Origin of the sequence: Hydrogenophaga palleronii (genome assembly GCF_031457455.1) — a bacterium.
In the GTDB taxonomy this organism is placed as follows: Bacteria; Pseudomonadota; Gammaproteobacteria; order Burkholderiales; family Burkholderiaceae_C; genus Hydrogenophaga; species Hydrogenophaga palleronii_A.
In genome coordinates this window covers 338,652-534,763 of sequence record NZ_JAVDWU010000004.1, presented here as the reverse complement: position 1 = coordinate 534,763, position 196,112 = coordinate 338,652, and the positions used below count along the sequence as shown (strand labels likewise).

Genomic DNA, 196,112 nt, shown 5'->3' with positions numbered 1-196,112 from the left:
AGGCCAGACACCCAGTCTGGCCGTCGTCGTGCGCCTAGATTGGCGCTGTTTTCAACCCATTCGCACTTGGAAAAATAGTGTGAACAGGCCCTAGAGCCCGGGCAAACACATCCCCGCCCCAAAACGCGCCCATTCTGATCCGGTCGTTCCGTCTGGGACAATAGCCGTTTGCCCACGCCCGCCATGGACCTTGCACTGATCATCCAGACCATCGCCATCTACGCCATTCCGGTGCTGTTTGCCATCACCGTGCACGAGGCGGCCCATGGCTATGCGGCACGCCATTTTGGCGACAACACGGCACACATGATGGGGCGCATCACGCTCAACCCCATGAAGCACATCGACCCGGTGGGCACCATCGCGATGCCGCTGATGCTGTACTTCGCCACCTCCGGCGCCTTCCTGTTCGGCTACGCCAAGCCCGTGCCAGTCAATTTTGGCAACCTGCGCCGTCCCAAGCGCGACATGATCTGGGTCGCGCTGGCAGGCCCGGGTGCCAACCTTGTGCAGGCCATCGGCTGGACGGTGCTGCTCTACCTGCTGGTAGCGACCGGTGTGGAAGAGGTGTTCTTCCTGAAGATGTGCCAAGCCGGTGTGCTGGTCAATCTTGTGATGTTTGCCTTCAACCTGTTTCCACTGCCACCCCTCGACGGCGGGCGCATTCTGGTCGGATTGCTTCCCTGGAAGCAGGCCGAACTGGTCTCTCGAGTCGAACCCTGGGGCTTCTTCATCGTGCTGGCGCTCGTGATCACCGGCGTTGTCGGCAACTTGTGGCTGCGCCCCCTGATGGTGCTCACCCACAGTGCCATCGAGGTGTTGCTGACGCCTCTGCGCCTGCTGATCCTGTGAGGCCGTCTTTCCCAGCTTCGATTCAGACAAACACAGCTCCATGAAAACCCTGCGCGTTCTCACCGGCATCACCACTTCTGGCACGCCCCACCTGGGCAACTACGTGGGCGCCATTCGCCCCACCGTGCGCGCCAGCCGCCTTGCGGAGGTTGAAAGCTTCTACTTCCTGGCCGACTACCACGCCCTCATCAAGGTGGGCGAACCGGCCCGTGTGCAGCGATCCACGCTGGAGATTGCAGCCACCTGGCTGGCTTGCGGGCTCGATCCCGAGAAGGTAACCTTCTACCGCCAGTCAGACATCCCTGAGATCCCCGAGCTGACCTGGCTGCTCACTTGCGTGACCGGCAAGGGGGTGCTCAACCGGGCGCATGCCTACAAGGCTTCGGTGGACAAGAACACCGCTGCGGGCGATGACCCGGACGCTGGCGTGACCGCCGGCCTGTTCATGTACCCGGTGCTGATGGCGGCGGACATCCTGATGTTCAACGCTCACCAGGTGCCCGTGGGACGCGACCAGATCCAGCACATTGAAATGGCGCGCGATATGGCGTCGAGTTTCAACCATCTGTATGGCGAGCACTTCACCCTGCCGGAGGCCGCCATTGAAGAGCATGTGGCCACCTTGCCAGGCCTGGATGGCCGCAAGATGAGCAAGAGCTACGACAACACCATTCCGCTGTTCGCCCCCAAGGACCAGTTACGCAAGCTCATCATGGGCATCCTCACCGACTCGCGCGCACCCGGTGAGCCCAAATCCACCGAAGGTTCAGCGGTGTTCCAGCTGTATCAGGCCTTTGCCACCGCTGAAGAAACCGCGGCACTGGCCCGGGCCTACGCAGACGGCATTGCCTGGGGCGAAGCCAAGCAGCTCGTGGCAGACCGACTGGAGCGCGAGATCGCTCCCTTGCGCGAGGTGTACGACGCCCTGATCCAGAATCCGGCCCAGATCGAACAGACGCTGTTGCAAGGGGCCGAAAAGGCCCGCGCCATTGCCACGCCCTTTACCCGCCGCCTGCGCCATGCGGTGGGCCTGCGCCCCTTGCAGTCTGCCCCCGTGGCTGCCGCCAAGCCCAAGAGCGCCAAGGCCGCTGCGCCCAGTTTCAAGCAGTACCGCGCCGACGATGGCCTGTTCTGCTTCAAGCTGATCGACGCCAATGGCGAGTTGCTGCTGGAAAGTCTGGGATTCGCTTCCCCCAAAGAGGCCGCACAACTCATTACACAATTGCAGCAAACAGGTGTCCCGGCGCTGGAAGCCAACCTGCCCCAACTCAAGTTGCTTGGCACCATGGCGGATGTACAACGGGCACTGGCTCATTTCAATCCTTTGGTCGCCTGAACGGGCAAGGCCTTGTTTTGCGTGAAAATGGAGCCAGCTGCTGGTTGCAAGACCCGAGCGGCAACCCCGGCCCAACCAAAAAGTACAAACAAGGTCTGCATTTCCTGCCCACACACTATCGCCAAATGCCTCCTTTGCCGATATGCTCTCGCTCTGAAACCCTTTATCAACAGCATCGCCTGCCATGAGTATTTTTGTCATTGATGATCACCCGCTGATGCGTGAGGCAGTGGTCATGCTGTTGCGGCGCCTGCGTTCGTCCACCCAGGTCGTGGAGCTTGAGCGCCTGGCATCGGTCAACCGCGCGATTGCCGAGCACGGAGAACCCGAGCTCGTGTGTCTGGATCTCAAGCTGCCCGACACCAACGGCGTGTCCGGCGTTCGTGAAGTCAGGCAGATGCTGCCCGACACTTCCCTGATCGTGCTCTCCGCGTCTCCCGCATCGGACTACGAAGACCTGGCCCGTGAAGCCGGTGCCGACGCCTACGTCGAAAAGTCCGCCGGCGCTGCCCAGATCGCCAAAGTGCTGCGCGAGTTTCTCGCCGACGAAATCGAGGACGAAAACGCACCGACGATTCCCGAAAAGCTGTCCAAGCGCCAGAAGCAGTTGCTGGTCATGCTGGATCGCGGTCTTTCCAACCGGGACATCGCCGAGCAGCTCCAGATCAGCGAACACACCGTCAAGGTGCACCTGTGGCGGCTTTTCCGTCGCCTCAACGTGAAAAGCCGGTCGCAAGCCAGCCACCTGGCCCGCACCGCCGGTCTGCTGGATCTCTAAACACGCTTGCGCGCCCCGGCACCGCCGGGCTCACCTCTCGTCAGGGCACCATCCAACGGTGCCCTGATTTGTTTCAGGCCGCCAGAACCTGAGGCGTTTCGGTCTGGGTGAAGGCCGGCAACATCACGCGGAACACGCTGCCCTTGTTGGCCGTGGACGACAGGGCCAGCTGGTAGCCCATCAACGTGGTCAGCTTGGACACGATGGTCAGCCCCAGGCCCAGGCTGTCTTCCGTGCCCTGGTGCTGGGATACCCGGAAGAACTCCTGGAAGATCGCCTGCTGGTGTTCCCTGGCGATGCCCACACCGGTGTCCCAGACCTCGAACACCAGCATGTCGGTGCGGTGCCTGAGCCCGAGCAGCACGCCGCCCTGGTGCGTGTGCCGCAAGGCATTCGACACCAGGTTGCCCAGAATGCGCCGCAGCACCACCGGGTCGGCCCAGATGGTCGTGGCCCTGGCGTGGGTGCGCAGACTCAGCGACTTGCCCGCTGCCACCGGTTCAAACTGGAGCGCAACATCGGCCAGCAGCGCCCGGACATCCACATGCTGAAGCTTGACCTTGTAGTTGCCGGCGTCGATGCGGGTCAGGTCAAACAGGGAGTCAAACAACTCATTGATCGCCCGGGTGGACTGCAGGATGCGCGGCGCGATGTCGCGCGCCATCTCCGGCTCGGTGGCCAGCCAGTCGGCATACAGGCTCAGCGCATGCACCGGCTGGCGCAGGTCGTGCGCGGCAGACGCCAGAAACCGGTTCTTGGTGGCCACGGCCCGGAGCGAGGCCCGGGTTTGCTGGGTGAGCGAGTCGATCAGCTCCTGGTTTGAAAACTGCAACTCGAAACTGGAACGGTGAATCTGGTGAAGGCGAAGGCCCGCCGAGCGCAGCAGCCACCAAAAAATCAGCAACAGTGCCACCAGCGAAAGCATCAGGTTGAGCTCCGCCATGCTGACCAGGCCCATGGCCAGCGGCAGCAAGATGCCCACCAGGGTCGAACCAAGCAGTGCACTGGTGTACCCCTTGAAGACCTTGAGGTAGGCGCTGAAAGAGGTGAGCGACATCAGACCGTGGCCCAACACCACCAGCCCACACACGAACAGGGTCGATATGCTCATGTTCATGGAGGTCAACCAGACGGAAACTCCCCAGCACAGACCCGAGACCGGCCAGGTCCAGCCGTAGCGCCGCATGAACTCCACCCGTGAAGGGCCCTCCATGTTGTCGTACTGCAGCCGGTAGATGCCGACCATTCGGTAGCGGTAGGCCAGCACCAGGAACATCACCAGCACCCATCCCCCCAGCACCAGACTGTTGACCTCGCCAGCCATCAGGTAAACCATGACCGGCAACACCAGCAGGCCTGAGATCAGCGACGGCGTGACGTTGTCCATCAAGACGCCAATGAGCTGGGCATCGACCCATTGGTCTCGCACTTCCTGGGAAGCGGGCAAATGCTGGTGCGTGGCGGGCTGGGTATCGACGAGCATGGAGGTGCGTTGATCTGGCGACCCGGCATTGTCGCACCCGTCTCCCGACACGCCATGAATGAAACGCGACTTTTGCGTGCTGCTAGAATCGCTGGTTCGACACGGAGAGATGGCAGAGTGGTCGAATGCACCGGATTCGAAATCCGGCGTACAGGTTCTCCTGTACCGAGGGTTCGAATCCCTCTCTCTCCGCCAAGATACTGGCCCCGGCGCTATATTTTATGTAGCTTCCGGGGCTTTCTGTTTTTGGCCGGTTTGGCGATGTAACGGCGGATGTAAGACCGTTTACCTGTTCGCTCGCATCAAAGGACCAGCAGTCTTCTGCAAATTCTTAGCGATTCAAGGTTTCAAACTTCAGGCTAGGCGTTCATCGGGGTCATTGCCCCCCGCGAGCCTTGAGGGTTTGGCCAGGGGCCCCCTCTATCTGCAGTAAATTGCAAGTATTTAGATCGCGGGTTCAGACCTCCAGAGCACTGCAGATCGCGGCGCTATGCTTACGTCATGTGCAACCTCTACGGATCCACCAAGCTCGAAGGCGTTCGGAAGCACTGGCAACCCTCGGTCGCTGATCACCTGATGTGGGACGGTGGTGTCGTGGCACCGCGCAAGCCCGGGCCCTTCATCCGGCGCGCTCGTGACGATGCAGGCTACTCGCGCGAACTGGTCGTCGGTCGCTGGGGCTTGATCCCTTGGTTCTCCAAGACGGCCGACATCAAGTTTTCAGCGAACAACGCCCGGTCTGAGGTGTTGGCGAGCAAAGCCAGCTTCAAACACCCGTGGGCACGTGGCCAGCGGTGCATCTCGTCACCTAAACGGATTGTTTGCGGCATCGGACGCAGACGTTGGACCTGCGTGGTCATTTGGCTTTGATGCACCCCCCGCCGCCGCCTGCAAGCCGACGTCGTTTGCCTTGCCATTCGGCCGTTCGGCCACATAGGCAATCCAGGGTGGCTCGCTGCACATGAGGACTTGAACGTCCCCCAGCTCCCTTGCGTGGGGCTTCTGCGCCCCCTTACGCCCCTCCTGGACGGCTGAACGCAGGAGCTGTTCGCCGGCGACGGCACCTTCGTCCATTGGGATGGCTCTCAGAACTGCCTCCCACAGCCTCCGCTCAAGGTCTTTTGGCGCGTCCTTGTGCCGAAATAGGCCTTCTGCGACAAGCTGAAGAATTCGGCAAACAGCTCCAAAGTGACACGGCCCCCCGTCGGCCAGCCGCTGCAGGAACTCCACCGATACCCGAAAGGCAGAGTTGAACTCCGTCTCTGGCAGCGCAAGGTGCCTCGTAAATCGAGACATGCCGAACTTGAGCCACTCGGTCCCCTGGTATGCCATGAAGGCGAGGTCTTCGGATGCTATCGAGATGAACGTTCTGTTAGCAAACAACTGCCGAATCGTAGCCAGTGAGTACGACATTGGAGAAAGCTTGCCAAGGTCTCGCGCGTACATGAGCAGGGCTTGCGGCCACACCCCCGGGATGCCCAGGTGGGCAGCCAAGAAGCGCAATCGTGCATCCTGTGAAATCAATGTCGCTCCGTGCTCCGCCGCCGCGAGAACTACCGAAAACTCCTCTGTTGATATGGCGCGTTCGAGCTGGCGGTGGGTACTGGATATCGAGTCAGTTCCGTAGGCAGCAACAACATGGCAGTGCTTTCGCATGGCCTCGACAACAGCCTGGAGGAAGCGTATCTCTCGCTGGCGCTGCTCGACAGTCACCTCAACAAACCCCAGCTTTCCATCCTGCTCAAACGCCGTGCCCTCCGTTCTCTCCGTCTGTGCTTCGGCGAGCTTCGCTTCCAAAGCATCTCGCGTATGCGATGTTATGAGGAGAGTTGGCACCACTGTCAGAACATTGAGGCACTCCAGAGTCCCGAGCTCTACGAGAGTCACGGCATCAATGAGGTATGGGCCTGCGCTCGACTTGAGGCCTTCAATGACTTGCGCTCGTTCATTCGGATTGCCTCCGCTAACCTGAATGGCCGGTCCATCCGGGCGCCAACCGCGCACGACATCAAGCACATCCCTCCCGAGCAACTTGGCGAGTCCTCCCAAAGTGATTGGGGAGGACGCGTACATATCAAGGGTCCTCGTGGCGTGGTCGCTGAACTGCCTGAGCTGACGAGTGAGTCCACCGAAATCAGGCTCGCCAGTCTTCTCGTTGTGAACCATCACCATCCGCACAACCGTTGATGGCACCAGAGGTGCGTTGAGCGCAAGCTGGGAGAGTTCGAGCAAGCGGCGATACGCCGAACAGATGCGCCGAACAGTCAGAACTCGTGGCTCGCCCTGGGGGTCAGGCACGGCAAGTTCTGCGCCTATGACGAGGCCCGCGACAACGGAGGCTTCCCTCGACGCGGCACTCAAGAACTCCGGTGTGGACGGGAGCTCGGGAAGGTCGGCCGGGTCAAGCGTGAAGACTTGGTCCCTGCCTTCCTTGTCCGTGACGGTCACCGAGGCGCCCGGCAATACGCTAGGCAGCTCTTCCTCCATGAGCGGTAGCTCGTCAGTAACTGCCAGCAGTGCCACGACGTGGGCCGCTGCGACCTCTGTGCTGTCCAGCCGCTTTCGGCGCATAACATAGAGCCGACGCAGCGCTCGTTCCTTGTACCCGTGTCGCAGCTCCAGCGTGGCAAGCTGAGTCACCTCTTGAGTGCTTCCGGACAGTTCCAATGGCGCGTCTTTAAGCACCGCACTGACCTTCTCAGCAGAAGTGCGCGCGGCCACCATCACTCTCAGCAGCCAACTTCGTACTTCGCCCGGAGCTTGGTCGAACTCGGCGGGAACCAGTTTGGCCAGTAGGCTCCAGTCGCCTGCAAGCTGTCCGAGCTCCATGGCCATGTGCCGAGTGTCGGCGTGCGACTCCCAGCCCGCCGGGAACGTGTCAATGAGCTCCTTCGCCTTTGCGCGTCGTCCGGACCGGAGGTAGCAGAACAACAGGTCAGCATGAAGCTGGCTGTGCTTGCCTAGAGGTGCAATTTGCTCAAATACCGTAGCGGCTTGCGCATACTCGCGAGCGAACAGCAGGCATTGCGCCACCAAGTACCGGTCACCAGATTCGGTGCTCTTTGGTAGCAGCTCCGTCGCACGTTGGATACGCTCCACCGCCTCGTCAGGGAAGCCAGCATTTCGCAAGACTTGCGCTCCTGCCACTAGCTCGGGTACCGAGTGGGCTATGGCCCAATCAACGGTGCGCACGGCCTTGAGCGCCGCTTGCACATCGGACTTGGCCAGTACGGTCCACCGCATCCCGGTGATGTTCCGAACCAAGGCGGGTTGCTCGGGTTCAAGCCGTTTCGCCGCGTCAAGCGCGCTGTCCACTGCGTCAAGGTCGTCGGCCTCGCCCGCTAGCTGAGCAAATGTCGCAAGCGCCTCTTTCGGCATGACGTCAATCTGGGGCTTGCCGATGGCGATGGCGCCGCCGCGGTCGCCAGCCGCTGCCAAGCCCTCAAATTCGACTCGCAGGAAGGCCGGCGAAGATACTCCATGGGCGCGTGCTTCTTGCAGCACTGCCAATGCAACAGCCGGCTGTCCGAGGAGCAGGTGAGCCATCGCAAGGTTCGCAGCAGCGGCGGCAACCGTTCCGGGGCTCTGAACGTGCCACAACCGCTCTTCTCGCGGTGAGAACTCGCTGGTACACCGCTCAAGCGCCGACCTCTCATCGGTACCAAACACGCGGAACGCTGCCGAAACGCCGTCGCCAGCGGCGCGGTCCAGGCACAAGGACAAGGCGGTGTCACGTGTGAAGAAGCTCGGAGTAGCCGCATCAAGAGCTTGAAGTGCAGCCTGCGCAGCTCCGGCCTTGTCGCCGTGCCGATGGCGGCTCCACGCGAGCATCTGCAAGGCGTCCGCCTCATGTCTCAGCGTCGAAGGAATGTCCTCAAGGGTGAGCTTCTCATTGAGATTCAATCGCGCATTTGCCGTCACTTGCCACACCGCCAGTGACTCGGGGAAGGTCTTCAGGGCCTCAGCGCCCGCTGCGGCAGCCGCGGCTGCTTCGCCCTGCAACAGCAGACCTCGAACACCTGCAGCGGCAAACTTGTCCTCGTCCTTGTAGAGTTCCGCGGCTCGAATGAAGTCGACCGCAGCCGCTTTGCCGCCCTCGAGGTGCCATTTGCACGTTCCTCGCAGCAGGTGCCATCGGGCCTCCTGATGCGCATCGAACTGGTCACGGGACTCACCCACTCTAACCAAGTCCTCAAGCGCGTCGCGGTAGCGAAGCTCTTTGATGCGCGCGTGAACCCCGTCCAGTTGTCCCGAAATCAGCTTGTTGACGGAGTCTTCACGGGCAGCCGGCAGTTGGTCCTGAACAGCCGACTGAAGGCTGCCCTCCTTGAGGGACTCCACCAGCCCGGAGAGGCGTGCGAGCTCAACAGCCACGGCTTCCGAAGCCGGAGCCCGGCTGGACGCCTGCTTTGCCAACGGAACGACTGCGAAGGGTGACGCAAGAAAGTTGCGCGCACCGGCGAACAGGCCGTTGAGGCGCCTACCGAGGACAACATCCAAGTTGTCAAAGGTGACGGTGCCAGCGACTCCGTTCGCAGTCACGCATGCGGTCACCAACGCCGACCAGATTTCCTGAGAGTTGGCTACCTCACCTACCAGCGCTGCCGCGTGCCGTATCGAGTTCAGGTGAACGACGTGTTCAGCAGTCCCGTCTTGATCAAGGTCATGCGGCAGGCAATTCAGGTGCTTGACGAATTCAAAGAGCTCATGGTCATCAATCGTTCGGTCTGCGTAGGTCTCGGCGATCTTTCTGACAGCTGCTAGCGCGGTCCGATTCGCCGGATTGCTGAAGTCGTCAGCCGCGACCTTCTTGAGAAACTCCGCCGGCGTTGCCGAGTACCGAGCCCAGGTGCAGACCGTGGCGGCGCCCTTCATTGCTGCGGCGCTCGCGGTGTCGTAGATGAGGAATATGGAGTCCCGGCCGCGGACAAACTCGTCGGAGTTGCAGTCTGTCCAAGCCGCCCCTACGGACTCGGCAAATGCCTTGTCTTTCTCGCGCGCGGTCAGCGTGCGCTTCATCTGCAGCAACGCACGAGTCCGCTGACCGTCGCCCATTTCAATGAGGCAAACCAAGTCATCCGTGTGGTGCCCGTGGATTCGTGCCTGGAACCTGAGTTCGACAATGCGCCCGTCCTGCGCACCTGGAACGAGCGAGCCTAGGCACATTGCAAGCAGGCGAGACGCCTGCACTCGATTCTCAAAGGACGTGCCGCCTCCCCCGGTGGAGGCCGGGTTCGATAGCCTCTTCGCTTTCGGCTTATCGGTGCCTTTGCCCTTGCGAGACGTCATTGATGTGCGGTACTACCCGGGTGTTCTCAGTTACTTCATGTTCGCTCGATTCTGCCAGTCCACCTTGCAGTGCTGCGCCCGCGAAGAGTCATTGTTGTGTGACCAGTTTGCAGTGACTTGGCGCACGACAGCAACCTGGCCGTCAGCGCAAGGAGGCCACGGCACTCAAAAGGATGACCAAGCGACCAGATCACTTCGAGATCAAAGCGGCTAGCGTCGCCGAAGTCCGACGACAACAATGCCTCGAATAGCCGCCACTCAGGCAAGTGCACGACACCGCGCTGAACAGCTGCTTGGTGGCATTCAGCATGAGCACGCCTTGCAGCACCGACCGCCCGCTACCGCTGCACTACCCACCTTAACTTGTGACGACAATGCGCCGCATAAGGACTGGACCACCCGCTCATTTTGTGCGAGAAGCCGGGTCGCGCGATTCGGGCGTGAGATGCAGACCTCCCGTCTGGTGCTCCCCAATGCCTTTGTGATGTATTTCCATTGCCCCCGGCGTCCTGACTGCTGGCCTAGAATGAGAAAAATACAATCTGAAACACAACGAGACGGGGTGGGGAAACTGATTGCTGCTGCATTGGTCCTGTTGCTGGCCGGCTGCGCCGTTCCCCACGCTCCTCAATCAGGAGCAATCGCCCGCCGATCGTCTGCTGTACGCCGACGCCGGAGCGAGAGGCCCGTGAAGCCCGTCGAAGTCTATGGCGAGATGCTGCTCCCACCGCCCCCCATGGGATCACCGGTCGGAACTGCGCAGCAAGCGAGCAAACAAGTAGTTCAAGGAGGAGAAATGGCAACTCGGTTTCGCAAGTCATTCAAGCTTGCACCTGGGGTCAAGATGAACCTCAGCGGTGGTGGAATCAGTTGGACACTTGGTCCGCGCGGTGCTTCGATTGGCATTGGCAAAAGAGGCACTTTTCTTAACGCTGGCATTCCCGGAAGTGGGCTCTCCACTCGTTTCGCACTTTCAGGAAACGGGTCGAGTGCCTCGCGGCCTGCCACACGGTCCGTGGGGCGAGCTTCTCCAGCGATCAAAACGGTAAACGTCTCCCTGACCGTTGGGGTTGGCGACGACGGCGTGGTCACCTTCCAGGATGAGAACGGAAGCCCAGCGTCAGACGCGTTGGTCGCTGCGGCCAAGAAACAGCAGGGGCCAGCGATCATGGCTCAAATCCAAGCCAAGTGCGACGAGATCAATGGCCAGGTTGCCGGCCTGGGGCAACTCCACTTGGATACCCCGCTCCCCACCCAGAAGCCCCAGTACGTAGCCGCATCATTTGACATTGAGCGCCCAAAGCGCGCCGCACCCAAGGTGCCAGGCTTCATAGATCAGCTTTTCAAGAGCCGACGAAAGAAGATCGAAGCCGAGAATGTGGCCGCCGAAGCAAGGTACCAAGTGGCGTGCGAACAGTGGGATGCTGACAAACAACTGTTCGAGTCCGCAGAGCACCGAAAAGAGAAACTTGTGCGCCAAGCCGTGGCGGGTGATCCGCAAGTGATGGAGGAATTCTTCGGCGAAGCTCTGATGGACATTGTGTGGCCGCGGGAGACCCTTGTGTCGTTCGAGGTCCGGGGCAACGGAAAAGGGCTGGCCTTTGACGTCGATCTTCCAGAGTTTGAGGACATGCCTACCAAGACCGCAAGCGTGCCGCAGCGGGGTTATCGCCTCTCAGTAAAGGAGATGGGACAGACGGCCGTGCAGCGTCTGTACGCCGAGCACGTTCATTCCATCGCATTTCGGCTCATCGGCGAGGCGTTCGGTTTGCTCCCTACAGTGCAAGAGGTTTCACTGTCGGGCTATTCGCAGCGCGTCGACAAGAGGACTGGGCACGTTGTTGACCAGTACCTGCTATCCGTCGTCGTGTCGCGTGCTCCGTGGCAAGAAACCAATTTCCGGGCTCTGAAAGAGCTTGATGTCGTCGAGGCCCTGGGGCGCTTCCAGCTCAGGCGGGAAATGAGTCGATCCTTTTTGTTCAAGCCCGTTGAGCCGTTCTGAACATGAGAGCCACCGGCCGCATCTGGACAAAGCCTTGAAGAGCTCTTGGCCTCATTTGACCTCTTCTTTTATGACAGTGCGGCCTCGGCAAATCGCCTTCGGGTTGCATTGGAGCTGCTGATGAAGTAGCTCGGCATGTTCGCTTTGGCGACGGGCAAGTCCGCCCCGAACTTGGACGGAGCGATCAAGAATTTCTCCACCAAGAGCGCCGTGTTGGGCGCTCAGCTTATGTCCTTAAAGTAGCTGGGCAATCTGCTAGCCACGTAGGCTCGGCCAGTCGGTCAGATATCTTGGACGCATTCGAGATCTTGGAGCAAGTGCTGGCGGAGATTTTAGAGCGCCGATCAGAGCGCGTCGCCGAACTGGCCAATGAACTGACCGCTCGGCACGGGAGCAAGAAAGCTAGCTAGAAATTAGCTTCGCGGTGGCGTTTCGCTGCCTCGGTGATTTTGGGATTGATCCTGCTGAAGAACGCGACGCTTTTCTCCGTGTTTCCGGGGAGCGGCTACGTTGTGCTGGCAGCCTTGCACAAGGAGCTGCAGAGTCCAGAGCAGCGCTCAGCCCGAGGGGTCGGCAACGATTCACCCGTTCTTCGCCACTCTCCTCACTGTGGGGGTTGGAGCAGCGCCACGGAAGGCGTAAAAAAGTGCCTGAAATGCTGCTGTCCATCCTGGGCTTGGCGTTTCTTCAAGGGGTAAAGCATGGCAACCCGATCGAAACCGGCACCGGCTGCGTTGGCGATGAAGCATGGTGCAAAACGCGTCAAGCAGATGGTGCCCGCCGCGAGCGCCAATGCATCGACAGCTGCACCGAAGAAGACAAAGCCAAAACCCAGGACAAAGCCCAAGTCCAACGAGCCGATCGACCTGACCTCGCGGCTTTTCGATGCCCGGCCGGACCGTCTCGACTTCCGCGATCTGGGCTATGAACCGCCGCTGCGCTCACTGGACACCCACTATCCCGCGCAGGCCTTTCTTGCAGAGGCCGTGCCCGCCTACGTGCAGGCGGGTCTGGTGCTCGACCAGGGACAGGAGGGCGCCTGCACCGGCTTCGGACTCGCGACCGTGGTCAATTACCTGCTCTGGATCCGACGGTATGGCCAGGATGGTGGCGACGCCGTGGTCAAGGTCAGCCCGCACATGCTGTACGAGCTGGCCCGGCGCTACGACGAATGGGAGGGGGAGGCCTACGAAGGGTCTTCGTGCCGTGGGGCGCTCAAGGGATTTCACAAGCACGGTGTCTGCCAGATGCACTATTGGCGCACAGACCACCATGGCGCGCGTGGCCAGCTCGAATGGGAGCTGGACGCGCTGAAACACCCGCTCGGGGTTTACTACCGGGTGAACAAAAAGTCGGTGGTCGAGATGCAGGCGGCAATCAACGAAATCGGCGCCATCTATGTGTCGGCCCGAGTTCACGACGGCTGGGACAAAGTGGCGCGACTGGCTCGCCCGCCCGAATCCCACGACGAAGCAGCACTGCCGAGCATTCCGGCGGCCAGCCGGAACTCGCCCTGGGGTGGCCACGCTTTTGCGCTGGTGGGGTACAACGACCGTGGCTTTGTGGTGCAGAACTCCTGGGGCACCCGCTGGGGTGCTGGGGGGTTTGCGGTGCTGCCCTACGCAGACTGGGTGGTACACGGCACCGACGCCTGGGCGGTTGCACTGGGGGTGCCTCAAAAACAGGCCATGTCACCCGAACGCATTGCTGCCTTGCGCTGGCCCACCCGCAGTGGGCGTTCGATCGGCTTTGCCGTGCGCAGCACCGTGAACGAAGACAACCCGGTCGATGACTCCTGGCCCATCGACAAGCCGTTTCTTCACAAGCAGTACCAGCCCTGGCCCACCGCCAAAGCCTATGAACACACGCTCGTGACAGGCAACAACGGCCACGTGGTCGTCACCGATCTGGCCGCCGGCATTGACGGCAGCGAAGCCGCCTTCGTGCAGGCGCAGGTCAACCGCGCACTGAACCACTTTCAATCGCAGGGCAGCGCGCGCATGGTGATCTATGCTCACGGCGGCCTCAACAGCCAGGGCGAATCGATCGAGCGCATTCGCCTGCTGGCGCCCTACTTTGAAGCCAACGGCATCTACCCGCTGTTTCTGACCTGGCGCACCGGCCCGCTGGAAACCTTGAAGCACATGCTGGAAGACAAGTTGCGCAAGCTGTTTGGTCTGGACGACGACGCGCGCGCCCGGGGCCTGTTCGACCTGCTGGCAGACGCACGCGACCGCAGCGTGGAAGTGGTGGCCAACAAGGCGTTCAAGGGATTGTGGTCAGAAATGCGCGAGAACGCCCAATTGGCAGCCCGGCGGGGACGCGGCAGCGCCCTGCTGGCCGAGGCCCTCGCACGCCTGCAGGTGCAACTGGGCCATCGCCCGCTTCAGTTGCACCTGGTCGGGCACTCGGCCGGCTCCATCGTGCTCGGTCACTTGCTGGACCGGCTGGCAGCGAGCCAGGTGAAGGTGTCTGGCTGTGCGCTCTACGCGCCGGCGTGCACGGTGGCGTTTGCCATCGAAAAATACCTCGACAAAAACACCAGCGTCTTCGACCCGGGGCAGCTCCATCTGCACTACCTGACCGACAAGCAGGAAAAGGACGACGACCTCCTCAAGCTGGGACCCGTCACGCTCTACGGCAAGTCGCTGCTGTACTTGGTCAGCCGGGCCCTGGACGATGTGCGCAAAGTGCCGCTGCTGGGCATGGAGCGCGCGCACGATCCGCAGCACTTCACGGAAGATCAGTGGGACAAGAGCCACCTTCGCCACCTGCAGGACTGGCTCAGCCGCTTTCCCCGCGCCAACCTGCACCCGGTGCCGATGCCCTACGTACCGGTCAACCGCGAAGGCAAGACAGCGCAGGCCACGCACGGCTCGTTCGACAACAACATCGACGTGGTCACCCAGACCATTGAGCGGGTGAATGGCAATGCACTGGTCAGCCCGATTGAATGGCTGGACTATTAAGACGAGGCTGAACACTTGAGGGAGAAGATTGCGCAAGCAGCCGGATGGCTGCCTTTCAGGACAGTCTCCCGGCTTGCCATTTCATGTGGCTTTTGCCAATGAGATAAGGTAGCCGGATGAGCACACCCGCCACCCCCCTTCCCATTCGTTTCTGGACCCTCGGCTGGTCCTCGCTGGTGCGCGACTGGCGAGCCGGAGAGTTGCGATTGCTGGTGCTGGCCGTGACGCTGGCGGTGGCGGCACTCACGGCGGTGGGTTTTTTTGCGGACCGTCTGCAGAACGGGCTTTCCCGCGACGCCCGGGCCCTGATCGGCGGCGACGTGGTGCTCAGCAGCGACAACGCGCCTTCGCCGGGGTTTAAGGAAAAGGCCGGTGAGCTCGGCCTGCAGACCGTGCAGACCCTGGGCTTTCCGACCATGGGGCGGGCACCGGACGAGCAAGGTGGATCGGCGCGTTTGGTGGCGCTCAAGGCCGTGGGTCAGGGCTACCCGCTGCGCGGCGAGGTGCGCGTTTCTCGCTCGCCAGACGCGGTGGACGAACCCACCAGCGAGATTCCGGCCCCCGGCACCGCCTGGGTGGACGCGGCGCTGCTGGTGCAGTTGAACCTGCAGATGGGCCAGCCGCTGCTGCTGGGCGACGCCAGCTTCACTATCGCCCGGGTGATCGTGATCGAACCTGACCGCGGCGCCGGCTTCATGAGCTTTGCTCCGCGCGTGATGATCAACGACGCCGACCTGGCCGCCACCGGCCTGGTGCAACCCGCCAGCCGGCTCAACTACCGGCTGGCCGTGGCCGGCGCCGATGCACCGGTGGCCGAATTTGCCCGCTGGGCAGAAGCCGAAGTGAACAAACCGGGCGTGCGCGGCATCCGCATGGAATCGCTCGAAGGCGGCCGGCCTGAAATGCAGCAAACCCTGGAGCGCGCCGAAAAATTCCTCAACCTGGTGGCCCTGCTGGCGGCCTTGCTGTGCGCGGTGGCGGTGGCCATTGCGGCGCGCGGGTTTGCGCAGCGCCATCTGGACGACTGCGCCATGCTGCGTGTGCTGGGCCTTTCACAGGGCACCATGGCGCGCGCCTACACGCTGGAATTCGCACTCGTGGGCCTGGGGGCCAGCACGGTGGGCGTGGCCGTTGGCTACGCGGTGCACCATGTGTTCGTGGTCTTGCTGGCCGGTCTGGTGGAAGCCTCCTTGCCTGCACCCAGCATCGCCCCGGTGGTGCTGGGCCTGGGCATGGGTCTCACGCTGATGATGGCTTTTGGCCTACCGCCCGTGCTTCAGCTCGCTCAGGTGCCTCCGCTACGGGTGATCCGCCGCGATGTGGGTCAGCTCAAGCCCGCCACGCTGGGCGTGCTGGGGCTGGGCATTGCAGGCTTTGCGGCACTGCTGCTGGCGGCCAGCCGCGACCTGCTGCTGGGCGCGATTGCCGTGGGCGGGTTTGCGGCGGCCGTGCTGCTTTTCGCCGCGGTGAGCTACCTGGCGGTGCGCCTGCTGCGGGCCAGCGTGAACGAAGCCACCGCGCCGCGCGCCCTGGTCATGGCCACGCGCCAGCTCTCCGCCCGCCCCGCCTATGCGGTGGTGCAGATCAGCGCGCTCTCTGTGGGCCTGCTCGCACTGGTGCTGCTGGTGCTGTTGCGCACCGACCTGATCGCCAGCTGGCGCAACGCCACGCCGCCCGACGCGCCGAACCGCTTCGTGATCAACGTGCAGCCGGAACAGGGCGACGCCTTCCAGCAGACGCTGCGCGATGCTGGCGTGGAGCGCTACGACTGGTACCCGATGATCCGAGGCCGGCTGATCACCATCAATGGCAAACCTGTGCGCCCGGAGAACTTCACCGACGACCGCTCGCAGCGCCTGGTGGAGCGGGAATTTAACCTCTCCAACACCGCCACCCTGCCGCCGCACAACCCGGTGGTGCAGGGTCGCTGGACCGACAACGAAGCCGACGCCCTGAGCGTGGAATCGGGGCTGGCCGAACAGCTGGGCCTGAAGCTCGGCGACCGCCTGGGCTTCAACATCGCTGGCCAGGTCACCGAAGGCCGCATCACCAGCCTGCGCGAGGTCGACTGGGGCTCCATGCGCGTGAACTTCTTTGTCATCTTCCCGCAGACCGTGGTGCCCGATGTGCCCGTGTCCTACATCAGTGCCTTCAAGGCGCCCGAAGGCAACCCCCAGTTTGACAACACACTGGTGCGCGACTACCCCAACATCACCAACGTGGACATGAGCCAGACCATCGCCCAGGTGCAGCGCGTGCTGGGGCAGGTGATCAGCGCCATCGAGTTCCTGTTCGCCTTCACTCTGGCGGCCGGCCTGGTGGTGCTGCTCTCGGCGATCACCGCCACCCGGGGTGAGCGGGAGCGCGAGTTCGCCATCCTGCGCGCCGTGGGCGCCAGCTCGGCGTTGTTGCGGCAGGTCCAGCGCATCGAACTGCTGGGTGTGGGCCTGCTGGCGGGCTTCCTGGCTTCGGTGGTGGCCGTGGTGGTGGGCTGGGCACTGGCCCGCTACGCCTTCGAATTCGCCTGGACCGCTTCTCCACTGGTGCCCGTTGCGGGCAGTCTCACTGGCGCGGTGCTGGCCCTGATGGCGGGCTGGTGGGGCTTGCGCAGTGTGCTGCGCACGCCGGTGGTGGAAACCTTGCGCAAGGCAACTGTTTAGACTTGTCACACCCCCCGCGCCGCCTTCGGCGTCACCCCCCAGGGGGCGACACCAGCGATCCGGCGAAGCCGGTCTCGCGGTGTCTCTGGATTGGAGGCGCGTCACTCGTTGTCTGACTTCTTATGAGCTCTGGAAATTCAATTGCTCCTGCAGCCCCAGCCACCCCTTTTGAATGGATCGGTGGAGAAGCGCGTGTGCGCGCGCTGGTGGACCGCTTCTACGACCTGATGGACATTGAGCTGGGCTACCGCGAACTGCGCCTGGCCCACGGCAGCACGCTGGACGACGCGCGGCAGAAGCTGTTCTGGTTTCTGTGTGGCTGGCTGGGCGGTCCGCAGCACTACACCGAACGCTTCGGCCACCCGCGCCTGCGCATGCGTCACATGCCGTTTGCCATCGGCATCGTCGAGCGAGACCAGTGGCTGGCCTGCATGGACCAGGCCATGGGCGAGACCGGCGTGGACCCGGCCTTGCGTGAACGCTTGAAGACCAGCTTCTTCCAGACGGCGGACTGGATGCGGAACACCCCCGGGAGCCCCTGAATGTCTGTGCCGGAGACCGACGACAGCGTGCTGCGCACCACGCGCCGTGGTTCGATCGCCATCCTGGCGTTCTGGGTGGCCATGCTGGGGCTTCTCTATATGGGGTTTTCTTATGTCGAACAGCGACAGGAAGCAGCCTATGTGGCCCACGCGGGCGACCAGGGCGAACTGGTCATTCCGCGCGGGCGCGACGGACACTTCAGGGTGACTGGCGAGGTCAATGGACAGGCGGTGATGTTTCTGGTGGACACCGGCGCCAGCAGCGTCGCGGTCAGTGAGGCATTTGCACAAAAGGCTGGGTTGTCTGGCGGAGTGGCCATCACGCTGCAGACCGCCAACGGCGCCTTGCCTGGGCGCATGCTGCGCAATGTGCCGGTGCGGGCAAGCCACCTGGGGTCCGTGCCCGCCGTGGTGGCTGTGGGTCTGGTGGGGCTGGACGAGGACGAGGCCTTGCTGGGGCAGAGCTTTCTGTCGCGGTTCGACATCCAGATCGTGCAGAACGAGATGCGCCTGACGCCGCGAATCTGAGATGGCCCCCCGCGCCGCCTTCGGCGTCACCCCCCTGGGAGGGGGGCGGTATCAGCGGCCTGGCAAAGCCAGTTCCGCGATACCCCTGGAATGGGCCACCTCATGCGTTAAGCCTGTGCCTTGGAGTGAGGGCGTCACCTCAACAGAACGACAAGCGCGCCGGCCCCGCCCTCGGCGGGCCGCGCCTGCACAAAGGCCATCACTTCCTTTTTCTGCACCAGCCAGCGCAGCACACGGCCTTTGAGCACCGGCGCGCGACCGGGTGAGCCCAGGCCTTTACCGTGCACCACCCGGACGCAGCGCAGCCCCTGCTGATGCGCCTCACGCACGAACCGGCCCAAGGCCTCGCGGGCCTCGTCCGTGCGAAGGCCGTGCAGGTCGATCTGACGCTGGATGCTCCAATGTCCTTCACGCAGCTTGCGCGCCAGATCCGGCCCCAGACCCGGGCGGCGGTAGCTCAGGGCTTCATCGGTATGCAGCAGGGTTTCAACGTCGAAATCGTCAGACAGCGCCTCGCGCATCACGGACGCTTCGTCCAGCTGGCGCTGGCGGGGCGAAGGGTCCACAGGCCTGGGCGGGTGATGCACACGCCGAGCAGTGACCAGCGGCTGCACAGGGCCCACGGCCAGTTCAAACAGCCGCTTCTCCCGGTCCAGCCGAATCAGACGCCTGCGCTCAGCCTCCTGCGCAGCAGCCTCGGCGGCCGCCCGCTGGGCGATCACCTTCTGCAACATCTTGAGTTCGGCGAGCGAGCGCAGTTTCATGGTGGCCCATTCTCGCGCAGGAGCGCTGACCCACCGGCCCGGCCAGTCTCTTCGAACCGAGTGGAGGCGCCGCCTCCGGAGAGGGTGTCTTGTCCAGGGCACCCGTGGAACTGGCTCTGCCAGGCCACAGGGTGCGCCCCCCCCTCTGGGGGGAAGCCGCAAAGCGGCGCAGGGAGGAGCTCTAGAGCCTCCGGAGCGCGTGACCTATCCAGCACACACCGAAGATCCGGCTTCGCCGGGCCAAGGGTGTGGTCCCCCTGGGGGGAAGCCGCGGAGCGGCGCAGGGGGGGTCATACCATGCCCATCTCGGCCATGGAGACAGCCTGCTCGCGCGTGACAATGAAATGGTCCAGCACCCGGACGTCCACCAAAGCCAGCGACGCTTTCAAGGTCTGCGTGAGTGCTTCATCGGCGCGGGATGGCTGGGCCGTTCCGCTGGGATGGTTGTGGGCCAGCACCACCGCGGCGCAATGGTGGTGCAAGGCACGCAGCACCACTTCCCGGGGGTAGACACTGGTTTGCGAAAGCGTGCCGCGAAACAGCTCTTCCAGCGCAATGAGCCGGTTCTGACTGTCCAGGAACAGCACCGCGAACACCTCGTGCGCATGTGCCCCCAACTGCAGTTGCAGGTAGTCACGTACCGCTCTCGGGCTGTCAAACAGCGGGCGCGCTTGGAGTTCTTGCGACAGTGCGCGCCGGGCCAGCTCCAGCACCGCCACCACCTCGGCGCGCTTGGCCGGCCCCAGCCCCTTGACGACCCTGAGCGCTTCGGCGCCGGTGTGCAGCAGGCCGCCCACGCCACCGAAGCGGTCCAGCAGTTCCTGCGCCAGCTGCACCACGTGCTTGCCACTGATGCCGGTGCGCAGCAGCAAGGCCAGCAATTCAGCGTCGCTGAGCGCCGAAGGCCCCCGCATCAGCAGTTTTTCGCGCGGTCGCGCATCGGCCGGCATGCTCTTGAGCCCGGACTTGGCAAGGCCTTCCATGTGTTTTTCTCCCTGTTTTGATTCTTTGGCAGGCCGCTTTTTACAATAGCGGGTGTTTCGCTTTTTGTCCTGTTGGCGTTTCAGACCGTTTTCGACGCCCCAACTCCCTGAATTCATCCCTATTTCGTCCATGCCCCAAGTCCAAGAAGGCTCTTTCCTCACCCTGCACTACCGCATGTCGGGACCGCAAGGTCAGGTCATCATCGACACCTTCGATGGCCAGCCCGCGACGTTGAGCCTGGGCGCGGGCGAACTCTCGCCCGCCATCGAGCAACGCCTGATCGGTCTTGAAGAAGGCACGCGCACCGTCATCGAACTGCCTGAAGGCGAAGCCTTCGGCGAACGCCAGCCGGAAATGGTGCAATGGGTGGCGCGCAGGCTGCTCAACGAGCTGGGCGATCCGAACGAACAGTACGTGGCTGGCGACGTGGTGCAGTTCCCCACACCAGACGGTCTGGGCCACTACGCGGGCGCCGCGGTTGAAGTGCGCGAAGATGGCGCAGTGCTGTTCGACTTCAACCACCCCTTGGCCGGCCAGGCCGTGCGCTTCGAGGTGCAACTGATCGGAATCTTGTGAAGTACCCCCGCGCCGCCTTCGGCGTCACCCCCTCAAGGGGGCGGCACCTGCCGTCCGGCAAAGCCGGCCCGGCGTTGCCACTGGATGGCGCCTCCTCATGCGTGGAGCAACAGCGCTTCGACATGGCTCAAGACTGATATGACCCTTTCCCAAGAAATCATCCTGGCGGAACCGCGCGGCTTTTGTGCGGGCGTGGACCGCGCCATCGAGATCGTCGAGCGCGCGCTCGCCAAGTTCGGCCGGCCCATTTATGTGCGCCACGAAATCGTGCACAACACCTATGTGGTCAACGACCTCAAGGCCAAAGGCGCCATCTTCATTGAAGAGCTGGACGACGTGCCGGCCGGCGCCACGCTGGTGTTTTCCGCCCATGGCGTGAGCAAGGCCATTCAGGAAGAAGCGCAGCGGCGCGGTTTTCACATCTTCGACGCCACCTGCCCGCTGGTGACCAAGGTGCATGTGGAGGTGGCCAAGCTGCACCGCGAAGGTTTTGAGTTCATCATGATCGGGCACAAGGGCCACCCGGAAGTGGAAGGCACCATGGGCCAGCTCGACAGCGGCATCCATCTGGTGGAAGACGTGGAAGACGTGGCCCGCGTGGCACCGGCACAGACCACCAAGCTCGCGGTCGTGACGCAGACCACCTTGTCGGTGGACGACGCCGCCGAAATCCTCAATGCCGTGAAGGCGCGCTTCCCCCAGGTGCGCGAACCCAAGCAGCAAGACATCTGCTACGCCACCCAGAACCGGCAGGACGCAGTCAAGCTGCTCAGCCCACAGGTCGACATCGTGATCGTGGTGGGCAGCCCCACCAGCTCCAACAGCAACCGCCTGCGCGAAGTGGCCATCAAGCTGGGCACGCCCAGCCACATGGTCGACAGCGCCGAAGAACTGGAACCCGAATGGTTCGCTGGCAAGGCCCGAGTGGGCCTGACCGCAGGTGCATCCGCGCCGGAAATTCTCGTTCGCCAGGTGATGGACCGCATCAAGGCGCTGGGCGCGATTTCGGTGCGCACCATGGACGGTCTGTCCGAGACCGTGAAATTTCCCTTGCCCAAGGGCCTGCGCATCGAGGGCGAGACCGGCTCGCCCATCGAGCATCTGCGCTGAATCCGGCCCGACCATCGCTCACCTCATGCATGGCCCGGCACCGGGCCTTCCACACATCACACCATGCTCGACATCGTTCAACTGAGAAAAGACCTCAACGCCGTGATCGCCCGGCTGGAGACCCGCAAGCAGCCCCAGCCCTATCTCGACGTGGCCCAGTTCAGCGCGCTGGAAACCGAACGCAAGACCCTGCAGACCCGCACCGAAGAACTCCAGAGCCAGCGCAACAGCCTGTCCAAACAGATCGGCATGCTCAAGGGAAAGGGACAACACGCCGAAGCCGAGGCGGTGATGGCCCAGGTGGGGCAGATCAAGACCGAACTCGATGCGTCGGCCAGCCGGCTGGAAGTGCTTCAGACCGAACTGCAGTACCTGCTGCTGGCAGTGCCTAATCTGCCGCACGAGAGCGTGCCGGTGGGCGCGGGCGAAGAAGGCAATGTGGAAGTGCGCCGCTGGGGCACACCGCGCGCGTTCGATTTCGACGTGCGCGACCATGTGGAGGTCGGCGAGAAACTGGGCCTGGACTTCGACACCGGCGTCAAACTCGCCGGCTCACGCTTCACCTTCATGCGCGGCCCCATCGCCAGCCTGCACCGGGCACTGGCGCAGTTCATGCTGGATGTGCAAACCCGCGAGCACGGCTACACCGAGTGCTACACGCCCTACATCGTCAACAGCGACACCCTGCGCGGCACCGGCCAGTTGCCGAAGTTCGAGGGTGACCTGTTCGCGGTGAAAAAAGGTGGCCAGGAAGGCGAACCGGTACCTGACAACCAGGCGCTGTACCTGATTCCCACATCGGAGGTGACGCTCACCAACACCGTGCGCGACACGGTGTTGTCCGAAGCCGACCTGCCTATCAAGCTCACCGCACACACCCCGTGCTTTCGCTCAGAAGCCGGCAGCGCCGGGCGCGACACGCGCGGCATGATCCGGCAGCACCAGTTCGACAAGGTGGAAATGGTGCAGATCGTGCACCCGGACAAGAGCTACGAAGCGCTCGAAGCCATGACCACGCACGCCGAAGCCATTCTGCAGAAGCTGGGCCTGCCCTACCGCGTCGTGAGCCTGTGTACCGGCGACATGGGCTTTGGCGCCAGCAAGACCTACGACCTCGAGGTCTGGGTACCCGCGCAGGGCACCTACCGCGAAATCAGCTCGGTCTCCAACTGCGAAGCCTTCCAGGCCCGGCGCCTGCAGGCGCGTTACAAGAACGCCCAGGGCAAGAACGAACTCGTGCACACCCTCAACGGCTCCGGTCTCGCGGTGGGCCGTGCCCTGGTCGCTGTGCTGGAAAACAACCAGAACGCCGACGGCAGTGTGACCGTGCCTGAAGTGTTGCGCCCTTACCTGGGCGGTACCGAACGACTGATTCCCGCCTGAGGCGGCGCCCGAAGGCCTACGCCAGCGCCGAGGCGTGGTGTGGCGCTACGTGGGATGTGCCTACTTCGTTCCAAAGATGCGGTCACCCGCGTCGCCCAGCCCCGGCACGATGTACCCATGTTCGTTCAGACCCCGGTCCACGGCAGGTGTGTAGATGGGCACGTCGGGATGGTGGTCGTGAAAATTCTTGATGCCTTCCGGGCAGGCGACCAGGCAGACGAAGCGCAAGGAGCGCGGCTGGGTCTGCTTGAGGCGATCCACCGCAGCCACGGCCGAGTTGCCGGTAGCCAGCATGGGGTCCAGCACGATCACATCTCGTTCGGCCATGTCCTGCGGCATCTTGAAGTAGTACTCCACCGCCTTCAGCGTGGCGGGGTCGCGGTAAAGACCGATGTGACCCACGCGGGCTGCGGGCAGCACCTGCAACATGCCGTCCAGGAAGCCATTGCCTGCGCGAAGAATGGAAGCCAGCACGATCTTCTTGCCGTCGATGATGCGCGAGGTCATCTTCTCCAGCGGGGTCTCGATCTCGATCTCCTGCATGGGCATTTCCCGCGTGAGCTCGTAGGCGAGCAAGATGCTGACTTCATGCGCCAGCTCCCGGAAGCTCTTGGTGCTGGTGTCCTTGCGGCGCATCAGCGTGAGCTTGTGCTGGACGAGGGGGTGATCGATGACATGAACGGCTCGGCTCATCGGCTGCTTTCATAAGAGATGGGAGTTGAACCCGTGGCAGGCCGGTACAGCGTCACTTCACGGCATCGCAGCACCGGGCGCACAGGCCGGAATGTCCAGAGTTTATGCCCGATCCCGCCTCGCACAGGCGTTCACGCACCGCCTCAGGCGGACAAGGCCTTTACATCGCCAGCCGAAGCCGTTGGAGCCTCTGGCGGTATCGCGTCCAGCACGAGGCGCTGGGCGTTTGCGTAACAGAGAAAACGCTTGTTGGTGGCGCGCCCGATGGCACACAGGCCCACCCGCTGCGCCACCTCCAGCCCCATTTGCGTGATGCCGCTGCGCGACACCACGATCGCCACACCCATTTGCGCCGACTTGATGACCATCTCGCTGGTGAGACGACCGGTGGTGTAGAAGACCTTCACGGAGCCGGCCGAAGCCAGATCAGCCCCCTCGGGGGGCAGCGACCCGCGTGAGCGGTGGAGCGTGGGGGCATCAGCCTGATCCAATGCCATCCAGCCCGCAATGGTGTCCACCGCGTTGTGGCGCCCCACATCTTCAACAAACAGGCGCAACCCGCTGCCGCCAAACAAGGCGCAGGCGTGAACCGAGCCGGCCGACTTGTAGGTGCTTTCCTTGAGCCGGATCGCATTGACGATTTCATACAGGGCCGACTGGTGCAACAGGGCCCCCTCGGGCAGGCGGATCTGGTCGATCTCGTCCATCAGATTGCCAAACACGCTGCCCTGCCCACACCCGGTGGTCACCACCCGCTTGGCCGTGCGCTCCTCGATGCGGTCGATGCCGTGGCGGGTCTTGACGGAAGCTGCGCCCACATCCCAGTCGACCGTGACGGACTCGATTTCTTCAATGGACTTCACCAACCGCTGATTGAGCAGATACCCCAACACCAGCCATTCGGGATGGGCACCCAACGTCATCAGGGTCACGAGCTCGCGTTTGTCGACGTAGACCGTGAGATCGCGCTCGGCCGGAATGAAGATCGTCTCGCGCTGGCCATGCTGATTGGTGACCTCGACTTCACGGGTCAGCGGTGCACGGGCCTGGGTCAGGTGGGGCAAAGGCATGGGAAGAGACTAACGCAAGAAAAGGGCCGCCACCCGGAGGTGCGGCCCATGGGAGGCACGCGAAAGGGTCATTGGGCACTTGGCAGTGCCGCCCTCGTCTGGTTTATTTTGCAGGGGTGGGCGCCGCCGGAGGCGCTGTCCCGCTCGGAGGGGCAACGGCTGTCGCGGCCGGCGAATGCGCTTCAGCCGCTTCGACCGGCTTGGGAGGCACGTAAACAAATGCACCCGGATCGGTGCAAGCGGGTGCATTCTGGGCGCTCTTGACCGGCTTGCCCATGGTTGCGGCGGTCTTGAAGTGGTTCTCAGCGGCTTTGTCCATGGAGCGGCACAGTTTGTAAGCCTCCACTTTGCCGGAGTGGGCAGTGCGGGCAGCCGCCTCGGCCGCCTTGGCCTTGGCTTCATCTGACAGCGGCGCAGGCGCGGGCAGCTTGGCATGCGCGGCGGCAGCCAGCATCAACGATAAGCACAACAACAGACTGCGTTTCATGAAAGTCCTGTTCAGAGTGGTGTGTCAGTTCAGCACGAGGGCGTCAGGCCTTGGCGACCTGGGCAGCGTCCGTGCCATCCGTGTTTGTGGTGCTGCGCTGGGCAGGAATCTTGCCGGTCTTGATGTCGTCGTACCAGTACTCGTGGTGTTCCTTGGCCCAGGTTTCATCGACATAGCCGGTCTTCATCGCACTGTACGCACCGCGCATGCCCAGCGTACCCATGTAGATGTGTCCCATGAACAGCGCCATCATCAGCACGGCGGCACTCGCGTGGATCATGTGCGCCAACTGCATGTTGGCACGTGTGTATTCCACTGCGGGCACGATCTTGTCCAGAAAGACGCCAGAGCCGGCCACCAGTGCACCGAACAGGAACACGCCGGCCCAGAACAACAGCTTTTCACCCGCATTGAAGCGGTGCGAAGGCACCTCTTGTTTACCCAGCAGACCACCACCTTTCAGCAGCCAGGTGAGGTCACCCTTGCCTGGCAGGTTGTCGCGCACGAACACCAGGAACACCACGATCAGTGACACCACAAAAAGCGGTCCCACAAAATTGTGCGCGTTCTTGAGCGCGTAAGTGAGCCACCCGAACAGGGTGCTGCCCATGATGGGCAGCAGGAAGAACTTGCCGAAGGCCATCACGATGCCTGAGATGGCCAGCGTGACAAACGCAATGGCATTCACCCAGTGCGCCGCGCGCTCGAAGTAGGTGAAGCGTTCAATCTTGCGACCGGTTTCCTTGCCGTGCAGCTCGATGGTGCCCTTGGTGAAATAGAACAGTGCGATGGCCACCAGCGCAATCAGCAGCAGCGAGCCGCCATAGGGCAGGATCCAGTCGTTGCGCACCTGGCGCCACGCTTCACCTGCGGTGGTGTAGCGGGAGCCCGGGTACTGCACGAAGCCCTGGATCATGTTGCCCGCTTCCGGGTAAGGCAGGTTGGTGACACCGGTCACGCCTTTGCCCACATCGCGCCACATGGGCGCGTTGTTGCCGGGTTGCACCTGCCCACGCTGAGCGTTGGTCTGATCGGCGTAATTGGGATCGGTGCTGGCGTCGGGCGCGATCTCGAAGATGTTGGCACTGCGAATGCCGCCCTGCTGAGCCGGCGCAGTGGTGGCCGCTGGCGGTGCCGGATCGTCCTGGGCGGGCTCGACCTTGAGCGCCTGTGCGCTCGCCAGACCAACACCCAGACCCAGAACAGCGGCCGTCCAGAAGCCTGGGCCGGTGAGCCGGCGCAAACCCGTGATCAAAAGCTTGTGCATAAGGCCGTCCTGGTCAGTTGCTCATGCGGGTGTAGTCGTTCTGCCCGTACTGCGCACGGGTTTTCAACTGCTGCTCCCAGCTGCTGCGGTCACCGGGTTTCCAGCCGCCTTGCGCGTACTGGCTGCTGCCCACGCCCTGGTACGGTGCGTTGTCCTGCTTGATGCCCTGCCCGGTCATCTCCTGTGGCTGTTCACCACAGGCTGCCAACGCCAGTGCTGACAGCGCCAAGGCGGTCGAAAGGAAGAAACGTGAAACCATCATGATTTGCCTCCTTGCGCGCTGCCGTAAGCGGTGCCCCAGCCCCAGACTTCTGCCCCCTTGCCCCGCTGCAGCACACGGCTGCGGAAGATGTCGGCCACCACGTCGCCGTCACCAGCCAGCAAGGCCTTGGTCGAGCACATTTCTGCACACGCGGGCAGCTTACCTTCGGCGAGGCGGTTGCGACCGTATTTTTCGAACTCGGACTGGCTGCCGTGCGCTTCGGGGCCGCCGGCACAGAAGGTGCACTTGTCCATCTTGCCGCGCACGCCAAAGGTGCCCTGCGAAGGGAACTGGGGCGCGCCGAAGGGGCAGGCGTAGGAGCAGTAGCCGCAGCCGATGCAGACATCCTTGTCGTGAAGCACCACACCTTCTTCGGTGCGGTAGAAGCAGTTCACGGGGCAGACCGCCATGCAGGGTGCGTCACTGCAATGCATGCAGGCCACAGAGATCGACTTCTCGCCGGGCACACCGTCGTTGAGGGTGACCACGCGGCGGCGGTTCACGCCCCAGGGCACCTCGTGTTCGTTCTTGCAGGCCGTCACACAACCGTTGCATTCGATGCAGCGCTCTGCATCGCAGATGAATTTCATTCTTGCCATCGTGTGTCTCCTTAGGCCTTGGCGATGTTGCAGACCGTGGTCTTGGTTTCCTGCATCATGGTCACGATGTCGTAACCATAGGTGGTGGCGGTGTTGACGGCTTCGCCGCGAACAACCGGGAACGCACCATCGGGGTAATAGGGTTTCATGTCTTCACCTTGCCAGCGGCCAGAGAAGTGGAACGGCAGGAACACAGTGTCCGGTCCCACGCGTTCGGTCACCAGCGCCTGCACATTGATGCGCGCTCCCGTGGGTGAGCTGACCCATACGCGGTCGCCATTGCGCACACCGCGCTCCGCCGCCGTGGCAGGGTTGATCTCCACGAACATCTCCTGCTGCAGTTCGGCCAGCCAGGGGTTGGATCGGGTTTCTTCGCCACCGCCCTCGTACTCGACCAGGCGACCCGAAGTCATGATCAGCGGGAATTTCTCGTGCACCTTTTCGTCTACGTTCTTCTGCTGCAGCGACTTGTAGAGGATGGGCAGGCGCCAGCGGGTCTTCTGGTCGTCGTGGCTGGGGTACTTGGCCACCAGATCGGGGCGGATGCCGTAGATGGGCTCGCGATGCTGCGGAATGCCGTCGGGGAAGTTCCAGACGATGGCGCGTGCCTTGGCATTGCCGAATGGGTGGCAGCCATGGGCCATGGCCACCCGGATGATCGCGCCCGTGGGATCGGTCTTCCAGTTCTTGCCCTCGGCAGCGGTTTTCTCGGCATCGCTGAGATCGTCCCACCAGCCCAGCTTCTTGAGCAGCACATGGTCGAACTCCGGGTAGCCCGTGGTGATCTCGGCGCCCAGCGAGTGCGAGCCGTCCTCGGCCAGCAGACTCACGCCCTCGCGCTCCACACCGAAGTTGGCGCGGAAGTTGCCGCCGCCTTCCATGACGTGCTTGGAGGTGTCGTACAGATTGGGTGAACCTGGGTGCTTGAGTTCCGGCGTGCCATAGCAGGGCCAAGGCAAGCCGAAGAAGTCACCGGTCATGTCGTACCCGGTTTCCTTGTCCACCACCGTGCCCTTGCACTTCAGGCTCTTGATGTCAAACGCCGCCATGTTGCGCATATGCGCCTTCAGGCGCTCTGGGCTCTGGCCGGTGTAGCCGATGGTCCAGACGGACTTGTTGATTTCACGGAGGATGTCTTCCACCGAGGGCTCATCCAGACCCTTGACCTTCTCCATCTTGTAGTTCTTGGACAGCTCATTGGCGAAGCCAAGCTTCTCGGCGAACTGGTGCATGATCATGTGATCGCTGCGGCTTTCCCACAGCGGCTCAATGACCTGCTCGCGCCACTGGATGGAGCGGTTGGAGGCGGTACAAGAGCCGCGGGTCTCAAACTGCGTGGCTGCGGGTAGCAGGTACACCGCGCGATTGGGATTCTGATCTTCCGGCTTGCCGGGCATGGCTGCCATCGAAGCCGTGGCAGATGGGTAAGGGTCCACCACCACCAGCAAGTCCAGCTTGTCCATGGCCCGCTTCATCTCCAGGCCCCGGGTCTGCGAGTTGGGTGCATGGCCCCAGAAGAATACGCCGCGCAGGTTCGGGCCCTGATCGATCAGCTCGTTGTTCTCCAGCACGCCGTCGATCCAGCGCGACACTGTGATGCCGGGCTTTTCCATCATGCCTTCGGCATACTGTTTCTTGATCCACTCGTAGTCGACACCCCATGTGGAAGCAAAGTGCTTCCAGGAGCCTGCCGCCAGGCCGTAGTAGCCAGGCAGTGAGTCGGGGTTGGGGCCGACGTCGGTGGCGCCCTGCACGTTGTCGTGACCACGGAAGATGTTGGTGCCTCCGCCGGTCTTGCCGACGTTGCCCAGCGCCAACTGGAGAATGCAGGTGGCACGCACCATGGCGTTGCCGATGGTGTGCTGCGTCTGGCCCATGCACCACACGATGGTGGCGGGCTTGGCTTCGGCCAGCATCTTGGCCACCTTGAACATCTGCTCTTCGCCCACACCGCAGGCTTCTTCCACCGCAGCGGGTGTCCACTTGGCCATCACGTCGGCCTTGACTGCCTCCATGCCATAGACCCGGTCGTTGATGTATTTCTTGTCTTCCCAGCCGTTCTTGAAAATGATGTGCAGCAGGCCGAACAGGAAGGGGATGTCGGTGCCGGAGCGGATGCGCACGTACTCGTCGGCCTTGGCGGCGGTGCGGGTGAAGCGCGGATCGACCACGATCATCTTGCAGCCGTTTTCCTTGGCGTGCAGCATGTGCAGCAGCGACACCGGGTGCGCTTCAGCGGCGTTGGAGCCGATGTACAACGCGCATTTGCTGTTCTGCATGTCGTTGTACGAGTTGGTCATGGCGCCATAGCCCCATGTGTTCGCCACGCCAGCCACCGTGGTGGAGTGGCAAATGCGGGCCTGGTGGTCACAGTTGTTGGTGCCCCAGAAGCTCACGAACTTGCGCAACAGGTAGGCCTGCTCGTTGTTGTGCTTGGAGGAACCGATGAAGTAGACCGAATCGGGACCGCTGGCCTCGCGCAGCTCCTTCATCTTGGCGGTGATCTCTTCCAGCGCGGTGTCCCAGCTGATGCGCTGGTACTTGCCGTTGACCAACTTCATGGGGTAGCGCAGGCGGTATTCGCCGTGGCCATGCTCACGAAGGGCGGCACCCTTGGCGCAGTGTGCACCGAGGTTGATGGGCGAATCGAACACCGGTTCCTGGCGCACCCAGACACCGTTTTCCACGATCGCGTCGGTCGCACAACCCACCGAGCAGTGGGTACAGACGGTGCGCTTGACTTCGATCTTGCCGGTGCCGTCGATGGACTTGCCCTCGGCCGCCTTGGCTTTCTTCACCAGGGTGAGCTGGGTGGCCGCAAGCCCGACCCCCACACCCAGGCCGGAGCGGCGCAGGAAGGCGCGACGGTCCATGGTGGGGAGCGCCGACGCCAGGCCGCGCTGCAGGTTGTGCACAAAGCTGGAATGTGAACGCGAGCCGTGCCCGGCCGTTGATGAGGATTTTTTGGTCAGCAACATTGTTTTGCCTCCGAAGGGTCTGCCTTGGCGGGAACGGGCGTTCTGGCGCGGTCGGTGGACTGGTGGAATCGTGGGGAAACGCGGGAAATCAAAAAGGCGAAAGCCGACTGGCACTCAGATGCGGGTGGTCTGGTAGTAGTGCTTCACGTGCTCGCTCAAGCTGTAGCCACCACCGCGCGTGGGTGCGGGACGCGCTGCGGCAGCTGCGGGTGCTTCAGTCTGGAGACGGGGCAACACGGTGGCCACGGCGGCGACCGCGCCCACCGTGCCGGCACCCGCAAACAGGGTGCGGCGATTCAGTCGGGATGGACCATCACCCGTGGGTTGGTGGGGGGACTTGCTCATGTGGTTCTCCTGGTTGAATGGGGTGCTCGCACACACTTGCGGCTTTCTTGCATACGTGGAATCTAACCTTGCAACAAAATGCGTGCAAGCGCGCTTCCCCTTCCTTTGCAAGCGCTGTTGTTTTCTCCGTAGCAGCGTTTCATGCGGCAGCGCAACATCCCGACGTGCTCCGGTTTTTATAGCCAGAAGCGTGCCAGGTCTGATCCCTCATCCACACAAGGCCGGCAGATCAGCGGGCCGCCTTACCCCGCTCTCTTCGTGCGGTTGGCAACCGGCTGAAGGCGCGCATCAGAACCTGGGTTAACCCTTAAATCTTTTGCATGCGTGACGAATAGTGGCGCCAAGTTGACCCGACATCTCGCGACAAATTGTCGCAACAGCAAGACGCAAAAAGGTGCAGGAACGTCCTTTGGCGGCGTCGGATTTGCAGCAATACCCAACTAATTTCGTAGGCTTAGTCCGTAGAATGCCGCCGGGTGGAACGCACGCATCTCCCCTCTGCACCCGAGAGAAATCTCGAAGGCTGGCCCGACTGGTCGATCCTGGTGGTCGACGATGAACAGGGCATGCTCAACTTTCTCGTCAAGACCCTGGCACCGCGTTGCCACTTCGTGATGAGCGCCAGCAGCGCCGAAGACGGCGCCGACTGGCTGCGCGGGCACCATGTGGATCTGGTGATCCTCGATATTTCACTGCCCGGCAAAAGCGGGGTGGCCTGGCTCAAGGAACTGCGTGATCAAGGCTTCACCGGGGAGGTGATCCTGATCACCGCCTTTGCCGATCTCGACACCGCCATCGAGGCCTTGAGGGCCGGTGCATCGGACTTCATCCTCAAGCCCTTTCGTGTTCCACAGATCCTCAACGCAGTGAAGCATTGCTACGAGCGCTCCCGGCTGCGGCGCGAGAACTTCGTGCTGCGGCGGGCGGTGGCCAGCCCGCCGGGCTTGAGCGAATCGCTGGTGGGTCAATCGCTTGCGATGCAGCAATTGCGCGCCTCCATGACGCGCGTTGCCTCCGTGGACAGCACGGTGTTGTTGCAGGGCGAATCGGGTACCGGCAAGGAGCTGGTGGCGCGTGCCCTGCATGCGCAGAGCAGCAGGGCCGGCGGCCCGTTTGTGCCGGTGAATTGCGCCTCCGTCTCTCCTGAGCTGATCGAAAGCGAACTGTTTGGGCATGCCAAAGGCGCCTTCACCGGTGCTGCGCGTGCGCGCGACGGGCTGTTTCTCTACGCCCAGGGCGGCACCCTCTTCCTGGATGAGATCGCCGAATTGCCGCTGTCCATCCAGGCCACGCTGCTGCGCGCCATTGAAGACCTGAACATCCGGCCCGTGGGCAGCGAACAGCTGGTGCCACTGAACCTTCGCATCATCGCGGCCACCAACCGCTCGCTCAGCGACGAGGTGGCCACAGGCCGATTTCGCAAGGACCTGTACTTTCGCCTGCAAGTGGTCGAACTGCTGCTGCCGCCACTGCGCGCGCACAAGGAAGACATTCCGGAACTGGTGGCGCATTTCATGGCACAGCTCGCGCCGTCGCTTGGCATGGAACCGCTGCAGATCACCGAACAGGAGATGGCCTTTCTGTCGCAGTACGGCTGGCCAGGCAACGTGCGCGAACTGCGCAACCTGATCGAACGCTCGCTGATCCTGGGCACGCTGAACGTCTCTGCGCTCTATCCCGGGGGCACGGGCATGGCCAGCGAATCGCAGGAGCCTCTGCCCACCGATCTGCATGCACTTGAAAAGCGCCACATCCTGAACGTGCTGGAGTCGGTGCAGGGCGACAAAACACGCGCTGCCCATTTGCTGGGCGTGTCACGCCGCACACTGGAACGGCGCGTGGCCGAATGGAATACACCTTGAAGACACCCCCGCCGCGCTGCGCGCGACCCCTGGCATGACACTCTGGCGCACCCCGCAGTGGCTGGCCTCGTCGGTGCGCAACAAGCTGCTGGCGATGGCGCTGCTGCCGCTGCTGGTGGCGTTCCCCCTGCTGGTGCTCGTGCTGGTGCTCTGGGGCAATTCGGCCTACGACCGCTTGCTGACCACCAAGGTGCGCAGCGACCTGGCGGTGGCCCGTGGCTATTTCGACCGCGTGCTGGTGGAAGTGGGCTCGGGCACGCAGGGCGTGGCGGGCTCGCTGGCCTTGTACACGGCGCTTCAAGCATCGCAGACAAGTACCACCGATCTCACGCGGCAACTGGCCGCATCGCGGGAGCAGCTGGGCCTCGACTTCCTGATGCTCTATTCGCCTGAAGGCCAACCGATCGCAAGCGCAGACACAACCGGGAACGCTGTCGCGAGCCCCATGCCGGCGGCCCTGGCAGAGTTGCTCGCCCACCCTGCCAAACCGTCAGCCAGCCACTCCGCGCGACTCATGCTGCTGGACCACGACACCGTGGCGCAACTGGCTCCCCACCTGCTATCGCGCTTGCGCATTGCGCTGGTCTCTACCCGCAATGCCGCACCCACCGCCCGCAACATCGAAGACCGTGCCATGGTGATGCTGTCGGCCATGCCGGTGACGGACAGTGCCGGGCGCACCATCGCCTTGCTCGCCGGCGGCCTGCTGCTGAACCAGAACCTGGGCTTCATCGACCACATCAACAGCATCGTCTATCCCGACGGTTCCCTGCCCTTTGACAGCCAAGGCACGGCCACCCTGTTCCTCGACGACGTGCGCATCACGACCAATGTGCGCCTCTTCCAGGACCAGCGCGCCATCGGCACGCGCGTGTCGCAAACCGTGCGCGACACCGTGCTGGGTGGCGGCAACACCTGGCTGGACCGCGCCTTTGTCGTCAACGACTGGTACGTCTCGGCCTATGAACCGCTGCTAGACGCGCGCGACCGGCGCATCGGCATGCTGTATGTGGGCTACCTGGAGGCGCCTTTTCGCATGGTGCGCTACGCCATGCTGGGCGCCATCGTGCTGATCTTCCTGTTGGTGATGACACTGTCTGCGTGGTTTTCCATGCGCTGGGCACGCAGCATCTTCCAGCCGGTGGAGCGCATGAACCACACCATGCTTCGCGTGGAAGAAGGCCACTCGCAGGCCCGTGTGGGCGCTCTGGCTGCGCGCGATGAACTGGGCGCCCTGGCCGGCCACCTCGACCACCTGCTGGACGTGATCGACGAAAAGACCCTGGCACTGCGGCGCTGGGGCGAGGAGCTGGACCTCAAGGTGGCCGAACGCACCCGAGAGCTGGAGGCCAGCAACACCTCGCTGAAACTGGCGCAGCAGCAACTGGTCAAAAGCGAAAAGCTCGCGGCCATCGGCCAGCTCACGGCCAGCATCGCGCACGAAATCAACAACCCCATCGCGGTGATGCAGGGCAACCTCGACCTGATGCGCGAAACCCTGGGTGCGCACAGCCTGCCCGTACAAGGCGAGCTCAGGCTGCTGGACGAACAGGTGGAACGCATGCGCCTGATCGTCACGCAACTGCTGCAGTACGCGCGCCCCACCGAATACGCAGGCTATGTGGAAGCCCTGGACCTTAACCGCACAGTGGATGACTGCCTGGTGCTCGTGAACCATCTGCTGGCACAGACACTCATTGAAGTACAACGCGACTTCCAGGCCACGCGGCGCGTGGGCTTCAACCGACAGGAACTGCAGCAGGTGATCATCAACCTGATGATCAACGCCATCCAGGCCATGCCCGAGGGTGGGGTGCTGCGGCTGGAGACGCAAGACTGGGCCGACGCGTCCGGGGTGGCGGGAGCGCGCCTGTGTGTGCAAGACAGCGGCAGCGGCCTCTCACCCGAAGTGCTGGACCGCCTTTTCCGTCCTTTCTTTACGACCAAGAACGATGGCAACGGCTTGGGCCTGTGGATCAGCCAGGGGCTGGTGGAGCGCTACGGCGGACACATCACGGCGGAGAACCGTTCGGATGCGGAAGGTGCTTCGTTCTGCGTGGCGTTGCTGACGGAACCCCATGCGCCGGATGCTGCGCCAACGGGGGATGGGCGGCCCGGGGTTCTTTGAGTTCGGTACTTCTTGCAGTTTCGTTCAGGGACCTCGCGCCAGGACGGTGGTGGCGCCCGCCTGCTCCGGCCTGCAGGGAGGTTAGGGCACACCCATTTTGGATAGCCAGCACCTCGTGAGGTGGATGGGCTGGGTGCGCGGGCGCAGGCCCCCATTCGCGGTTGCCACAGAGCCTGAACGCCTCAGGCGGTGTTGACGAAAAAGCAGTGGTGGGCCAAGGCAGACGCCCGCGAGCAAGGCCGGAGAACGCGCACCCAGCCCAGCCGCATTCGCCCACCCTTATCAAGCGGAATGAAAACTCAGGCCAGCATGTCGAAGCCCTGCGCCTCCACCCCCACAAACGCACTGGTGAAACCGGCGAGCGCCGCATAAAACCGCGCCTTGGGATGGGCCGCGATGGTGTCGCACATGGCATTGGCCCAGGGCTGCACGTGGGTGGAGAAGAACTTCTGCTGCTGGGTCAGGTTCGACACCTCCACCTCGTCGCCAGCAATCAGGTAACGCATGACCTCGCACAGGTAAGCGAAATGGTCTTCGGTTTCAGACATGGCATCGTCACGCGACAGACCCAGCACCGCCAGGTCTCCGCGCAACTGCGCCAGCGGTTTTTCGTTCAGGAAGCCGCTCAGGTAGTGGGAACCGAAGAGGTAGATCTCGGGCTTGCCCACGCCGCCGAACAAGGCGTCGTATTCGGTGGCCACCGCTGTGTCATCGATGGCGCGTGCGGCCGCCACCAGCTGGCGCCAGGGTTCTTCCAGATAACCACCCGCAGCGGGCGCCTCGGTCACGGCCACGCGCAACTGCGCCATGAGTTCGGGCGTGGGGGGTGCGTAGTAGAGCGCAGCCAGCAGTCCATAGACCTCGGCGCGTGCGGTTTCTTCGTCGAGGGCGGAGGAAACAGGAATGGGTTCGTTCATGGAGTTCACCGGGTACGTTGAAGCATCGCTACAAAAGCTCGAAAGCCGGACTCCCATCCAGCACACATCCAGCACACACCCAGGATCTGGCTTTGCCAGTCCGAGGTGTGGTCCCCTTGGGGGAAGACGCGAAGCGGCGCAGGGGGGATCAGATATCCGTGATGTGTTGTTCGCGCGGGTTGCTGTAGATATCGACCACGCGGCAGTCGCCGCACATTTTCAGGCGCTCCAGCGCTTCGCCCTGGAACATGGCGTGGCCGCTGAGTTTGCCCAACATGACTTCAATGCCCTTGAGCGTGCCGAAGGGCTTGCTGCAGCGGATGCACTGATAGGGTTGTGCTTCATTGAGCACGCGCAACTGTTTGCGTTGCTCGCTCAACAGCAACCGGGGTTCCAGCGTGATGGCATTTTCCGGGCAGGTGGTGGCGCACAGGCCACACTGCACGCAGTTCTTTTCGATGAAGCGCAGCTGGGGGCGCTCGGTGTTGTCTTGCAGTGCGCTGGCCGGGCAGGCGCTCACGCAGCTCAGGCACAAAGTGCAGATGTCTTTGTTGACGTGGATGGCGCCCAGCAGTGAAGCGGCGGGCAAGGCAATGGCTTCGGGCGCCCTCGCCTGCGTGGCGCTGTCTTGCAGCAGGTGGTCGAGGGCGAGTTCGAGCGTGGCGCGTTTTTCTGCCTGCACGGCGAAGCTGGCGCGGCGCTTCACGCCCTGGGCCGGGGCTTCGCCCAGCGCGGCATCGAGCGCGCCCAGGTCGTTGGCGTCGCGCGCCTCGATCAGTTTGAAATGCTGTCCGGTGTAGCCCATGCCGGTGACGATGGCCTGGGCCACCGCCATCTGTTCGCGCACGGCGTCGCGGTACTGGGGCGCTTCTTCGCCCGTCATGAGCACCCACACCTGGGAAGCCCCGTAGGCGAAGGCGGTGAGCCACACGTCCAGGCCAATGGAGGCGGTGTGCCAGAGCGGCACGGGGATCACGCGCGCGGGCACGCCACGCACTGTCTTGTCAAGCGACGCCGCGCGACCCAGGTCGCCAACGAGCGAAGCGCCCGCTTCCTGGCTGTGCAGCAGCAGCGCCGCGTCTTTGCCGCCGGCCTTCTGGTAGGTGGCCAGCAGGGTGCGCAGCTTCACGCCCTGTTCGCTGGCGCGGGGGTAGGCGTAGCTCAGTGCGCCGGTGGGGCACACGGTGGTGCAGGCGCCGCAGCCCACGCAGAGGTTGGGATTGACGACGATCTGGTTGCGTTTGAGGTCGCTGCTGATGGCCAATGCTGAGCAGATTTCCACGCAGGCGTTGCAGCCCACGGTTTCGTTGCGGCCGTGGGCGCACACCTTTTGTTTGTAGGTGAAGAATTTGGGCTTTTCGAATTCGCCCACCAGCTCACGCAGCTTGAGCATGGCGTCCATCGCCTTGGCGTCGGCCAGGCCGTGCGGCAGATGGAAATAGCCTTGCGGGTGTGCGTGCTGGCTGAAGGCTGGGTCGCGCCGCAGGTCAAGCACCAGGTCGAAGCGTTCGCTGTGGTCTTGTGGTTCGCGCTGGAAGTTGATGGCACCCACGGCCTCGCAGGCGGCCACGCACGAGCGGTGCGACTTGCAGCGGTTCATGTCGATCTGGTAGTCCAGGCCGATGGCGTTTTCCGGGCAGGCGGCCACACAGGCGTTGCAGCGTGTGCACAGGTCCAGATCGATCGGGTTGCCGGTGGACCAGCTCACATCGAAGGCGCCCAGCCAGCCGCGCACCTGGGCCGAGCGGGCGGCGATCACAGGGTAGCGGCGGGCCTGCATGCCAGCGCCACCGGTGGCCATGAGCGAGACCTCCAGCACATCGGCCACCATGCCGGCCGCGCGTTCGGCCTGATCCAGCTCGCCGATCACCAGCAAGCGACCACTGCTCTTGTAGGTCACCGTGGGCACGGGTTCGGCGTCGGGCAGGCGGGCGGCCGCCAGCAAGGCAGCGATCTTCGGGCTGGCCTTGGCGCCTTCACGCCCCCAGCCGCCGGTTTCGCGGATGTTGACGAAATGGATCGGGCGCACATCGAGCGACACCGCGCCTTCACTCTGCTCGGAGAGCTCGGTGAACAAACGGCTTTCCTGGGTGCAGGCGACGACCAGGTCTTCGCTGCTGCGGCAGGCCCGCTGGAACGCGGGTGCGTCGCGCCGGCACAGCGTGGTGTGCAGGGTCAGGTCTTCATCCAGCGCCTCGCCCAGGGCCTTGGGGTCCAGGGGCATGGTCTGGTTGCAGTTGCAGATCAGCGTGGTCATCTTGGGAATTGTTGGGTTCGGAAGGGTCTGTGGCAGAAGCCAGCAAAGGGGGCGCTTCTGTTGGAGCGTCTTCAGGGTGGTCCGCAGGCTCGCCAGCCGGGGTGTCGGTCTCTGCCGAGTCTTCTGCTGGCTGGTGGTGAGTTTGGCCGGGCAGGCTGGCCGCCACAGGCGCTTGTTTGTCGTTCGGGTCCTCCACCAGCTTCAGGAACTGGGCGCCCACCATCTTGGCCATGTCGGCGACCGACAAGGGGCTGGGCTTGGAGTAGTCGTCGATGTAGATGTCGAGCCCGTCCATCACGTTGAAGTGTGGGTCGGCAAACAGCTTCTTGACGGCGGCGTTGCGCACCTCGGGCGACACACCACGCGCCACGAAGGAAGAAAAGTCGGACTCCGGCGTGAGGCGGGCCACGTCGTCCAGGGTCAGGGCTGGTGGTGCTTCTTCAGGTTTCTCGGCCGGCACAGGTGCTTGCACAGCGGGTGGCGCCACAACGGCCACAGGCGTGACAGCTGCAGCAGGGCGCGGTGCCGCCGGTTCCGGCGACAAGGGTTCGCCCGAACGCACCTGCACCTTGCGGCGCGACCAGCGCGAGAAGAAGTTGCCGTCTTCGGTGCTCATGTTCGTGTCGGCAAAGGCATGCCGGCGTGCACCACCGCCGCACCGCTCTGGTGGCGGTCGGCCCGCGCACGCGCCGCACGCAGAAAGTCCAACATCATCGGACCGCTGTCGAGCAGCCCCTGGGTTTCTTCACCCGGGGAAAGATGGAACTCGGGGTGCCACTGCACGCCGAGCACATAACCTGATCCTTTGTGGCGAATGGCTTCGATGATGCCGTCTTGCGGGCTGAGAGCCTCCACCGCCAGGCCCTCGCCGAGCCGGTCAACGCACTGGTGGTGGATGCTGGTGACACGGTGGGGCGCGCTGTTGCCATACAGCCGGTGCAGCAACGATCCCTCTTCAAAATGCACGTCGTGCATCAGGCGATCGTAGCGACTGGTGTCCTGGTGTTCGGCCGAGCCGGGGCGCAGCGTAGGGATGTCCTGCACCAGGCTGCCGCCAAAATACACGTTGATGAGCTGGGCACCGCGGCACACACCGAGCACCGGCTTGCCTGCCTCGACGAAGCCACGCAGCAAATTCAGTTCGTACCGGTCGCGGATGGCGTCACCCGCCCAGGCCGGATCGCGCAGGGTGTCGCCATAGGTTTCCGGGCAGATGTCGATACCGCCCTGCAGCACCAGCCCGTCGAGCAGGTCGACGATCTCGGTCATGGGGGCGCGGTTGGCCGACAATGGGCTTTCTTCGTCGACGAAGGGGACCATGAGCGCGATGGCCCGGTGGGCCATGATCCAGTGCGCCATGGTGCTTTCCAGGAACTGCAGGCGTTTCTGCGGCAATCCCAGCCCTTCCGGGGGCTGGTGCAACAGGCGTGCGCTGATGCCAATGCGGAGTGTCATGTCTTGGGACCTGAGCCGTGCTTTTCGGTTGAGATGCGCACCGGCTGACCGAAACGGTCGGTGAGGGGTTTGAAGCTCTCCGGGCGCTTGCGGCGCTTGGGTTCAGGCTGGTAGGTGCTGTCCACGAAGCTGCGCAGCCAGTCCACGACCTCTTCAGGGGCGGGCACCTGGTCCACCCGCTCCTGGGCGTCCAGCCAGCGCCCGGCATCGTGGTAGCTCAGCGTCACGATCTGCGGCACCGCCATCGGTTCGCCATCGAGCAGGCGGGCTTCGTCGGCGCGCCAGAAAACCCAGAAGCAGGGACTGGGGCTGTTGAGGTTGAGGAAGTAGCCTTCGGCGTCGTCGCGAAACAGCGTCACCCGGAACCGGGGAAACAACCAGTGGGAGGTCTGCGCTCCTGCGGCGGCGCCTGCATCGACGGGCTCCACGGCCAACGGCTCGTGCGCATCTTCTGCGGCGTCTGCCGGCGTGTCGTCGGGACTGGTGCGTACCATCACATCGGCCAGCACCCAACGAAACGGTTGCCAGCGGCTCATGGGTCCGATGACCGGCTCGCGGCGCATCACCACGTCCACCTCAATGGCCGGACGCTGAACTGTCGCTGCAGGGGTATGTGCTTTTTCCATACGTGGCCTGCACTGTACGGCATCCAGTGGACGAACGAGAAGTCGACTGTGCTTCACCCTACCGAGGGTCGGGGACCCTGCCTGAGCGGCAGCCGCCTGACGCGGCAAAGCCGCAACACCTCAATAGGTTTCCAGGTGCAACCGGGCGTCGCGCTTGAGTGACGCGGCAATGCCTTCCCAGTCCAGACCAGCGGCTTTCGCCACGTCGCGCAGTGCCAGCACCACACCCTCTTCCATGCTCTTGAGGCCACACACATAGAAGTAGGTGTTGGGATCCTGCAGCAGCAGAGCAAGGTCGGCCGCCCGCTCGCGCATAGCGTCCTGCACGTAGCGCTTGGGTTGACCGGCGGTGCGGCTGAAGGCGAAATTGATGTCGATGAAGTCCTTGGGCAGGCTCTGCAGCGGACCAAAATACGGCAGTTCTTCCTGGGTGCGCGCGCCGAAGAAGAGCAGGAGCTTGCCGCCTTCAAACTTGCCGCTTTGCCGCAGGCGACGCCGCCACTCGGTCATGGCCCGCATGGGAGCTGAACCTGTGCCGGTACAGATCATCACGATGCTGGACCGGGGGTGGTTGGGCATAAGGAAGCTGGTACCAAAAGGTCCGATCACTTCCACCTTGTCGCCCACCTTGAGGTCGCACATGAAGTTGCTCGCCACGCCGCGCACCGGCTGGCCGGCATGGTCTTCCAGCACGCGCTTGATGGTGAGCGACAGATTGTTGTAACCAGGCCGCTCGCCGTTGCGCGGGCTGGCGATGGAATACTGGCGCGCGTGGTGCGGTCTGCCTTTAGCGTCGAGCCCGGGCGGGATGATGCCGATGCTCTGGCCTTCGAGCACCGGGAACGGCATGCTGCCGAAGTCGAGCACGATATGGTGGGTGTCGTAGTCCCCACCGGCGGTCTTGCCCACTTCGGTCACCCGCACGTTGCCTGTCACGGTCGCGGTGACGGTTTTCTGCGCGGACTTGGGACCGTAGAGGTTGGTGTAGGCGTGAGCGGCGCTCCACGGCGGCAGGGTAGCGCCCAGCGCGCTGGTGTTCAGCTGCGTCTGTCCGCTAGGATCACTGACCGGTTCGGGCGTCGCGGTCTCTTCTGGTACCGCATCAGAGACGGTCTGTGCCGCAGCGTCGCCGGCCATGGCAGCCAGTTCGCTGCTGGGGATCTCTGCGGGAAGCTCTTCCCAGCCCAACTGCTCTTCCAGTGAATAGGCCTTGATGCGCAACACCTTGCGGTAGTTGTCAATGGAGCCGGTGGGGCACGGCGAAATGCAGTCGTTACACCAGTTGCACTTGTCGACATCCACCACGTAGTTGTTCGAATCGTGGGTGATGGCACCCACCGGGCAAATCGACTCGCAGGTGTTGCAACGGATGCAGATTTCCGGGTCGATCAGGTGCTGCTTGATGACAGCGGCTTCGGTCGGGGCGTTCATCGGGGTCTCCGTGCTTTTCTCGTGGCGTTCTGGCTATTGTGTGACTTGATTCGACTTCGTGGGGGCACCGCGTGAGCATGGGTGGCTGACTCCGTTCGTGTCCCCCGCCGGCCTGCGGCCGGCTCCTCCTTTACCTCACTGCGCCAGCCACCCACACTCACGCTCTCGGGTGAAAAAAAGCAATGCAAACCGAACGCCAGATACCCATCGGAGCGCGTGCCCCATTCAAGGGGCAGCAAGGGACGGCTCCGCCGGCCCAAGATGCCGTCCCCCCTCCAAGCACCAAAGGTGCGCAAGAGAGGGGGGAAGCCGCGTCAGCGGCGCAGGGGGGAGTCAAGCGAAGCGTACATATTCGAAGTCCACCGGCTGCCGATTGATGCCCATCACCGGCGGCGCGATCCAGTTGGCGAACTTGCCCGGGTCGACCACACGGCCCATCAGGCTGGCGACGAAGGCGCGGTCGCCCTCGCTGGGCAGCCAGTTGTCGCGGTTGGCGTTCCACTCGGCTTCAGACACCACGCGGCCATCAGGGGCAACCTTCACGCCCTTGAGCAGGCCGATGTTGCGGTGGAAGGCCTTGTGCGGCACTTTCAGGCGGAACGGGATGCCGGCCTTTTCAATCACCTTGTTCCAGCGCTCCACGCCGCCCACGCTGTCCTTGATGTAGTCGTCGCGCAGCACTTCGTTGAGCGCGTTGAGCATGGGCACTTCTTTTTCGACCAACTGGCCGTTCTGCACATTGAGCACCTTGTAGAACTGGCCCTTGAGCACGTGGTCGTCGGTGCGCTTGCCTTCTTCATAGCGGCCCTTCAGGCCGGTGCTGTAGAAAGTGGCGGCATTGCTGGACTCGTCGGCACCGAACAAGTCGATGGTGACGCTGAAGTGGAAGTTCAGGTAGCGCTGGATGGTGGGCAGATCGATCACGCCGGCAGCGCGCAGCTTGGCCGGGTCGTCGGTCTTGAGCTCGTTCATCACCTGGCAGGTGCGGTTGATCACGCGGCTCACGCCAGACTCGCCCACGAACATGTGGTGCGCTTCTTCGGTGAGCATGAACTTGGTGGTGCGCGCCAGCGGATCGAAACTGCTCTCGGCCAGGGCGCAGAGCTGGAACTTGCCGTCGCGGTCGGTGAAGTAGGTGAACATGAAGAAGCTCAGCCAGTCCGGTGTCTCTTCATTGAAGGCTTCCAGGATGCGCGGGTTGTCGGCATTGCCGCTGTTGCGTTCCAGCAGGGCTTCGCCTTCTTCGCGGCCGTCCTTGCCGAAGTACTTGTGCAGCAAATACACCATGGCCCAGAGGTGGCGACCCTCTTCCACGTTCACCTGGAACAGGTTGCGCAGGTCGTACTGGCTGGGCGCAGTCAGGCCCAGGTGGCGCTGTTGCTCCACCGATGCGGGCTCGGTGTCGCCCTGCGTGACGATGATGCGGCGCAGGTTGGCGCGGTATTCGCCAGGCACGTCCTGCCAGGCGGCTTCGCCCTTGTGGTCACCGAAGTGGATCTTGCGGTCCTGCTCGGCGGGATTGAGGAAGATGCCCCAGCGGTAGTCGGGCATCTTCACATGGCCGAACTGCGCCCAGCCCTGCGGGTCCACGCTGACGGCGGTGCGCAGGTAGACGTCGAAGTTCTGCGAGCCATCCGGACCCATGTCGTCCCACCACTTGAGGTAGTTGGGCTGCCACTGCTCCAGCGCGCGCTGCAGCGTGCGGTCTTCGCTCAGGTTGACGTTGTTGGGGATCTTGTCGCTGTAGTCGATGGTGGACATGGGGGTCTCCTGCGGGTGGTTGGAACGGTAGGAAAAACGGCGGGGTGAGGTGTCTGGATCAAGGATGCGGTGGAACCGGCTTCGCCGGGCCACTCGCATCGCCCCCGGGGGGGTGACGCGCGCAGTGCGGCGCGGGGGGGTCACACCCGATTCATGTCAAAGACGGCCTTGTCGCCCTTGCCATATACCTTCAGGGCGCCCTTTTCTCCAACAGCGTTGGGGCGCTGGAAGATCCAGTTCTGCCAGGCGGTGAGGCGGCCAAAGACACGCGTGGCCATGTTTTCTTTCTGCGCGAAACGCAGGTTGGCTTCCATGCCGGTGAGGGCGTCGGGCGACATGGCAGCGCGCTCTTCCAGGGCCATGCGCACTTCGTCAGCCCAGTCGATGTCGTCGGGGGCCGCGGTCACCAGGCCCAGCGCAAAGGCGGCGTCGGCGTCCAGAGCTTTGCCGATCGCGCCGCGCGCGGCCTCTATGGGGCCGGCTTCTTCATAGAAGCGACGCTGCAGGCGCGACTGGTCGTTCACCATGGGCAGGTAGCCGAAGTTGAATTCGCTCAAATGCAGCTTGGGTGCCTTGTCGGCATCGTCCGGCAGGGCCAGCATGTAGGCGCGGTCGGCGCAGAAGGCCAGTTCGGCCAGGGTGCCGGCGAAGCATGAGCCTTCTTCGATCAAGGCGAAGAGACTGCGCGAAGACACGTCCAGACGGGCGAAGGTGCGGCGCAGCAGGCCGATGGTTTCGTTGACGAACCAGTGGTCCTTGTGCGCCAGCATCAGGGCGTCGTTGGCCAGCACGGCCGCCGCATCGCCTTCGGTCTTCAGCACCCAGGTGCCGATGTCGAGTTCGTTGGTTCGCAGGTTGAGGATGGCGTCGTCCAGTTCGCGCGCCATTTGCAGCGGGTACCAGGCCGCGCCTGCGGCTTCGATGCCGGCGATGTCGGTGGGCTGCGTACCGCTCGGTGCCTTCACGGTGATCGTCGCATTGCGCTTGGGGCGGTCGATCGCCACGTTCACGTACGCGTATGAGATGCCGTCGGCGTTGTCGCTGCGCTCCACGCGAGGCAGGCTCACACCCTTTGCACCAGCGGGACGGCTGCTCTGGGCGGCCAGTTTTGATGCGCGCTCGCTCACTGCGGCAGCGAATTGCTGGGGCTTGGCCACGGCGTCCACCAGGCGCCAGTCCACGGCCTTCTGGCCGCGCACGCCTTCGCTGGTGGTGCAGAAGATGTCGGCCAGGTCGTGACGCACATGGCGCTTGTCGGTCACGCGGGTCAGGCCGCCGGTGCCGGGCAGCACGCCCAGCAGCGGCACTTCGGGCAGGCTCACGGCGCTGGAGCGGTCGTCCACCAGCAGGATCTGATCGCAGGCCAGAGCCAGCTCGTAGCCGCCGCCAGCACAGGCGCCGTTGAGGGCGGCCAGAAATTTGATGCCGCTGTGCTTGCTGGTGTCTTCGATGCCGTTGCGCGTTTCGTTGGTGAACTTGCAGAAATTCACCTTCCAGGCGTGGCTGGAGACACCGAGCATGAAGATGTTGGCGCCGGAGCAGAACACGCGGTCCTTGCCGCTGGTGACCACCACGGTGCGCACGTCGGGGTGTTCGAAGCGGATGCGGTTCAGCGCGTCGTGCAGCTCAATGTCCACGCCCAGGTCGTAGCTGTTGAGCTTGAGCTTGTAGCCGGGGCGAATGCCACCGTCTTCGTCGATGTCCACCGCCAGGGTGGCCACTTCACCCTCAAAACTGAGTTTCCAGTGTCGGTATTGGCTGGGGTCGGTGCGGTAGTCGACGGTGTCGGCATTCATGGCGGTCTCCTGTGTGTGCATCTGCTCGGGGGCGAGGGAAACAAAAGGGTGCCGACCTGCAATTCATCACCGGCGGCACCGAGTGATGTGAATAATATTGCAGCTTTTAAATGCCGTCAATGCATTTTTATGCATGTCACAAAATACCCAGGACCTCCCGCACCTGGGTGCGCAAAGTGTCGAAGGCGTCGTCCACGCCCTGTCCACTGGTATTGAAGTGCAGGTCGGCCTTGGAATAAAAGGCCGAGCGGCCGGCCAGGATGCGTTTGAGATCTTCCATGGCTTCACGGCTGGCGGCCATGGGGCGCATGTCCCCCTGGGCGGCCACGCGGCCCATGTGGTCGGCCGGGTCGGCCTGCAGCCAGACGGTGGTGCAGTGGGTGAGCAACAGGTTGAAGTTGGCCGCGTCAGACACGAGGCCGCCCGGTGTGGCGATCACCACCTCGGGGTAGATCTGGATCGCCTCTTCCAGCGCGCGGCGTTCGTAACGACGGTAGGCCGGCGTGCCGTACAGGGCGTGGATCTCGCTGATGCTGCAGCCGGCGAATTTTTCGATCTCGCGGCTAAGTTCGATGAAGGCGTAGCCCAGGTCGTCGGCCAGACGCTGGCCCAGGGTGGACTTGCCTGCGCCACGCAGGCCGATGAGCGCGATGCGGGCCTGGCGACCGGCATCGTCCACCGGTGCCGCGTGACCATCCAACAGGCCGCCGATGGCCATTCGCACGCGGCGCAGGTCGGCCTCGTCCCGCTTCTCCAGCAACTCACGGATCAGCAGCCACTCGGGTGATGACGTGGTCACATCGCCCAGCAGTTCGGTGAGCGAACATTGCAGCGCCTGCGCCACCTGCAGCAGCACAAGAATGGAGGCATTGCCCGTGCCGTATTCCAGGTTGGCCAGGTGGCGCTCGGACACGTCGGCCGCCAGGGCCACCGCCTTGCGGGTCATGCCACGGCGCGAGCGCAGCATGCGCACACGCTCGCCCAGGGCCAGCAGGAACGGGTGGCGTGGCGACTCGTCGGCTTCGGCGGGTCCCGCTCCTGCGTCGGTCGCCACATCGAGGGTGGCCGGTTCTTTCATGGGCATGGCTTTGTTTGGGGTTAACCCTGATGGGACTTGCGCTCTTGGCAAACATGCACTTTAATGCATGCATCGAAAGAGGCAAGATAGTGCATTTATAGCCTCAATCCCGCCCGGCGAACAGCCCTGCTGAACAACCTGACTTTCATCCGACATGACATCCACCCCCCTGCTCTCCAATTTTTTCGCTGGCCGCTGGCAAGACGGCACCGGCAACGGCAGCACGCTGCTCGACCCGGTGCTGGGCACGTCCCTGGTGCGTGTGAGCAGCGCCGGACTGAACCTGGCCGAAGGGTTCGCCTTCGCGCGCGAACAAGGTGGCGCTGCTCTGCGAGCACTCACTTACAAGCAGCGCGCTGCCCTGCTCGGCGACATCGTCAAAGTGCTGCAGGCCAACCGCGACGCCTACTACGAGATCGCCACCGCCAACTGCGGCACCACCAACAAGGACTCTGCGGTGGACATTGACGGCGCCATCTTCACACTGGGCTACTACACCAAACAGGGTGAAGCGCTCGGTGATGCCACGCTGCTGCTGGACGGCGAGCGCATCCGCGTGGCCAAGGACCCGGTGTTCCAGACCCAGCACATCATGAGCCCCACGCGCGGCGTGGCGCTGTTCATCAACGCCTTCAACTTTCCCAGCTGGGGCCTGTGGGAAAAGGCCGCGCCCGCCCTGCTTTCCGGTGTGCCGGTGATCGTAAAGCCCGCCACCGCCACCGCCTGGCTGACACAGCGCATGGTGAAAGACGTGGTGGACGCCGGCATCCTGCCCGCAGGGGCTTTGTCAGTGGTGTGTGGATCGTCTGCCGGCCTGATGGACCAGTTGCAGCCGTTCGACGTGGTGAGCTTCACCGGATCGGCCGAAACCGCGCGCATCATCCGCAGCCACCCGGCGGTGGCACAACGTTCGGTGCGTTGCAACATCGAGGCCGACAGCCTCAACAGCGCCCTGCTGGACCCTGCAGCCGCTGCGGGCGACGAAGCCTTCAACCTGCTGGTGAGCGAGGTGGTGCGCGAGATGACGGTCAAAAGCGGCCAGAAGTGCACCGCGATCCGGCGCATCTTCGTGCCGCGTGCCTTGTTTGATGCGGCTGCCGAAGCGATTGGCGCCAAGCTGGCCAAGACCACGGTGGGCAACCCGCGCAATGAAACCACCCGCATGGGCGCGCTGGTGAGCCGCGAACAGTTCGACAGCGTGACCGCCGGCATCGCCCACCTGCAGACGGAGGCCGAGACGCTGTTCGATGGCCGCTCGGCCGCACTGGTCGACGCCGATCCGTCAGTGGCCGCCTGTGTGGCCCCTGTGCTGCTGGGGCACCGCCAGCCGATGCAGGCCAAGGTGCTGCACGAAGTGGAAGTGTTTGGCCCGGTGGCCACGCTCATGGCCTACGACAGCGAAGAACAGGCCTACGAGCTGATCCGCCGAGGCGAAGGCTCACTGGTGGCCTCGGTGTACAGCTGCGATCCGGCCTTCATTGCGCGCGCTGCGATTGCGCTGGCCGACAGCCATGGCCGTGTGCACGCGATCTCGCCCGATGTGGCGGCCATGCAGAGCGGGCATGGCAACGTGATGCCCATGAGCCTGCACGGCGGCCCAGGCCGGGCCGGCGGCGGCGAGGAACTGGGTGGTCTGCGCGCGCTGGGTTTTTATCACCGGCGCAGTGCGGTGCAGGGGAGCACAGCGGCGCTGGACGTTTTGATGGCTTCCGGCGCACCATTCAAACCCTGAGAGGCTGAAAGTCTTTTGCTCATGCCCGAGCAACGCCCCAAAAAACTCTCAGCCTCTGAGCCCGTCGAAGGGTTTGTGAGGGCTTCGACAAGCTCAGCCCGAACGGCTCACACAGCAGTACAAGAAGGAGACAGAAATGCCAACCCCAACCGCCGCCCCGTCTGAACGCTTCAATTTCGCGCGCCACCTGATCGGACTCAACGCCGGCCGCGCGAGCAAAACGGCGCTGATCGACGACGCAGGCACGCTCACCTATGGCCAGTTGGCCGATCAGGTGCAGCGCTGCTCGGCGGCCTTGCAGGCGCTCGGTCTGCGGCGTGAAGACCGCGTGCTGCTGCTCATGCACGACTGCAGCGACTGGGTGGTCAGCTTCCTGGGTGCGCTGCATGCCGGCGTGGTGCCGGTGGCGGTCAACACCTTGCTGACCGCCAAGGACTACGCCTACATGTTGAGTGACAGCCGCGCGCAGGTGGTGTTGGCGTCTGCTGCGCTGTTGCCCACGCTGCAGAGCGCACTGGACATGGGAGGGCACGAGGTGCGCCAGCTCGTGATCTCGCGGGCGGCCTCCGCCACACCACCGGGTGCGCTCGACTTCACGGCGTGGATCGACGCCCAGGCGCCCGGCGCCGCCGCCGACACCCACGGCGACGAGCCCGCCTTCTGGCTGTATTCCTCCGGCTCCACCGGCGCGCCCAAGGGCACGGTGCACACCCAGGCCAACCTGTACTGGACCGCCGAGCTGTATGGCAAAGGTGTGCTGGCCTTGACTGAAAACGATGTGGTGTTTTCTGCCGCCAAGCTGTTCTTCGCCTACGGGCTGGGCAACGCCATGAGCTTTCCGCTCAGCGTGGGTGCCAGCGTGGTGCTGATGGCCGAGCGGCCCACGCCACCCGCCTGCTTCAAGCGCTTCGTCGACCTGAAGCCCACGGTGTTCTACGGTGCACCCACCGGCTACGGTGGCATGCTGGCCAGCCCTGAGCTGCCGGCCAAAGAACAAGTGGCGCTGCGCCTGTGCTCTTCGGCCGGCGAAGCCCTGCCGCAGGACATCGGCCAGCGCTGGACGAAGCACTTCGGTGTGGAAATCATCGACGGCATCGGCTCCACCGAGATGCTGCACATCTTTCTCTCGAACCGGCCCGGCAACGTGCGCTACGGCACCACGGGCAAGGCCGTACCTGGCTACGAGGTGCAACTGCGCGACGAAGACGGCAGCGTCATCCAGGGGCACAACCAGATCGGCGACCTCTACATCCAGGGCCCCAGCGCGGCGCTGATGTACTGGAACAACCGCGCCAAGTCGCGCGACACGTTCCAGGGCCCCTGGACCAAGAGCGGCGACAAGTACACCCGCGACCCCGACGGCTACTACACCTACGCCGGGCGCAACGACGACATGCTCAAGGTCAGCGGCATTTATGTGAGTCCATTCGAAGTGGAAGCCACGCTGGTACAGCACCCCGCCGTGCTCGAAGCCGCCGTGATCGGCAAGGACGACGAAGAAGGCCTCACCAAGACCAAGGCCTTCGTGGTGCTCAGGGCCGGTGCTCAGGCCACCGAAGCCGAGTTGCAGGCCTTCGTGAAGGAACGGCTCGCACCCTACAAATACCCGCGCTTCATCGAATTCCTGCCCGAGCTGCCCAAAACCGCCACCGGCAAGATCCAGCGATTCAAGCTGCGGGAAACCGAGAAAAACGCCACGCAGGTCCGGGGTAAACCCTAAATAAAACGGCGACTTGGTTTCTAGTAATAGCTACATTCAATAACCATAATGGACTGCAAAGGCGATGCCCGCCGGTTGCAAGGTTGTTCATGTTCCGCTTGATGTTTTCCGTTCTTGCGCTGCTCGTTGGCGTATCTGCCCACGCCAGCAATGCCGGTGTCACTGCCAACGAAATCCGCCTCGGTGCCTCTGCGGTTCTCTCCGGGCCGCTGGGTCCGCAGACCGCCGACTACGGCGCCGGCTCGCGCCTGTTGTTCGACGCGGTCAACGAGGCCGGTGGCATCCATGGCCGCAAGATCAGCTATGTCACGCTGGACGATGGCTTCGACCCCGCCCGCACGGTGGAGAACACCCGCAAGCTGATCGAAGAGAACAAGGTCTTCATGATCTACAACAACACCGGCACGGCGCAGACGGCCGCGATTCTGCCGCTGGTGAAAGCCTCGCGCACCATCGTGTTCGGGCCGGTCACGGGTGCATCGTCTTTCCGCGACAACTTCAACCCCCTGATGTTCCACGTGCGCGCCAGCTACGGTAACGAAGCACGCCGCATCCTGTCGCAGATCAAGCAGATGGGCATCAGCCGCGTGGGCGTGTTCTACCAAGACGATGGTTTCGGCAAAGCCCTGCTCGGCGAACTCAAGCGCGCATCGGAATCCGAGGGCGTTCCCTTTGCAGTGGAGGTCAGCGTGGACCCCAAACAGCCCGACTTTGCCGCGGCCGCCGCGACCATGGCCAAAGCACAACCCCAGGCCGTGGTGCTTGGCACGGCCGGCAGCACCTTCACCAGCTTCATCAAGGCCGTTCACGCCTCAGGTGCCAAGCCGACCTTTTATGGGTTTTCCGTGGCGAGCCTGGATGTGATCAACCGCGAGCTCAAGGACAAGGCACGTGGCGTCATCCTGGCGCAGATCATGCCGTCGCTGCGCAGCGCCACCGTGCCGGTCGTCGCTGAGTACCTGGAACTTCTGAAGAAGAAATCACCTGAGGCCATTCCATCTGCATCGCAGTTTGAAGGCTTTGTGCATGCGCGGCTGCTGGTGGAAGGCCTGCGCCGCACCGGCCGCGACCTGAGCACGGAGAGCTTCACCCGGACCATGCAGAACGTTGGTGAAATCGCCTTCGGGCCGTTCAGGGCCCGCTACGCACCCGAATCCCACAACGGTTCGAGCTACGTGGAACTGGCCATCATTGGTGGGGACGGCCAGTTGCGCTATTGAAGTTGACCAGAGCCTGTTGCCAGGTTCTGAAGAAACTCAGCCCCTTTTGCCTCCCGCCACCAGCAGGACGCCGCCCACCACGATGGCGCCGATGCCGGCCCAGAGCGGCACGTTGACGGTTTCTTTTTCCTTGACCGTGAGTTCAAGCGGACCGAGTTTCACGGCGGTGGAATCCTTGGTGTAGCTGAAACCGCCATAGGCCAGCGCGAGCGCGCCTGCAATGATGAGCACAACGGCAACGAGTCGGATGGGGTTCATAATTTTCTCCTGTGATCGGCAGGCCCGCAGTTGCGCGGCTACCAGAGCGTTGAACAAAGCCAGCCATTGAATCACATTCGCCGCGACCCATTGTCAGGTGCCGCCCATGAAAGCATCAAAGGATCAATCCGTCAGTACCTCTGATCTGCGCCGGGCAGCGCACAGGCGGGCCAGCAGATGCGCCACACCCCAGGCAAGACCGGCCCACACCCCAGCCAGGAACACCCAGCCAAATACCGTGGGCGCGCACCAGCCCCAGCCGCAGGCACCGCCGTTCATCAGCAGCCCCGGCACACCCGCAGCGTGAAACAGGTAGATGCTGAGGTACGGCAGCAGCACCAGCACGCCCACCGGCGAGTCAAGGTAGCCGTCAATGAACAGTGCGGGCAACAGAACCAGCCCATAGACCACCAGCATCGCTCCAAAAATGCCTGCTGTGGAACACTTCATACGGCCTCTCCCACTGGAACAGATCCGGGAACCGGGCCTATCGCGCATCAGCAAGGCGGGCCACCTGCTTCTGCTGGTTCATCACCTGGACCTTGATCACGCCTTCGGGCATCTCCAGCTCCATGTCCATCAAGGAATGGTCGGTCGTGGAGAGGATCAACTGGCGCTGCGTGTCGTAGCGCATGGCCCCTGCGCCGCTGCCATGGGCCTTGATACGCATGGGATTGTCTGGTGTGCCGAAATCCATCACGTACACCATGTCGATCTCAGCAATGTCTTCCTTGATGTCCACCAGCTTGTAGGTGATGTCCATTCCGATGGCCACACTGGTGATGCCTCCGATGGGCAAGGTGAGCTCGACGCGCTGGGAGGCCCCCTGGTCGGTACTGAGCGACACGTTCTCCAGCGCGCCCATTTGTTCCAGCATGGCCTGAAACACCGGACGGATCAGGGCCGTCTTTTCCTCCGGCGCGCCTGTGATCTGCATGGTCTGCGGGTCAATGTGGCCATTGGCCATCGCCTTGGCCTGCACGCGGCTGCCCACCAGCGAGGACTCGTCTGCCATCACGTGTTCCTGCCCATCCGCATCGCGAACCGCTGCGCTCTTGGACAGGAACGCCAGGTCCACCGTGAAGCTGCCGTCCGGCGCCGCGACCGAGGTGGTGTGGCGCACCGTCTGGCGGTTGACCAGATTGGCCTGGGCCGGGAACCGCACACCCCGCTCGGCGCTCCTGGCCACGATGCCTCGGTCTTCAACCACGGTGAACGACATCATGGCGTCGGTGGTGAGATCGGAGATCCAGTCGACGCCGGGCTGCACGCGGTAGGCGATCTGCACCACCTGCGGCGACGATGCAGCCTGTGCCCAGGCTGCTGGCGAGGCCACCAGCATGGCCACGGGCCAGACCAATGCCCCCCAGAAACGCCATGAACCGAACTGCATGAGCCGACTCCCTGTCAAACGGAGCTGCCATTGTCATCAACGTCCACGCTGCCGCCAAGCGCCGGACGCAAAAAAAGCCTCGCCGGCGACGGGCGGGCCTCACGAGGCGTCAGCCGTTGGCGGGTGTCTGCTCCGGCGATGCCGACCGCCCCTGCCGGCCGAGTGCAAAAAACAGCGCCACCAGCATCAGCAACCACAGAAGATCCAGCCAGGTCACCTGCTCGGTGAGATGCCAGTTGAGCCCGGCCGCCAGGCTGTACAGCAGGAAAAGGCAGGCCAGGTACACCTGGGCCACCAGCGTGGAGCGTGAGATCAGCAAGCGCACGAACGCCACCGCCGACAACACCACCAGCGCCAGGGGCAGAAACATCAGCACCAGCGCAGGCAAGGCCCCACCGCCACCCGAGGCGGAGCCCTGGAGAAGGACCATGGCGGACCAGGCCATCGCCAGTTGGGCGCCGGTCAGCAGCGTCACGCCCGCGCTGAGTAGCAGCACGGCGATCTGGGGCCAGCTGAACGGGTTCTTCTTTTTTGACATGGATCGGTCCGGTTCAGGCAGGGGCGGCAAAGGCCGCCTGGTAGGTCAATTCGACAAAGGCCAAGGCCATGACACACGGCCACCTTGCCCAGCAAAACCATTGTCTGCGAGCAGCTCAGTCAATTTTTGCAGACGGTGGTCGGGCAACCTCATCCGAATCCCCTCTGGACAAAAGGCGACGGCAGGCGCAGACCCCGTTGCCGGTTGCTGTCGTCGATGGCGACCATGAAGGCTTGCACGTCGTCGGCACTGCAGACGTCCTGCAAGGAGGGAAAGACCGTTTCTGCTAGCGTGGCACGCATCAGGGTGGCCATGTCCTCGGCGCAAAGGTCCTCCAGCCGGTACCACTGGTCCACGCCGTCGGTCAGAAATCCCATGCGCTTGCTGCCCACCCAGGCGGTTGGATCGTCGCACCAGAAGTCGGCCTCGACCGCAGGGGTGGCGTGAAGAAACGACAGATTGCCGGTGAACGAAAAAGACGAAGCGGCGTTTCGACGGTTGCCTTCAAACGTCACGTACTGGTAGATCGAACCGCGCAGCCGGCGGAAGCTTTGCCCCCGGTTCTCAAATCCTTCTGACTTGAACAAGGGCGTCACCACGGTTCTCATCAGCGTCTTGTATTCGAGCTTGAAATTGCGCAAGTCCATGGTTCAAAGGGAGGTTGTTCGCGGGTTTCCAGGTTCACATGGCGCCCAGCGCCTGGTCCCAGTGAACCAGGGGCTCCGGCTTCTCCACGAAGCTGTGCTCGACGAGTTCCAACAATGGGACCGTCACCGCTCCCTTCTTGAACTTCATCTTCACCAGCACTTCGCCATGCGCCGAGCCGCCCAGTGAAAGAACATGCGAAAAATACACGAAACGCTGGTCGGCGAACACGATTCTGGTGCTCACGCTCACACCATAAAACAACCTGATGGGGCGTGAGAAGCGCACCATCTGCGCCGCGTTCACAAAACTCAAACCTTCACGCAACTGACGCCGCCAAAGGCCTGACTTCAGCATGTAGTCGATCTGGGCAGCTTCGGCGAGCAGCAGGTAGCGGTCGCTCTTGAGCACCCGCAGCCCCACATCCCAGGGCATGACCCGGAAGTGGCTGACCGTGGTGAACAGCGGGCTGTCTGCGCGGGGCGCCAGCAGCGCCAACACGAAAGTCAGCAGATTGCGAAAGAGACCTGACATGGGCGGCGTGCTCAGGCCACGGTGAGGCGCACACCACCGGCCTCGGCGGCCACGATCTCGCCCACATCCGCTGCACGAGCGAACCCCATGCGGTGGAAGATGGCAAGCACTTCGTCCACGGCGTCCGGCGCGCAGGCCACCAGCAGGCCGCCGCTGGTTTGCGGGTCGCTGAGTAGCGCCTGGTCCACCGGCTGCAGGTGCTCGCCCAGGTGCACCTCGTGACCGTAGGCTGCCCAGTTGCGACCGGACGCCCCAGTGACCATGCCCTGTGCGGCGAGGTCGCGCACGCCTTCGATCAGGGGCACATGGGTCATGTCCAGCCGCACCGTGGCCTGGCACCCACGGGCCATTTCCAGTGCATGGCCGGCCAGCCCAAAGCCGGTGATGTCGGTGAGAGCATGCACACCATCCAACTGGGCGAGCGCCGGGCCGGGGGTGTTGAGCTGGGTGGTGAAGGCGATCATCTGCGCGTAGCCTGCGGGCGACAGTGCGTCCTTCTTCAGCGCAGCCGACAGCACGCCCACGCCCAGCGGCTTGCCCAGCACCAGGCGGTCGCCCACGCGGGCGTCGGCGTTGCGCTTGACCTTTTTCGGATGCACCAGACCCAGCGCCACCAGGCCATAGATGGGCTCCACGGAGTCGATGGTGTGACCCCCGGCAATGGGAATGCCAGCGGCCTTGCACACGTCCTGCCCGCCAGCCAGGATGCGACCGATGGTGTCGGTGGACAGCACGTTGATGGGCATGCCCACCAGGGCCAGCGCCATGATGGGTGTGCCACCCATGGCGTACACGTCGCTGATGGCGTTGGTGGCGGCGATGCGGCCGAAGTCGTACGGGTCGTCGACGATGGGCATGAAAAAGTCGGTGGTGGCGATCAGCGCCTGCTCGTCATTGAGCTGGTACACAGCCGCGTCGTCGGCCGTTTCAATGCCCACCAGCAGTTCCTTCGGGATAGGCATGGCACTGGTGCCCCTGAGGATTTCACTGAGCATGCCGGGCGCGATCTTGCAGCCGCAGCCACCACCATGAGAGAGGCTGGTCAGACGGGGTTGGGTTGACAGGGGCGCGTTCATGCGGTGTTCTCTTCAGGGTGGATCGTTTGTGTTGTGGTCGGGATTCAAGCAGCGGCTGCGGCTCAACGCAGTTCTGCCAGCAGGTTCAGCAGCGAACGCCGCTCGGCCTCGGGGGCGAACAGGGCCGCCCTCGACTCGCATTGTGCTTGCAACGAAGCCAGCGGGCCGGCGCTGCCGTTCAGGCCTCTGCGAAGTTGCCGCAAACCATCAGCGAGCGCAGCGGCATCGCCCACGGGGAAGTAGCCGCCATAGTCCCTGCCCAGCATGCCCACATTGCCGTCAATGTCTGAGGCCAGCACCGGCGTGCCACTGAGCACCGCCTCCATCACCACATGGGCGCCGCCTTCCATTGTGCTGGGATGCACCAGCACATGGGCGCGCTGAATACGGGCACGTGCTGAAGCATGCGGCAGCCCACCCAGCCAGCGGTAGTGGGGACATTCGTGTGCGGTCTGCCTGGCGGCCTCGGCCATATCGGGGCTGAGCGCAGCGCCGATGTGGTCAATCAGGATGCCTTCGTCTGGTCTCAGCAGGCGCGCGGCAGCCCACAAGGTGTCAGGTGACTTCTCGGCACGCAGGTGGCCCACGGCCAGCGCGCGCAGGTGCGCCGTGGTCTTGCTCAGCAGCCGTCGTGTGCTGGCCGACTGGAACACCACGCGGCATTTGTCCCTGAAAGCTTCCGGCAGGTTCTGCGGACCCAGTTCCTGCAGCACGATGAGGCGCTGCGCCAGGGCCAGCGAGCGCTGGGCCTGGGCATCGCTGGCAATGTCGCGGTAGAGATCGGTACCGGTGAGGGCCACGACCAGCGGGCGCTGCGGGTGGGTCGCCGCCCAGGCCGCCACGGAAGCCGCAGAGCGCCGCGCGTGCAGGGCCAGCAGCATGTCGGTTCCGTCATGCGGCGAAGGCCCGTCAGGCCACTGGCGTGCCAGGCGAACCGCATAATGGCCAGCGAGCAGTCGCGCCCAGCGGCGCGCGGTCTGCCAATTGCCGTTGTTGGCATCGGCCAGCGCTGGCGTGACGATGCACAGTGAGGGTTTGATGAAAGACATTGGAATGGCGCACATTGTGTCGGAAGCGCAAGCGGCCCGCACAGGCGGCCGGCAAGCTCTGGCGCACCAGCTGCGTGACGCGCGCGAACGCACCCTGGCCTTGTTCGCGGCCAGCCGGGCGGCGCTGGGCGATGCACTGGTCGTGCCCTGTTCGCCCGAACTGAATCCGCCTTTGTGGGAGCTGGGGCACATCGGCTGGTTTGCCGACTGGTGGATCGCTCGCAACCCGCAACGCGGTCGCGGTGTGCGCGCAGACCCGCAAGCACCCCGCACCCCTGCGCGCCAGGCCCGGCGCGGCCTGGATGCCGACGCGCTGTACGACTCCAGCCGCATCGCCCATGCCTTGCGCTGGCAACTGCCGCTACCGGACGCTGACACCACCGTCCTCGACCTGAAAGCCGGCCTGCAAGACACCCTGTGCCTGCTGGCGGACGCCCCGGACACCGACGAAGGTTTGTACTTCTTCCGGTTGGCGCTGTTCCACGAAGACATGCACGCAGAGGCGGCTGTCTACATGGCCCAGACGCTGGGGCACGACCCTTTTGCCGCGGGCACCTTGCCCCACCCGCCTGAGCCCGCCATCGCCCAGCCCGTTGCCGACGACATGCTGAGCGTGCCCGCCATGGACTGGTCGATGGGACATCATGGCCCGGGCTTTGCCTTCGACAACGAACTCGGTACCTGCACACTGCACGTGCCCGCCTTCCAGATCGACGCCGCGCCCGGGACCTGGGCGCGCTACCTGCCCTTCTTGGATGCGGGCGGCTACGAAAAGAAGAAGTGGTGGAGCGAGGAAGGCTGGGCCTGGCGAAGTGCACAGGGGCGGAAGGAACCGCGCTACCTGAGGCGCAGCGACACACATGGTTGGGAACGCCAACGCTGGGGACGATGGCTGCCGCTGGACCTGGACGAAGTCGCCTGCCATCTCAGCGCTTTTGAGGCCGAGGCCTGGTGCGCGTGGGCCGGTCGCCGGCTGCCCAGCGAAGCCGAATGGGAGATGGCCGCCCACACCGTCGCCGGCTTCGAGTGGGGCAGCGTCTGGGAATGGACCGCCACACCCTTTGCCCCCTACCCCGGTTTTGAGCCTCACCCTTACGTGGACTATTCGACACCGTGGTTCGACAGTCGCCCGGTGCTCAAAGGCGCCAGCCTGGCCACCTCACCACGCATGCGCCATCCGAAGTACCGCAACTACTTCGAGCGGCACCGCAACGACATCATGGCCGGATTCAGAAGTGTGGCCTGACGGCTGAATCGAAGCCCCGGCGTTTGCAAGGCTCAACGCGAAATCTTGCGGTCCACGCTGCTCACCGTGCCAGCATGGAAGGTGATGATGGTCAATGTCTGTGCATCCCGGGGGTGCGGGAAATAGGTCCAGGACTTCTCCTCCGGCTGACCTTTGACGGCGCGGATGAATGCCTCGTGGTCGGGCTTGCCAATCTTGTGCAGCACCTCCCCTTCAGCCATGCCCTTGCGAATGAATTTGCGTTCGCCCGCGTCTGCGGCCAGCAAGGACGCGCTGGCCATGAGCAGAACGAGGGCCGAAAACAACCGAATGCAGCTCATCCCTGACTCCTGTTCGTAAGACTTACGCGACCGGGCCACGGTCGCCTTTGGCTCCAGCACCTTGCCGGACCCGCCCAATTTCACACTGGCATTGTGATCATTCACGCCGATGCGAACAAGCCGGTGCCATGCATATCACCCATGCGGCCATGTTGCAGGCGATCACCGCACGCCCTTCAGCGCGGCTGCGATGGTACCCCGGCATCACCCGCCGTTGCAGCGAACACCCCGAACCACTGTCGCTCATCGGACCACAAGCGAACCGATCCAAACCCTGCTTCGTTCAGCAGCGCCTCAAAGGCGGCTGGCTTCCATTTGTAGGAGCTTTCGGTGTGCAGCCCTTCACCCGCCGCAAACACGCGTTCCCCGCCCGGCCAGCGCACGGTCTGGGTGTGCAGGGCAAGCAGGTGCATTTCGATGCGCGATTCAAGCTCGTTGAAAAAGGCCTTGTGCTGCCATTGCGCGGGCGCAAAGTCACTGCCCAGCCAGCGGTTGACATTGAGCAACAGGTTGCGGTTGAAGGCGGCGGTCACGCCAAGGGCATCGTCGTAGGCAGGCTCGAGCACAGCGGTGGGCTTGACCAGGTCCACACCGATGAGCAAGCCACTGCCCGGGCCACCCTCGCGGCACAGAGCATGGGCCTGCCGCAGCAGCGTCAGGGCCTGGGCGGGGTCAAAATTGCCGATGCTGGAGCCTGGGTAAAAGACCGTGCGCGGTGCGCCCTGAAGGTCTCGGCTGTGCAGCCAGTCGGCGGCCGCAGGACCCAGTGCCAGCCTCGAAGAAAAGTCCATGCCCAGACCGAGCATGGGCAGCTTGGGGTGGCGTTGCTGCAACGCCCCGAGCGCATCGCGCAGGTAGTCCACCGAAATATCCACCGCCACGTAGCCAGCCGGTTGCAGCACCGGGAAGAGGCGCGCGGCCTTGGCGCAACTGCCGGCCCCCAGGTCCATGAGCACGGCGCTCGCTGGCAGATGCCGGGCCATGGCCGCACCATGCTGCGCGAAGATGTTGGCTTCGGTGCGGGTAGGGTAGTACTCCGGCAGTTCGGTGATTGCATCAAACAGGCGGGAGCCCAGAGCGTCGTACAGGAACTTCGGCGCGATGTGCGCGGGCGTGGCCAGCAGCCCCCCCTGCAGTTCTGCGCGCACGGCCGAAGGGTCGCTCAGATGGGTCTGGACGAAGTGGGGCTTGGGGTCGGTCTGGGGCATGCGACGGGCGTTCTCCTGGGTGCTTTATACCGGCTGAAACCCCGGCATGTGTGACGAAGGGTTCCGGGTCAAGTGCGGGGTGCCGGCGAGGGGTATGGCGCACGCGGTCTAATACGGCTTCTTCAATCCCTCTTTACCGGATTTCCCATGACCCATTTCCTGCCTTCCCGCACCCTGCGCGCACTCTTGACCTGCGCCGTGCTGTCTGTCGCCACGTATGCCCACGCCCAGAACGTGTTCCGCGTGACCACCATTCCCGAAGAAGCCGCGACCGAACAGGTGCGCAAGTTCACCCCGCTGGCCAGCTACCTCGAGAAGGCACTGGGCGTGAAGGTGGAATTCACGCCGGTGAGCGACTACCCTGCCGCAGTGGAAACGCTGGTCAACAAGAAGGTGGACTTGGTGTGGTTCGGCGGTTTCACCTTTGTGCAGGCCAACCTGCGTTCGGGTGGCAAGGTGGTGCCGCTCGCGCAACGCGAAGAAGACACCAAGTTCCAGTCGGTGTTCATTTCCAAGACCGATTCCGGCATCAAGAGCCTGGCTGACATGAAAGGCAAGCAGGTGTCGTTCGGCTCACAAAGCAGCACTTCGGGCCACCTGATGCCACGCAGCTTCCTGCTGCAGGCCAACATCAACCCTGAAAAAGACTTCCGCCGCATCGCCTACAGCGGCGCACACGACGCGACCATCGCGTCGGTGGTCAGCGGCAAGGTGGACGCTGCCGCACTCGACATCACCGTGTGGCGCAAGTTCGTGAATGAGAACAAGGTGGACACCAAGGCGGTGGACGTGTTCTACACCACGCCGGGCTATTTCAACTACAACTGGTCGGTGCACGCCGACATGCCTGCCGACATGCAGGCCAAGGTGAAAGCCGCGCTGCTGGCACTGGACCCGGCCAACCCCGAACACGCCGAGATCCTCAAGCTCAACCGCGCCACGCGCTACATCGCCACCACGCCCGAGAACTACAAGGGTCTGGAAGCCGCTGCCCGTAGCGCCGGTCTGCTGTAACCCGACGGAGTGCTCCGGCTTGAAGCTCGAAATTGAGGCAGTCAGCGCACGCCACCCGGCCGCGCGCGCCGATGCGCCACCCGCCATCAGCAACCTGAGCCTGCACATCGCAGCGGGCGAACAGGTGGCGGTGATCGGCCCATCGGGTGCGGGCAAGACCACGCTGCTTCAGGTGCTGGCCTGCGCACTGCCGCCCACCACCGGGCAACTGCGGCTGGACGGTACCGCGCCCTGGCAATTGCAGCGCAACGCATTGCAGAAGCTGCGCGGCCGCCTGTTCCTGGCGCCCCAGGTGCCACCATTGCCGCCGCGCCAGCGCGTGGTCACGGCGGTACTGGCCGGCCGCCTGCCCCACATGGGCCTGTGGGCCAGCCTGCGCTCGCTGTTCTACCCGTCGGACATTCCCGCCGCCTTCGAAACCCTGGAACGGTTTGATCTGGGCGACAAGCTGTTCGAACGCGTGGACCGGCTCTCTGGTGGTGAACGACAGCGCGTCGGCCTGGCCCGCACACTGCTGTCTGCGGCCTCGCTGTGGCTGGTGGACGAACCTTTGTCGGCGCTGGACCCAACACGATCGCGCCAGGCCATCACAACCCTGGTCAGCAGCGCACGAGACCACGGCGCCACGCTCGTGGCCACGCTGCATCAGGTGGATGTGGCGTTGGCGAGTTTTCCGCGCATTGTGGGTCTGCGCGACGGTGCGCTGGCGTTCGACCTGCCGGCACGCCTGGTGACACGCGAGCTGTTGACACAGTTGTACGACCAGTTCGAGCACGAGTTGCGCGGCGAGGTGCCTGCCGATGAGTCCGAGGTACCCGGGATGCCACAACCCGTCGTGATGCACTGCAGGTAGGTATGGATACCCCCCGCGCCGCTTCGCGTCACCCCCCTAAAAGGGGGGCGCAGCCTGCAGCCCGGCAGAGCCGGTTCTGTGGTTGCTGCTTGACGGCTCTGCAGCATGCAACCGCATCAGGGCACAAACCATCATGACCGAGTTGTCACTGCACCGAGCGCCGACTCGCGACCCGGCCTGGCTGGGCCGTGTGTTCTGGATCGGCCTGGGCCTGGTGTTGCTGTGGCCGCTGGGTGTCGCCACCGAATTCAAGCCCTGGGTGCTGCTGGAGCCTGACAACCTGAAGGTCAGTGCCCAGTTCATCGGCAGCTTCTGGCCACTGGCACACGATGCAGAGTTTCTGGCCATGGTGGCGCGCGACACCTGGCGCACGGTGGCCATGGCCACTGCGGGCGTGACGCTGGCGCTGGTGGTGGCGATTCCGCTCACGCTGCTGGGCACGAGGGTGTTGTCGCTCTCGGCCCTTTCCGGGCGCATGGCGCGCGGGCCTTACGCGTTGCGCCAGGCAGTGCGCTGGTTGCTGATCGTGCTGCGCAGCATTCCCGAACTGGTGTGGGCGCTGGTGTTTGTGCGCGTGGTGGGCTTGGGGCCCACGGCCGGCGTGCTGGCGATTGCGCTCACCTACGGCGGCATGCTGGGCAAGGTGTACGGCGAAATCCTGGAAAGCGGCGAAACCCACGCCACCGAAAACCTGCTGCGCAACGGCAGCGGTCGGTTGCAGGCCTTTTTCTATGGCCTGCTGCCCACCAACGCGGCCGAACTCACCAGCTACACGGTGTACCGCTGGGAGTGCGCGATCCGATCCTCGGTGGTGCTGGGTTTCGTGGGCGCGGGGGGCCTGGGCCAGCAGCTGGACAACTCGATGAAGATGTTCAATGGGGGCGAGGTGGCCAGCATGTTGTTGGTGTTCGTCGGGCTCGTCGCCTTGGCGGATCGGGTGAGTGCCTGGCTGAGAAAGGCATTGGGATGATGGCAGTTTTGCTGGCAGGCGGGCCCCCACCCCTGCCCTCCCCCAGAGGGGGAGGGAGTGAAAGCATGAGCGCAGCGCCGGGCCGTTCCCAAGCAAGCTCGCACCGCAGCCCGCAAGGCGAAGGTACTCCAGTGAGCGCTTGCACACAGGTGTCGGTATTTGCCCCTTCCCCCTCTGGGGGAAGGCCGGGATGGGGGCCCCGCACACCATGAAGCACCCCCCCGCCGCCAACCCACCGTACAAACTGCCACCGCGCCTGTTCAGCGCGCGCTGCAACGCCTGCTGGTTCACCGCCGCGTTGATCGCGCTGGTGATCGCCAGCTTCTGGTCGCTCGACCTCCAGTGGGGCCAGTTCTTCTCAAGGGAAGCGGCGCAGAGCATGGGCCGATTCGTGGCCGAGTTTTTTCCGCCTGACACCTCGCGCGATTTCCTGAACAAGGTCGCCATCGGGGCCTGGGAAACCTTGGCCATGTCGGCACTGGGCACGGCATTGGCCGCAGTGGCCGGGTTGGCGCTGGCATTGCCGGCCAGTCGCCTGTTCGACGGGGACAGCGCCTGGGCACGCACACCCACGCGCCTGGTGCTCAATGCCCTGCGCAGCATCCCCGAACTGGTGTGGGCCGCGCTGTTGCTGATCTCAGCCGGCCTGGGCCCGTTCGCTGGCACGCTGGCACTGGCGTTTCACACCACGGGCGTGCTGGGCCGCTTGTTTGCCGAAGCGATCGAGAATGCACCGCCCGGCCCGGGCACTGCTCTGCGCGCACATGGCGTGGGCAACGTGCGGGTGTTTCTGTACGCCACGCTGCCGCAGGTGTTGCCACAGCTCATGAGCTACACGCTGTACCGCTGGGAAAACAACATCCGCGCAGCGGCCGTGCTGGGCGTGGTGGGTGCGGGGGGCCTGGGCCAGTTGCTCGCTTTCCACATGGGCCTGTTCCAGATGAACAAGACCGCCACCATCCTGGGCGCCATGCTGCTGATGGTGGCAGTGGTGGATGCCACCAGCCATGGTGCACGCCGCTGGCTCACGCGCTGAATGCAAGGCAAGATCGCACCATGCACCCGGTCATCAGATTCATTTCGTTCATCGCGCTGGCGGTCCTTCTGAGCGGCTGCGGCACGCCCTGGGCCACGGCGCCCAACCGCGCAGGCGAACCGGTGATGCTGCTGGGCCACGACCCGGTGGCCTACTTCACCGAGAGCAAGCCGGTGAAAGGCAGCACGCAGCACAAGCTGGTGATGTTCCAGCGCACCTATTACTTCGCCACCAACCAGAACCGCTTCGACTTCATCGCCGACCCGGCAATGTACGAGCCACAGTACGGCGGCTTCTGTGCCCACGGCGCCGCGTTCGGCCGCAAGCTGGGCAGCGACCCCACCCGCTGGCAGATCCTCGACGGGCGCCTTTTCGTCTTCGGCAGTGCGGCAGCCCAGGCCGCGTGGTCGCTGGACCCGGCCTGGCACATCGCGCACGCAGATCCGATCTGGCAGGACATTCAGGACGAGGGCTGGCGTTCGGCCACGTTAACGGCGACGCTGAACAAGGTCCCGCACCACAAGCCGATGACGCAAGCGCGAGCCGAATGGGAAAAGCGCCACCCCGATCAACCATGGCCAACAGATGAACTCGGCTGGCGCGACTGGTTCAAGCCACCGGGCTGGCGTGCCGCAGAAGGCGTGGGCCAGACTGCACTGGGTTACCCGGAGTGAAGCGACCTCCCGGGGAAGTATCGAAGAGCCTCCGGCGAGAAATGCCCCGATCCAGAGCACCCGTGGAACCGGCTTCGCCGGGCCACAGGGTGCGTCCCCCCTCCAAGCGCCGAAGGCGCGTCAGAGAGGGGGGAAGCTGCGTCAGCAGCGCAGGGGGGTGTCACATACTCCGAGCTAATCGCAGTCCCGTGAACTGCCAGCGCGCATCGGTGGGAAAGAAATTGCGGTAGCTGGCGCGAATGTGCGAGGCCGGCGTGGCGCATGAGCCGCCGCGCAGCACGTACTGGTTCACCATGAACTTGCCGTTGTATTCGCCCACGGCACCTTCGCTGGGCGCGAAGCCGGGGTAGGCGCTGTAGCTGCTGGCGGTCCATTCCCACACGTCGCCAAACATTTGCAGCAAACCGCCTCCACCCTCCCGGCACGGCATGGGGTGCAAGGCGCCCGATTCCTGGAAGCTGCCTTGCATGGGCTGCTGTGCAGCGCTGGCCTCCCATTCGCCCTCAAGGGGCAGGCGCGCGCCGGCCCATTCGCTGCGCGTGGCGCTGGCCCAGCGGGCAAACGCATCGGCCTCAAAATAGCTGATGTGGGTGACCGGCGTGTGCGGGTCCAGCGACACCGTGCCATGCAAGGTGAACACACGCACGGGTTCACTTGCACCGCCGGGCAGGGTCCAGTACAGCGGCGCTTCGATGCGCTGGCTGCGCACCCAGTCCCAGCCAGCAGAGAGCCACCAGCGCGGGTCGGTGTAGCCGCCATCATGGACAAAGTCCAGCCATTCGCCGTGCGTGACGGGGCGGTTCATGAGCGCGTGCGGCGCCAGCCATTGGCGATGGCGCGGCGATTCGTTGTCGAAGGCAAATCCGCTGCCGGTGTGGCCGACCTCCACCAGACCACCTTCCATCTCCACCCAGCGCGCGGGCACCGCCGACACCCGGGCCAGTGGCCAGGCGGGCAGGTAGGCCGGCTGCAGCGGGTTGATGGACAGCAGGTGCTTGAGGTCGGTGAGCAGCAGTTCCTGGTGCTGCTGTTCGTGGTGCAAGCCCAGTTCGATCAGTCGCAATGCTTCGGCGTTTTCTGTCTGGGCGATCAGCCGCAGTACGCGTTCGTCCACCTGCGCACGCCAGGCCTTCACCTCGGCCAGGTCCGGCCGGGTGACCAGGCCACGCTGGTGCCGCGTGAACTGTTCGCCCACGCCGTTGTAGTAGCTGTTGTAGAGCACCCGGAAGGCCGGGTGAAAGGGCTCGAAGCCGGGTTCGAATGCTTCCAGCACGAAGGTCTCGAAAAACCAGGTCACGTGCGCCAGATGCCACTTGACCGGGCTGGCATCGGGCATGGACTGGGCCTGGCAGTCTTCGGGTGAAAGCGGTGCGGCCAGCGCCAGACTGCGTTCGCGCACCGTCTGGTAGTGGTGCGCCAGTGCCGTGCGATGCGCCGACGGCATGGCAGCGGGGATGTTATTGCGGCGACCCGCTGGCGCCTGCGGCCTCACGACTTGGCTCCTGTGGGTGGACGCAAGCGCAACAACTCGCCATCCCGTGCATCGGTCAGCAGGTAGATGAAGCCGTCCGGTCCTTCGCGCACGTCGCGCACGCGCTGGCCCAGGTCGGTCAGCAGCTTGTCCTCCTTCATCACCCGCGCACCATCGATCTGCAGCCGCGCCAGGTAGCGGAACTTCAGCGAACCCACGAGCAGGCTGCCCTGCCAGCCCGGGCCATACATGTCGGTCGTCACAAAGGCCATGCCTGAAGGTGCGATGGAGGGTGTCCAGTGGTACAGCGGCTGCTCCAGCCCGGCCTTTTCCGTGATGCCGTCGCCGATGGCGCCACCGCCGTAGCTCTCGCCATAGGTGATCACGGGCCAGCCGTAGTTCTTGCCAGCCTCGGCGCGGTTGACCTCGTCACCGCCCTGCGGGCCGTGCTCGTGGGTCCACAGACTGGCATCCGGCCCCAGGGTCGCCCCCTGCAGGTTGCGGTGGCCGATGCTCCAGATTTCGGGCAAGGCTCCACTGCGGCCGACAAAGGGATTGGACGGATGCGGTGTGCCATCCAGCTGCACGCGCACCACCTTGCCGTGGTGGTTGTCCAGCGTCTGGGCATCCTTCATGCGCTGGTAGCGATCACCCAGCGTGAGGAACAGACTGTTGTCGGCCGCCTGCACGATGCGGCAGCCAAAGTGCAGCCGGCTGCTGACCTTGGGCTTCTGGCTGAAGATCACCCTCACCTCTTCGAGCCGGCTGGCATCGGCCGACAGACGGGCCGAGGCCAGCGCGGTGGAGTTGCCACCCAGGCCGGGTTCCGAGTAGCAGAAATGCACGCGGCGGTTGTTGGTGAAATCGCGATCGATGATTAGGTCCAGCAGACCGCCTTGTCCCACCGCGTCCACCTCCGGTACACCGGCCAGTGGCTCGCTGAGCTGGCCGTTGGCCTGCACCACGCGCATGCGACCGGGCCTTTCCGTGACCAGCATGCGCCCGTCGCCAATGAAGGCCACAGCCCAGGCGTTCTGCAGGCCTTTGGCGACCACCTCGGTGGTGACACTGCTTGAAGCAGATGGCGCCTGCGCCAGCGCTGGCGCAGCCAGCAGCGAGGCCCCCATCAGCAAGAGCACGCCACGCCATGGCGCCTGGGGGTAACAAGTTCGGGTAGAAGGCGTTGCGATGCAGTGGGTCAAAGCGATCTCCTGAGGGCCAAACACAGCATGGGTGGATGCCGGCAATGGTCGTGGGTTCCCTCTTTTCCGGATGGGGCAATCGGCGTGCCGCCCCTCTTCCGTCAACCGAAGGGACGCACGCCAAACAGCCAGGCGTGCGCCCACACCACGAAGAGAACATACACCCCCAGGCCCACCACCACGGCGATCACATCGTTCACCGCGCTGCCTTTGGCCTGGGGCGCAGCCACGCCCCGGCGCTTGACCGAAATGCGGTCGGCCACGGCCCAGACCAGGAAACCACCGAAGAGCAGCACGTCAGCCAGGGTGCCCCCGGTGGCCGATTGCGCGAGCAGGTGGGCCAGGGCCCAGAGCTTCACTGCCAGCAACATGGGGTGCTTGGCCATGCGCTGGATGCGCCCTGGCAGGTAGGCCGCGGCCAGCAGCACGAACACCGGCAGCATCAGCAAGGCGGCCAGATGCCGAAAACCGGTGGGCAGTGTGTACAGCAGCACCGGCGTTTCCCGGGCCTGCGCATAGCCGTAGATGATGAGCACAAAGCCCGCCAGGGCAATGAGCGAATACACACCTTTCCAGGGGCCTTCGCCCAGGCGCTGCACCAGCCGGTCTCGGCCGCTGCGCGAGACGATGGACACCGAATGCACGCCCAGGAAAAGGACCAAACCGACGATCAACATCAACATGTGCAACTCCTTGTGTGGGGCGATTGTGCCCCTGCCCATGCCCACATGCCAGCCAGAGGTTTTGACCTCTGCCTGTGCGACCGTGACACCCGGCCTTCACACGGCCTGCGAAAAGAAATCCCGCCATCAATCCAACAACCATTAGAATGTTCGCATGAGAGAACTCAAGAACCACCTGTACGAACAAGTCGCCCGCATCGGCAAGGCCGTGGCCAGCCCCAAACGACTGGAACTCATCGAGCTGCTTTGCCAGGGTGAAAAGACGGTCGAGATGCTGGCCATGCAGGCAGAGATCAGCGTCAAGCTCACCAGCGCCCACCTCAAGGAACTGCGCCTTGCACGCCTGGTGGACACCCGCAAAGAGGGCAAATACGTTCTGTACCGGTTGGCCAGCACCAGCGTCGCCGACCTGTGGGTCCACTTGCGCTCAGAGGCCGAGGAGCGTCTGGTCGAACTGCAACTGGCGCTCACGTCCATCGTCGAACATGGTGATGAGCTTCAGGGCGTGTCCCGGGCCGACATCCTGCGTCGCGCAGCAGCTGGAGAGGTGCTTGTGCTGGACGTGCGGCCAGAGGACGAATACGCCGTGGCGCACCTGCCTCACGCGCGCTCCCTGCCGGTGGATGTATTGAAGAAGCGCATCGCCGAGTTGCCGAAAGACGTCCCTGTGGTCGCCTATTGCCGAGGTCCCTTCTGCCTGATGGCCAAGGACGCGGTGGAGCTGCTGCGCAAGAAGGGCTACCAGGCGTTCCACCTTACCGACGGCGTGGCCGAGTGGCGAGCCCGCGGCCTGCCGATGGCCAACTGATCGTCCTTCCAGGCCCGGATTCTTCAACCCAGGAGACGACCATGTTCTTCCGCCAACGCCCAGCCACCAACGCCACCCTCTCGTACCTCTTTGGCTGTGCCGGCTTGCAAAAGGCGGTCGCGGTCGATGTGGTCGCTGGCGACGAAGACTGGTTCATAGAAGAGGCCAGCAAAGCCGACGCGCGCATCGTCCACGTGATCGACACCCATGTGCACGCGGACCACTACTCTGGTGGCCCCGAACTGGCACGGCGTGCCGGGGCGGCATACCACCTGCACGAGAGCAACCTGGGTCGGGCCGGTTTCTCGTTCGCGCCACTGAGAGATGGCCAGCGGCTTGAAGTGGGCAATGTGGTGGTCGATGTCCTGCACACACCGGGCCATACGCCAGACAGTGTGTGCCTGCTGGTTCGTGACTTGCGCCGTGGTGAAGACCCCTGGTTCGTCATCACCGGCGACACTTTGTTCGTGGGCGCTGTCGGGCGGCCGGATCTGGCCGGCAGGGAGCAGGAAATGGCAACCCAGCTGTACGACACGCTACAGAACAGATTGTTGTCGCTGCCAGCGGATCTGGAAATTTACCCGGGCCACCAGGCCGGCAGTGCCTGTGGCGCGGGACTCTCGGGCAAGCCGGCGTCGACCATCGGATTCGAAAAGCGATTCAACCCGATGCTGTCGATGACCCGCGAAGACTTTGTGACGGCGCTGACCGCCGACATACCGCCACAGCCGGCGGACATGGCACACATCGTCGAGGCCAATCTTCGGGGCGGCATTGCGTTGCCTGCGAACGCCTGATCCAAGATGCAGTTCGGCATCCGCGCCAATCTGGGCCAGTTTCTGCATCATCTGATGCAGGTGCTGCTCGTGGGCCTGACCATCGGGATGATGCGCAACGTCGTGCCGGCCCTGGCGGAGACCGAGTTCGGCGTGCCGCGCGGCTCGTTCATGCTGCTGGTGGCTTTTGTGGTGGCCTTTGGCTTCGTTAAGGGCGCCATGAACTTTGTGGCGGGTCGCCTGGCTGAGAGTCTGGGACGCAAGCGGGTGCTGCTGCTGGGCTGGCTGGTCGCCCTGCCCATTCCGGCGCTCATTTACCTGGCGCCCAGCTGGTCTTGGGTGGTTTTGGCCACCGTGCTGTTGGGCATCAACCAGGGTCTCACCTGGTCCATGACACAAACGGCCAAGCTCGACTTCACCCGGGCAGACCAGCGCGGCCTGGTCATCGGTCTGAACGAATTCTCGGGCTATGTCGGCGTCGCCATTGCCGGTGTCGCCACCGGCTATCTGGCGTCCACGCTCGGTCCAAGGGAAGGCCTGCTCTGGTTCGGCATGGTGGTCATCGGGCTGGCCACCGTGTTGTCCTGGTTCGCGGTGACCGAAACCCTGCCTTGGGCGCGCGACGAGGTGAATCGCCAGCCAGCAGCCAACGTTCCGATCCACAAGCCCCGATACCCCCAGGCCGTCAGCGAGCATCCCTCGACCAAGGAAATGTTTGCCCTGATGAGCTGGCGCGACCGGCGCATGGCTGCCCTCTGCCAGGCCGGCCTGGTTGAGAAATTCGTCGATGCGCTGGTCTGGGTGTTCTGGCCGGTCTACCTGCACCAGCAAGGTGTGGGCCTGCCGGGCATCGGCTGGATCGTCGGCATCTACGGCTTCACCTGGGGCGCTGCACAGCTGTTCACCGGGCGGCTTTCGGATCGCGTGGGGCGGCACCTGCTGAATGCCTGGGGCATGTGGATCTGCGGCCTGGGCGTGGCCCTGATGCCACTGGGCTCTGGTGCCTGGTGGTGGGGCGCTTCGGCCGCCGTGGCAGGTCTGGGCATGGCCATGCTCTACCCCAACCTGAGCGCTGCGGTGGCCGACATTGCCCATCCGAACTGGCGCGCCTCTGCCATCGGCATCTACCGCTTCTGGCGGGACCTGGGTTATGGCATCGGCGCGCTCGGTCTGGGTGCGGCGGCCGCGCTGGGGGGTGGCATCGAGACCGCCTTCTGGTTCGTGGCTGTGGCCATGCTGCTTTCCGGCGCCCTGCTGTTTCGCTGGGGTGAAGAAACACACCCCCGCCTCAATCCCGCCACCTGATTTCCTCAACCACCCTGGAGACAACCGTGAACCCACGCCGAATGACTTTGACTCTGGCCCTTGCTGCCGCTGCCTGCCTGCCCCTGGCTGCGCATGCCCAGGCCGACGCGCCCACCATCAGCGCCCTGGAAGGCTATTTCGATTTTGCGGATGCCAACAGCGGCACCATCATGGCCGAACAGCTTGCCGCTGACGACTACAAGCAACTGTTCGTGCTCGACGTGCGAGATGGTGCGCAGTTCGCCAAGGACCACATCCCGGGTGCCACGAACATCGAGTGGCGGCAGGTGTTCTCACTACGTGCCAAGCTGCCCAGGGAAAAGACCATTCTTGTGTACTGCAACACCAGTTCCTTCGCCGGACAGGTGGCCATGGCGCTGCGCCTGGACGGTTTCGAGAATGTGCGCCTGCTGCATGGCGGCTACAACGAATGGAAGGCCAGCGGCGGCATGCAGGCCAGCACCCGCGCCGGCAAGAAGAGCTGACATTGGTTTGACCCGAATATCCGTACATTCGCATTGACAACTTCAGCGAAAACGAACCGGACGTGCACCAGGACAACCAGGCATGTCCGGGTGCGGGGTCCTGCTTGTTCGCCCGCGACCCGGCCTCAACCGCGTTCGGTGGTCACCAGCCAGATACCGCCACACACCATCACCAGCGCGGCCGCGTTGCGCCACTCCAGCACCGCCTCACCCAGGAACAGCGCCGAGAGCAGCGCGCCAAACACCGGGATCAAAAAATTGAACACCGTGACCTGGCCCACCCGGTTGTGCTTGAGCAGCGTGGCCCACAGGGCAAAAGCCGCAGCAGACAACACCGCCATGTACACCAGCAAGGCACCCGATGCGGCGTTGAAGGTGCCCAGCGCCCCGCCGCCCGCATGCCCCGCGAACAGCAGCACCGCACCGCCCATCGCCAACTGCCAGGCCGTCATGACCATGGGATCGATGCGTTGGGAGAGCCGCTTGCCGTAGATGCTGGCGGCTGAAAGCACAAACGCGGCGATGACGATGAAGCCTTCGCCAAGCAGCGTGAAGCCGGCGTCCAGACTTTGCCCTCCGCGCAGGCTGACCACCATCACCCCGGCAAAGCCGATCGCGCAGCCGATCGCCTTGCGCCGGCTCAGGCGGTCGTTGGCGTACAGCCAATGCGCCATCAGCACGCTGAAAAATGTGCCGGTCGCATTGAGGATGGAACCCTTCACGCCGGTGGTGTTGGCCAGGCCCACATAGAAGAACACGTACTGCAGCGCGGTCTGCGCGAGGCCGAGCAAGCCCACCTGGCCCCACTGGCGCACACCCAGGGCCAACACCTGGCGGCCCATCGCATGCGCCAGTGCCAGCAGCAAAAGGCCTGCCAGCACAAAGCGGTAACCGGCAAACACGAGCTGGGCAGCCGTGTCTTCCCGTTCGATACCCAGCAGCGCATAACCGCCCTTGATGGCCGGGTAGGCGCTGCCCCACAGCAGACAGCACAAGGTGGCCACGAGGACCACGTTGCGCGGGCGGCTGAAGAAAGGTGTGGTGTCTGTGGGCGTCGTGCTGGTGATCAGCACGGCACGCCCTGGCGCGCCAACAGCCAGGCCGGCGCGTCCTGCAGGCACACCGGGCGCAGGAAGCGCTCCAGCGCAGCGTCGCCCACCGAGGTGGTCATGGGGGCGGTGGACGCGGGCCATGGTCCGCCGTGTTGCTGGGCGGCCGTCACGGCCACGCCGGTGGGCACGCCAGCGAACAGCACGCGCCCGGCAATGGCCGTGGCGCCGCGCACCAGGGCGCGGTTGTCGGGCGTGTCTTCATCGGCGCCCCACAGCGTGACGGTCAGGCTGCCGCCCACAGCGTTCAACACGGCCAGCACCTCGGCCACGCTGGCGGCACGCACGATCAGGCTGGACGGGCCGAACACTTCGTCGTGCAGGCCGCTGCGCTCCAGAAAACGCTGGGCATTCACCTGCAGCAGCTTCGGGCCGGGGGCCAGGCCTTCGCCGCTGGCCTGCACCAGCGTCTGCGCGCCCAGTTCCTGCTGCTGGCGCACACCGGCATCGAACGCGGTGCGCATGCCTGCAGTGAGCATGGGGTGGGGCTTTTGCGTGGTCAATGCCTTCGCGAGTTGCGCCACGAACTCGTCGGACTCGGGGCCGTCGATGAGCACGATCAAGCCAGGGTTGGTGCAGAACTGGCCGCAGCCCAGGGCAATGGAGCCGGCCAGCGTGATGGCCAGCTCAGCACCGCGTGCGGCCAATGCTGATGGCAATGCAACGACGGGGTTGATGGAACCCAGTTCGCCATAAAAAGGAATGGGGCGCGGCCGTGCGTTGGCCACCGCCTGCAGCGCAGCGCCGCCGCGCGTGGAACCCGTGAAGGCACCGGCCGCGATCAGCGGGTGGCGGATGAGCTCCACCCCCACGTCCACGCTGGCGCCCTGCACCATGCCGATCAGGCCAGCGGGCAGGCCCTGCGCCTTGAGCACTTGCTGGATCAGGCCGAACACGCGCTGCGACAAGCCCGGGTGGCCGGGGTGGGCCTTCACCACCACCGGGCAGCCGGCCGCCAGGGCGGAAGCCGTGTCACCGCCCAGCACCGAAAACGCAAACGGGAAATTGCTGGCCGCGAACATGGCCACCGGGCCCAGTGGCACGCGCTGGCGCACCATGGCCGGGTGACCCACCGGGGGGCCACCGGCCACGGCGGGGTCGTCCAGCCGCTCGAACGGCACGCCGCTCTCTGCGATGGTGGCGAAACGGCGCAACTGGAAAGCGGTGCGGTCGAGTTCACCGTTCAGGCGGACCGGCCCCAGCGCGGTTTCCAGGTCGGCACGCGCCACCAGCATTTCCCGGTCGGCCTCCAGCGCGTCAGCCAGGGCGCGCAACAAGGTGGCACGCTGCGTGCCGTCGCTGGTGGCCCAGGTGTCTGACGCGGCGGCGGCCGCTTGGACTGCTGCATCGATTTCTTCCATGGTGGATGCATTCAAGGGCTTGCCCTGGGGTTCGCCAGTGCGGGCGTTGATGGAGGTGAGTGTGGACATGGGTCAGGTTCGGTTGGAGGAAATGACAGATCGGAAAACGGGCGCCTCAGGCCGGGTTTGCGGCGCCATCGCTGGGCTGGGAGCGACGCAGCCGCTCCCGGCTGTTGGTCAGATGCGTGCGCATGGCGGCGCGGGCGGATTCTGCGTCGCGGTCGCGGATGGCGCGGTAAATGCTCTCATGCTCGTGGTGCACGCGCTCCAGATAGGCCAGCCGGCCTTCGGGTGCGCTGTTGGCGGTGTTGATGCGGGTGCGCGGAATGATCATGGTGCCCAGGTAGGTCATCAGATCGGCGAAGTGGCGGTTGCCGGTGGCGCGCGCCACTTCCATGTGGAACTGGAAGTCTGAAGGCACGGCGTCGGACTCTTCTTCATGGATGGAAGCCTCGAACGCGACCAGTGCGGCGGCCATGTTCTCCAGGTGCCCCTCTTCACGGCGCTGCGCCGCCAGGCTGGCGGCTTCGCTTTCCAGGCTGATGCGCAGTTCCAGCAGCGACACCACGTCGGCCGCGGTGGCGAAGTCTTCCGGTGCGATGCGGAACGCGGGCTGCACCTCACGTGGCGCCATCACGAAAGTGCCAATGCCGTGGCGGGTTTCCACCAGCCCGGAAGCCTGCAGACGCGAGATGGCTTCGCGCACCACGGTGCGGCTCACCTCGAAGCGGTTCATCAGCTCGGACTCCGTGGGCAGTTTCTGCCCGGGCTGCAGGCGGTCTTCGTGAATGTCGGCCTCCAGCGCGGTCACGATTTCCGGCACCAGGCCGCGCTGGCGCCGGGGCTTGGCGGCATCGATCGGCGGCGACACATCGCCACCTAGGGTTTTCACTGAGAACATCGCTTTTTCCTTGACACGGCCAGAGCCGGTTCACACAATCCGTCTAGTTGTCTGACAACGTATGACAGACATCGAGACATGAACGAACTGTAGCAAACACCCGGCCCCGTGTCCAAGATCCCTCTGAAAAACCGCTGATATCCATGAAAACCCCTATGAAAACCCACCACAGGCTGTTGCTCACCGGCGCGGCAGGTGGTCTGGGGTCCGCTTTACGTGATCGCTTGAAAGTCAACTGTGAAACCCTTAGGTTGTCTGACAAGTCGAGCTTCGGTGAGGCCCAGGCCGGCGAAGAAATCGTGCTGGCCGATCTGGCCAACGCCGCCGAAGTGGACACCATGGTGGCCGGCGTGGACGCCATCGTTCACCTGGGCGGCATTTCGGTGGAGGCCGCCTTCGAGCCCATCCTGCAGGCCAACATTCTGGGCGTCTACAACCTGTATGAAGCGGCGCGCAAACACGGCGTAAAGCGTGTGGTGTTTGCCAGCTCCAACCACGTCACCGGCTTTTACAAACAGAGCGAAACCATCCACGCCGACCACCCTCCCCGCCCGGACGGCCTGTATGGCGTGAGCAAGGCCTTCGGCGAAGACCTGTCCCGCTTCTACTTCGACCGCTACGGCATCGAAACCGCCTGCGTGCGCATCGGCTCCTCGTTCCCCGAACCCAAGGACCGCCGCATGCTGGCCACGTGGCTGAGCTTTGACGATCTGCACCGCTTGGTCAGTGCCTGCCTGAGCACGCCGGTGCTGGGTCACAGCATCGTGTTCGGCATGTCCAACAACGCGGTGACCTGGTGGGACAACAGCCGCGCGCGCCATGTTGGCTACGTGCCGCAAGACAGTTCCGATGTGTTCCGCGAAGCGGTGTACGCCCGCACCAGTGCGCCTGATCTGAACGACCCCGCAGCGGTTTATCAGGGTGGCGCCTTCGTCAAGGCAGGACCCTTCTGATCATGAGCCAAGCCGAACTGTTGCTGGATGCGCGCAACGGCGTGGGTGAAAGCCCCGTGTGGAACGCGCAGCGCCAAAGTCTGTTTTGGGTCGACATCCCGGGCCGAGCGCTGTGGTGCTGGAACGCCAGTACCGGCCAGTCGCGCCAGTGGACCACGCCGGAGCAGGCCGGCTGCATCGCGCTGGCCGCGGGCAGTGAGGCCACGCCGCACGGCCGTTGGGTGGTGGCCATGGAAACGGGCTTGGCCCTGCTAACGCCGCAAGAAGACGGCACCCTCACCAGCGAGGCCATCACCTCGGTGCAGCACCCACACGACGGCATGCGTTTCAACGATGGCCGCTGCGACCGACAAGGCCGCCTGCTGGCCGGCACCATGGTGGCCGACATGTCGCTGGCTGCGCCCATGGGCAGCGTGTACGCGCTCACGTCCACGCGGCGGTTGCGCCCCCTGCTGGGCGGGCTGATCACGCCCAACGGCATGGCCTTCAGCCCCGATGGCCAAACCATGTACCTGTCGGACTCGCACCCCAGCGTGCAGACCATCTGGGCCTTCGACTACGACACCGACACCGGCACCCCGCGCAACCAGCGCGTGTTCGTCGACATGAAGCCCCTGCCCGGCCGGCCCGATGGCGCGGCGGTGGACGCCGACGGTGGCTACTGGATTTGCGGCAACGATGCCGGCCTGGTGCACCGCTTCACGCCCGACGGCCGGCTGGACCGCTCGCAGGCCGTTCCCGTGAAGAAGCCCGCCATGTGCGCCTTTGGCGGCAGTGGTCTCGATACCTTGTTCGTCACGTCCATACGGCCCGGCGGTGATCTGTCGGATCAGCCGCTGGCCGGTGGCGTGTTTGCACTGCGTCCAGGCGTGAGGGGCCTGGACGAGCCGCGTTGTCAGCTCTGACACATCGGCCATTTTTCACCTCGATCCTTCAAACCACCAACGGAGACAACATGAACCAACGCCGAACGATCCTGAGCCTGGCCCTGAGCCTGGCCACCTTGCTGCCGCTGGGCGCCCACGCCCAGACCATGGTGCTCAAGGCACACGACACCCACCCCGCCGGCTACCCCACCGTGGCCGCGATGGAAAGCCTGGGCAAAAAGCTCGAAGCGGCCACCAATGGCCGCATCAAGATGCAGATGTTCCCTGGCGCCGTGCTGGGCCAGGAAAAGGAAGCCGTGGAACAGACCCAGTTGGGCGCGATCCAGATCGCGCGCATCTCGCTGGGCGTGATCGGCCCCATCGTGCCTGAGGTCAACGTGTTCAACATGCCTTTCGTGTTCCGCGATGTGGCGCACATGCGCAAGGTTATCGACGGCGACGTGGGTGCCGAGCTGCTGGACAAGGTGACCAACAGCTCCGCTCGCCTGGTGGCCCTGGGCTGGATGGACGGCGGCTCGCGCAGCCTCTACACCAAGAAGCCGGTGCGCAGCCCGGCCGATCTGAAGGGCCAGAAGATCCGCATGATGGGCAACCCGCTGTTCGTCGACACCATGAACGCCATGGGTGGCAACGGCATCTCCATGGCCTATGGCGAAGTGTTCACCTCGCTGCAGACCGGCGTGATCGACGGCGCAGAAAACAACCCGCCCAGCTACTTCACCGCCAACCACTACACCACGCCGGCCAAGTACTACGCGCAGACCAACCACCTGATCATTCCGGAGATCTTCGTGATGTCGAAGGTGACCTGGGACAAGCTGACCCCAGCCGACCAGGCGCTGGTGAAGAAGCTCTCGCGCGAAGCGCAGTTGGAACAGCGTGCGCTGTGGGACAAGAGCGTGGAGGAGTACAGCGCCAAGCTCAAGGCCGCCGGCGTGGAGTTCATCAACGTCGACCAGAAGCCCTTCTTTGACGCGACCGCCCCGGTGCGCGCGAAGTACGGCGAGAAGCTGGCGGATTTGATGAAGCGCATAGAAATGGTGAAGTAACTCCCCCCTGCGCCGCTGACGCGGCTTCCCCCCTCCGTAGCGCGCCGCTGCGCGGCGCTTCGAGGGGGGACGCGCCCTGTGGCCCGGCAAAGCCGGTTCCACGGGTGCCCTGGAGGTGGGCGCTGCTTCCCTTCCCACTTGCCGACTTGCCTTGTCTCGCCTTGCCCTTTTTCTCTTGTCTCGCCTTGATCAACCCTGAGTTCTTTTCATGAGTCATCCTTCTCCTGGCGGACATCCTGTGTCTCGCGTTCTCGATCTGGTCTATCTGGCCTGCATCTGGGTGGCGGGTGCGTGCATCTTTCTGATGTCGCTGTTCATTCCCTGGGGCATTTTTGCGCGTTATGTGCTGGGCACGGGTTCGCAGTGGCCTGAGCCGATCTCGATCCTGTTGATGGTGATCTTCACTTTTCTGGGTGCAGCGGCGAGCTACCGGGCGGGTGCGCACATTGCCGTGGTCATGTTGATCCAGCGTCTTCCTGCCGTGGCACGTGCGCCGTTGGCACTGCTCGTGCACCTGTGCATGCTGGGCGTAAGTGTGTTCATGGTGTATTACGGCACCAAGCTGTGCATGGGCACCTGGGGGCAGTCGATTCCTGAGTTGCCGTGGCTGCCGGTGGGGCTCACCTACACACCGGTGCCTGTGGGTGGGTTCATCACGCTGTTGTTTGTGCTGGAACACCTGTTCCTGGGCGATCAGAGCCAACGCCGCGTGGTGCGTTTTGACCTGATCGACGAGACGGAAAGGGGGGCCGCCTGATGGACGCGCTCATTCTTCTTGGCAGCTTCTTCTTGCTGATGCTGATCGGCACGCCGGTGGCGTACGCCCTCGGCATCGCTGCGCTCATTGGTGCGTGGTGGATCGACATCCCGCTGGACGCGGTGATGATCGCCATCAGCAGCGGCGTCAACAAGTTCTCGCTGCTGGCGATTCCCTTCTTTGTGCTGGCCGGCGCCATCATGGCCGAAGGCGGCATGGCGCGTCGCCTGGTGGCGTTTGCCAATGTGCTGGTGGGCTTCATCCGTGGCGGCCTGTCGCTGGTGAACATCCTGGCTTCCACCTTCTTCGGCGCCATCTCGGGCTCTTCCATGGCCGACACGGCATCGGTGGGCACGGTGCTGATTCCGGAGATGGAGAAGAAGGGCTACCCGCGCGAATTCGCCACCGCCGTGACCATTGGTGGTTCGGTGCAGGCGATCCTGATTCCGCCCAGTCACAACGCGGTGATCTACTCGCTTGCGGCCGGCGGCTCGGTGTCCATCGCCGCGCTGTTTCTGGCCGGTGTGCTGCCCGGCCTGTTGCTGGGTGCCACGCTGGCCGCCATGTGCCTGGTGATTGCCAAGCGCAAGAACTACCCCAAGGGCGACGTGATTCCGCTGCGCCAGGCACTGAAGATCTGTGCCGATGCGCTGTGGGGCCTGATGACCATGGTGATCATCTTGGGCGGCATTTTGAGCGGCGTGTTCACCGCCACGGAGTCGGCATCCATCGCGGTGCTGTGGGCCTTCTTCGTGACCATGTTCATCTACCGCGACTACCGGTGGCGCGAGATACCGAAGCTGGTGCACCGCACGGTGAAGACGCTGGCCATCGTGATGATCCTGATCGCCTTCGCCAGCAGCTTCGGCTACATCATGACTTTGATGCAGATCCCACTGCAGATCACCACCGCCTTCACCACGCTGTCGGACAACCGCTACGTGATCCTCATGCTCATCAACGTGCTGCTGCTGGCATTGGGCACGCTGATGGACATGGCGCCGCTGATTCTGATCCTCACGCCCATTCTGCTGCCGGTGGTCACCGCCATCGGGATCGATCCGGTGCACTTCGGAATGATCATGATGGTCAACCTGGGCATGGGCCTGATCACCCCGCCGGTGGGTGGCGTGCTGTTCGTCGGCAGCGCCGTGGCCAAGCTGCCCATGGAGACGGTCGTCAAGGCGCTGCTGCCCTTCTACGTCGGCCTGTTCCTGGTGCTGATGGCCGTGACCTATCTCCCTGCACTCTCGCTCTGGCTGCCGCAAGCAGTCCTCACGAAATGACTTCCCACGCCATCCGCCACGTGCGGGTCACGCCCATCGCGTTCCGCGATCCGCCGCTGCTCAACGCTGCCGGCATCCACGAACCCTGGGCGCTGCGCTCCATCATCGAGATCGAAACCGACTCGGGCCTGGTGGGCATCAACGAGAGCTACGGCGACCTGCCCATGCTGGAGGCCATGGCCAAGGCCGCGCCTGCGCTCACCGGGCTTTCGCCCTGGGCCTTGAACGACATGGACACCCGCGTGACCGCGCTGGTCACGCCCCGGCAGACCGCCTCTGAATTCCAGGGAACGCAGATCTCGCTGGCGCCTGGCACCCACGTTTCCAAGACCGTGGCCAAGGTCATCAGCGCGTTTGAAGTGGCCATGATGGACCTGCAAGGCCAACTGGCCAATGCACCGGTGGTGGACCTGCTGGGGGGCGCCGCGCGCGAGTCCGTGCCCTTCAGTGCCTACCTCTTCTACAAGTACGCCGAGCACATCGAAACACCTTACGCGCCCGATCCCTGGGGCGAGACGCTCGCGCCCGAACAGCTGGTGGCACAGGCCCGCCGCATGATCGACGCGTACGGCTTCAAGAGCATCAAACTCAAGGCCGGTGCTTTGCCACCCGAGCAGGAGGTGGCAGGCCTGCTCGCGCTGGCCAAAGCGTTCCCCGGCGCACCGCTGCGCATCGACCCCAACGCCAACTGGAGCGTGAGCACCAGCCTGAAAGCGGTTGAGCAGTTGCGCGGCGTGCTGGAATACTACGAAGACCCTTGCCCCGGGCTGGAGGGCATGGCCGAGGTGGCCAAGGCCTGTGAGGTGCCGCTGGCAACCAACATGGTGGTCACCGACCTGAAGGAATTCCGCCGCAACGCCGAGATGGGCTGTCCGGTGAAGATCGTGCTCAGCGACCACCACTACTGGGGCGGGCTGCGCGCCACACAGCGCCTGTCGCTGATGTGCGAAACCTTTGGCCTGGGTTTGTCGATGCACTCGAATTCGCACCTGGGCATCAGCCTCACGGCCATGACCCACCTGGCCGCATCGGTACCGCACCTGTCTTACGCCTGCGACACGCACTACCCCTGGCAGGACGACGAGGTGGTGCAAGGCGGGCGCCTGAAGTTCGAGGCCGGCGGCCTGCGCGTGCCCACCGCACCCGGCCTGGGCGTTCGTATCGACCCCGAAGCCCTGGCCCGTCTGCACGACAACTACCTGCGCACCGACATTCGCAACCGCGACGACCTGGCGCAGATGCGCAAGTACGACGCGAGCTTCACCGGCGCACAGCCGCGGTATTGATATGCCCCCCGCGTCGCTTCGCGTCACCCCCAAGGGGGCGGCACTGGCCGTCCGGCAAAGCCGGCCCGGCGGTGCCCCTTGTCTGGGTCACGTCGCGCGCATTGAGCACCTGTTCTGAACCTCCTTCTTTCATCACACAGCCGAAAGCCCACCATGCAAATCTCCCCCCAAGAACTCAAGCAAGTCATGTCCAGCGGCCTGCTGTCTTTCCCCCTGACCGACTTCGACGCCCAGGGCGACTTCAATCCCAAGGGCTATGCACAACGCCTGGAATGGCTCGCGCCTTACGGCGCCTCCGCCCTGTTTGCTGCCGGTGGCACCGGAGAGTTCTTCTCCCTCACCGCAGAGGAGTACCCCGCCATCATCAAAACCGCTGTGGACACCTGCCGCGGCAAGGTGCCCATCATTGCCGGCGCCGGTGGCCCCACCCGCTTTGCCATCCAGTGCGCTCAGGCCGCAGAGAAGGCCGGTGCCCACGGCATCCTGCTGCTGCCGCACTACCTCACCGAAGCCGGCCAGGAAGGCCTCATTGCCCACGTGGAGCAGGTCTGCAAGAGCGTGAAGTTCGGTGTCATCGTCTACAACCGCAACGTCTGCAAGCTCACGCCGGAATCACTGGCCATCCTGGCCGATCGCTGCCCCAACCTGATCGGCTTCAAAGACGGCGTGGGCGACATCGAGCTGATGTCATCGGTCTACATGAAGATGGGCGAGCGCTTTGCCTACCTGGGTGGCCTGCCCACGGCCGAGGTGTACGCCGCGGCCTACAAGGCGCTGGGCACACCGGTGTATTCCTCAGCCGTCTTCAACTTCATCCCCAAGACCGCCATGCAGTTCTACGAGGCCGTGCGCACCGACGACATGGCCACGCAGCACCGCCTGCTGAAAGAATTCTTCATGCCCTACCTGGACATCCGCAACCGGGGCCAGGGTTACGCGGTGAGCATCGTCAAGGCTGGGGCACAACTGGTGGGCCATGGGGCCGGACCGGTGCGTGCGCCGCTGACCGATCTCAAACCGGCCGAGATGGAGCAGCTGGATGCGCTGATCCGCAAGCTCGGTCCGCAGTAATCCGTCTTTCTTTCCGGCACTTCTGCCAACACCATGCGCAACCCGCCAGGGTTGCGCCCACGGGAGACATTCATGAAAAAACTCATCACCACCCTGGCCCTGGGCGTTGCCGTGGCCACCAGCGCCTTCGCCTGGCCCGACAAGCCCATCAAGCTTGTCGTTCCCTTCCCGGCCGGCGGTACGTCCGACGTGCTGGCGCGTCTGATCGGGGCCAAGTTGTCTGAATCATTGGGCCAGCCCGTAATTGTGGACAACCGCCCTGGCTCCAGTGGCAACCTGGGCGCCGACTTTGTGGCCAAGTCGCCCGCCGACGGCCACACCCTGGTGCTGATGGACGTGGGCAACCTGGTGATCGCGCCATCGCTGTACAAGCTACCGTTTGACGTGCTGAAAGACTTCACCCCCGTGGCCATGGTGGCCTACTCGCCCCACCTGCTGGTGGTGAGCAACAAGCTGCCGGTGAAGACGATGGACGAGCTGATCGCGCACGCCAAGACCAACCCGGGCAAGGTGAACTACGCGGCCGCCGCAGGCATGGGCAGCGCCACGCACATTGCTGGCGTGCAGTTTGCGCAGCGCAGCGGCATCCGGTGGAACTACGTACCGTACAAGGGCGGCTCGCAGGCCATGAACGATCTGGTCGGCGGGCACGTGGACGTGACCTTCAACGGCATGGTCGCCACCTACCCTCATGTGAAGGCCGACAAGATCCGCCTGATCGCTGTCTCCAGCGCCAGCCGCCAGCCCGAAGTGCCCGACGCCCCCACGGTGAGTGAGAAGCACCCTGGCTTCCTCACCGGCAGCTGGCAAGGGCTGCTCGCGCCCAGCGGCACGCCGCAGGCCGCGATCGACAAGCTGCATGCAGAGGTGCTGCGCATCACCGCGCTGCCGGAGATCCAGGAAAAGCTCGTCACCATGGGTGCACAGCCATCCAAGATGAGCACAGTCGAGTTCTCGAACTGGCTCAAGGCCGAGATTCCGGCGATGGCCAAGATCGTCAAGGACGAGAAGATCACGCTGGAATGAGCACCGACCGCCCTCGCGTGCTGCAGATCGGGCGCCTGCACGCCACGGTGGAAGAGGGTCTGCAAAACAGCTGCGCCGTGGTGAAAGTGCCAGGCCCACCCGCCAACGAACTGCCGTTGGATGCCGCCACCGCCTCGCAAGTGGAGGCCCTGGTCACGTCAGCAGCGCTTGGCCTGCCCGCGCGCTGGCTGGATGCCTTGCCCCGCTTGCGGGTGGTGTCCTCCTTCGGCGTGGGAACGGACAAATTGCCTCTGGACGCCTGCCGCGCACGCGGCATTTCGGTCGGCTACACACCGGACGTGCTCAACGACTGCGTGGCCGACACCGCCATGGCCGGCCTGCTGGCCGCCGCGCGGCAGGTGTGCGCGGCCGACCGTTTCGTGCGCGAAGGGCGTTGGCCCCAGGGTCCCTTTGCGCTGACCACGCAGGTCAGCGGCAAGCGGCTGGGCATTCTGGGCCTGGGCCGCATCGGCCAGACCATCGCGCGGCGCGCCAGCGGCTTCGACATGGAGGTCGCCTACCACGGCCGCAACCCGGTGCCCGGCGTGGTGTGGCGGTACGAAGCGTCATTGACCGAGCTGGCGCACTGGGCGGATTTTCTGGTGCTGGCCGTGTCTGGCGGGCCGCCCACGCGCCACATGGTCAACGAAGCGGTGTTGCAAGCCTTGGGGCCGCGCGGCATTCTGGTCAACGTGGCGCGCGGCAGCGTGGTCGATGAAGCCGCCCTGGTGCGCTGCCTGCAGACGGGTGAACTGGGTGGTGCGGCACTCGATGTGTTCGAGAACGAGCCCCACGTGCCCGATGCGCTGATGGCCCTGCCCCATGTGGTGCTGATGCCGCACATGGCCAGCGGCACGGTGGAGACACGGCAGAGAATGGCCGATCAGACTTTGCGCAATCTGCATGCAGGGCTGGGCGGAGAGCCCATGATCAGCCCACTGCCATGAACCTCACGGCCTTTCACCTGGAAGTGTGCATGGGCTTTTGAAGAGACCGAGATGACGACACCCACGAACACGACCAGCGCCACCCAACCCCCGCGCGGCATCCGCATGCACCCGGCCGACAACGTGGCTATCGTCGTCAACGATGGCGGCCTGGCGCCCGGCGCGGCGCTGGCCGACGGCCCGGTGCTGGTCGAGCGCGTGCCACAAGGCCACAAGGTGGCGCTGACCGATCTGCCCGCTGGCAGCGCCGTGCGGCGCTACAACGTGATCATCGGCCACACGGCGGTGGACATCGCAGCCGGCGCCTGGGTCAACGAGCAGCGGCTGGTGATGCCCGGCGCGGTCTCGCTCGAAGGCCTGCCCGCGCCGCAGCCACCTGCGGAATTGCCGCCACTGACCGGCCACACTTTTCAGGGCTACCGCAATGCCGACGGCAGCGTGGGCACTCGCAACCTGCTGGCCATCACCACCACCGTGCAATGCGTGGCCGGCGTGCTGGACGTGGCGGTGGAGCGCATCAAGACCGAACTGTTGCCGCTCTACCCCAATGTGGACGGCGTGGTGGGGCTGGAGCACACCTATGGCTGCGGCGTGGCCATCGACGCGCCCGACGCCATCATCCCCATTCGCACCGTGCGCAACATCGCCAGCAACCCCAACTTTGGCGGCGAGGTGATGGTGCTCAGCCTGGGCTGCGAGAAACTGCAGCCTGAGCGGCTGCTGCCACCGGGTTCCATTCCGATCTCGGACGAACGCGCAGGGCCGGACGTGGTCACGCTTCAAGACGAAAAGCATGTCGGTTTCATGTCGATGATCGATTCCATTCTCACGCAAGCGCGCGTGCACCTGGAGCGTTTGAACCGTCGCCGGCGCGAAACCTGCCCTGTCTCTGATCTGGTGGTGGGCGTGCAGTGCGGCGGCAGCGATGCCTTCTCTGGCGTCACCGCCAACCCGGCCGTGGGCTTTGCCACCGATCTGCTGGTGCGCGCTGGCGCCACCGTCATGTTCAGCGAGAACACCGAGGTGCGCGACGCGGTGGACCAGCTCACCCGCCGCGCCGCCACGCCCGAAGTGGCTGCGGCCATCGTGCGCGAACTGGGCTGGTACGACGCCTACCTGGCGCGCGGTCAGGCCGACCGCAGTGCCAACACCACGCCCGGCAACAAAAAGGGCGGCCTGTCCAACATCGTCGAGAAGGCCATGGGCTCCATCGTCAAGAGCGGCACCGGCCCCATCCACGGCGTGATCGGCCCCGGCGAGAAGGTGCGGCAAAAGGGCCTGATCTTTGCGGCCACGCCGGCCAGCGATTTCATCTGCGGCACCCTGCAACTGGCCGCTGGCATGAACCTGCACGTGTTCACCACCGGGCGCGGCACGCCCTATGGCCTGGCCGCATGCCCGGTCATCAAGGTGGCCACGCGCGACGACCTGGCCCGCCGCTGGCACGACCTGATGGACCTCAACGCCGGCCGCATCGCCAGCGGCGAAGCCAGCATCGAAGACGTGGGCCACGAACTCTTCCAACTGATGCTGGACGTGGCCAGCGGCCAGCGCACCTGGGCCGAACGCTGGAAGCTGCACAATGCGCTGGTGCTGTTCAACCCGGCACCCATCACCTGAACAAACCTCCCCTGCCCCGCATGACCTCACCCGACCCACTGAACCCCGCCCGTTTCGTGGGTCAGGTCAACAACCGCCCCACCACCCTCTATCAGCTACACAACGGGCGCGGCATGTCGGTTGCGGTGACCAACCTGGGTGCCAAGGTGCTGCAGATCATCGTGCCCGACCGGCACGGCCAGCCTGGCGATGTGGCCCTGGGCTACGACAACCTGGCCAGCGTGCTCGCCGGCTCGCCCTCCATGGGCGCCTTCATCGGCCGCTTCGCTGGTCGCATCGCGCAGGCCCGCTTCACGCTGAACGGCATTGAACACAAGTTGCAGGCCAACGCTGGCGCCCACTGCGTGCACGGCGGCCCGGGCGGCTCGCGGCACCAGGTGTTCAGCGCCGAACAAGCCGACGAACGCACCCTGCACTTGCACCACCGCTTCACGCCAGACAGCGACGGCTTTCCCGGCACGCTGGACCTGCACCTGACCTACCGCGTGGAGGACGACAACTCACTGGTCATCGAACACGAAGCCATCGCGGTAGACGGCACCAGCGTGGCCAGCTTCGCGCCCCACGGCTACTTCAACCTCGAAGGGCCCGGGCACACCACCACTGACCAGCACATGCTGAGCGTGAACGCCGATGGGGTACTGGCAGCCGACGCCGACAACGTGATCACCGGTGAACGGGTCTCGCTGGAAGGTCATGCGCTGGACCTGCGCACGCCCCGCCTGCTTGGTTCGGCAGGATTCGACAACGCTCCTCTGGTGATCGACCACGCCTACGTCGTCGCTGGCCAAACGGGTGGCGAACGCCTGTGCGCCACGGTCAGCGCCGCCAACAGCGGGCGCACGATGGAAGTCTGGTCCACCGAACCGGTGCTGCAGGTCTACACCGCCGACGCACTCGGCCGTGGCGCATCACCCGATCTGGGCAAGCAAGGCGTGCTACACCGCCCCCGCGCCGGCCTGTGCCTGGAACCCCAGCAATACCCCAACGCCCCGAACTGCCCGGGCCTTCCTCTCAACACCGTGGCGCCAGGTCGCCCCTACACCGGGCGCACGCGCTACCGTTTTGGGTTGATGGTTTAAGCGGTTGAGAGTCTCGGGTGATCGGCGCGGACAGTGCTGAAAGCGCAGAACGCCTTCCAATACGCTTCTTGTGTACGGCCATCCCAGGCCGCACTCTGGTTCCGGAGCTCGCTCGCTAGCGCCGCACCAAATCGGCCACCGCAGTCTTGGCAGCCTGGATCACGGAGTGCCACTCTGGAAGCTCGATGTACTCCGCATCCGAGAGTTTGGTTCCGTACCGCTCAAACACGACGTCGATAGATCTCACCAGAGCGGTGATGCATTCAGCCTCCGCAGCATCAATCAGAATCCAGCCAACTGTGGAAAGGGCATCGCTAGCCAATTGGGTGTCGTCGTACAGGAAGTGCACCGCATAGTCGAACTCGTCATGATGCACGGCGCCCTCGGCTTGGCCATCAACCCACACGCGGCGCTGGTACGCGGGATCGGCGAGCGCCTGCAGATGCGCTTCAAGCTCCTTGCGCATTTCGGGATACTTCACTTGAATCATGACGGGTTCGTTTGTCTACGTACTTGGCCGCATGCCGACGGCTGTCGCTCCGGTTTGAATGGGCCCCACTGTCAAACGTATCGAGCGGCTAGCTGTCGGCAACGTGGAAGAAGTCCGAGCAGTTCAACGCGAACCAAGGCAGTGGCAGTAGGTGTGTCTCCGCAGTCGCACAGCAGGTGGTCCAATTGATACCCCAGCGCGACCAACGGGTCTTCTAGCTCTTGGCCCATACAGCTCCGGGAGGCCCAATCGGCAAACCTGTGTACTGCATCGTCGCAAGCAAGGTCAAGGCCAACCGCACGCACCGCGAACTCGTCGGCATAGCTCAGTTTGGTTGCCCTCGGCGGGAAGTCTGCGCGGGCTCGTTTCAAGCAGACCTCGGGCCCGTCCGCCACCAAGTCGAATAGTTCTGCTGGCGGATGGTCGAGCCTTGCGATCTCGCCTCCCGCCCATTCAACGACTTCTTCGGCGGTCAAAATGCCAGAGACCCAGAGGCAAAGTGTGTCCTCAATATTGCGCATACATGTAGCCTAGCAGGCAAATCAGAGTCGCTCGAGTTGCTGCATTGAACGGCCGGCCAAGCACGCCTGTTGGATAAACAGTCTCCTCAGCCCGACCACCGACCGGACAAGGCTGGGAGCTGTCAGCTACCGACTGCCAGTTGAGCGGCTGCAACCCGACCAATTGGAGACGTCGACTACCAAGATGTCGCCGCGACAAAGCAGCCGTCCAGAGGGCTCACCACTTGTCGAACTCAGGTTGAGGATCAAACTCCGTCGCGACCATCTTGACCCGGTCACCCTCGATGCAGATGCGTGTGCACCCGGCGAAACGCCCCCTGGGGAGAAGTTTTCCAGAAACAGAACGCTCTTTTCTGATCAGAGCGCTTCGAGGGCCAGTGCAATGCCTTGGCCACCCCCGATGCACAGCGTCACCACCCCGCGCCTGAGGCCGTCACGTCGCATTGAATGCAGCAATCGCGTGGTCAACACGGCACCCGTGGCGCCGATCGCATGGCCGTGGGCGATGGAGCCGCCCTCGACGTTGACGATGTCTTCTGGCAGGCCCATCTCGCGCAGGCAGGCCAGCGCGATCGCCGCGAAAGCCTCGTTGATTTCAATGCGCTCGATGTCGCCGCGCGTCCACCCCGCTCGCTCCAGCGCGAGTTTGACCGCAGGAACGGGTCCGATGCCGAACATGCCCGGCTCCACCGCCGCCACACCGTGTGCGACCAGCCGCGCCCAAGGCTGCAGTCCGTGCTGCTCGGTAAAGCCACGCTCCGCGACGATCAGCGCGGCCGCGCCGCTGTTGAGTCCGGGCGCGTTGCCGGCGGTGATGCTGCCGTCCTTGCGAAACGCCGGCTTGAGCTTGGCCAGGGTTTCGATGGTCGTGTCCGGGCGATTGGCTTCGTCGCGATCGAATCGCACGGGCCCCTTGCGGCTCGCCAGCTCGATGGCGACGATCTCCTCATCGAACTTGCCCGCCGCCTGCGCCGCGCTGAAGCGCTGCTGCGAGCGCGCCGCCCAACGGTCCTGGTCTTCGCGGGTGATGCGGTACTGGCTCACCAAGTCTTCGGTGTGCCAGCCCGAGTGCTGTCCGCTGAAGGCATCGTTCAGGCCGTCGCGCAGCAGGCTGTCGAGTATCGCCGCGTCCCCCATGCGCTGGCCCCAGCGTCCGCCAGGGACCAGATACGGGGCTTGGTCCATGCTTTCCATGCCGCCGGCGATCACCGCCCTGGCGTAGCCTGCCGAAACCTCCAGTGCCGCATTGGCGATGGCCTGTGCACCCGATCCGCAGACCCGATTGACGGTCAATGCAGGGACTTTTACAGGCAGGCCGCCGCCAATCGCTGCCTGTCGCGCAGGGTTCATCCTGGCGCCCGCCTGTATCACCTGGCCCAGCACCACGGTATCGATGGCATCGGCAGGCAGTCCGGCACGCCGGAGGGTCTCGCGCACCACCGCCGCACCCAATGTGGTGGCAGGGGTCTCCTTCAGCGTTCCGGCGAAGGCACCGATGGGCGTGCGCCCGGGCGCACAAAGGACGATTTCAGGCTTGTTCATGGAAGCTCCTTGTCGTGAGTTGAGGTGAAGTTGTGCGGGACGGTGGGGGCCGCCTTCATGCGTTGACGTCCACCACCGTGCGGCCACAGACCTGGCCTTGAAGCACCGGCCCCGCAAGACCGGGCACTTCGGCCAATCCGACAACCTGCGTGGCGCGCGCGAGCTTGCCCAGATCCAGATCGGCGGCCAGACGCGCCCAGGCCTGCAGTCGCACGTCCTGCGGTGCGTTGACCGAGTCGATGCCGGCCAGCGTCACGTTGCGCAGGATGAAGGGCAACACCGAGCCTGGCAGGTCCACACCCTGTGCCAGCCCGAAGGCCGCCACCGCGCCGCGGTAGCGGGTCTGCGCCAGGACATTGGCCAGCGTGTGGCTGCCCACCGAGTCGATGGCACCGACCCAGCGCTCCTTACCGATCGGTGCGCCCGGCTCGGACAGCGTGCGCCGGTCGATGATCTCGGCCGCCCCCAACTCGCGCAGATAGTCCGACTCTTCCATCCGCCCGGTCGAGGCGACCACCCGATAACCCAGCTTGGATAGCAAGGCGATGGCGATGGAGCCGGCTCCACCGCCCGCCCCTGTCACCAGGACATCGCCCTTGTCCGGTGCCACGCCCGCATGCTCGAGCGCAAGGACGGACAACATGGCGGTGTACCCCGCCGTGCCGATGGCCATGGCATCGCGCGTCGAGAACACGTCGGGCAACTTGACCAGCCAGTCGCCGCTGACGCGTGCCTTCTGCGCCAGGCCGCCATGGTGGGTCTGGCTCAGGCCCCAGCCATTGGCGACCACCCGATCGCCGACGGCGAAGCCCGCATGCGTCGATGCTTCGACGACGCCGGCGAAGTCGATGCCCGGAATCAAGGAGAATTCGCGGATCACCGGCGCGCGGCCGCTGATCGCCATCGCGTCCTTGTAGTTCACCGTCGAATAGTCGATCGCGACGGTGACGTCGCCAGGCATCAGCTTGGCCTCGTCGAAATCAACGAGGTCTGCGGAAACTGCATCGCCCGACTTGGTAGCCAACAGTGCTCTGAATGTCATCGTCTTCTCCATGAATCTCTAAGCTGTCGATGGGTGTGCCGACAATCAGCTGCTCGCGCGCAGGCGTCGTGTGCGCAGGGTGCCCCAGCCGCTGATCAAGGCCGACCAGGGCCGGCGTTGGCTGGTTGTTGTAGGTGCCGAGCGTCTCGCTCATGGCGGCTTTGGCCAGTCGGTTGCGGAGCACCGTTCCGTTGGGCAAGGTCAGCGGTTGGGGCAGCAGACGGGGGGCGACAGTGGATGTGATGGGCATGGGATGTCTCTCGGTGAGGGGCCGCGGGCTTCAGAACAGGCCTCGGTCCCAGGCCGCGATGACCCTGGGCGGCTGCAGGAACGACGTCAGCCCCTGGAACCACAGCACGTCGCGGAAGTCGCCGCTGATCACCAGGTCCTTGCTGCCCACACCGCGCAGGAAGGCCGGCTGTGCGTCCTTGGCCGAGAGGATCTCGAAGCCCTTGGCAGGGGTCGAGAAGCTCAACGTGAAGGCGGGGTCCGCGCTCAGGCCGGCAGAGGAGCGCACGGCGCCGTCCTGGAGCACGTAGGTGCGGCCGGCGCCCGAGGCGGTGCGGATCTGGAAGACCAGCTTCTTGGTGTCGACATAACGCGCGCAATCAGGGTTGCTGCGGATCTTTCGCTGCAGCAAGTGGGCAAAGGCCCATAGCAGGAACTTGAACTTGAGCATGGGAGGCACTCTTGGAGAAGGTAGGCGGGGGGCGCTCGCCGTCACTCGGCGAGGAACTGCATGGCGTGCTGCAGGAAGCGCTGCGGGCACTGGAACTGCGCAGCGTGGCCGGCGTCGGGGTAGATGAACAACTGCGCGTTGGGCAGGTTGCGAGCCATGTAGAACGAGTTGACGGTGGCCACCATCACGTCGTTCACACCGTTGAGGATGAAGGTGGGCTGCGGGATGCCACGCAGATAGGCGAAGGGGTCGTCTTCCTGCACCCTGGGCAGGTAGTGCAGGTTGGCCTCGATCTGGGCGCTGGCGACGGCCGGGGAAGACGGCGGGTCCTGGTCCGCCCGCTGGTGGCGCCGCGCCCAGAAGTCTCGCGCAGCCTCTTGGGCTTGCGCAGAGCGGCCAAAAAACAGGTAGGCGAAATCTTCGAGCGAGGGTACCGGGTTGACGGCGGTGGTCAGCACGCGCTGCTCCATTGCCGGGTCGCCGCCTCGCGGCCCGGTGCCCAGCAGCATCAGCTTGCGCACCAGCTCGGGATGGCGCCAGGTCAGGTCCAGGGCCTGGAAGCCACCCAAAGAGAAGCCCAGCACATCCACCTGGCGCAGTCCCAGGGCGCGTATCGCAGCCGCCGCGTCATCGGCCATGTCCTCGATCCGGGTGCGCGGCGTGCCGGCGGACGACGCGACGCCGCGACCGTTGAACAGGATCACCTCGCGCCCGGCGGCCAGGCCGTCGGTCATCAGCGGGTCCCAGTGGTCCATGCCTCCGCGGTAGTGCTGGAGGAAGAACAGCGGCGGCTGATCCGTCGCGACATTCCCCCAGCGGCGGTAGGCGAACCGATCGCCATTCACCTCTATAAAGCGGGTGGAGGCGGTGAGATGGGTGTGGCTCATGGAGGCATCCTGGTGATGGCGGGCGTTTTCCGGCAACGCTCAGCGGGTCAGAAACTCCAGCGTGCTGCGCACGAAGTCGGCATGGAACTGGAATGCACCGCCATGCCCGGCATCGGGGTAGATGATCAGTTGGCTGTTCGGCAGCCGCTTCGCCAGGTCGTGCGTGTTGACGGTGGGCACCATGCGGTCGTCGTCGCCATTGACCACCAGCACCGGCTGCCTGACCACCGAGAGATCGGCCGGGGCCTTGTTCCCCCACGCGCGCAGCGCCCCCAGCTGAGCGAAGAACGCGCTGTTCGCGATTTCCTTGTCACGGTTCTCGGTACGCTCCTGCAGGCGAGCCAGGAAGGCCTTGCCGGCTTCGATGCCGCTGGGGGTGCGCGTGAAGAACAGGAACTGCTTCGGGTCCTGGCCAGTGAAGAAGCCACGCAGTATGTCGTAGAAGGTCACCCATCCCACGGTGCTGATGCCCTCGCCGCCGGCAGGACCGGTGCCGGCCAGAACCATCTTGCGGACGAGTTGCGGCTCCTTGAGCACGACTTCCTGGGCCACCATGCCGCCCATCGAGAAGCCCAGCAGGTCCACCTGTTTGAGGCCCTTGGCCTTGATGAAGGTAATGGTGTCGTCGGCCATCTCTTCCATCGAATTCGCCGGTGATCCGCTGCTGGAGCCAATGCCGCGGTTGTTGAACGCAATCACGTGGTGCTTGGCCGCGATGCCGTCCATGATCCGCGGGTCCCAGTTGTCAAGAACGGCTGCCAGATGCACCAGGAACACGACCGGTGTTCCGCCGTGCTGCTGGCCCATCTCCCGGTAGGTGTAGTCCACACCACCTGCAGTGATGGTCTGGGTCGGAACGGTCTTCCAGGAAAACTCGGACTTCTGAGTCATCGACGGCTGGCTTGGGGCAGCGCCCGTTACGACAGGCTCCGCCGCTCCTGCCGTGAGGGGGTGCAGGGTCGTCGACAGGGCGAGGCCGAGGGCGAAGGTGGTGAGTAGGTTTTTCATGGTGAGTCTCCGGGTTAAGTGTTGAGCGTGGGATAGTCGGTGTAGCCCTTGGGACCGGGCGTGTAGAACGTCGCCATGTCCATGGGGTTCAGCGCCGCCTTGGCCTGCATGCGCTCCACCAGATCGGGGTTGGCGATGAAGGGGCGGGCGAAGGCGATCAGGTTCGCGTGTCCTGCTTTGAGCGCACTCTCAGCACCAGCCTGGTCGAAACCACCGGCCAGGATGAACAAGCCGTGGAACGCCACGCGCATGCGGAACTTCAGTTCAGCCGGCACGGGCGGCGCACCCAGGGCCGAGTGGTCCAGCATGTGCACGTACAGAATGCCCAGCTGCGCCAGTGCTTCGGTCAGGGCCACGTATTGCGCCTCCACGTCGGGGAACGCGCCCGTGGCGTTGAGCGCCCCGTAGGGCGAGAGCCGGATGCCCACCCGATCCGCGCCGACGGCAGCGACTGTGGCGCGGACCACCTCCAGCGCGAAGCGGTTGCGGCCTTCGATGCTGCCCCCATACGCATCGATACGCTGGTTCACATTCGCGTTCAGAAACTGCTCGATCAGGTAGCCGTTCGCCGCGTGAAGCTCGACGCCGTCAAACCCCGCTTCAATCGCCAGCTGGGCTGACCGGGCGTACTCCGCCACGGCCTGGGCGATGTCGGCTTCGGTCATGGCGCGGGGTGCGCTGTGCGGCTGCATGCCCTGGGCATCGGTGTGCATCTCCCCGGGGCAGACCTCGGCCGTCGGCCCCAGCACTTCGGCCCCGGCGGGCAGATTGGCCACATGGCCCACGCGCCCGGTGTGCATCAGCTGTACAAAGATCTTGCCGCCGCGGGCGTGCACGGCGTCCGTCACCTGCTTCCAGCCCTGCACATGCGCTTCGGTGAACAGCCCCGGGATGCGGGCGTAGCCCAGGCCGTTGGGCGACGGCGAGGTGCCCTCGGTGACGATCAGTCCGGCCGAGGCCCGCTGGCCGTAGTACTCAGCCATCAGGGCATTGGGCGTGTTGTGCTCCACGGCGCGGTGTCTCGTCATGGGTGCCATGACGATGCGATTGTTGAGTTGCAGGGACGGAGCGATAAGGGGTGTGAAGAGCATGGCGGTCTTTCTGTTCGGGTGTTTTTTTTGGGGGGTGGATGGTCCGGGCCGGGTTCAGTGGCCCTGGGGCAGGTAGCTCGGCCGCGGCGCCGTCAGGCCCTGGCGGACCTGTTCGGTCAGGCCGTCGGCCAGCACCTCGTCGGCGCCCGCAGCCAGGCCGTCCAGCGCGCGCTGCACGATGTCTTTGGCGCTGCTCTTGGGCACTTCAAAGCCGCGCGTGAGGTCGGTGTCGACGTACGCCATGTGCAGTCCCAGCACCTGGGTCTTCTGGGCCGCCAGCTCGTGCCTTAGTGCATTGGTCAGCGACCATGCCGCCGACTTGCTAGCCGAGTAGGCGGCCAGCTCGCCGCCATTGACCCATGACGCCACCGACAGCACGTTGATCAATGCGCCACCGCCATTGGCCTTGAGCACGGGCGCAAAGGCCTTGCTCACGTTCAGCACGCCGAAGACGTTAGTCTCGAAGATGCGCCGCGTCACCGCCTCGCTGTCTTCGGTCAGAAAGCCGCCGGGCTGGGCGATGCCGGCGTTGTTGATCACCAGGGTCACGTCGGCGGCCAGACGGGTCGCGGCGGCGATCTCGTCGGGCCTGGTGACGTCCAGCTGCAAAGCCTGGACGCCGGGCAAGGTCACGGTCGCGGGATTGCGAGCGGCGGCGTAGACCTTTCGGGCACCGCGGGCGAGCAGTTCGCGCGCAAACGCGAGGCCGATGCCGCGGTTGGCACCCGTGACGAGGACAACGGAATTTTCAATCTGCATGGGGGTCTCCTGAAAGGGTTGAGCTTTTAATATGACGATCGTCATATTTGAGGGTGTGAAAAAAGACGTTCGGAAAGAACGTCCACGGAAAACAGCTCATCGCACCTTGATCACCACCTTGCCCTTGGCTCGGCCGCTTTCGACGTAGGCCAGGGCTTCGTTGGTGGCATCGAAGGGGAAGACCTTGTCGACCACCGGGCGGATGGTGCCCGACTCAATGAGCTGCGCGATCTGCTTCAGCTGGCTGGCGTTGCCCCTCATGAACAGGAAGCTGTAATGGACCCCGAGGCGCTGGGCTTGCCGGCGAACGCCGAAGCTCAGCGCTCTGAAAATCTGTTTCACTGGCCACGAAGCCTTGATGTCCTCCCCGAACTGCAGGTCGACTGGCGCGGTGATGGACACGACGTGGCCGCCGGGCTTGACCACGCCCAGGGACTTCTTTAAGGTCTTTTCGTCCTGGCTGTTCAGCACCACGTCGTAGTCGTGCAGTTGCTCTTCGAACGCTTCCTTCTTGTAGTCGACGACGATATCGGCCCCCAGGCCCTTGACCAGTGGGATGTTCCCGGTACTGGTGGTGGTGGCCACCGTTGCGCCCAGGTGCTTGGCCAGCTGGATTGCGAACGTGCCCACGCCGCCGGAGCCCGCCTGGATGAAGACCTTCTGACCTTTGCGGAGCTTGGCCTTTTCGACCAGCGCCTGCCATGCCGTCAAACCGATCAGGGGAATGGAGGCGGCCTCCTCCATGCTGATGTTTCTGGGCTTGAGCGCCACCGTGTCTTCATGGGCCGCCACGAGTTCTGCAAAGGTTCCGATGCGCAGGTCATAGGGCCTGGCGTAGACCTCGTCTCCCACCTTGATTCGGCTGACGCGCGAGCCGACACGCACCACGACGCCGGCCACGTCATGCCCAAGCACGAACGGCGGTCGGTACGGCAGGATGAGCTTGAATTCGCCGTTTCGAACCTTGACGTCGATCAGGTTGACTGCAGCCGCGTGGACCTCGATCAACACCTCGTCGGCACGCAGTTCAGGCTCAGGCACGTCGCCGGCACGGAGCTGCTCACGCTTGCCGTAGCGATCCAAGATAAAGGCTTTCATGGCTTCTCCTTGTTGCTGTCAGATTCAGCGCCCCGCATGGTGGCGCCGGTTGAAGTGGTATTTTGCATGATATGCATCATATGTAAAGTCAAAAAAAAGGCGTTGCCGTCACGCCTTTGAGGGGGCCAGCTGCTTCAATGCGGCACTGCAAAGCGAGTTCGACAACGAAGCATCGTCGACGGCGCGAGCCATCATCAAGGTGCCCACCATGGTGGCCACGGTCACCAAAGCTCGTTCGTGGGCGCCTGGCTGTCCCCAATCCGGCGACTGACGCGCAATCAGATCGATCATTTCCTTGATGCGGCGTGTGGCCGCCCGGCGCACTTCGGGCGCTTGACGGGGCATCTCGGAACCCAGGGCCGCCACCGGGCAGCCCGTCTCAATGCCCACAAGGTGCTCCTTCGAGAGGTAGACCTGTACCAATGCCTGCAAAGCCTGCTCTGCGGGCGCAGCGGCGACGACACGAGCCCCGAAGGCATTGGACTCGGCACCTGCGCGGTCCGCCGCCTCGGCCAACATGGCCTCTCGGGAGGCGAAGTGGGCGTAGAAGGCGCCATGCGTCAAGCCTGCCTCTTTCATGATGTCGGCCACACCCGTGCCGTCGTAGCCGCTGCGCCGGATGGCGCGTGCAGCTGCTTGCACGATACGCTCGTGGGAGGCCTCTTTGGCGGCGGCTCGGACATTGACATGTGACTTTCGCATGATGGTCATCATACATCATGCAAACAGACGATGCAAGGGTTGGACGGGAGGATATCGTCAGAATCCCTTCAACCGTGCACCCAGTTGCCTGAACCGCCCGGGGGCGGTTCACTCCAGCACATTGTCAGCGGCTCCAAACGCGGGAATCGTTGAAAACACGTCGGTCATGAAGTCCATGAACACGATGGCCCGTTTCGAAAGCAGCCTGTTGGCCACGTAGATGACCTGAATCGGCACGAGTGGCGGCGCGTATTCCGACAGCACCAACTGCAAGCTGCCGTCTTTGAGCCCCTCGGCGAACAGCCACGCCGGTCCGTGTGCAATCCCCAATCCTGAGGTCACACAGGCTCGAACGGCTTCGGGCGAGTTGACCCGCAGCCTGCCGGATACTGGGACTTCGGTGTCTCGAAAGCGCCATGTCGCACCGGAGGACAACAGGGTGTAGATCAGGCAATCGTGCTCGCGCAGGTCATCCGGGACGAGGGGGATCCCTCGCCTGGCGAGATAGTCCTTGCTGGCGACACACACCCGCTCGAACATGCCGATGCGCCGGGCGCGCAGTGCGCTGTCCTCCAGGTGTCCGATGCGGATCGCCAACTCGGTCCCTTCGTCCACCAGGTTCACGTAGCGGTCGTTGATCTGCAGATCCAGCGTCAACCTGGGGTATCTCTCCAGAAAAGTCGGCACCTGTGGCATCACGAAGGCATGGGCCAGTGCGGTCGGACAGGCCACGCGCAAGAGTCCCGAGGGATCGACGGTGTCCCTGAATGAAGATTCCGATTCGTCCACGGCATCCAGGATTCGCCGGACGTCGGCGTAGTAGCGCTCGCCCTCCGGGGTCAAAAACAGCTTGCGTGTGGACCGGTGCAGCAGCCGCGTTTGCAGGTGCTCTTCCAGCGCAGCCACATAGCGACTGACATTGGGTTGCCCCAGGCCCAGGTCGCGCCCCGCAGCAGAGAAGCTGCCCATCTCCACGGCTCGGGCGAAGCAGGTCATCCAGAGAAATCGGTCCATGCCTTCCTTTTATTCATACACCTGGCGCATTAATCATATTCAGAAATGGCATCTTATATGTTTGGCTGCATGGTTGCACATTACTCCCAGGCGACCGCAGTTGGTCGTCAATCAAAGGAGCTTCCTATGTCCCGCCTGCAAGGCAAACGCACTCTCATCACCGGCGGCACCAGCGGCATTGGCCTGGAAACCGCCAAGCAGTTTCTGGCCGAAGGCGCCCGCGTCATCGTGACCGGTGTCCATGCCGATTCGATCGCCAAAGCCCAGGCCGAACTCGGCTCCGAGGTCCAGGTTCTGCGCGCGGACTCGGCCAGCGTCGCCGCGCAGAAAGAACTGGCACAAGCCGTCCAGGACCACTACGGCCAGCTGGACGTCGCCTTCCTCAATGCCGGCGTGTCCGTCTGGCGGCCCATCGAGGAGTGGACGGAAGACATGTTCGACCGCTCGTTCGGCATCAACGTCAAGGGACCTTACTTCCTGCTCCAGGCCCTGCTGCCGGTGTTCGCGAATCCCGCTTCCGTGGTGCTCAACACGTCCGTCAGCGCCCATACCGGCGCGGACCGCTCGTCCGTCTATGCCGCTACCAAGGCGGCATTCCTGAGCATGTCGAAGACGCTCTCGACCGAACTGCTCGGGCGCGGCATCCGTGTCAACGCGGTCAGTCCCGGTCCGGTCCAGACGCCGCTGTACGACAAGGCCGGCATCCCCGAGGCCTACCGCGAGCAGGTCAACAAGGCGATTGTGTCGACCATCCCGCTCGGCCGCTTCGGCACGCCCGAAGAGGTGGCCAAGGCCGTGCTGTACCTGGCCTCCGACGAGTCCCGCTGGACCATGGGTTCGGAAATCGTGGTGGACGGCGGCCGCCTGCTCAACCGCTGATGACGCAGCGTGTGCGGTGCGTCAACGACCGTGGCCACCGCACCACCACTTTGAAAGAGCTTCATGACCGAGTCCCACCTCACCCTCATCAGCCATCCGCTGTGCCCCTTTGTCCAGCGGGCGGCGATCGTCCTTCTGGAAAAGGGCGTTCCTTTTGACAGAATCAACATCAATCTGGCAGCCAAACCCGACTGGTTTCTGAACATGTCCCCAAACGGCAAGGTCCCGTTGCTGCGCGTGCGCAAGCAGGACGGAACGGAAGCCGTGATCTTCGAGAGCATGGTGATCTGCGAGTACCTCGATGAGTCGCAGGACGGCGCGCCGATGTATCCACGCGATGCACTGGCCCGAGCCCGCCAGCGGGGCTGGGTCGAGTTCGGCACGGCGACACTTGCCGACGCGTGGCAGTTCCTCAACGCCACCGACCGCGCGGCTGCGGATGCCAAGCAGGCGGCGTTCAGACACCGCCTCCAGCAACTTGAAGCGGAACTGGGGTCGGGGCCGTATTTCGACGGCACCGCGTTTGGCATGGTGGACGCCGTCTTCGCTCCTGTCTTTCGCTACTTCGACATCCTGGATCCGGCGGTGTCGCGCTCCATCTTCGAGAACTTGCCACGCGTGTCTGCGTGGCGGAACGCGCTCGCACTGCGCCGCAGCGTTATCGACGCCGTGGGGAGCGACTATGTGGAGCGATTCAGAAGCCAACTTCGTGACCACGCGGCGCTGCTCGCCAACTGACCCGTAGGATTCACGGCTCCGTGGCCCGCAGCTCGTCGTGCAGCCAATCCACCAGCTTCATCACATCAGCTCGGCGGCTGAGGTGCGGAGCGGTCCAGATCGAGAGTCGGTTGGGACCGCGCACAAAGCCCATGGGCGCCACCAGGGTGCCACTCATCAAATCATCCCGTACCAGCATACGGGGCACATTGGCCATGCCCAGGCCGCAGCGGGCGCCCTGGATCAGCAGGTAGAAGTGCTCAAACGACTGGTCGACCCGCAAGTCCTTATCCGGTTGCGTGCTGCAGCGGGCCCAGTCGGCCCAGGCGGTCGGTCGGGTGCGCGAGACCATGAGCCGTGCCCGCGCCAGGTCTTCGAAGGAAGCGATGCGGTTCTGTCGCAGGTACTCGGGCGAGCACACGGGACCGATCCACTCGTGCGCCACGTCCGCACGCACGGCATCCTTGGGGGGCTCGATCGTTGACAGACGAATGGCCACGCTGACGTTGTCGTGCGCGAAGTCGATCGGCCCGTGGCTCATGTTGAAGCGCAGCTCCACCTCGGGGTTGTCTTCCTTGAAACGACCCAGCCTGGGGATGAGCCAGTACATCATGATCGACTCCGAGCACGCCAGGGTGAGCGGCCCCGGCTTGAGCTGCTCAACGCTGGACTGGATCAGCCCAAAGGCCTTCGATAGGCCCTCCGCCAAGCGCTGCCCTTCGCCGGTTGGCGTGGCCCCCTGCGCGGTGCGCTGCAGAAGTGCCAGACCCAGCGTGTCTTCCAGCATCCGGATGTGGCGGCTGATCGCGCCATGCGTGACCGACAGCTCCTCTGCCGCCGCGCTGAAGCTGCGCAGACGCGCCGTGGCCTCAAAGGCCCGCAAGGCGTTGAGTGAAAGGCGCGGGGTGGTCATGGGTGCACTCTTCAGCCTAGGGTCAACCCGAATGTTGTGTGAGCTTATGTCACAAGTCGGCGAAATTATATCGATTTACATAGAGTTAAACGCCCACTATCGTTCGATCCAGCTCAAAAATTAACTCACAGCTCGATGGCCAAGAACCTCACCCGCGCCGAATTCACCGCGCGCTACTTCGTCGAAAGCTCGGTCTCGTCCGAGAAGGTCGCGCAAGTCATCGCCGGCGAACAATCCAGCGGCACCTTCCTCGCGCTGCCGGGCGAGACGGATGAGCTCAAGGAACGTTCGCGTGCCCGAGTCACCCGCATCGAGCCGCTCGCCCCCGCGCTGCAGCCCACGCTGCCCAGCGCCTACGTTGATCGTCAACCGCACGGTGGCGTGTTCCATCGGGCCGAGATCGACATCGCGTTCCCGGTGGCAAACGTCGGCGCCAACCTGTCCAGCCTGCTGGCCACGGTGGCGGGCAACCTGTACGAGCTGGGCGAGGTCACCGGCCTGCGGCTGCTTGACTTGGACCTGACGCCCGAGTACGCCGATCAGTTCGCAGGCCCGGCCTTCGGTGTGCCAGGCACCCGACGCCTGGCCGGGGTCCATGGCCGGCCTCTCATCGGCACCATCATCAAGCCCAGCATCGGCCTCACGCCGGGCCAGACCGCCGAACTGGTCGACACGCTGTGCGCGGCAGACATTGACTTCGTCAAGGACGATGAGCTGATCGCAGATCCGCCCTATGCGCCGTTCGATGAGCGCCTGCGGGCCGTCATGCCGGTGCTCCAGCGCCACGCCGACCGCCTGGGCCGCATGCCGATGTACGCGATCAACATCTCCGGCTCAATCGACGAGATGCTGCGCCGCCACGACGCTGTGATGGCCGCGGGCGGTACCTGCGTGATGGTCAGCGTCAACTGGGTCGGCTTCGCCGGGGTGGAACACCTGCGGCGGCATGCGCAACTGCCGATCCACGGACACCGCAATGGCTGGGGTGCGCTCACGCGGCACCCGGGGCTGGGCTTTTCGTTCCAGGCCTACCAGAAGCTGTGGCGCCTCGCGGGCGTGGACCACCTGCACGTCAACGGCCTGCGCAGCAAGTTTTGGGAGCCAGATGCGTCGGTGATCGCTTCGGCCCGCGCCTGCCTGTCGCCTTGGGCCGGGCACCAGCCGCTGATGCCGGTCTCATCCTCCGGCCAATGGGCGGGCCAGGCGCCAGACCTGTACGCGGCCCTGGGCTCGGTGGACCTCATGCACCTGGCCGGTGGCGGGATCATCGGTCACCCCGACGGCATCGCCGCGGGCATGGCCAGCATGCGCGAAGGCTGGGAGGCGGCGGTGGCAGGCATTGGCTTGGACACGTATGCCCAAACGCACCCCGCACTCCAGCGCGCCATGGTGCACTTCTCCGGGCGGTAAGCGATGACTTCGACAGACACGCCCCAAAACCTGAAGCTCGCGTTCTACGGCGACGACTTCACCGGTTCCACTGATGCCCTGGAAGTGCTGGCCTTCCGCGGGCTGCGCTGCGCGCTCTTTCTGTCGGTGCCCACGTCGGTCCACCTGGCCGCGCTAGGTGGTTTCGACGCCATCGGCGTGGCCGGTGCTAGCCGAGCGATGTCACCGGATGAGATGGACGCCGAGTTGCCAAAGGTCCTGAGCGGGCTCGCAGCCCTGGCGCCGCAGATCGTGCACTACAAGGTGTGCTCCACCTTCGATAGCGCACCAACGGTGGGCAACATCGGGCGGGTCATCGAACTTGCGCGGGCGACCTTCCCGCAACCCTTGGTGCCCATCGTCGCCAGCACGCCAGCGCTGGGCCGCTACTGCCTCTTCGGTCACCTGTTCGCTCGTTCGGCCACAGACGACGAGGTCTACCGCATCGACCGCCACCCGATCATGAGCGTGCACCCCGTCACGCCGATGCAGGAATCCGACGTGGCCCTGCACCTCCGAAAACAGGCGCCGCTGGCCATTGGTAACGTGCCCCTGGCAATGCTCGACACCGCATCACCGGCCGAACTGGCGGAACACATCCGCGACATGGCGCCGGCCAGACAGGCGGTGGTGATCGACGGCCTGAGCCCCAATCACCTGACCACCACAGGCGACTGCCTTCAGTACATGGCTTCCAGGATGGAAGCGCCACTCTTTGTCGTCGGATCGTCGGGAGTCGAGTACGCGTTGACGCAGTCCTGGCAAGGCCAAGAGGCGTCCGCGTCGGCCGACCGCTACGGTAGCTTCGGCGCCGTCGACCAGGTGCTGGTCGTGTCGGGCAGCGCCTCCAAGCTCAGTGCGATGCAGATCGAGGCGGCACTGGACGCCGGCTTCCGAGAGGTGGCGATCGATGTGGAGGATCTGACCATCGGCACGGACACGGCGGCCGCCGAGGCGCGTCTCGTGAGCGAGGTGGTCAGCGCGCTGGCCAGCGGCGCTAGCGTGGTGATGCACACCGCGCGCGGCACGTCCGACCCGCGAGTGGCTCGTTTGATCCAGGGCCTGCAGGTTCGAGGGCGCAGCCTGGAGCAAGCCCGCCTCCAAAGCGGGCGGCTGGTGAGTGAACGCCTGGGGATCGTGGTGGACGCCATCGTTCGCCGCCATCGGCTGCGTCGCCTCGTGCTGTCTGGGGGGGACACGTCCAGTCGCATCACGCAGGCACTCGGACCTGACGCGTTGGAGATTCGCGCCCGCCTGGCCCCCGGCGCGCCGCTATGTGCCGTGCTGTCTTCGGCGCCCCACCTGAGCGGACTCGAACTCGCCTTGAAAGGCGGGCAGATGGGCGCACCCGACTACTTCGTTCGTGCGCTGCGTGGAAGCGCAGCGGCCACCTGAAGCAATCACTCATCCACACGGAACCACCTAGGAGGCCTTCCCTTGCAATCCACGAACACACAACAGCGCGTCGCCGTCGTCACTGGCGGCGCTATGGGCATCGGTGCCGAAGTCTGCAGGCGCCTGGGCGCAGCAGGCTTCTTCGTCATCGTCGCCGATCGAGACCAGACCGCCGCCGAGACCACCGCGGCCCAACTGCGCGCCGAGGGCGCGGCGGCAGAGGCTCAGGCCATCGACGTCGGCGATGCGGCATCGGTCGACAGCGCCTTTGCAGCCATCGAGCAGCGACACGGCCGCTGCGATGTCCTGGTCAATTCGGCCGGCATCGCCAAGGTCTATCCCTTTCTCGAGTTTCCGGATGAGAACTTCGCGGCCACGATGGCCGTCAACGTCACTGGAACCTTCCTGTGCAGCCAACGCGCGGCGCGCCTGATGGTGCACAACCAATGGGGCCGCATCGTCAACATCGCCTCAGTGGCGGGCATGCGTGCGGTCGGCTCCGGCCGCACCGCCTACGGCACGTCCAAGGGTGCCGTGATCGCGCTGACCCGTCAGATGGCGGTCGAACTGGCCGAGTTGGGCGTGACGGCCAATGCGGTGGCGCCGGGACCGGTGGACACGCCGATGACGCGTGCGCTGCACACCGAGCAATTCCGTCGGGAGTACGAGAACGCGATCCCGATGAACCGTTACGGCACCGTGGGCGAGATCGCTGCGGCTGTGATGTACCTAGTGTCCGAGGACGCCGGGTTCGTGACCGGCATAACCCTGCCGGTCGATGGCGGCTTCCTGGCCTCTGGCGCCAGGGGCATTTGAACCTTTCTTCATTCACACCAAGAGGAGACTCATGAACAAGCGCAACTTCATCGCGGGCGCCGCGCTCGCACTCGCCACCCTGGCCGCCGTTCCGGCCATGGCCCAGGAAGTTAAGGCCAGGTTGGGCCACGTCTTCGCCGCCAACAGCACGATGGACCAGGCGGCGCAGGAGTTCGCCAAGCTGGTGGGCGAGCGCACCAAGGGGAGGATCGGCATCACGGTCTTCCCGGCCAACCAGCTCGGTGGCGAAATGGCGCAGGCGCGTGAACTCTCGCGCGGATCGCTCGAACTGTCGCTGTTGAACCCAGGTTCGCTGGCTGGACTGAACCCGCTGCTTGACATCCACTACCTGCCCTTCATCGCGTCCGACTTCAAACAGGTCGACGCGATCTTCTACAACCCCAAGGGCGTTCTGCAGACGACGCTGCGCGAGACGCTCAGCAAGCAGAACATCGAGACGCTCGGCTTCTTCGAACTCGAGTTCCGCGCCGTGACCAATTCCAACCGTCCGGTCGAGAAGCCGTCGGACCTTAAGGGCTTGAAGCTGCGTGTTCCGGGATCGGCTGCGATCAAAGGGTTCTTTGAGGAAGCCGGCACCCAGGTCGTCGTGATGCCGTTCCCCGAGCTGTTCACGGCGCTGCAGCAGAAGACCGTGGACGGCCAGGACAACGGCGCCAGCATCACCTACGAGTCGCGCCTGTTCGAGACGCAGAAGCACATGACGCTGACCAACCATGTCTACGCGATGGGCACGGTGGCGTCGAGCTCGAAATTCTGGTCAACGCTGTCCGACGCCGAAAAGAAGATCCTGACCGACACCGCCGCCGAGGTGACCAAGAAGCAGATCGAGAAGAACCGCCAGCTCAACGCGGACTTCCTGCAGAAGATCGAGGCTAGCGGCATCAAGATCGTCCGCCCATCGGCGCAGGTCATGGCCGAGTTCGAGAAGGTGGGGCAGAACGTGTGGGAAAAGCTGGCGGGCACCTATGGTGCAGATCGCATCGCTGCGCTTCGCCAAGAAGCCGCAGCCGCCCGCAAATAGTTGAAGGAAAAGCCCATGTCAGTCAGCGCACGCGCCAGCACGTGGCTCTTCTCGGTGGAACGCCAGGCGTTCCGCGCCGAGAAGTGGATCTGCATCGTCTCGCTGGTCGCCATGCTGGTGGGCATATGTTTCAGCGTGGCGGTGCGTTACCTCAACCTGCACCTGCCGGACGCTGGTGAGATCGCCATTTTTGCGATGGCACCGCTCACCTTTGTGGGCGCGGCGATGTGCACCTATACCGGGACGCACATCGCCGTGGACGTCATCCAGCAGGTCAAGCTGCCCTGGGTTCGCCGGACCGGCCGGGTGGTCACAGCACTGGCCATGATTGTCTTTGGCGCGGTGTACTACTGGACTGCGCTGGATTTCTTCCACACCTCGCTCAGCTCCGGTGAGCGGGGCCTGGACTTGGGCATACCCATCGCGATTCCGACCTTCTTCTTTCCTCTCGGCATGGCGCTGGTGGTGCTCCATTCAGTCGCCGAGATGATCCGTGCCGCAACCAACGAACCGTCGGTCGGCGAGGAACAACCATGATCATCGGCCCTGCTCTCATCCTTTTTCTTTTGCTGGGCGTGCCCGTCGGCGTGGCCTTCACCTTGCTGGTGATGGTCTACGCCGAGCAATGGAACATCGACTGGTCGGTCCTGCCCTCCATTACCTACGACACCATCACCGTTTTCCCCTTGCTGGCAATCCCGCTGTTCCTGCTAGGGGGACAACTGATGAGCCAGGGGGGCCTGATCCGCCATCTCACCGCAGTGTGCGATGTGCTGATCGGTCGGCTGCAGGCCCATCTGGGCCATGTCATGGTGCTGGCCAGCGCCTTCATGGGGGCCATCACCGGCTCGTCGGTAGCAACCGTGGCGGCGATGGGCAGCACCGTGGGCAAGGAGATGATCGAACGCGGCTACTCACCCGGTTACACCGCTGCGCTCAATGCGTCTGCCGGCCTGCTGGGCGTGCTTATCCCGCCCTCGATCCCGCTGATCCTTTACGGCTCGATCGTTGGCGTGTCGATCACGGAACTCTTCCTGTCTTCGCTCGGGCCGGGCATGGTCATGATCGTGGCCTTCATGATCGTGCACGCCTCGCTCGCGCGTCGGGTGCTGCCCGGTGGCAAAGAGAAGCCAGCAGCGGCGCCTTCAAGTGAACCCAAGCCCGCCACGGACACCACCGCGGCCCCACGAGCGCGCATCTTCGTTCGAGCTTTGCCTGCGTTGATGTTGCCGGTCTTGGTGCTAGGCGGTATCTATTCGGGCATCTTCACGCCCACCGAGGCGGCGGCGATCGCGGCGCTCTACGCACTGCTGATCACGCTCATCAGCCGGGCCGTCGGTGTGCGCGATCTGGAGAAGATCTTCCTGAGCGCCGCCCTGTCCGCCGCGGCGATCCTGGTCATCATCGGATTTACCAGCATCTTCAACCGTGCGATGGTGCTGGAGCAGGTGCCGCAATCGATCGCGATGTGGGCAGTCACAGTGACCGACAGCCCGATCGTCTTTCTGCTGGTGGTCAACGTCATCCTGCTGATCGTCGGCATGTTCATGGAGACGAACGCTGCAACTCTGCTCATGGGCCCCCTGCTGGCGCCGACCGCAGCGAAATACGGCATCGACCCGATCCACTTTGCGATCATCCTGGTAACCAACATCGAGCTCGGGCTGCTCACGCCGCCGCTGGCCGCGAACCTCTATGTGGCGGCTCGGACAAACAAAGTGCCGATCATCGATCTGCTTCGAAACCTCGGGTGGTTCCTGGTGGCGTGCCTGATCGTGATGGCCCTGATCACCTACGTTCCGCAGCTGTCGCTCTGGTATCGATTTTTCTGATCAGGCCCTTTCCTCGCGGGGCCGTCCTCACTGGCGGGGCTTGATTTCTTCGGGAGGGCATGCTTGGTTGAAGGCAGCTGGCTCTGAATCCTGGCAGCTTTCAAGCGGACTGCAGACCATCAAAGCGCGAAGCTGAGCAGCTCCTTTCGCTACAGAACGGGCATTGCGCAAGTCAACTTACGCCCTCTCGGTAAAAGGCACTAGGCCGATGGCCAGCCTGGCAAAACCATCAGGCTGTGGGTCTCAGCCTCGACTGCGGCCCGCGAGGAAGCACACAATCGCAAATCCCTGAACCACCACCACGGCCGCAAAGAACAGTGAGGTGCCGGAGCCGATCTGCGGCATCGGCACGGTGGTGGCGCTCAGCAAGAGCCCGAACACGGCCGGTGCGAACGCGTAGGTGGCCTGCCCCATCGCCACGATCAGCGCAACGACACGCGGCACGTCTTTGCTCGCAAACTCTACTTGAGCGATGAGCGGTGGCAGCGATGTCGCGTTGCCGATGCCAGAGCCGTACAGCGCAATGCCCAGAAGTATCAAGCCGATCTGCTGCTCGCCAGCCAGCAGCAGCAACATAGAGCCGATCAACTGAACGCCATACGACAGTGCGGCAACCGTGCGGCGTTGACCGCCTGATCGCAATGCACCCGCCACGACAAAGCGCCCGCCCATTGCACAAAGCGTGGCAAAACCCATGGCCAGCCCCGCAGCGTGTGTGCCCAACGCGGGCACCAGCATCAAGAAAAGATGAGCGAGCATGCCGATCTGGGCAAACAGGCCCGCTGCCATCCCCAGAGCCAAGGTCACAAATCGGCGGTCTTGCCAAAGCAACCTGCCCGGTAACACTGTCTGTGTCGACCCTGAGGTCCTGGCCAGATCCGAAACTGGTGCATCGCCGTCTGCACGCTGACCCAGACAGGCAGGCGTCTTGGCAAACACGCCACGTTCGAGTCCCACCATCACGGCGATCATTACCACACCCACCATAGCGGCCGCGTTTGAGAAGCCCCATTGAGCAATCAACAGCACCCACAGGGGCATGAACACCACGCCGCCGATGCTGGCACCGTTGTAGGCCTTGGCCAGCGCTAGTGGTCGGTCTCTCTCGTACCACGGTGCGATGGCGGCATTGACGGCCACCGCCCCCATGGTCACCCACCCCGCACCGCTGATGAACGCCGCGCCAAACAATTGCAATGGCGCGCTGGCGGCCGCCCAGCCCAGCACGCCCACGGCGGTGGCCAGGGCGCCGACGACAGCGGTTGGCCCCACGCCGAAGCGCCGATGCAAAAACGGCAGACGCGTCACGACGATGGCACCAAACAGGTAATGCACGGTGACAGCCGTGGACACCAGCGTCAGCGACCAACCCGTGCGTTCCACCACCGTCTGTAGAAAGATCGATGGTCCATAGAACCCCACGCCCCAGCCAAACATGGCCATGACAAACGTCGCCCGAACGACCCAGGGGCCAAAGAAGCTTGGCGCAGCATGCACAGATCGGTCACGAGTTTGGGTCATGCCAGGATGATGCAGTCACCCGGCAACGGCATGCTTCGCTCTCGAACGAAGCGTTCGCCTCCGTTGCTTGTCAGGAGCCCGCGCGAAACCTGGCCGGAGCGAGGAGGCTGCCATCCAGAGATGCCGTGGAACCGGCTTCGCCGGGCCACTGGCATCGCCCCCTTGAGGGGGTCGCGCGAAGCGCGGCGGGGGTGTTTCAAAACAGTGCCACCAACCCACCCTCTGGCTCAAAGCGCTGGTTGCGGTAGATCAGCCGCGTCGGCCCTGGCCAGGCGCGTTCCGCGCAGCTGTGCGACGGATCGCCGGGGTAGCAGATCACGCGCTGGCCGTCCACATCAAACGGTTCGGGTGCGATCAGCACAGGCGGGCGGCTGCGGGCCGCCGTCTGCACCTGGGCCACGTCGGCCAATGGACTGAGTTGGCACAGGCTCATGATCTGTGGTGGCGCCAGATCGATTTCACCTGCCCAGAAGCGCTCCAGGCCGGCGCGGGGCGACACCCACACCGCTTCCGTCGCTTCAAATGCGCAGTGTTCGGCTTGCTGCCCCGGTGGGGCCAGCGCCACGAAGAAGCGGGTGTCAAACCGCCTGTTGGTCACCGAAGGCACACGCGGTGTGACCCAGCGCGACCACGGCAGCAGGCACGAAACCGGCAGCGGCAAGCCGAGCGCCTGCACCGCCTCCCCAAAGACCGCACCTGCCAGTGTGTGAGCACGCAAGCGCGTCACCACATCGGTCGAGGCTGCCTGTCCCAGCAGCAGGCCACACTCTTCAAACGTCTCGCGCAGCGCGGCCACGTGCAGGCCCACGGCGGTGTCCAGGTCAAGCTCTGGTTCACCCAGTGCCTGCAGACAGTCAGCCGCCGGGCGATCCAGCGCGCCCGGTGGCACCTGCCGGTCGGCGGCGTCGAGCTTGCCGCCGGGGAACACGTGCACGCCGCCCAGCACGCCGGAATTGGCATGGCGGCGCACCAGCAGCACTTCCAGGCCCTTGTCACCATCGCGCACCACCATCACGGTAGCGGCGGGCACGGGTGGTGTGTGGACGATGTCGGAATTGATCGGAATGGCCATGGGCAGATTGTCTGACAGTCCTTGGGGTGCGCCTTGGGGTACAAATCGGGGGGCTGAACGTCGTGCGCGGCTTGTCTGAGCTCGTGAAGCGAATTCGATGCAATGTGACCAAGGAAACAGGGATGACAAAGTCGGTGGTGGTTTTCGATCTGGGTGGGGTCGTATTCAACTGGCAGCCCGCGGTGCTGCTGCAGCAGGTGTTGCCGCACCACGCACAAGACGCCGCGTCGGCCCAGCGGCTGGCAGCGCTGGTTTTCCAGTCCCATGAGCTGAACAGCGACTGGGCGCAGTTCGATCTGGGCCTCATCGAGGCAGACGCCCTGGCGGATCGCATCGCCCTGCGCACGGGCTTGCCCGCGCAGGATCTGCGTGCCTTCATCGGCGCCATTGCACCGCATCTGACGGTGAAATCCGATACTGTGGAGCTGATGCAGGAACTGCGTGATCAGGGGCACCGGCTGGTGTATCTCTCCAACATGCCCACGGAACTGGCGGCGTGGCTCGAGCGTGAACATGCCTTCTTCGACTGGTTCGACGGCGGCATTTTTTCTTCACGCGTGCAGCAGGCGAAGCCGGATCCGGCCATCTTCCAGACCGCCATGCAGCGCCTGGGTCTGCAGGGGCAGGTGCCGGTGTTCCTGGACGACATGCAGCCCAACATCGACGTGGCGACGGCGCAGGGCTGGCACGGTATCCGCTTTGAATCGGCGCAGCAGGTGCGCGAACAGTTGCAGCACCTGCTGCACGGCTGACTGCTCGCCATCGGGCAGTAGCGGCCCCACTGTCGATGCCCCGGATTCACCATCGCGTCGTTGGGCGCCTGGATCGCCCTGCCTTACTTGGTCGAGATGGCTCTCTCAAATGAGCGCCGATTCGGCCGAAGCCAGCCGCGGCAACAGGTCTGTGTGCCCGCTGGGCGTGATGTCCACCGCCCGGCCACTGCCCCGGCGCAGCCAGCCTTTTGCCACCAGGTGCTGGAAGAGCTGGTCGGCGAGCTGGCCGGCCAGGTGGTCGCGTCGCTCAGACCAGTCGAGGCAGGGATAGGCGAATCGCCGACGGCCGCTCGGCTCGGGCGGTGTCAGCCCCAGATCGCCCAGCCAGTGGCGGCCGGCATCGGTGAGTACAAACCCGTCACCTACCGTCTGCAAACCGCCCACCCCTTGCAGCGACGTGAACAGCCGCACGCCCAGCCGCCCCGCCAGATGGCCATAACAACAGCGGGCCTGGCGCAGGCGCGCCCGTTCCGGGTGGGTCCAGGCAGCGTCGTGTTCGTCGCGCTCGGCCACCACGGCCAGGGCCTCCAGTGCATGGGCCACATCGGCATCGGCAAGCCGAAAGTACCGGTGTCGCCCGCGCGGTTCACAGACCACAAAGCGGGCCTCCTGCAAACGCGCCAGATGGCCACTGGCGGTGGCCGGCGTGACCGAGGCGGCCCGCGCCAGCTCGCTGGCGCTGGCGTATTCGCCCGAGAGCAGGTAGGCCAGCATGCGCGAGCGGGCCGGGTCGGCCACCATGGCGGCCACACGCGCCAGACGGGGTTCGTGGGGATTGGACATTCGCTCAGGTTAGCGCAGAGAGCGAGTCAGCGGGCACCTGGTCACGTTCTTCCAGCCCATAGTCGCGCACCACCGTGGCCACGCGCAACCGGTAGTGCGCCAGCACGGCAGAACGGCCGTCCTGCTGTGCTTCGCGGTGCCGCGGCTGGCAGCGCCATTGCCGCACAGCGGCTTCGTCGCGCCAGAAGCTCAGTGAGAGGTAGCGCCCGGGTTGCGACAGGCTCTCGAATCGTTCTACCGAGAGGAAGCCGTCGATTTTTTCAAGTTCAGGTCGCAGGGCCGCTGCATGATCGAAGTAGCGGGGGGTGGCGCCTTCGCGGGGTTCGAGTTCGAAAATGACGGCAATCATGGCGCCACCTGCCTGGGCTGGTCGCGGGTGCCGGCCACGTCTTCCAGCCAGCTGCGTTCTTCGCGCAGGATGAAGCGCTCGCGCTGCGCGCGCTGGAAGTTGGCGCGGCCCTCCGGATCCTGCCGCAGTGTGGCGCGGTAGCGCTCGTAGGCGGCAAGGTCATCGAAGCCAATGAGGCCCCAGGCCACGTCGTTGCTGCCCTCGTGCGGCAGGAAGTAGCCAATGAGCTGGCCGCCGCAGCGCGGGATGATGTGGCCCCAGGCTTCGGCATAGGTGCTGAAGGCTTCGCGCTGGAACGGGTCGATCTGGTAGCGGATGAAACAGGTGATGGGCATGATGGGTCGTGATTCGGAGATGGCAGAAGCGTCACTGTGCCCCCACCCCAGCCGTCGAGGCTTCGGTGCGCACCGAAGTGAATCACTGACGGGTGGGCGACACGCAGGCGTCATGGCCACGTCTGCGGGTCTATAAGATGCACCGATCACCCTTCCCCCGGCCCCCATGACCCAGAACCTCGCCACCCTGCCCGTGCCGCTTCCCCTCGCCGCTCCCGCCGACCTGGGCCTGTGCCCGGACCGCACGCAACGACTCATGGACGTGCTGCGTGACGAACATGCGCGCGGTCGCCTGCCTGGCGCGGTGGTGGTGCTGGGCCGGCGCGGCAAGCTGGGCCTGATGGAGAGTCTTGGCCAGCTCGACCCGGCCACCGGCGTGGCCATGAGCAACGACGCGATCTTCCGCATCTATTCCATGACCAAGCCCATCGTGTCGGTGGCGGTGATGATGATGGTGGAACAGGGCCGCGTGCTGCTGACCGATCCGGTGGCCAAACACCTCCCGGAGTTTGCCGATCAGAAGCTGGCTGTGGAGCGCGACGGCCAGGTGAAACTGCTACCCGTGACCAACCCCGCCACCGTACAAGACCTGTTGCGCCACACCGCCGGCCTCACCTACGAGTTCCTGGGCACCGCGCACGTGCAGCGCCTGTACGCACAGGCCCAGATCGCATCGCGCGAACGCAGCAACGCGGAATTCAGCCGCACGCTGGCGGCCATGCCACTGCTCATGCAACCGGGCACACAATGGGGCTACAGCCGCGCCACCGACGTGCTCGGGCGCCTGCTGGAAGTGCTGAGTGGGCAAACGCTGGGCCAGCACCTGAAGCAGGCCATCTTTGATCCGCTGGGCATGGTCGACACCGGCTTCGTGGTGCCCGAAGCCAACCACCATCGCATCGCCGAACCGTATGCACACGACCCTGATGGCGGCATCCCGCTGCGCGTGCTTGAACCGCGCAAGGCACCTGCAATGGAGAGTGGCGGCGGCGGCCTCATGTCCACAGCGGCCGACTACGCCCGGTTCCTGCAGTTCATGCTCAACAAGGGCGAACTGGGCGGTACGCGTCTGCTGGGCCCGCACACCGTGGCCCACATGACCGCCGACCACCTGGGCAACATCCCCGCCGATGGCATGTTGCTATCGCCCGGCCACGGCTTTGGCCTGGGCTTCGCGGTGCGCACGGCCGCAGGCGTGTCCACACTGCCAGGCTCGGTGGGTACCTACCACTGGGGCGGCATTGCCGGCACCACCTTCTTCGTGGACCCGGCCGAAGACTTCTTCGGCATCCTGCTGGCTCAGGCGCCGAACCAGCGTGACCACTACCGGCAGCTGTTTCGCACGCTGGCTTACGCAAGTCTTCGATAGGCACCCCCTGCGCCGCTGACGCGGCTTCCCCCTCTCTGGCGCCTTCGGCTTGGGGGGGACGCACCCCGTGGCCCGGCAGAGCCGGTTCCACGGGTGCCCTGGACTGAGACATTTCACTCCGGAGGCTGCGTGCTCCCCCCTGCGCCGCTGACGCGGCTTCCCCCTCTCTTGCGCCTTCGGCTTGGAGGGGGACGCGCCCTGTGGCCCGGCAGAGCCGGTTCCACGGGTGCCCTGGATTGGGACACTTCGCTCCGGAAAGTGTTTGGTGCGCCGCCCTGCACCGCTTCGCGGCTCGGGGCCCTCGCTGCGGGCAAAGCCTCTTCGGTCCCGCCACCTCCAAGGGAAAACCATGAGTAGCAATTTCGGCCAAATTTGTATGATGACCCTATAACCAGACATCTAAACCAACAATTTATCCATGAGCGACGCCCTGCAAGCGCCTGAACGCCTCACCGACAAGCTGGCCGGCCTGCTGATGCAGCGCATCGAGTCGGGCGAGCTGGCGCCTGATGAGCGCTTGCCCACGGAGCAGAAGCTGTCTGAGCAGTTCGGCGTGTCGCGCACCGTGGTGCGTGAGGCGGTGAGCCGGCTCAAGTCGATTGGTCTGCTCACCTCGCGCCAGGGTGCCGGGGTGTTCGTGGCGCCGCGCAGTCAGGCCCGCGCCCTGGCTTTTGACCCGCTGGTGGTCACGTCGATGGAGAGCGTGCTGCAGGTGGTGGAGGTGCGGCGCGGGCTGGAGGCCGACGTGGCCGCGCTGGCTGCACAACGCATGACGCCCGAGAAGGCCAAAGCCATTGCCCAGGCACTGGCCCACCTTGAGACCTGTCCGCCCCAGGGGGCTGAAGGCGTGGAAGCCGACTTGGCGTTCCACCGCAGCATCGCCCGCGCCACCGAAAACCCGCATTACGAGCGTCTGCTGGGCTTTCTGGAGCAATACCAGCGCGAGGCCATGCGCGTGACCCGCACCAATGAAGCGCTGGACAGCGGCTACATGGTGCAGGTGCGCCAAGAGCACCGCGCCATTGCCGACGCCGTGATGCGTGGTGACGCTGCGGCCGCGCGCCAGGCGGCCATGCTGCACATGCACAACGCGGCGCACCGCATCGAGCATGCCGCCCCTCCCATCCGCCGCGCCCTGGGCGCGTTGCTGGCACCCCCCTCCACCGGTTCCACATCTTCATGAGCAACTCCTCTACTCTCACGCTGGGCGCCATTGGCCTGGGTTCCATGGGCATGGGCGCGGCCCTGTCTGCACTTCGCAAGGGCGTGCCCACCTGGGGCTGCGATCCACGCGCCGAGGCGCGTGCCGCCTTCGAGCAGGCGGGAGGTCGGGCCACCGCCAGCGTGGCCGAACTGGCCGCCCAGTGCGACGTCGCGCTGGTGCTGGTGGTCAACGCTGCGCAGACCGAAGACGTGCTGTTCGGCGCGCAGGGCGTGGCTTCCAGCTTGAAGCGCGGCGGTGTGGTGGTGTGTTCGGCCACGGTGGACCCTGCGCTGCCACCGGTGTGGGAACAACGCCTGAAAGAGACCGGCCACTGGTTGATCGACGGGCCGGTGTCGGGTGGTGCCAAGAAGGCCGCTGCGGGGCAGATGACGGTGATGGCATCGGGCCAGCCCGAAGCCTTTGCTGCGGCAGGCAATGTGCTCGACGCCTTCGCCGGCAAGGTCTACCGCCTGGGCGACAAGGCCGGCATTGGTTCCACGGTGAAGATGGTGAACCAGCACCTGGCGGGCGTGCACATTGCCACCGCCTGTGAGGCCATGGCGCTGGGCATGCGCGCCGGCGCAGACCCGCGCCAGCTTTACGAGGTGATCTGCAACTCTGCCGGTATGAGCTGGATGTTCGAGAACCGCGTGCCGCACATCCTGGACGGCGACTACACGCCGCTCTCCGCCGTGAACATCTTCGTCAAGGACCTAGGCATCGTGCTGGACGCGGCGCGCCAGCTCAAGTTTCCGCTGCCACTGGCCGCCGCCGCGCACCAGCTCTACCTGTCCACCGCGGCCATGGGCCTGGGCGGTGAAGACGACTCGGCGGTGGTGAAGTACTACGCACAACTGGCCGGCATCGAACTGCCCGAACAGCAAAAGGATGCCGCATGATCCTCGGCGTCATCGCAGACGACTTCACCGGTGCCACCGACGTGGCCAGCATGCTGGTGCGCGCGGGCATGCACACGGTGCAGGTGCTGGGTGTGCCGGAAGACGGACTGCCGCAGGCCGACGCGGTGGTGATCGCCCTCAAGACACGCACCATTGCGCCGGCCGATGCGGTGGCACAAAGCCTGGCCGCACTGGCCGCCCTGCGGGCCGCCGGGTCGCGGCAGATCTATTTCAAGTACTGCTCCACGTTTGACTCCACGCCGCAGGGCAACATCGGCCCGGTGACCGATGCGCTCATGGCCGCTCTGGACACCGACTTCTCAATAGCCTGCCCCGCCTTCCCGGAAAACGGCCGAACCGTGTTCCGCGGCCACCTGTTCGTGGGCGATGCGCTGCTGAGCGATTCAGGCATGCGTAACCACCCGCTCACGCCCATGACGGATTCGAACCTGGTGCGCGTGCTGCAAGCACAGACGCAGCAAGCCGTGGGTCTGCTGCGCCACGATGTGCTCGATGACGGCGCACCTGCAGTGCAGGACCGTATCACCCAGTTGCGCAAGGAAGGCGTGAAGATCGCCGTGGCCGACGCTGTGAGCAACGACCACCTGCTGACGCTGGCCGAGGCCTGCGCCGACCTGCCCTTGCTCACCGCCGGCTCGGGCGTGGCACTGGGCCTGCCACCCGCCTACGCGAAGCGAGGCTGGTTCACACCCAACGCCAACGCCGCTGACCTGGACCGTCTTCAAGGCCCCGCCGCTGTGGTGTCGGGCTCGTGTTCGGAAGCCACCAACGCGCAAGTGGCGCAGTGGCTGGCTGCGGGCCGCACGGCCCTGCAGATCGACCCGCTGGCATTGCACGAAGGCCAACAAACCGCCGACGGCGTGCTGGCGCAAGCCATGGAAGCGCTGCACCAAGGCCCGGTGCTGGTCTACGCCACCGCCGCGCCTGAAAGCGTGCGCACCGTGCAGCAGGCCCTGGGCGTGCAGGCCGCTGGCGAGCTGGTGGAACACGCGCTGGCCCACATCGCCAAAGGGCTGGTGCAGGCTGGCGTGCGCCGGCTGGTGGTGGCCGGGGGTGAAACGTCTGGTGCCGTGGTGCAGGCGCTGGGTGTGCAGCAGTTGCGCATTGGCGCGGCCATCTGCCCCGGTGTGCCGTGGACGCAGGCCGCGCTGCCCGGCAGCGGCGAAGCCGTGCAACTGGCGCTCAAGTCGGGCAACTTCGGCGGTGTCGATTTCTTCGCTGAAGCCCTGCAACAAGCGGGGGTGGCACTGTGAGCCAGCCCTGGCCAGACGCACAAGACCCCGTGCGGGCCGACATCGCCCGCGTGGGCGCGAGCCTGTTCCAGCGCGGTCTGGTGCACTCCACCGCCGGCAACATCAGCGTGCGACTGAGCGCCGAACAAGGCGGCGGCTATCTCATTACGCCCACCGACGCCTGCCTGGGCTTCCTGGAACCTGCACAACTGGCCTGGGTGGGTGAAGACGGCACCGCACTGGCCGGCGCCCGCGCCAGCAAGACCCTCACCCTGCACCGCCGCATCTACGCCGCCGCACCCGGTGCGCACTGCGTGCTGCACACCCACTCCACGCATCTGGTCGCCCTCACGCTGCAAGGCGTCTGGCGGCCTGACGACATCCTGCCGCCGCTCACGCCCTACCAGCTCATGAAGGTGGGCCATGTGCCGCTGGCGCCCTACCGCGTGCCGGGCGATGCGGGCGTGGCCGACGACGTGGCCGCACTCATCGCCAACGCCCAGCGACCCCTGCACGCGGTGATGCTGGAGCGCCTGGGCCCCACCGTGTGGCACGACAGCCCGGGCAGCGCCATGGCCCTACTCGAAGAACTGGAAGAGACCGCACGGCTGTGGCTGCTCACCGACCGCCGCCCCGCAGCGCTCAACGAATCGCAGGTGACCGAACTGCAGGCCCGATTCAACACCCTCTGGTAACCCAAAACCTCACCACCGCATGCCTCGCTTCGCCGCCAACCTGACCATGATGTACACCGAGCTGCCGTTCCTCGACCGCTTCGCCGCGGCCGCGCGCGATGGCTTCGACGCGGTGGAATACCTCTTCCCCTACGAGCATGCCCCGGCCGACATTGCCGCACGGCTGAAAGACAACGGCCTCACCCAGGCCCTGTTCAACCTGCCGCCAGGCGACTGGGCCGCCAGCGAACGTGGCATGGCCTGCCACCCCGGTCGCGAAGCCGAATTCGCGGCTGCGCTGGAACAGGCCATGCCCTACATCGAAGCCACAGGCTGCCAGCGCGTGCACGCCATGGCCGGGCTGATCCCCGCGAGCAGCGATGCCACCGCGCAGCGCGCCACCTATGTGACCAACCTGCGCCACGCCGCCGCGCGCCTGGCCCCGTTGAGCGTGAGCCTGCTGATCGAACCCATCAACAGCCGCGACATGCCCGGCTACTACCTCAGCCTGCAACAACAGGCGCACGACGTGCTGGCGGAAGTGGGCGCGCCCAACCTGAAGGTGCAAATGGACCTCTACCACTGCCAGATCATGGAAGGTGATCTGAGCAAACGCCTGCAGAAGCACTTTGCAGGCGTAGGCCACATCCAGATCGCCAGCGTGCCCGACCGCCACGAACCCGACAGCGGCGAGGTGAACTACCCGCACCTGTTCGACCTGCTCGACGCCCTGGGCTATGACGGTTTCGTGGGCTGCGAATACCGCCCCAAGGCCGGCACCAGCGAAGGCCTGCGCTGGCTGCACCTCTATAAGGCTTCACGGAAAGCGCCCGCATGAACATCCTCATCACCGGCGGCGCCGGCTTCCTCGGCGACCGCCTTGCTCGCACGCTGCTGCAGCAAGGCACGCTGCGCGGCCAGCGCATCGAACAGCTCATGCTGGCCGACCTGGTGGCCCCGCGCGACGCCGCCCTGCTGGCCGACCCGCGCGTGCGCCACCGCACGGGCGACCTGCTGGCCGAGATTCCCGCCTTGTTCACGCAGCAGTGGGACGCGGTGTTTCACCTGGCGTCCGCCGTCTCTGGCGAATGCGAGGCCAACTTCGATCTAGGCCTGCACGCCAACCTGGACACCACGCGCCGTCTGCTGGACGCTTGCCGCGCGCAAACCCAGAGTGGCTACCCGCTGCCACTGTTCTTCTTCTCCAGCTCGGTCGCTGTCTTCGGCAGCGACGCCGCCCTGCCTCTGCCCGCCGTGGTCAAGGACGACACACTGCCCACGCCGCAGGGCAGCTACGGCATCCACAAGTTCGTGTGTGAACAGCTGGTGGCCGACTACACGCGCAAGGGTTTCATCGATGGCCGCGCGGCGCGCCTGATGACCGTCTCGGTGCGCCCGGGGCGCCCTAATGGCGCAGCCTCGGGGTTCCTTTCCGGCCTGTTCCGCGAACCGTTGGCTGGCCATCCCAGCGCCTGCCCGGTGGACCTGGACACGCCCGTGGCGCTGTCTTCGCCGGCCAACACGGTGGCCGGCATCATGACCGTGGCCGAGGCCAGCCGAGACGCCTTTGGTGGTCGCACCGCCATCAATCTGCCTGCCCTCACCGTGAGCGTGCGCGAAATGCTGGCAGCGCTCGAAGCCCTGGCCGGCCCGGACGTGATGAGCCTGATCACGCACGTGCCCGACGCTGCCATCGCCCACATCGTCTCGGCCTGGCCGTCGCGCTTCGAGAGTGCCCGCGCGCCACGCCTGGGCCTGAGCGCCGACGCCAGCTTCACTGCCGTGTTGCAGCAGTACGTGCACGACCAGCCTGACGCGGTGCGCCATCCGCAAGCGCGCGCCCGGCTGGGCCTGCCCCCGCTTTCCTGATCCCTGCCTTTCTGTTCCCCCTGTTCCCCTTCCCCCAACCACAACGGAGACATCGTCCATGAAACAACTCATCAAACCCATCGCCCTCGCTGCCATGCTGGCCGCTGCTGGCGGCGTGCAGGCCCAGACCGTGCTGAAGATCGGGTACGCCACAACGGCCGCTTCGCACTACGGCGTGGGCTCCACCGTGTTCTGCGAAGAGATGGAAAAAGGCACACAAGGCCGCTACAAGTGCCAGCAGTTTCCCAATTCCGCACTGGGTGGTGAACGCGAAATGATCGAAGCCGTGCAACTGGGCACGCAGGACATCGTCAACACCTCCACCGGCCCGCTGGGCAACTTCGTGCCAGAGGTCAAGATCGTCGACATCCCCTTCCTGTTCCGCGATTACGACCACGCACGCAAGGTGATGGACGGCCCCATCGGCCAGGACCTGCAGAAGAAGATGGAAGCGAAGGGTTTGATCAACCTGGCCTGGACCGAAAACGGTTTCCGTCACATGACCAACTCCAAGCGCCCCATCAACCAGGCCACCGACGCCAGCGGCCTGAAGATGCGCACCATGGAAAACAAGGTGCACATGGATGGCTACAAGACCTTCGGCATCCTGCCCACACCCATGGCTTTCCCTGAACTGTTCACCGCGCTGCAACAGGGCACGGTGGACGGGCAGGAGAACCCGATTCCCGTGATCCTCGCGTCCAAGTTCTCGCAAGTGCAAAAGCACCTGTCGCTGACCGGCCACGTGTATTCACCTGCCGCGCTGATCCTCTCGCCCGCCGTGTGGAACAAGCTGTCCGCCGCCGACAAGGCCGCGTTCACCGATGCTGCCAAGAAGGGCGCCGCAGCACAGCGCAAGAAGGTCAACGACGACGAGAACAACGGCATTGCCCAGCTCAAGAGCGAAGGCATGCAGGTGATCGAAAAGGTGGATGGAGAGAGCTTCCGCAAGGCCGTGGCGCCTGCCTATGCTGCGTTCGCCAAGGAGTTTGGTGCCGACAAGATTGCTGCGATTCAAGCTGTGAAGTAACTCCCCCCTGCGCCGGGCCTTTCGGCCCGTCTTCCCCCCAGGGGGACAACACCTTGGGCCGGCGGAGCCGGACCCTTGGTGTTTCTGGACTTGGCTTCCCCTCGCTCGGCGAGGGCCTCATATTTAGTTGCGTCACCTGCTATGAAATCCCTCATCCTTGCCATTGACCGCCACGTGACCGGGCTGTGCCTGTCGCTGGCCTGTCTCATCCTGGCGGTGATTTCCTGTCTGGGCATGTGGCAGGTGGTGACGCGCTTTGTTTTTTCGCAGCCCTCCACCTGGACCGAAGAGGTCATGCGGCGGCTGCTGATCTGGATGGTGATGCTGGGCACGGTGGTGGCGTTGCGCCAGGGTGCATTGATCTCGGTGGACCTGATGTTGCGTGTGTCGCGCGGTGCGTGGCGCAGCACGGTGCGCTGGGTCATCACCACGGTGAACTTTGCGTTTTTCTCGGTGGTGCTGTGGTTTGGTGTGGACCTGGTGTGGCGCGTGCGCTTCCAGACCTTCGCCAGCCTGGACCTCTCCATGGCCTGGGCTTACGCGGCCATTCCGGCGGGCGCGTTGCTCGGCCTGCTGGCCACCGTGGCCCACCATGCCGATCCGCACAACGACGAGCTCAGCACCGCGCAGTGACGCGTCCTGCTCCATGAATCTGTCTTTCCTCATTCCCTGCGTCGGAAACCTGCCATGCCCTTGACCCTGCTCGTCACCATGCTGGTGTGTTTCGCCTTCAGCATTTCCATTGCCGTGGCCATCGGCGGCTCGGCGGTGCTGGGCATTGCGATCTTCGACAGCCGCCAACTCATCCTGGTGCCGAAGGAAATGTTCTCGGCCATCGACAAATTTCCGCTGGCCGCCATTCCTTTCTTCATCCTGGCCGGCAACCTCATGGAAACCGGTGGCATCTCTCGCCGGCTGGTGAACTTCGCCAAGTCGCTGGTGGGTGGTGTGCAGGGCGGCCTGCCCATGACCTGCGTGCTCACCTGCATGATCTTCGCGGCCGTCTCCGGCTCTTCCGTGGCCACCACGTTTGCCATTGGCTCCATCTTGATTCCCGCGCTGGTCAAGCACGGCTACCCGGTGGGCTACGCGGCCTCGCTGCAAGCCACTTCGGCCGAACTGGGCGTGGTCATTCCACCCTCCATTCCACTGATCCTGTTTGGCGTGGCCGCTGAAGTTTCCATCGGTGAACTGTTCATCGCTGGCGTGGTGCCGGGTCTGCTGATCGGCGCGTCGCTGATGCTCTTCGTGCACCTGTGGTGCCGCTTCAAGGGCCTGGGCAAGGCCGATGGCGACGACCGTCTGGGCGTGGTCCCGGCCACGCGCGACGCGGGCTGGGCGCTGTTGATGCCGGTGGTGATCCTGGGTGGCATCTACGGCGGCATCTTCACGCCCACCGAGGCTTCCGTGGTGGCCGTGTTCTATGCACTGATCGTGGGTTTTGTGATCCACCGTGAACTCAAGCCCAGGGACATCGTCACCGTGTTGCGCAAGTCGGTGCTCTCCAGCGCGGTGATCATGTTCATCATTGCGAACGCCGGCCTGTTCGCCTTCCTCATCACCCGTGCAGGCATTCCAGACGCCATCGGCATGTGGCTCACCAGCGTGCTGCAGTCGCCGGGCTGGTTCCTGCTGGGTGTGAACGCCGCGTTGTTCGTGATCGGCATGTTCATCGAGACGTCGGCCGCCATCATCGTGCTCGCCCCCATCCTGGTGCCGGTGGCCATCCACTTCGGCGTGGACCCGGTGCACTTCGGCATCATCATGGTGGTCAACCTGGCCATGGGCATGATCACGCCGCCCTTCGGCGTGAACCTGTTTGCCGCGTGCACGGTGGCCAAGATCTCGCTCGACCGCATCGTGGGCCACCTGCTGCCCTTCGTGCTGGTCATCATGGGCTGCCTGGCCCTCATCACCTACCTGCCTTCCATCTCCCTGAGCCTGCGCGATGCGGTGTTTGCCAAAACGCCGGTGGTCGAACCCGCTATTGGACCGAGTGTTGGCCCCAGCATTGGTCCCCAGTAACCACGAAGGAGCTTCCATGGCCCTCAACCACATCCACAACACCGCCGTGCGTTCGGCCTCCGGCCAGACGCTGCCCGTCATCGACCCGGCCACGGGAGAGGTGTACGACACCATTGAACGCAGCAACGCCGCCGACATCGATGCCGCCGTGCGCGCCGCGCGCGAGTGCTATGAAGGTACCTGGGCGCGCACCACCGCCGCCGAGCGCGGGCGCCTGCTCATGAAGCTCAGCAGACTGGTGGCCGAGCATGCCGATGAACTCGCGGCCATCGAACAGCGCGACTGCGGCAAGCCCGTGGCCCAGGCCAAGGCCGACGCGCTGGCCCTGGTGCGCTACTTCGAGTTCTATGCCGGCGCGGGCGACAAGCTGCACGGCGACACCATTCCCTACCTCGACGGCTACAGCGTGCTCACCTGGCGCGAGCCCCACGGCGTGACCGGCCACGTGGTGCCCTGGAACTACCCCATGCAGATCTTCGGCCGCTGCGTGGGCGGCGCACTGGCCGCCGGCAACGTGTGCGTGGTCAAACCCTCGGAAGACGCCTGTCTGTCGCTGCTGCGCGTGGCCGAACTGGCGGTGGAAGCCGGCTTCCCGGCGGGCTGCATCAACATCGTCACCGGCTACGGCCACGAGGTGGGTGATGCGTTGGCGCGCCACCCCGGCGTGGACCACATCAGCTTCACCGGCAGCCCGCGCGTGGGCACACTGATCCAGCAGGCGGCGGCCGAACGCCACTGCCCGGTCACGCTGGAGCTGGGCGGCAAGGGTCCGCAGATCGTGTTTGCCGATGCCGACATCGACGCCGCCCTGCCCTTCATCGTCAATGCCATCGTGCAGAACAGCGGCCAGACCTGCAGCGCCGGTTCGCGCCTGCTGGTGGAACGCTCGCTGTACGAGCCGCTGCTGGAACGCCTGGGCCAGCGCTTCACCGAACTGCGCGCCGGCCCCCCGGCCATGAACCTGGACCTGGGCCCCTTGATTCGCCAGAGCCAGATGGAACGTGTGCAGGGCTTTCTGGCCCAGGCCGAGGCCGACGGCATCGCCACCGTGGCGCAGGGCCGCGTGGCGCCCGAGGCCGCCAGCACCGGCTATTACGCCGCACCCACGCTGCTGCGCGATGTGCCGGTGGACCACCGGCTGGCGCAGGAAGAGGTGTTTGGTCCGGTGCTCTCTGCCATGGCGTTTGACGACGAAGACCACGCGGTGCGGATCGCCAACGCCACACCCTTTGGCCTGGTCGCCGGGGTGTGGACGCGCGACGGCGGGCGCCAGTTCCGCATGGCCAAACGCGTGCGCGCCGGCCAGGTGTTCATCAACAACTACGGTGCGGGCGGTGGTGTGGAGTTGCCGTTTGGTGGTGTGAAGTCTTCCGGCCATGGGCGTGAAAAAGGCTTTGAGGCGCTGTATGGGTTCACGGTGTTGAAGACCATCGCCATCAAACATGGATGACCCCCCGCGCCGCCTTCGGCGTCACCCCCCTGGGAGGGGGGCGATGCCAGTGGCCCGGCAAAGCCGGTTCCACGGCATCTCTGGATGAAGGCATTTCACGCGTACAGCTTTTCTGATCACTGACAGTTCTTTCCATTCAACGGAGTCAACCCTTATGCGAGTCAAAGACCTTTCCATCATCGTCACCGGCGCGGGCAGCGGCATTGGTGAAGGCATTGCCAAGCGCCTGGCCGAAGAAGGCGCGGCGGTGGTGGTGAACGACGTGAACGCCGAGCAAGGCGAACGTGTCACCGCCGAGATCGTGGCGGCGGATGGCAAGGCCATCTTCTGCCGTGCCGACATGACGCGCTCCGACGACGTGAAGGCCCTGGTGGCTGCGGCGGTGAAGGCCCATGGCCGGCTCGATGTGATGGTCAACAACGCCGGCTGGACGCACAAGAACCAGCCCGCGCTGGACGTGCCCGAAGACGAGTTCGACCGTTGCTACGCGGTCAACGTCAAAAGCATCTACCACTCCACCATCCACGCCGTGCCCGAATTCCGGCGCACCGGCGGCGGTGCTTTCATCAACATCGCCTCCACAGCCGGCGTGCGGCCCCGCCCGGGGCTCACCTGGTACAACGGCTCCAAGGGCGCGGTCATCACCACCAGCAAGTCGCTGGCGGCTGAACTGGGCCCGGACAACATCCGCGTGAACTGCATCAACCCGGTGATGAACCCGTTCACCGGTCTGGGCACATCGTTCGCTGGCGGCGAACTCACCGAAGAGCGCCTGAACAAATTCCGCTCCACCATTCCCCTGGGCCGCTTCTCCACCGCGCTGGACGTGGCCAACGCCGTGCTGTACCTCGCCAGCGAAGAAGCGGCCTTCATCTCGGGCGTGTGTCTGGAAGTGGACGGCGCGCGCTGCGTCTGAGCCAAGCTTTGCAAGGAGAAATCCCTCCTCACAGGATCCATAGGAGAAGCCCCGGTTTTCATCAATTGGGGGGTTCAGTTGCCAAAGTTGCTGCCGATACAGCTCCAGGAAAGCCGTGACGGTCACGCGCTGGGGAGGGACCCATGAGAATGATTTCAAGTTTGCGCATTGGCGCGCGTCTTGCATTGGGCTTTGGCCTGTTGCTGTTGCTCATCACCGGACTCATCATTGCAGCCTATCTTTCGTTGGACCGCATCGGTGAAGAGAACAGCCAGTTGATCGATCAGGAACTGGCCAAGGTGGCGGCTGTATCCGTCATCGACACCACCACCAGAGCCAACGGCCTCAACACCACCGAACTGCTGCTGGCCGAGCCCTCGCAGATACCTGTGATCCAGGCTCGCATGGGCGTCAACCGCGCCGCCATCGATGAAGCCCTGAAAACACTGGAGCGCCTGGTGGTGCTGCCACAGGGTCGGGCCGCACTGTCGGAGCTGCAAACAGCGCGCGCCGCATACGTGGCCTCGTTCGTGAAGATCGCACCGCTGGTGCAGGCAGGAAAGATCGACGATGCGCGGCAACTGGTTCGCAACGAGACGCTGCCAGCGCTGGCGCGGCTGCAACAGCCCATCGACACCCTGCGCCAACTGCAAGACCAATTGGCGGAACAACGTGGCGCTGTGGTGACGGCGGACATTGCAGGCACCCGCATCCTGATGCTGGTGCTGGGGGGCGTTGCATTGCTTGTCGGCTTGATCGCTGCGGCTGTGCTGACACGCAGCATCGTGCTGCCGCTGAAGAGCGGCGTGGTCGTGGCCAATCGCATCGCCGCTGGTGATCTCACGGAGCCGGTGCACGCTCAGGGTCGCGACGAGGTGGCTGACCTGCTGCGGGCGCTGGGCACCATGCAGGCGAGCCTGTCTCGCCTGGTGTCCCAGGTGCACCAGGGTGTCGACCATGTCGGCTCGGCCTCGGCGCAGATCGCCAGCGCCAACAAGGACCTGAGTGGCCGCACCGAGGCCCAGGCCAGCGCCCTGGAACAGTCGGCCGCCGCGATGGAACAACTCACCAGCACCATTGCCCTCAATGCCGACAATGCCCAGGAAGCGCGAGGGCTGGCGGTGAACGCCTCGGCCGTGGCCGAAGCCGGTGGGGAAACCGTGGACGCCGTGGTGCGCACCATGCGCAGCATTGACGAGTCCTCACGGCGCATCGGTGAAATCATCGGCGTGATCGATGGCATCGCCTTCCAGACCAACATCCTCGCGCTCAACGCAGCGGTGGAGGCAGCGCGCGCCGGTGAACAGGGCCGCGGCTTCGCCGTGGTGGCGTCCGAAGTGCGCGCGCTGGCCGGGCGCTCAGCCGAAGCAGCACGGCAGATCAAACAGCTGATCACGGCCAGCCTGGATCAGGTCAACTCCGGCACGGCACTGGCAGACCAGGCCGGGCACACCATGACCGATGTGGTGGGCGCCATCAAACGCGTGAGCCAACTGGTGGTGGACATCTCCACGGCCATGAAGGAGCAAAGCACCGGCGTCAGCCAGGTGGGCGAGGCCATTGCACAGCTTGATCAGGCCACTCAGCAAAACGCGGCGTTGGTGGAAGAAACCGCAGCGGCCTCGCAAAGCCTGGACGAGCAGGCGCGCCAACTGGTGACGTCGGTGGGGGTGTTCCGCATCCATGCCGGGGCACAGCCAGCCTGACAATGGGGCGATGTGCCACGGGACCCTGCAACAGCGCGACCCGACTGGCACACTGGGACCTTCCCCTCCCGGAGAACCGCCATGCCTCACGAACACGCGCGACCGCATTCACCCGACCATGACCATGAGCCTCTGTGGAAGCACGACGGGGTGCGCGTGGTACCCGGCAACCAGCTCGACGGCAACGTGCCCAGCACCCCCGGCATGGACCGCAAGGCCGCCATCAACTTCGCGCGCGTGGGCGCACAGAAGCTGTGGGCCGGCACCGTCACCATCCACCCCGACGCCAAAACCGGCGCCCACCACCACGGGCCGCTGGAGAGCGTGATCTACGTGGTGAAGGGACGCGCGCGCATGCGCTGGGGCGAAAAGCTCGAATTCACCGCCGAAGCCGGCCCGGGCGATTTCATCTACGTGCCGCCCTACGTGCCCCACCAGGAAATCAACGCCAGCCCCACCGAGGTACTGGAGTGCGTGCTGTGCCGCAGCGACGGCCAGGCCGTGGCGATCAATCTGGACATCGAGCCGGTGGAGAAGCCGGAGCAGGTGCTTTGGGTGGACCCGACGCATCCGCACGGCGGGGTTTGAGCCACAAGCATTTCCTCATCCAGTCAGGGCGCACGCCGGTAGTGCATGGCGACCGCGCCGCAGTAAAGCGGCTTCACCGAGATCAACTCGAGCCGTCGCGTGCTGAGCAGCCCGCCCTCGTACAACGTCGGGCCGTGGCCAGCGATCCTGGGATGCACGAGCAACTGGTACTCGTCGATCAGATCCAGCTGGTCCAGTGCGGTCGCGAGCTTGCCGCTACCGAGCAGCACACCGCCAGGAGTGGTGTCCTTTAGCTTCTGTATGCTCGTGCGCAGGTCGCCGGCAATGTGGTGGCTGTTGATCCACGGGAAGTCCATTCGCGTTGACGACACCACGTACTTCGACTTGGTCTCCAGCTTGACAGCCCACTCCCGCATCGCCATTGGTGCCTCCGTGTCGCCGCACGCGACCGCCGGCCAGTAGCTCTCCATCATCTCGTAGGTGACGCGGCCCCACAGCATCGCTCCGCTCTCGTCCATGAGGCGAGTGAAGAAGGCATGTGTCTCGTCGTCGGCGATGCCTTCCTGGTGGTCGACGCAGCCGTCCAGGGTGACGTTGATGCTGAAGGTCAAGAGACCCATGGTGTCTTCCGGATCTGAATGGTTTTCAACAACAGACTGGCGCAAAAATCGGGCAAATGGCTGGAGAGCGTTACTTGAGAACGTCCCGGATGGACGCGTCCTTTGCGAACTGGGCATTCGCGAACGGGCACAGCGCAATCACTTTCGTGCCGGAGCTTCTCGCCCAGGCCACCAGCTGATCCAGCAGGTGCCGACCGACGCCCTGACCTGCCAGGGAGGCATCAACTTCGGTGTGATCAATGATGATCAGTGACGCGTTCGTGCGACTGTATGTCATCTCAGCCAGGCGCGCTCCGGCGGCATTGGAAAGGAAAAAGGCGCCCTGTGAATCGGACTCCTGATGTTGGATGGTGAGTTCCATGAGGCGGGTTGATTGGTTGATGGAAATTTGTGCAGTGAAAAATGAAGTTTGCTCCCACATCAATACGATAAGCCAGTTGGATGCTCAACCACACCCACCTTGGGCAGGCAAAAAGGCACACCACTGCAGGCACGCGCCGCACAAGCGCACGCACCATGGCGTGGTCAATTTTCCCGGTTGCGTCGATGCGAAAGACCTGCGCAACACACAACGCCCTCAATGCGCCGCCCGCACCGGCCCAGCCGGCTTGGGGTCCACACGCCGCAACAGCCATTGCGCCACCACACCCAGCAGCGCCAGCCCGGTCATCAGCCAGCCCAGGTTGACCGCGTTTTCGTGGGTGAAAAGGCCCACCGCAAAGCCACCCACAGCACCCACCAGCTGCTGCATCAGCCCCGCCACAGCCGCAGCCGAGCCGGCCAGTGCTGGCACCAGGCCCACCGTGCCCGCCAGCGCGGGCGGCACAAGAAACCCGTTGCCCACGCCCAGCAGCATCAGCGGCAAGGCGAACGCCAGCGGCGTGTTCAGCCCGGCGAGCGCCAGCGCCAGCATCAGGCCGATGCCACCCAGGGTGAACCACTGGCCCAGCCACATCATGCGGCGGTCCCCCACGCGGTGCACCAGGTGCGTGGTGAGGTAGTTGCCCACGATATACGAGCCTGGCACCAGCATGATGTAGAAGCCGATGCCGTCCGGCCCCACGCCGTAGCTCCCCAGCACGATGGGCGCGCCACCCAGGAAGGCGTAGAAGGTGGCGGTGGTCATGGCCAGGATGGACACGTACAAAATGAACGCCGGTTCCCGACCCAGTTGCGCATACGACGACACCATGGCGCGCAGCCAGTGCGGCTGCACCGTGGTTGACGGCTGGTGATCTGGCAGACCGCGCCACGCGGCCACGAACAGCACCACGCCCAGCGCCGCGATGAACACGAAGTTCGCCTGCCAGCCCAGGCGCACATGCAACTGCCCGCCCAGAATGGTGGCCAGCGGCGGACACAGGCCCATGGCCATGCCAACGTAAGCCATCACCCGCGTGCGCTCGGGGCCCTGGAACAGGTCTTGCACCATGGCGCGGCCCACCACCATGCCGGCGGCGCAGCCCGCGCCTTGCAGCACGCGCGCGGCGATCAGCGTGTGCATGTCGGTGGACAGCGCGGCCAACACCGAACCTGCCACGGCCACGGAAAGGCCGAACAGCAGCACCTTCTTGCGGCCGAGCCGGTCCGACAAGGGGCCATACAGCAGCTGAAGCAACCCATAAGCCACCACATACCCACTGAAAGTGAGCTGCACAGCAGCCTGGGTGGAGCCAAGCAACACGGCCCATTCCTGCATCGATGGCAGGCAGATGGTCATGGCGAGCAGGCCAAACGCCAACTGGCCCAGAAGGTTGGCGACGAGCAGGCCGTGCGGGGCCTTCCCGGTGGAGGATGGGGTCATGAAAACAGCGTTATGGGCGGCAGCACACCGCACGGGGGAAAGGCCCGGCGCGCCAAAGCAGGCGTCTTCCAAGCCTGGGCGATCGAAGAAGCTCTCAAGGCTACCCGGATTCCGTCAACATTGCCTGCGTCAGGTCAAGGCAGAGGCAACCGAGTCCAGTGCGACCGGTGTTGGGAAGGATCAGGCGATGGCTGCGGCTTTCGCCCTTGATGTGGGCCCTGCTCTCTTTGGAGCCTCGCAACACCCCGTTCATGTTCCACCGCTCAAACCGGTGGGTGCTGGCATTGGGACCCCACCGTGTCCTAAGATGCCGCCATGACCGCTTACTGGCTGATGAAATCCGAGCCCGACGAGTGCTCCATCGACGACGCCCTGGGAGCCCCGCAGGCCACCGTGCCCTGGACCGGCGTGCGCAACTACCAGGCCCGCAACTTCATGCGCGACGCCATGCAGGTCGGCGACGGCGTGCTGTTCTACCACTCCAGTTGCCCCGAACCGGGCATCGCAGGCATCGCCCGCGTGGCATCGGATGTGTACCCGGATCCCACCCAGTTCGACCCGAAGTCGCCCTACTTCGACCCCAAGTCGTCCCCGGACAAACCCCGCTGGCTGCTGCGCGACGTGAAGGCTGAAAAGAAAACGCGCTTGCTCAGCCTGGCTGAATTGCGCGACACGCCCGCGCTGGCCGACATGGTGGTGCTGCAGCGTGGCAGCCGGCTGTCGATCACGCCTGTGAGCGCCGAGCACTGGCGTTTGATCACGCAAGAATTGCTGAACGGCTAAGGTTTGACTTGGCGCGGCGCAATCAATTTCGCTGCGCGGAGAAGCGTTGCGCGGATCGTTCTCGCGCCTTTTGTGCTTCTACCTCGCGGTTCTTCGGCTCGGCATTCGTCACCATGGAACGGATGAGCCGCCGCGCCGAATCGGCCACCTCCGCCACCGCTCGATCAAACGCTTCTTCGTTCGCCTTTGACGGCACAGAGAAGCCGCTGAGCTTGCGCACGAACTGCAGCGAGGCGTCGCGAATCTCCAACTCGCTCGCGGGTGGCTCGAAGTTGAACAGCGTCTTGATGTTGCGGCACATGGGGCACTCCTGCGTGGTGACAGCTCCATGGTACGAAGCCGACGGCGCGCTTTCAAGCCGGCGGCAAGCGAACCTCAGGGCGACTTGGAGGAAGGCACCGTCTTCGCAATGCGGTCCCAGTCCCGCAGCGTTTGCTGCAGGCGGTTCCGTGCGTCGGGGTGACCCTTGCTGAACGCATTGTTCAGCCGCTTTCTCAGCGCTTCATCCGGTGCGGGTGCACCCGTGGCCTTGAGCCGGTCGATCAGCAGCATGACCGTCTGAAAGCTCTTCGACGGGATCACCAGTTCCAGCATGCTTTTTCCATCGTCGGTGAGATCGTGCACGTTCGCGCCGTATTCGATCATGTACTTCACCACCCCGGCCTTGCCTTCCCGGCAGGCCCAATGCAGGGGCACCAAGCCCCCCTCCAGCCGCGCCGTGAAGTCGGCGGTGGGGGCAAGCAGTTCAGCGGCCAGTGGCCAGGCCGACGCCTTGATCATTTGCTGGTGTTTCCAATCGGACATCGGGTGGGCGGGGCTTGGTTGGATACGCTGGGTGTTTGGGGAGCGGTGCAGTCTCTCACATCAGCGTATGCAGACAGGCTGCGATGGCGCGGTAGCCCACCCACCTCTCAACCGATTTCAACAACCTACTTGCCAAAATTAACCAACCTGGTTAATCTCCGTACAGGGAGGTTCGGGTGATGGAAAAGAGCACGCCGCATTGCAAGCTGCAGGTGGTCAAGACATTGGTGAGCGCCGGACAGGTGAGGTCCACTTTTTCGGCGCTCTCAGGCGCTGCCGCGCTGGGACTGGACTTTGACGGCATCGTGGCCGTGGTGATGGCACTGACCCCAGTGGACTTCTACAAAAGCATGACCACCCATGCCGACCACCGCATCTGGCAAGACGTGTACCGCCCGACCACACCAGTGGGCGATGTCTATCTGAAACTCACCGTCGTTGACGACGTGCTCATCGTGTCTTTCAAGGAGCTCTGATCATGAAATGCCCCGCTTGCGGCGTCGCGAAACTGGTGCACGACACCCGCGACATGCCCTACACCTACAAAGGCGAAACCACCGTCATCCCGACTGTGGCAGGTGATTACTGTCCCGCCTGCGGTGAAGCAGTACTTGGCGCTGCGGCCTCTGACCGCGTCAGCGCGGCCATGCTGGCATTCAACAAACAGGTGAACGCCAGCATCGTGGACCCATCCTTTATCGTCAGCGTGCGCAAGAAGCTCGCCTTGGACCAGCGCGAGGCGGCCGAGATTTTTGGTGGAGGTGTGAATGCGTTTTCCCGCTATGAAAACGGCAAGACCAAGCCGCCGCTGGCGTTGGTGAAGTTACTCAGGGTGCTGGATCGGCATCCTGAGTTGTTGAGCGAGATTCGAGCAGCGTAGCCCCCACAACGTCACCCATCACAACGCGCGCAGCGCCCAATCAATGGACACAGCAATACTCGTTGCAACGATTTCTGCAGCAACCAGTATCTTGGCCGCAGCACTCACCTTTTTCTTGACGAAAACCAAGGAGCGCGAAGCTGAGTTGCGAAAACAGAAGCTAGAGCACTACAAAGAATTTCTTGACGCACTCAGCGGGATTGTGGGTACTGACTCGACCGCCGAAAACCAACGCCGTTGGGCGCGGGCCTCCAACACGATGGGGCTTGTTGCCTCTCAGCAGGTTCTGCAAGCCCAAATGCGTCTTCAGGATGCGATTGCAATCAGCAACCCCAATCGGTCAACAGATGAGCATGACCGCTGCCTCAACCAACTGTTGCTGGCCATTCGCCGCGATCTTGGCGTCACTCCAGCCGATGATCCTCGCACCTTTGCGTTTCGCTTGTGGTGCTCCGGAACACAAGAGAGGAGCCAACCCTTGCGTGTTCCTTCTCAATGAAAATCCCGACTCTCCGTCGCCAGCCGTCCCAGCAGCGGCGTGAGGTCTTCCAGGTGACCGGCGATGAGGTTGCAGACTTCGCCTTCGCGCTGCCACACGCCGCGCACGGCCATCAGCCTTGAGCGGGTGAGTTCGCGGCGCTGACGGTCGCGCAGGGCTTTCCATACGATGACCTGCACCACGCCGGTTTCGTCTTCCAGCGTCACGAACACCACCCCCTTGGAGGTTCCGGGTTGCTGGCGGCCGGTGACGATGCCGCAGGCGCGCACCAGTTTGCCGTTGGGCGCGTCTTTCAGGGTTTCGGCCGTCATGAAACGGCGCGCCTGCAGGCGCTCGCGCAGCAGGGCCAGCGGGTGGCGGCGCAGGGTCAGGCCCAGGCTGGCGTAGTCCCACACGATGGCTTCACCTTCGGGAGCTTCGGGCAGGGCCAGCGTGGCTTCGTCCACCGGCGCTTCCTTGAGCAGCGCGGGCGGCGCTTTGAGGGCGGCGGCGTCCCACACCTGCTGGCGGCGGTGGCCGCTGAGGGACTGCAGCGCGTCGGCGGCGGCGAGCTGTTGCATGGTTTGCTGATCCAGCGCGGCCCCACGGGCGAGGTCTTCTGAGTCAAGGAAGGGCCCCCCCGCGCCGCTTCGCGTCACCCCCCCAGGGGGGCCACACCTGCGGCCCGGAAAAGCCGGTTCCGTGGTGTGTGCTGGATTGACTCCCGCGCGCGCAGCGACGATGCGTTTGGCGGTGTCTTTCGACAGGCCGCTGACCATGCTCAGACCCAGGCGAACGGCTGGCATGGTGGGCTCGGAGGCAGCCCTCCCTCGCTGGCGGGAGAGGGAGTGAATACCCTGCTCTTCCAGTGTGCAATCCCAGTCGCTCACCGTCACATCCACCGGTCGCACTTCCACGCCATGCCGTTGCGCGTCCTGCACCAGTTGGCTGGGGGAATAAAACCCCAGCGGCTGGCTGTTGAGCAGGCCGGCGAGAAATTCAGCCGGGTGGTGGCGTTTGATCCAGCTGCTGTCGTAGACCAGCAGCGCGAAGCTGACCGCATGGCTTTCGGGGAAGCCGTAGCTGGAAAAGCCTTTCACCTGTTCGACCACGCGCTTGGCGAAGTCCAGCTCGTAGCCGCGCTCGGTCATGCCGTCGATCAGGCGGCGCTCGTACTGGCCCAGGCCACCCGTACGCTTCCAGGCGCCCATGGCGCGGCGCAGGCCGTCGGCTTCGCCGGGCGTGAAACCGGCCGCGATGATGGCGATCTGCATGCACTGTTCCTGGAACACGGGCACACCCAGCGTGCGTTTGAGCGCGGCCTCCAGGCCCTTGGGATAGTCCTCGGGTTCCTTGCCTTGCCGGCGGTTCAGATAGGGATGCACCGCGCCGCCCTGGATCGGGCCGGGCCGCACCAGCGCCACCTCGATCACCAGGTCGTAGAACTCACGTGGCCGCAGGCGCGGCAGCATGCTCATCTGCGCCCGGCTTTCGATCTGGAACACGCCCACGGTGTCGGCGGCGCAGATCATGTCGTAGGTGGCGCCGTCCTTGTCGGGGATGTCCTGCAGGCGGAATTCAAAACCCTTGCGCTGGCTGATGAAGTCGAGCGATTTGCGGATGGCGGTGAGCATGCCCAGCGCCAGCACGTCCACCTTCAGCAGGCCCATGGCATCGAGGTCGTCCTTGTCCCATTCGATGACGGTGCGGTCGGCCATGGTGGCGTTTTCAATCGGCACGAGGCGCGAGAGTGGGCCGCGCGTGAGCACAAAGCCGCCGGTGTGCTGCGAGAGGTGGCGCGGAAAACCCATGAGCTGGCCGGTGAGTTCGACAAGCTGGTGCACTTTCAGGCTGTCCGGGTCGAGCCCGGCTTCGCGGATGCGCTCGGGCGCCAGGCCGTCCACGTCCCACCAGCGGTGGCCGCTGCCCAGCGCGTCGAGCGCGGTTTCATCAAAACCCAGCGCCTTGCCCACATCACGCAGGGCGCTGCGCGGGCGGTAGCAGATGACAGTGGCGGTGAGTGCGGCGCGCTCGCGCCCGTATTTGCGGTACAGGTACTGGATGACTTCTTCGCGCCGTTCGTGTTCAAAGTCCACATCAATGTCGGGCGGCTCGTTGCGCTCTTTGGAGATGAAGCGTTCGAACAACACCGAGGCCCGCTCCGGGTCCACTTCAGTAATGCCCAGGCAGTAGCAGACCACGCTGTTGGCGGCCGAGCCACGGCCCTGGCACAGGATGTTCTGCGAGCGCGCAAAAGCGACGATGTCGTACACGGTGAGGAAGTAGTGTTCGTAGCGCAACTCGGCGATCAGCGCCAGTTCGTGCTCCAGCTGTTGCCGCACCTTGACCGACGCACCCGCTGCCCAGCGCCGCCGCACACCCTCCTCGGTCAGGCGGCGCAGGTAGCTGGTCGGTGTTTCGTCGGGCGGCACCACTTCGCTGGGGTATTGGTAGCGCAACTCATCCAGCGAGAAGTGGCAACGCTCAGCCACATGCAGGGTTTCCGCCAGCAATTCTGCGGGGTAGCGTTGGGCCAGGGCCAGACGCGAACGCAGCCGCTGTTCGGCGTTTTGTGCCAACGCGAAACCGCAGGCGGTGAGCGGCTGGCCGATGCGCGTGGCGGTGAGCACGTCGTGAAGCGGCTTGCGCGAGCGCAGGTGCATGCGCACATCGCCCACCGCCACCAGCGGCACGGCGGTGAGCGCGCTGCTCTGGCGCAGCTTGTGCAGCAGCACCTCGTCGTCGAGCCGGCGCAACTGCTCCACCCCCAGCCAGCAGCGGCCCAGGAAATGCTGCAGCAGCCATCGCGCAATGGCATCCATCTGCGCCTGGTCGCAGGCGCGGTCGGGCACGGCAATCGCCAGGCAATCATTCAAGGCGTCGGCGTCCACACCGTCCAGCCCCAGCCGGTACGTGCCCTTGGGCGCCGTTCGACGCAGACCGGTGATGAACTCGCAGAGGTTGCCGTAGCCGTTGAGGTTGGTGGCCAGCACGATCAAGGTGAACGGGGTGTCGCACTGCACCTGGAACTGGCTGCCCACCAGCAGCTTCAGGCCCTGTTTTTTGGCGGCCACGTGGGCCCGCACGATGCCGGCCATGGAACATTCGTCCACCAGGGCCAGGGCGCTGTAGCCCAGCGCCTGGGCGCGCTCCACCAGTTCTTCGGGCTTGCTCGCGCCACACAGGAAGCTGAAGTTGGAGACGCAGCGCAGCTCGGCGTAATCGGGGAGGGCCTGTGGCTTCATGGTGAGGCCTCTGTGGAGGCAGCCCCCATCCCCACCTTCCCCCAGAGGGGGAAGGGGTCAGGTACGCGCTCCGGGCAGTTGTCGGCGTCCATGTTTTGCTCCTTCCCCCTCTGGGGGAAGGTGGGGATGGGGGCCCGCCGGCCAGCACGCAACCTATTCACCATCAACCTCAAGCAAAGTGCCCATGCAGAAACCACGCAGGCGATTCATCCAGGCGCGTCTGAAACACCCACAACACCCCCGCCTGCGGCGACAGCGCCACCCAGTAGTCACGCACCACAAGGCGCGTGGTGCCAGCCGCCTCGTCACGGTCCCACCAGCCGCCCTCCACCCGCTGCGGCCCCAGCAACAGTTGCAGTTCACCCTGGTAGATGGGGCGGTTGCCGCGCACGGCCAGCTTCAGCGGCGTGGGCAGCACAAACGTGGGCTGTGGCAAGTCAGGCGCGGGGACGGGTTTGCGTGGCAGCGGCAGCGGTGCGGGCTGCCAGTGGCACATCCATTCCTGCCGGTGGTCCTCGTGCAGCACCGGGCGCAGCACCCGCTGCGGCCCCAGCCGCGCGGCCAGGCGCTCCAGCACCAGATGCAGCGTCTCGCCCTGATGCACCGCGTCGGGCAGCAGGGAAGCGCTGCGTTCCTTGATCCGGTGCACCTCCTGGGCGTGCAGCACCAGATCGCCCACCGGTGCGAGCAGCTTCACCTGCGCCAGATGCTCGGCCAGCAGGCGGCACAGGTGTTCAACGTCGCGCGTGGGCTCGGCCGTGCGGATGGTGATCTCGCCGCCTTCGCCTGCGGCCTTGGACCGCATGGCGTCGTGTGCCCAGTGCAGCGTGAAAGCCGTGACACCGCTGTGGCGCGCAGCCAGCCAGCCGCTCATGACCAGCAGCAGGCGGCGCGCGCCAAACAACAGGGCCGGTGCATCGTCCACACGGAACATCAGCTCCAGCCGTTCATGAAAGTGTTCGGGCAGTGCCACCCACTGGTGCACCTCGGGCGCCAGCCCGTAGGCCTGGTCCAGGGCGGCGAGCAGGTGTTTGTCAAAGCGCCGGGCCATGCCGCCGCGCGGCAAGCGCCGCACGTCGCCCAGGGTGCGGCAGCCAATGTGCGCCAGCGTGAGCCGGTGCGGGCGCACGGCACTCAGGCATTCCATGGGCAGCGCATCCAGCAGCGCAGGCAGCGGCTGGCGAAAGCCATTTTCAATGCCGGCGCGCGCCAGCGCCAGCGCCGCCAGGCTGTTGGACGCCCAGGCCAGTTGGCTCACGCCCAGTTCGCGGCCTTCGCCCCACACGCGGTCGCGCAGCGCTCGCCGGCCACCGAACAGGCGCACGCTGCCCTCCACCTCCATGAGCACGGCACCGTCGGCGACGGCCACGCGGGGCGTGAATTGCAACGCCCAGGTGGCCAGCGCACGCAGCGCCGCGTCAGTGGAAGAGGCTGTGTCGTCGGCGCTGGGGAGCAGCAGGGCTGACCACAACATCGTCGGTCTCTCTGGGAACGATCAAGGCACTGGGCTGGCGCAAGCGGGGCGTGAGCACGGCCGCCAGCCCGCCGGGCACGGACGGCAGGCGCAGGGTCTGCAACAGCGGCGGCCCTTTGCGTTTGACGACATCGATGAGCAGCTCCCAGTCCAGCCCCACCCGGGCCTGCAGCCGCAGCGGCGCAGCCGACGACACCTGCGCCGCCGACGCGGGCCGGCACAGGAACACAGGTCCCTCGCACCCGGACGCCAACACCTGGAGGCGACGCACCTGCTCCTGCCTCGCCTGGGGCAACCAGGCGATCAAGGCGCCGCAGGCGTTGGCCTTGATCAGTTGTTCGGTCGCCCACAGGCGCTCCGGTACGGTGTCGGCCTGCACCCAGACCAGATGCCGCTCGAAAATACCCTCGGACCGCAGCCCCGGCAGATGTGGCGGCTGGGGCGGCCCCACCACCACCACACTGCGCCCGGCCGCACACAGCTGCCGCAGCAGCGGGCCCAGCAAACGCCATTCCAGCGTGCCGCTGAGGGGGCTCAGGATTTCGGTCACCGCATGACCGGGCCAGCCGCCACCGGGCAATTGAGCATCCAGATCGGCAAAGCCGCTGGGCCACACCGCCGACACCGGGCTTCCCAGCTGATCACCCCGCCACAGGGCCGCCGCCACGATCGCAGACAAGCCCCCAGGTGCCACTGCCTGACGACAGACGGTGGCGCCGGGCTCAATGGGCGAGGCGCTGGGCGAAACAAAGGCGGTGGGGGCAGACATGTCAAGCGAAAACTGTTTTTATATACAGTATCCGAAAGCCTGCCCCCTGTCCAGCAAAGTCGGAATGCCGACCGCACCACTGTGCCAAAGTCCTCGATTCTTCCCACCACGCACACATGTCCGCTGGAAGCCCCTTATCGCGCTCAGCAGGAACAACATCCTGAAAAAGATGGGTGAAGATGTTCTTGAAACGGCCTGCTGTTACAACCGAGGCAGCTTCGCGACCAATCGCCAGCCCTCCATAGGCCAGAATGGCTCCACCCTGACGGGCGCTGTCATGATCGCCCGTTGTTATCGGTTGCAGGGCTTTTGCCCATCTCTTTCAGGACACCTCTATGAATACGCACCTCCGACATGGTTTCAAACTGGTCACGCTGAGCCTGGCCATCGCCGCGCTTGCCGCCTGCGGTGGCGGCGACGACGATCCTCTTCCAAACGACCCATCAGACGACGTTGTGTCCAAGTACATCGGCTCCTGGCGCAGCGCGTGCTTCGACGACGACGGCGCGTCTGCCCATCTGCGCGCCGACTTCACCAAAGCGTCTGCCACCAGCTTCACCGGTGAAGTGGTGGCTTATGCCTACATCGGAACCTCGTGTTCCGGCCCTGCCGTGAGGGTCGAAAAAGTGTTCACCAACATGAGGATGGCGCACGACGGCACCAAGATGGTGGGCGCCGTGACCGCCGACAAATTCGCCGGAACGGCGGACCAGGGTTCGGAAAAAGTGCTGCTGCACGTGAGTGGCGACACGCTGCAAATCGGCGACCCCGATGCCGCCAAGGACAGCGAGGGCTACCCAAACGCGTTCTACGACAAAACGCTGTCGCGCCTCTGACCCGCTATCAGGGCTGACGCCACGCAGTTGCGTCGATTTCACGAATCAGGGCCCTGGCCTCATCCCCTTCGGGAATGGGGCGGCCGCTGTCCCGCCATTCAATCGCCGCCTTGAAGCCGTGCGCCTGGGCATGGCGTCGGAACCACAGCCCCTCGGGGTTGTGGCGGGTGATGCCGTCGAACAGGGTCGCCATCATCTGCGTTTGCTCCACACCCATGTTCAGCATCACCTGGTTCACCACCAGTTTGTGCATGGCCAGATGAGAACGGGGAACGCCCGCCACACGGGTGGCGAGTTTCATGGTGGCCGCCTCCAGTTCCTCTGGTGGAACGGACAGCGTGGCCAAACCCCATTCCGCCGCCTGCTTGCCATCGATGAGGTCACCGGTGAACATCATCTGCTTCGCACGCATGGGACCCAGTCGGAAAGTCCACATGGCGGTGGTGGGGCAGCCCCAGACGCGAGTGGGCATATAGCCGATGCGGGCGTTGTCGGCCATCACGAGAAGATCGCAACACAAGGCGATGTCGCTGCCTCCGGCCGCAGCCGCACCATGCACCTTGGCGATGGTGGGCTTGGCGCTTTTCCAGAGTGACATGAAGTCTTCCGTGTTGCGCTTCATGCAGGCGTAGTCGACCATCGGGTCCCACGGAGACTTTTCCTGCTGGCAAGGATGCTCGATGTGCTGCTCGGCGTACCCGGTGAGGTCGTAGCCGCCACAGAAGCCTTTTCCCGCCCCCTCGATGACGATGACATGCACTTCATCGTCCGCATTGGCCCACTCCACCGCCGCCCGGATCTCACCCGGTGTTGCATCACTGATCGCATTCAGCCGCTCCGGGCGATTGAGAAGCAGGCGTGCAATGCGAGGGTTCTGCGGGTCTTTTTCAATCTGCAACGTGCTGAGCTGGAGCATGGCTGGAAATCCTTGGTATCAAAAGTGGAGTGGACATCAAAGCAGTCAGCATTGACTGTATGCCCATGCACCCGTAGGAGCGGATACTGCGCCTTCTGTTTGCGCCAGCCGCCGACCGCCCCGGTCACGATGCCGTGATCGCCTTCACCACGGACTTTCTGCGGGGTTTCGTGCTGTCCGGCGTGCTGCGAAGGAACCCGGTGCGCCGGCAACAAATGATTTCGAACTGGGTGCGAGCCACCCAGATTCTTCTCGATCACTGGGCATGAAAGAAAGGTTCTCGGCCTATCAATCAGGCCGGGCCAACACAGCGACCTGCACCACGGTCCGGAACTCGAAGCCCAGATGCTCGTAGAGCGCAATGGCAGGGCGGTTGCTCGTCCATGCATGCAGGAACGGTTGCTCACCACGCTGCTGAATGGCGTTCGCGATCACCGACGAGAGCAGCCTTGCCAGGCCTCGTCCCCGGAAGTCCGGATGGGTGCACACCCCGCTGACCTCCGTGAATCCGGGGAAGCGCATCCGTTCTCCCGCCATTGCAGCCAAGCGCCCGTTGATGCGAGCCCCAATGAAGCGGCCCATGGTGTGCGTGCGGGCCAGAAAGGGTCCGGGTTCGGTCAACTGCGCCAGAGCGAGCATCTCGGGCGCGTCCGCCTCTCCGAGTTCGACGACGACGCTGTCACCGTCTTCCCGTGCAATGGGCCGCGCCGCGAGCATTTGCACACCCTGGGCTACGCGCGCAACCACCAGGCCCTCCGGCACACAAATGGCCGGCACCTGCAACACGAAGACAGACTCGCCTTCGGGAACGAGGTCGCGCAGTGCGGCCAGACTGTTGATGCTGTCGTCGCATGCGGATGCGAACAAGTTGACGTCGCGCCGGTAGCGCTTGGCGAACTCGTCACCCACCGCAAGATGCGGGGCGTGCGTCAGCGAGGCCCAGACAGGCCGGTCGAGCGACTTCATGGGCGGGTCTCCTTCATTCAGGCGCAGTGGGTCCCACTGCAAGCTCGGTGGCTCGTCGTTTCAAAGGGGTATGTTCAAGCGCAGCTTCGAGCATCGCCAACTGGTCCAACAGCGAGCCCTTCAGGGGCTCGCAAGCCTGTGCCACAGCCGCCTCGATGACGGGCCACACCGCCTGTTTGGCATGCTGTACCAGCTCACGACCCTGGTGGCTGAGCCGAATGCGGCGCACCCGGCGGTCTGCGTCCGCGGTTTGGGACTCCACCAGACCCGTCGCCTCCAGACCAACCAGAGAGCGACTGACCACCGGCTGGCTCACACCCACCGCCAGGCTCAGTTCGCTCACGCCCAGAGACCCCAGTCGATCCAGGGCAGCCAGCAAAGGAAAGTGGGCAGCCGGCATGTCCATGCCGTTGTCTGCCAGCAGTTCCTGTGTCTGTGTCTGCAGCGACTCGCCGATTCGTTTGAGGCGGGTGCCAAGGGTCAGAAACCCCAACTCTTTGACAATGTCATGCATGGCAACTTCATTTACATATCTTGATATATATCATGCTATGTAAATACACTCTGACTGTCAACTCGAACGATTGCATGCTTTGTGGAAGCAAGGTTCACCAGCAAGGGTGATCTGAAATTTCCTCCTTGAAAATCAATGACTTAAACTTAAGGACACCAAGCCGTTCAGTTGTCAGCGCGAAAGTTCAGAACTTAGCAGCGAGAACCGACACCATTACATACGGCGCACTATCAGCCCCATGGAACCAATCGATTAGCACTCACTCAGACAGAGTGCTAATATCGTTGGCAGACAACCTGAGGAGGGTTTTGAACATGTCCACATCCCTTGCCCCCGCCATTTTGCCCACCGCCACCTTGGCCGTGGCCAGCCCATGGGCCAGCCGCTCGCTGACGCTGCCTGCCCTGGGCAATCTCGACGCCTACATCTCGGCCGTCAACCGCATGCCCATGCTCACGCTGGACGAAGAGCAGAACGCCGCGCGCCGCCTGCGCGATCACAACGACCTCGAGGCCGCCGGCCAATTGGTCATGTCGCACCTGCGCCTGGTGGTGTCCATCGCCCGCCAGTACCTGGGCTACGGCCTGCCACACGGCGATCTGATCCAGGAAGGCAATGTCGGCCTGATGAAGGCGGTCAAGCGCTTTGACCCCGACCAAGGCGTGCGCCTGGTGAGCTATGCCATGCACTGGATCAAGGCCGAAATCCACGAATACATCCTGAAGAACTGGCGCATGGTCAAGCTGGCCACCACCAAATCCCAGCGCAAGCTATTCTTCAACCTGCGCTCACGCAAACAAGGCTTCCGTTCAGAAGCGCTGGATGGAGACACTCACCGTGAGGTGCTTTCCGACACCGAAGTGGGGGTGATGGCCCGCGAGCTCAACGTGAAGCCGGAAGAAGTGCGTGAAATGGAAACGCGACTCTCCGGCGGCGACGTGGTGCTGGATCCGTCGCCCGGCGACGACGGCGAAGACAGCTTCGGCCCGATCGCCTATCTCGCCGACGCCCACCATGAACCCACCGCCATGTTGGAATCCGCCCATCGCGACCGCCTGGCCACCGAAGGAATCGCCCGCGCCATGAATGAGCTGGACGACCGCTCACGCCGCATCGTCAGCGAGCGCTGGCTCAAGGTGAATGACGACGGATCGGGCGGCATGACGCTACACGAGTTGGCTGCCGAGTACGGCGTGAGCGCCGAACGCGTTCGCCAGATCGAGGTAGCGGCAATGAAGAAAATGCGCAAGGCGCTTGTCGACTACGCCTGATTGTTTGATGCCGTGGCGCCACTGAGGCGCCCAGGCCTGCCCTTTGAAGCCCCGCGACAGTGCACTGTCCCGGGGCCTTTTCTTGACGGTGTGCACCGCCCTTCCTGCAGCTCAGTTTGCGAAGCATGAACTGTCGCCGATAGCATGGATGCGATGGCTTCTTCGGGTGGGACACAATCGCTCATGCCTTCCATCCCAAGAAAGCCCTCACTCAGTGCGCGGCGCCTGATTGCCACCTTGTTCTGCCTGCTGGGGCTCTGGATGCTGGGCGCCCCCGTCGCTGCCTGGGCCCAGCATGCGGGCTTGGAGCCCATCGTGCTCGACAGCACGAAATCCAGCGTTCCCCTGGCCCAGCGCAGTCTGTATTGGGTAGATCCGGCTGGCGACAAGTCGGTGCAATGGGTAGAAGAAAACCAGCATCGACTGCCCTTCGCGGTGCGCGAGCACCAGCACCGGGTGCTGCTGGACGGCAATGCAGCGCTGTGGGTGCGCTTTGATGCGCAGGTGAAAGACACCTCTGTGCATTGGGAACTGGAGCTCGCTTATTCCGGTACCGATCTCGTCAGCCTCCATTACCGCAACGCCGATGATCAATGGAGCGAACAGCATGCCGGCGACCGCCTTGCCGTGAGCGACTGGGTGTACGCCGACCGCTACCCCGTGATGGCACTGGACACGCGCATCGACAAACCGGTCACGTACTGGGTTCGCATCGAACACGCGCGGGTGCCGTTTTCTGGCCGTCTGAGCATCCACAACCACAACACACTGCGGGAACTGCGCATCCACCAGCAGTTCTTCTTAGGCGCCTATTTCGGCATGGTGTTGTTGCTGGCCACGGTTGCCATTGCCAACGCGGCGGTTTTTCGCGACAGCAGTTTTGCACTCTACGCAGCGTACATCACGGTGCTGGGCCTCGCCCTGGCCTCTTCACTGGGTGTGGCAGGCCAGTTCCTCTGGCCTGACTCCCCAGGCTGGAACGGCATGGCCGAATTCGTGCTGCTGCCGCTGGTGGCGGTGGTGGGGTTGCTGTTTGTGCGGCATGTGATTCAACCCCGCAGACTGGGCCGGGGCTTGAACCAAGCGGCACTCGCACTTGCCGCCGCGCTCCTGTTGCTGATCGTCTGGGATCAGGTGGCCCCATCCACCCTCAGCTTTCAAGCCTTGACCATAGGCGGGGCCGCGACCATGGCCCTGGTCTATCTGATGCTGTGGGCGGCCTGGCGCACCGGCGACCGATGGGTGCGCTGGATCGCATTGGGCATCCTGCCGGTGTTGCTCACGGGGGCAATTCCCGTCCTGCGCAACCTCGGTCTGCTGTCGTCCGGCTTCCTGTCCCAGTACGGCATGATGATTGCGGCCGCCATCGAGGCACCCCTGCTGTTCTACGGCTTGCTGCAGCGCTCGTCCCTACAGCACGAAGCACAGACCCGGGCGCGTGCGCTGGCGCTCACCGAACCTCTCACCGGCCTGACCAACCGGCACAACGGCATGCTGCGGCTGCACGAAAGCCTGGTGCGTGCCCAGCGCTACAACCATTCCATCGCCTTGCTCCTGATCGACCTGGACAACCACGCATGGTTTGAGCGCGAACACGGCCGCGAAGTGGCCGATCGGGCGCTTGTGCTCACGGGCTCGCTGCTGCGGGGGGTGGCACGTGACGTGGATACGGCCACGCGCGTCGACGACAGCAGCTTTGCTCTCTTGATGGAAGGTCCGGTGCGCGCTGCTCAGGCAGTGGCTGCGGCCACCCAGATTCTTGCCGGGGGTCTACGGCCTTCCACCCAGCTGCCAATCGGCACCACACTGCGCTTCAAAATCGTGGTGGCCATGTTGCCCGAGCCCGGCTTGGAGTTGCTGCAGGACGCCCAGGCCCATTTGCAGTGGCTGCGAGGCGCACTGGACGATCTGCGCGAAAACAATCGCAAGAGCATCCACACCATGAATTTCTAGAGCATCTGCGTGGGCCACTTGCGGGCATGAGGCGTGGGGTGTGCTGCACTCTCCGGAGCGAAATGTCCCCATCCAGCAACACCCAGGATCCGGCTTTGCCGGTCCGAAGGTGTGCCCCCTTGAGGGGGTCGCGCGAAGCGCGTCGGGGGTGGGTCAAGCCTCCCTGCGCAGCGCAGGGAACAGGATCACATCACGGATGCTGGGGCTGTCGGTCAGCAGCATCATCAGTCGGTCGATACCGATGCCGCAGCCACCCGCAGGCGGCATGCCGTATTCCAACGCGCGAATGTAGTCAGCGTCATAGAACATGGCCTCTTCGTCGCCGCTGTCCTTGGCAGACACCTGCGCCTGGAAACGTGCCGCCTGGTCTTCGGCATCGTTGAGCTCCGAGAACGCGTTGCCGAATTCGCGACCGGTGATGTAGAGCTCAAAACGCTCCGTCACTTCCGGATTGGCGTCGTTGGCACGGGCCAGCGGTGAAATCTCGGTGGGGTGGTCCATGATGAAGGTCGGGTTCCAGAGCTTGTCTTCGACCTTTTCTTCAAAGTACATCACCTGCAGACTGGGCAGACTGCGGGTGGACAACTGGTGCTTTTCTTCGCTCAGGCCCAGCGTCTTCAGCTGTGCGTGCAACCAGGCGGCATCGTCCACTTGCCCCCCCGCATCGGTGTATTTCAGGATCGCTTCGCGGATGGTGAGCCGCTCAAACGGCGACATGACGTCCACCGGCTGACCCTGGTAGCTCAGTGGGCTGTCGCCATGCACCTGGCGCACCACGTGGCGGATCAGCGCTTCGTTGAAGTCCATCAGGTCGCGGTAGTTCCAGTAGGCTGCGTAGAACTCCATCATCGTGAATTCCGGGTTGTGCCGGACGCTGATGCCTTCATTGCGGAAGTTGCGATTGATCTCGAACACGCGATCGAATCCACCCACCAGCAGCCGCTTGAGATAGAGCTCTGGTGCAATGCGCAGGAACATTTCCTGGTCAAGCGCGTTGTGGTGTGTCTTGAAAGGCTTGGCGTTGGCGCCGCCAGGAATGGGGTGCAGCATGGGCGTTTCCACTTCCAGGAAGCCATGGCTCACCATGAAATCGCGCATGCTGGTGAGCGCCTGGCTACGCACCACAAAACGCTTGCGGGCCGACTCGTCGGTCATCAGGTCGACATAGCGTTGGCGGTACTTGATCTCCTGATCGTGCACACCATGGAACTTGTCTGGCAGTGGCCGCAGGCTTTTGGTGATCAGACGGATGCTGTCGGCGTGAATGGTGAGTTCACCGGTGCGGGTGCGCATGAGCACACCTTCAACGGCGATGATGTCGCCCAGGTCCCAGTGCTTGAACGTGGCATGCACCGCCTCGCCCACGCTTTCGTTGTTCAGGTAGATCTGGATGCGCCCGCCCGACGGGCCAAAGGACGCGTCCTGCACCGTGGCAAAGCTGGCCTTGCCCATCACACGCTTGAGCATCATGCGGCCGGCCACGCTGGCGCGCACCGGTGTGGCTTCCAGCGCTTCCTTTGACGATTCGCCATGCAGGGCAAACAATTCGGCGGCCTTGTCGACCGGCTTGAAATCGTTCGGAAAGGCCACACCCCGGCCCTGCGCCTGCCCCTCTCGAAGGGCTTTCAGCTTTTCGCGACGCTCGGCAATAAGCTGGTTGTCGTCGGCGGCAGGTACGGCAGGTGCGTGATCGATGGTCATGGTGCTGTGCAATGAAAAACGGGTTGCGCCCGAAAAGCGCAACCCGTCATTGTAAGTTCCGGAGCGAAGTGACTTATTCCAGAGATACCGAGGAACCGGCTTTGCCGGGCCTCTGGTATCGCCCCCGCGAGGGGGTCGCGCGAAACGCGGCGGTGGTGCTTCTCTAGTGCCCCAGGTAAGCCTCGCGCACCTTGGGATCAGTCAGCAGATCCTTGCCTGTGCCCGTCATGGTGATTTCACCCGAGTCCATCACATAGCCCCGATGGGCGATCTGCAGCGCGCGCTGGGCATTCTGCTCCACCAGCAGAATGGTCACACCCTGGGCCGCCACATCGCGGACCACCTCAAAGATCTTGTCGACCATGATGGGCGACAGGCCCATGGAGGGCTCATCCAGCAGCAGCACCTTGGGCCGGCTCATCAGGGCACGGGCCATGGCCAGCATCTGCTGCTCACCACCGCTCATGGTGCCAGCCAGCTGGTCCTTGCGTTCGCGCAGGCGCGGGAAGATCACGAACATGCGCTCGATGTCGCTGGCAATCTCCGCCTTGTCGGAGCGGATGTAGGCGCCCATCTGCAGGTTTTCGGTGATGGACATGCGGGTGAACACGCCCCGCCCTTCCGGCACCATGGCCAAGCCCTCTTTCACAAGATCCCAGGCGCCCTTGCCCTTGATGGACTTACCCATGTATTCGATGTCACCACCTTCAAAGGCCAGCGATCCTGTCACGGCCTTCATGGTGGTTGTCTTGCCTGCGCCGTTGGAGCCGATCAGCGAGATCAATTCGCCTTCGTGCACCTCCAGATCGATGCCCTTGACGGCCTTGATGCCGCCGTACGCGACCTTCAGGCCGCTGACTTTGAGAAGTGTGTTTGCCATAACCAGATTCCTTGTTCGTTACTTCATCCGGCGCGAAATGCCCCCATCCAGAACATCGCGGAACCGGCTTTGCCGGGCCGCAGATGTTGCCCCCTTGAGGGGGTGACGCGAAGCGGCGCGGGGGTGGGCCAATTCAGCCTCCACCCGTGCCCAGGTAGGCCTCAATCACTTTGGGATCGCGCTGCACCTCGGCCGGCGTTCCGGTCGAGAGTTGCTTTCCGTAATCGAGTACGGTGACGCGATCACACAGGCCCATCACCAGCTTCACGTCGTGCTCGATCAACAAAATGGTCCGGTTGTCCTTGCGGATGCGGTCGATGAGTTCGCGCAACAACACCTTCTCCGTGGCGTTCATGCCGGCGGCCGGTTCGTCCAGTGCGATCAGCTGTGGATCGGTGGCCAGTGCGCGTGCGATCTCCAGGCGGCGCTGGTCGCCGTAGCTCAGCGTGCGCGACTTGTAGTCGGCAAACTTGCTGATGCCCACGTATTCCAGCAATTCACGTGCACGCGCGGTGATTTCCGCCTCTTCGCGCTTGAACCCTGGCGTGCGAAGCACGGCGCCGATCAAACCTGAATGCGTGCGCACATGCCGCCCGACCATCACGTTTTCCAGTGCCGTCATTTCGGCGAACAGCCGGATGTTCTGGAAGGTGCGCGCGATACCGGCCTTGGCCACTTCGTGCACGGCAGAAGGTGTGTAAGGTTTGCCGGCCAGTTCGAACGAACCGCTGTCGGGTGTGTAGAGGCCGGTCAGCACGTTGAAGAACGTGGTCTTGCCCGCGCCGTTGGGGCCGATCAGGCCATAGACCTGGCCGCGTTTGATCTCGATGCCCACATCGCTCAGGGCCTGCAGGCCACCGAAGCGCTTGGAAACGTTGGCGACTCTCAGAATGGTTTCAGACATGGTTCGCCTTCCTCACTTGCTCAATGATTTGCCGTGTTCGGGAGCGGGCCACAAGCCCTTCGGACGCAGCAGCATCACGACCACCATCGCCAATGCAATCAGCAACTGTCGCAGGATCTCTGGCGCCAAACGGCCGTCGGTCATTGCCGTCAGCGGGTGCGCCACATGGCGCAACAGTTCGGGCAATCCCGCCAGCAACAAAGCACCCAGAATCACACCCGGAATGTGACCAATGCCACCCAGCACCACCATGGCCACGACCATGATGGACTCCATCAAGGAGAACGATTCTGGCGATACGAAGCGCTGGAACGAGGCGAACAGCACCCCCGAAACGCCACCGAAGGAAGCGCCCATACCAAACGCCAGCAGCTTCAGATTGCGGGTGTTCAGGCCCATGGCCTTGGCCGCGATCTCGTCTTCGCGAATGGCCATCCAGGCGCGGCCGATGCGCGAATCCTGCAGGCGATAGGAAATGATCACCGCCATCACGACGAAGAACAGGAACAGGTAGTAATACAGCGTGACCGGCTGGAAGGTGTAGTCGCCAATCGTCAGGCGCTTGCCCAGATCCAGCCCGAAGACCGAAATGGTGTCGATCTGGCTGATGCCCTTGGGGCCGTTGGTGATGTTCACCGGCCGGTCCATGTTGAGCAGGAAGATGCGGATGATCTCGCCAAAGCCCAAGGTGATGATGGCCAGGTAGTCACCGCGCAGCTTGAGCGTGGGCGCACCCAGAATCATGCCCACGACGCCAGCCACCACCGCCGCCAGGACCATCACCCACCAGATGCTGTAGTGCAACCCATCGGGGAACATCGCCTGGATGGCAGGAAAGGTGTTGGCCAAATGGGGTGAACCCAGCAAGGCAAAGATATAGGCGCCCACCGCGAAGAAGGCGATGTAGCCCAGGTCGAGCAGGCCGGCGTAACCGACCACGATGTTCAGGCCCAGCGCCAGCAACACATAGAGCAGCGCGATGTCCAGAATGCGCACCCAGGAGTTGCTGCCGGTGGACTGGAGGATGATCGGCAGCAGCAGCAGCGCCGCGGCGGCCAGCAGAAAGACAATCAGTTTGCCTGCTTTGGAATTCATCATGATGAGGTTCTCCCTGTGTCAGGCGCGGTCGGCCACACGTTCACCCAGCAGACCCGAGGGACGCAAGGTCAGTACGATGGCCAGCACGATGAAAGCGAAGATGTCGGTGTACTGGCTACCCAGCACCCCACCCGTGAGCTTGCCCAGGTAGCCCGCACCCAGCGACTCGATGAGTCCCAGTGCAATGCCGCCCACCACGGCACCGGCGAGGTTGCCAATGCCGCCCATGACCGCGGCCACAAAGGCCTTCAGGCCGGGCATGAAGCCCATGGCGTGCTGCACCGTGCCGTAGTTCGAAGCCCACATGATGCCGGCAATGGCCGCCAGCATGGCGCCGATGATGAAGGTGGCAGAAATCACCACGTCGGGCCGGATGCCCATGAGCGCGGCCACGCGCGGGTTTTCAGCGGTGGCACGCATGGCGCGCCCCAGGTTGGTCTTGTTGACCAGCCACATCAGGAACGCCAGGGTGATGGCGGTGGTGGCCAGAATGGTCACCTGCGTCACCGAAATCACCGCGCCGCCGAACTCGAACGGCTCACGCGAGAGCATGGAGGGATAAGACTTGGGGTTGGGCTTCCAGATGATCATGGCGATGGTCTGCAGCAGCAGCGACATCCCGATGGCCGTGATCAAAGGGGCTAGGCGCGAGGAGTTGCGCAGCGGCCGGTAAGCCAGTTTCTCGATCGTGAAGTTGAGGGCCGCACAGACCACCATCGCAATCAGCGTGGCCACCAGCAACACCAGCCACAGCGGCATGCCGGGTGAGGCCTCCCGCATCAGACCGATGATGGTCCAGCTGGTCAGCGCGCCGACCATGAGCACATCGCCGTGTGCAAAGTTGATCAATCCAATGATGCCGTACACCATGGTGTAGCCCAAGGCCACCAGTGCATACATGCTGCCCAGCACCAGACCATTGATGATCTGCTGAAGCAATACGTCCATGAAGTTCTCCGTGTGTTTGACTGCCGCCCGATTCGTGATCAGACGGTCCGCTTCAACCTAGCAAAAAACCCGCCAGACTCGACCTTGTGACAGGACAGACTGCGGGTTGGTGGGCGGATTGTAGCGACGCGGCAAAAGGGGCCAATGCGCGTAAGCCCTTAGCACACACGGGTTTTCCCTAAATCGCGAATCGTCGAATGAGCTGCATCAGCACGATTGGGCATTCATTAGGAATTTTGATCATTGCGTTTCTTGAGCTCTCGCAGCTTATCGGCGATACGGATTTCCAGGCCACGCTCCACTGGCCGGTAAAAGCCTGGGTCGGGCATGCCTTCGGGCAGATAGCGTTCGCCAGCGGCAAAACCATCGACTTCGTCGTGGGCGTAGCGGTAGCCTTTTCCATAGTCCAGGTCTTTCATGAGCCGGGTCGGTGCGTTGCGCAGGTGCATGGGAACAGGGCGGGTGCCGTCCTTTTTCACGAACGCCTTCGCCTCATTGAAGGCCTTGTAGACCGCGTTCGACTTGGGCGCCACGGCCAGGTACACCACACATTCCGCCAACGCCAGCTCACCCTCCGGCGTGCCCAGGCGCTCATAGACATCTGCTGCGTCCAGCGCCATCCTCAGCGCGCGCGGGTCGGCCAGCCCGATGTCTTCGCTGGCCATGCGGATGAAGCGCCGCGCCATGTAGCGAGGATCGGCGCCGCCGTCCAGCATGCGAACGAACCAGTACAGGGCTGCATCGGGGTCTGAGCCGCGCACGCTCTTGTGCAACGCGCTGATGGTGTCGTAAAACTGCTCACCGCCCTTGTCGTAGCGGCGCATGCGCTCACCCAGCACGCGCAGCAGCCAGTCGTCTGTCACGGTTGCCAGCTGTTCCCGGGCCGCCGCCACAGCCAGGGTCTCCAGCGTATTGAGCAGGCGGCGCGCATCCCCGTCGGCGTACGCAATCAGCCGTTCGCCTGCCGCATCTGCCATGGGCGGCACCGCGTTGATGCCCTGGGCACGTTCGATGATCTGGCGCAGGTCAGCCTCTGCGAGCGGTTGAAGCACATAGACCGCCGCGCGCGAAAGCAGCGCCGAATTGACTTCAAACGACGGGTTCTCGGTGGTGGCACCAATGAAGGTGAACAGCCCAGACTCCACATGAGGCAGAAAAGCGTCCTGCTGGCTTTTGTTGAAGCGGTGCACCTCGTCCACGAACACGATGGTCCGTTGGGCCTCCAGGCCATTGCGAGCGCTTTCGGCGCCTTCCACGGCTTCCCTGATGTCCTTGACGCCACCCAAAACCGCACTGATGGTGATGAACTGCGCGTCAAAAGCATCGGCCATCAGCCTTGCGATGGTCGTCTTGCCCACGCCGGGCGGCCCCCACAGAATGCAGCTGTGCGGTTGCCCCGACTCAAAGGCCAACCGCAGCGCCATCCCTTCGCCCAACAGGTGCTGCTGCCCGATCACCTCGCCCAGCACCCGGGGGCGCAAGCGCTCAGCCAGTGGCGCGTGGGCGAGCTTGGTCGAGACGCCAGAAGCGGGCGGGAGGCTCACAAAACGGCGATCGTCAGGGGCGGATCACATCCGCGCCGGGAGGTGGCTGGAAACGAAACCGCTCTGGCGTCAGCCGGGCATTGCCCTCCCAATTGGTGAAAGTGAGCACCGACCGCTGCCCCAGTGTGTCCTCAATGTCCAATACGGCCAACTGACCTTGCCTGAATCCCACTCGGACCATCTGGAGTTGGCCGTCGCGGGCCAAAGGGCGCGCTTCAAGCCACTCCATGCCGTCTCGTGCCGGTGCGGCCTTGAGCTCGAACACTTCGCCCAAGGCCCGCAGATCGGTGCCCGCAGCGATCAAGGCAGCGGGTGTGCTGCCTAACACCTCCTGCTGTTTGCGCGCGGTCACCTGATTGAGATCCACATCGAAGAGCCACAAGGTTTCGCCGTCGGCGACGATGGTTTGTTCGAAAGGCTTGGTGTATTCAAAGCGGAAACGGTTCGGCCGCAAGAATTCGAAGCTGCCGCTGGATGTCTTGCTGCGCGCCACGGACTCGTTCGATCGTTTGGGTGCCGTCACCACCTGGGTGAAACCGGATCGGGCGCTGCCCACTTCCTTGAGAAAGCGTTCCAGGTCCTGAAGACCGTCAGCATGTGCAGCCAATGAGGCCAGAGCGAGGGCAGTGCCTGCGATTAAAGATTTGATCATTTGCTTCAGATCGGCTTGCACCGACAAGGGTTCCTGCGATCGTCACTCCGACCGGGACGGCACCAGGATGTCGCGCTGGCCACTGGAGGTCAGCGCGCTGACCAACCCGGCGTTCTCCATATCTTCCAGCAAACGCGCGGCGCGGTTGTAACCAATCTTGAGTTTGCGTTGCACATACGAAATGCTGGCCTTGCGGTCCTTGAGCACGATCTCCACCGCCTGGTCGTACAGCGCGTCCTTTTCGCCGCTGGAGCCACCACCTTCGCCGAACATGTCGCCCCCTTCGCCATCGCCAACGCTGGATTCGAGCACGCCATCGACGTAGTTGGGCTCGCCACCCTGCTCTTTCAGGTAGGCCACCACGCGGTGCACTTCGTCGTCGCTCACAAACGCACCATGCACCCGGATCGGGAATCCCGTACCTGACGGCATGTAAAGCATGTCACCCATGCCCAGCAAACTCTCGGCACCCATCTGATCAAGAATGGTGCGGCTGTCGATCTTGCTGCTCACCTGGAAGGACAAGCGGGTGGGAATGTTGGCCTTGATCAGGCCGGTGATCACATCCACGCTGGGGCGCTGTGTGGCCAGGATCAGGTGGATGCCGGCCGCACGGGCCTTCTGAGCCAGGCGCGCAATCAGTTCTTCGATCTTCTTGCCCACCACCATCATCAGGTCGGCCAGTTCGTCGATCACCACCACGATGTAGGGCAGGCGCTCCAGCGGTTCGGGCTGCTCGGGCGTCAGGCTGAACGGGTTGCCGATGATCTCGCCGCGCGCGTTGGCTTCGTCGATCTTCATATTGAAGCCGGCCAGGTTGCGCACGCCCATCTTGCTCATGAGTTTGTAGCGCTTCTCCATCTCGGCCACGCACCAGTTCAAGCCATTGGCCGCGTGTTTCATGTCGGTGACCACGGGCGCCAGCAGGTGCGGAATGCCCTCATAGACACTCATCTCGAGCATCTTGGGGTCGATCAGCAGCAGGCGCACATCCTTGGCGTCGGCCTTGTAGAGCAGCGACAGGATCATGGCATTGATACCGACCGACTTGCCCGAGCCGGTGGTACCGGCCACCAGGCAGTGCGGCATCTTGGCCAGGTCGGCCACGATCGGCTGACCGCCGATGTCCTTGCCCAAGCCCATGGTCAGCAGGGACTTGGCGTCGTTGTAGACCTGCGAACCCAGGATTTCACTGAGCTTGATCATCTGGCGTTTGGCGTTGGGCAGCTCCAGCGCCATGAGGTTTTTGCCCGGAATGGTCTCGATCACGCGAATGGAAACCAGCGACAGGGAGCGCGCCAGATCCCGCCCGAGGTTGACGATCTGCGACCCCTTCACGCCAGTGGCAGGCTCGATTTCATAGCGCGTGATCACCGGGCCCGGCGCAGCCGCCACCACCCGCACCTCCACGCCAAAGTCCTTGAGCTTCTTCTCAATCAGTCGGCTGGTCATCTCCAGCGTCTGGCTGTCGACGCCGGCCTGATGCAGCGGGGCGCTGTCCAGCAAATCCACCTGGGGCAGCTTGCTGTCGGGCATCTCGCTGAACAAGGGCTTTTGCCGCTCCTTGGCCACGCGCTCGCTCTTGGGCACATCGACCAGCGTGGGCTCAATCACCATGGGCGTGGGGTGGTGCTCTTCGATCTCCACCCGCTCAACAGCCACCACCACTTCGCGCTCGCGCGCGGCCTTCTCTCCGATGCGTTGATCTTCCACTGCCTCGCGCTTCTCACGACGCGCCTCAAACCAGCCGTCCAGCGTGTTCCCCACCACTTCTGCCCAATTCCCCCAGGAGAAACGGAACACACGCGGCAGACAAAGCACCAGCAGCGCCAGCATCACAATGGCCGACCCGTTGAACCCCAGCCACTTCATTGCCACCGGGCCCAGGGCATGCCCCACCATGCCGCCTGCATGGCCGGGGAGCATGGTCTCAATCCGATAGAGCCGACTCCACTCCAGCACCGCGCTGGCCGACAGCAATGCCAGCAAACCCAGCCAGAACAGCAGCTTGCGTGCCCAGGGCCGGTGCCAAAGCCGGGCGTTTGCAGCCACCTCCTCGGCGACGCCCGCATCAAGACCTTGATGACCGCGAATCCACCTGGCCAAACCAGACAACCAGGCACGCAAGCCAATGAAGAAGCACCACCAAACCGAAAAACCCAGAAGAAAGTAGCTGCCGTCGGCGAGCAGGGCGCCCAGGCGCCCCCCCCAGTTGCCCACATCGGCTCGCGTGCCCGTGGTGCTCCAGGCAGGATCTGCCAGTGAATGGCTCAGCAAGGCAAGCAGCCAGAACGCCAGCGCCGCAGCGCCCAGAACCAGACCAATTTCCTGTGTAAAACGGGACACCCCGGGGGCAGACGCGCTCGTGCGATCGGCGTTGAGGGTGTTGAGTGAATAAGTCATAAGCCTCGTCAAATTCCAGAGGCAAGCTTACCCCAAGGCAGAGTGGCTTCCGGTCTCCAAAACGTGGCGCCAGGCCGGGTCACCTGGCCCCTTGGCGGGAGCCCTCGTTTTAACCCAGCGAGTTCAGGCGCTCTTTGATCACGGTGCTGCCGTCGTCGCGCACTTCTATGAAGCCACGCTCCTCCAGATCCTTCATCACTCGGCTGACCATTTCGCGGGAAGCGCCAATCATCTTGGCCACATCCTGGCGGGAGACACGGTCGCGAATGGTCAGCACGCCGTCGCTGCCGGGCTGCGCAAATTCCAGCAAGGCACGCGCCACGCGCCCGTACACGTCCATCAAGGCCAGCGACTCGATCTTGCGATCGGCATGGCGCAAGCGCTGCACGAGCCCCTTCATCACGGCATAGGCCATGGACGTGTTCTCCGGCAAGCAGCGGGCGAACTCCACCCGACCCAGAATCAGCACGTCGGTCTGCACTTCAGCGCGCACCGTGGCCGAATGGGGCTGGTTGTCGATCAAACTCATTTCGCCGATGTAATCGCCCGGGTTCATGGTGGCCAGAATCACCTCCCGTCCACGGGTGTCTGTGGTGACCACGCGGGCACGACCCGTGAGCACGATGGCCAGACAGTTGGACTTTTTGCCTTGCTCGACAATGCACTCGCCGCGCCTGTAGCGGCGCTTGACCACCGAATCGGCCACCGCCTCGGCCTGGGCCTGGGTCAAAGTCGAAAACAGGGGAACCCTGCGAATCAGATCCAGATTGGACAGGATGGACATGCGTGTATTCCTTGTGGCGAATGGCGCGGAGTGCGCTCTTTCATACAATCCAGTCACTGCCATCGCCACCAGGCGACGGCGCTCTATCGACAGCAATCCCCCCATACTCTAAACCACTGGCCCCGAACCAAACACGGGGTCCGCACCCATGAAGCACTCCAAAGTACTAATCCTCGGTTCCGGACCTGCCGGCTACACTGCCGCCGTTTACGCCGCACGGGCCAACCTCAATCCCGTGCTCATCACGGGCATTGCACAAGGCGGTCAGCTCATGACCACCACCGACGTGGACAACTGGCCCGCCGACGTCGACGGCGTACAGGGCCCCGATCTGATGCAGCGCTTCCTGGCCCACGCCGAGCGATTCAATACCGAAATCGTGTTCGACCATATCAACGCGGTCGACTTTTCCAAGCGGCCGTTCGTGCTCAAGGGCGACAGCGGTGAGTACAGTTGCGACGCCCTGGTCATCGCCACCGGCGCGTCGGCCAAGTACCTGGGCCTTCCCTCTGAAGAGGCGTTCATGGGCAAAGGCGTGTCAGGCTGCGCCACTTGCGACGGTTTTTTCTACCGCAACGAAATCTGCAGTGTGGTCGGGGGCGGTAACACTGCTGTCGAAGAAGCCCTGTACCTGTCCAACATCGCCAGCAAGGTGTACCTCGTGCATCGCCGCGACACCTTCAGAGCCGAGCCCATCCTGGTCGACAAGTTGATGGAAAAGGTGGCCACCGGCAAGATCGAGCTCAAAGTGCACAGCACACTGGAAGAGGTGCTGGGTGACAACACGGGTGTGACCGGGGTGCGCCTGAAGAACGTGAACTCGGGCGAAATCGAAGATGTCGCGGTCAAAGGCTGCTTCATCGCCATTGGCCACAGCCCGAACACCGACTTGTTCAAAGGCCAGTTGGAAATGAAAGACGGCTACATCGTGACCCGCTCCGGCTTGCAAGGCATGGCCACCATGACCAGCGTGCCCGGCATCTTTGCGGCTGGTGACGTTCAGGACCACGTGTACCGCCAGGCCATCACCAGCGCAGGCACCGGGTGCATGGCCGCGCTTGACGCCCAGCGTTTTCTGGAGAATTCTTAACCTCCCCCCGCCGCGCTGCGCGCGTCCCCCCTCCTCTGGCGCCTTCGGCTTGGGAGGGGGGCGGCACCTGCGGCCGGGCGAAGCCCGTTCCGCGGTGCCCCTTGAAATGGGGCACCTGCTTCGATGGTCTAGCTGCTGCGGGCCGACTGGCGGTAGTCACATCTGTCGCGTCGGGCTATAATGTGCGGCTTTGCTGCATTTGGCCCGTTCGGTCATGCGTTGCAAGTTCGGGTTACCGCCACCCATTTTCTGGCGAGGTGAGGCCCCCATCGCTCGGGTGGCGGCCGTTTGACAATATCGGAGTGTCCTCATGGCACGCGTCTGCGACGTAACGGGCAAGAAGCCCATGGTCGGAAACAACGTTTCCCACGCCAACAACAAAACCAAGCGCCGGTTCCTGCCGAACCTGCAATACCGTCGTTTCTGGGTTGAGAGCGAAAACCGCTGGGTGCGTCTGCGCGTCTCCGGTGCCGCCCTGCGACTGATCGACAAAAACGGCATTGATGCCGTGCTCGCAGACCTGCGTGCACGCGGCCAAGCTTAAGGAGCACACACCATGGCAACCAAAGGCGGACGCGAAAAGATCAAGCTGGAATCCACTGCGGGTACCGGCCACTTCTACACCACCACCAAAAACAAGAAGACCACGCCTGAAAAGATGCTGATCAAAAAATTTGATCCCAAGGCACGCAAGCACGTGGACTACAAGGAAATCAAGCTGAAGTGATTCAGCTCAGGTTGTCCTGACAAAAAAGCCGCTGTCTTCGCAGCGGCTTTTTTTCGTCAATCGCCCAAGCCCTGCGGCCAGCTCTTTCAGGCCAGATTGGCGACCGACAGCCAACGCTGCCAGAACGGCGGCCGGGGCTCTTCTGTAGCGCCGCGATCGAGCAACACCTCCACCAGCGCCGTGCGGCCGTACCGACGTGCAGCCTGCAATGGCGTCAATCCATCAAAATCCGACCGCAACTGAGGATTCGCCCCATGATCCAGCAGGCACTGTGCCACCTCATCATGACCGTGGATCAGGCTCGCCACGAGGGGCGTGCACATCACTTCTGGATGCTGATAGTTGGGGTTCACTCACGCATCCAGGTGGTAGCGCACGCGGGCCAGATCCCCCTCCAGGGAGGCACTGTACAGATCCTTCCAGTCTCCAGCTGACATCGGTTCGCTCTTTCAGAATAAGGGGTCTTCACCTCGGGGAGCCCGTACAGAGTCCACACGTTAACAGTGATGCAATATCGCACATCCGGCCACGGGCTCCTGTCGCATGCGCCTTCGCTGGACACCCTGGATGGACAACAACGGACGCAAAAAAACCACCTCACAAGGTGGTTTTTTTGATGGGCAAGTCACGCTGGCCTGCCAGGCTCAGACCCGCGCGGAGCGAAGCTGGATGGAGAAATCGCGCAAGGCGACGATGCCACTCTCTTCTGCCCTGCGGCACCAGGCCTGCAGATCCGCTGCGAGTTGCTCACGCGTTGCGTTTGTGCTGGACCACAGGGCGCGAAGTTCTTCGCGCATGGTGATCATTTTGTCGAGGACCGGATGTTCTGCACGGGCCTGGGCCAGTTGTGGCTTTACAGCTGCAGGCACCTTGTCTTCGTCCCGGTGCAACCACCGACGAGCCACTTGAAGTGCCGAAGCATCACCACTGCGGGATTGCAGCGCAGCCATTTCACGCCGGCAAGCGGCACGCATTTCACGCGCATAGCCTGCCATCACTTCGTAGCGGTTGGCAATGATGGCTTCGAGTGTCTTTTCGTCTGCCACTGGCTTCACGTCGCCGAACGCCATCTTGGGCGGCAGCTTTTTGACGGTGGCCAGCCCCACCGACTTCAGAATGGTGATGTACATCCAGCCGATGTCGAACTCGTAAGGCTTGACCGACAGCTTGGCAGAGGTGGGATAGGTGTGGTGGTTGTTGTGCAACTCTTCACCGCCAATGAGGATGCCCCAGGGCGACACATTGGTGCTGGCATCCGCAGCCTCGAAGTTGCGGTAGCCCCACCAGTGGCCAATGCCATTGATGATGCCGGCGGCGGTCAAGGGAATCCAGATCATCTGAATGGCCCAGACCGTCAGGCCCAGTGCGCCAAACAGCATGACGTTGATGATGAGCATCAGGCTGACGCCCAACTTGGAGCGACCGGTGTACAGATTGCGCTCGATCCAGTCGTCTGGCGTGTTGTGGCCGTAGCGCTCCAGGGTTTCCTGATTCTTGGCCTCACTGCGGTACAGCTCGCTGCCTTCGAAGAACACCTTCTTGATGCCGAACACGACCGGGCTGTGCGGATCGCCTTCGTGTTCGCACTTGGCGTGGTGCTTGCGGTGGATGGCTGTCCATTCCTTGGTGACCATGCCGGTGGTCAGCCAAAGCCAGAACCGGAAGAAGTGCGAGGCAATGGGATGCAGATCCAGCGAGCGATGGGCCGAGTGACGGTGCAGGTAAATGGTGACGCTGGCAATGGTCACGTGCGCCAGAAGCAGCGCCACGAGAATGGCCTGCCACCAACTCGCGCCGGTCAGGCCCTGGTCCAGAAGCTGGATCAAACCGGTCCACAGTGCAGGGATCGCGGTATCGAATGCATTCATTGAAATCCTTGAGAATCGCCCAACGATGGCGAGAGGCATCAGTTCACCCGCCCGACTGAATGGGCTTGCTAGCCTCTGATTTTACGAGGCATGCACCAAATCACCAACAACAGATAGGGCCGAAAACAGGGCCTGATGTGGAAACCACTGACTCAGATCAGGGGTTTTGACCGGTTTTCAAGCTTTTTTCTGCCAGACGGCAGCAAAGAAGCCGTCCATGCCATGGCGATGGGGCCACAAACGCAGCCATTGGCGATGCTCGCCCGAACAGAGTGTGTCGGGGTCAGCCACCTTCAAGGCCTGCAGCAAACCAAGCACGGGCATGGGGTCAAAGTCGGTGTGGGATCGACCAAACGCCTCACACACGACTTCATTCTCTTCCTGAAGGAGGCTGCAGGTGGCGTAGACCAATCGTCCGCCCGGCTTCAACAGGCGGGCAGCGCTGTTCAGGATGGCCGTTTGCAACCGGGCTTGCGCGGCCACGGTTTCCGGAGTCTGCCGCCATTTCAGGTCAGGGTTGCGGCGAAGGGTGCCCAAACCCGAACACGGCGCGTCCACCAGCACCCGGTCGATCTTGCCCGCCAGGCGTTTGATGCGGTCGTCGCGCTCGTGCGCAATGGCAAGCGGGTGCACGTTCGAGAGGCCGCTGCGCGCCAGGCGGGGTTTGAGGGCATCGAGTCGGTGGCCCGAGGTGTCCATGGCGTACAGGCGGCCGCTGTTGCGCATGGCGGCACCGATGGCCAGGGTCTTGCCGCCAGCACCTGCACAGAAATCGACCACCATTTCGCCGCGCTTGGCGTCCAGCAGCAGGGCCAGCAACTGTGAGCCTTCGTCCTGAACCTCCACCTCACCTTGTACAAAAGCCGGTACCTTGCTGAGGGAAGGCTTCCCCTGAAGGCGAATGCCCAACGGCGAATAAGGCGTGGGCACACACACCAGACCGGCCTGCTTGAGTTCAGCGAGCACAGCCTCGCGCTTCTTTTTCAATACGTTGACCCGCAAGTCCAAGGGCGCTGGCCGGTTCAGACTCTGGGCCAGTTCGTCGAACTCGGCGCCCACCTGGGCACGCAAGGCCACCGCCAGCCATTCGGGCAGGTTGTGGCGGTGGGGCACTAGCAGGTCGGCATCGGTCACGGCGAGAGAGGTGTCCAGCCAAGCCTTTTCTGCGTCCGTGAGCGCGCTCTTGAGGAAGTCCCGGTCGCCGGGGAACGCCAGTATGGCCAGTCTGCGCCACTTGGATCCACTGCCCGAGCGCGCCAGCCATTCAAGCTTCAGGCGCTCTCGCAAGATCGTGAACACGGTGTCCGAAAGCGTGGCGCGCTCGCGGGGTCCGAGCGAACGGTGCTCGCGGAAATACCGGGAAACCACCGCATCGGCGGGGTGTTCGAACTTGAAAACCTGCTCAATCAGGTTCGCGGACTCGTCTATCAGGGCTTTGGGGTGCATGAGGTATTGTCAGGGAAGGGGCCCCCCCCTGCGCCGTGGTCACCCGCCCCCCTCCGACGCTTCGCGTCTTCCCCCCAGGGGACCACGCCCTTGGCCCGGCAAAGCCGTGCTTCGGCGTGTGCTGGACCAGATACGCGCTCCGGTGGCTGGCTTGGCATTTGGGATTTGGGATTTGGGATTTGGACGGCGCGGGATAATGGAGGGCTATGTCCGATATTTCCACCCAGGTGAAGCGTCGCCGCACCTTCGCCATCATTTCCCACCCCGACGCGGGCAAAACCACGCTCACCGAGAAACTGCTGCTGTTCTCGGGCGCCATCAACATCGCCGGCTCGGTCAAGGCGCGCAAGGCCGCCCGTCACGCCACGTCCGATTGGATGGAGATTGAAAAGCAGCGTGGCATCTCGGTGGCTTCGTCCGTGATGCAGATGGAGTACCGCGACTGCGTGATCAACCTGCTCGACACGCCCGGCCACCAGGACTTCTCTGAAGACACCTACCGCGTGCTCACGGCCGTGGACGCCGCGCTGATGGTGATCGATGCCGGCAATGGCGTGGAGCCGCAGACGCGGCGCCTGCTGCAGGTCTGCCGTGCGCGCAACACCCCCATCCTGACCTTCGTGAACAAGATGGACCGCGAGGTCCAGGCACCGCTGGACTTGATGGATGAGATCGAGCGCGAACTCGGCATGACGGTGGTGCCCTTCACCTGGCCGGTGGGCATGGGCAAGACCTTTCGCGGTGTGTACGACCGCCGGGCCGATCAGATGCGCGTGTTCGCCGCCGGCGAGGACCGCCGGGGTGGCGACGAGGAGGTCATGCCGGGCCTGGACAACCCCGATAGCCGAAAACGGTTCGGCGCCGAGTTTGAACAGGCTCGCGAAGAACTGGAGCTGGTGGCGGGAGCGTCCCCTGCGTTCGACGAAGCCGAATTTCTGGCCGGAAAGCAGACCCCCATGTTGTTCGGCTCGGCAGTGAACAACTTCGGCGTGCGCGAAGTGCTGGATGCGCTGGTGGATCTGGCGCCACCGCCCGGCGAGCGGCCTGCCCTGCAGCGCGTGGTCAGGCCGGAGGAACCCAAATTTACTGGTGTGGTGTTCAAGATCCAGGCCAACATGGACCCGGCGCACCGCGACCGCATCGCCTTCGTGCGGCTGGCCAGTGGTCATTTTGAGCGCGGCATGAAGCTCAAGGTGGTGCGCAGCGGCAAGGATCTGCGACCCAACACCGTGGTGAGCTTTCTGTCACAACGGCGCGAGCTGCTGGACGAGGCCTTTGCCGGCGACATCATCGGCATTCCCAATCACGGCGTGCTGCAGCTCGGCGACACGCTGACCGAAGGCGAGAACCTGCAGTTCACCGGCCTGCCCTTTTTCGCCCCGGAGATCATCCGCAGCGTCGAGGTGGCCGACCCGCTGCGCACCAAGCAGTTGCGCGCCGGCCTGACACAGCTCGGTGAGGAAGGCGCGATCCAGGTGTTCCGCCCGGTCGCGGGCTCGGTGCTGCTACTGGGCGCGGTGGGGCAACTGCAGTTTGAGGTGGTGGCACACCGGTTGGAGCATGAATACGGCGTGAAGGCCCGCATCATGGGCAGCCCTTACCAGGTGGCCCGCTGGGTGACCTGCGCGCCGGAAGACGGTGGCGAAATCGAACTCAAGAAATTCATCGATGCCAACAGCCACCGCGTGGCGCTGGACGCGGTGGACGCCCCGACCCTGTTGGTCGACCATGCCGCCACGCTGCGCGCGGTGGAGGCGAATTGGCCCAAGATCAAGTTCCACGCCATGCGGGAGCATGCAGGGCTGGTGTTTCACAAGTCGATGTGACGCCCGCCGTCCATCAGGTCCATCTGCTGCGTTCGCCCATGGAGGGGGTCTACGGGGTCGACCTGTACAGCACCCGAACCTTCGGCCGCCATTGGCACGAGAGCTTCGGATTTGGGGTGATGGAAGAAGGAGGACATCGCTCGGCAAGCGGGCGCGGTCTGGTGGAGGCGCTGGCGGGCCAGGTCGTCACCTCCAACCCTGGCGAAGTGCACGACGGAACACCGCTGGGTCAAGTGCCGCGCCGTTGGCGAATGGTGCACATTGAGCCGTCGGCCATGGCCTCACTGGTGGGGCAATCTGGCCAGGAACTCACCCGGCCGGTGCTGCACGACCCCCTGTTGTACCGATCCATCAGACGTTTGCTGCTCCGCTGGGGTGCGCCATCGGACAATTCAGACCAGAGTTTGCAGCCGCTCTGGGAAGAGTCGCTGGCTCAAGTCTGCGGCGAGTTGGTGCAGGCCTATGGCAATCGACCGATGGCAACTGCGGGACGAAGACCACTGGATCGGGTGCGAGAGTGCCTGCTCGATCAGATGCAGAACCCGCCCAGCCTGGCTGAGCTCGCCATTCAGAACGGGTTGTCCCGGTTTCAGCTGGTTCGGCAGTTTTCAATGGCCTACGGGTTGCCACCCTTTGCCTGGCTCCAGCAACACCGGCTGCGCAAGGCGCATCGACTGATCTCAGGCGGGGCGCCCTTGAGCGAGGCCGCGTTCGCCTGCGGCTTTGCCGACCAGAGCCACCTGAACCGCCACTTCGTGCGGTGCTTCGGCTTTACACCGGGGCAGTGGAAGCGCCACTGCGGCGTACCGCCGCAATAACGTTCAAGACGCGCGAGGTCAGGGGAACGAGGATAGGCACATTCACCGCCCGGTGTGCCGTGTCCGTTTTTGCTCTGGAGCCTCTCATGATCGGTTTTGAATTTCTGCTCACTTCGGCCGTGGTCGTCATCACCCCCGGCGCAGGCGTGCTGTTCACTGTGTCCACCGGCCTTTGCCAAGGCAGACTGGCGAGCTTTTATGCCGCACTCGGTTGCACGCTGGGCATTGTTCCCCACATGGCCGCCACCGCACTGGGATTGGCCGCCGTGATGCATGCAGGTGCGATGGCGTTCCAGTTGCTGAAGTTGGCTGGCGTGGCCTATCTGCTGTATCTGGCGGTGGCAACCTGGCGCGACCGCGCGGCCTTCGCGGCCAGCGCTGCGGTGCAGGCACTGAAGCCACTGACACTGGTGGGCAAGGCCGTGCTGCTGAATCTCCTCAACCCCAAGCTCACCTTGTTTTTCATGGCGTTCCTGCCCCAGTTCATCGCGCCTTCAGACCCAGCGCCGATGCTGAGTTTTGCCTTGCTGAGCCTGGTGTTCATGGGCATGACGCTGATGATCTTCGCCTTGTACGGCGTGCTGGCGCATGCTTTTCGCCAACGGGTCATGACCTCACCAACGATACAAAACAACTTGCGTCGGAGCTTTTCAGCGGCATTTGCCGCCATGGCTGGCAAACTGGCGCTCAGCGAGCGTTGAACCACCGCTCAGGGCATTGCGGCCAGCAGCCGCTCCACCGCTCGCGGGTAGATGATGTGTTCCTGCGTCAGCACCCGCCCGGCCAGCGCCTCTGCCGTGTCACCCGGCAGCACGGGCACCACGGCCTGATCGAGGATCGCGCCATGATCGAGTTCGCTGGTCACGCGGTGCACGGTGGCACCGGCAAAACGACAACCCATGTCGATGGCGCGCTGGTGGGTGTTCAACCCCGTGAAGGCCGGCAGCAAGCTGGGGTGGATGTTGATCAGCCGGTTTTGATAGTGCTGAACGAACCCGGGCGTCAGAATACGCATGAAGCCCGCAAGCACCACCAGTGCCGGGCTGTGCACGTCGATCTGTGCCATCAGGGCAGCGTCAAACGCCTCGCGCTGCGCAAACTGGCGATGATCGACGACCCCCGTTGGAATGCCTTCGCCGGCGGCCCAGACCAGACCCTGGGCGGTGGCCTTGTTGCTGAACACCGCCGCCACCTTGGCGCCAAAACGCGCCGGCCATTGCCGCGCACGGGAAGCCTGGACGATGGCTGCCATGTTGGAGCCGCCGCCAGAGATCAGAATCACGATGTTTTTATTCACGCCAGACATGGCCGGGAAGTGTAATGACCTCAGACCCCAACACCCTCAATGCAACCTCTCGCCCCAGGGGACACGACTTTCGACAGCGGCCCCTGTCTGCCGCGGAAGCGCGGACCTTGGGCACGCTGATGGAGAAAGCGCGCACGGTACCCGACAGCTACCCGCTGACACTCAACACCTTGGTCACGGGCTGCAACCAGAAGTCCAGCCGGGACCCGGTGATGCAACTGGCCGAAGCGCACGTGCTGGAAGCCCTGGATGGACTGCGCGCCATTCACCTGGTGCTGGAGAGCAGCGGCAGTCGCGTCACCCGCTTTGAGCACAACTTCATGCGCGCCGTTGCGGTGCCCGAGCAGTCTGCCGTGCTGCTGGGCATGCTGATGTTGCGCGGACCACAGACTGCGGGTGAGCTGCGTCTGAACACCGAGCGGTGGTACAAGTTTCTGGACATTGCGTCGGTGGACGGGTTCCTTGAAGAAATGCAGGACCGCAGTGACGAGAAAGGTGGCCCACTGGTCGTGAAACTGCCCAGAGCCCCGGGTGCCCGGGAACAGCGATGGGCCCATCTGCTCTGTGGTCCGGTGGACGCCGCACTGCTCACGCCGGGCCCATCCGCAGGCTCGGGGGCATCGGCCACGGAGGACGACGTGATCGCGCTCACGAGAAGGCTGGCACAGCTGGAAGACACGGTGGCGACACTGCAAGATCAGATGAAGAACCTGCACGAACAGCTGGGCTTGTCACAGCCCGGACAGGAATAAAACGAACGGTCGTGCCAAACTGCAGGGTGTTGTTCAATATGTCGTCACAAGCACGTGGCGGCCACCAGGAGACATCCCATGGATTTGGCATTCACGCCGGAAGAACAGGCGTTTCGCGAAGAGATCCGCGGCTGGGTCAAGGCCAACCTGCCTGCCGAGACCGCCCACAAGGTCCACAACGCGCTGCGCCTGACGCGCGACGACTTGCAGGGTTGGGCGAAGATTCTGGGCAAGAAGGGCTGGCTGGGTTGGGGCTGGCCCAAGGAATTCGGTGGCCCGGGCTGGAACGCGGTGCAGAAGCACCTGTTCGAGGAAGAATGCGCCCTCGCCGGTGCGCCGCGCGTGGTGCCTTTTGGCCCCGTCATGGTGGCGCCCGTCATCATGGCCTTTGGCAACAAGGAACAACAGGAGCGCTTCCTGCCCGGCATCGCCAGCGGTGAGGTCTGGTGGAGCCAGGGTTACAGCGAACCCGGTTCGGGTTCCGACCTCGCTTCGGTGAAATGCCGCGCCGAGCGCCAGGGCGACAAATACATCGTCAACGGCCAGAAAACCTGGACCACGCTGGGTCAGTACGGCGAATGGATCTTCTGCCTGGTGCGCACCAGCACCGAAGGCAAACCACAGACCGGCATTTCCTTTCTGCTGATCGACATGAAGTCGCCCGGCGTCTCGGTGCGCCCCATCAAGCTGCTGGATGGCGAGTGCGAGGTCAACGAAGTCTGGTTCGACAACGTGGAAGTGCCCGCCGAGAACCTGATTGGCGAAGAGAACAAGGGCTGGACCTACGCCAAGCACCTGCTCAGCCACGAGCGCACCAACATTGCCGACGTGAACCGGGCCAAACGCGAGCTGGAGCGGCTCAAGCGCATTGCCAGGACCGAAGGCGTGTGGGACGACGTTCGCTTCCGCGACCAGATCGCCTTGCTCGAGGTGGACGTGGTGGCGCTGGAGATGCTGGTGCTGCGTGTGCTGTCGGCCGAAAAGTCGGGCAAGAACTCGCTGGATATCGCCGGCCTGCTGAAGATCAAGGGCAGCGAAATCCAGCAGCGCTACAGCGAACTCATGATGCTGGCCGCCGGCCCGTACAGCCTGCCCTTCATTGAAGAAGCCATGGAGGCCGGCTGGCAAGGCAACTTCCCGGGCGGCGAAGCGGCCAACGCGCCACTCGCCTCCACCTACTTCAACATGCGCAAGACCACCATCTACGGTGGCAGCAACGAAGTGCAGCGCAACATCGTCGCTCAGACGGTGCTCGGATAAATCCCGGCTGGCGTTCGGAACTCAGGAGATACAAATGGACTTCGATTTCAGTGAAGATCAAGGCGCGTTGCGCGATGCCGTTCAGAAATGGGTGGAAAAGGGTTACGACTTCGAGCGCCGCCGCGCCATCGTCGCCGCGGGCGGCTTTGACCGCGCCGCCTATGGCGAGCTGGCCGATCTGGGCCTGGCCGGCCTCTATGTCAGCGAAGAAGACGGTGGCCTCGGCATGGGGCCTGTGGAAGGCATGGTGGTCATGGAAGCGCTGGGTCGGGGCATCGTGCTCGAACCGCTGGCCCAGACGCTCATCACCACAGGCTTGCTCGGTGGCTACGCGCCGGCGGAACTCAAGGCAGCCTGGCTGCCGCGCATGGCCTCCGGCGAAGCACTGGTGGTGCTGGCGCATCAGGAGCGCAAGGCCCGCTACAAGCTTGATGTGTGCGCCACCACCGCCACCCAGGCGGGCAGTGGCTGGGCCCTTTCAGGCACCAAGAACCTCGTGCCTGCCGCCGACCAGGCCGACGCCTTTGTGGTGCCTGCCATGGCCGCGGGCAAACTGGCGCTGTTCCTGGTGGAACGGACCGCAACAGGCGTGGGCTCGAGCGGCCACCTGACACAGGACGGCAGCCGGGCGGGTGAATTGACGCTCAAGGACACACCGGCCCAACTGATCACCACCGATGGTCTGACCGCGCTGGAGCATGGCGTGGACATCGGTATCGCCGCCGCTTGCGCCGAAGCGGTGGGTGTGATGGACAAGACGGTTTCCATCACCGTCGAATACATGAACACGCGCAAACAGTTCGGCGTGGCCATTGCCAGCTTCCAGGCCCTGCGCCACCGCGTGGCCGACATGAAGATGCAGCTGGAACTGGCACGCTCCATGAGCTACTACGCCAGCCTCAAACTCAACGCGCCCGCCCCTGAGCGCCGCGCGGCCATGGCCAGAGCGAAAGTGCAGTTGGGCCAGTCCATGCGCTTCGTCGGCCAGCAGGCGGTGCAGTTGCACGGCGGCATTGGTGTGACCGACGAATACATCGTCAGCCACTACTTCAAGAAGCTCACCCAGCTCGAAATGACCTACGGCGACACCTTGCACCACCTGGGCGAAGTGTCCAACCGCATGCAGGACACCGCGGGCGTTTTCGCCTGATGCCCAGCACCACGGCCCGCCCCTCGCGGGCCGTTTCGTTTCAGCATGCCGAATGCTCAACCCAGGATCATGCCCATGTCCACACGCCGTACGCTGCTGACCGTTGCTGCCAGCAGCCTGTTGCTCGCCGCCTGTGCCACTTCCCCGCGAGGCATGGCGCCACCGCCCATCATCTTCGTGCACGGCAACGGCGACTCGGCTTCGATCTGGCAGACCATGGTCTGGCGCTTCGAGTCCAACGGCTGGCCGAGCGAACGGCTGCATGCGATCGACCTGCCCTACCCGCTCGCGCGTGATGAAGACGGCAAACCCCAGCCCGGGCGCACCTCCACCGCCGAACACATGGCCTACCTGAAAAGCGAGGTGGAAAAGGTGCTGAAAACCACCGGCGCGAAACAGGTGGTGCTGGTCGGCAATTCGCGTGGCGGTTACGCCATCCGCAATTACATCCAGAACGGTGGCGGCGACAAGACGGTGAGCCACGCCGTGCTGGGTGGCACGCCCAACCACGGCGTGTGGGCCGTGAAGGGCTTTCGCGAAGCGAATGAATTCTCCGGCACGGGCCCCTTCCTCACCGCGCTCAATGCGCCCAAGAATGTCGCAGGCGATGAAGTGACCGGGCCTGTGATGTGGATGACGATCCGCTCGGACAACAACGACAAGTTCGCCCAGCCGGACGGTCTGTGGATTGGTGCCAAAGGCACACCCACCAACGTGAGCTCTGACGGCCCTGCGCTCAAGGGTGCAAACAACGTGGTGCTGCCCCGCGTCGACCACCGGGAAACCTCGTTCTCGCCGGCGGCATTCGAGGCCACCTACCGTTTCATCACCGGAAAAGATGCGGCCACGTCCCTCGTCCAGCCTAGAACGCCGATCGTGCTGAACGGCAAGATCACCGGGCTCGGCCTGGTGCCCACCGACCCGTCCACCGGCAACTTCAGCAACAACCTGCCATTGGCCGGCGCTCAACTCGCCGTCTACGCCACCCAACCCAGTACCGGCGAGCGACTGGGTGAAGCCGTGCACAACAAGACCGTGGGTGCAGACGGCCAGTGGGGGCCGTTCACGGCACAGGCTGGCGTGCCCTATGAGTTCGTGGTCAGCGCACTGGGATACGCCACCACCCACATCTACCGCAGCCCGTTCCCGCGTTCCAGCGATCTGATTCACTTGCGGGCAGAGCGCCCGGCGCAGGCCGACAAGGACGCCAAAGCCACCGTCACCCTGACGCGCCCGCGAGGCTATTTCGACGCGTCGCGCGACACCATGTCCTTTGATGGCAAGGCCCTGACAGGCGTACCGCCCACTGGCGCGGGCGTTTCAAGCGCCAAGCTCAATCTGGCTCAGGAAGGCGTGCGCCCGATCACCGCCGTGTTCAACGAAGAGAAGATCACGGGACGGACATGGCCCGCCGCCGACAACCGCGTGGTGGTGCTGGAACTGACCTACTGACGCTCCTGGTCAGGTCGACCCTTGGCGGTCCCGAGCCGCCGCAGCAGTCTCAGGCGTGCAAGCGCGACGTCTTGGGCAAATGCGACATCAGGAACTCCATCTGGTCGGCCAGGATGCGGCGGTTGCGCAGAATGAAGTCTTCCCACAGGCTGGGCACGTAGGGGGCATACAGCAGGGGCATGTGGGCTTGCTCGGGCGTGCGGTTGCCCTTGCGGTGGTTGCACGACTTGCAGGCCGTGACCACGTTCATCCAGAGATCCCGCCCGCTCTGCCCGAGGGGTTGAATGTGCTCCCGGGTCAGGTCTTCTTCATGAAAATGGTTGCCGCAGTAGGCGCACACATTGCGGTCGCGCGCAAACAGCTTGCTGTTGGTCAGCGTGGGGCGAAGGTCGAAGGGATTGATGCGCGGCACGCCCTGGGTGCCGATGATGGAGTTGATGGTGATGATCGACTGCAACCCGGTGACCGCGTTATGACCGCCGTGGAACACGGCGATCTCGGCGCCCATTTCCCAGCGCACTTCATCCGCAGCGTAATGCAGCACCGCTTCTTCCAGGCTGATCCAGGACTGCGGGAGCCCCTGAGCAGACAGCTTCAGAACCTTCAAGACCCACCTCCATGTTGAAACACAACCGGACAATCTGTCTTCGGCACACCACGCATCCGCCACGATGCCGCTTGAGCCGCGTGTGTCAATATACAGTGCTTCTGTGACAAAAATACCGACCGCCATGCAAAGCCCGTGCCGGATGCAACATCTCCCATGAAAATCATTCGAGGTCTCTGGAACCTGCAGCACGCCAGTCCCGCCCAGACGCTGGCGGGCCGCGCGCTGACCATCGGCAACTTCGATGGGGTTCACCGCGGCCACCAGGCCATGCTGGCGCTGCTCAACAGCGAGGCACGCCACCGCAACGTGCCGAGTTGCGTCATGACGTTCGAGCCGCACCCCAGGGACTATTTCGCCGCGCTGCATCGCAAACCCGAGCTGGCCCCGGCCCGCATCGCCACGCTGCGCGACAAACTCCAGGAACTGGCGCGCTGCGGCGTCGATGAATGCGTGGTCTTGCCTTTCAACGCTGCCCTGGCCACACAAACAGCACAATCCTTCATCGAGGACACGCTGGTTCAGGCTTTGGGGGTGCGCTACATCCTGGTGGGCGACGACTTCTGTTTCGGCGCCCAGCGCAAGGGCGACTACGCCATGCTGGACGCAGCAGGCGGCCGGCTGGGTTTTGATGTGGCGCGCATGCAGAGCTACGAGGTACACGGGCTGCGGGTGTCGAGCTCGGCGGTGCGGGAGGCTCTGTCTGCCGGTCGCATGGACGATGTGGCCGCCCTGCTCGGTCGGCCATACAGCATCAGCGGGCATGTGGTCCACGGACGCAAGCTGGGCCGTGAACTGGGCGCCAGCGCAGAGGGCAAGGGCGACGGCTTTCGCACCCTCAACCTGCGTTTCTCCCACTGGAAACCGGCCGCCAGCGGCATTTTCGCCGTGCATGTGCATGGACTCGGTCCTGAGCCCGATTCACCGCCTCTGCCGGGCGTGGCCAACCTCGGTGTGCGACCGTCGCTCGACCCGAGCGACGTCAATGGCGGGCGCGTGCTGCTGGAAACCCATTGCCTGGAATGGCCGCAGGCCATGGCGGGCGCGCTGAGCGGCGGGGAGGCCTACGGTAAAATCATCCGCGTGGAACTGCTGCACAAACTGCACGATGAGTTGAAGTACGACAGTCTGGACGCCCTCACTCGGGGCATCGCCCAAGACTGCGACGACGCACGTGCGTTCTTTGCCACGCTGCCGCCCCAGGCCTACGTGCAGACCCACCGCCAGACCACCCGCGACCGAATTTAACGCCCGCGCAAGGGCTGAACGCCCTTTGCTGCACGCCCGTATTTCAGGCTCGGGGCTGGCGGCTGGATTCCACATTCCCCAGACACCCCTGTTCGGGCTGAGCCTGCGAAGTCCCCATCGAAACCATCATGGCTGAGAAACCTGCTGCTCCCCCCGCCAAGTCAGACACCGGCGCTGGCGCCTACCGCGCCACGCTGAACATGCCCGACACGCCGTTTCCCATGCGCGGCGACCTGCCCAAGCGCGAGCCGGGCTGGGTCAAGGCATGGAACGACGAAGGCCTCTACCAGCGCCTGCGGGTGGCGCGCCGGGGCGCCCCCTTGTTCGTGCTGCACGACGGCCCGCCCTACGCCAACGGCAAGCTGCACATCGGGCACGCGCTGAACAAGATCCTCAAGGACATGATTGTCAAGAGCCGTCAACTGTCCGGCTTTGACGCGCAGTACATCCCCGGCTGGGACTGCCACGGCCTGCCGATCGAGAACGCGATCGAGAAATTGCACGGGCGCAAGCTCTCGCGCGACGACATGCAGGCCAAGAGCCGCGCATTTGCCACCGAACAGATCGACCAGCAGCGCGAAGACTTCAAGCGCCTGGGCGTGCTCGGCGACTGGGAACGCCCTTACCGCACCATGGACCCGGCCAACGAGGCCGGCGAGATCCGCGCGTTCAAGCGCGTGATCGAGCGCGGCTTCGTCTACCGGGGCCTCAAGCCGGTGTACTGGTGCTTCGACTGCGGTTCTTCGTTGGCGGAGTTCGAGATCGAGTACGCCGACAAGAAGAGCGAAACACTGGATGTGGCCTTCGAGACCGACGATGCAGCCAAGCTCTCGGCCGCCTTCGGCCTGTCCGCACTGCCCGCTGGCAAGTCTGCCTTCGTGGTCATCTGGACCACCACCGCGTGGACCATCCCAGCCAATCAGGCGCTCAATGCCCACCCTGAACTCACCTACGCCCTCGTGGACACGCCCAAGGGCTGCCTGGTGCTGGCCGAAACGCTGGTGGAAAAGTGCCTGGAGCGCTTCGGCCTCACCGGTACCGTGCTCGCGACCACCCAGGGCGACAAGCTCGGGGGCCTGAACTTCCGCCACCCGCTGTTCGACGTGGATGCCGGCTACCGGCGCCTGTCACCGGTATACGTAGCCGACTATGTGAGCGATGCCGACGGCACCGGCATCGTGCACTCGTCGCCCGCCTACGGCCTGGACGACTTCAACTCCTGCATGGCCAACGGTCTGGCGTACGACGACATCCTGAACCCGGTACAGGGCAACGGCGCCTATGCCGCTGACTTTCCTTTGTTCGGTGGCCTGCACATCTGGAAGGCCGTGCCCGTGATCCTGGAAGCGCTGAAGAACGCCGGCCGGCTGATGGCCACGCAGACCATCACCCACAGCTACCCGCACTGCTGGCGCCACAAAACGCCCGTGATCTACCGCGCGGCGGCCCAGTGGTTCGTTCGCATGGACGAGGGCGAGGGCGTGTTCACCAGCGACAAGGCACCCACGACTCTGCGCCAGCTGGCGCTGGACGCCATCGAACGCACCCACTTCTACCCGGAAAACGGCAAGGCCCGCCTGCGCGACATGATCGCCAACCGGCCCGACTGGTGCATCAGCCGCCAGCGCAGCTGGGGCGTGCCGGTGCCGTTTTTCCTGCACAAGGATTCGGGCGAGCTGCACCCGCGCACCATGGAGATCCTCGATCAGGCGGCCGACATCGTTGAAAAAGGCGGCATCGAGGCCTGGAGCCGCGTCACCGCTGAAGAGATCCTGGGGGCGGCCGATGCGCCGAACTACACCAAGAGCACCGACATTCTGGAAGTGTGGTTCGATTCGGGCTCGACCTTCCAGCATGTGCTGCGCGGCAGCCACGCCCAGGCCTACGACCGCCTGCCGTACCACGACAACGGCCCCGAAGCCGACCTGTACCTGGAAGGCCACGACCAGCATCGCGGCTGGTTCCACAGCTCGCTGCTGCTGGGCTGCGCGTTGTACGACCGCGCGCCCTACAAGGGCTTGCTGACCCACGGCTTCGCTACCGACGGCCAGGGTCGCAAGATGAGCAAGAGCCTGGGCAACACAGTGGAGCCCCAGAGCGTGAACAGCAAGCTGGGCGCAGAGATCGTTCGGCTGTGGGTGGCATCCACCGACTATTCGGGCGACCTCAACATCGACGAAAAAATCCTCGCCCGCGTGGTCGACGCCTACCGCCGCATCCGCAACACGCTGCGTTTCCTGCTGGCAAACGTAAGCGACTTCGATCCGGCCACCGACGCCGTGCCCGCCGAACAAATGCTGGAGATCGACCGTTACGCCCTGGCACGCGCGGCGCAACTGCAGGCCGAGGTGCTGGCCCACTTTGATGCCTACGAGTTCCACCCGGTGGTGTCCAAGCTGCAGGTCTACTGCTCTGAAGACCTGGGCGCGTTCTACCTTGACGTACTCAAGGACCGGCTCTACACCACCGCGCCCAAGAGCCTGGCGCGGCGCAGCGCGCAGACCGCGCTGCACCAGATCACCCACGCCATGCTGCGCTGGATGGCCCCGTTCCTGAGTTTTACGGCCGAGGAAGCCTGGCCGGTGCTGGCGGGCACGCAAAACCAAGGCTCGATCTTCTTCGAGACCTTTGCCAGCATGCCGTCCGTCGATACCGCGCTTGTCACCCGGTGGGAGCGTGTGTGCGAACTGCGCAATGCGGTGAACAAGGAGATCGAGACTGTTCGCGAAGCCGGCCAGGTGGGTTCGTCTTTGCAAGCCACCGTGCGCATCACCGTTCCTGCCGTCGATCACGCCCTGCTGTCCTCACTCGGGGACGATCTGAGGTTCGTGTTCATCGTTTCCCAGGTGACGCTGCTCCAGGGGGAAACGCAGGTAATCGAGGTGGTGCCGGCCACCACCTCCAAGTGCGAACGCTGCTGGCACTACCGCGAAGACGTGGGCAACCACGCCGAACACCCCACGATCTGCGGCCGGTGCGTGAGCAACCTGGCTGAAGCCGCTGGCACAGGGGCGGGCGAAATCCGCAAGGTCGCTTGATGGACAGCGCCCGCGCGCCCATCTGGCCCTGGCTGGGTCTGGCGGCAGTCATCGTGCTGTTGGACCAGCTGACCAAGGTGTTGATCCTGGCCAACTACCAACTGGGCGACAGCACCTATGTGACCAGCTTCTTCAACATCGTGCGGGCACACAACACCGGCGCGGCCTTTTCCTTCCTGGCTTCGGCGGGCGGCTGGCAGCGCTGGTTCTTCACCGGCATCGGTGTGGTGGCCACGGTGTTCATCGTCTGGATGCTGCGTGCGCACCGGGGGCAGCGGCTGTTTTCCTTTGCGCTGGCCTGCATTCTGGGTGGCGCCATCGGCAACAACCTCGTTGACCGGCCGCTGCACGGCTACGTGGTGGACTTCTTCGATTTCCACTGGAATTTCCTTTCAGGCATTTTTCCTGGTGGCCATTTCCCGGCCTTCAACATCGCCGATGCCGGTATCACCATTGGCGCCATCTGCCTGATCCTGGACGAAATCCTGCGCATCCGGCGAGGTCGCTGAGCGGCGCGTCCCGGCGCATCTGCGTGCGGGGCGTATAGTTTCCCTGCACATGAAACATCTGCTGGATCTTCTCGCGGCAATCGCTCTGTTGGTCTGGGGCACGCACCTGGTGCGCACGGGCGTGCTGCGTGTTTTTGGCAGCAACCTGCGCCAGATTCTGGCGCGCAGCATGGGCAACCGTTTCAAGGCGGCCTTGTCCGGCCTGGGGGTCACGGCACTGGTGCAGTCGAGCACCGCCACCGCTTTGATCACAGCCTCTTTCGTGGGAAGAGGCCTGATCGCGCTGCCCGCCGCGCTGGCCGTGATGCTGGGGGCCGACATCGGCACCAGCGTCATGGCGGTGGTGTTTTCTTTCGATCTCTCCTGGCTTTCGCCACTGTTCATCTTCCTGGGCGTGACGCTGTTCATCTCGCGCCAGGGCAGTTCGGTGGGCGACGTTGGCCGCGTGCTGATCGGCCTGGGCTTGATGCTGCTGGCGCTGCGGCTGGTGACGGGGTCAACCAACGTGCTGACGCAGAACCCCGCCGTGCAGCTGATGCTGGAGTCGCTCAGCAGCGACCGCATGCTCGAGATTCTGGTGGGCGCCACCCTGGCGGTGCTGGCCTATTCCAGTCTGGCTGTGGTGTTGTTGTCGGCCACGCTGGCGTTGCAGGTGGTGGGGTTGGACGTGGCATTGGGCCTCGTGCTGGGTGCCAACCTGGGCAGCGGCCTGCTAGCGGTGCTGACCACGGCAAAGTCCGGCATCTCCACCCGCCAGGTACCGCTGGGCAATCTGTTGTTCAAGGTGCTGGGCGTGGCCATTGCGCCCTGGCTCATTCCGCTCTGGCTGGGCGTGGCACAGCGCTGGGTTCAGGACCCCGCCACCCTCACCGTGCTGTTCCATCTCAGCTTCAACGTCATGGTGGGCGCGGTGTTCATCGGCCTGACCCATCCCATTGCCCGGATGGTGGAACGCATCCTGCCCTTGCAGGACGGCAGCGCCGCCCTGAACCGCCCCAACCACCTGGACCCTTCCGCCCTGACCACGCCATCGCTTGCCATTTCGTGTGCGGCACGCGAAGCCATGCACCAGGCCGACGTGGTGGAGACCATGTTGCGGGGCGTGATGACCGTGATCAAGAACAACGACAAAAAACTGTCGCAAGAGCTGCGCAAACTCGACGACACGGTCGATCAGCTGTATTCCTCGATCAAGTACTACCTCACCAAGATCTCCCGTCAGCAGCTGAGCGAAGAAGAAAGCCGACGCTGGACCGACATCATCAGCTTCACCATCAACATGGAGCAGATCGGCGACACCGTGGAACGGGTGCTGCTCGATATAGAGGACAAGAAGATTCGCAAGAACCGCACGTTTTCCGACGCGGGCATGGCCGAAATTGTCGAACTGCACGCCCGCCTGCTGGACAACCTGCGCCTGGGCATGAGCGTGTTCCTCAACGGCAACGTGCGCGACGCACAGCGGCTGCTTGAAGAAAAGGTACGGTTCCGCGACATGGAGCGCGAGTACGCCGCCACCCACCTGGAACGCCTGTCCGACCAGAGTTTGCAGAGCATGGAGACCAGTTCGCTGCACATCGATCTCATCAGCGATCTCAAGCGCATCAACTCCCACATCTGTTCGATCGCCTACCCTATCCTGGACTCGGCTGGCGTGCTCGCTCCGAGCCGGCTCCGCCAGCCGTTGTCTGACGCCGCGCGCGACTGATGCCATCAGGGCCTGCACGCCCGAAGGGGCTGTGCTAATCTGACCGGCCAATTTCGCGACCTTCCCAGGAGACACTCATGCCCGGACTGCTGCCCCACGTCGACCCCGATGGTCTGTACGAGTTTTCGGTGGTCTACACCGACCGTGCGTTGAACCACATGTCCAAGCGCTTCCAGGGCGTGATGACCGACATCTCGACCATGCTCAAGCGCGTGTACGGGGCACATTCGGCGGTTCTGGTGCCCGGCAGCGGCACCTTCGGCATGGAGTCGGTGGCGCGGCAGTTTGCGCACGGCAAGCATGTGATGGTGATCCGCAATGGCTGGTTCAGCTTTCGCTGGACCCAGATCTTCGACATGGGCAGCATCCCCGCCAGCCACACCGTGATGAAGGCTCGCCGCACCTCGTCCGATGCGCAGGCCCCCTGGTCCCCTGCACCCATTGAAGAAGTGGTGGCTGCCATCGCCCGCGAAAAGCCGGCACTGGTGTTTGCACCCCATGTGGAGACCGCCGCCGGCATGATCCTGCCCGATGACTATCTGCGTGCGGTGGCCGACGCGGTGCACGCGGTGGGTGGCCTGTTCGTGCTGGACTGCATTGCTTCGGGCGCCATGTGGGTGGACATGGAGGCCACCGGCGTGGACATCCTGATCTCCGCGCCTCAAAAGGGCTGGAGCAGCTCGCCTTGCTGCGCCATGGTGATGCTCAGCACGCGCGCGCGCACCGCCATCGACCACACACAGAGCACCACCTTCGCCATGGACCTGCGCAAGTGGTTGCAGATCATGGAGACCTACGAAGCCGGTGGCCATGCGTACCACAGCACCATGCCCACCGACGCCCTGCACCGCCTGCGCGACACCATGAAAGAGACCGAGGCCTACGGCTATGCCCGCGTGCGCGACGAACAGGTCCAGTTGGGTCGCCAGGTGCGCGACCTGCTGGAGCGGCATGGGTTTGCCAGCGTGGCAGCCGAAGGCTTTCAAGCGCCCGGCGTGGTGGTGAGCTACACCACCGATCCCGACATCCAGTCGAGCAAGAAATTCCTGACCGCTGGCCTGCAGGCCGCCGCCGGTGTACCGCTGCAATGCGACGAACCCGCCGATTTCCGCAGCTTCCGCATCGGCCTGTTCGGGCTCGACAAGTGGCACGACGTTCCCGCCACCCTGCAGCGCCTGGAGCAGGCACTGCAGAGCATGGGCCTGTCAGAGATGACTTCTCCGGCCTAGGGGCTGGGCGTCTTTTGCTCATACCCCGCTCACTTACCGAATGAGACAAACGTAGCCCCTGCTTTCCCTCTGGGCAGGAACGAAGTGCAAAGCCAGGTGGTCCACTGAAGTGTTGCCCCTTCTGAGGGCGGCATTCTTCACACTCTCTATCGGAGGACCCCTCGCATGAAACATCTCGGCAAAATCGTCGCCATCTCCGCTGTGGCACTGACCGCAGCCACCGCACAGGCCCAGGGCATGTACGGCGAACTTGGTTACAGCCACCTCAACTTCGAAGAAACCGACACCGCGTTCTCGGCCAAGGTCAACCCTTCGATGGTGCGCGGCATCATTGGCTACGAACTCAACCCGAACCTCGCCGTCGAAGGCCTGGTGGGTCTGGGCCTGCAATCGGACGACGTGCGGGTGGGCAGCGCCAGCCTCAAGGGCAAGGTCGACAACATTGCCGGGGTGTTCGTCAAGCCCAAGGTCATGCTGGGCGACACGGTGGAATTGTTTGGTCGCGCCGGCGTGGCCACCACCAAGGTCAGCGCCAGCGCAGGCAGCCTGAGCATCTCTGATCGCGGCACCAGCTTTGCCTACGGCGGTGGCGCCAGCTTCGCGCTGACTCCTGCGATGTCGATCAACGCCGACTACATGCGCTACTACGACCGCAAAGGCATCAAGGTCGACGGCATCAACGTCGGTGTGGGCGTGAAGTTCTAAGGCACCCCCCTGCGCCGCCTTGCGGCTTCCCCCCTCTCTGGCGCGCCTACGGCGCTGGGAGGGGGGACGGCATCTTGGGCCGGCGGAGCCGGACCCTTGATGCCCCTGGATTGACTACCCTTCTGGCGTTCGGCTAAGTCCCCTCTGGAAGAGGTCTGGGGTGAGAGATCTCCCCCCTGTTTCGTTGCTCAGGGCAACAGCACGGTGCAGCCCGTGGTGGCCCGTGCCTCCAGGCTGCGGTGGGCCTGCTGGACTTCGGTCAGCGCAAAGCGCTGATCAATGCGGATCTTCACCTGGCCCACTTCCACCACCGCAAACAGATCGTCGGCCATGGCCTGGGTCCGCTCCCGGCTGGTGATGTGGCTGAACAAGGTCTGCCGCGTCACGTACAGCGATCCTTTGGCGCCCAGGATGCCAGGTGCAAACGGCGGCACCGGGCCGCTGGCATTGCCGAAGCTGACCATCAGGCCAAACGGCATCAGACAGTCCAGCGACTTGTCGAAGGTGTCCTTGCCCACCGAGTCGTAGACCACTTTCACGCCATTACCACCGGTGATTTCTTTCACCCGCGCTGCAAAGTCTTCCTGCCGGTAGTTGATGGTGAACTCGGCGCCATGCGCCTTGGCCAGCGCGCACTTTTCATCCGACCCGGCCGTACCGATCAGGCGCAACCCCAAGGCCTTGGCCCATTGGCAGGCGATCAGCCCCACGCCACCCGCGGCCGCGTGGAACAGCACAAAATCGCCCGCATTCAAGCCTTCCACCGGAGGGCATCGCTTGAGCAGGTACTGGGCCGTCAGGCCCTTGAGCATCATGGCCGCACCAGTTTCGAAGTCGATGGCGTCGGGCAACTGACACACGTTCATGGCGGGCATCACCCGCACATCGCAGTAGCTGCCGGGCGGATTGGCTGCGTAGGCGGCGCGGTCGCCCGCCTTGAGATGCGTCACACCGGCACCCACGGCCTCAATCACCCCAGCGCCTTCCATGCCCAGCGACAAGGGCATGGCGTTGGGGTACAGGCCGGTGCGCTGGTACACGTCAATGAAGTTCAGCCCCACCGCGTGATGTCGGATGCGAACCTCGCCCGGGCCCGGATCACCCACCTCGACGTTTTCCACCACGAGTTGCTCGGGGCCACCGTGGGCGTGGATGCGCACGGCGCGACTGGTCTGGGTCATGTGTCTCTCCTCGGATGGGAATCGGATGGATCGAGTGAATCAAATGGCTCACAAGTGCAACGACCGATGCTGCCACGAAAACGGTATTCTTTCAGTGTCCCGGATGTCAGCCCCGATTCAGCACGGGGCACGGGGCGGTGGTTACAGTGGCGCCATGCCCACCAACCCGTCCGCTCGCCTCACGCCCACCACGCTCGTGCTGCTGATTCTGCCGCCCCTGATGTGGGCAGGCAATGCCGTGGTCGGCCGCATGATGCAGGGCGTGGTGCCCCCTTTGACCCTGAACTTTCTTCGCTGGGCACTGGCGCTGCTCATATTGCTGCCCATCGCGGGCTGGGTGCTGCGACCGGGCAGCCCTTTGTGGCCGCACTGGCGGCGGTTTGCGCTGCTCGGGTTGCTGGGCGTGGGTCTGTACAACTCACTGCAGTACCTGGCGCTCAAAACTTCATCACCCATGAACGTGACACTGGTGGCGTCGAGCACCCCGGTGTGGATGTTGCTGCTGGGGCGTTTGTTCTTCAATGCGCCGATCTCCAGACGGGCCGTCCTGGGTGCCGTGCTGGCGCTCACCGGTGTGGCGGTGGTCCTGTCGCGAGGCGACTGGGAGCAGTTGCTCGCGGTGCAACTGGTGCCAGGGGATGCGTGGATGCTGCTGGCTTCGCTGTTGTGGGCCTGGTACAGCTGGCTGCTGGCCAGACCCCGATCAGAGCCTGCGGCCATCAAGGCAGACTGGGCGGCTTTTCTGCTGGCCCAGATCGTCATGGGGCTTTGCTGGTCTGGCGCGATGACGGCGGGTGAATGGTGGCTGCTGCCCACGGCCCAGGCCGGTTCTCCGCATCTGGCGTGGGGCTGGCCGCTGGCTGCGGGCCTGCTTTTTGTGGCGGTGGGTCCGTCGCTGCTGGCCTACCGCTGCTGGGGGGCGGCCGTTTCCCGGGTGGGGCCAGCCACGGCCAGCGTGTTCTCCAACCTCACGCCCCTGTTTGCGGCGCTCATGTCGGCCACGTTGCTGAGCGAACCACCCAGGGCTTACCACGCGCTGGGTTTCGTGCTGATCGTGGGCGGGATTCTGGTGAGCTCACGAAGCTGATCGTGGCGCCACGCCCGGCTCAGAACGTGCCCGGATACGCCCCACCATCGGCCAGCACGTTCTGCCCCGTCATGTAGGCGGCGTGCACGCTGCACAGAAACGCGCAGATGGCGCCGAACTCTTGCGGGGTGCCGTAACGCCCGGCCGGAATCTGGGCCTGTTGGCTGAGGCGAATCTCTTCCATGCTCTTGCCAGTCTTGTCGGCAGCGGCCTTGAGCGTGGCGGCGATGCGGTCGGTGTCGAACTTGCCCGGCAACAGGTTGTTGATGGTCACACCCTGCGCGGCCAGCGGGCTGCGCGCCACACCCGCCACGAAGCCCGTGAGGCCGCTGCGTGCGCCATTGGACAGGCCCAGGATGTCGATCGGCGCCTTCACGGCGCTGGAGGTGATGTTGACGATGCGCCCGAAACCGCGCTCGGCCATGCCATCGACCGTGGCCTTGATGAGTTCGATGGGTGTGAGCATGTTGGCGTCCACCGCCTTGATCCAGGCTTCACGGTCCCAGCTGCGGAAGTCGCCCGGCGGTGGACCGCCTGCGTTGTTGACCACGATGTCGAACGCCGTGCCAGGCCCGCCCGCCACGGAAAGGGCCGCCGCGCGGCCTTCGGGTGTGGTGATGTCGGCGGCCACGGTCAGCACCTTCACGGCGGGTGATGCCTGCGCAATGGCCGCAGCGGCAGCCTCAAGGACCGGCGCGCCACGCGCCACCATCACCACGTTCACCCCTTCGGCCGCCAGCGCCTGCGCGCAGCCCAGCCCCAGCCCCTTGCTCGCGCCGCACACTAGCGCCCATCTGCCTGCAATACCCAGATCCATGCTGTCTTCTCCTAAAAGTCTTCAATGGCGCAGAAGCGCCACGTAGGGTGTCTGAAGCGATAAATCCAAACCCTTCCGGCGCGAAGCGTCTGAGGTCCAGAGATACCGTGGAACCGGCTCTGCCGGGCCACTGGTATCGCCCCCTTGAGGGGGTAGCGCGAAGCGCTGCGGGGGTGTCATCCTCTCCTCCGGGTCACCAGAAACACCCCTGCCACCACCAGCACCGTGCCGGCCACGATCCAGCGGTTGAAGGGCTCGTCCAGAATCAGCACGCCCATGGCGATGGTGGACATGGGGCCGATCATGCCGGTCTGCGCCGCCAACCCGGCGCCGATGCGCTCGACGGCCATCATCACCATGATCACCGGTGCAAAAGTGCACAGGGTGGCATTGAGCAGTGACAGCCAGATCACCTCGGGTGCCACCACCGCCGCGCTCATGGGCCGCAGCAGCACGAACTGCAGCAGGCACAACACGCACGCCACACTGGTGGCCAGCCCGACCAGCCGCATCGATCCCAGTCGCTTGACCAGTTCCCCGCTGTACACGAGGTAGATGGCGTAGCTGGCCGCACTGGCAAACACCAGCACGGCGCCCAACGCGGCGTTGGGGCCGGCAAAGTCGGCTTCGTGGCCAAACACCAGCAGCACGCCGGCGTAGCTCACGAACATGGCGATCGCCTGCAGGCCGGTGATGCGGCGCTTGTAGATGACCCAGCCCAGCAATAGCACCAGCGTGGGGTTGAGGTACAGGATGAGCCGTTCCAAGCTGGCACTGATGTACTCCAGCCCCCAGAAATCCAGAAAGCTCGCGAGGTAGTAGCCGGTGACCCCCAGGCCCAGCACGCCCAGCGCGTCGCGGGCGGTCAGGGGCACGCGCTCGCTGCGACCCTGGCGCACCGTGGCCCACCAGGCCAGCGCCACAAACAGCGGCAAGGCAAACAGCATGCGGTACATGATCAGCGTGACCGCGTCCACACCGTACCGGTACGCCAGCTTCACGATGATGGCTTTGCCGCTGAAGGCAATGGAGCCGGCGCCTGCCAGCAGCAGTCCGGTGGCGAGGTGTGGCGAAGGCGCTGTGGTCACGGCAGGCATGCAGGATTATGGGCAGATGGACGCAGGCAGGTGTTCGAAGGGACACTGCGCGTGCCCCCGAGGCGCGGGGTTCGGCAAGAGGAAAACAGGGTGACAGCGGGTGCTTGATGACGGGGCCCTGCTCCCTGCTTCGCCGGTGTCAGCTCACCGGCGGTGTGCTGGCAAGCACCTCGTCCAGCGTGGTCTTGCCTTCTGCCACCCGCATGGCGCCCGCGAGCCGCAAAGGGCGCATGCCGTCGGCCACGGCCTGCTTGCGCATCACTTCCAGTCGCGGCTCCCGGCTGACGCGGTCCTTGAAGGCCTCGGTGACTTCCAGCAGTTCATACAGGCCGGTGCGACCCCGGTAACCCGTCATGCGGCAGTCGACGCACCCCACCGGCTGGTAGGGGCGGTAACGGCCACTCACCTTCCAGGGCTTGACCAGATCGGCCAGCGCGGCGCTGGAGGCTTCGGCGGCAGACTCGTCTTCACGCTTTCGGCAAGCCGGACACAGCGTGCGCACCAGGCGCTGCGCGAGCACGCCGAGCACGGTGGCGTTGATGAGGTAGGGCGGAATGCCCAGCTCCATCAGGCGCATGATGGCCGAGGGCGCATCGTTGGTGTGCAAGGTGGTGAACACCAGGTGACCGGTGAGCGCGGCCTGCACCGCCATTTCTGCGGTGGGCAGGTCACGCACCTCGCCCACCATGATGATGTCCGGGTCCTGACGCATCAGGGCACGCAGGCCCTGCGCGAAGTCCAGGTCCAGATGCGGCTGCACCTGGGTCTGGTTGAAGGCCGGTTCGATCATCTCGATCGGGTCTTCCACCGTGCTCACGTTCACCTCTTCGGTGGCCAGACGCTTGAGCGTGGCGTAGAGCGTGGTGGTCTTGCCCGAACCGGTAGGGCCCGTCACCAGCACGATGCCGTGCGGCCGACGGGTGAGCCCCTCCCACCGCGCCGCATCGTGTGTGGAAAAGCCCAAGGCACTCAGGTCCTTCACCGTGGCCTCGGGGTCGAAGATGCGCATCACCAGCTTCTCGCCAAAGGCGGTCGGCAGCGTGGACAAGCGCATCTCCACCTCGTCACCGCGCACCGCGCCCACGCCGGGGCGCAAGGTCTTGATGCGGCCGTCCTGCGGGCGGCGCTTTTCCACCACGTCCATGCGGCCCAGCAGCTTGATGCGCGCGATCATGGCGTTCATCACGCCAATGGGCATCTGGTAGACCGGGTGCAGCACGCCGTCGATGCGGAAACGGATCACACCCTGCTCTCGCCGCGGCTCCAGATGGATGTCGCTGGCACGCTGGTCAAACGCGTACTGCCACAGCCAGTCGACCACCTGCACCACGCCTTGGTCGTTGGCGTCCAGTTGCTTGTTGGCCTTGCCCAGCTCCACCAGTTGTTCAAAGCTGCCAAAGCCGGCCTGCCCGCCGCTCTTGCTGGCGGCCCTTACCGATTTCGCCAGTGCAAAAAACTCGGCGGTGTAGCGCGTGATTTCAGTCGGGCTGGCCACCACCATGCGCACGGTCTTGCGCGTCTGGCGCTCCACTTCTGAAACCCAGTCGCGCACGAAGGGTTCGGCTGTGGCCACCACGACCTCGGCAGGCCCGACCTGCACCGGCAGCACCTTGTGGCGTTCGGCATAGGCCGCGCTCATCACGTCGGCCACCTTGCCCACGTCCACCTTGAGGGGGTCGATGCGCATGTAGCTCAGGCCGCTGCGCTCGGCCAGCCACTGGGTGAGCGACTCGGCGTCGAGCACATGGCCGTCGGCCTTGCGCGCCATGCCCACCACGGCCAGGCGCTGCAATGGATGCTGGGCACTGTGGGCAGAGGCACAGCGGGTGATGGTGCGTTCGGCTTCGTCGGTGGAGATGACGCCGTCTTCACGCAGCCAATCCACCAGCGAACGCCAGTCGAGCGGGCCCAGCATAGAGGCGGCAACAGGGGTCTGGACGGTGGATTTCATGGATTCTGAAAGTACGGTCTTCTTCAGGACACCGGCTTAAAAATGCGCAGCCACTTCACGGCCGGCAACTGCCAGCGCGACTGCACGGCTTCAGCGCGCGCGAGCAGCGCCATGCGGGTGGGGCGGTCTGCGGTGCGCTGGGCCAGCACAATGGTGTTGCCTTCGCGCGTGGGCTTGAAGGCCCAGACCGCGTCTTCGCCAAACGCCGCGCAGATGCTTTGCAGTGAACGCTCGTAGCTGGCATCGCGACCAAACAGGTTGACCGTCATGATGCCTTCGTCGCTGAGCACGGAACGGCAATCGGCGTAGAAGTCCGGGCTGTCGAGCACCGGGGCGGCGGCCTCGTGGTCGTACAGGTCCACCTGCAGAGCGTCGTATTGACCGGTGTGCACCGGCTTGCGGATTTCCTGTTCGGCATCGGCCAGCAACACGCGCAGACGCGGGCCATCGGCCGGCAACTTGAACCAGCCCCGGCAGGCGGCGAGCACTTGCGGGTTGATTTCAATGGCAGTGGTGTCCATGCGCAGCGTCTTGAAGCAGAACTTGGTGAGCGCCGCCGAGCCCAGCCCCAGTTGCAGGGCACGGCGTTTGGGCACCGAATCGGGCTCCACGAAGAGCAGCCAGGCCATCATGCGCTGCACGTAGTCCAGCTCGATGGCGAAGGGCGAGTCGATCAGCATGGTGCCCTGAATCCACTCCGTGCCCAGGTGCAGGAAACGCACCTCACCGTCTTCAGACAGGGTCACATCGGGCAAGGTCTGCGGCCCTGTGCGCTTGCGGGCAGTGGCGTTGGCGCCGGCCTTCATGGACGGGCTCCGCGAAAGGGGGTACGTGAAACGGGGCAAAAAAGAAGCATGGTGCGAGGGTGCTGATCAGACGCCCCATTATGGGTTCATGCCCGTCGGCCCCACGGTGGCGATGCCGTGACGGCGCAGCACAGCCGCCCAGGCCTGGCGCTTGCGTTCAAAAGACCAGCTGGCGTTGGCCGGGCTGGTCGATGGCAAGCGGTGGATCAGCACCGGCCTCGCATCCGGGTCTCCTTCAAGCATATCCAACGGCTCAGTGACCAGACACCCTCCCAGCGCGGCCGCCACATGGCGCGCATGGCGGTGGCTCTCGCCGCCGTTGTGCGCCACGCCTTCCAGCAAGGGGCAGGTGCGCAACACAACGCTGAAATCGTTGAGCTCGCCCTGGCGGATGTCGGCGTCCAGACTGCCTTCGCGCTGACAAGCCTGGTACACGTCCCACACGCCGAGCCCATGTGCTCGCAGGGCGGCAATGCGTTCAGGGTAAGTCGCAGTGGCCAGGGGCAAACCCCACAGCGCACCCAGAATCTTCCAGAAATGGTTCTGCGGATGGCCGTAATACTGCTGCGCCCGCAGTGACGCCACGCCCGGAAAACTGCCCAGCACCAGCAGGCGGGTGTGGGCGTCGATGACCGGAGGCAGACCCTGCAAACGGTTCATGCGTGGGACGGTAGTGAGGAGAGAAGCCTTGCAAGGCCTGGCAAGGCGGCACAGGCGTTGGCGCAGCTGGCCTCGGACAATGCCGCATCGGAAATACCGCGCAACCCCGCCACCACGTGGGCAATGCGTGGCAGTTCGGCAGGGGTGTTCACGCCCTGCGGTTTTCCTTCGCTGCGCTCGGCGGCTGTGGTGTACAGCCATTGAGGCGGAATGTCGGGCGAATCGGTCTCCAGAACCAGTGCCGACAGGGGCAGCGAAGCCGCCAGGCGGCGGATTTTCTGTGCGGCTTCAAAGGTGGCGGTGCCGCCAAAACCCAGTTTGAAGCCCAGGTCCAGAAACGCCTGCGCCTGCTGCTCGCTGCCATTGAAGGCGTGGCCAATGCCACTGACGGGCAGTGCGCGCAGATGCTTGAGCAAAGCGTCGGCGCTGCGCCGCACATGCAGGATCACCGGCAGTTGGTGTTTGCGCGCCAGCTTGAGCTGCTCGCGATAGAACCACGTCTGCCGCTCGCGCATGGTGGGTTCACACAGGGCCGGCACAAAAAAATCCAGCCCGATTTCGCCCACCGCCACCAGGCGCGGGTCGGTACGGTGTTCGGTGAGGGCGTGATCGAGCGCCTCCAGGTCGGATTCCAACGCCTGCGGCACACACAGTGGATGAATGCCCAGCGCATAAGCGTCGCCCAGCCGGTGGGCCAGCACGCGCACGGTGTCGAAATTCGCACGCATCACGGCGGGAATCACACACAGGCGAACGCCCAGGGAAGCGGCGCGCTCACGCGCTGCCTCAGCCAGCACGTGGTCGGGGCCGAATTCGGGGGCGTCGAGATGGCAATGGGTGTCAATCCACATGTCGGGATGGCGGTATAACCACCATTGTGGGGGCAAGCGCCGTTGGTGCCTGCCCATCGTTTCCTTCCCCCTCAAGTGGAGCCCATCATGAACAACTCCTTACAGCACCCGCGCGGGGTCCTGCGCCCACCGGCATGGTGTCTGCCCGCCATGTTGGTCATGCTGGCGGCCTGTGCCGGCGCAAGCTCTGCGCCAGCCGGAGCGGCCGCGTTGGTGGGCACAGAATGGCGTCTAGAAAGCATCAACGGTCTACCGGTGATGGACCGCTCTGCAGCGAGTCTGCAGTTCCCCGAGTCCGGCCGGGTCGCTGGCAATGGCTCGTGCAACACCTTTGTTGGCGCGGTGGCCGTTGACAATGAAAGCATCATCTTTCGCCAGATGGCCTCCACCAAAATGGCCTGCATGGGAGGTGCCGGCGAACAGGAAACCCGCTACATGGAAGCCCTTCGCCAGGCCCAGCGATACCAGGTGCAGGATGGGCAATTGCTGATCCATGTGCAGGGCATGGATCAGCCGCTGAGGTTCACGAAGAAATAGCCTGTCCGCCGGCGGCGCCTCAGGTCAGCACGCCTGCGGTCAGTCGCAAGGTGCGGGCGCAGCGCGCGGCCAGCGTTTCGTCGTGCGTGACCACGATGAAAGCCGTGCCTTGGTCCCGGGCCAGTTGCATCATCAGTTCGAACACGCCTTCGGCGGTACCGCGATCCAGGTTACCGGTGGGCTCATCGGCCAGCACACAAGCGGGCTGGGTCACCAGTGCGCGTGCGATGGCCACCCGCTGGCGCTCGCCGCCTGAGAGTTCGGCCGGTCGGTGGTGCAACCGCTCACCCAGACCCACACGGGCCAGCATCTGTGCAGCATGTTCCGCCGCTTGCGCGCGGGGCATGCGGCGGATCCACAGCGGCATGGCCACGTTGTCGCGGGCGCTGAACTCCGGCAGCAGGTGGTGGAACTGATAGACGAAGCCCAGGTGCTGGTTGCGCAGATGGCCTTGCTGCGCCGCGCCCAGACCCGCCAGCCCCTGGCCCATGAGCTGGACCGTGCCGCTGCTGGGCGCATCCAGCCCGCCCAGCAAATGCAGCAAGGTGCTCTTGCCCGAGCCGGACGCGCCCACGATGGCCACGGTCTCGCCGGCACGCACGGTCAGGTCGACGCCCTTCAGAACCGTCACGTCGAGTCGGCCTTCGGTGAAGCGTTTGGTGAGGCCGGTGGCGCTGAGCACCACGTCCGTTCGGGCCGAGCCTGTGGAAGCCGGGGCCAGGGTCTGAACTTCACTCATAACGCAATGCCTCCGCAGGGTTCACGCGGCTGGCACGCCAGCTGGGGTAAATCGTGGCCACAAACGACAGGATCAGAGAGATCACGCCGATGGGCATGATGTCGCTTTGCTGCGGATCGCTTGGCATGCGGCTGATGAGGTAGATGTCCTTGGGCAAAAAGCTCGCGCCCAGCAGGCTTTCCAGCGCCGGCACGATGGAGTCGATGTTGAAGGCGATGCCCAGGCCCAGCAACAGGCCCAGGCCGGTGCCAATGACGCCCACCATGGCCCCTTGCACCATGAACACGCCCATGATGCTGCCGGGGCTCGCGCCCAGGGTGCGCAGGATGGCGATGTCGGCGCGCTTGTCGGTCACGGTCATCACCAGCGTGGACACCAGGTTGAAGGCGGCCACGGCCACGATCAGCGTTAGGATGATGAACATCATGCGCTTTTCGAGCTGCACGGCCGCAAACCAGGTGCGGTTCTGGCGCGTCCAGTCGCGCACCAGAAGACCCTGGTCGAGTTGCGAAACCAGATCCATCGCCACTTCGCGCGCCTGGTGCAAATCCCTGATCTTCACCCGCACACCCGTGGGCCCTTCCACGCGGAAAATGCGTGCCGCATCGTCCATGTGCAGCATGGCCAGCGCGGAGTCGTATTCAAAGTGACCCGAATCGAACACGCCCACCACCGTCATCTGGCGGATGCGGGGCACCACCCCTGCGGGCGTGACCTGACCACTGGGCGCGATCAGCGTGACCGAATCGCCCGTGAGCACCCCCAGGCTGCGGGCCAGTTCACCACCCAGCACGATGCCGAACTCCCCCGGCACCAGGCGCGGCAGCACCGTGTCGGCCAGATCGGCGGCCAGATCGGTGACACGGGGTTCCAGCGCGGGGTCAATGCCGCGCACCACCGCGCCCTTCATGTCTTCGCCCCGGGCAATCAAGGCCTGTGCGGCCACGAACGGCGCCACGCCTGTCACTTCCGGGTGGCCCTCGATGGTGGCCATGGTGCCGGTCAGGTCGGGAATGGCCTGGCCGCTGGCGTCGAAGACCTCGATGTGAGAGAGCACGCCCAGCATGCGGTCGCGCACTTCCTTCTGGAAGCCGTTCATCACCGACAGCACGATGATGAGCGCAGCCACGCCCAGCGCAATGCCCAGCATGGACACGCCTGAGATGAAGGAGATGAAGCCGTTGCGCCGGGTGGCGCGGCCAGCGCGCGTGTAGCGCCAGCCCAGAATGAGTTCGTAGGGAGTTTGCATGTGTGGTTTCCAGGCGGGATTGTGGCATCCCCGACAATGCGGAGATGTCTGCCCCGCCCATGGCTCTTGAGCCTTCCCCGCACCTGCTGGTTCCTTTTGCCAGCGCCAGCGCGCCCGAATGCCAGGCCATGCTGAAAGCGCTCAAGCTGCCGCAGCTGGAGGCCTTGCTGGCGGAACTGGTGCTGGAACACACCGACCCGGGTCACGACCACAGCCTCAGCGCGCCGCACGAACGGGCTCAGGCACAAGCCCTGGGCATCGTGCAGGCAGACGGCACGGTCTTTCCCGATGGTCAGATTCCCTGGGCTGCGGCTTACAGCGAAACACCCACCACGCCGCAAGCCTGGTTCACGCCCTGCCACTTTCAGGTGGGCATGGACCAGGTAACCCTGCTGCCTGCCGACCAGTTCGGCCTTGACGACGCCCATGCACGGCCCCTCTTCGACGCGCTGACCCCGTATTGCCGTGAAGACGGCATCACCTTGACCTACGAAAGCGCAACGCGCTGGCGCGCCAGCGGCGACGTTTTGAAAGGCCTGGCCTGTGCCAGCCTGGATCGCGTCAGCGGGCGCACGGTGGACGGCTGGCTGGCCGACAATCCGCTTCAGCATGCCGGCAGCCAGTTGCTCAAGCGACTGCAGAGCGAAGCCCAGATGCTGTTCTACACCCACCCGGTGAACGACACGAGGGAGGCAGCCCGGCAGCCCATCATCAACGGTTTCTGGGTCAGCGGTGCCGGTGCCGCAGCTGTGGCCCCCGCCACCGACGCCGCACCCACCATGCCCGACGCCTTGCGCCAGGCCGCCTTGCGCGGCGACTGGGCGGCCTGGCAAGCGGCCTTGGCCGAGCTGGACGCCACCCACATACGTGCCTTGCGCGAAGCCACCCGGCGCGGAGAACCCGTGATGCTGACACTCTGCGGTGAGCGCCACGCGCAGCGCTGGACCAGCGTGCGGCGCGGCGCAGTTGCCCGCCTGGGCCAACGTTTCAAGAATCTGCTGGGCTCCAACCCGGCCTGGAAAGTGCTCGAATCCTTATGAAAATCATCACACGCGACGTGCCCCCGCGGGCTGTCTGGGCGCTGGAACAAGGTGGCGTGCATCCGCTGCTGGCGCGCCTGTTTGCCGCGCGCGGCATCACCAGCAAGGACGAGCTCGACGATGCACTCGGCCGGCTGATTCCACCCACCCAGATGCTCGGCGCGCAGGAGGCCGCCCGTGCGCTGGCCGACGCCATGACGGCCCGGCAACGCATCTGCATCGTGGCAGACTACGACTGCGACGGCGCCACCGCCTGTGCCGTGGCGGTGCGCGGCTTGCGCCTGCTGGGTGGGCCCATGGGTTTCGATAGCGTGGAATACCTGGTGCCCGACCGCGTAAACGACGGCTACGGCCTCACCCCGTCGATCGCCCGCCGCGTGAAGGAACGTGGCGCCGACTGGCTGGTGACCGTGGACAACGGCATTGCCAGCGTGGCCGGTGTGAAGGCGGCGCGGGAACTGGGTCTGAACGTGCTGGTGACCGACCACCACCTGCCCGCGGTGCAGGACGGCGAGGTGGTGCTGCCGCAGGACTGCATCATCGTCAACCCGAACCAGCCGGGGTGCAGCTTCGAGAGCAAATCGATTGCCGGTGTGGGCGTGATGTTCTATGTGCTGCTGGCACTGCGCGCAGAACTGCGAGAGCGCGGTGTGTTTTCCATTCAGACACAACCGAAGATCGATGCGCTCCTGCCCCTGATCGCCCTGGGCACGGTCGCCGACGTGGTCAAGCTCGACGCCAACAACCGCCGCCTGGTGGCACAAGGCCTCAGGCGCGTGCGGGCCGGCGCGTTACCGCCCGGCATGGCAGCGCTGTTCCAGGTGGCCGCGCGTCGGCCGGAGGTGGCCACCAGTTTTGACTTCGGTTTTGCTCTGGGGCCACGCCTCAACGCCGCCGGTCGCCTGGCCGACATGACACTGGGCATCGAATGCCTGATCACCGACGACGCCGGTCGCGCCGACGAACTGGCGCGCACGCTCGACGGCATCAACCGCGAACGCAAGACCATTGAGGGCGACATGCGCGAACAGGCGCTGATGCTGGCCGAAGAAATGTTCGATGAATCCGAAGAACCGCCGCCTGCGCTGGTGGTGTTCGACCCGGATTTTCACGAAGGCGTGGTGGGCATCGTGGCCTCGCGCCTGAAGGACAAACTGCACCGCCCCACCTTCGTGTTCGCCGCCAGCGCGGCCGACGGCAAGGAAAACGAACTCAAGGGTTCGGGCCGATCGATTCCCGGTTTTCATCTGCGCGACGCGCTCGACCTGGTGGCCAAGCGCCACCCGGGCGTGCTGCTGCGCTTTGGCGGCCATGCCATGGCAGCCGGCTGCACCATCGAAGAAGAGCATCTGGACACCTTTGAATCGGCCTTGCAGCAGGTCGCCCACGAATGGCTGGACGCCGCCACCCTGCAGCGCCGCCTGGAAGCCGACGGCCCGCTCGACACCCAGTACCGTCGCGCGGATCTGGTGGACACGCTGCACAAGGAGGTGTGGGGTCAGGGCTTTGCCCCGCCGGTGTTCTGCGAAGAGGTGCAGATCGTCTCGCAGCGCCTGGTTGGCGAAAAACACCTGGCGCTCAAGCTCAAGCATCAGGGCGAGCCAGTCGACGGCATCTGGTTCGGTCACACCGAACCACTGCCGGTGCGGGTGAAGCTGGCTTTCCGGCTCGATGCGGACGAATGGCAGGGTCAGCGCAGGGTGCGCTTCCTGATCGAAGCCGCTGAAATTTGACCCCGCGCCGCAGCGCAGCCCCCCGCCGCGCTTCGAGCGCCCCCTGACCGCAGGGGTGGTCTATGCAAGTGCCTTTCGAATCTGCCGCCAGTACACCGGCGTGAGGCTGCGCACCATCCAGTGATGCTCACACGTCCGCCTTCACCTCCGGCTGTCCACTGGCCGGATCGATCGGAAGCGTCACGCGGAAGACGGTCCCCTTCTCCCCTGTGCTCCGTACAGCAATATCGCCGTGGTGACTCTGCACGATGCCGTAGGACACAGCAAGCCCGAGTCCGGTGCCTTTGCCGACCGGTTTGGTCGTGAAGAACGGTTCGAATATGCGCGCTTGAACATCCGGAGCGATTCCGTTTCCCGTGTCCTCGATTTCGACCCAGACGGAGTCGCCCACCTGTGCACTCCGGATCCTGATCGTCCCTCTTTCCGGAATGGCCTGCCCAGCGTTGACCAGCAGATTCATGAAAACCTGATTCAACTGGAACGGGATGCAGCGGATTGGCGGCAGCTGCCCATAGTCTTTGACGACATCGGCCTTGTACTTCAGTTCGTTGGCCACGATGTTGAGCGTGCTGTCGATGCAGTTGTGTACGTCGGCCCATTGCCACTGCGCTTCGCCAGGATGCGAAAAATCCTTGAGATCCGCAACGATGCGCCTGACGCGCTCGATGCCGTCAAGCGATTCGTGCAACAACGTCGATGCGTCGTCGCGAATAAACGCATAGTCGATCTCCGTTTCCACATCGCGGATTCGTTGCCGCGACGGATCGTCAGGTGGACGGGCGCCCAGGGCGGCCTCGTAGGCGTCGGCCAGACGCAGGAACCCTGACAGGTAAGACTGGAACGTCCCCAGATTGGACTTCACGAAACCGACCGGGTTGTTGATCTCGTGGGCGACACCCGCAGCCAGCTGTCCCACGGCAGACATCTTCTCCGCCTGCAGCAGCTGCATCTGCGTCTCCTGAAGCCGCTTGTTGAGGGCTTTCAGGGCAGCGAGCTGCTCCGCCCGCTCACTCTCGAGACTTTTGCGCTCGGTGATGTCCTCGACGATGGACCAGACGTAGTGCTGATCGCCATGACCGGCGATTCGCACCCCGCAGGTCTGTACCGGAACGCGTTGCCCATCCTGGCGGCAGTACTCCAGCTCGATCGTGCCGTAGCGGCCGACATTCTCGATCGCCTGCCGCATGCCGGTCACTTCGTCGGCGTACCGCGCGGGAACCAGAGACCACATGTCCGTCTTTTTCAACACGTCGTCCGAGCAGCCGAGGAGGCGCTGGTAGGCACCGTTGCACTCGATATGGCGGCCCTGCTGGTCGACCAGTGCGATACCAAGCGGCGAGTGTTCGAAAAGCGCGCGGAGCTTCTCGTCACTGGCTGCTTCGGCCAGCTTGCGTTCGGTGATATCGAGCGCCAGGCCAATGACCGCCGGTTGTCCGTCGAACGGCATGGCGCGTCCGTGGACTTCGATGTGAATCCGCCGCCCGTCGCGGCGCAAACCGACGAACGAATAGCGCATTTCCGGCACTTCGCCTGCGGCCCGGCGGCGCACGTTCTCGGCGACTCTTTCGCGATCTTCAGGGGCAATCAAATCCGAAATCTTGAGTGAGTCGATGATGTCGGCGGGCGAAGCGTAGCCAAAGATGTTGGCAAACTCCTGGTTGACGTACTTGAAACGGCCATCCTGGATCACGTAGATCGCAGCCAATGTTTGCTCGACCAGCGCCTGGAGCCATTCACCCGGAAAAGCAAAGCCGTCGGATTCGGCGGTGCTTTCCGGCTTGCGCATGTCTTGGTTCTCGCTCAATGCATTCCCCCGCTCCGTCGAGATGTCTCCGCTGTGTGGACGGGGCCCCGTTTGAAGCATGGCCGCATATGGCGTGCCTCTTTGTGGCCAAAATGCCCGGTGACCACGGGCATCTCCAGCGGACAGCGCACTGTCAACCGCCGTTTCCAGGTTCAGCCCATCAGGGCTTCTCGCACGGCGGCCAGTTGCCGGCGAGACACCGCCAGGCGTTCGTCGACCCCGTCGAGCCGCACCGTCCAGCCTTCGCCGTCGACCGGGTCGTTGTGTTTTTCCACCGCGCGCACGGCGCGGCGGGCCACCAGGGCATTGCGGTGCACGCGCACGAACAGATGCGCATAGCGCTGTTCAAGATCGCTCAGGGCACCGTCGTAGATGTGTTCCTTGTCGGCGGTGCGAACGGTGATGTATTTGAGTTCGGCCTTGAGGTAGATCACATCGGTCAGGGCCACGCGTTCGCTGCGGCCACGTTCCTGGATGATCAGGCTCTCGCCCATGCCACCACCGTCATGGGCATTCTGTTCAGACGCGCTGAGCTGCCGCAGCACTTTCTGCAAGGCCTGCTGCAGGCGCTCGCGGCGGACCGGCTTGGTGAGGTAGTCCACCGCTTCCAGTTCGAAGGCATGCACTGCGTGCTCGGCATAGGCCGTGACAAACACCACCGCAGGCGGCGCTTCCATCTGGCGCAGGGCGCCAGCCAGTGCCATGCCATCCACGCCGGGCATGTGCACGTCCAGCAGCACCAGGTCGCACTGGCCGCGCTGGATGTGTTCCATGGCCTGCACAGCGTTGCCGGCCTCGCCCACCACGTCGGCACGCGGATCGGTGCATTCGGCCAGCAAGGTGCGCAGCCGCGACCTTGCCAGCGCTTCGTCGTCAACGATCAATACCTTCAGTGTCATGTCGTGCTCCGTTGCCAGACCGGCTTCAATGCCTCGGTCTTCAATACCCGCTTATACCGGTATTTCCAATCGCACCTGAAACACCCCCTTGACCAGGGCGCTTTGGAACCGGCCTTGCACATCATGCAGCAGTGTCAGACGTTGCCGGACATTGTCCAGCGCCAGCCCGTGACCACGTTTGCCACTGCCCGCCGGTACCGTGTTGGTCACCTTGATGATCACCACCCCATCGCGCCGCTTGGTGCTGATGCGCACCACCGCGCCTTCGGGGCTGGGTTCCACCCCGTGCTTGACGGCGTTTTCCACCAGCGGCTGCAGGATCAGCGACGGCAGCTTGGCCTTGGAGGCGGTCTCGTCGATGCTCCATTCCACTTTGAGGCGGTCGCCAAACCGCACTTGTTCAATGGCCAGGTAGTGCTCGGCGAGTTCCAGTTCCTGCCACAGTGGCACGGCTTCCTTGGTGTCTGCCAGGGCATGGCGAAACAGTTCGCTCAGGTCTTCCAGCAGGTTTTCAGCCTTGGCCGGCTCTTCACGCACCAGCGCAATGGCGCTGTTGAGGGTATTGAACAGGAAGTGCGGGCGGATGCGTGCCTGCAGCTCAGCCAGTTGGGCCGTGGTGCCTGCGGGTGCACGCGCCTTGGCCCGCCACACCAGGGCTGCCACCAGCACCGAAGCCATCAAGCCACCCGCCGCCGCACTGGCCAGCCAGGGCGCATGATCCAGCAGCCCCATCCAGGCCAGCTGACCACAACCGTACAGGCCGGCCAACGCACCCCCAACCACGCCCACCGTCCACTGCGCCGGCATGGGCAGCTGGCTCAGCGGTCGCTTGAGTGCACAGGCCGCCAGCAGCCACACCAGCACGGCGGGCAACGCCGCGCTGGTGAGCACGGCCACTTCGGTGAACCAGGCCATCCAGGTTTGCGCCTTGAACAGGGCGGCCACCACCACCACGGTCTGCACAAACAGCACCGCGCGCATCACCACGCCGACCTTGCAGGTGTCGAACACCATTTCGCGCTGGCGCGCGACTTCGGGCATCTGCGACAACGGCAGGTTGCCTAAGCCGTGGTTCAAGTCCTGGAAGGTCGATAAAATCCGGGAGTCTTTCATGGGTGCATCACGGTCAGGGCCGCCAAAGGGGCGACCGTTGCCTTGCGGTCGTATTGTCTGTCGCAGCGATGATCAACTTGTCGCTACCGCCCATGCCTCTGGCGAAATCCGCCGTTCACCTCTCCATCCAGCCGCTGGCAACACCATGTCCACCAATCAACTCGATAAGAAATCCGAAGCCTGGTCCGCCCTATTCTCGGAGCCCATGAGCGAATTGGTCAAGCGATACACCGCCAGCGTCTTTTTTGACAAGCGGCTGTGGCTGGCCGACATCACCGGCAGCCTGGCCCACGCAGAGATGCTGGCCGTGCAAGGCATCATCGGTGCCGACGACCGTGAAGCCATCGAGCGCGGCATGGCGCAGATTCGCAGCGAGATCGAAGACGGCAGCTTTGAGTGGAAGCTGGACCTTGAGGATGTGCACCTGAACATCGAAGCCCGCCTGACGCAACTGGTGGGCGACGCCGGCAAGCGCCTGCACACCGGGCGCAGCCGCAACGACCAGGTGGCCACCGATGTGCGCCTGTGGCTGCGCGACGAGATCGACCTGATCGTGCCGCTGCTGAACGAGCTTCAGGCCGCCCTGGTGGACGTGGCGGAGAAGAACGTGGACGTGATCCTGCCCGGCTTCACCCATTTGCAGGTGGCCCAGCCCGTGAGCTTTGCGCACCACCTGCTGGCCTACGTGGAAATGTTCAGCCGCGACGCCGAGCGCATGGCCGACGTGCGCCGCCGCACCAACCGCCTGCCGCTGGGCTCGGCCGCGCTGGCCGGCACCACCTACCCGCTGGACCGCGAACGCGTCGCACGCACGCTGGGCATGGTGGATGAAAAAGGCGAACCGCAGGTGTGCCAGAACAGCCTGGACGGCGTGAGCGACCGCGACTTCGCCATCGAATTCACCGCTGCGGCCAGCCTGTGCATGGTGCACATCAGCCGCTTCAGCGAAGAGCTGATTCTGTGGATGAGCCAGAACTTCGGCTTCGTGAAAATCGCCGACCGCTTCACCACCGGCTCATCGATCATGCCGCAGAAGAAAAACCCAGACGTGCCCGAACTCGCGCGCGGCAAGACCGGCCGCGTGGTGGGCCACCTCATGGGCCTGATCACGCTCATGAAGGGCCAGCCACTGGCCTACAACAAGGACAACCAGGAAGACAAGGAACCGCTGTTCGACACGGTGGACACGCTCAAGGACACGTTGCGCATCTTCGTGGAAATGGTGGGCGGCCAGCCGAACCCGGCCACCGGCGTGAAGGAAGGCGGCATCACGGTCAACGCCCTGGCCATGGAAGAAGCGGCTAAAAAAGGCTACGCCACCGCCACCGACCTGGCCGACTACCTGGTAAAAAAAGGCCTGCCCTTCCGCGATGCCCACGAAACCGTGGCCCACGCAGTCAAGGCCGCCGTGTCACACAACTGCGACCTGTCCGAGCTTCCGCTGGCGGTGCTGCAGGGCTTCAACGCCAGCATTGAAAAAGACGTGTACGAGTGCCTGAGTCTGCGCGGCAGCCTGAACGCCCGCAACACGCTGGGTGGCACGGCGCCGGCGCAAGTGCTGCACCAGATCGCCCGGCATCGCGCGCGTTTGGGCTGAATGGCCCGGCCTGTCCATCAGTTGCAGTGGTCAGGCTGAGGCACTTCGGTGCACTGCTGGTAAGCCTCGGGCTTGAGGCCACCGCCCACCAGCCGGTAAGTGTCGAAACACGCCGCACTGAGCGCATACGCGTGCCATTGGCGCTCGCAGGCTGTCGTGTCGGCTGGCAATGGCGCGGTGGCGGGCTCCGCGCGGTCCTTGAAACGCTCAGGCACATCGGTGACCACGCGGTAGTACACGCGACCACCGTCGTCCGTCCAGCGGACCAGCTCGGTTGACTGAGCCGCCAACGACAGGCACAAAACGGCCGCCAGACCGAGCGATCGGCACAATTGGGGCCACAGGTGCTTCAGCTTCATGCCCCCTACGACCCGCTCAGCGGCTTGGGGTTCCAGGCAGCGCCATCGGTCTGCCGAACGGGCTGCTTGCCGTTTCCAGGGCTTGACGTGCGTCAAGCCGCTGCGAGCCCTCACCCGGTAGAGTCAATCCCCATGGAAGCCACCGCCCACCCCACCTCCGCCCTCGAATGGTCGC

At 64.2% G+C, this 196,112-nt stretch carries 184 protein-coding genes and 1 tRNA gene (1 of these 185 only partly in view); 92 read left to right on the top strand and 93 right to left on the bottom strand.

Annotated elements, in window-relative coordinates:
• Positions 1–183 precede the first annotated feature (183 nt).
• The 3 genes from J2W49_RS12640 (at position 184) to J2W49_RS12630 (ending at position 2,966) form a co-directional block, all read left to right on the top strand.
• The gene (locus J2W49_RS12640) at positions 184–852 is read left to right on the top strand and encodes a site-2 protease family protein (protein ID WP_310316285.1); all 669 of its coding nucleotides are present in this window, start codon (positions 184–186) and stop codon (positions 850–852) included.
• 40 nt (positions 853–892) lie between these two features.
• Positions 893–2,188, top strand: coding sequence for a tryptophan--tRNA ligase (locus tag J2W49_RS12635; RefSeq protein WP_310316282.1), 1,296 nt, complete (start codon positions 893–895; stop codon positions 2,186–2,188).
• Positions 2,189–2,372: 184 nt separating this feature from the next.
• On the top strand, positions 2,373–2,966 hold the full coding sequence (locus J2W49_RS12630; protein WP_310316280.1) for a LuxR C-terminal-related transcriptional regulator: 594 nt from the start codon (positions 2,373–2,375) through the stop codon (positions 2,964–2,966).
• A gap of 73 nt (positions 2,967–3,039) precedes the next feature.
• Here the strand turns inward: J2W49_RS12630 and J2W49_RS12625 are convergent, their stop codons facing one another.
• Positions 3,040–4,449: a sensor histidine kinase gene (locus J2W49_RS12625; protein ID WP_310316276.1), complete on the bottom strand. Its 1,410-nt coding sequence runs from the start codon at positions 4,447–4,449 to the stop codon at positions 3,040–3,042.
• Positions 4,450–4,552: 103 nt separating this feature from the next.
• Between J2W49_RS12625 and J2W49_RS12620 the strand changes: the two genes are divergently transcribed.
• Both J2W49_RS12620 and J2W49_RS12615 read left to right on the top strand, forming a co-directional pair.
• Positions 4,553–4,644: transfer RNA gene (locus J2W49_RS12620), tRNA-Ser, on the top strand.
• A 306-nt stretch (positions 4,645–4,950) separates the two neighbouring features.
• Positions 4,951–5,319 carry an SOS response-associated peptidase family protein gene (locus tag J2W49_RS12615; protein WP_310316274.1) on the top strand — a complete coding sequence of 123 codons (369 nt, stop codon included), beginning with the start codon at positions 4,951–4,953 and terminating at the stop codon, positions 5,317–5,319.
• Here the strand turns inward: J2W49_RS12615 and J2W49_RS12610 are convergent.
• Positions 5,254–9,738 carry a tetratricopeptide repeat protein gene (locus J2W49_RS12610; RefSeq protein ID WP_310316272.1) on the bottom strand — a complete coding sequence of 1,495 codons (4,485 nt, stop codon included), beginning with the start codon at positions 9,736–9,738 and terminating at the stop codon, positions 5,254–5,256. The genes J2W49_RS12615 and J2W49_RS12610 overlap by 66 nt on opposite strands.
• 688 nt (positions 9,739–10,426) lie before the next feature.
• On the opposite strand from J2W49_RS12610, the gene J2W49_RS12605 reads away from it, so the two are divergent.
• From J2W49_RS12605 to J2W49_RS12585, 5 genes are all read left to right on the top strand, one after another.
• Positions 10,427–11,740, top strand: a complete 1,314-nt coding sequence (locus tag J2W49_RS12605; protein ID WP_310316270.1) for a DUF4236 domain-containing protein — start codon at positions 10,427–10,429, stop codon at positions 11,738–11,740.
• 701 nt (positions 11,741–12,441) lie between these two features.
• Complete coding sequence (locus tag J2W49_RS12600; RefSeq protein ID WP_310316267.1) at positions 12,442–14,709, top strand: C1 family peptidase; 2,268 nt, start codon at positions 12,442–12,444, stop codon at positions 14,707–14,709.
• A 116-nt stretch (positions 14,710–14,825) separates the two neighbouring features.
• The gene (locus J2W49_RS12595) at positions 14,826–17,369 is read left to right on the top strand and encodes an ABC transporter permease (protein ID WP_310316264.1); all 2,544 of its coding nucleotides are present in this window, start codon (positions 14,826–14,828) and stop codon (positions 17,367–17,369) included.
• 122 nt (positions 17,370–17,491) lie between these two features.
• On the top strand, positions 17,492–17,911 hold the full coding sequence (locus J2W49_RS12590) for a group II truncated hemoglobin (protein ID WP_310316261.1): 420 nt from the start codon (positions 17,492–17,494) through the stop codon (positions 17,909–17,911).
• Positions 17,912–18,439 carry a retropepsin-like aspartic protease family protein gene (locus tag J2W49_RS12585; protein ID WP_310316257.1) on the top strand — a complete coding sequence of 176 codons (528 nt, stop codon included), beginning with the start codon at positions 17,912–17,914 and terminating at the stop codon, positions 18,437–18,439. It begins immediately after the preceding gene.
• Between the two features lie 134 nt (positions 18,440–18,573).
• On the opposite strand, the gene J2W49_RS12580 is transcribed toward J2W49_RS12585, so the two are convergent.
• Positions 18,574–19,203: a Smr/MutS family protein gene (locus J2W49_RS12580; protein WP_310316255.1), complete on the bottom strand. Its 630-nt coding sequence runs from the start codon at positions 19,201–19,203 to the stop codon at positions 18,574–18,576.
• Positions 19,204–19,493: 290 nt separating this feature from the next.
• Positions 19,494–20,186 carry a RadC family protein gene (radC, locus tag J2W49_RS12575; RefSeq protein WP_310316252.1) on the bottom strand — a complete coding sequence of 231 codons (693 nt, stop codon included), beginning with the start codon at positions 20,184–20,186 and terminating at the stop codon, positions 19,494–19,496.
• 130 nt (positions 20,187–20,316) lie between these two features.
• Between radC and J2W49_RS12570 the strand changes: the two genes are divergently transcribed.
• The 4 genes from J2W49_RS12570 (at position 20,317) to serS (ending at position 23,256) form a co-directional block, all read left to right on the top strand.
• Positions 20,317–20,763: an FKBP-type peptidyl-prolyl cis-trans isomerase gene (locus J2W49_RS12570; protein WP_310316249.1), complete on the top strand. Its 447-nt coding sequence runs from the start codon at positions 20,317–20,319 to the stop codon at positions 20,761–20,763.
• Positions 20,760–20,900, top strand: a complete 141-nt coding sequence (locus J2W49_RS12565; RefSeq protein WP_310316246.1) for a hypothetical protein — start codon at positions 20,760–20,762, stop codon at positions 20,898–20,900. Before J2W49_RS12570 ends, J2W49_RS12565 begins: the two co-directional genes overlap by 4 nt.
• Before the next feature lies 1 nt (position 20,901).
• Positions 20,902–21,873 carry a 4-hydroxy-3-methylbut-2-enyl diphosphate reductase gene (gene ispH, locus J2W49_RS12560; RefSeq protein WP_310316243.1) on the top strand — a complete coding sequence of 324 codons (972 nt, stop codon included), beginning with the start codon at positions 20,902–20,904 and terminating at the stop codon, positions 21,871–21,873.
• A gap of 63 nt (positions 21,874–21,936) precedes the next feature.
• Positions 21,937–23,256: a serine--tRNA ligase gene (gene serS, locus J2W49_RS12555; protein ID WP_310316240.1), complete on the top strand. Its 1,320-nt coding sequence runs from the start codon at positions 21,937–21,939 to the stop codon at positions 23,254–23,256.
• 60 nt (positions 23,257–23,316) lie between these two features.
• Here the strand turns inward: serS and upp are convergent, their stop codons facing one another.
• The 8 genes from upp to J2W49_RS12515 all read right to left on the bottom strand — a co-directional run bounded on the left by upp (position 23,317) and on the right by J2W49_RS12515 (position 30,957).
• Positions 23,317–23,949: a uracil phosphoribosyltransferase gene (gene upp, locus J2W49_RS12550; RefSeq protein WP_310316237.1), complete on the bottom strand. Its 633-nt coding sequence runs from the start codon at positions 23,947–23,949 to the stop codon at positions 23,317–23,319.
• Between the two features lie 143 nt (positions 23,950–24,092).
• Positions 24,093–25,019 carry a formate dehydrogenase accessory sulfurtransferase FdhD gene (locus J2W49_RS12545; protein WP_310316235.1) on the bottom strand — a complete coding sequence of 309 codons (927 nt, stop codon included), beginning with the start codon at positions 25,017–25,019 and terminating at the stop codon, positions 24,093–24,095.
• Between the two features lie 103 nt (positions 25,020–25,122).
• On the bottom strand, positions 25,123–25,506 hold the full coding sequence (locus tag J2W49_RS12540; RefSeq protein ID WP_310316231.1) for a hypothetical protein: 384 nt from the start codon (positions 25,504–25,506) through the stop codon (positions 25,123–25,125).
• 43 nt (positions 25,507–25,549) lie between these two features.
• Positions 25,550–26,773 carry a formate dehydrogenase subunit gamma gene (locus J2W49_RS12535; RefSeq protein WP_310316229.1) on the bottom strand — a complete coding sequence of 408 codons (1,224 nt, stop codon included), beginning with the start codon at positions 26,771–26,773 and terminating at the stop codon, positions 25,550–25,552.
• Between the two features lie 13 nt (positions 26,774–26,786).
• Entirely contained in the window at positions 26,787–27,035 is a 249-nt protein-coding gene (locus J2W49_RS12530; RefSeq protein WP_405001015.1) for a hypothetical protein, read from the bottom strand.
• Entirely contained in the window at positions 27,032–27,634 is a 603-nt protein-coding gene (gene fdh3B, locus J2W49_RS12525) for a formate dehydrogenase FDH3 subunit beta (protein ID WP_310316226.1), read from the bottom strand. The genes J2W49_RS12530 and fdh3B overlap by 4 nt, the downstream gene beginning before the upstream one ends.
• Positions 27,635–27,645: 11 nt before the next feature.
• Positions 27,646–30,612, bottom strand: coding sequence for a formate dehydrogenase subunit alpha (locus J2W49_RS12520; protein WP_310316224.1), 2,967 nt, complete (start codon positions 30,610–30,612; stop codon positions 27,646–27,648).
• Between the two features lie 114 nt (positions 30,613–30,726).
• Positions 30,727–30,957, bottom strand: coding sequence for a formate dehydrogenase (locus J2W49_RS12515; protein WP_310316222.1), 231 nt, complete (start codon positions 30,955–30,957; stop codon positions 30,727–30,729).
• Positions 30,958–31,433: 476 nt separating this feature from the next.
• Here J2W49_RS12515 and J2W49_RS12510 point away from each other — a divergent pair, with 476 nt between their 5' ends.
• On the top strand, positions 31,434–32,819 hold the full coding sequence (locus tag J2W49_RS12510; RefSeq protein WP_310316219.1) for a sigma-54-dependent transcriptional regulator: 1,386 nt from the start codon (positions 31,434–31,436) through the stop codon (positions 32,817–32,819).
• Positions 32,820–32,853: 34 nt separating this feature from the next.
• Complete coding sequence (locus tag J2W49_RS12505) at positions 32,854–34,947, top strand: sensor histidine kinase (protein WP_310316216.1); 2,094 nt, start codon at positions 32,854–32,856, stop codon at positions 34,945–34,947.
• Between the two features lie 299 nt (positions 34,948–35,246).
• On the opposite strand, the gene J2W49_RS12500 is transcribed toward J2W49_RS12505, so the two are convergent.
• The 9 genes from J2W49_RS12500 to J2W49_RS12460 form a co-directional block, all read right to left on the bottom strand.
• On the bottom strand, positions 35,247–35,864 hold the full coding sequence (locus tag J2W49_RS12500) for a TorD/DmsD family molecular chaperone (protein WP_310316213.1): 618 nt from the start codon (positions 35,862–35,864) through the stop codon (positions 35,247–35,249).
• Between the two features lie 148 nt (positions 35,865–36,012).
• Complete coding sequence (locus tag J2W49_RS12495) at positions 36,013–38,088, bottom strand: 4Fe-4S binding protein (RefSeq protein ID WP_310316342.1); 2,076 nt, start codon at positions 38,086–38,088, stop codon at positions 36,013–36,015.
• Positions 38,048–38,737, bottom strand: a complete 690-nt coding sequence (locus tag J2W49_RS12490; RefSeq protein WP_310316211.1) for a DUF3306 domain-containing protein — start codon at positions 38,735–38,737, stop codon at positions 38,048–38,050. The genes J2W49_RS12495 and J2W49_RS12490 overlap by 41 nt, the downstream gene beginning before the upstream one ends.
• Complete coding sequence (locus tag J2W49_RS12485) at positions 38,734–39,576, bottom strand: gamma-glutamyl-gamma-aminobutyrate hydrolase family protein (protein WP_310316208.1); 843 nt, start codon at positions 39,574–39,576, stop codon at positions 38,734–38,736. The genes J2W49_RS12490 and J2W49_RS12485 overlap by 4 nt, the downstream gene beginning before the upstream one ends.
• Positions 39,573–40,202 (bottom strand): DUF3305 domain-containing protein, encoded by a 630-nt coding sequence (locus tag J2W49_RS12480; protein WP_310316205.1) that lies wholly within the window; start codon positions 40,200–40,202, stop codon positions 39,573–39,575. Before J2W49_RS12480 ends, J2W49_RS12485 begins: the two co-directional genes overlap by 4 nt.
• A 120-nt stretch (positions 40,203–40,322) precedes the next feature.
• Positions 40,323–41,633: a benzoyl-CoA 2,3-epoxidase subunit BoxA gene (gene boxA / locus J2W49_RS12475; protein ID WP_310316199.1), complete on the bottom strand. Its 1,311-nt coding sequence runs from the start codon at positions 41,631–41,633 to the stop codon at positions 40,323–40,325.
• A gap of 333 nt (positions 41,634–41,966) precedes the next feature.
• The gene (gene boxB, locus J2W49_RS12470; RefSeq protein ID WP_310316195.1) at positions 41,967–43,394 is read right to left on the bottom strand and encodes a benzoyl-CoA 2,3-epoxidase subunit BoxB; all 1,428 of its coding nucleotides are present in this window, start codon (positions 43,392–43,394) and stop codon (positions 41,967–41,969) included.
• 140 nt (positions 43,395–43,534) lie between these two features.
• Positions 43,535–45,190 (bottom strand): 2,3-epoxybenzoyl-CoA dihydrolase, encoded by a 1,656-nt coding sequence (gene boxC / locus J2W49_RS12465; RefSeq protein WP_310316193.1) that lies wholly within the window; start codon positions 45,188–45,190, stop codon positions 43,535–43,537.
• Positions 45,191–45,326: 136 nt separating this feature from the next.
• The gene (locus J2W49_RS12460) at positions 45,327–46,274 is read right to left on the bottom strand and encodes a helix-turn-helix transcriptional regulator (RefSeq protein ID WP_405001014.1); all 948 of its coding nucleotides are present in this window, start codon (positions 46,272–46,274) and stop codon (positions 45,327–45,329) included.
• 148 nt (positions 46,275–46,422) lie between these two features.
• On the opposite strand from J2W49_RS12460, the gene J2W49_RS12455 reads away from it, so the two are divergent.
• The 3 genes from J2W49_RS12455 (at position 46,423) to J2W49_RS12445 (ending at position 50,940) form a co-directional block, all read left to right on the top strand.
• Entirely contained in the window at positions 46,423–48,000 is a 1,578-nt protein-coding gene (locus J2W49_RS12455) for a 3,4-dehydroadipyl-CoA semialdehyde dehydrogenase (RefSeq protein ID WP_310316187.1), read from the top strand.
• A gap of 136 nt (positions 48,001–48,136) precedes the next feature.
• Positions 48,137–49,720, top strand: coding sequence for a benzoate-CoA ligase family protein (locus tag J2W49_RS12450; RefSeq protein WP_310316185.1), 1,584 nt, complete (start codon positions 48,137–48,139; stop codon positions 49,718–49,720).
• A gap of 89 nt (positions 49,721–49,809) precedes the next feature.
• Entirely contained in the window at positions 49,810–50,940 is a 1,131-nt protein-coding gene (locus tag J2W49_RS12445) for an ABC transporter substrate-binding protein (protein WP_310316182.1), read from the top strand.
• Positions 50,941–50,976: 36 nt separating this feature from the next.
• Here the strand turns inward: J2W49_RS12445 and J2W49_RS12440 are convergent, their stop codons facing one another.
• The 8 genes from J2W49_RS12440 to senB all read right to left on the bottom strand — a co-directional run bounded on the left by J2W49_RS12440 (position 50,977) and on the right by senB (position 56,433).
• Positions 50,977–51,198, bottom strand: a complete 222-nt coding sequence (locus J2W49_RS12440; RefSeq protein WP_310316179.1) for a hypothetical protein — start codon at positions 51,196–51,198, stop codon at positions 50,977–50,979.
• Between the two features lie 123 nt (positions 51,199–51,321).
• Positions 51,322–51,648 (bottom strand): hypothetical protein, encoded by a 327-nt coding sequence (locus J2W49_RS12435; protein ID WP_310316176.1) that lies wholly within the window; start codon positions 51,646–51,648, stop codon positions 51,322–51,324.
• A gap of 37 nt (positions 51,649–51,685) precedes the next feature.
• Positions 51,686–52,591: a hypothetical protein gene (locus tag J2W49_RS12430; protein WP_310316173.1), complete on the bottom strand. Its 906-nt coding sequence runs from the start codon at positions 52,589–52,591 to the stop codon at positions 51,686–51,688.
• 109 nt (positions 52,592–52,700) lie between these two features.
• A complete protein-coding gene (locus tag J2W49_RS12425; RefSeq protein WP_310316170.1) occupies positions 52,701–53,129 on the bottom strand; it encodes a hypothetical protein in 429 nt (142 codons plus the stop codon).
• Between the two features lie 149 nt (positions 53,130–53,278).
• Positions 53,279–53,776 (bottom strand): DUF4304 domain-containing protein, encoded by a 498-nt coding sequence (locus tag J2W49_RS12420; protein ID WP_310316168.1) that lies wholly within the window; start codon positions 53,774–53,776, stop codon positions 53,279–53,281.
• Positions 53,777–53,810: 34 nt separating this feature from the next.
• Positions 53,811–54,308 carry a hotdog family protein gene (locus J2W49_RS12415; protein ID WP_310316164.1) on the bottom strand — a complete coding sequence of 166 codons (498 nt, stop codon included), beginning with the start codon at positions 54,306–54,308 and terminating at the stop codon, positions 53,811–53,813.
• Between the two features lie 11 nt (positions 54,309–54,319).
• Positions 54,320–55,384: a selenide, water dikinase SelD gene (gene selD / locus J2W49_RS12410; protein ID WP_310316161.1), complete on the bottom strand. Its 1,065-nt coding sequence runs from the start codon at positions 55,382–55,384 to the stop codon at positions 54,320–54,322.
• A 62-nt stretch (positions 55,385–55,446) separates the two neighbouring features.
• Entirely contained in the window at positions 55,447–56,433 is a 987-nt protein-coding gene (gene senB, locus J2W49_RS12405; RefSeq protein ID WP_310316158.1) for a selenoneine biosynthesis selenosugar synthase SenB, read from the bottom strand.
• On the opposite strand from senB, the gene senA reads away from it, so the two are divergent.
• Positions 56,423–57,679 carry a selenoneine synthase SenA gene (gene senA, locus J2W49_RS12400; RefSeq protein ID WP_310316155.1) on the top strand — a complete coding sequence of 419 codons (1,257 nt, stop codon included), beginning with the start codon at positions 56,423–56,425 and terminating at the stop codon, positions 57,677–57,679. The genes senB and senA overlap by 11 nt on opposite strands.
• A 32-nt stretch (positions 57,680–57,711) precedes the next feature.
• Here the strand turns inward: senA and J2W49_RS12395 are convergent, their stop codons facing one another.
• Both J2W49_RS12395 and egtD read right to left on the bottom strand, forming a co-directional pair.
• A complete protein-coding gene (locus J2W49_RS12395; protein ID WP_310316152.1) occupies positions 57,712–57,999 on the bottom strand; it encodes a hypothetical protein in 288 nt (95 codons plus the stop codon).
• Between the two features lie 176 nt (positions 58,000–58,175).
• A complete protein-coding gene (gene egtD, locus J2W49_RS12390) occupies positions 58,176–59,207 on the bottom strand; it encodes an L-histidine N(alpha)-methyltransferase (protein WP_310316150.1) in 1,032 nt (343 codons plus the stop codon).
• Between the two features lie 147 nt (positions 59,208–59,354).
• Between egtD and J2W49_RS12385 the strand changes: the two genes are divergently transcribed.
• The 5 genes from J2W49_RS12385 to J2W49_RS12365 all read left to right on the top strand — a co-directional run bounded on the left by J2W49_RS12385 (position 59,355) and on the right by J2W49_RS12365 (position 63,754).
• A complete protein-coding gene (locus J2W49_RS12385; RefSeq protein WP_310316147.1) occupies positions 59,355–60,221 on the top strand; it encodes a putative selenate ABC transporter substrate-binding protein in 867 nt (288 codons plus the stop codon).
• A gap of 19 nt (positions 60,222–60,240) precedes the next feature.
• Entirely contained in the window at positions 60,241–61,074 is an 834-nt protein-coding gene (locus J2W49_RS12380) for a phosphonate ABC transporter ATP-binding protein (RefSeq protein WP_310316144.1), read from the top strand.
• 133 nt (positions 61,075–61,207) lie between these two features.
• On the top strand, positions 61,208–62,044 hold the full coding sequence (locus J2W49_RS12375; RefSeq protein WP_310316141.1) for a PhnE/PtxC family ABC transporter permease: 837 nt from the start codon (positions 61,208–61,210) through the stop codon (positions 62,042–62,044).
• A gap of 208 nt (positions 62,045–62,252) precedes the next feature.
• Positions 62,253–63,080 (top strand): phosphonate ABC transporter, permease protein PhnE, encoded by an 828-nt coding sequence (gene phnE / locus J2W49_RS12370; RefSeq protein ID WP_310316138.1) that lies wholly within the window; start codon positions 62,253–62,255, stop codon positions 63,078–63,080.
• Positions 63,081–63,100: 20 nt separating this feature from the next.
• Positions 63,101–63,754 (top strand): YHS domain-containing (seleno)protein, encoded by a 654-nt coding sequence (locus J2W49_RS12365; protein ID WP_310316135.1) that lies wholly within the window; start codon positions 63,101–63,103, stop codon positions 63,752–63,754.
• Between the two features lie 160 nt (positions 63,755–63,914).
• Here the strand turns inward: J2W49_RS12365 and egtB are convergent, their stop codons facing one another.
• The 3 genes from egtB to J2W49_RS12350 form a co-directional block, all read right to left on the bottom strand.
• A complete protein-coding gene (gene egtB, locus J2W49_RS12360; RefSeq protein ID WP_310316132.1) occupies positions 63,915–65,198 on the bottom strand; it encodes an ergothioneine biosynthesis protein EgtB in 1,284 nt (427 codons plus the stop codon).
• 44 nt (positions 65,199–65,242) lie between these two features.
• Positions 65,243–66,352: a PQQ-dependent sugar dehydrogenase gene (locus tag J2W49_RS12355; RefSeq protein ID WP_310316339.1), complete on the bottom strand. Its 1,110-nt coding sequence runs from the start codon at positions 66,350–66,352 to the stop codon at positions 65,243–65,245.
• 176 nt (positions 66,353–66,528) lie between these two features.
• Complete coding sequence (locus J2W49_RS12350) at positions 66,529–67,110, bottom strand: NnrU family protein (RefSeq protein WP_310316130.1); 582 nt, start codon at positions 67,108–67,110, stop codon at positions 66,529–66,531.
• A 154-nt stretch (positions 67,111–67,264) separates the two neighbouring features.
• Here J2W49_RS12350 and J2W49_RS12345 point away from each other — a divergent pair, with 154 nt between their 5' ends.
• Genes J2W49_RS12345 through J2W49_RS12330 form a run of 4 tightly spaced genes read left to right on the top strand, consistent with a single transcriptional unit; the run spans position 67,265 to position 70,484 of the window.
• A complete protein-coding gene (locus tag J2W49_RS12345) occupies positions 67,265–67,918 on the top strand; it encodes an ArsR/SmtB family transcription factor (protein WP_310316127.1) in 654 nt (217 codons plus the stop codon).
• A gap of 41 nt (positions 67,919–67,959) precedes the next feature.
• The gene (locus J2W49_RS12340; protein ID WP_310316124.1) at positions 67,960–68,715 is read left to right on the top strand and encodes an MBL fold metallo-hydrolase; all 756 of its coding nucleotides are present in this window, start codon (positions 67,960–67,962) and stop codon (positions 68,713–68,715) included.
• Positions 68,716–68,721: 6 nt separating this feature from the next.
• Positions 68,722–69,999: an MFS transporter gene (locus J2W49_RS12335; RefSeq protein ID WP_310316123.1), complete on the top strand. Its 1,278-nt coding sequence runs from the start codon at positions 68,722–68,724 to the stop codon at positions 69,997–69,999.
• 26 nt (positions 70,000–70,025) lie between these two features.
• Entirely contained in the window at positions 70,026–70,484 is a 459-nt protein-coding gene (locus J2W49_RS12330; protein WP_310316119.1) for a rhodanese-like domain-containing protein, read from the top strand.
• Positions 70,485–70,609: 125 nt separating this feature from the next.
• Here J2W49_RS12330 and J2W49_RS12325 read toward each other — a convergent pair whose 3' ends face one another.
• The 3 genes from J2W49_RS12325 to J2W49_RS12315 are packed head-to-tail and all read right to left on the bottom strand — an operon-like array spanning position 70,610 to position 73,855.
• Positions 70,610–71,554 carry a DMT family transporter gene (locus J2W49_RS12325; protein WP_405001017.1) on the bottom strand — a complete coding sequence of 315 codons (945 nt, stop codon included), beginning with the start codon at positions 71,552–71,554 and terminating at the stop codon, positions 70,610–70,612.
• Positions 71,551–73,023, bottom strand: coding sequence for an aldehyde dehydrogenase (NADP(+)) (locus J2W49_RS12320; protein ID WP_310316113.1), 1,473 nt, complete (start codon positions 73,021–73,023; stop codon positions 71,551–71,553). Before J2W49_RS12320 ends, J2W49_RS12325 begins: the two co-directional genes overlap by 4 nt.
• Before the next feature lie 46 nt (positions 73,024–73,069).
• The gene (locus tag J2W49_RS12315) at positions 73,070–73,855 is read right to left on the bottom strand and encodes a FadR/GntR family transcriptional regulator (protein WP_310316110.1); all 786 of its coding nucleotides are present in this window, start codon (positions 73,853–73,855) and stop codon (positions 73,070–73,072) included.
• A gap of 143 nt (positions 73,856–73,998) precedes the next feature.
• Here J2W49_RS12315 and J2W49_RS12310 point away from each other — a divergent pair, with 143 nt between their 5' ends.
• The 11 genes from J2W49_RS12310 to J2W49_RS12260 all read left to right on the top strand — a co-directional run bounded on the left by J2W49_RS12310 (position 73,999) and on the right by J2W49_RS12260 (position 85,819).
• The gene (locus J2W49_RS12310) at positions 73,999–74,808 is read left to right on the top strand and encodes an NAD-dependent epimerase/dehydratase family protein (RefSeq protein ID WP_310316108.1); all 810 of its coding nucleotides are present in this window, start codon (positions 73,999–74,001) and stop codon (positions 74,806–74,808) included.
• Positions 74,809–74,810: 2 nt separating this feature from the next.
• Positions 74,811–75,713 carry an SMP-30/gluconolactonase/LRE family protein gene (locus J2W49_RS12305; RefSeq protein WP_310316105.1) on the top strand — a complete coding sequence of 301 codons (903 nt, stop codon included), beginning with the start codon at positions 74,811–74,813 and terminating at the stop codon, positions 75,711–75,713.
• A 50-nt stretch (positions 75,714–75,763) separates the two neighbouring features.
• Entirely contained in the window at positions 75,764–76,744 is a 981-nt protein-coding gene (locus J2W49_RS12300) for a TRAP transporter substrate-binding protein (protein WP_310316102.1), read from the top strand.
• A gap of 208 nt (positions 76,745–76,952) precedes the next feature.
• On the top strand, positions 76,953–77,501 hold the full coding sequence (locus J2W49_RS12295) for a TRAP transporter small permease (RefSeq protein WP_310316099.1): 549 nt from the start codon (positions 76,953–76,955) through the stop codon (positions 77,499–77,501).
• On the top strand, positions 77,501–78,787 hold the full coding sequence (locus J2W49_RS12290) for a TRAP transporter large permease (protein WP_310316096.1): 1,287 nt from the start codon (positions 77,501–77,503) through the stop codon (positions 78,785–78,787). Before J2W49_RS12295 ends, J2W49_RS12290 begins: the two co-directional genes overlap by 1 nt.
• The gene (locus J2W49_RS12285) at positions 78,784–80,073 is read left to right on the top strand and encodes a glucarate dehydratase family protein (protein ID WP_310316094.1); all 1,290 of its coding nucleotides are present in this window, start codon (positions 78,784–78,786) and stop codon (positions 80,071–80,073) included. The genes J2W49_RS12290 and J2W49_RS12285 overlap by 4 nt, the downstream gene beginning before the upstream one ends.
• Before the next feature lie 159 nt (positions 80,074–80,232).
• The gene (kdgD, locus tag J2W49_RS12280) at positions 80,233–81,144 is read left to right on the top strand and encodes a 5-dehydro-4-deoxyglucarate dehydratase (RefSeq protein ID WP_310316336.1); all 912 of its coding nucleotides are present in this window, start codon (positions 80,233–80,235) and stop codon (positions 81,142–81,144) included.
• 72 nt (positions 81,145–81,216) lie between these two features.
• Positions 81,217–82,170: a Bug family tripartite tricarboxylate transporter substrate binding protein gene (locus tag J2W49_RS12275; RefSeq protein WP_310316091.1), complete on the top strand. Its 954-nt coding sequence runs from the start codon at positions 81,217–81,219 to the stop codon at positions 82,168–82,170.
• A complete protein-coding gene (locus J2W49_RS12270) occupies positions 82,167–83,117 on the top strand; it encodes a 2-hydroxyacid dehydrogenase (RefSeq protein WP_310316088.1) in 951 nt (316 codons plus the stop codon). The genes J2W49_RS12275 and J2W49_RS12270 overlap by 4 nt, the downstream gene beginning before the upstream one ends.
• Before the next feature lie 51 nt (positions 83,118–83,168).
• Positions 83,169–84,737 (top strand): galactarate dehydratase, encoded by a 1,569-nt coding sequence (gene garD, locus J2W49_RS12265; RefSeq protein WP_310316084.1) that lies wholly within the window; start codon positions 83,169–83,171, stop codon positions 84,735–84,737.
• Positions 84,738–84,757: 20 nt separating this feature from the next.
• Positions 84,758–85,819 (top strand): aldose epimerase family protein, encoded by a 1,062-nt coding sequence (locus J2W49_RS12260; RefSeq protein WP_310316081.1) that lies wholly within the window; start codon positions 84,758–84,760, stop codon positions 85,817–85,819.
• Positions 85,820–85,934: 115 nt separating this feature from the next.
• Here J2W49_RS12260 and J2W49_RS12255 read toward each other — a convergent pair whose 3' ends face one another.
• The 12 genes from J2W49_RS12255 to J2W49_RS12200 all read right to left on the bottom strand — a co-directional run bounded on the left by J2W49_RS12255 (position 85,935) and on the right by J2W49_RS12200 (position 96,652).
• On the bottom strand, positions 85,935–86,309 hold the full coding sequence (locus tag J2W49_RS12255; protein ID WP_310316078.1) for an SCO4402 family protein: 375 nt from the start codon (positions 86,307–86,309) through the stop codon (positions 85,935–85,937).
• An 878-nt stretch (positions 86,310–87,187) separates the two neighbouring features.
• On the bottom strand, positions 87,188–88,372 hold the full coding sequence (locus tag J2W49_RS12250; protein ID WP_310316075.1) for a thiolase family protein: 1,185 nt from the start codon (positions 88,370–88,372) through the stop codon (positions 87,188–87,190).
• Between the two features lie 55 nt (positions 88,373–88,427).
• Positions 88,428–89,414 (bottom strand): acrylyl-CoA reductase (NADPH), encoded by a 987-nt coding sequence (gene acuI / locus J2W49_RS12245; RefSeq protein WP_310316072.1) that lies wholly within the window; start codon positions 89,412–89,414, stop codon positions 88,428–88,430.
• Positions 89,353–89,664: a hypothetical protein gene (locus tag J2W49_RS12240; protein ID WP_310316069.1), complete on the bottom strand. Its 312-nt coding sequence runs from the start codon at positions 89,662–89,664 to the stop codon at positions 89,353–89,355. Before J2W49_RS12240 ends, acuI begins: the two co-directional genes overlap by 62 nt.
• A gap of 30 nt (positions 89,665–89,694) precedes the next feature.
• On the bottom strand, positions 89,695–90,093 hold the full coding sequence (locus tag J2W49_RS12235; protein ID WP_310316067.1) for a helicase: 399 nt from the start codon (positions 90,091–90,093) through the stop codon (positions 89,695–89,697).
• Between the two features lie 41 nt (positions 90,094–90,134).
• Positions 90,135–90,980, bottom strand: coding sequence for an alpha/beta fold hydrolase (locus J2W49_RS12230; protein WP_310316065.1), 846 nt, complete (start codon positions 90,978–90,980; stop codon positions 90,135–90,137).
• A gap of 39 nt (positions 90,981–91,019) precedes the next feature.
• Positions 91,020–91,988, bottom strand: a complete 969-nt coding sequence (locus J2W49_RS12225) for an alpha/beta fold hydrolase (RefSeq protein WP_310316061.1) — start codon at positions 91,986–91,988, stop codon at positions 91,020–91,022.
• Positions 91,989–92,002: 14 nt separating this feature from the next.
• Complete coding sequence (locus J2W49_RS12220) at positions 92,003–93,079, bottom strand: alkene reductase (protein ID WP_310316058.1); 1,077 nt, start codon at positions 93,077–93,079, stop codon at positions 92,003–92,005.
• Positions 93,080–93,133: 54 nt separating this feature from the next.
• Positions 93,134–93,838: an SDR family oxidoreductase gene (locus tag J2W49_RS12215; protein WP_310316055.1), complete on the bottom strand. Its 705-nt coding sequence runs from the start codon at positions 93,836–93,838 to the stop codon at positions 93,134–93,136.
• A gap of 96 nt (positions 93,839–93,934) precedes the next feature.
• A complete protein-coding gene (locus J2W49_RS12210; RefSeq protein WP_310316053.1) occupies positions 93,935–94,936 on the bottom strand; it encodes an NADP-dependent oxidoreductase in 1,002 nt (333 codons plus the stop codon).
• A gap of 108 nt (positions 94,937–95,044) precedes the next feature.
• The gene (locus J2W49_RS12205; protein ID WP_310316051.1) at positions 95,045–95,650 is read right to left on the bottom strand and encodes a TetR/AcrR family transcriptional regulator; all 606 of its coding nucleotides are present in this window, start codon (positions 95,648–95,650) and stop codon (positions 95,045–95,047) included.
• Between the two features lie 96 nt (positions 95,651–95,746).
• Positions 95,747–96,652 (bottom strand): LysR family transcriptional regulator, encoded by a 906-nt coding sequence (locus tag J2W49_RS12200; protein WP_310316047.1) that lies wholly within the window; start codon positions 96,650–96,652, stop codon positions 95,747–95,749.
• 126 nt (positions 96,653–96,778) lie between these two features.
• On the opposite strand from J2W49_RS12200, the gene J2W49_RS12195 reads away from it, so the two are divergent.
• Positions 96,779–97,531 (top strand): SDR family oxidoreductase, encoded by a 753-nt coding sequence (locus tag J2W49_RS12195; RefSeq protein ID WP_310316045.1) that lies wholly within the window; start codon positions 96,779–96,781, stop codon positions 97,529–97,531.
• Between the two features lie 63 nt (positions 97,532–97,594).
• Entirely contained in the window at positions 97,595–98,269 is a 675-nt protein-coding gene (locus tag J2W49_RS12190; protein ID WP_310316042.1) for a glutathione S-transferase family protein, read from the top strand.
• A gap of 10 nt (positions 98,270–98,279) precedes the next feature.
• Here the strand turns inward: J2W49_RS12190 and J2W49_RS12185 are convergent, their stop codons facing one another.
• Positions 98,280–99,161 (bottom strand): LysR substrate-binding domain-containing protein, encoded by an 882-nt coding sequence (locus tag J2W49_RS12185; RefSeq protein WP_310316040.1) that lies wholly within the window; start codon positions 99,159–99,161, stop codon positions 98,280–98,282.
• Positions 99,162–99,296: 135 nt separating this feature from the next.
• On the opposite strand from J2W49_RS12185, the gene J2W49_RS12180 reads away from it, so the two are divergent.
• The 6 genes from J2W49_RS12180 to J2W49_RS12155 are packed head-to-tail and all read left to right on the top strand — an operon-like array spanning position 99,297 to position 105,674.
• Positions 99,297–100,571, top strand: coding sequence for a ribulose-bisphosphate carboxylase large subunit family protein (locus J2W49_RS12180; RefSeq protein WP_310316037.1), 1,275 nt, complete (start codon positions 99,297–99,299; stop codon positions 100,569–100,571).
• Positions 100,572–100,574: 3 nt separating this feature from the next.
• A complete protein-coding gene (locus tag J2W49_RS12175) occupies positions 100,575–101,984 on the top strand; it encodes a four-carbon acid sugar kinase family protein (RefSeq protein WP_310316034.1) in 1,410 nt (469 codons plus the stop codon).
• 42 nt (positions 101,985–102,026) lie between these two features.
• Positions 102,027–102,800: an SDR family NAD(P)-dependent oxidoreductase gene (locus J2W49_RS12170; protein WP_310316031.1), complete on the top strand. Its 774-nt coding sequence runs from the start codon at positions 102,027–102,029 to the stop codon at positions 102,798–102,800.
• A 31-nt stretch (positions 102,801–102,831) separates the two neighbouring features.
• Entirely contained in the window at positions 102,832–103,842 is a 1,011-nt protein-coding gene (locus tag J2W49_RS12165) for a TRAP transporter substrate-binding protein (protein ID WP_310316028.1), read from the top strand.
• A 15-nt stretch (positions 103,843–103,857) separates the two neighbouring features.
• Positions 103,858–104,379 carry a TRAP transporter small permease gene (locus J2W49_RS12160; RefSeq protein WP_310316025.1) on the top strand — a complete coding sequence of 174 codons (522 nt, stop codon included), beginning with the start codon at positions 103,858–103,860 and terminating at the stop codon, positions 104,377–104,379.
• Positions 104,376–105,674 carry a TRAP transporter large permease gene (locus tag J2W49_RS12155; RefSeq protein ID WP_310316021.1) on the top strand — a complete coding sequence of 433 codons (1,299 nt, stop codon included), beginning with the start codon at positions 104,376–104,378 and terminating at the stop codon, positions 105,672–105,674. Before J2W49_RS12160 ends, J2W49_RS12155 begins: the two co-directional genes overlap by 4 nt.
• Before the next feature lie 243 nt (positions 105,675–105,917).
• Here the strand turns inward: J2W49_RS12155 and J2W49_RS12150 are convergent, their stop codons facing one another.
• Positions 105,918–107,195: an MFS transporter gene (locus J2W49_RS12150; protein WP_310316018.1), complete on the bottom strand. Its 1,278-nt coding sequence runs from the start codon at positions 107,193–107,195 to the stop codon at positions 105,918–105,920.
• A gap of 196 nt (positions 107,196–107,391) precedes the next feature.
• Positions 107,392–108,267, bottom strand: a complete 876-nt coding sequence (locus J2W49_RS12145) for an NUDIX hydrolase (RefSeq protein ID WP_310316016.1) — start codon at positions 108,265–108,267, stop codon at positions 107,392–107,394.
• A 122-nt stretch (positions 108,268–108,389) separates the two neighbouring features.
• Here J2W49_RS12145 and J2W49_RS12140 point away from each other — a divergent pair, with 122 nt between their 5' ends.
• Entirely contained in the window at positions 108,390–109,019 is a 630-nt protein-coding gene (locus J2W49_RS12140; protein WP_310316013.1) for an HAD family hydrolase, read from the top strand.
• 105 nt (positions 109,020–109,124) lie between these two features.
• On the opposite strand, the gene J2W49_RS12135 is transcribed toward J2W49_RS12140, so the two are convergent.
• The 3 genes from J2W49_RS12135 to J2W49_RS12125 are packed head-to-tail and all read right to left on the bottom strand — an operon-like array spanning position 109,125 to position 110,507.
• Positions 109,125–109,823 carry an ArsR/SmtB family transcription factor gene (locus J2W49_RS12135; protein WP_310316009.1) on the bottom strand — a complete coding sequence of 233 codons (699 nt, stop codon included), beginning with the start codon at positions 109,821–109,823 and terminating at the stop codon, positions 109,125–109,127.
• A 4-nt stretch (positions 109,824–109,827) separates the two neighbouring features.
• Entirely contained in the window at positions 109,828–110,172 is a 345-nt protein-coding gene (locus J2W49_RS12130) for an antibiotic biosynthesis monooxygenase family protein (RefSeq protein ID WP_310316006.1), read from the bottom strand.
• Complete coding sequence (locus J2W49_RS12125) at positions 110,169–110,507, bottom strand: NIPSNAP family protein (protein WP_310316004.1); 339 nt, start codon at positions 110,505–110,507, stop codon at positions 110,169–110,171. The genes J2W49_RS12130 and J2W49_RS12125 overlap by 4 nt, the downstream gene beginning before the upstream one ends.
• A 166-nt stretch (positions 110,508–110,673) precedes the next feature.
• On the opposite strand from J2W49_RS12125, the gene J2W49_RS12120 reads away from it, so the two are divergent.
• The 14 genes from J2W49_RS12120 (at position 110,674) to J2W49_RS12055 (ending at position 125,490) form a co-directional block, all read left to right on the top strand.
• The gene (locus tag J2W49_RS12120; protein ID WP_310316002.1) at positions 110,674–111,876 is read left to right on the top strand and encodes a serine hydrolase domain-containing protein; all 1,203 of its coding nucleotides are present in this window, start codon (positions 110,674–110,676) and stop codon (positions 111,874–111,876) included.
• Positions 111,877–112,294: 418 nt separating this feature from the next.
• Complete coding sequence (locus tag J2W49_RS12115) at positions 112,295–113,059, top strand: FadR/GntR family transcriptional regulator (protein WP_310316000.1); 765 nt, start codon at positions 112,295–112,297, stop codon at positions 113,057–113,059.
• Positions 113,056–113,979 (top strand): L-threonate dehydrogenase, encoded by a 924-nt coding sequence (ltnD, locus tag J2W49_RS12110; RefSeq protein WP_310315998.1) that lies wholly within the window; start codon positions 113,056–113,058, stop codon positions 113,977–113,979. Before J2W49_RS12115 ends, ltnD begins: the two co-directional genes overlap by 4 nt.
• Positions 113,976–115,253: a 3-oxo-tetronate kinase gene (gene otnK, locus J2W49_RS12105; RefSeq protein WP_310315997.1), complete on the top strand. Its 1,278-nt coding sequence runs from the start codon at positions 113,976–113,978 to the stop codon at positions 115,251–115,253. Before ltnD ends, otnK begins: the two co-directional genes overlap by 4 nt.
• On the top strand, positions 115,250–115,927 hold the full coding sequence (locus J2W49_RS12100; RefSeq protein WP_310315995.1) for a class II aldolase/adducin family protein: 678 nt from the start codon (positions 115,250–115,252) through the stop codon (positions 115,925–115,927). Before otnK ends, J2W49_RS12100 begins: the two co-directional genes overlap by 4 nt.
• 19 nt (positions 115,928–115,946) lie before the next feature.
• Positions 115,947–116,744: a 2-oxo-tetronate isomerase gene (gene otnI / locus J2W49_RS12095; protein WP_310315993.1), complete on the top strand. Its 798-nt coding sequence runs from the start codon at positions 115,947–115,949 to the stop codon at positions 116,742–116,744.
• Positions 116,741–117,775: a D-erythronate dehydrogenase gene (gene denD, locus J2W49_RS12090; protein ID WP_310315992.1), complete on the top strand. Its 1,035-nt coding sequence runs from the start codon at positions 116,741–116,743 to the stop codon at positions 117,773–117,775. Before otnI ends, denD begins: the two co-directional genes overlap by 4 nt.
• A gap of 58 nt (positions 117,776–117,833) precedes the next feature.
• Positions 117,834–118,805: a TRAP transporter substrate-binding protein gene (locus J2W49_RS12085; protein ID WP_405001013.1), complete on the top strand. Its 972-nt coding sequence runs from the start codon at positions 117,834–117,836 to the stop codon at positions 118,803–118,805.
• A 141-nt stretch (positions 118,806–118,946) separates the two neighbouring features.
• On the top strand, positions 118,947–119,438 hold the full coding sequence (locus J2W49_RS12080) for a TRAP transporter small permease (protein WP_310315991.1): 492 nt from the start codon (positions 118,947–118,949) through the stop codon (positions 119,436–119,438).
• Positions 119,439–119,492: 54 nt separating this feature from the next.
• Complete coding sequence (locus J2W49_RS12075; protein WP_310315989.1) at positions 119,493–120,830, top strand: TRAP transporter large permease; 1,338 nt, start codon at positions 119,493–119,495, stop codon at positions 120,828–120,830.
• A gap of 16 nt (positions 120,831–120,846) precedes the next feature.
• Positions 120,847–122,280 carry an aldehyde dehydrogenase family protein gene (locus J2W49_RS12070; protein ID WP_310315987.1) on the top strand — a complete coding sequence of 478 codons (1,434 nt, stop codon included), beginning with the start codon at positions 120,847–120,849 and terminating at the stop codon, positions 122,278–122,280.
• 154 nt (positions 122,281–122,434) lie between these two features.
• Positions 122,435–123,196 carry an SDR family oxidoreductase gene (locus J2W49_RS12065; protein WP_310315985.1) on the top strand — a complete coding sequence of 254 codons (762 nt, stop codon included), beginning with the start codon at positions 122,435–122,437 and terminating at the stop codon, positions 123,194–123,196.
• Positions 123,197–123,339: 143 nt separating this feature from the next.
• On the top strand, positions 123,340–124,902 hold the full coding sequence (locus J2W49_RS12060) for a methyl-accepting chemotaxis protein (protein ID WP_310315983.1): 1,563 nt from the start codon (positions 123,340–123,342) through the stop codon (positions 124,900–124,902).
• Between the two features lie 81 nt (positions 124,903–124,983).
• Complete coding sequence (locus J2W49_RS12055; RefSeq protein ID WP_310315981.1) at positions 124,984–125,490, top strand: cupin domain-containing protein; 507 nt, start codon at positions 124,984–124,986, stop codon at positions 125,488–125,490.
• A gap of 23 nt (positions 125,491–125,513) precedes the next feature.
• Here the strand turns inward: J2W49_RS12055 and J2W49_RS12050 are convergent, their stop codons facing one another.
• The 3 genes from J2W49_RS12050 to J2W49_RS12040 form a co-directional block, all read right to left on the bottom strand.
• On the bottom strand, positions 125,514–126,071 hold the full coding sequence (locus J2W49_RS12050; protein WP_310315979.1) for a dihydrofolate reductase family protein: 558 nt from the start codon (positions 126,069–126,071) through the stop codon (positions 125,514–125,516).
• A gap of 70 nt (positions 126,072–126,141) precedes the next feature.
• Positions 126,142–126,432 carry a GNAT family N-acetyltransferase gene (locus J2W49_RS12045; RefSeq protein ID WP_310315977.1) on the bottom strand — a complete coding sequence of 97 codons (291 nt, stop codon included), beginning with the start codon at positions 126,430–126,432 and terminating at the stop codon, positions 126,142–126,144.
• A 216-nt stretch (positions 126,433–126,648) separates the two neighbouring features.
• Positions 126,649–127,875, bottom strand: coding sequence for a multidrug effflux MFS transporter (locus J2W49_RS12040; RefSeq protein ID WP_310315975.1), 1,227 nt, complete (start codon positions 127,873–127,875; stop codon positions 126,649–126,651).
• 315 nt (positions 127,876–128,190) lie between these two features.
• Between J2W49_RS12040 and J2W49_RS12035 the strand changes: the two genes are divergently transcribed.
• Positions 128,191–128,658, top strand: a complete 468-nt coding sequence (locus J2W49_RS12035; RefSeq protein ID WP_310315973.1) for an EVE domain-containing protein — start codon at positions 128,191–128,193, stop codon at positions 128,656–128,658.
• Between the two features lie 22 nt (positions 128,659–128,680).
• Here J2W49_RS12035 and J2W49_RS12030 read toward each other — a convergent pair whose 3' ends face one another.
• Together J2W49_RS12030 and J2W49_RS12025 are read right to left on the bottom strand one after the other, a co-directional pair.
• Entirely contained in the window at positions 128,681–128,959 is a 279-nt protein-coding gene (locus J2W49_RS12030; RefSeq protein WP_310315971.1) for a DUF2277 domain-containing protein, read from the bottom strand.
• A 74-nt stretch (positions 128,960–129,033) separates the two neighbouring features.
• Positions 129,034–129,462 carry an ankyrin repeat domain-containing protein gene (locus J2W49_RS12025; protein WP_310315969.1) on the bottom strand — a complete coding sequence of 143 codons (429 nt, stop codon included), beginning with the start codon at positions 129,460–129,462 and terminating at the stop codon, positions 129,034–129,036.
• Between the two features lie 179 nt (positions 129,463–129,641).
• On the opposite strand from J2W49_RS12025, the gene J2W49_RS12020 reads away from it, so the two are divergent.
• The 3 genes from J2W49_RS12020 to J2W49_RS12010 all read left to right on the top strand — a co-directional run bounded on the left by J2W49_RS12020 (position 129,642) and on the right by J2W49_RS12010 (position 130,841).
• A complete protein-coding gene (locus tag J2W49_RS12020; protein WP_310315967.1) occupies positions 129,642–129,938 on the top strand; it encodes a type II toxin-antitoxin system MqsR family toxin in 297 nt (98 codons plus the stop codon).
• 2 nt (positions 129,939–129,940) lie between these two features.
• On the top strand, positions 129,941–130,342 hold the full coding sequence (locus J2W49_RS12015) for a type II toxin-antitoxin system MqsA family antitoxin (RefSeq protein ID WP_310315965.1): 402 nt from the start codon (positions 129,941–129,943) through the stop codon (positions 130,340–130,342).
• Between the two features lie 91 nt (positions 130,343–130,433).
• Positions 130,434–130,841, top strand: a complete 408-nt coding sequence (locus J2W49_RS12010) for a hypothetical protein (RefSeq protein WP_310315963.1) — start codon at positions 130,434–130,436, stop codon at positions 130,839–130,841.
• Here J2W49_RS12010 and J2W49_RS12005 read toward each other — a convergent pair.
• The 3 genes from J2W49_RS12005 to imuA all read right to left on the bottom strand — a co-directional run bounded on the left by J2W49_RS12005 (position 130,835) and on the right by imuA (position 136,308).
• A complete protein-coding gene (locus J2W49_RS12005) occupies positions 130,835–134,065 on the bottom strand; it encodes an error-prone DNA polymerase (protein WP_310315961.1) in 3,231 nt (1,076 codons plus the stop codon). The two genes, J2W49_RS12010 and J2W49_RS12005, sit on opposite strands and share 7 nt — an antisense overlap.
• Before the next feature lie 169 nt (positions 134,066–134,234).
• Positions 134,235–135,539 (bottom strand): Y-family DNA polymerase, encoded by a 1,305-nt coding sequence (locus tag J2W49_RS12000; protein ID WP_310315959.1) that lies wholly within the window; start codon positions 135,537–135,539, stop codon positions 134,235–134,237.
• Complete coding sequence (imuA, locus tag J2W49_RS11995; RefSeq protein ID WP_310315957.1) at positions 135,484–136,308, bottom strand: translesion DNA synthesis-associated protein ImuA; 825 nt, start codon at positions 136,306–136,308, stop codon at positions 135,484–135,486. Before imuA ends, J2W49_RS12000 begins: the two co-directional genes overlap by 56 nt.
• Before the next feature lie 335 nt (positions 136,309–136,643).
• Here imuA and J2W49_RS11990 point away from each other — a divergent pair, with 335 nt between their 5' ends.
• Positions 136,644–137,144, top strand: a complete 501-nt coding sequence (locus tag J2W49_RS11990) for a hypothetical protein (protein ID WP_310315955.1) — start codon at positions 136,644–136,646, stop codon at positions 137,142–137,144.
• 7 nt (positions 137,145–137,151) lie between these two features.
• Here J2W49_RS11990 and J2W49_RS11985 read toward each other — a convergent pair whose 3' ends face one another.
• The 3 genes from J2W49_RS11985 to J2W49_RS11975 form a co-directional block, all read right to left on the bottom strand.
• Complete coding sequence (locus tag J2W49_RS11985) at positions 137,152–138,060, bottom strand: crotonase/enoyl-CoA hydratase family protein (RefSeq protein WP_310315954.1); 909 nt, start codon at positions 138,058–138,060, stop codon at positions 137,152–137,154.
• A 288-nt stretch (positions 138,061–138,348) separates the two neighbouring features.
• A complete protein-coding gene (locus tag J2W49_RS11980; RefSeq protein ID WP_310315952.1) occupies positions 138,349–139,026 on the bottom strand; it encodes a GNAT family N-acetyltransferase in 678 nt (225 codons plus the stop codon).
• A 13-nt stretch (positions 139,027–139,039) separates the two neighbouring features.
• Positions 139,040–139,540 (bottom strand): MarR family winged helix-turn-helix transcriptional regulator, encoded by a 501-nt coding sequence (locus J2W49_RS11975; RefSeq protein ID WP_310315950.1) that lies wholly within the window; start codon positions 139,538–139,540, stop codon positions 139,040–139,042.
• A 314-nt stretch (positions 139,541–139,854) separates the two neighbouring features.
• On the opposite strand from J2W49_RS11975, the gene rpoH reads away from it, so the two are divergent.
• Together rpoH and J2W49_RS11965 are read left to right on the top strand one after the other, a co-directional pair.
• Positions 139,855–140,811: an RNA polymerase sigma factor RpoH gene (gene rpoH / locus J2W49_RS11970; RefSeq protein ID WP_310315948.1), complete on the top strand. Its 957-nt coding sequence runs from the start codon at positions 139,855–139,857 to the stop codon at positions 140,809–140,811.
• A gap of 183 nt (positions 140,812–140,994) precedes the next feature.
• Entirely contained in the window at positions 140,995–142,764 is a 1,770-nt protein-coding gene (locus J2W49_RS11965; protein WP_310315946.1) for a sensor domain-containing diguanylate cyclase, read from the top strand.
• A 153-nt stretch (positions 142,765–142,917) separates the two neighbouring features.
• Here J2W49_RS11965 and lysS read toward each other — a convergent pair whose 3' ends face one another.
• From lysS to J2W49_RS11920, 9 genes are all read right to left on the bottom strand, one after another.
• Entirely contained in the window at positions 142,918–144,465 is a 1,548-nt protein-coding gene (gene lysS / locus J2W49_RS11960) for a lysine--tRNA ligase (RefSeq protein ID WP_310315944.1), read from the bottom strand.
• Positions 144,466–144,628: 163 nt separating this feature from the next.
• Positions 144,629–145,345, bottom strand: a complete 717-nt coding sequence (locus tag J2W49_RS11955) for an ABC transporter ATP-binding protein (RefSeq protein ID WP_310315942.1) — start codon at positions 145,343–145,345, stop codon at positions 144,629–144,631.
• A 133-nt stretch (positions 145,346–145,478) separates the two neighbouring features.
• Positions 145,479–146,249, bottom strand: coding sequence for an ABC transporter ATP-binding protein (locus J2W49_RS11950; protein ID WP_310315940.1), 771 nt, complete (start codon positions 146,247–146,249; stop codon positions 145,479–145,481).
• A 12-nt stretch (positions 146,250–146,261) separates the two neighbouring features.
• Complete coding sequence (locus J2W49_RS11945) at positions 146,262–147,347, bottom strand: branched-chain amino acid ABC transporter permease (RefSeq protein ID WP_310315938.1); 1,086 nt, start codon at positions 147,345–147,347, stop codon at positions 146,262–146,264.
• Between the two features lie 18 nt (positions 147,348–147,365).
• Positions 147,366–148,295 carry a branched-chain amino acid ABC transporter permease gene (locus tag J2W49_RS11940; protein ID WP_310315936.1) on the bottom strand — a complete coding sequence of 310 codons (930 nt, stop codon included), beginning with the start codon at positions 148,293–148,295 and terminating at the stop codon, positions 147,366–147,368.
• Between the two features lie 227 nt (positions 148,296–148,522).
• Positions 148,523–149,839: a replication-associated recombination protein A gene (locus J2W49_RS11935; protein WP_310315934.1), complete on the bottom strand. Its 1,317-nt coding sequence runs from the start codon at positions 149,837–149,839 to the stop codon at positions 148,523–148,525.
• 13 nt (positions 149,840–149,852) lie between these two features.
• Positions 149,853–150,491, bottom strand: a complete 639-nt coding sequence (lolA, locus tag J2W49_RS11930; protein WP_310315933.1) for an outer membrane lipoprotein periplasmic chaperone LolA — start codon at positions 150,489–150,491, stop codon at positions 149,853–149,855.
• A gap of 42 nt (positions 150,492–150,533) precedes the next feature.
• The gene (locus J2W49_RS11925) at positions 150,534–152,894 is read right to left on the bottom strand and encodes a DNA translocase FtsK (RefSeq protein ID WP_310315931.1); all 2,361 of its coding nucleotides are present in this window, start codon (positions 152,892–152,894) and stop codon (positions 150,534–150,536) included.
• 109 nt (positions 152,895–153,003) lie between these two features.
• Positions 153,004–153,678, bottom strand: a complete 675-nt coding sequence (locus J2W49_RS11920; RefSeq protein ID WP_310315930.1) for a Crp/Fnr family transcriptional regulator — start codon at positions 153,676–153,678, stop codon at positions 153,004–153,006.
• Positions 153,679–153,826: 148 nt separating this feature from the next.
• Between J2W49_RS11920 and trxB the strand changes: the two genes are divergently transcribed.
• The 3 genes from trxB to rpmG all read left to right on the top strand — a co-directional run bounded on the left by trxB (position 153,827) and on the right by rpmG (position 155,495).
• Positions 153,827–154,768 (top strand): thioredoxin-disulfide reductase, encoded by a 942-nt coding sequence (gene trxB / locus J2W49_RS11915; protein WP_310315928.1) that lies wholly within the window; start codon positions 153,827–153,829, stop codon positions 154,766–154,768.
• 310 nt (positions 154,769–155,078) lie between these two features.
• Entirely contained in the window at positions 155,079–155,312 is a 234-nt protein-coding gene (gene rpmB / locus J2W49_RS11910) for a 50S ribosomal protein L28 (RefSeq protein WP_056269541.1), read from the top strand.
• Between the two features lie 12 nt (positions 155,313–155,324).
• Complete coding sequence (rpmG, locus tag J2W49_RS11905; RefSeq protein ID WP_068173845.1) at positions 155,325–155,495, top strand: 50S ribosomal protein L33; 171 nt, start codon at positions 155,325–155,327, stop codon at positions 155,493–155,495.
• 86 nt (positions 155,496–155,581) lie between these two features.
• On the opposite strand, the gene J2W49_RS11900 is transcribed toward rpmG, so the two are convergent.
• From J2W49_RS11900 to J2W49_RS11890, 3 genes are all read right to left on the bottom strand, one after another.
• A complete protein-coding gene (locus J2W49_RS11900; RefSeq protein ID WP_310315922.1) occupies positions 155,582–155,848 on the bottom strand; it encodes an ankyrin repeat domain-containing protein in 267 nt (88 codons plus the stop codon).
• Positions 155,849–156,139: 291 nt separating this feature from the next.
• Positions 156,140–157,363: a DesA family fatty acid desaturase gene (locus J2W49_RS11895; protein ID WP_310315920.1), complete on the bottom strand. Its 1,224-nt coding sequence runs from the start codon at positions 157,361–157,363 to the stop codon at positions 156,140–156,142.
• A 177-nt stretch (positions 157,364–157,540) separates the two neighbouring features.
• Positions 157,541–158,809 carry an RsmB/NOP family class I SAM-dependent RNA methyltransferase gene (locus J2W49_RS11890; RefSeq protein WP_310315918.1) on the bottom strand — a complete coding sequence of 423 codons (1,269 nt, stop codon included), beginning with the start codon at positions 158,807–158,809 and terminating at the stop codon, positions 157,541–157,543.
• Positions 158,810–159,015: 206 nt separating this feature from the next.
• Between J2W49_RS11890 and J2W49_RS11885 the strand changes: the two genes are divergently transcribed.
• From J2W49_RS11885 to J2W49_RS11875, 3 genes are all read left to right on the top strand, one after another.
• Positions 159,016–160,635 (top strand): peptide chain release factor 3, encoded by a 1,620-nt coding sequence (locus J2W49_RS11885; protein WP_310315916.1) that lies wholly within the window; start codon positions 159,016–159,018, stop codon positions 160,633–160,635.
• Positions 160,632–161,453: a helix-turn-helix domain-containing protein gene (locus J2W49_RS11880; RefSeq protein WP_310315914.1), complete on the top strand. Its 822-nt coding sequence runs from the start codon at positions 160,632–160,634 to the stop codon at positions 161,451–161,453. Before J2W49_RS11885 ends, J2W49_RS11880 begins: the two co-directional genes overlap by 4 nt.
• 86 nt (positions 161,454–161,539) lie before the next feature.
• Positions 161,540–162,154, top strand: a complete 615-nt coding sequence (locus J2W49_RS11875) for a LysE family translocator (protein WP_310315911.1) — start codon at positions 161,540–161,542, stop codon at positions 162,152–162,154.
• Between the two features lie 8 nt (positions 162,155–162,162).
• Here the strand turns inward: J2W49_RS11875 and purN are convergent, their stop codons facing one another.
• On the bottom strand, positions 162,163–162,759 hold the full coding sequence (gene purN / locus J2W49_RS11870) for a phosphoribosylglycinamide formyltransferase (RefSeq protein ID WP_310315909.1): 597 nt from the start codon (positions 162,757–162,759) through the stop codon (positions 162,163–162,165).
• A gap of 14 nt (positions 162,760–162,773) precedes the next feature.
• Here purN and J2W49_RS11865 point away from each other — a divergent pair, with 14 nt between their 5' ends.
• The 4 genes from J2W49_RS11865 to J2W49_RS11850 all read left to right on the top strand — a co-directional run bounded on the left by J2W49_RS11865 (position 162,774) and on the right by J2W49_RS11850 (position 167,373).
• Positions 162,774–163,511 (top strand): YceH family protein, encoded by a 738-nt coding sequence (locus tag J2W49_RS11865; RefSeq protein WP_310315908.1) that lies wholly within the window; start codon positions 162,774–162,776, stop codon positions 163,509–163,511.
• 78 nt (positions 163,512–163,589) lie between these two features.
• Positions 163,590–164,771, top strand: coding sequence for an acyl-CoA dehydrogenase family protein (locus tag J2W49_RS11860; RefSeq protein WP_310315906.1), 1,182 nt, complete (start codon positions 163,590–163,592; stop codon positions 164,769–164,771).
• A 34-nt stretch (positions 164,772–164,805) separates the two neighbouring features.
• A complete protein-coding gene (locus J2W49_RS11855; RefSeq protein WP_310315904.1) occupies positions 164,806–165,921 on the top strand; it encodes an acyl-CoA dehydrogenase family protein in 1,116 nt (371 codons plus the stop codon).
• A gap of 75 nt (positions 165,922–165,996) precedes the next feature.
• Positions 165,997–167,373 carry an alpha/beta fold hydrolase gene (locus J2W49_RS11850; protein WP_310315903.1) on the top strand — a complete coding sequence of 459 codons (1,377 nt, stop codon included), beginning with the start codon at positions 165,997–165,999 and terminating at the stop codon, positions 167,371–167,373.
• A 49-nt stretch (positions 167,374–167,422) separates the two neighbouring features.
• On the opposite strand, the gene J2W49_RS11845 is transcribed toward J2W49_RS11850, so the two are convergent.
• Entirely contained in the window at positions 167,423–167,980 is a 558-nt protein-coding gene (locus tag J2W49_RS11845) for an HNH endonuclease (RefSeq protein ID WP_310315902.1), read from the bottom strand.
• 156 nt (positions 167,981–168,136) lie between these two features.
• On the opposite strand from J2W49_RS11845, the gene J2W49_RS11840 reads away from it, so the two are divergent.
• From J2W49_RS11840 to J2W49_RS11815, 6 genes are all read left to right on the top strand, one after another.
• The gene (locus tag J2W49_RS11840) at positions 168,137–169,228 is read left to right on the top strand and encodes a bifunctional riboflavin kinase/FAD synthetase (RefSeq protein WP_310315900.1); all 1,092 of its coding nucleotides are present in this window, start codon (positions 168,137–168,139) and stop codon (positions 169,226–169,228) included.
• 128 nt (positions 169,229–169,356) lie between these two features.
• Positions 169,357–172,266: an isoleucine--tRNA ligase gene (gene ileS / locus J2W49_RS11835; protein ID WP_310315898.1), complete on the top strand. Its 2,910-nt coding sequence runs from the start codon at positions 169,357–169,359 to the stop codon at positions 172,264–172,266.
• The gene (lspA, locus tag J2W49_RS11830; protein WP_310315896.1) at positions 172,266–172,775 is read left to right on the top strand and encodes a signal peptidase II; all 510 of its coding nucleotides are present in this window, start codon (positions 172,266–172,268) and stop codon (positions 172,773–172,775) included. The genes ileS and lspA overlap by 1 nt, the downstream gene beginning before the upstream one ends.
• Positions 172,776–172,824: 49 nt before the next feature.
• Entirely contained in the window at positions 172,825–174,483 is a 1,659-nt protein-coding gene (locus J2W49_RS11825) for a Na/Pi cotransporter family protein (protein ID WP_310315895.1), read from the top strand.
• A gap of 77 nt (positions 174,484–174,560) precedes the next feature.
• Complete coding sequence (locus J2W49_RS11820) at positions 174,561–175,712, top strand: aminotransferase class V-fold PLP-dependent enzyme (protein WP_310315893.1); 1,152 nt, start codon at positions 174,561–174,563, stop codon at positions 175,710–175,712.
• 165 nt (positions 175,713–175,877) lie between these two features.
• Positions 175,878–176,417: a porin family protein gene (locus J2W49_RS11815; protein ID WP_310315891.1), complete on the top strand. Its 540-nt coding sequence runs from the start codon at positions 175,878–175,880 to the stop codon at positions 176,415–176,417.
• A gap of 188 nt (positions 176,418–176,605) precedes the next feature.
• On the opposite strand, the gene J2W49_RS11810 is transcribed toward J2W49_RS11815, so the two are convergent.
• Positions 176,606–177,598 (bottom strand): quinone oxidoreductase family protein, encoded by a 993-nt coding sequence (locus J2W49_RS11810; protein ID WP_310315889.1) that lies wholly within the window; start codon positions 177,596–177,598, stop codon positions 176,606–176,608.
• Positions 177,599–177,752: 154 nt separating this feature from the next.
• Here J2W49_RS11810 and J2W49_RS11805 point away from each other — a divergent pair, with 154 nt between their 5' ends.
• Entirely contained in the window at positions 177,753–178,685 is a 933-nt protein-coding gene (locus J2W49_RS11805; RefSeq protein WP_310316330.1) for a DMT family transporter, read from the top strand.
• A gap of 19 nt (positions 178,686–178,704) precedes the next feature.
• Here J2W49_RS11805 and J2W49_RS11800 read toward each other — a convergent pair whose 3' ends face one another.
• The 6 genes from J2W49_RS11800 to J2W49_RS11775 form a co-directional block, all read right to left on the bottom strand.
• The gene (locus J2W49_RS11800) at positions 178,705–179,502 is read right to left on the bottom strand and encodes an SDR family oxidoreductase (protein WP_310315887.1); all 798 of its coding nucleotides are present in this window, start codon (positions 179,500–179,502) and stop codon (positions 178,705–178,707) included.
• A 176-nt stretch (positions 179,503–179,678) separates the two neighbouring features.
• Complete coding sequence (locus J2W49_RS11795) at positions 179,679–180,599, bottom strand: DMT family transporter (RefSeq protein WP_310315885.1); 921 nt, start codon at positions 180,597–180,599, stop codon at positions 179,679–179,681.
• A gap of 139 nt (positions 180,600–180,738) precedes the next feature.
• Positions 180,739–182,550: a type IV pilus assembly ATPase TfpB gene (gene tfpB, locus J2W49_RS11790; RefSeq protein ID WP_310315883.1), complete on the bottom strand. Its 1,812-nt coding sequence runs from the start codon at positions 182,548–182,550 to the stop codon at positions 180,739–180,741.
• Between the two features lie 23 nt (positions 182,551–182,573).
• Positions 182,574–183,356 (bottom strand): class I SAM-dependent methyltransferase, encoded by a 783-nt coding sequence (locus tag J2W49_RS11785; RefSeq protein WP_310315881.1) that lies wholly within the window; start codon positions 183,354–183,356, stop codon positions 182,574–182,576.
• A 78-nt stretch (positions 183,357–183,434) separates the two neighbouring features.
• Entirely contained in the window at positions 183,435–184,016 is a 582-nt protein-coding gene (locus tag J2W49_RS11780) for a DNA-deoxyinosine glycosylase (RefSeq protein WP_310315879.1), read from the bottom strand.
• Positions 184,013–184,867 (bottom strand): TatD family hydrolase, encoded by an 855-nt coding sequence (locus tag J2W49_RS11775; protein WP_310315877.1) that lies wholly within the window; start codon positions 184,865–184,867, stop codon positions 184,013–184,015. Before J2W49_RS11775 ends, J2W49_RS11780 begins: the two co-directional genes overlap by 4 nt.
• 87 nt (positions 184,868–184,954) lie before the next feature.
• On the opposite strand from J2W49_RS11775, the gene J2W49_RS11770 reads away from it, so the two are divergent.
• On the top strand, positions 184,955–185,404 hold the full coding sequence (locus J2W49_RS11770; protein WP_310315875.1) for an META domain-containing protein: 450 nt from the start codon (positions 184,955–184,957) through the stop codon (positions 185,402–185,404).
• A gap of 19 nt (positions 185,405–185,423) precedes the next feature.
• On the opposite strand, the gene lolD is transcribed toward J2W49_RS11770, so the two are convergent.
• Together lolD and J2W49_RS11760 are read right to left on the bottom strand one after the other, a co-directional pair.
• A complete protein-coding gene (gene lolD, locus J2W49_RS11765) occupies positions 185,424–186,143 on the bottom strand; it encodes a lipoprotein-releasing ABC transporter ATP-binding protein LolD (RefSeq protein ID WP_310315873.1) in 720 nt (239 codons plus the stop codon).
• Positions 186,136–187,392, bottom strand: a complete 1,257-nt coding sequence (locus J2W49_RS11760) for a lipoprotein-releasing ABC transporter permease subunit (protein WP_310315871.1) — start codon at positions 187,390–187,392, stop codon at positions 186,136–186,138. Before J2W49_RS11760 ends, lolD begins: the two co-directional genes overlap by 8 nt.
• A gap of 44 nt (positions 187,393–187,436) precedes the next feature.
• On the opposite strand from J2W49_RS11760, the gene J2W49_RS11755 reads away from it, so the two are divergent.
• Both J2W49_RS11755 and recJ read left to right on the top strand, forming a co-directional pair.
• Positions 187,437–188,432, top strand: coding sequence for a phosphoglycerate mutase (locus tag J2W49_RS11755; RefSeq protein ID WP_310315869.1), 996 nt, complete (start codon positions 187,437–187,439; stop codon positions 188,430–188,432).
• A complete protein-coding gene (recJ, locus tag J2W49_RS11750) occupies positions 188,429–190,165 on the top strand; it encodes a single-stranded-DNA-specific exonuclease RecJ (RefSeq protein WP_310315867.1) in 1,737 nt (578 codons plus the stop codon). Before J2W49_RS11755 ends, recJ begins: the two co-directional genes overlap by 4 nt.
• A 127-nt stretch (positions 190,166–190,292) precedes the next feature.
• Here the strand turns inward: recJ and J2W49_RS11745 are convergent, their stop codons facing one another.
• The 3 genes from J2W49_RS11745 to J2W49_RS11735 form a co-directional block, all read right to left on the bottom strand.
• Positions 190,293–191,951 carry a PAS domain S-box protein gene (locus J2W49_RS11745; protein ID WP_310315865.1) on the bottom strand — a complete coding sequence of 553 codons (1,659 nt, stop codon included), beginning with the start codon at positions 191,949–191,951 and terminating at the stop codon, positions 190,293–190,295.
• A 170-nt stretch (positions 191,952–192,121) separates the two neighbouring features.
• Positions 192,122–192,868, bottom strand: a complete 747-nt coding sequence (locus J2W49_RS11740) for a LytR/AlgR family response regulator transcription factor (RefSeq protein WP_310315863.1) — start codon at positions 192,866–192,868, stop codon at positions 192,122–192,124.
• Positions 192,869–192,919: 51 nt separating this feature from the next.
• On the bottom strand, positions 192,920–193,981 hold the full coding sequence (locus J2W49_RS11735) for a sensor histidine kinase (protein WP_310315861.1): 1,062 nt from the start codon (positions 193,979–193,981) through the stop codon (positions 192,920–192,922).
• 145 nt (positions 193,982–194,126) lie between these two features.
• On the opposite strand from J2W49_RS11735, the gene argH reads away from it, so the two are divergent.
• Entirely contained in the window at positions 194,127–195,578 is a 1,452-nt protein-coding gene (gene argH / locus J2W49_RS11730; RefSeq protein WP_310315859.1) for an argininosuccinate lyase, read from the top strand.
• A 17-nt stretch (positions 195,579–195,595) separates the two neighbouring features.
• On the opposite strand, the gene J2W49_RS11725 is transcribed toward argH, so the two are convergent.
• Complete coding sequence (locus tag J2W49_RS11725; protein WP_310315857.1) at positions 195,596–195,937, bottom strand: hypothetical protein; 342 nt, start codon at positions 195,935–195,937, stop codon at positions 195,596–195,598.
• A gap of 132 nt (positions 195,938–196,069) precedes the next feature.
• Between J2W49_RS11725 and J2W49_RS11720 the strand changes: the two genes are divergently transcribed.
• On the top strand, positions 196,070–196,112 hold the 5' portion of the coding sequence (locus tag J2W49_RS11720) for a bacteriohemerythrin (RefSeq protein ID WP_310315855.1). 449 nt of this gene lie beyond the right edge of the window; the window shows 43 of its 492 coding nt (coding positions 1–43); its start codon is at positions 196,070–196,072; its stop codon lies beyond the right edge, outside the window.

Coding starts and splice junctions, on each gene's coding strand:
- J2W49_RS12200 (WP_310316047.1), bottom strand. CDS start 96,652: ATGGACCGATTTCTCTGGATGACCTGCTTCGCCCGAGCCGTGGAGATG.
- J2W49_RS11725 (WP_310315857.1), bottom strand. CDS start 195,937: ATGAAGCTGAAGCACCTGTGGCCCCAATTGTGCCGATCGCTCGGTCTG.
- ileS (WP_310315898.1), top strand. CDS start 169,357: ATGGCTGAGAAACCTGCTGCTCCCCCCGCCAAGTCAGACACCGGCGCT.
- J2W49_RS12125 (WP_310316004.1), bottom strand. CDS start 110,507: ATGCCCATCACCTGTTTCATCCGCTACCAGATCGACCCGTTCCAGCGC.
- J2W49_RS12255 (WP_310316078.1), bottom strand. CDS start 86,309: ATGATTCAAGTGAAGTATCCCGAAATGCGCAAGGAGCTTGAAGCGCAT.
- J2W49_RS12420 (WP_310316168.1), bottom strand. CDS start 53,776: ATGGACTTGCGCAATTTCAAGCTCGAATACAAGACGCTGATGAGAACC.
- J2W49_RS12150 (WP_310316018.1), bottom strand. CDS start 107,195: ATGACCCAAACTCGTGACCGATCTGTGCATGCTGCGCCAAGCTTCTTT.
- J2W49_RS11820 (WP_310315893.1), top strand. CDS start 174,561: ATGCCCGGACTGCTGCCCCACGTCGACCCCGATGGTCTGTACGAGTTT.
- J2W49_RS12275 (WP_310316091.1), top strand. CDS start 81,217: ATGAAAAAACTCATCACCACCCTGGCCCTGGGCGTTGCCGTGGCCACC.
- J2W49_RS12195 (WP_310316045.1), top strand. CDS start 96,779: ATGTCCCGCCTGCAAGGCAAACGCACTCTCATCACCGGCGGCACCAGC.
- argH (WP_310315859.1), top strand. CDS start 194,127: ATGTCCACCAATCAACTCGATAAGAAATCCGAAGCCTGGTCCGCCCTA.
- otnI (WP_310315993.1), top strand. CDS start 115,947: ATGCCTCGCTTCGCCGCCAACCTGACCATGATGTACACCGAGCTGCCG.
- J2W49_RS12505 (WP_310316216.1), top strand. CDS start 32,854: ATGACACTCTGGCGCACCCCGCAGTGGCTGGCCTCGTCGGTGCGCAAC.
- J2W49_RS12080 (WP_310315991.1), top strand. CDS start 118,947: ATGAAATCCCTCATCCTTGCCATTGACCGCCACGTGACCGGGCTGTGC.
- J2W49_RS11980 (WP_310315952.1), bottom strand. CDS start 139,026: ATGAAGTCGCTCGACCGGCCTGTCTGGGCCTCGCTGACGCACGCCCCG.
- otnK (WP_310315997.1), top strand. CDS start 113,976: ATGATCCTCGGCGTCATCGCAGACGACTTCACCGGTGCCACCGACGTG.
- J2W49_RS11975 (WP_310315950.1), bottom strand. CDS start 139,540: ATGCATGACATTGTCAAAGAGTTGGGGTTTCTGACCCTTGGCACCCGC.
- J2W49_RS12450 (WP_310316185.1), top strand. CDS start 48,137: ATGCCAACCCCAACCGCCGCCCCGTCTGAACGCTTCAATTTCGCGCGC.
- J2W49_RS12480 (WP_310316205.1), bottom strand. CDS start 40,202: ATGGAAAAAGCACATACCCCTGCAGCGACAGTTCAGCGTCCGGCCATT.
- garD (WP_310316084.1), top strand. CDS start 83,169: ATGACGACACCCACGAACACGACCAGCGCCACCCAACCCCCGCGCGGC.
- J2W49_RS12630 (WP_310316280.1), top strand. CDS start 2,373: ATGAGTATTTTTGTCATTGATGATCACCCGCTGATGCGTGAGGCAGTG.
- J2W49_RS12060 (WP_310315983.1), top strand. CDS start 123,340: ATGAGAATGATTTCAAGTTTGCGCATTGGCGCGCGTCTTGCATTGGGC.
- J2W49_RS12535 (WP_310316229.1), bottom strand. CDS start 26,773: ATGCACAAGCTTTTGATCACGGGTTTGCGCCGGCTCACCGGCCCAGGC.
- J2W49_RS12300 (WP_310316102.1), top strand. CDS start 75,764: ATGAACCAACGCCGAACGATCCTGAGCCTGGCCCTGAGCCTGGCCACC.
- trxB (WP_310315928.1), top strand. CDS start 153,827: ATGAAGCACTCCAAAGTACTAATCCTCGGTTCCGGACCTGCCGGCTAC.
- J2W49_RS12225 (WP_310316061.1), bottom strand. CDS start 91,988: ATGAAAAACCTACTCACCACCTTCGCCCTCGGCCTCGCCCTGTCGACG.
- J2W49_RS12375 (WP_310316141.1), top strand. CDS start 61,208: ATGACCGAGTTGTCACTGCACCGAGCGCCGACTCGCGACCCGGCCTGG.
- J2W49_RS12155 (WP_310316021.1), top strand. CDS start 104,376: ATGATCATCGGCCCTGCTCTCATCCTTTTTCTTTTGCTGGGCGTGCCC.
- J2W49_RS12120 (WP_310316002.1), top strand. CDS start 110,674: ATGACCCAGAACCTCGCCACCCTGCCCGTGCCGCTTCCCCTCGCCGCT.
- J2W49_RS12065 (WP_310315985.1), top strand. CDS start 122,435: ATGCGAGTCAAAGACCTTTCCATCATCGTCACCGGCGCGGGCAGCGGC.
- J2W49_RS11920 (WP_310315930.1), bottom strand. CDS start 153,678: ATGTCCATCCTGTCCAATCTGGATCTGATTCGCAGGGTTCCCCTGTTT.
- J2W49_RS11780 (WP_310315879.1), bottom strand. CDS start 184,016: ATGAACCGTTTGCAGGGTCTGCCTCCGGTCATCGACGCCCACACCCGC.
- J2W49_RS11735 (WP_310315861.1), bottom strand. CDS start 193,981: ATGAAAGACTCCCGGATTTTATCGACCTTCCAGGACTTGAACCACGGC.
- J2W49_RS12520 (WP_310316224.1), bottom strand. CDS start 30,612: ATGTTGCTGACCAAAAAATCCTCATCAACGGCCGGGCACGGCTCGCGT.
- J2W49_RS11895 (WP_310315920.1), bottom strand. CDS start 157,363: ATGAATGCATTCGATACCGCGATCCCTGCACTGTGGACCGGTTTGATC.
- J2W49_RS12640 (WP_310316285.1), top strand. CDS start 184: ATGGACCTTGCACTGATCATCCAGACCATCGCCATCTACGCCATTCCG.
- J2W49_RS12585 (WP_310316257.1), top strand. CDS start 17,912: ATGTCTGTGCCGGAGACCGACGACAGCGTGCTGCGCACCACGCGCCGT.
- J2W49_RS11770 (WP_310315875.1), top strand. CDS start 184,955: ATGAACAACTCCTTACAGCACCCGCGCGGGGTCCTGCGCCCACCGGCA.
- J2W49_RS12635 (WP_310316282.1), top strand. CDS start 893: ATGAAAACCCTGCGCGTTCTCACCGGCATCACCACTTCTGGCACGCCC.
- rpmG (WP_068173845.1), top strand. CDS start 155,325: ATGGCAACCAAAGGCGGACGCGAAAAGATCAAGCTGGAATCCACTGCG.
- J2W49_RS12085 (WP_405001013.1), top strand. CDS start 117,834: ATGAAACAACTCATCAAACCCATCGCCCTCGCTGCCATGCTGGCCGCT.
- J2W49_RS12425 (WP_310316170.1), bottom strand. CDS start 53,129: ATGTCAAAAAAGAAGAACCCGTTCAGCTGGCCCCAGATCGCCGTGCTG.
- J2W49_RS12070 (WP_310315987.1), top strand. CDS start 120,847: ATGGCCCTCAACCACATCCACAACACCGCCGTGCGTTCGGCCTCCGGC.
- J2W49_RS12035 (WP_310315973.1), top strand. CDS start 128,191: ATGACCGCTTACTGGCTGATGAAATCCGAGCCCGACGAGTGCTCCATC.
- J2W49_RS12335 (WP_310316123.1), top strand. CDS start 68,722: ATGCAGTTCGGCATCCGCGCCAATCTGGGCCAGTTTCTGCATCATCTG.
- denD (WP_310315992.1), top strand. CDS start 116,741: ATGAACATCCTCATCACCGGCGGCGCCGGCTTCCTCGGCGACCGCCTT.
- J2W49_RS12610 (WP_310316272.1), bottom strand. CDS start 9,738: ATGACGTCTCGCAAGGGCAAAGGCACCGATAAGCCGAAAGCGAAGAGG.
- J2W49_RS11740 (WP_310315863.1), bottom strand. CDS start 192,868: ATGACACTGAAGGTATTGATCGTTGACGACGAAGCGCTGGCAAGGTCG.
- J2W49_RS12050 (WP_310315979.1), bottom strand. CDS start 126,071: ATGGGTCTCTTGACCTTCAGCATCAACGTCACCCTGGACGGCTGCGTC.
- J2W49_RS12045 (WP_310315977.1), bottom strand. CDS start 126,432: ATGGAACTCACCATCCAACATCAGGAGTCCGATTCACAGGGCGCCTTT.
- J2W49_RS12135 (WP_310316009.1), bottom strand. CDS start 109,823: ATGTCCAATCCCCACGAACCCCGTCTGGCGCGTGTGGCCGCCATGGTG.
- J2W49_RS12040 (WP_310315975.1), bottom strand. CDS start 127,875: ATGACCCCATCCTCCACCGGGAAGGCCCCGCACGGCCTGCTCGTCGCC.
- J2W49_RS12485 (WP_310316208.1), bottom strand. CDS start 39,576: ATGACACTCCGCATTGGCATCAGCGCACGCCTGTTGCACCAGCCCCCG.
- J2W49_RS12310 (WP_310316108.1), top strand. CDS start 73,999: ATGAAAACCCCTATGAAAACCCACCACAGGCTGTTGCTCACCGGCGCG.
- tfpB (WP_310315883.1), bottom strand. CDS start 182,550: ATGAAATCCACCGTCCAGACCCCTGTTGCCGCCTCTATGCTGGGCCCG.
- lolD (WP_310315873.1), bottom strand. CDS start 186,143: ATGAGTGAAGTTCAGACCCTGGCCCCGGCTTCCACAGGCTCGGCCCGA.
- J2W49_RS11840 (WP_310315900.1), top strand. CDS start 168,137: ATGAAAATCATTCGAGGTCTCTGGAACCTGCAGCACGCCAGTCCCGCC.
- J2W49_RS12315 (WP_310316110.1), bottom strand. CDS start 73,855: ATGTTCTCAGTGAAAACCCTAGGTGGCGATGTGTCGCCGCCGATCGAT.
- J2W49_RS12190 (WP_310316042.1), top strand. CDS start 97,595: ATGACCGAGTCCCACCTCACCCTCATCAGCCATCCGCTGTGCCCCTTT.
- J2W49_RS12345 (WP_310316127.1), top strand. CDS start 67,265: ATGAGAGAACTCAAGAACCACCTGTACGAACAAGTCGCCCGCATCGGC.
- J2W49_RS11865 (WP_310315908.1), top strand. CDS start 162,774: ATGACCTCAGACCCCAACACCCTCAATGCAACCTCTCGCCCCAGGGGA.
- senB (WP_310316158.1), bottom strand. CDS start 56,433: ATGTCTTTCATCAAACCCTCACTGTGCATCGTCACGCCAGCGCTGGCC.
- upp (WP_310316237.1), bottom strand. CDS start 23,949: ATGAGCCGAGCCGTTCATGTCATCGATCACCCCCTCGTCCAGCACAAG.
- J2W49_RS12000 (WP_310315959.1), bottom strand. CDS start 135,539: ATGTTGTGGTCAGCCCTGCTGCTCCCCAGCGCCGACGACACAGCCTCT.
- J2W49_RS11925 (WP_310315931.1), bottom strand. CDS start 152,894: ATGACTTATTCACTCAACACCCTCAACGCCGATCGCACGAGCGCGTCT.
- senA (WP_310316155.1), top strand. CDS start 56,423: ATGAAAGACATTGGAATGGCGCACATTGTGTCGGAAGCGCAAGCGGCC.
- J2W49_RS12455 (WP_310316187.1), top strand. CDS start 46,423: ATGACATCCACCCCCCTGCTCTCCAATTTTTTCGCTGGCCGCTGGCAA.
- J2W49_RS12515 (WP_310316222.1), bottom strand. CDS start 30,957: ATGAGCAAGTCCCCCCACCAACCCACGGGTGATGGTCCATCCCGACTG.
- J2W49_RS12260 (WP_310316081.1), top strand. CDS start 84,758: ATGACCTCACCCGACCCACTGAACCCCGCCCGTTTCGTGGGTCAGGTC.
- J2W49_RS12145 (WP_310316016.1), bottom strand. CDS start 108,267: ATGGCCATTCCGATCAATTCCGACATCGTCCACACACCACCCGTGCCC.
- J2W49_RS12545 (WP_310316235.1), bottom strand. CDS start 25,019: ATGCCTTTGCCCCACCTGACCCAGGCCCGTGCACCGCTGACCCGTGAA.
- J2W49_RS12165 (WP_310316028.1), top strand. CDS start 102,832: ATGAACAAGCGCAACTTCATCGCGGGCGCCGCGCTCGCACTCGCCACC.
- J2W49_RS11755 (WP_310315869.1), top strand. CDS start 187,437: ATGTCTGCCCCGCCCATGGCTCTTGAGCCTTCCCCGCACCTGCTGGTT.
- ltnD (WP_310315998.1), top strand. CDS start 113,056: ATGAGCAACTCCTCTACTCTCACGCTGGGCGCCATTGGCCTGGGTTCC.
- J2W49_RS12030 (WP_310315971.1), bottom strand. CDS start 128,959: ATGTGCCGCAACATCAAGACGCTGTTCAACTTCGAGCCACCCGCGAGC.
- J2W49_RS12230 (WP_310316065.1), bottom strand. CDS start 90,980: ATGAGCCACACCCATCTCACCGCCTCCACCCGCTTTATAGAGGTGAAT.
- boxC (WP_310316193.1), bottom strand. CDS start 45,190: ATGAATGCCGACACCGTCGACTACCGCACCGACCCCAGCCAATACCGA.
- J2W49_RS12590 (WP_310316261.1), top strand. CDS start 17,492: ATGAGCTCTGGAAATTCAATTGCTCCTGCAGCCCCAGCCACCCCTTTT.
- ispH (WP_310316243.1), top strand. CDS start 20,902: ATGACCCTTTCCCAAGAAATCATCCTGGCGGAACCGCGCGGCTTTTGT.
- rpmB (WP_056269541.1), top strand. CDS start 155,079: ATGGCACGCGTCTGCGACGTAACGGGCAAGAAGCCCATGGTCGGAAAC.
- J2W49_RS12215 (WP_310316055.1), bottom strand. CDS start 93,838: ATGCAGATTGAAAATTCCGTTGTCCTCGTCACGGGTGCCAACCGCGGC.
- rpoH (WP_310315948.1), top strand. CDS start 139,855: ATGTCCACATCCCTTGCCCCCGCCATTTTGCCCACCGCCACCTTGGCC.
- J2W49_RS12185 (WP_310316040.1), bottom strand. CDS start 99,161: ATGACCACCCCGCGCCTTTCACTCAACGCCTTGCGGGCCTTTGAGGCC.
- radC (WP_310316252.1), bottom strand. CDS start 20,186: ATGGAAGGCCTTGCCAAGTCCGGGCTCAAGAGCATGCCGGCCGATGCG.
- J2W49_RS12210 (WP_310316053.1), bottom strand. CDS start 94,936: ATGAAAGCCTTTATCTTGGATCGCTACGGCAAGCGTGAGCAGCTCCGT.
- J2W49_RS11985 (WP_310315954.1), bottom strand. CDS start 138,060: ATGCTCCAGCTCAGCACGTTGCAGATTGAAAAAGACCCGCAGAACCCT.
- J2W49_RS12625 (WP_310316276.1), bottom strand. CDS start 4,449: ATGCTCGTCGATACCCAGCCCGCCACGCACCAGCATTTGCCCGCTTCC.
- J2W49_RS12180 (WP_310316037.1), top strand. CDS start 99,297: ATGGCCAAGAACCTCACCCGCGCCGAATTCACCGCGCGCTACTTCGTC.
- boxB (WP_310316195.1), bottom strand. CDS start 43,394: ATGTCCACCATCGACTACAGCGACAAGATCCCCAACAACGTCAACCTG.
- J2W49_RS12305 (WP_310316105.1), top strand. CDS start 74,811: ATGAGCCAAGCCGAACTGTTGCTGGATGCGCGCAACGGCGTGGGTGAA.
- J2W49_RS12430 (WP_310316173.1), bottom strand. CDS start 52,591: ATGCAGTTCGGTTCATGGCGTTTCTGGGGGGCATTGGTCTGGCCCGTG.
- J2W49_RS12340 (WP_310316124.1), top strand. CDS start 67,960: ATGTTCTTCCGCCAACGCCCAGCCACCAACGCCACCCTCTCGTACCTC.
- imuA (WP_310315957.1), bottom strand. CDS start 136,308: ATGTCTGCCCCCACCGCCTTTGTTTCGCCCAGCGCCTCGCCCATTGAG.
- J2W49_RS12240 (WP_310316069.1), bottom strand. CDS start 89,664: ATGCCCATCACATCCACTGTCGCCCCCCGTCTGCTGCCCCAACCGCTG.
- J2W49_RS12435 (WP_310316176.1), bottom strand. CDS start 51,648: ATGAAGTGTTCCACAGCAGGCATTTTTGGAGCGATGCTGGTGGTCTAT.
- J2W49_RS11860 (WP_310315906.1), top strand. CDS start 163,590: ATGGATTTGGCATTCACGCCGGAAGAACAGGCGTTTCGCGAAGAGATC.
- J2W49_RS11855 (WP_310315904.1), top strand. CDS start 164,806: ATGGACTTCGATTTCAGTGAAGATCAAGGCGCGTTGCGCGATGCCGTT.
- J2W49_RS11800 (WP_310315887.1), bottom strand. CDS start 179,502: ATGGATCTGGGTATTGCAGGCAGATGGGCGCTAGTGTGCGGCGCGAGC.
- J2W49_RS12290 (WP_310316096.1), top strand. CDS start 77,501: ATGGACGCGCTCATTCTTCTTGGCAGCTTCTTCTTGCTGATGCTGATC.
- J2W49_RS11745 (WP_310315865.1), bottom strand. CDS start 191,951: ATGCGCAAGCCGGAAAGCACCGCCGAATCCGACGGCTTTGCTTTTCCG.
- lolA (WP_310315933.1), bottom strand. CDS start 150,491: ATGATCAAATCTTTAATCGCAGGCACTGCCCTCGCTCTGGCCTCATTG.
- J2W49_RS12385 (WP_310316147.1), top strand. CDS start 59,355: ATGACCCATTTCCTGCCTTCCCGCACCCTGCGCGCACTCTTGACCTGC.
- egtD (WP_310316150.1), bottom strand. CDS start 59,207: ATGCCCCAGACCGACCCCAAGCCCCACTTCGTCCAGACCCATCTGAGC.
- J2W49_RS12270 (WP_310316088.1), top strand. CDS start 82,167: ATGAGCACCGACCGCCCTCGCGTGCTGCAGATCGGGCGCCTGCACGCC.
- lysS (WP_310315944.1), bottom strand. CDS start 144,465: ATGACCATCGATCACGCACCTGCCGTACCTGCCGCCGACGACAACCAG.
- J2W49_RS12075 (WP_310315989.1), top strand. CDS start 119,493: ATGCCCTTGACCCTGCTCGTCACCATGCTGGTGTGTTTCGCCTTCAGC.
- J2W49_RS12005 (WP_310315961.1), bottom strand. CDS start 134,065: ATGAAGCCACAGGCCCTCCCCGATTACGCCGAGCTGCGCTGCGTCTCC.
- J2W49_RS12495 (WP_310316342.1), bottom strand. CDS start 38,088: ATGCCCCTGGACCCCAAGGCCCTGGGCGAGGCGCTGGATGAAGACCTG.
- J2W49_RS12490 (WP_310316211.1), bottom strand. CDS start 38,737: ATGAGCACCGAAGACGGCAACTTCTTCTCGCGCTGGTCGCGCCGCAAG.
- J2W49_RS12160 (WP_310316025.1), top strand. CDS start 103,858: ATGTCAGTCAGCGCACGCGCCAGCACGTGGCTCTTCTCGGTGGAACGC.
- J2W49_RS11775 (WP_310315877.1), bottom strand. CDS start 184,867: ATGTGGATTGACACCCATTGCCATCTCGACGCCCCCGAATTCGGCCCC.
- J2W49_RS12205 (WP_310316051.1), bottom strand. CDS start 95,650: ATGATGACCATCATGCGAAAGTCACATGTCAATGTCCGAGCCGCCGCC.
- J2W49_RS11760 (WP_310315871.1), bottom strand. CDS start 187,392: ATGCAAACTCCCTACGAACTCATTCTGGGCTGGCGCTACACGCGCGCT.
- J2W49_RS12615 (WP_310316274.1), top strand. CDS start 4,951: ATGTGCAACCTCTACGGATCCACCAAGCTCGAAGGCGTTCGGAAGCAC.
- J2W49_RS12115 (WP_310316000.1), top strand. CDS start 112,295: ATGAGCGACGCCCTGCAAGCGCCTGAACGCCTCACCGACAAGCTGGCC.
- J2W49_RS12355 (WP_310316339.1), bottom strand. CDS start 66,352: ATGGGGGCCTCGCTGCTGGCTGCGCCAGCGCTGGCGCAGGCGCCATCT.
- J2W49_RS11885 (WP_310315916.1), top strand. CDS start 159,016: ATGTCCGATATTTCCACCCAGGTGAAGCGTCGCCGCACCTTCGCCATC.
- J2W49_RS12285 (WP_310316094.1), top strand. CDS start 78,784: ATGACTTCCCACGCCATCCGCCACGTGCGGGTCACGCCCATCGCGTTC.
- J2W49_RS12570 (WP_310316249.1), top strand. CDS start 20,317: ATGCCCCAAGTCCAAGAAGGCTCTTTCCTCACCCTGCACTACCGCATG.
- J2W49_RS12600 (WP_310316267.1), top strand. CDS start 12,442: ATGGCAACCCGATCGAAACCGGCACCGGCTGCGTTGGCGATGAAGCAT.
- lspA (WP_310315896.1), top strand. CDS start 172,266: ATGGACAGCGCCCGCGCGCCCATCTGGCCCTGGCTGGGTCTGGCGGCA.
- J2W49_RS12235 (WP_310316067.1), bottom strand. CDS start 90,093: ATGCTCAAGTTCAAGTTCCTGCTATGGGCCTTTGCCCACTTGCTGCAG.
- J2W49_RS12130 (WP_310316006.1), bottom strand. CDS start 110,172: ATGATTGCCGTCATTTTCGAACTCGAACCCCGCGAAGGCGCCACCCCC.
- J2W49_RS11990 (WP_310315955.1), top strand. CDS start 136,644: ATGAATACGCACCTCCGACATGGTTTCAAACTGGTCACGCTGAGCCTG.
- J2W49_RS12595 (WP_310316264.1), top strand. CDS start 14,826: ATGAGCACACCCGCCACCCCCCTTCCCATTCGTTTCTGGACCCTCGGC.
- J2W49_RS12025 (WP_310315969.1), bottom strand. CDS start 129,462: ATGTCCGATTGGAAACACCAGCAAATGATCAAGGCGTCGGCCTGGCCA.
- J2W49_RS11825 (WP_310315895.1), top strand. CDS start 172,825: ATGAAACATCTGCTGGATCTTCTCGCGGCAATCGCTCTGTTGGTCTGG.
- J2W49_RS11785 (WP_310315881.1), bottom strand. CDS start 183,356: ATGAAGGCCGGCGCCAACGCCACTGCCCGCAAGCGCACAGGGCCGCAG.
- J2W49_RS12440 (WP_310316179.1), bottom strand. CDS start 51,198: ATGAACCCCATCCGACTCGTTGCCGTTGTGCTCATCATTGCAGGCGCG.
- J2W49_RS12295 (WP_310316099.1), top strand. CDS start 76,953: ATGAGTCATCCTTCTCCTGGCGGACATCCTGTGTCTCGCGTTCTCGAT.
- J2W49_RS11955 (WP_310315942.1), bottom strand. CDS start 145,345: ATGGCAAACACACTTCTCAAAGTCAGCGGCCTGAAGGTCGCGTACGGC.
- J2W49_RS12015 (WP_310315965.1), top strand. CDS start 129,941: ATGAAATGCCCCGCTTGCGGCGTCGCGAAACTGGTGCACGACACCCGC.
- acuI (WP_310316072.1), bottom strand. CDS start 89,414: ATGACATTCAGAGCACTGTTGGCTACCAAGTCGGGCGATGCAGTTTCC.
- recJ (WP_310315867.1), top strand. CDS start 188,429: ATGAAAATCATCACACGCGACGTGCCCCCGCGGGCTGTCTGGGCGCTG.
- J2W49_RS11890 (WP_310315918.1), bottom strand. CDS start 158,809: ATGCACCCCAAAGCCCTGATAGACGAGTCCGCGAACCTGATTGAGCAG.
- fdh3B (WP_310316226.1), bottom strand. CDS start 27,634: ATGGCAAGAATGAAATTCATCTGCGATGCAGAGCGCTGCATCGAATGC.
- J2W49_RS12140 (WP_310316013.1), top strand. CDS start 108,390: ATGACAAAGTCGGTGGTGGTTTTCGATCTGGGTGGGGTCGTATTCAAC.
- J2W49_RS11950 (WP_310315940.1), bottom strand. CDS start 146,249: ATGTCTGAAACCATTCTGAGAGTCGCCAACGTTTCCAAGCGCTTCGGT.
- J2W49_RS11805 (WP_310316330.1), top strand. CDS start 177,753: ATGCCCACCAACCCGTCCGCTCGCCTCACGCCCACCACGCTCGTGCTG.
- J2W49_RS11965 (WP_310315946.1), top strand. CDS start 140,995: ATGCCTTCCATCCCAAGAAAGCCCTCACTCAGTGCGCGGCGCCTGATT.
- J2W49_RS12220 (WP_310316058.1), bottom strand. CDS start 93,079: ATGCTCTTCACACCCCTTATCGCTCCGTCCCTGCAACTCAACAATCGC.
- J2W49_RS12460 (WP_405001014.1), bottom strand. CDS start 46,274: ATGCCCATGAAAGAACCGGCCACCCTCGATGTGGCGACCGACGCAGGA.
- serS (WP_310316240.1), top strand. CDS start 21,937: ATGCTCGACATCGTTCAACTGAGAAAAGACCTCAACGCCGTGATCGCC.
- J2W49_RS12055 (WP_310315981.1), top strand. CDS start 124,984: ATGCCTCACGAACACGCGCGACCGCATTCACCCGACCATGACCATGAG.
- J2W49_RS12540 (WP_310316231.1), bottom strand. CDS start 25,506: ATGAAACGCAGTCTGTTGTTGTGCTTATCGTTGATGCTGGCTGCCGCC.
- J2W49_RS12580 (WP_310316255.1), bottom strand. CDS start 19,203: ATGAAACTGCGCTCGCTCGCCGAACTCAAGATGTTGCAGAAGGTGATC.
- J2W49_RS12395 (WP_310316152.1), bottom strand. CDS start 57,999: ATGAGCTGCATTCGGTTGTTTTCGGCCCTCGTTCTGCTCATGGCCAGC.
- J2W49_RS12175 (WP_310316034.1), top strand. CDS start 100,575: ATGACTTCGACAGACACGCCCCAAAACCTGAAGCTCGCGTTCTACGGC.
- J2W49_RS11810 (WP_310315889.1), bottom strand. CDS start 177,598: ATGACCCAGACCAGTCGCGCCGTGCGCATCCACGCCCACGGTGGCCCC.
- J2W49_RS11875 (WP_310315911.1), top strand. CDS start 161,540: ATGATCGGTTTTGAATTTCTGCTCACTTCGGCCGTGGTCGTCATCACC.
- J2W49_RS12365 (WP_310316135.1), top strand. CDS start 63,101: ATGCACCCGGTCATCAGATTCATTTCGTTCATCGCGCTGGCGGTCCTT.
- egtB (WP_310316132.1), bottom strand. CDS start 65,198: ATGCCGTCGGCGCATCGCACGGCACTGGCGCACCACTACCAGACGGTG.
- J2W49_RS11815 (WP_310315891.1), top strand. CDS start 175,878: ATGAAACATCTCGGCAAAATCGTCGCCATCTCCGCTGTGGCACTGACC.
- J2W49_RS12445 (WP_310316182.1), top strand. CDS start 49,810: ATGTTCCGCTTGATGTTTTCCGTTCTTGCGCTGCTCGTTGGCGTATCT.
- J2W49_RS11945 (WP_310315938.1), bottom strand. CDS start 147,347: ATGATGAATTCCAAAGCAGGCAAACTGATTGTCTTTCTGCTGGCCGCC.
- selD (WP_310316161.1), bottom strand. CDS start 55,384: ATGAACGCGCCCCTGTCAACCCAACCCCGTCTGACCAGCCTCTCTCAT.
- boxA (WP_310316199.1), bottom strand. CDS start 41,633: ATGAACGCCCCGACCGAAGCCGCTGTCATCAAGCAGCACCTGATCGAC.
- J2W49_RS12320 (WP_310316113.1), bottom strand. CDS start 73,023: ATGTCCACACTCACCTCCATCAACGCCCGCACTGGCGAACCCCAGGGC.
- J2W49_RS12500 (WP_310316213.1), bottom strand. CDS start 35,864: ATGAACGAACCCATTCCTGTTTCCTCCGCCCTCGACGAAGAAACCGCA.
- purN (WP_310315909.1), bottom strand. CDS start 162,759: ATGTCTGGCGTGAATAAAAACATCGTGATTCTGATCTCTGGCGGCGGC.
- J2W49_RS11850 (WP_310315903.1), top strand. CDS start 165,997: ATGTCCACACGCCGTACGCTGCTGACCGTTGCTGCCAGCAGCCTGTTG.
- J2W49_RS11940 (WP_310315936.1), bottom strand. CDS start 148,295: ATGGACGTATTGCTTCAGCAGATCATCAATGGTCTGGTGCTGGGCAGC.
- J2W49_RS11795 (WP_310315885.1), bottom strand. CDS start 180,599: ATGCCTGCCGTGACCACAGCGCCTTCGCCACACCTCGCCACCGGACTG.
- J2W49_RS12020 (WP_310315967.1), top strand. CDS start 129,642: ATGGAAAAGAGCACGCCGCATTGCAAGCTGCAGGTGGTCAAGACATTG.
- J2W49_RS12530 (WP_405001015.1), bottom strand. CDS start 27,035: ATGATGGTTTCACGTTTCTTCCTTTCGACCGCCTTGGCGCTGTCAGCA.
- J2W49_RS12350 (WP_310316130.1), bottom strand. CDS start 67,110: ATGTTGATGTTGATCGTCGGTTTGGTCCTTTTCCTGGGCGTGCATTCG.
- J2W49_RS12250 (WP_310316075.1), bottom strand. CDS start 88,372: ATGAACAAGCCTGAAATCGTCCTTTGTGCGCCCGGGCGCACGCCCATC.
- J2W49_RS12415 (WP_310316164.1), bottom strand. CDS start 54,308: ATGTCAGGTCTCTTTCGCAATCTGCTGACTTTCGTGTTGGCGCTGCTG.
- phnE (WP_310316138.1), top strand. CDS start 62,253: ATGAAGCACCCCCCCGCCGCCAACCCACCGTACAAACTGCCACCGCGC.